Raw genomic sequence first — 230,686 nt, 5'->3', positions numbered from 1 at the left:
CGGATGCGTAAAAATGATGGCGGTTGCATCAGCCAGAGGCAAATGGATAAGCGCATAGAACTCTGCGAACAAGGAAATGAAGCCTACCAACCCCCGAGCGAGAAGAAACCACCGCCGATTGCCAAAGAAACCGACCCCGGATCGTCGAAGAAGAACCCAGCACAAAACAACACCGACCACACCGCGCAAAAACAACAATTGCATGGTGGGAACATGTTCACCGGCGAGCTTGATCAGCAGCGAACCGATGGAAAAGAGGATGGTGCCTACCAGCATGAAGCGCATGCCGGGGGTCAGATTGATAAACATGCGGCAGAGTATGCCTAACCCTGCTTAAGGACAAGCAATTAATATCGCAAAAAACATCTTTAAGGAGCTGGCATAATGCAATATAATATAACCATCTACAACCGTTGACGCCGACTAGCATACGGTCTGCCAACTTTACGAGGTCACCTCATTCAATGATACGAATACTGTCTTCTCCGCTTCTTGTCCTGATGATGCTGGTCGCTCCACATGTGGCAATGGCTGAAGGAAGGACTGTGACTCTCGGCTATTTCGCCAGAGGGTGGGCACCGTATGAGATTTTGACAGACGCGGCACCGAGTGGGATTGCTGTTGATCTTTTCGAGGAGGTCCTGCCGGACTCCATCACAAGAAATGTCGATCTTTATTCCAAACCTCGAGAACTGCTTCTGAGCAATGAAGCACCCATTTACACACGACTGGAAGCAATAGAGTGGGTGCCGAAACCAGATCGCTTTTTATGGAGTGATCCAATCCTTCGTGAAGACAGTATCATTATATCCTCTGCACGAACGCCGCTCATTTATTCCGGGCTTGAGAGCCTGGAAGGTAAGACCATCGGCTGCATCAGCAATTATTCATATCCGGTCATAGAACCTTTGTTCCTTCAGGGGAAAGCGATTCGCTATGATGTCAACAAGGATATTCTGCTATTGCGTATGGTCAAACAAGGACGTGTGGACGGTGTCGCCATCAACAAGCGAACCGCTTTGTGGCTTATGAAGACAACCCCTTCAATGTCGCGAGAGGACTTCCACTTCGCGGAAAAGCCGCTATCATCAGTGTGGCTCAGGTTCGTCTTTAATCACGTCACAGGTTGGGAAAATTGCCTTTCGGTGGTGAACAGGAAGATACAGGCAATCCGAGAAAACGGCACCCTCGATCAGATATTGTCAAAATACCAATAAAAAAAGCCGCCTTTCAGGCGGCTTTTCTATTTCATCTACAGCACGCGGCCGTCAGCCATGTGCACGATTCGATCGGCCTTGGCAGCATACTCCTCGTCATGAGTAACCATGACCACGGACAATCCTTCATTTTTCAACTCGGACAGCAACTCCATCACGGAATCTCCGGTCGCCTTGTCCAGATTACCTGTCGGCTCATCGGCGAAGAGTACAGTCGATTCCTTGACCAATGCACGAGCGATGGCAACACGCTGCTGTTCGCCGCCGGAAAGGTGACCAGGGATTTTACTCCCCTTGCCGGCCAGACCGACCCGTTCCAGACAGGCATCCGCGCGTTTCTTGATTTCATTGCTTACCGGAGCCAGCCCTTTCATATACGGGAGCAGGACATTCTCCCTGGCAGATAGATACGGCAGCAGATAGTGAAACTGGAAGACCACCGAGAAGTCCTTTTGACGCAACTGGTTCAACCTGTCAGCGGCGAATGTGGTCACATCTTCCCCGCCGTACAGGATCTCTCCAGAATCAGGAGTCAGAAGCGTGGACAGAATATTGAGAAACGTTGTTTTCCCGGAGCCGGATCGCCCGACGATTGAGACAAACTCACCCGGCTGAACTGTCAAATCAACACTGTCCAGAGCTCGAGTCTCTACCCCTTCCGACTGGAATGTTTTGATGATGTTTCTTGCTTCAAGCATGGTGTCTCCTACAGTGATATCAACGCTTCAGACGGTTCGATGGATGATGCTTTCCAGGCCGGGAAGAACGATGAGACCACGGAAACCCCTACAATAAACAGACAGGTCAATGCCATGTCACCCACACTGAAGCTCAGTGTCGCCCCCTTGGCTATGTCCAGCGCAGCCAGCACTTCAAGGCTCAGGGCAAAACCGGCCAGATATCCTAAAGCTCCGGCCAACAGACCGATCAGCACGGCCTCGAAACAGAAGATGCCGAATATTCCGGCCCGAGAAAATCCAAGGGATCGCATGAGGCCAATCTCCTTGATCCGCTCATTGACCGAAGAGAGCATTGTCACGCCAACCATGCAGCAGGCGATCAAGAGAATAACCAGAGAAACCGTCAGGATGAGTTGCTTGACGAAATTGACGGAATACATGCGCTGTTTGACAATGGACTGTAACGCCTGGATTTCGGTGCCGGGAAGCGCTTCCTGGAGTTCGGCGACGATCTCCTCGATCGGACACCCGGCGCACAAGGCGGCCACTTCAACAAAACTTACCGTATCCGCCGAACCGAAATGCTGCTGGGCAAACTCCATTCTGGCAAAAACAACCGAATCATCGTCGCTGCCGGTGGGCATGATAACCCCGGCAACCGTGACCGAAGCGCCATCCAGTTGAATCTTGTCTCCGGCAGACACACCGAGCGTATCGGCCACCTTTGCACCGACAAGGATTTCATCCGCAGCATCCGGGAACTGTCCATTGACAGCCCAGTAGCCCTTGAGGATTTTCTCCTGTTCCCAGCGAACACCAACAACACCCACTGCAGCGTCATTGGCCTTGGTCATGGCTACCAGCTTGGGCGCAACAACGGCTATGCGCTCCTTCATCTTGATGGATTGGATGTTTGCAACGACCTCGGACTCACGAAGATCAGAGACACTCAGCGCCATATCTCCCATCGTGAATCCGCCATAACTCACCGACAAGGTGTTTCGCTTGGGCGTTACGAGGATATTAGCGCCATAGGCTGTCAGCTTCTTCTCAAGTGACTCGCCAACAACGCTCGACACGTAGTTGAGCGAGACAATGGACGTGACTCCGAGAGTGAAGACCAATAACAGCAGGACGGTCTTCACCCATTTCTTACGGGTATTCCGCAGGGGGATGGTCAGTATGTTCATTTAGAAATACCCACGCCCTGCCATGATGTCCTCTGCCTTGAAAATGACAACGTCGTTATCGTAGGTTCTTGTCAACGGAGAGGGATTGCAGCCACCCTTCACCTCGTTGATGCGGGAGGAATGAAAACGCATACCGCAATTGTTGCAGACCATGAACTCGCCGTCCTGATCATATCCCTTCTTTTCCCGGAAGCAGACATCACACGCATCAAAGGCAGCCCGGATAACACCATCGCTGGATTTGAGGACGAAAAACTTTACCTCACTGCCGTCCTGCTCAAACGAATAGTAGTGTGCCTTTCCATCGTTGACATCTGCTGTGGGCAAGGTGACAACGCCATTACTGGCCTTGACTGACGTATACTTGCCAAATCCCCACAAGGCATGTGCGTTGTCCGCAAAGAAAATCGCCAATGCCAACACCATGAAAATTGTTGCTAACCTGTTCTGCACCTTTTCTCCTATTTTTATGTGTGCTAATTCATACTAATCCAGTCTGGAATTAGTGCACAATACTCCCTGAAAAGCACTAAGCAATGCACAAACCAAGCCAAATAGTATCGGCCTTAGATCATTGCATATCCGACTAATCGAGTCAGGTATAGAGCTTTATAAATGAAAGTTTCTGCACAAGCTTGTGCAAAAAATCGTCACAATTCTGTTACAAAGTCGGTACTCGCAAATTGGGGCTGTTCCCATAACCAGCTTTTTGTTATGCACTCTTTGTAAATAACAATTAGGCAGTAATCCGTAATGGATCATCTCAAGAATCTCATCATTAGTAATACGCAGCAACTCGCCGAAGACATCCGTTTCAAGGCAGAGGCGAACGGCAATGCTCAAGACACCGGTATCCCCGAGGCTGTCTGGGGAGAGTCCGTCAGACTGATAAGTGAAGCCATGGTTCAAACACTTGAACTCTATGGTTACGACTACGACGCCACTGCCGAGGAACCTTCCGAAGTGAGCTCCGTCAATCGTTTTGCCGAAATCTTTGCCCGAGCCCATTATGACAAAGGCGTTTCACTGGTCCGCTACCTGACAACACTCAGGCTCTACCGACGCGCATACCGCAGGCGCATCTGCGACTCCATTGCCGATGAGGATGAAAAACGCAAAGTTCGATCGTTCTTTCGCAGTTTCTTCGATGGCCTTGAGATAATGCACTCCATCCAATGGGCTCGCTTCGCTGAAGAAGACCGGGTGCAACGGATGCAGGAGAACAACCAGTTGCTGACCAAGGAGCGAAGCCGCTTCCTTTCCTTGTTCAACGGACTTCCTTCGCCCGTACTGTTACTGAGCAGTGATCTGCAAATCGAATTGATCAATCCTGCCACTCAGAAACTGATGGAAAACGAAAACATCCCTGAGTCGCTGACGTATGCGCAACCCGGCACCGGATTGGAGCAAGCTGCACCGGCCTCGGAGAAAGTGCCACTGCAGAAGGTAATCCCGTGGCTTGCCAATTCGATTCAGGCAAGCTGCTCACTCAATCCCGAACAGAATTGCCGTTTTGATTCCGAAGTCGTGATAAACGGGAAAGAACACCATTTCGACATTGCCATTTCCTATGTGGATGCTTCTCCCGGTGGTCACAATGGAATCACTGTTGTCGTGGATGACGTCACCGCCCGAATAGAAGCCAAACAGTTAATCAGCAAGGAACGCAATCGGGCTGAGAATTATCTAGACTTTGTCGGAACCATCGTCCTGGCCCTGGACCCCTCCGGCTCGGTGATGATGGCGAACCGAACCGCCTGCGCGACCATGGGCTACGAGAAGGCGGAATTGCTCGGGCAGGATTGGTTCGACACCTGTATCCCGGCCCACGAGCGAGATGCTGTTCGCGACTATTTCACCCTGATCTTGCAGGAAATGGTCGACGTTGACGAAGAGAGTTCCAATCAGGTGATAACCAAAGACGGAGAGCACCGGATCGTCACATGGCGAAACCGGCTGCTTCGCAACGACGACGGCATCCCCATCGGTGTCATATCTTCGGGCATGGACATCACCGAACACCGCAAAATGGAAGAGGCGCTGGAGGAGAAGGAACTCTGGTTGCGAAATACCTTTGTTGCCCTCGGCGAAGGTGTTCTCATCCTCACGCCGGACAGACACATACTCGACGCCAACCCGGCAGCCGAATCAATCTTTCAGATGTCCAACGATGAACTGACAGGGATCCACATCGATGAACTGCATGTTAGCCCTGAGATGTCGAAAGAGTACGGCGAAATAACCAGACTTGCCTTTGAGCGAGGCGAATCCGCTCACTTCGAGTTCACCCTGCGCCGTAAAAACGGAGAATCCTTCCCCGCAGAAAATTCCGTTTCCCTCATTAGCAGCGACGAAGGCACACCTCTCGGAGTGGTCAACACCATCCGCGACATCAGCAACCGAAAGAAAGCGGAACAGGTACTCAGACGAAGCGAGGAAAAATTCCGCCGTATATTCGAGACCATTGTCGAAGGGTTTATCGTCACCGGCATGGACGGCATTATCCAGATGGTGAACCCTGCAACCTGCAATCTGCTCGGCTTCAAAGAGCATGAACTGGTAGGTCATGACATAGCACAACTTTTTTCCGATGATGACGAGCGGCAGCGGCTGAAACAGGCCATGACCCAGCACGAGCGAGTACAAGGAATTCACCTTTCAACCCGACATAAAAGCGGCGACCCCATCGTGCTTGAGGCCAATGCCCACTTCGTTCGAGATGAAGGTGGCGAACCTGTTGCAATGGAAGGCACGTTCCGGGACATCACCGCACGACTGGAAGCTGAAAAAGTTCTGCGCGAGCGCGAAAAGCAGTATCGCGCGTTCTTTGAGAATAACCACGCCATCATGCTGTTGGTTGACCCCAAGACAGATGAGATAGTGGACGCCAACCCGGCCGCAAGTGAATTCTACGGATATCCCGTCAGTCAGATGCGCACAATGAACATGCGCCAACTTTCATCGCAGTCGGATGAAGATATTTACCAGGAGATGTTCCGCTCACGGCAGGAAAGCCGCGTGTATTTCATTTTCCAACACCGCCTGGCCAATCATGAAATACGGGATGTCGAGGTCTACTCGGGGCCAATCATGGTGCAGGGCACCCAACTGCTCTATTCGGTCATCCACGATGTCACCGAGCGCATCCGCCTCGAAAAAGAGATGAAACGCATGGCCACCACCGATGCACTGACAGGCGCCAACAATCGCCGCCGCTTCTTTGAACTGGGCAACCATGAACTCAAGCGCTCTGCTCGCTACAAACACCCCCTCGCCGTGGTAATGCTCGACATCGATTATTTCAAATCGATCAATGACAACTATGGGCACCAGGCCGGCGATGAAGTGTTGATTGCCTTTACGTCCACAGCCAAGGCTTCACTCCGCGATTCCGATATATTCGGTCGCCTTGGCGGAGAAGAATTTGCCGCGGTCCTCACCGAGACATCAGCCGATGCAGCTATCGAAGTCGCCGAGCGCCTCCTCAAAGACCTGGCCGCGGTACGAGTTCCGGTCAAAGGAGAGGAAATCTCCTTCACGGTTTCCATCGGTGTTTCTTTTGCCAAAGAAACGGACAGCTCCATTGAAATGGTGCTGAACCGGGCGGATGAAGCCCTTTACAAGGCCAAACGAGGCGGTCGAAACAGAGTTGTGACAAGCTGACATGCCCAACGACCACCACCATTCCAAGGGAGCAATCCCGACTGAATTGCTCCCTGATCAACCCTTGAAAATACTTATTACAAGCCGGGTTTTCCCTGAAAAAACCTTGACGTTTACCGGGGGGTTTGGAATATGGTTCATAAGTTTTACGTGAGGTTTTTCACAACTTACACAAACACGGCCGTCAAACGGAGCCACCCCTCAGCCACCAGGCATGCGGGAGTGCTGCGTTTTGTCAGCCTTTAAGAGTAGATAATGACATTTGAATCCGAGCTTGCCGAGCGCAAGGACGAGCTGTCTAAAAAATGGGCGAACCTGATTCTTCAGACGTACCCCAAAGAGACACAGAAAATCTGGTCTCGAGAAAAAGATCGTTTTCAGAACCCGGTGGGGGCGGCCATCGTAGAGGCCACCCGGGAACTGCTCGATCTGACTATCCAATGGGAAGATGCTGAGAAGATCGCCTGCGAACTGGACCGGATTATCCGGATTCGCTCCGTGCAGGACTTCAGTCCGTCCCAGGCCGTCAGCTTCGTCTTCCTCCTGAAGAAACTCATTCGCGACGAGTTCTTCAAGGCCATGGACTCGGCAGGCAGATTGCCTGAACTACTCAGGTTTGAGGCCAAAATTGACAATATGGCCATGATGTCCTTCGACATCTATTCAAAAGGTCGCGAAAAGATATACCGGTTGCGCGTGGACGAAGTGAAACGCGCCCAGAGCCAATTGCTCAGGCGGGCCGGTATGGTTGCGGACGTTACGGTCGAAGATTCTTCGACCGATTAGGAACGCGCCACGGGGTTGTGTTGGTTTAGGGAGAGTCGGTTCTTTTTGATCGGTGCCGGGGGCATTACACGGTATCTTTCTTTGACGCATCTGACAAAATTCTTCTGCGCGAACGCATCCATCCGCGGCACGTCCAAATGTGGCAGGCCTTCCGGCGTGAGACCCGGCAGGTCCAACCTTCAAGCGAGGTGACGGTAGATGAATGCTCTTTACTCACTTCTGTTCGTCTTTCTCCTGGTGTTGATCCCGTTGTTCGGGGTTGGCGCGGCACACATTAATTCATTTTTCGGTGCCAGCCTTCCGTACACGGCGTTCATCATCTTCATTGTCGGCTTTGCATACAAAGTCATTAACTGGGGGAAGAGCCCTGTGCCCTTCAGAATCCCCACAACCGGTGGTCAGTTCAAATCGTTTGATCCGACCATGTTCAAGCAGAACAAATACGACTGTCCCCAGACCGGCGCCCAGACTTTTGTGCGCATGGTTCTGGAAGTCTTTGCGTTCCGCTCCCTGTTCCGGAACACCGAAGTGTCCTTGCACGAGACCAAGGACGGCCCGGTCGTGGCTTACAAGTCCAGCAAATGGCTGTGGCTGTTCGCCATTACGTTCCACTATTCATTCTTCATTATCGCCCTGCGCCATCTCCGACTGTTCCTGGAGCCGGTTCCCTTCTTTGTGAACGGCCTGGAATTCATTGATGGTATCCTGCAGATCGGTGCACCGACCATGTACCTGGCCGATGCCGGCCTCGTCGCCGGTGTGCTCCTGTTGGCAGGCCGCAGGCTGATAAACCCCAGAGTCAACTACTTCTCGTATGTCTCCGACTACTTCCCGCTGTTCTTGATTCTGGCCATCGCTCTGTCGGGCATCTACATGCGCTATTACGCCGTTGTCGACGTTGTGGCCATCAAGGAACTGACCATGGGTCTGGTTGCCTTCAAGTACGTCACCCCGGAAAACATCGATGTTTCCTTCTACGTTCACATCTTCCTGGTGAGCTGTCTCATGGTGTACTTCCCGTTCAGCAAGCTGATGCACTTTCCCGGTGTCTTCTTGTCTCCGACCAGAAACATGCCGAACGACACCCGTGCCAAGCACCACGTGAACCCTTGGAACCCCGACATCAAGCCTCATGCTTATGCCGATTACGAAAAGGAATTCGGCGTTCCCATGGCCGAGGCAGGTCTGCCCCTCGACAATCCCGAGAATGGCAAGGCCCCGGAAGAAAAGGCTTAGAGGGTTCACCTCTTCACGGTGATACTTCGTTATTAGGAGAGAAGAAATATGTCCGACATGCCTAAAGCTGAAGAGCTCTTTAAGAGCATAGACTACAATCCACCGGCCACTGGCTGGATGGAGACCCCGGTGGACTTTTCACCGGGCAACTGGTGTTACCCCGCCAAGCCCGAGAAGATCGAATACATGGAATCGAAGCTTCCCGGCCTGTGGGGCGAGGCCCGCGAATGGAGCCCGCAAAACGAAGACTGGAAGCTGCCGTCCAACTGGCGCGAAATCGTTGTTAACGGTTTCCGCGAGCGTCTGGACAAGTTCCGCTCACTCAAGCTGTTCATGGACATCTGTGTCCGTTGCGGCGCCTGTGCCGACAAGTGTCACTACTTCATCGGTTCCGGTGACCCCAAGAACATGCCTGTACTGCGCGCAGAACTCATGCGTTCCGTCTACCGCGGCGAATTCACCCTGGCAGGCAAGATCCTGTCCAAGCTGACTGGCTCCCGCGTCATGGAAGAAGATGTCCTGAAAGAATGGTTCATCTACTTCTACCAGTGCACCGAGTGTCGTCGCTGCTCCCTGTTCTGCCCCTACGGCATCGATACAGCGGAAGTGACCATGATGGCTCGCGAACTGATGCATCTGGTTGGCCTGAACACCAACTGGATCATGGAGCCTGTCTCCAACTGTAACATCACCGGTAACCACCTCGGCATTCAGCCCCACGCCTTCAAGGATATCGTGGACTTCATGGTTGATGACATCGAGGAAATCACCGGACGCAAGGTCAAGGCACCGCTGAACGAAAAGGGTCATGACATCCTGTTCATCACCCCTTCCGGTGACGCCTTTGCCGATCCCGGCATCTACACCTTCATGGGTTACATGCTCCTGTTCGATTACCTCGACCTGGACTACACCATGTCCACCTACGCATCTGAAGGCGGTAACTTCGGTTCGTTCACCAACAACGAAACCATGAAGAAACTGAACGCCAAGATGTACGCCGAAGCCAACCGCCTCGGTTGTAAGTGGATTCTGGGCGGCGAGTGCGGCCACATGTGGCGCGTCGTCCACCAGTACATGGACACCATGAACGGCGACCTCCAGGGCGACCAGATGGAAACTCCGGTCAACCCGATCACCGGCACCGTGTTCGACACTGCTGCGGCCACCAAGATGGTCCACATCACCGAGTTCACTGCCGACCTCATCAAGCACGGCAAGCTACCGCTCGACCCGAGCCGCAACGACCACCTGCGCGTCACGTTCCACGACTCCTGCAACCCGGCCCGAGGCATGGGACTGCTGGATGAACCGCGCTACGTGATCAAGTCCGTCTGCAACAACTTCTTCGAAATGCCGCCCGCTACCATCCGTGAGCAGACCTTCTGCTGCGCCGGTGGTTCCGGTCTGAACACCGAAGAAATCCTGGAAATCCGTCTTCGCGGCGGCCTGCCTCGCGGCAACGCCCTGAAGTACGTCCAGGACAAGCATGACGTGAATACCCTGGCCTGTATCTGTGCCATCGACCGCGCCACGCTGATCCCGCTGGCCGACTACTGGGCACCCGGCATCACCATCACCGGTACCCACGAGCTGGTCGCCAACGCGCTGGTTCTCGAAGAGGGCGAAGAACGGACCATGGATATGCGCATGGAATCGCTGCCCGGATTCGAGGACGAAGACGACGACTGGACTCCCCCGAACATGGAGGCTTAAATGAAAATGCACTACGGTTTCCCGATCATAGCCGGACTGCTCATCTTCCTCGGCCTGCTCTGCGCCCCGTTTGCGCTGGGCACCACTGCCAAGGATTACAAGCAGCCCGAGCTGAAATATCCTGAAGGTGAAAAAGAATGCATCGAGTCCAAGGAGTTCATGCGCGAAAGGCACATGGTACTTCTGGATCAGTGGCGCGACTGGGCCTTGCGTGACGGCAAGCGCATCTACACGAACCACAAAGGCAAAGAGTTCACCATCTCCCTGCAGAATACCTGCATGAAGTGCCACCAGTCCAAGGCGGACTTCTGTGACAAGTGTCATACCAACGCTGGTGTCTCTCCCTACTGCTGGGATTGCCACATTCAGCCGGAGGGTTTGAAATAATGAAGAACAATAGAAGATCCTTCATCAAACTTGCCGCGGTTGCAGCCGCCGGTATCGCCGTTGCTCCCAAGGCTGCGGTTGCCGCAGGCGGACACGCTGCTCCGATCAAGAAAAATCCCGAGGCTCTCGAAGCCAAGCGGTGGGGCATGGTCATTGATACGACCAAGCTTCATACCAAGGAAGAAATCGCTGCCTTGGGTGAAATATGCCATACCGTACATAACGTGCCCGAATTGGAAGGCCCGCAGGAACTCATGTGGCTCTGGTCCGATTCCTACGCACACTCCTTCCCCGAGCAGGAGAACCCGCATCTGGCTGAAGAGATTCACCACCGCGACTACCCGCTGCTCTGCAACCACTGTGATAATCCTCCGTGTGTTCGTGTTTGCCCCACAAAGGCAACCTACAAACGCGCTGACGGTATCGTTGCGATGGACTACCACCGCTGCATTGGTTGCCGTTACTGCATGGCCGGTTGCCCCTACGGCTCCCGTTCATTCAACTGGGGCGAACCCCGGAAGCACCTGGATCTCTCCAAGATCAATCCGGATTTCCCCACCCGCATGCGCGGTGTCGTTGAGAAGTGCAACTTCTGTGTAGAGCGACTGGCTGAAGGTAAACTTCCTGCTTGTGCAGAGGCATCCCACGGCGCCATCATTTTCGGCGATCTCTCCGATCCCGATTCCAATGTGCGTCAGGTCCTGCGCGAGCGTTACACCATTCGCCGTAAACCCGCTGCAGGCACCGAGCCCAGCGTGTACTACATCATTTAGGAGGAATCAGAATGCTTGAATTAGCTCTCAAAGGTTCCAAGAGATACTACGGTTGGATCGCATTCCTCCTGGTCCTGATCGGTGTCGGGTCCCTGGCGTGGCTCGATCAGCTGATGAACGGTCTGGAAATCACCGGGATGAGCCGTGACGTCTCCTGGGGCTTCTATATCTCTCAGTTCACCTATCTGGTCGGTTTGGCTGCATCTGGTGTCATGATCGTGCTGCCCAACTACTTCCATGGTTACAAACCGAACAAACACATGGTCATCTTCGGCGAATTCATGGCAATTGCCGCCTGCGTCATGTGTCTTATGTTCATCGTGGTCGACATCGGTCAGCCTACCCGTATGCTCAATGTCATCTTCCACGCTACCCCCAACTCCATCCTGTTCTGGGATATGATCGTTCTTAACGGTTACCTGTTCCTGAACCTGCTGGTCGGTTGGACATGCCAGCAGGCTGATCGCCAGAACCTGCCGCATCCGAAGTGGCTCAAGCCCTTCATTTACACGTCCATCATCTGGGCTTTCTCGATTCACACCGTGACCGCGTTCCTGTACCAGGGTCTGCCCGGCCGTCACTACTGGCTCACCGCCGTTCTGGCTGCTCGCTTCCTGGCTTCCGCGTTCTGCTCCGGTCCTGCCATCCTCCTGCTGGTCATGATGGTTACCGAGCGTTTCACGACCTTCAAGATGCCCAAGAAGGCTCTGACTACCCTGGTCAAGATCATCGCTTACGCAATGTGCGTGAACATGTTCTTCTTCAGCCTGGAAGTCTTCACCGCCTTCTACTCCAATATGCCCGGCCACATGCATCCGCTGGTATACCTCTTTGCTGGTTACCATGGACACACCGAGCTGGTTACCCTGATGTGGACCTTCATCGGCCTGGCTGCAGTATCTATTGTACTGCTGACCACCCCGAAGCTCCGCAACAACCTGAAGCTGCTGCCTTACACTCTCGTCATCCTGGTTATCGCTACCTGGATCGACAAGGGCCTTGGCCTGCTGATTGGTGGATTCAACCCCACCCCGTTCCACACCATCACTCCGTACTGGCCTACCGGTAAGGAACTGCTGGTCTCCATGATGGTTTACGCCCTCGGCGCACTGATCGTGACGGTTCTTTTCAAGATCGCCACCGACGTGAAGCAGGAGATGGGACACTCTCAGGAACTGCCTTGTGGCTGCTCCACTGAAGACAACTGCGACTGCACCATGGACTGCGGCTGCCCCAAGGGCGACTGCACCTGTGAGGAAGCAGAGAAGGCTACTGCGGAAGCCTAAATCCGCAAGCTCAGGCCTAGCCACGTAACGTCACCTCGCTAGGCGCTAGCTGACCCGCCCCCCTTGTCCTTTTGGACAAGGGGGGCTTTTCTTTTGCTCAATGCAAGGTGCTTACTCAACACCCATTTCACTTTTCCTTGGAGTCCAATAGCCAATTCATTGATTCATTTTTCGGGTTGCACTACTTCATGGGCCACCCGTCCAAAGCGGCCATCATCTCGACTTATAACAGCGTTCCGTTGCCATAAAGCTCTGCCACTGCTACATAGGGTGTAATCATCTTTTAATGGAGCGTGTTGTCATGAAAACAGGACAACTCGTCTATGAAACATGACAGAATGTCTCTTATACATGACACTCTAACAGAGTATATTTTTTATGAGAGCCTGAAACAATCAACAGTCTACTGTAATAGTTGATCATAGTTCCGAATCGCATCCTGCCTGAGAAGGCATGGTTATTGATAGAGCAACGTATTCGCTTCAACAGGGGGCAACCTAAGAAGCACATGCGCTAACTACCAACAAGGATGGCTGAGGTATGAAGGAACCAGTACCACGAGGCAAACTTCCCATTGCGTTCATCACTGCGGTGGTCATTACGCTGGCAGGAGTCACTGCGTTTGCTTTTCAGGCTACATCGACCAACGAATTCTGCACTGCTTGCCATGAAATGAAACGCCACCAGACGGAACTGAGGTTTTCGCCCCACGCCGTCGACAAAGACAAGAATCCCATTCGGTGCGTTCAGTGCCACCTTCCCAATTCATTTGGCCCTAAATACGTGGCCTACAAGACGTATCTCGGCGTCAAGGACATGCTGGTCCATACCTTTGGCGATCCCAACGATTTCTATCGTGCAGAGCTACAGGTCAGTGCACGCATGTTCATTGACGACGAGAGCTGCCGGGCCTGTCACGAAGACCTTATGAAGGATACAAAAGACAAGCCTATCTCGCTGGAAGGAAAGCTCGCACATGAGGCCTACCTGGGTACAAACGGCTGCACGAACCGAGGCTGCGCTGACTGTCATCAGAACACGGCCCACCTTCCGTCATTTGACCGGCGCTATGCGGTCAACGCCGAATTTGCAGCAAAACTCCCAATAGAAAAGGAAGGGATGTGATGGATAACAAGCAATGCTTATACAAAAATAAAGCCGTCATGCTCATCGTCGGTTTTCTTATTCTGTTTGGTGCGGTCGTCCTTTTTTACACCCAGTCGGCCATGTCTGGAGTCCGCTGTGAAGCGGCCCGTCATCTCGATAGCCCGGAACAGGCTGGCGACTGTTATACATGCCACCAAAAAACCACTCCCAAGATCGCTCAAGATTGGTACGAATCCAAACACGGCGTCATGTTGGTAAAATGTTTTGTCTGTCACGGGCAGCCGGACGGCAAAGGATCCATCGAATACTCGGCCAATCCCGATCCCAATTACATCTGCCGACGCTGTCATGACCCAGCCATCACCATGATGGAAACGAAATTCGGCATGCGTGCAGAATGCAACGACTGCCATAAATATCACTCAAATTCGGTTCATCACGAGGCATACGTCCGGACTGAATCGAAAAAGACCATGGATCAATAAGGAGTCTGTCATGACGATATCAAGAAGACATTTCATCAAACAGGCTGCTGCAGCTTCCGTTTTCATGGCCCTTGGCGTCCCTGTATGCAAAGCGAACGCAGCGGACAACACGATCGATTCGTGGGTCAAGGGTGTCTGCCGATACTGCGGCACAGGCTGTGGTGTCATGGTCGGTGTCTCCAACGGCAAAGTTGTCACGGTCAAAGGCGACCCGAACAACCACAATCAAGGCATCCTCTGTCTGAAGGGAGCGTTGCTGGCCCCGGTCATTTACGCCAAGGAACGCGTCACCAAACCACTGATCAGGAAAAACGGGACGCTGGTGGAAGCATCGTGGGATGAAGCCCTGGACCTGGCGGCATCCAAATTCAAGGAAGCCCTCGACTCAACAGGCCCGGACTCCGTGGCTTACTATGGATCAGGACAGGCGCTCACCGAAGAGACCTATCTTGCATCCAAGATATTCAAGGCAGGACTGAAATCCAATAACGTCGAAGGCAATCCCCGCCTCTGCATGGCTTCGGCCGTGGGTGGGTATGTTTCGACCTTCGGCAAGGATGAACCGATGGGGTCGTATCAGGACCTTGATGCTGCCACCTGTTTCTTCATCATCGGGTCGAATACCTCCGAGTGCCACCCGGTATTGTTCCGCCGAATTGCGGCCCGCAAACAAAACGACAAGAACGTCAAGATCATCGTCTGTGATCCGCGACGCACCAACACCTCCCGCATCGCTGATCTGCACATGAACATGAAGCCAGGCAGTGATCTTGCGATACTCAACTCCATGGCCTACGTCATTGTCCATGAAGAACTGGACGATTACCGCTTCCACAACAAGTACGTGAACTTCATGACCAATGATAAACAGAAGGTCGATTTTGAAGCGTACAAGGCGTTCCTGCAGGACTACAAACCGGAAGACGTGGAACCGCTCTGCGGCGTTCCGGCTGCGCAGATTCGCGAAGCGGCATTGACCTTTGCCCAGTCCACGGCAACCACCTCCCTGTGGTGCATGGGCATCAACCAGCGCATCCGCGGTGTCTGGGCCAACAACCTCATCCACAACCTGCACCTGATCACCGGCAAGATTGGCAAACCGGGATCAACGCCCCTGTCTCTGACCGGCCAACCCAACGCCTGTGGCGGCGTACGCGATACCGGTGGCCTCTCGCATCTTCTCCCGGCCGGGCGAGTCATTGCCAAGAAGGAACACCGCAATCAGTTGGAAATGCAGTGGGGATTGCCGCAGGATTCACTGAACCCGAAACCCGGGCTGCACACAATGGCGCTGTTCAACGCGATGAATGAAGGCAAGGTCAAAACCCTGCTCACCCTGTGTACCAATCCGGCCCAGTCGCTTCCCAACATCAAGAAGTACGAGGAAGGTCTCAAGAAAGCATTCCTCGTATCCATAGAAGCGTTTTCGGATGCCATCAGCATGCAATACGCCGACGTGGTCTTCCCGCCCGCCTTCTGGGTGGAACGCCGCGGCGTATACGGTTGCACCGAGCGTCGGTACGCCCTTGTCGAAAAGGCCATTGATCCGCCGGGTGAGTGTCGCCCGTCCGTCAACATTCTGGTGGAGCTGGCAAAACGAATCGGCGTGGACCCGAATCTCATACCCTACGAGAACTCTGACGACGTATGGGAAGAGTGGCGAAAGGTCTCTGCCATGACCCCATACAACTTTGCCGGAATCACACGCGAACGACTCATCAAGGAATCGGGCATACTGTGGCCGTGTCCTACGGAAGACCACCCCGGCACCACCATTCGCTATGTGCGTGGTGAAGATCCCAATATCCCCGAGGACTATCCCGACAAGTATCACTTCTACGGCAAGCCCGATGGCAGGGCCATCGTCTGGATGCGTCCGCAAAAGGCCGCCGCAGAACCCGCTGGCGGCGAGTTCCCGTTCACACTGACCACCGGCCGCGTCATTGATCACTGGCACACAGCGACCATGACTGGAAAAGTCCCGGAGATCGCCCGTTCATTCCCCCATGCCTATGTGGAGGTGAACACCAAGGACGCCAGCCGGATGGGTATCAACCACGGTGACAAGGTCAAGGTCATCACCCGGCGCGGGGACATGCTCTTTGATGCCCGTGTGGGCGATGTCTGCGAACCGGGGTTGGTATTCGTGCCATGGTTTGACCCCGAACTTGTGGTCAACGAACTGACGATCGACGCCATCGATCCCGGCTCCAAGCAGCCGGAATTCAAAATCTGCGCTTGCAGAGTGGAGAAAGCATAATGGCTATCACCGGAATCATGCTCCATGTCATGAGCAGCCACCTCGAATCCGTGAAGGAACGTATTGAGGCCGAAGAAGACCTGACGCTCTACGGCGACCATGACGGCCAATACCTCGTGGTCGTCGGTGAAATACCATCCAGCCGTCTGGAAGACCGGATGAAGGAACTGGAATCCTTTCCCGGCGCCCTTGCGGCTTATACGACCTTTGTCAATGTGGAAGATGAGCAGTTGGACAGGGATGAGGCCCACCTCCAGCCCACAGCCTGACCGTCACCCTCTCTCAACCCCGGGCTTCGGACTCGTCCCCGAAGCCCGGGCCTGGAGTATCACGCCCATGGAGAAGCCCTACTTTCGACCACCCGGCGGGGGCAATGAAGAAACCTTCCTGAAAAAATGCATTCATTGCGGCCAGTGTGCCCAGGTCTGCCCTTACGGCTCCATATCCCTGTTTCCCGGCGGTGATCCCATTCAAAACGGAACGCCGAGGATTGTTCCTTCTGACGTACCCTGCTATCTCTGCATGCGCTGCCCTCCGGTATGCCCCTCCGGAGCACTCGATGATGTCCCCATCGAAAAGGCGGATATGGGTTTTGCCATCCTTCACAAGGATGAATGCTACACCTATCAGGGTACGATCATCTGTCGAACCTGCTTTGAAAAATGCCCGCTACGCAATTCGGCACTCATCCTCGTAAAAGGACAGCTTCCCGTCATAACAGAGGCCTGCGTCGGGTGCGGGGTGTGCGAATACGTCTGTCCTAAAAAAGCCATCAGCACGGTGCCAGCGCGACAACTGCTGCATTCGGAGAAGTAGCATGAGCAAACTCAAGATGCTTCGACGTGCCACACAGATTTCCATTGCCGCCCTGTTCATTTTCATCCCATGGCTCAATGCCAACGGATTCAATCAGATTCGCGGTAACTTTCTGTCATGTACAGTCTTCGGCATCCCGTTGGCCGACCCTCTGACTGCCGTGCAGGTTGCCATAACTTCCGGGTCGCCCGGCATGAACCTTATCATTGGCTCACTGATAGCACTCGTCATTGCCGCCTTTCTTGGCGCGGTATTCTGCTCGTGGATATGCCCATATGGACTGATTTCCGAGCTGAACCAAAGCCTCAACCGCCGTGTGCGCAACACGCGCTACAAACGGCGCATCAGCGGATTTGCCGTCAAAACCATCGTCATATCCATGGTTCTGATAGCCATTGTCGTCCTTGGCCTGCCGCCAATCCTCAACCACCTCTCCTTGCCAGGCTGGTATACTCGTGCCGCACAAACATGGTTTCTGGTCGGTTCCTTTCCTGTTGGCGTCATCCTGCTACTGGGTGCCATGACCGTTGATCTGGTCTCGGGCATGCGCCTGTGGTGCCGATACTGCTGCCCCCAATCCTACCTGCTCATGCTCGTCCAGCGATTCAGCCCTAAACGGCTCCGAATCATGTACGACCCCCAAAAATGCACCTGCGCCCCCGGTAAAAGCCCGTGTCGCAATGCCTGTCCGCTCCTGCTCAACCCGAAAGCAAAGCAGTCCTACCTTGAACTGGAATGCAGCAACTGCCGTGAATGCGTTGACGAATGTGCCAAGCATGGTCGTGCCATCACCCAAATTATTGCACCCAAGGCGTGACCGTGGCATAGTCCTTTTCCTTGACTGCGCGTTGCGTTCAGAATACCCCACCGGGGTATAACACCACTACTGACGAGGTTACGATGAATATCGGTGAATACACGTTTGAAGAATTTAAGCAAAAAGCGAAAGAATTTCACGGCTATCCGGCCCCCGGCCTGCTGATCGGCGGTTATATGGTTGAAGCGGCCAAGTCCCGCCTCCCGGAAGGAACATTGTTCGAGGCCATGGTCGAATCGGGGAAGTGCCTGCCTGACGCGGTCCAGTTGCTGACCCTCTGCTCCACCGGTAACAACTGGATGAAAGTCAAACTGCTGGGTCGTTACGCCGTATCTCTCTATGACAAATATACAGGTGAGGGGTTCCGTGTGGCCATCGACCAGCAAAAACTGGCCCGCTATCCTGAAATATACAACTGGTTCATGAAGAAAACGCCCAAAGCGGAACAGGATACCGACAAGCTCTTTGCCGAAATCGAAGAAGCCGGTGACACCATCTGCTCCATTCGCCCCATCACCATCGACAAAAAATATCTCGGACACGGTCACATGACCACCATTGATGAGTGTCCTGTATGCAAGGAAGCCTATCCGGGCAGCGATGGTTCCATCTGTCGCGGCTGTCAGGGCGAAGCACCCTTTGCATCCATGGAAGGCGCCGAATGCGCGGATGACGCGCCGCCACTGCACTCCATCCCTGTAGAAGAGGCTGTCGGCAAAAAGGCGGCTCACGACATGACCGGCATCGTTCCCGGTGAATCCAAGGGACCGGTGACCAAAGCCGGTGAGACACTGGATATCGGTGACGTCTGTCGCCTGCAGCGTATTGGTAAATACAATGTTTACGTGGAAGATGACCTGCCGGGTGACGACTGGGTCCATGAGAACGAGGCCGTCAAAGCCTTTGCCAAACGCATGGCCGGTGATGGAATCCGCTATGACGCAGACCCGGACGAAGGAAAGATCAACTTCTTTGCCGACAAGCCCGGCATGCTTTCCATTGACCGCGAAGCACTGAACCGCTTCAACCTCTCTCCCGATGTCATGCTCGCCACCCGCCATCACGGATCGCTCATGCCCGAAGGCAAAGGCGTGGCAGGAACACGGGCCATTCCGCTCTACATCTCGCGCGATCGCTTCAGCCGCGCCATCACCGCGCTGGGCGAAGGACCGGTTCTGGAGATTCTCCCCCTGCGCAAGGCAAAAGTCGGCATTCTGGTGACCGGCACTGAAGTCTTTCAGGGATTGATCGAAGACAAGTTCATCCCCATCATCACGTCCAAAGTTATTGCTCTGGGCAGTGAAGTGCTCCGCTCGGAAATCGTACCGGACGACAGGGAGGCCATCACCAGTGCGGCAACAAGCATGCTGGATGCCGGGTGCGACTTGATCATCACCACTGCCGGCATGTCCGTGGACCCGGATGACGTGACACGTGCCGCTCTGGTCGATGCAGGCCTTCAGGACGATCATTACGGCGTGCCCATGCTCCCCGGCACCATGACCCTCGTGGGCAAGATCAGAACAGCCCAGATCATCGGTGTGCCCGCATGCGCCCTGTTCTACAAAACCACGGCGTTCGATATCGTGCTGCCCCGCATGTTGGCCGGACAGACACTCACCCGAAAGGATTTGGCAAGCCTTGGAGAAGGCGGTTTCTGCATGACCTGCAAGACCTGCTCGTTCCCCAAATGCCCATTCGGCAAATAGAACATCACCACTACTCAAAAATCAAAGCCCCGGTTCAGCGAATCGGGGCTTTCTTTATGAATGAAAAAGGGCCGTACACCAGTTTGGTGCACGGCCCATTGTTATTTTGTCAGTCAGAACTACTCGTTCATTTCGTCAATGAGGCGACGCAGTTCATTGGAGAGGTGGACCAACTCGGTGATTGCCTGGGCAGACTGGCTCATGCCATCCGCCGTTTCGCTGGCGATCAGATTGATATCGTCAACAGCCTGGTTGATTTCCTCACTGGCTGCCGACTGCTGCTCGGCTGCGGTGGCAATGGACTGGACCTGCCCGGATGCCTCATCCGAATAGGTAACAATCAGCCCCAGTGATTCTCCCGACTTGTTGGCGAGGCTGGTAGCCGTTTCAACTGCGGTAGCTGCCGTATCCACACTCTGAATATTGGCGGACGCACCCTTCTGGATCGTCTTGATGGCGTTGCCCACTTCCTTGGTGGCATCCATGGTCTTTTCGGCCAGCTTGCGGACCTCATCGGCGACGACGGCAAATCCGCGTCCGGCCTCACCCGCACGGGCGGCCTCAATGGCGGCATTGAGCGCGAGGAGGTTTGTCTGATCGGCAATGTCTTCAATCACATTCATGATCTGGCCGATGTCAGTTGTCTGCGATCCCAACTGATCCATGGACTGCTTCAACGTGACAGTGAGTTCATGCACCTTGCTGATGGAAGCGATAACGTCTTCGACAATAGCCGCACCTTCCTGCGCCTGATCCTTGGCCTTCTGAGCCGACGAAGCAGAGCTTGCGGAGTTTCTGGCGACTTCGAGTACCGTGGCGTTCATTTCTTCCATGGCCGTGGCCGTTTGCGCGGTACGTTCCCGCTGAACATCAGCACCACGCATGACCTGTTCGGACTGGGCAGAAAGCTGGTCCGCTGCACTGGTCACCTGCTCGGCAATAACCAGAGCATCTCTGGCGACACGCTGCACCTTCTCCAGCAGATCATTGGCTATCCGTTCCTGCTCCTTGGCTTCGCCCGTGGCAGCTTCAGCCCGAATCTTCGATTCCTCGGCCTCCTCCTGCTTCTGTGCCGCTTCAAGCATCTTTGTCCGCAGGTTGGCGACCATTGTCTCGATGGATTCCTTCATGACAGCCAACTCGGCAGAGAACTTGCCTTCCGGCTCCACATCAAGATTACCACCGGCCACTGAACCGGCAAAGTCACGAATACGCATAAGTGGGGAGACTATGACCATATTGACCAGGAACCAAGCACCCACTCCGATGACGGCCAGAATACCCAGCGTGCTGAGCGCCGTGTAGATTTTAGCGTCCATGATCTTTGCATCAGCCCTGTCGAGGGATGCGATGATTTCGAATGCGCCGTGAATGCTGCCGACCTTCCACCCTTCCTTGATGCCACCGGACGGGTCCTTGGATCCTTTGGGATTACCGTGGCAGTAGAGGCACTCTTCAGTCAGGCGAATGGGCTTGAAATATCGAATCTTGTCGTCTTCCACGACAACCAGTTCCTCAAGGTTCTTGGCTTTCAATTCTTCCAGAATTTTCAGTTCCTGAGGCGTTGGTGTGTTGTCCGGATTTCTCGGTGAGACCTTGGGAACACGAAAATCATAATCCATCTTTTCCGCATTGCGTTTAGCCATATTGATGGCTGTAATGATGGGAACGGCTTCAAGGAGCGCTTCCTGCGACTCAATCTCGTCAAAGGGCCTGATAACTCCCATGCTCAACTTCTTGGACATCTCGTCACGAGCCGCTTCTGCCATAAGAATGACCGCACGGCTCTGATTCAGAATATCTTCATGGCTGGAACGCTCGATCTGCATGACTTGCTGCACAGCCAAGACCACTGCGACAACAATTGGGCCAGCAATGGCCAGGAACAGGACTTTCCATTTCAAACTCATATTATCCAGCATAGTTAATCCTCATGCAAACGAGTGATAGAAGAGGGCATACGATTGGACGCATATTCAACTTCCAAAAATTTATCAAAAAGTAGATCGAGTGTGAACAATTCTACCAATAATATTGAAAAAATATGGGGCTGTACCAGATAACTAGCCCATATGTCTTCTAACCCACTGTTTCAGTTGTTTAAACTGGCTTCGCGGATTGCTGTTATTAAAACGCCACTCGCATTCCTTTAAAAACAGAGAAAAATGCTTGGTTGGAATGCCGTTGAATTTCCTCATATGGCGTTTGGCCTGGTTCCAAAAATTCTCGATTCCATTGATGTGGTTGTGGCTATCTGCAAACAGCTTCGAGTGGTTGATTCGGAAGTGTTTGAACGCTGACACATCAAGGACATTGTAGCCATACCAGCAGTCCGAGTAAACCACACTGTCTGGCTGGATTCTTTCCTGAATAATGGGAAGCAAGGTTTTACCTTTCGCATCAGGAATCACCTGTGTATAGACCTTCCCGCCCCTTTTAAGGATTCCAAAAACAGGAACCTTACCAGCCGCCCCACGTCCTCTTTTGCCCTTTCGCTTGCCACCGAAGTAGCTCTCATCGACCTCAAATTCGCCAAAATCCATCCCTTCACAGGACTCTTCTACCGCTATGATTTCCCGGAGCCGGTGAAAGTAATAGGCGGCTGTTTTGACGTTCACACCAACCAGATCGGCAGCGCAACGAGCTGTCGTGCCAGCCACAAAATGTTCGATTAAACGAAGCTGCTTGTCCTTGCTCAAACGACTTTTTCGCATTGCCATACCGATAACCCAAAGGAGTTATCTGGTACAGCCCCAAAAATATAATGGTCCGGTAACACCGGCATCCATTCCAGAGACTAAATCGCCCACGTATCCAGATCGATCAGTCCAAGCCGTGCCGAGTAACGAATCAGCTCCACAGTGCTCTGCAAACCCAATTTCTTCATCAGGTTGGTTCGATGATTCTCTACTGTTTTCGGGCTGATGAACAGTTTGGCGGCCACCTCTTTGGTGGTTAAGCCCTCGGCCAGCATTCGCATGACTTCCTGCTCGCGGGCCGTGAGGGAAGAGTACGGTTCGCCGCTGTCTTCACTTTTGCTGTCCTTGGCCTGTAACAAACGAAAGATCACTTCCTGTGAGAGTGCGCTGTCGAGGAAGAGTTCACCCCGAGCTACGGTATCAAGGCCGCGAATGAGGTTGGAGGCTGCCGATTCCTTGATCAGATATCCGGTGGCACCGGCCCTGAACGACTCCACGATATAATCGGCCTCCGAGTGCATGGATATGATGATGAAACGTGTATCTGGCAACACGTCCTTGAGATCTCGAACGATTTGGATGCCGTTCTTGCCCGGCATGGAAATATCCACCAGCATGATATCCGGCTCATGCTTTTTCGCTAGAGCCATTCCCTCTTTCCCATTTCCTGCTTCAGCCACCACAGTGAAGCGGGAATCCCGGGAAATCATGGTTTTCAACCCCTCACGAAATAGAGGGTGATCGTCTACTATCATCAACTTCATCTAACGACTCCTGGCGTCCTTTATTGGTACTCTAAACGTAATCCGTGTTCCTATCCCGTTTTTCGAGCGGATATCCATGGTCGCACCGATGATTCGCGCCCGCTCTTCCATGCTTTTCAAGCCCATGCGTTTTTCGTCAACGACCTCGGTTCGTCGCTGCTCCACATCAAACCCACTCCCGTTATCCGCCACCCGAACCAGAAGATCAGGATGGCTGCCTATAAGTCGCACTGAACAGTTCGAGGCCGAAGCATGTTTGCAGACATTGTTCAACGCTTCCTGAATCATGCGGTATATATGAATTTCCGTATCAAGACTCAACTTTATGTTCTCAATACCTACAGCCGAAAAAACCACGTCCATGGGTGTACGTCCAGCGGTTTCATTGCACAATTGCTTCAATGTCCTGCTCAGACCGAGCTGGTCCAGCACTGGCGGACGCAGGCCATAGGCAATATGCCGCACCGAAGCCACGGCTCCGCGGACAACTTTTGCCACGGATCGAACCCGCTCCCGTATCACCGGCTCAACTGCTCCTCCGCCATCGAACAATGTTTCCATGTTCAATACGATTGAAGACAGATCCTGAGCGACATTATCGTGCAGATCGCGGGAAATACGCTGCCGTTCATCTTCCTGAGCGCGAATGAGTTGTTGGGTCAGCGTAAGAATCTGCTCCTCTGCCTTACGTCGTTCTTCGATCTCGGTAGTGAGCAGAAGGTTGGCTTTCGAGAGTTCCGCAGTACGACGGGTGACCCGCTCCTCCATCTGGGCATGCGCCATGCGCAACTCTTTTTCCAGCATCTTGTGCGGCGTAATATCCGTCACGATTTCCATGCGGGCCGGCCTGCCTCCCCACATAATAGGCTTGATGTTGAGTGTAACCCACTTGATTTCGCCCTGTTTCGTCTTTAACCGCAATGTCGTGAATTCTTCTTCGGAATCATTGGCGTAGCTTCGCCTAAAGAACAGATTCCCCTGCGGCACATCCTCTTCAAACACAAGGGATTGAAGTTTTCTGTCCTGCAACTCGTCCCCGGAATAGCCCAACATTTCCTCCAGCGCCTCATTCACGAACAGAGATTTATCGTCCTGAATGATCATGACGCCTTCCTGGGCATTCTCAACCACGACGCGATAGCGCTCTTCGGATTCCACCAACGCCTGCTCGGCCCGCTTGCGCGGCGTGACGTCAATGAGCGAAACAATGACTCTGGACAGGGAATCCTTGTATTCGGGGGGAACTAGAAAATGCACCACAACCCATATTTCTTCGCCTGTCAGCGTCCGGTGGGTAATTTCACCGCAGTACTCGCACCCACCCGAAGCCAGCAGAATCATTTCCTCGGTGAAGGCAGCCATGGAGCTTTCTGTCAGGACCTTGTCCAGATTACCTATCAGATCCTCTTTGTCACTGGCCCGCAGCAGATCAAGGGTCGCCTTATTGACGGCGACCACCTCCACAAGTGACGCGCAATGGGCGAGACTTTCGGGGTGCGCATAAAAATATTCCCTGAAATTAACGACACCCTGCTCCTTAAGCTCATCAAAGTACTGTTTGAGCTTCGTCAAATCCTCTTCCCAAAGGGATATGGGAGATTCTTCAAAGAGCGAGCGGAAACGGTTTTCACTCTGCAACAGTGCGTTTTCAGCACTCTTTCGTTCAGTAATATCGCGGCTGACACCGAGATATCCCGACGGGGTTCCATTGGGATCGAATGTGCGACGAACAACACTTTCCGCCCAGACAGTTGTCCCGTCTTTGCGCAAGTGCTCGAAAACCTGTCGCTCGTTGGCGGTGTAATTTCCGCGGACCTCGACCGCCTTGCGCTGTGTCTTGGCTTGCTCAAGCAGCAATCGTGATTCCGGGGTGAACAAATCCCGATAATCGAGCTGCATCAGCTCTTCCACGGGATACCCCCACAGCTGTTCGGCCGAGGGCGTCACGTAGGTGAACCGGGACATGTTGTCCTGGGTCCAGACAACGTCGGTCACGTTTTCAACCAGTAAGCGATATTTTTGCTCACTGGCCCGCAATGCGTTTTCCGAATCCTTGCGATCTGAGATATCTCTCGAAACACCCTGATAGCCAACAGGCCGATTGGTGTGATCATAGAGCCGTCGAACAGACGTATCGGACCAGACCCAGTAGCCATGTTTATGGATGTGGGGCATCTCAAGATGATTGACGTACTCGTAGTCGCCACGAGCCTCGGCAAGGGCCCGCAACTCATACGCTTCCTTGAGCATGCCCAGTCCCACATCCGTGAACAGCTCCCGATAGTCCAGCCGGACCATCTCATCGGGCGTATATCCCCACAGTTTTTTGGCGGAAGGTGTGGCGTAAATGAAATTCATGTCGTTATCCATGAGCCAGACCACATCGGTCATACGTTCGGCAAGAAAACGGAATTTCTCTTCGCTGGCCTTCAGTGCTTCCTCGGCTTCCTTGGCCTTGGTCACATCAGTGATGATGCCTTCAACGGCTATGGCAGCACCCTTGTCATCGTTCACCACGGTCACTCGCTGGTTCACCCAACGAATACCAAGGGTTTTGTGACGGATGGGCATGGTATATTCGTAGCGGCAGTTACCGCCCTGAATCTCTCGCCACCAAAGAGCCAGCGTTTCCTTCCACTCCGCAGGTGCCAACTGATCAAAGAGGCGGGGGGTCTGGTAAAACTCCTGGGGCGTGTATCCGGTAATGGATTTCACGGCCGAGCTTATGTAGTCGTATCGCCCGTCCTGCAGCCGAAGACGAAACAAACAGTCACTGGTGTTTTCGCTCAGAAATTTCAGATGCCGTTCTGTCTGCGTCAACGCATTACGCAGCTTGAGCGAATGGCTTGCGTCGCGCATGACTGAAACAGCGAGTTTGAAACGCCCTTCCTTGTCCAGAACCGGATCAAATCGGCCCAAAACCATGCACTGCCGACCGCTGGCAGTGCGGATGGAGTATTCGCCTTCCCAGCTCTGCCCAGCGCGCAATGCAGGCAAGACCTCCTCGTCATACAAGCGGATGGTCTCCTTGGTCAGAACCTTATCTTTCTGGCTGTTTCGCGCTTCATGTTCTGAATAGCCGTAGTAATCCAAAAAGGCCTGATTCATGTAAATGGGACGCAACTCCGTATCCCGAAGCGACATGGCAACACCAGAGGCCCCAAGAATCAGCTTGAAGAGATGCGGATTCGATTCCAACTGTTGGGAGATGTCCCAGCTATATTCGACAGGTAAATCACTCATTGTTTTGACTAGCGACAAATGTTCCACAAGAAATTCAACAGGCTGCCCAGCATATCCTAATAGACAAACAAATGAAAGGAGGACGCATAATTAGCCCATCACTATCTCATTATTTATCGAGACCGCCCTTCAATCCACGAAGCCACCACCCGAATATGGTCTTCAGCAACGTTCTCAACCCAGGCGGCGTTGGAACCCAGGACCTCGGCAGCTTTCCCCTTTTTGCGCATGGGAGCCATGACTATGGTGAATTCCTTCCCCGCAGAGTCCCGAAGCGCTTCGAGGGTATCCACAAAATCATTCCACCTTCCCACTTCCGAACCGGAGAAAAACCACATTACCGGCATGGAAAGTTCGTTTAAGACAGCCTTGGTCGGCATCTCGTCCACATTCACATTTTCATTGAGCATGCACACCAGAAACGCCGGCTGCAATGCACCTCCAGCCCGAACCGCTCGGATAGCCAAGGGCACTCCCTGCCCGTGGCCCCACAGTCCGACTCGGGATGTGTCCACCCGGGCAAGAGAAGGAAAATGCGCCACAGCCGCTCGAATATCCTCAACTATCTCGGCATCGGTATCCTTCCGTTCCACATCGCCAGTGCACTGTCGTGGCTGAAACGAGAGCGCACACAGGTTATTGGAGGACAATGCCCGGGTCACTCCCTGCACCAACCCAGGCTGAACACATCGGTTGCCCTGAACGAGAACCACGCCGGGCTGCCCATCCCCATATGGCGGCATGGAAACATATGCGGTCCGGATACCATGATTGGTCGGCAGTTGTACCTCCTGCTCCCTGATGTGCACCTTGCGCGGGTAATGTGCCATCCGGTCATCGTCCGATGTTAGAATAAATCGCTCGATACGATCATTCTTGGCCAGGAAGGTCACGGTTCCGATTATCGGTTCATCGGCATAGACGGAAGGACCTATGGTATAAACATACTTACCGAATTCCTTGAGCCGACGAAGGGTCTTGTGCTTGGAGTCATAGATAAGGAAACGACCATACTCGGTGTCCCTGGCATCGATGATGGTGATGGTTCGATCATCCTGTGTTTTGAATTGACCGGAGAACTCTGTGGATGAATAGGAGTAATAGTCGGCCATGAGCGCCCGCCCGAACCGCGCTTCATGTCCGCGATGGACGATTGTATCGCCCTTTCGGACGTCAATGCGATTGACCGCATCCTCCACACTGGAGGCATCTGCGACAGGCTGGGACACCTGAGGTTGCAGCTTTTCATCCTCTGCGACTTTCACAGAGCTTATGGGTTCAAAATCCGGCGCCGCCTGTGGCTGCTCCGGCTCTACAGGTATCGATTGTGAGGGTGGAGCCAGGGGCGGAGGAGGCGCATCATCAAGCACGATGGTCTCATTTTCCGGCAGGGCCTGAGCGACTTGCGGGGAGTCCGATGCCTGTTTCTGCTCCTGAACAGGAGAAGGGGGTGGAGGTAGTGGCGTTTTTACGACCACAATGTCTTCCTGCGGAAGCACCCGGGTCAACTCCACTTCCATGAGTTTCTCGAGCGGCAAGTCGGGATAATGCACACCATATGACAGCACCACGGCGAAGACCGTATGCAGCAGTATGGAGATTATCCAACTGAGAGACCGTGCCATCATGGAACACCCTTTATTGAGCGGCTTCCCAAGACATAACCACAACACCTTTGGACTGAAGCTACCCTACTATCACCTATACTCTCCCTTTACAGGGAACGCAAGTGCGCAACTACGCTAACCGTTTGACTTTGCAGACGATAAAAGGAGGTTATTGCATCATTTCTCACCCGCCAAAAACCAGCCAACTGCTCCTTATAATATAGTTATCCTTGCGTAATTACGTGATTTGGCTAATATGAGACCTCTGCGCATCCCCTTTTCGCGTCCGTGCCTTGCGCTCCGCACCCAATTTGATGTTCTGACCGCACCCCAGCTTGGGCTCATTCCCGGCCTTTTCCTGCCATTTCTGGCCGAAATGCCGGATTTTGGACGCACCTCTCCCTTCAGGCTCGCGCCAGTCGAACAGCTTTTTTCAAATTGAACGCCATGGCGAGGATGTGGAACTCTCCCTCCACCTTCTCACGACCCACGTATCGGGACCGAAAGAATGCGTAGCCACGTTTGAGTGTGCCGAAGGCCCGCTCGACTATTTGCCGAATGCTGCTGATGTCACGGTTGCGGGTCTTTTCGAAGTCTGTCAGCCTGCCGCCACGAGGCGTCTTGTCCATGGTTCCGTCCTCCAAATCGCGATCAAACAGAATGTCCCGGTTCTTCCCGCTGCAATAGCCCTTGTCCGCATAAACCCGTGCGCCGGGATCAAGGCCGACGCCATTCACGAGCCGCTCGAATTCGCCCGTGTCCGAATGGTTCGCGGGAGTGATGTGACCACAGAGCAGAAACCCGTCTCGACTGTCCGTCGCGGCATGGAGCTTGTAGCCGTAATAGGCCCGATTTCTCTTGCGGAGCCAGGCCGCCTCCTCGTCATCCGAATAGCTGACCCGGCAGTCCACCGGCCCATCCTGTTCTTCGGCGTCCTCGGAACGGTCCTCAGGCATCACGTCGATAACCTTGCGCGGCCGCCGCTGCGACTCGACTACCGAGGCGTCCACCACGGCTCCCTCACGGACAAGAAGCCCTTGTCCTTCAAGCTGGCGGTTAAGCATGTCGAGCAAGGAGTCCAGCACCTTCAGGCGGATCAAACCGTTACGGAAACGGCATATGGTGGTCTCGTCCGGCACGTCGTCCTCGATGGAAAAACCGGTAAATCTGACAAAGGAGAGCCGGTCGAGCAGCGCCTGCTCCACGCCCGGATCACTCAGGTTGTACCAACGCTGCAAGAGCAGAATCTTGAACATCGCCAGAGGCGGATAGGCGGGATTGCCCACGGCGTTGGCCTTGCGCCTGATCTTCTTGCACAGAAAGGCGTTGATGGGCTGCCAGTCGATGAGTTCGTTGATCTCATCCAGAAATGTGGTCTTGGTTCTGCGGTGCCCCAGGAAGTAATCACCCAACCGAGGTCCTTTCTGCCGAATAGCCATGCCTTCCTCCTTTGGATGGAGAAATAATAGCATAATAAATCAAATAGTTAAAGAGTAAAAGTGTGGGATTTGCCGTGCAGAGGTCTCAATATATTTCATTCATACCTTTGTGACTCAGCAGTGGAGCAGAATAATGGGTACGGAATTACGCATGGTGATCCTGGCCGGGAAAAAGCCGGAAGAACGACTGTTTTCGGAGCTTTCCGGAGACATGACGGTGACCGTCTATCGATATGCCCAGCTATCGCGTGGCGTTCGCAAGCTGGAAGAAATGGAACCCGACATTGTTCTGCTTATACCGGACAGCGACGACACCTCATGGCCTCGCGCCATCAACCGCATCTGCCAGGAGCACGACACCTGTCCGGTCTTCATCGGTTCAGATGATCAGGAACAACAGAAAGCACTGGAATCCGGAGCTTTTGAAGTATTCAGCCGTGAAGAGATAACCCAAGGAGACATGCAACGACTGATACGTAATGTCGTGCGGCAGCGTGACCTTGAAGGGCACCTGAAACAGCAGCAGAAGCTTTTTGAATGGGTGGAGAAAACCGCCCGAATCGGAACATGGCAAATGGATTTCGGCCATATGCCGCGGTGGTCCAAAGGCGTCCGCCGAATCCTCAACGACGACGGCAGACTGACGGATTTCGCCAGCGCTCGACAATTCGTTCTTCCTGAAGACCGCGAGATCTATGATCAGGCCAACAAGGCGACCCTAGAGCAAGGATGGCCTCTTGATTTCGAGTACCGGATTCAGGACCCGGAAGGCAATCTGAAGTACCTTCACCTGCACAGACGAGTGACCCATGACCCGGACGGCACCATGACCGGAGCATACGGTATGGTCCGCGACGTGACGCCAGAACGAGAATTCGAAAATTATCTCTTTCGACGGGATGCCATCCTGCAGGTTGTCGGGGCGTTCGCAGAAAAATTTCTCAGGGAAGGCGAATGGCACAAGGGGACGGACGAAGCACTCAAAGCCCTTGGCAAGGCCACGGAAGTTTCCAGAGTGTTTATTTTCCAACTTGAATCGGAAACAGACAGCCCGGCCATGGTATCCATGACCCACGAATGGACAGCGGAGAACGTGACACCCATTATCGGTCAACCCGAGATGCACCGACAGACGTTTTCCCCCACTTTTGATCGCTGGCATGGCGTTTTGAGCAGACGCAAGGTGGTTGCCGGTAAAATCCGCAGCTTTCAATCAACCGAGCGGGAATTCTTTGAACGGACCGAAGCGAAGTCCATCCTGCTGATGCCTGTTTTCGTTGCCGACAAGTGGTGGGGATTCATCGGCCTTTCCGAGCACGAGGAAGAGCGGGACTGGCTGCCGGTCGAGATCGAATCCATGACCATGGTCGCCGACATGTTTGGCGCCGCCATCTTGCGAAACAGAATGGAAAGCCAGTTGAAGGAAGCCAACCGGTCTGCCGAGATAGCCAAGACCATGGCAATGGAAGCAAGTCAGTCGAAAAGTACCTTCCTCGCCAACATGAGCCATGAAATCCGCACTCCCATCAGCGGCATTCTTGGCATGGCCGAGATGACCATCACCACCGGACTGAACGAGGAGCAGCGGGAGCACATCGACATGATCCGTGATGCGGCCCGTTCACTACTGGCCATCATCAACGACGTGCTGGATATTTCCAAGATCGAAGCCCACAAGCTCGAATTGAAACCTGAAGATTTCGAGATACGTCCTCTGGTGGAACGCACCGTTCGTCAATTCGCACCCATGACTGAGAAAAAACCTGTCTCCCTGAACCATATGGTTTCCGGGGCCGTCCCGAACATGGTCCATGGAGACCCGGATCGGCTGGGACAGATTCTTCGCAATCTCATCAGCAACGCCATGAAATTTACCGAACGGGGATTTGTTGATGTCACCGTGGAGGTGATGGAAAAGAGGGAAGACGCAATTTGCCTGCTGTTCAAAGTGCAGGATAGCGGCGAAGGTATCCCCGAAGACATGCTCGGCACGGTGTTCGAGAGCTTCACCTAGGTCGATAGTTCAGTGAGGAAAAAACATCAGGGAACCGGGCTCGGCCTGACCATATCCAAGGAATTCGTCGAAATGATGGGCGGAACCATCCACGTAGAGAGTGAATACGGCTCAGGCAGCACGTTTTCCTTTACCGTCTGTCTCGGCGTATCACAAAACAAAGCGACTCCTCATGTCACATCAACATCTTCCATCCCCACCGGTATGCACCTGAACATCCTTCTGGCCGAGGACAACCTGCTCAACCAGAAATTCCTTGTTCATTTCCTGACCATGTTCGGCCACAACGTGATCGTGGCCGAGAATGGCGTGGCCGTGCTCGAAACCCTCAAAAGGCAGGGGCACGACATAGACCTCATACTCATGGATATCCAGATGCCGGAAATGGGCGGCATTGAAGCAACCGGCATCATTCGGAAGCATACGGGTAAAGAGTTTAAGAGCGACATTCCTATCATAGCGCTGACCGCCTATGCCATGAAAGGCGACAAGGATCGCATGTTTGCCGCCGGGATGGATGACTATGTCAGCAAGCCCGTGGACATGAAGGAACTCTCCGCAGCCATTGCCCGGGCCGTTGCAGGCAAAACAACCAAACAGGGTTCCGGTCCGGCCATGCCATCCGGAGCGACTCCCAAACGCGATGCAGCCCCTGTTGTCACCCTGGACCTGGAAAGCCTCACCAACCGTTTCGACGGCAATCAATCCCTGCTCAAGGAAATCCTGACCCTGTTTCTGGTGGAAGCCGACAACCATATGGAGAACCTGGATGCCAGCCTTGAATCCGCCAACCTTGAAGACCTGGGGGCAGTGCTCCACTCCATCACCAACATTGCCAGTCATGTGCTGGCAATGGACATTGTGGAGACATCCCGCCAACTGGAGAAGCGGTGCTACCATGAAACCTTTGAACAGGTGGAGCCTGAAATTCGCAAACTCCGTCCTCGTATTCAGGCACTGGCAAAGGTCGTTGGCGAGACACTGGACACACTGTAATTACTGTTCCCGTTGCATTTTACCTGTCGAGGGATTACAAGAGTTCAACGGGTTCCGGTTCAGGGGTCAGGCAACGATAAAGGCGGGGAATGATGCTGGTTCGAGATTGGATGACAGTCAATGTGTTATCGCTTGGGGTCAATTCGTCGATCATGGATGCGGCGGAAATTCTGCACGAGAAAAACATTCGACAATTCCCGGTCCTCGACAGCAGAGGACGGTTGGCAGGCATCATATCCGACCGTGACATTCGGGACGCCATGCCATCGAAATTCATCCCCGGCGATGCTGTTACACATACCGGAGGCGGGCTTTACACCCTCACTGCCGGCGATATCATGACGCTGGACCCTTACACCGTCAGTCCGGACACGGCCATCGACGAGGTCGCCGACCTGCTGGTTCGCCACAAGATAGGCGGACTGCCGGTCATTGAGGACGGCAAACTCGTAGGCATCATCACCCAGATTGACGTCCTGCGCTTTCTCTGCTCCGTTTCCGGCTCCACTCAGCCGGGTGCTCAGTTGGCATTCCGCCTCAACCCGGAAACATTCCCGCTCTCCGAACTGCTCTGCGACATCAAGGAAATGGGTCTGTCCATTTCCAGCGTTTTCGTGGCAAGCGACGGCGACCATCGGAACACCTATGTTCGACTGACAGGCATCGGTGAAAAATCCATGGAAACAATCGTGGATCAGCTCCAGCTCAAGTACACGATCCTGTTCTACGTCAACGAAGGCATAACAGTCGACGTTCGCTAGCTTTATCTATCAGGCGGATAGACTATCTCAATAAAAAAGGAAGAGAAAAAACCGTATTGGTTTTCGCTCTTCCTCACACAATTCGATTTTCAGCCGTTTATTCAGCCAATGCCTTTTTGACTGTTTCGACCAGCTTGCGCGTGTCAATCGGCTTGGTGAACGTATCCACCACATCAAAGACCTTGGCCAATTCCACGATTGCTTCAGGGTTAAACGCCTCTCCACCGGAAATGGCGATGAATTTATGGGGCTTTTCCGATTTGATAAGCTCGCCCATCACCTGCAGTCCGCCCTTTTTCGGCAGAAAGATATCAATAATCGAGAGGTCCACTTCCTTGTCCTGAAACAGGCGAATGGCTTCTTCGCCATCAGCCGCCTCAACCACATCGAACCCCTCGGCTTCGAGCACTGATTTAATCAGCTCCCGAATCATCGGTGCGTCATCTACGACCATTATAGTTTTCATCTTTCGCTCCTTGGAAAGTTGCTCAACTTCATTTACTGCGTGTCAGTACGAATAAACGTTAACGCGCTTTCAACCTCTGATTCAAGTGTTTTCAACTCTTTCGAAGCAGACACACCATCCCGCTGGCGACAAAAGAACTCCATCTGTTCGGCAACCGCTCCGCATCGAGAAGCGCCTACGGTTCTCGAGGAGCCTTTAATGGAGTGCGCCATGCGCTGTGCGTCCTCCCAGTGCATATCATTGATATTATTTCGTAAATCTTCAAGCTCTCCGGGAACATCGCGAATAAAAATCTCGTCCATTCGGGTCAGCAGGTCCTTACGACCACCCAGCATATCGAGAGCAGTCTGACGATCAAAGGTTTCCGAAGCAACCTCTTTTTTTGCCGCAACAGCACGCTTCTTCTGTTTAACCTCACGGCCCAGAACTACCCGTGCCAGTGTCGAATAAAACTCATCGATCTTGATAGGCTTTGCAATGTAATCCGTCATGCCTGCTTCCAGGAAGCGCTCCCTGTCTCCCATCAGTGCGTGTGCCGTCAGCGCCACAATGGGGATATCGGGGCTGAGCACGCCAGAGTTGGGTGTTCGGATGGCGCGAGTCGCAGACACGCCATCCATGACCGGCATCTGCACGTCCATGAGGACCACGTCAAAATGTTCCGTTTTCAAGGCCTCCAGTGCCAATGCACCATTTTCAACCTTGACGCATTGGTGTCCCTGCTCTTCGAGCAGCGTTGACGCCAACTGCCGGTTGAGTTCATTGTCATCGGCCAGCAGGACCTTGAGCTTGGGCATGGTAATGGATTGATCAACCCGCCGCGCCCGTTCCTCGGCCTGCAGCTTGCTTGCGTCGCCCACGGCCAAGGTGGCAGTAAAGGAAAAGGTACTTCCCTCTCCTTCCACGCTGCTCAAATGCAATCTGCCATCCATCAGCTCGACCAACAGGGTGCAAATGGCCAGCCCCAACCCGGTTCCACCATGCTTGCGGGTGATGGAGTCATCAGCCTGCAGGAAAGATTTGAACACATCTTCCTGCTTGTCTTCAGGAATGCCAATCCCCGTATCCGTGACGGAAAATTCCAGAACGACACGATCGCCCGGATTAGCCATTTCCTCGCTGCTCAGCAGCGCAACAGAAACGTCCACTCCGCCCTTTTCCGTGAATTTGACGGCGTTTGACAGCAGATTGATCAAAACCTGCTTGAGGCGAGAGGGATCTCCCTGCAACACCTCGGGAACGTTTGGCTCCACTTTGTAGGACAGGTCCAACCCCTTTTCCATGACCGTCATGCTGTGAATATCGAGGGCGGCCTCCAGGACGCTCCGCAAATCGAAATCAATAGTCTCAAGTGTCAGCTTGCGTGCTTCGATTTTGGAAAAATCAAGGATGTCGTTAATGACGGACAACAAGGTATGCCCTGCTTCCTTGACGCGTTTCAGGTAGTGATTTTTCTTGTCTGCTTCTTCCGTAAGCAGGGAGAGTTCAGCCATGCCGAGCACGGCATTGAGTGGTGTTCGTATCTCGTGGCTCATATTCGCCAGAAACGCGGACTTGGCTCGTGTGGCGGAGTCCGCCTTCTTCATGGCCGAAACCAACCGCATGGATTTCTGGGTCAGTTCCGTATTGGCCTTCTCCAGTTCCTTGGTGCGCTGGCGAACCCGGTCTTCCAATTTGTCGTGAGCCCGTTTGAGTTCATCCTCTGCACGCTTACGCGCCGTGATGTCGATACCAAGGACCATGATCATCCGCTCACCCGCGGAATCCGTCATCGGACTGCATTGGAGGTGAAAGGTACGCCCCTTGTTGTCGGTCCAGTCCCACTCAACCGCACGATCTGTCTCCATTGCCTCCATGGGAGGACAGCCGTCACATGCATCCTCACAACAATGGAGGGCCTCGGCACAGATTTTCCCTTTGGGGCTACCTAAATACTTGCGAAAATATCGATTGGCGTACCGAATACTCTTGTCCGGGTACAGGTGGTAAACAATACCCGGCAGGGATTCCATAAAGAAAATCTGTCGCTGCTGCTCGCGACGCAGTCCTTCATCGGTCCGGCGCAGTTCGGTCTTATCGAGGGTGGAGATGGTCAGGCGCCCGACTTCACCCCAGGGATTGGAGACAGGCACAATTGAATGGAACAGCGACTTGCCCAGCACTTCCTCTTCAAAATTGACCTTTTTGACGGAATCTATAGCCTCCTGAACCTTTTCTCGCCGAATTTCAGCCGTTTCAGGAGGGAGCAAATCATAGATGTTGCACTGCTCAAGATCCCGACCTTTCTCCAGGTCAAACTGTTTGGCGGCCATATCATTGGCGGCCAGCACATAACCGCTGACATCCATGACGTAAGCGGACTCCACTGCCGAATCAAGCAGGGCGCGAGAGGTTTCATCCAGGGAAACATACGATGTTGGTTTGGCGGGTATTTTCTTCATTCCCTATCGATCGTCATAGGTTACACAGGCGCGAAATTAAATGAGTCCTGTAAATACTGGTTTTCATAATGATATGAAAAGATATGGAATCGTCGCCAGTTGGTCAAATGATACATCGAAAACAGGTATGCTTCGCTATTATTATTTATGATTGTCACCAAATCATGATGGTTTTCAAGCGGCACGGACGGTGCTATCAACCACCCATGGATCATCAGGGAACCATCATCCGCCCACCCAGTGAGGCCAATTCCATTCTGCTGCAGGTGACTCTCGGCTGTTCGCACAACAAGTGCGATTTCTGCGGAGCCTACATGAACAAGCGGTTTGCCATCAAGGACAGCGAAACCATTCGCAAGGACCTCGCCTTTGCCGCAACACACTGCAAAAATCAGCGACGGCTCTTTCTCATGGATGGCGATGCGTTGATCATCCCCCATAACCGCCTCCTTTCGATCCTTGCGGACATCCGAACCATGCTTCCCTGGATCAATAGAATCGGCACCTATGCCAGCGCCAAAAGTTTGAGGCTCAAAAGCGACGAGGAATTGCAGGAACTCAAGGAAACCGGAATTGATATCGTCTACATGGGGTTGGAATCCGGTGATGATGTGATCCTCAAGGCGATGCACAAGAACGGCAACGCCCAGTCCATTGTTGAACAAGGACAACGGGCACGACGTGCCGGTTTCAAACTCAATGTCACCGTGATCAACGGATTGGGGGGCGTGGAGCGATCCATGGAGCACGCGCAGGCCACAGCCAGGGCATTATCAGCCATGGACCCCGAACAGATCGGCGCCCTTTCCCTCATGCTCATTCCCGGCACACCGCTCCATGAGCGTGCAGAACGCGGGGATTTCGAGTTGCCCGATGCATACGGAATACTGCGCGAGATTCGAGAGTTGCTGGCGGGGCTGGAATTGTCACGCGGCCTGTTTCTGGCCAATCACGCATCCAACTATCTGCCCATGAAGGTCCGCCTTCCCTCGGGCAAAGCCAAGGCATTGGCAGAGATAGATGCAGCACTGGATGGCGAGCGGGCCTTGAAGCCGGAAGGACATCGCCGCTTGTAGGCTCGGTAGTTTTACCGCAGGTACCCGACGTCCTGCCAGTTCATTCCCAACAGTTCGCACCCCATTCTATCAATAGCCAAGGCATCGCTTCCGGCAAGAATTTTCCCTATGGGCGGACAGCACTCGGCACCGCCCAAATGGTACTGGGACAACCCGACAGTTGCATCCATGATCGTGAAATCCGGCATGATGTACTGGCACAAATCCTTGATGGACCGATGCATCCGTCCATGAAATGCCGATTTTTTCCAACCGCCACGCTGGTAGTGGCTGGGCGGTGGAAAGCCCATCATGTTTTTGAGGGCACCGGTCATTTCGGCGAGTGAGTGCGCCTTCAGTACCGGCAGAGAGACTATGCAATGAGTGAACGCGACTTCGGGCAGCCACATTTCGGGGAAGATCGAGCATGTCGGATTCTCTTGATGGACCAGAGGCGCATGGTTGAGATCGAGCAGTTTAACACCATATTTTTCCGAAAGACAGTCATAGCCGAGCCGGACAAATATTTCTTCGGTCTCCAGCTCCATGGCTCCACACCCTTCGGCGATCACCATGGCTACTGACGTGTGCTCGCGGATCGCTTCGATGACCGCAGCCACAAAATCCGGGTGCGTTGTCACCGGAAATGGTGACGCATTAACCAGATTGGGCTTGAGAAGGATAGGCCGATCTCCGGCCACAGCTTCAGGGCCTGATGCCGAAAGAAACGCCTCGCGAACCGATTCACCATACTGCTGACAGGAGACAGCCACGCACGACATCACTACACCGGCAAGCCCATCTCACGTCGACGCGCTTTCATTTTTTCCAACAACTCACTCGGGACATGCAATTTTCCCCGTCCTTTCCCAAGGGCTATATGCGGCTTGTTCGTGCCATGGAAATCCGAGCCTCCGCTGATGAGGAGATCATGCTTTTCCGCAAGCTCTTTGTAGCGTTTTACTTCAACATCGGAATGTTCAGAGTAATACACTTCCATCCCATCAAGGCCCATTGCCTTGAGTTTACCCAGCAACTCGTCCACATCCTGTGGCTTCATGTTCAAGGCGAACGGATGAGCAAGAATTGATGTGGCTCCAATTTCATTGAGGATATCAAGGGCCTGCTTCGGCTTGAGTTTACGCTTGGGAACATAGGCGCGACCATAATCGCCAATCCAGACACGGAAGGCTTCCTTGACGTCAGAAACCACACCGAGCGAAACAAGCTCCTGAGCAAAATGGGGCCTGCCAATCGTGCCTTCGGCTCGCGCCGCCACCGCTTCATAGGTGATACTGATGCCCTGCTGGCGCAGCTTCTCCACGATCTCGTGGTTTCGGTTTTTTCGCCCTTCGATAACCCATTCAAAAGCATCATTGAGTGCCTTTGCATCCTGTGGAACCCAGAGGGCCACCATGTGCAGCCATCCGATACCATCTTCGAGTTCAAGGCTCAGCTCGCAACCGGGAATGACTTCAACGCCGAACATCCGGCCCGCAGCCTGCGCTTCATCCAGACCAGAAAGCGTGTCGTGGTCCGTAACCGCAATGGCTTCCAGCCCGACCTCGCTGGCAAGTTTTACCAGTTCAGTGGGCGAACAAGTGCCATCGGATGCCGTTGTATGTGTATGTAAATCTATGCTCATGTCGTTTTCCCGATTGGTTGCATGTCATTTTTTTGATAAGATTATGCTACATGGTACATTGAAGGACTTGTGTACCAACACACACAGGCAAGGTAAAGGGACCGTGAATGTTGTGAACTGTTCCATTCTCATAGTTGATGACAGCGAGGATTTTCTGAACCTGCTGCTCACGTACCTTGATGACACCGGGTGTACAGTTGCTGTGGCCCGAGATGGCGAAGACGCTGTGGATCTTTGTGAACGCAAGCGATTCGACCTGATCATCATGGACATCATCATGCCTTTGATGGACGGCGTGGACGCCATACGAGCCATACGTCGGATGGAAGCGCAGACACGGCGATCTCCCACCCCCATACTCGCCATTTCCGGCGAAGGTTCCCTCCAGACCGGAGTGGACTCCATGGACGCGGGGGCGACACGGATGCTGGTCAAGCCGATCACCGGCCAGGACCTTCAGTCCACGGTGATGGAAATGATGGGAAAAACGACTCGCTGAACCAGTTGCCACCGGCGGCGACTGCGTGTACTTTGCGGCCAGTTCAAGGAGGAACCATGACGTTGAACAAAGAACTCATTGCCATACTCGCCTGCCCCAAATGCAAAGGCACCCTGACCCTGAAACCAGCGCAGGACGGATTGGCCTGCAATGCCTGCAAGGTTGTCTACCCGATCAAGGAAGACATCCCCATCATGCTGGTGGATCAAGCCATCCCCATGGATAAATGGACCGGCTCAAAATAATTTTGAGATCATACCCGGACTTTTCAGCTCCGCATCCGAAAAACGGGTGCGGAGCATTTTTTTCCACACCCCCCTCTTGACGATCGCAAAACCGTACCTAACTTGTCACTTACCAAGCAACAAGGAGGTCCGACCCATGGTTATCGATTTCAATACGCTGTATAATTTCCCATCCCGGTTTGACCGGATGTTTGAGGAGTTTTTCAAATCGCCATCTGGAGATTATCGACGGCTGGCATACCCTCCGCTCAATTTGAGCAATGACGAGGAAGCCATTTATGTTCGCGCCGAAGTGCCCGGAGTCGAGCTTGAAGACATGGAACTCACCCTCACGGACAAGACACTGGTTCTCAAGGGAGAGCGTGCCGCGCCCCAGGGAAAATACTACCGACAGGAACGCGGAAGCGGAGTTTTCCACAGGGTTGTCAACATAGGCGTCCCAGTGGACCGTGACAAGGTAACTGCTGTCATGACCGATGGTGTGCTGACCGTTACTCTGCCCAAGGCAGAAGAAGTCAAGCCCCGCTCCATCAGCATCAACGTCGCTTAGGAGGAATCCCATGAGTGAGATCGTCAAGAAAGAGAATGCGGTCGCCAAGGAAAAAGCGAACCTTCCCCGCTACCGTCCGGCAACGGATATCCTGGAACGGGAAGACGGATTCTACATTTATATAGACCTGCCCGGCGTGAAGCGCGAGAATATGGTCATTGATCTGCAGGATGATGAACTGACCATCTCCGGCAAGACCAGCCTGTCACTGGGCGAAGGTGAACACTTTGTCGAAATGCAGTTTGGCGATTGCGAATATGTCCGTTCCATTTCCATAACGGACATCATCAACCGCGAAGGGATCAAGGCCAACCTCGACAACGGTGTACTTGAACTGCACCTGCCCAAGGTTGAAAAGACACAACCCAAGCGCATCTCGATCACGCAGAACTAGCTGATACGCCACCCCCCTTAACTCCATATACCCCGGTTTCGACCGGGGTATTTTTTTTCGCCCCCTGCAATTTCTTCGATCTGACAGAGGCTCTATATATTGTGCTGAAGCGAAGCATCTAGCTCGCGAGCAGTTATAATCTTATGTATTGATTGCGATAAAAACGCCTCTCCCCTTCACCGTGTTTCCGACACCCTTTTGCCAGCCAACCACACCAAAGCCGGCCCTTTCACCGGATTACTGAACAATTTCAGATGCATCCTTTTTGGTGCTCTGCCTTTATCCTGTTCAACATTAGTTGGTGTCAAACCATCGTAAAGAAATCAAATTATGCCAATTTTGACACAAAACTACCATCTATAATTCAATCGGTTACAAAAAACATATAACTTATGGGCTGTGTGAAAACTCATAGAAGACCATAGCCATTGCTGAACTTTATCAAAGAATCCATAAGAGAATCATAGAACCAATAGGAGAAGGAACGCAAATGCGCACAAACAACAACCTTAAATCGGCTGCACAAACGCCATCCACCATCCCGTTTGCCGGGCTGGGGATGTCCATGAAGGCAGTCCGGACCGCAGCACAAGCCATGACGGCGCTGTTCAACAGCATCGTCCATGAGCCTGTTTGCAAGCCTGTGCCGGATACTGTCACGCAGCCAAGCGGTTATTCTCTGCTCGTGACGCTGGGTCGCGAGATTCGCGGACGCTGATCCGCACAAACTACTGGAGGTCGAATGCATACCAATCGAAGAAACTTCCTCAAGCTCTCCGCCACCGCCGCAGTTGCTACGGCATTTGGCGGGCTCGGGCTGGGGTGCACCGCTGCATCGCAAGGCCAAATGCAGGATCGCATTGCCGCCCTGTCGCCGAAATGGAGCAAACAGACCACGACTGTCTGTTGTTACTGTGCAGTGGGTTGCGGGCTCGTAGTCAACACTTCCCTGAAAACCATGAAGGCCATCAACGTTGAAGGTGACCCTGATCACCCCGTCAACGAAGGCGCTCTCTGCGCCAAGGGTTCTTCCATCTGGCAACTCAACGACAATGATCGTCGGCCGGATTCCGTCCTTTACCGTGCTCCCTACTCAAAAGAATTCAAGAAAGTCTCCCTGGCATGGGCCCTCGAAAAGATCGCCCACAATGTCAAGAAGACCCGCGATGAAGGTTTTACCTACAAGAATGCGAAGGGTCAGGTCGTCAACCGTGTCGACAACATCGCATCATTAGGTTCTGCCGCTCTCGACAACGAGGAGTGCTGGGCTTACCAGACAATGCTCCGCAGCCTCGGCCTGGTGTATATTGAGCATCAGGCGCGTATTTGACACAGCGCAACTGTTGCGGCTCTGGCAGAGTCGTTCGGACGCGGCGCGATGACCAATCACTGGATCGATCTCCAGAACTCTGATTGCATTCTTATAATGGGCAGTAACGCTGCCGAAAACCATCCCATCTCCTTCAAATGGGTGACCCGGGCGCAGGAAAAGGGCGCAACCCTGATCCACGTCGATCCTCGTTACACCAGGACCTCGGCCAAAGCCGACGTTTGGGCAGGCATCCGTTCCGGTGCCGATATCGCCGTCCTCGGTGGCATGATCAAGTACATTCTGGACAACGACCTTGCTTTCAAGGAATACGTGGTCCATTACACCAACGCTTCCTTTATCGTTGGCGACGATTACAAATTCGACGACGGTATCTTCGTCGGTTACGACCCCAAAACAAAGACATACGACAAGTCCAAGTGGGCCTTTGCCATGGATGCCGACGGCAATCCCAAGAAAGACCCCACCCTCCAGGATCCGCAGTGTGTTTATCAGCTGCTCAAAAAGCACTATGAACGCTACAACCTGGACGACGTTTCATCCATGTCCGGTATGAGCAAGGATGAGTTGGTTCACCTGTACGAAACCTTCACGGCCACCGGACGTCCGGACAAGGCCGGTACCATCATGTACGCCATGGGTTGGACCCAGCACACCGTTGGCGTACAGAACATCCGCAGCATGGCCATGATCCAGCTGCTCCTCGGCAACATCGGTATAGCCGGTGGTGGCGTCAACGCCCTTCGCGGTGAATCCAACGTTCAGGGTTCCACCGACCACTGTCTGCTGTACCACATCATCCCCGGTTACCTGCAGACGCCAAAAGCGGCTCAGCCAACCCTGGACGATTACAACAAGGCATACACCCCGGTATCCAATGATCCCAAGTCAGCAAACTGGTGGCAGAACTATCCCAAGTACTCCGCCTCATTGCTCAAGGCCATGTGGATGGACGATGATCCTGCGGATGCCTACCAGTATCTGCCTCGACTCGATTCCGGTGCTGCCAGCGAATACTCCTGGCTGACCCTGTTCGACAAAATGGCGAAGGGCCAGTTCAAGGGCCTCTTCTCCTGGGGTATGAACCCGGCCTGTTCCGGCGCCAACTCCAACAAGACTCGTAAAGCATTGACCAAGCTCGACTGGCTGGTGAATGTCAACATCTTCCCCAATGAAACCGGTTGGTTCTGGGAAGGTCCTGACATGAACCCGGAAGACATCAAGACAGAAGTCTTCTTCCTGCCCTGCGCGGTCTCCATCGAGAAGGAAGGTTCCGTCACCAACTCCGGTCGCTGGATGCAGTGGCGCTACAAAGGTCCGGACTCTCCCAACGGCCAAAAGCCCGACGGCGACCTCATGTATGAACTGATGCATGAGATCCAGGCCCTGTACAAGAAGGAAGGCGGCGCCTATCCCGAACCGATCACCCGACTGTCCTGGGACAGCATTGCCACCAACGGCGTGTTCGATCCGCACAAGGTAGCCAAGCTGATCAACGGTCACTTCACCCGTGATGTTGAGATCAAGGGCAAGAAGTTCAAGAAGGGCCAGCAGGTCCCGAGCTTCGCGTTCCTCCAGGACGACGGTTCCACCTGTTCCGGTAACTGGCTGTACTGCCACTCCTACACGGACAAGGGCAACATGGCCGCTCGTCGCGACCTGTCCCAGACCGTGGAACAGGCAAAGATCGGTCTCTACCCGAACTTCTCCTGGTGTTGGCCCGTCAACCGCCGGATTCTCTACAACAGAGCTTCCGTCGATCTGCAGGGCAACCCCTGGAACCCGGAAAAGCCCGTTATTCAATGGACCGGCCCCGAAACCAAGTGGGTGGGCGACGTTCCTGATGGCGGCTGGGCTCCCGGCACCAAGTACGCCTTCATCATGCGCAAGCATGGTCACGGTCAGCTGTATGGCCCCGGTCGAGCCGACGGCCCGCTGCCCGAATACTACGAGCCGCTGGAATGTCCGGTTAAATCGCATCCCTTCTCCAGCACCCTGCACAACCCCACTGCCATCTCCTACGATGCAGAAGAGAAGGCCGTTTGTGATCCCAAGTACCCGCTGGTCGGTACTACCTACCGCGTCACCGAGCACTGGCAGACCGGTGTCATGACACGTAACCAGAGCTGGCTCCTTGAAACCGAGCCCCAGGTCTTCGTGGAAATGAGCCCGCAACTGGCGGAACTTCGCGGCATTGAAAATGGTGAAAAGGTCATGGTCGACTCCATCCGCGGTTCCATCTGGGCCGTGGCAATCGTCACCAAGCGCCTGAAGCCGTTCCAAATCCAAGGCACCGAAGTTCATCAGGTTGGCCTTCCATGGCACTTCGGCTGGACATGGCCCAAGGATGGCGGCGATTCTGCCAACATTCTGACCCCGTCCGTCGGTGATCCGAACACCGGCATCCCTGAAACCAAGGCCTTCATGGTCAACGTCCGCAAGGCGTAAAGGAGGAATGACACATGAGTAAGACATTCTTCGTCGATCTGACCAAGTGTACGGCCTGCCGTGGTTGCCAGATTGCCTGTAAACAATGGAAAAAACTGCCTGCCGAAGAGACCGTCAACCGGGGTTCCCACCAGAATCCCCCGGATCTGTCCGGCAAGACCATCCGTCTGGTTCGCATGAACGAGGTGGAAACGGATAACGGCCTGCAATGGCTGTTCTTCCCCGAACAGTGCCGCCACTGTGTCGAGCCTCCGTGCCTCGACGCCATGGAAGTACCTGGATCCATCATTCACGATCCGGAAACCGGCGCAGTCGTGTACACCGAAGTAACGGCCCAGGAGCCGGACCCGGATGGAGTCCGGTTCACCTGCCCCTACGACATTCCTCGCTATGACGAGGAGACCGGTCGCGTCGTGAAATGCGACATGTGCAATGATCGCGTTAAGGCCGGAATGAGGCCTGCCTGCGTCACCTCCTGCCCCACCGGCACCATGAACTTCGGCGATCGCGATGAAATGATCGCATTGGCTGAAGAACGTCTGGGCAAAGCCCAGGAGAAGTGGCCCGATGCAGAACTCGTCGACATGGACGAAGTCCGCGTCATCTATCTGGTACAGACTGACCCCTCAAGCTACTACGAAATGCTCTCCGCTGACGCCTCAGGCATCCAGCGCGGGCCGTTGTCCAGGAAGCAGTTCCTGGCCAAGCTCGCCAGCCCGATAAAGCGCATGCGCGGCTAGTACAAACGCAACACACCCGGTGCGGGGCAATCGCTCCGCACCGGGCACTTCAGCTCCGATCTTCTCATTCGATAGAACACCTCCGTACGCTTACCGCCCGGACCTGGCGGCCTATGTGCTATGGAGTCTCTACCTTGGCCCCGGTAATTGCTATTACGCCGGGGCCTTTTTGTGTGCAAAAAGTGATGGTATTTTGATTGGATAAAAAGGATGTTCTTACCCGAGCACGGCACGAACCAGTTCCGGCAGCCGCACGCCCGCTTTGCCTTGCAGGTAATAATCGCTCAACGTGTAGCTGTAATCGGAATCATGCAAATTGATCTCAATAACTGTCCCGCCCCGATTCTTCACAATGTACGGGATTCTGCCAGCAGGCATGACCTGCCCGCCGGTGCCGACCACAAGACAGACGTCCGCCTGTTTTGCGAGGTCGGTGGCGGCCCTGTGTACGTCCGTGGGGATACCTTCACCGAAAAAGATGAAATCAGGTTTGAGCAACCCGCCGCAGGCTGGGCATGGCGGAGGGAGTCGCTCCAATGATATCGCGTTTGCATCGAAGAAAATGCGGCAGGACATGCACTGCATGCGCCGGATGGACCCGTGATATTCATGGACGGTTGCACTTCCCGCGGCCTGATGCAGGGAATCGATGTTCTGTGTCACCACGCCAGCCAGTTTGCCTGCTGCTTCCAGTTCCGCCAGTGCATAGTGTGCGGCATTGGGTTCGGCGTCATCCAGCAGATCATAGAACACCTTTTTGAGCAGCGGCCAAACCTCTTTGGGATGGCGCTTGAAATATGCTTTCTCGAACTTGCCGGGATCATATTTCGACCACACCCCTCCCGGGCCGCGAAAAGGCGGAATTCCTGATTCAACGGATATCCCGGCTCCGGTGAAGCTCATGGTACATCGGGATTGACGGATGGCCTGTGCAGCATTTTCCAAAGCGTGATTTGACATACTGTGTCGTACCAGAAAATCGGCTGGAAGCAAAAAGAGGCGTTGTGTTTAGAGAGAAGGAGCGAAAGCTAGTCGTCAAATGCCAACCGGCGAATGATGACATTGGATACGAGCATGCCATTCTTGGTCAGGCGTAGATATCCGTGGCTGATACGGATGAGATTCTCCCGGTGCAGGGCAGAGATGAGCTGATTCTGGCGCTTGACGAGGTCGTACCCGGCCCGTTCCTTGAAATCCTTGAGGTTCAGTCCCTTGGACGTGCGCAGAGCAAGCATGACGGTTTCCTTGAGCAGGTCGTCATCGGTGAGGTTCTCATAGTCATCCCCCACAAATCCGCCGCGCACGTATGCGTCGTATTCATCCATATAGCGCGGGTTGTGAAAACGCCGACGCCCTATGGTCGAAACCGCCGACGGGCCGAGTCCGAGGTAGTCGGAGCCGTTCCAGTATCCGGCATTATGTCTGGACATGAACCCCATACGGGCAAAATTGGAGACTTCATAATGCATGTACCCCTCGGCTTCGAGGAATTCTGCACCGTAAATGAACATTCGCCCCTGCTCCCGTTCGGTAGGAAGCGGGAAGTCGCCACCGGGACCACACATCTTGTGCATCACCGTGTTCTCTTCAAGGGTCAAATTGTAGGATGAGATATGCTCGGGGCGCATGCTGGTCACAGCAGTAAGGTGGTCTATCCACGTCTTGAGGCGCTGCCCCGGCAATCCCCATATCAGGTCAAGTCCGATATTGCCGAATCCGGCTTGACGGGCGGCATCGTAGGAGGCGTGGGTCATAGCCGCAGAGTGCGGCCTGCCCATAAGTTGTAAATCCGTATCGCTCAGACTCTGCATGCCCAGCGACAGCCGATTGAAGCCCATGGAAATCAAGGCCCGAAAATAGCTGACATCCTGCGCCGAGTCGGGGTTGGCCTCCAGGGTGACTTCCATGCCCGAGGTCAGGGTGAACGCCTTGTCCAACCCTTTCATGATCATGTCCATCTGCTGAAGCGGGACAAGGCTTGGCGTACCGCCGCCAAAATAGATCGTTGCCAGGCGCGGCTTTTTGAGCCGCTTTCCCCACAGTGCTATCTCCTGCAGTAACAGCTTGTGGTACCAGGCAAAAGTTATCTGATCGAACTGTTGGGAGTGAAAATTACAGTAGTGACAGCGAGACTGGCAAAAAGGCACATGGATATACAGCAGCAAGCCTTTTTCGTCACCTTGCGCCCCGCGCGGCGTCGAAGATTCAAATCCCGGAAACGCTGCCTTGACCGGAACGCCTTCGCCGTAGATCTTTCCCATGACTAGTCCCGTACGTGCCGTTCACGATGAATGAGCAGCGCTCCCCAGGTCAGATAGATGCCTACCAGCGTCTTGATGATCAGCATGGCAAGACTCTCGTCCATACCGTGACGCAGGGTCATGAATCCTTCGTAAATAAATTCGGTTCCGGTCACGATCAGCAGCAGGATGGTGCACCAGGTGGCCAGCAGATAGCGCTTGTGAGTGAACCACGCCAGCAAGGGGAAAATCACCACGGACAGTAGTTTGATCCAGGTATTCTCTCCTGTCGGGCCAAAATCACTGAGCAAAGTCGAGACAACCGTGGTAAATACAAACACCGATAGCACGGTTTCCCGACGCATCAGCGCTGCCAGCATGCTATTACGCTCAACCTTCATATTACTTCCTCAACTCGCGTTGATACCGCTCGTTTTCGCTATACAGACAGCCGCAGTACTGCTGCCGATATATATCCCACTCTTTGGATGTTTCGATCCCTTCCTGCCACCCTTCCCTGAAGTCGTGGTACAGAAACTTCGTTTTGGCCGATTCCAGGTCGCGCCCCAACGAAGCGATGTCCTCGTGCTTTTGATATTTTGAATACAACAACGTGGTGGTAAAGAAATCAAAATTCCCTTTCCTGGCTATCTGTGCCGTACGCTCCAGCCGACTGGCATAACAGTGAAAACACCGATTGGTTTCCCGATGAGCCACTGCACGGAACCACTCCTGTGGCTTGTACTCGTCATCCTTGAGGATAATCTTGATGCCGAGCTTTTCCGCCACGGCCAGACAGCCGTCCCGCCGTTTGACGTACTCGGTCAGGGGATGGATATTCGGATTATAAAACAATCCGGTCACTTCATAACCATCATCAAGCAGCGTCTTGAGTGTGGTGATGGAGCATGGACCGCAACATATATGTAATAACAATCGTTTGTTCATGGTCTGTCCTTCCGGTTGTCCAGAAGAGTAAGTGTGAGCATCTTGCCCTGATTTGTAAAGTATAAGTCGGAAACAGCCTGCGTCCATGGACCGAAGATATATCTTGTTCGTTTGCAACTCTATCAGGCAGAAAACGGTTTAAATCAGATATATTTATCGATTTTCCCCATGGATTAATAAATTTCAGATAAATATGCTTCTTTTTGAAGCAACTGTATTTCCTACCTATTCATGACACATTATGCCGAATAAGGCATATTTTGGCGTTATAAATTGTGCAACATTTCAAGACATTGTACGGTTTTTGTGTCAAACCTTGAGCAGGTGTCAAGCCTTTGGCAAGATAGGAACAACCCCCATAGGGTTTTTACACGTCAGGATAATACAAAGGGGAACCCGACCATGGAATTCAATATTGAACAGGCCGAGCGTCAACTTGATTTAAAACTATCGCAACTTCGATCAAAATCATACATTTCAGAAGAACTCATCGATCTGCTCGACAAGGTGGCTCACCTTCAGTTGGAAGCACGCGTCGATTCCGAGGTGACCATTCCGCAAGATCAGGACATGGCATCACCTGAAGAGATCATACAGGGTGTATCTCTGGTGGCTCGGGAAGAGTTTCCATTTGATGCCAAACAGGCTGAAACCCTTTTGGGTAAGCTCATTGAGTTGCTCAAGGAATCCGGCGGCCCCATGGGCGAAGCTGGCGAAGCCGTTCAGCAGGCACTGGATAGTGGCGATCTGACCGCCCAGGACCTGTTCCGTAAATTCCTGGATGATGACACTACCTTTTTCGGATCATGGGCCGAACGCACGCCGGACGCTCCCAAGGCGGTCGCGTTTCTCGCCCTCGCGTCTCTGAGCCCGTCCATTGAGACCGCCGCCCAGATTCTGGCGGGCAAGCTTCCCGAGACCGGCGTTCACGCTGTTGGGACGTGTCCCATCTGCGGCAGCCTGCCGCTGATCTCCTCGCTCAAGGAGAAAGAAGGCTTCCGTCATGCCACTTGCTCGTTCTGTCGCCATGAATACCGCATCAAGCGCATTGCCTGCCCTGTTTGCGGCGAAGAGGAACAGAAGAAACTGACCTTCTTCACCGTGGACGAAGAGCCCGGTTTCCGTGTCGATGTCTGTGAATCCTGCAAAACCTACATCAAGACCATCGACTTCAGGGACTTGGATCGCATTGCGGTTCCGGTTCTGGACGATCTCGATTCGCTGGCACTGGATTATGTTGCCGCAGGTCAGGGGTACAGACGAGCAACATTGTCTGCCTGGGGTTTTTAAAACGGGAGGGCGTATGACCGCCACCACAGCAATGGGCATGAAGATGCACGTAGTTCCTCCAATGATCATACCGGAGATTCCCGAAGGATTTGCCGCTCTCACCAAAGATGACGGCAAAGCCAGGGAATACCTGTTGTCACAGACATGGCCGACAGGCGATCCCTTCTGCCCGCGCTGCGGACACCGTAAAGTGTACTCGCTGTCCGGCGATCGGCTCCGCTGCGCCAGTTGCAAATATACGTTTCAGCCCTTCTCCGGCCGCTGGATCAACAATGGCGCCCTCTCTCCTTCCGAGTGGCTGCGCCTGATCACGCTGTTCGTCGAGGAGTGTTCCGTCCACCAGATGAAGCAGGAGCTGAACCTTTCCTACAACACCGTGTACAAAGCGCTGACGGCCATTCGTTTCGCCATCCTCGCCCATGCCATCGATGCGCGCCAGCTCATCAGCGCGGCCACCGGACTGGACTCCTACCTCAAGGGCAATCGACTCACCGGCGGCCCGCGTGAAATGCGCATGGACACCATCCCCGTGTACGGCATCCTGCGTCGTGACGACCTGGTGTTCATCGATCTGGTGCCAGGATTCCAGGCGGAGACACTCTTTCATTTCCACATGAACTTCCACCTGAAGCTGATCCGCACCGGCAATCTTGTGTACACCGACAGGTACAAGGATTACGACGCGCTCATCTTCTGCGGCAATGATTCCCTGCCCTACGAGGTTATCAGGCGCTATGACGAACCACCGCACATCGATGCGGTCAATGACGAATTCTGGGATTTCGCGCAGACGAGAATCAAACGATTCCGCGGCATATCCTGTCAGCGATTCCCGCTCTATCTCAAGGAGTTGGAGTTCCGGTTTAACAACCGGGAAAAATCCATAGCCGAGATCATCACCGCGTACTTGTGCGCGTTGGTACCTGTTCAGGAATCGGCATAAAAGACGTTGCGGTCCCTCCCACAAAAAAACGGGGCGCTTCCAAATGAAGCGCCCCGTTTTTTTGTGATCATAATCCAACCAGATCAGGCGAACACCGGTGAGATGATCTCCACCTGACCACCAGGGAGTATGGAATCGCCCCCGGAAAGGACCGCGACCCCCTTGGCTCGACCTATTGCCAGCATGGGCGGCACTTCCTTGCCGACATAAGGTACGGCAATCAATGATCCCTCCTTGAAATACAAACCGCAGGTCACAAGCCACTCCCCCCCGGGACGGGCAGAGATACCTTTTTCCAGTCGAGCCGTGACTGGCTGCTCTTCAGGGAATCCGCGCAAGTGGCGCAGAAACGGCAGGATAACAGCGTGGTAGCAGGCAAAAACTGCAGCGGGCGGCCCCGGCAGACAAAAGAGCATGGTCTTTCCCCGATGCGCGGCAAACATGTTGCGCCCGGGCCGGATATCCAATCGGTCAAACACTGTCTTGAATCCGGCCTCCAAGGCGCATGATCGAGCAAAATCCCGCTCGCTACGACCGGTTCCGCCGGTGGTGATGACCACTTCGGGCAGATCAGGATCAGAGAGAACATTGGTTAGACGCGCCTTGTTGTCCGGCAACACACCGGATTGAACAACTTCACAACCCGAACGGCCGAGCAGACCGGTGGTCAGTACGATATTATCCGCCGGGAATCGACCGCCATCGCAATCCTCCTCGCCGCAGCAACAAGGATCGGACAACTCACTGCCCAAAGCGATTATTCGCACATGCGGGGTGGTGTGAACCTGTATGGAATTGATGCGGGTACGCATCATGACGGCAGCAGCCTGGGGCGTTATTTCTTCCCCAGCATGGGCAATGACGTCCCCCTTTGCAATCTCACCCCCGGCCTTGCGGATAAACCAGCCCAAGCGAACCGGGGCGCTCACCCGGATGGAGTCGTCTGTAACCTCTACATCCTCTTCAGCCAGGACAGCATCAGCGCCGGGAGGGACCATGCCGCCTGTCAGAACACGGGCGCATTCGCCCTGCTTAACGGGCTGCACATCCACGGCCTCGGCGCGTATTGTCTGGGTCACTTTAAGAGAAATCGGGTTCAGGGGTTTTGCATCCTGAAGGTCCTGCGAACGGACACCAAACCCGTCACGAACAGAGCAAGCCTGCTCCGGCACATCACAATGGGCAACAACATCCTGCGCCGCCACGCGACCTACAGCCTCATGTGGAGAAACAAGCACCGCTTCCTGGGGCCGGGCTGATTGGAGGAGGCGTCGGTGGGCTCGACGGCGGGAAACGGTGCTTTCTGTCATGATAATTCCTTATTTGCAGGAGAATTCTGGCGTATTGCGGACTCCTTATTGAACTACCTGAATCAGCGATGCTTTTGAAGGGGCTAAAAACCGATAATCCGCCCCTTGTCATTATACACCCAGAAGCTGTCTTTCTTTACATTGCCCACCAGCGTGATGCCGGTCTTGCGGGCAAGTTCCACCGAAAAGCTGGTGGCAACCGCTGTCGACACGAGTATCGGCACCCCGATCCGAACCACTTTCAGCAGTATTTCGGAGGCGATGCGTCCTGTGGAGACAATCATCTTGTCTTCAACGGATACATTGTCGAGAAAGCACTGGCCGCAAATCATGTCGATGGCGTTGTGCCTGCCGATATCCTCCCGGAACAGCAGCATCTCGTCAGGGGTGCACAAGGAAGAATTATGGCAACCGCGGGTGGCATTGTAGAGAGTCGAGCGCAAATGCAGTTCATTGGCTAATGTCAATATCTGCTCAGGAGTGACACGTATGTCACCGCCAAGGCGTCGCTTCGATATGGTGGTCACGTTGCGGCCAAAGTTGGTACCTTTACCACAACCTGAGGTGATGGACCGTTCCATGATTCGACCCTCCCACGGATCGTGACAGGTCTCCACTTCAGCCACCAGCCGGTCGCCCTCGTCGCGCACGGTCAGGTCGGTGACCTGATCCGGGCTGGACAAAAATGCATCGGATTTCAAGAAGCCAATAGCTAAATATTCTGGATATTTGGCCGTACACAGCAGCGTAACAACCTCTTTACCATTCAGAATAATGGTCAGGGGCACTTCCCGAATGGACTGTATGCCGGTCTTGAAAAATCCGTTTTTATATTCGTGAACTTCGTAGTCAAAAGACTCCATGAAACCTCCCCCCGCAAACCGCGTCGCGAGCATGGCGTTTTTCGTTCTCCTGATCTATACTTGAGATAAATAACCTGATGCAACGAACACTCATTTACTCCAGTTTTCACACTGAAGAGGTCCATCATGATCCCACCAATCATCTGCATCGTCGGCAAGAAGAAATCCGGCAAGACCACATTCATTGAAAAGCTGCTCCCTGAACTCAGGGAGCTGGGTATCTCGGTCGGGACCATAAAGCATGATGCCCACGCATTCGAGATGGACAGGGAAGGCAAGGACTCCTGGCGTCACCGTCAGGCCGGAGCCCAGACCGTGACTGTCTCATCGCCCACGCAACTGGCCGTGATAAAGACCGTTGACAAGGAGTTGACCCTGCCCCAGATTGCCGAACAGTTCTTCAAGGACCGACAATTGATCATAACCGAAGGGTATTTCCGATCGGATCAGCCGAAAATCGAAGTACACCGGTCAGACGCCCACGAGCGTCCCTTGTGTGAAAGAGGCAATGAAGACGAAAAGCAACTCATCGCCATGGTCAGTGATGTTGGGGTGAACACAGGCAAGCCGACCTTTGGCCTTGATGAAGCCAAACAGGTTGCGGCGCACATCGCCCGACAGCATCTGGGCTGGGTGCAAAACGGTATGTGGGGCGCGTAGCAGCGCTCCTTCTGCTATTGCATGAAGTACATGTAGATGCCGTAGGCCACACCGACCACGGCAACGCTTGTGGCACGCAGCAACTGGTTGTGCACGATCAGCCGCAGGGCCATGCGGGGCTTGAAGATACCGGCATAATACGGAAACTGATGACGAAACGCCCTGACGGGTGAAGAGATCAGGTTGCCTATCATAAGCGCCATCACCACCTGCATCTCGGTCAGGCTTGATTCCGCAATGAGTGCGCTGGCCACAGCCAGACCGGCCGTGAACTCTGCTGCCATGTGGAAAGCGACGATACTGAGCGCTTCGGGCGGAAGGAATGAGAACAACCCGACCTGACCAGCCATCAAATCCTGCAACCAGCTAAAGAGGCCGAATTCCTTCAGGAAGAAGAACAACGTGTAAATTGGCGTTGTTATGTATAAAATTTTCGGCAGACGCTTTCTGAAGCGCTTCATGGTCTTCTTCAGCGCCGACGACTTGTCCACCTTCTCTTCCATTTCATCCAACCGACACGGGATGCACCCTTCTTCAAGGGGCGGTAGCAGGAAGCGACCACTCAGCGTGATCGTCAGTGTCCGCAGCAGGGCGGCTGTAGCGGTCAATCCGACGTACACCGCCGCTGTTCCACCGATGAAAGGAGCCGCGATAAAAAAGATCGTGGGCAGATGCAGGAAATATGTGGGCAGCGCGTTGAACAGGTTGGAGAGAATAAGCTCCCGATCAGAGATATCCCCCCGCTCGTGGGCCTCGGCCAGCATGGTATTGGCCGTGATCCCGGAAAAGAAGGCCATGGCAAAGGCGGCTGCCGAGATATCCTTGAGCCGCGCACGTCGAGCCAGGGGCTCCGCCAGCTTCGCGGCATATCGCGTCCACTGCAAAGACTCGATCAGATTACCGATGAACAGACCAATACTGATAAAAAACGTCAGGCGTATGAGCGGCCAGAAAAGCCCGTTCCAAAGAACGGGCCAGGACAAATCGAATTCCATTTACTTCTTCTTTTTGATCTTTATTTTACGGACCTGCTCAGCCATTTCGTCGGACAGGTAAAAAGTATTCTTATCACCGGGGAAGCGGGTACTGCGAACGTCTTTGCCGTACATTTCAAGAGCCTGAACAGCTTCCTTTCCATGCTGAACATACGTACGCACGAATTTGGGCGTGAACCGATCAAACAGTCCCAGCACATCATGATACACCAGAATCTGGCCATCGGTGACATTTCCTGCCCCGATGCCGATGGTCGGGATATCCACGGCCTTGGTGATCAACTCGGCTACTTCAACAGGGATGGCTTCCAGCACCACGCAGAACGCTCCGGCCGCTTCCACGGCGCGAGCATCTTCCACAAGCGCCTTGGCTGCCTCAAGGGTCTTGCCCTGCGCCTTGAACCCGCCAAAACGGGCAACATGCTGCGGGGTCAATCCGATATGCGCCATGACAGGAATACCGGCGGCTACGAGTGCTTCGATCTGCGGAACAACGTTCTCGCCGCCCTCCAGCTTGACCGCCTTGGCGCGTCCTTCGCTGAGAAAGCGTCCGCCATTCTCAAGGGCCATCTCCACGGTGGAGTACGACATGAACGGCATGTCAGCCACCAGCAGTGCCCGCTTGACGCCACGGCTTGTGGCTCGAACATGGTGGATCATCTCGTCCATGGTCACGGACAACGTGTCTTCATGCCCGAGAACGACCATGCCCAGAGAGTCCCCAACCAGAACGAGATCCATGCCTGCGGCGTCTGCAATCATGCCTGACGAATAGTCATAGGCTGTCATGCAACAAATCTTCTCGCCGTCTTTACGGCTTTGGATGTCAGGGGCCGTCACGGGTGCCTCATTGCCTTGCGGGGGAGTGGTATTTGTGGTGCTCATGGCCGGACAGTATGAATGGTACGTCTTCTCGTCAAGTGGATTGCCGGAAAAAGGCCGTATGGAGCGACATTTGGTTAAAAGGTGTCCCGTCCTCTCGGCATAGTGCACAATCTATTCGGCAATCACCCTGTTTCGGCCTTCTGACTTGGCTGAATACAACCGGGTATCCGCTCGCCTGATCATGGCATCCAGACCATCCTGCCTTGAACTGACCCCGATGGATATGGTCACCCGAAGTTCCGCCCCCTTATAGAGCGCTGGTGTCCGCTCGATGCGCTCACGGAGCGGCTCGAACAACTCACTGGCGTTCGCCCCGCTTTCATGCCGGACAAGTACGCAAAACTCTTCGCCCCCAAAGCGGCTGATTATGGAGTTTTCGCCAAAATGCTCTTTGAACAGGTGCGAAAGAAGTTTCAAAACAGCATCACCACCATCATGACCAAAGCTGTCGTTGACGCTCTTGAAAAAGTCCACATCCATCATCGCAAGAGAACAGGCTACGCCTTCGCTTTGACAGGACTCGATAAACCCGGGAGCGTTTTCAAAGAAATACCGTCGATTACGCAATCCGGTCAGAGGATCTCGATACGACAATTCTCGTATGGTTTCGATGTGTTGCAGCATCTCTATGGATTTATTCACCCGGCAGATAAACTCCTCCACCAAAAACGGCTTGCTGACATAGTCGTCAGCGCCGGACTTGAGGAGCTGAGCGGAGAGCAGAGGGTCGCCGCTCGCCGACATACCGATGATACCCAGTTCATCCCGTGAATGATTCTGACGCACGGCACGAATCAACTCGAAGCCGTCCATGACGGGCATGTCATAGTCCGTGACCACAAGCTTGATATCGGGATTGGCCTCCAGCAGTTCAAGAGCCTTCTGCCCGTTCTCGGCCTCAAAAACCTGAAACAGCTGGGACTGGAGCATTCTTCTCACTGCTTCCCGCGTGGTGGATGAGTCTTCGACCACTGCGACTTTGATGTGCCGATTGCTGATGGCCCGACTGATGGAGTCCAGCATGACCTCCATGGAGTTGCCGGAATCCTTGAGTATATAATCAAGCAGGTTCCAGGAAAGAAAGCGATTGCGCATGGTATCATCAATACCACTGGTAAAAACAATGGCAGGGAGCCCCATTTTACAAGCGTATTCTATTGCTTCTCCGTTTGGCGCATCCGGTAGATTGGCATCGAGCAGGGCAAGGAGGTACTCATCCTTACGGGTATCGATAATGGAGCACGCTTCACTGTAGGTGGACACCCAATCCACAGCCAGCCCAAGCCCATCCTGTATTTGTTGTGTCAGCAACGAGGCAAAGAATCGGCTGTCCTCCACCACGAGGATTTTTGCTGATTCGCTCATATCTGTCCCCTCTACTCCGTTCATGGTTGGTTGAAGAGAGGTCTCAATACAGGAATAGGAATCACATGTCTTTATCTAATGATGACTGAACGAGACTGAAGCAGGCGTACAAGGCGCAAAAAGAGACCCTACCCTAATCATGCTATATTTGGCCGAGGAGAATCCGGCGATCACTCAATAGGTACCAATGCCCTAATGGTTTCAGGCAAGCGCTTGGCTTTCATGAAGTTGGCAATTCGCATGAGTGCCGTTTCCGTCACCTCTGTACCCTCCGCCATGATATGGACCTTGTCCGTGCTCCAGAGCGCCTCTTCCAAAATCATGCGTGGGCGCAGTTCCGACAGCAGCAATTCCCTTCGGACGTATCCTTCCTCTCCGGCAGTGCCCCTTTCGAGCACGTCAATAACCTTGGAATCATACACCCCTTCCCGTTTGCGCAACTCATCAATGGCATCCTGTTTTTCCATACCGTTCTGGATCAGTGAGTCATAATCGAGACAGGCTTTCAGGACGCGCGCTTCCACTGAAAGAGTCGGATCGTCAGCCAGACTCACATTCTGGTTCAGGATAATTTCCGAGACTTTATCCATCCGTGGAATCTGGGAGAGCATTCCGGCGGTAATCGAGGGGTGCATGGCGTAAATCTGCTGTTCTTCCGCCGACAATTCCTTGCCTTCGTACACCTTGTTCATGACGGTATCAGTGAGGGTGACACAACCCAATTGGCACAGCATGGCTGCCAGGTCGAGGAACAGTTGATGCTTGAGATTGAGGTGTTTACCAACGTAATCGGACAACCTCCTGACTCGCTCGCTGCGACCAAAGGCTTCAGGATTGACCAGGCTGAGAATATCCGTCAGCACCTTGATGCACCCCCGGAGTGTGCCACGCAACAACTCACGCTCTGCCACCACAAGAGAATACTGCTTGGTCGCGATTTCCAGAGTGCGGATCATCACTTCCATCGGACTCGGCTTGGTTAGAAACCGAAAGACAGCCCCGTCGTTGACAGCCGAGATTGCGGAGTTGAGATCAGCATGTCCTGTCAGCATGATCCTGACCGAATCGGGCGACAGTTCCTGTACCTTGGAAAGAAAGGTGATGCCGTCCATATCCGGCATTTTCAGATCGGAAACCACCACGGCATAGGGGCCGGACGTTTTGATTTTTTCCACCCCTTCCAGCGGCCCAAGGGCTGTCTCGACCTTGAAGCGTTTGCGAAGGGAAGCCCGAAAGGTATCCAGTATATTCTGCTCATCATCAACGAAGAGGACTTTACGGCGTTTAGTCATTTGCACTCCACTTTTCAATACATGCGGCACGCCAGTCGTCGACACGCCGGTTCAATCCCTGTTCAGCCAACCAGAACGTGTTCAGCGATGAATGCGCATACCCATCCGAAGTAAACTCGCGTGTCTCATGCTGAAGGGTGTTTGCGACATGAACCACCAGCGGCACGGTCAACCCCTTGCCTCCGTGCTGTGGACGATGATGCAGAAAGACTCCTTTGACTATGTCTTCCTTGAATCCCCATAATCCGAGGAGGTACGCACCAACCATGGCATGATCGACATTCAGCTTTTTCAGTTCACACTTTCGGATGGGGCCGTCCTCTTCTCTGACGCATTCAAGGACAGGCTCATACACATCCTTCATTTTGGTAAGGAGAGCCAGTTTACCTACATCGTGCAAAATTCCAGCAAGAAAGCATGAATCGATAAATTTCTTGTCGGCTTTTTCATGCGTGGCGATGGCTTTGGCGCAATATCCCGTTTCCAGGGTATGCCGCCAGAGCTTCTCCACGGAGTAGTTCTCAAGACCTGTCAGATCTATCTTGTCAATAAGGTGCTCTCTCAGCACCAGGCCCCTGACTGTTTCCGAACCAAGCAGCGTCACTGCCCGCGATGGTGTGGTCACATTTTCAAAGAACCCGAAGAAGGATGAATTGGCCACCTTCATCAAGGTGGTGGACATGCCCGTATCCAACTCAACCAACTGACTTATTCTCTTGAGATTCGGATCAGGTGAATCCAATTCGGCAGACAGATCCGCCAACCGATCAGGCAGGACAGGCAGTGAATCCAACTTGGCCACAGTCTTCCTCACATTTTCGTTCACGAAGACATCATTGAGGGCTGTCACCTTGCGGATGGTTTCGATAATTTTTTCCGAGTTGCACGGTTTGGTCAAAAACTGGTGGGCAACGCGGGTTGATTTGAACAGTGACGGATTGTCGGAATATCCGGACAGGACGATACGTATGGTCCCCGGATACAGTCTGGTCACGCGCGACAGGAACTCGGCACCATCCATTCCCGGCATTCGCATGTCTGCAATCACCACGTCCACAGACTGCTTTTGCAACAGCTCCAGACCCTCGGGACCGCTTGGCGCAAAGAAGCACTTCACCTCCTTACGGACAGAATGCATCATCGTTCTGAACCCATCCAGGGCACTCTGCTCGTCATCAACAAACAATACGGTATGTTTCTTTTTCATAGCACGCTCATTACTTATTGGCAGGAAGACGTATTTTGAACGTCGTCCCTTTTCCTTCTTCTGTTTCAATATCGATGGAGCCCCCATGCCGTTCAACCACTATGTCGTGAACGATGGCCAGCCCCTGACCAGTTCCCCTGCCCACCTCCTTGGTGGTGAAGAACGGATCAAATATTTTTTCTCTAATTGCTTCCGGGATACCTGTACCGGTGTCACTGATACTGATGAGCACCATATCCCCTTCCTCCCGTGTGGAGAGGGTGATCGTCCCTTTGTCACCGGAATTCTTCACCACATCTCCAACCGCATGGGCCGCATTGACCAGAACATTGAGAAATACCTGATTGATGTCTCCCGGCATGCACTTCACCGTGGGCACAAATTCAAAATCCTTCTCGATTTCAGCCACGTATTTCCATTCGTTCTTTGAGACTAAAATGGTATTCTCAAGGGAATCGTTGACATCAAGCGAGGACATTCCCTCGGTTCCGGGATGCGCGAAATTTTTCATGGCCCGGACGATCACCGCCACTCTGTCGGTCCCCTCAAGAGCTCTGGTGCAGGCCTTGGGGATTTCTTCCACAATGAATTCCAGGTCGGCATCGTCCCACGACTCTTCAATTTCCTCGATAAGGTCAGGGTACTTCCCGTCTTCCCTGCAACGAGCAATGAGTTTTCCTTCGGCCTCCAGAATGGAGATGATGTCTTCTGCAGCTTCCTGAACAAAACGGATGCTGTCTCCGACATACTGGATAGGTGTATTGATTTCGTGTGCGATACCCGATGCCAGCTCGCCGATGGATTCAAGCTTCTGGGCCACATTGAGCCGACGTTCGAGGTTTTTGCGGTCCGTGATGTCCAGCACGATAACGCCGACATGCTCCTCGCCGCGAATCTCCACCGGCACCAGATAGCGGGCTATGGGGAACGAGTGACCATCGACATGTCGAGCCACACCTTCCATGTACGTTTCGCTACTAACGGTTTCAGGACAGGCCAGGCCAATCATTGTCTGAGAATAGTTGCCGAAAGCTTCCGTGCACTCACGTTGAGACAGTTGCCACGGTGAAAGGCCAAACAGTTTGTGTATGACCGCATTTGAACGAATAATCTGCTGGGTTTTCGGGTTGATGATATAAAACCCGGCCCCGATACCTTCCAGCAAAGCAGAAACCAGCTGGCCGGTTTCCCGCGCTTCGATTTCCGCCTCGCGCCGTTCCCGAATCTCAATGGAGAGTTGCACCGTCCGCATCTTCAGATCAGCGGTTTGGGCTTCCACTTCCTTTTCAAGCTCATCGCGCAGAGTTTCCAGTCGCTCATGGGGGACCAGCAACATCTGCTTGCCCATCCGATGGACTACGAACAGGACCATGCCCGTACACCCGATAAAAGACAGGGTCAGCACTGTGATCAGGTATTTCAATCGATTATAGACGACAGCCTGACTCACTTCCTGCTGGAGGGTGATTTCGGGGTAAACAGTGGTTGTTTCCATAGAGACAACCGGTTCTTCAGCAGTCCCGTATGAGACTACGGCGCTATCGGCGAACTTCAACGTCAGGCGCAGATTTTCTCCATTCGTTCCCATAATATCTTGCAGGTGAATGGGAATATACGCAGAGAGGACTCCCTCTGGCTGATCATGATAGAAGACCGGAACACTGATCTTCCAGTACCAGCCCTCCACAGCCCCTTCTCGGGCTTCAATGATGGTCACGGTGTGATCCTGATCGCCCTGCATCAAACGCTGAAAATCAGCGGAAGGGGTGTCATTTCGGAAAAGCCAATTGGAATAAACAATGCTTCCCTGAAAATCCTGCAGCGCAAACCGGACACTCTTATTCATCATGGCCAGCGACTCCAACTGATCAACCGTATTCGCCAGTTGATCGTCCGGATTCAGAACCCCTGCCACCAGGGCTGGTGCCTTTGCATATTCTGCCAGGAAGGATACGCGATTTTCCAGATACGATTCCACGACATGCCGATGGCTCTCCAGCTCCTTGCGCACTCCTTCCTTCTGCATGGCGGACATTTCGCTACCGATAACAAAAATAATAACGGCACCGCCTACAACAACCTGAACCACAAAGAAGGCCAACAGGAAACGACTGAACAGCCGGGAAAACGACGATTGTGATTCCTTCTGCGTTTTCTCCAGAACTTCCATGCCATTATCGGGAGAGGATGATTGCGTCATGCTCGTTAAACCTTCCAAAGGTATAATCGTTCAAGTTCAGGGCTTCATGTCCGTCAGTAGATTCTGCATCAAACGGAGCAAAAGGTTTGCGATAAACTTTTATGAGACCCTCCACCGGCTCACCAAGGTTTTCCAGGGCAGCACGGACCGCGGCACGATCCTGGGCCACATCGCCTGTCAATCCACTCTGCCTGACAGCTGCCTGCAAAATTCTGGTTATGTCGTAGGCATGGGTGAACCCATTGGGCGGCGTGATATCGCTGGGACGCTTTATGTCAGGGAACAGCGTCTGCGCTTGCTCAAAAACCTGCCTGCCCAAACTGCCCTGTTCCATGTCCAGAAACGAAAAACGTGTCTGGACGAACTCCAAATCCAGTTTTTTTCGCGCATGATGAGGCAGGGCTCCGGATACGTCGACACCCGTCACTCTCCAGTGACTGATCACAGGGAGGCGCTCGTCTTCCGGCTGATTGAGCATTGCCTGCAAAACAGCCAACTCTTCCTGGGCAGTTGCATCCATGAGGATGGCGTCTGCTCCTGACCTGTATATTTCGCGCAGCAAAATATTTGCCGATGGGACCGACACCCCCCAGGCGAGATAGGAGGTGCTGACCGGAACCAACCCTCGATCCTTGAGGCTGTCGTTCATTCGGTGGAAATTGGACTTGCCCCAATCGCTCTCCTCCAGCAGCAAGGCGAGGCGGGAAAATCCTCTCTCATCCACAGCACGGCCTACCAGAGCCTCGCCAACCATTTGGTCATCGATGGAGAGGCGAAATATCCAATTATTTTGCTCCTTGGGACGTGTAATTGGAGCAGCTGTCGCCCACGGAACAAGCATCAAAATTTTGTTATCATTGATGTAATTCCGATGCGCGAGTAAAGGAGCCGAGTGTTGACCACCGATAATAGCCAACCCGTTGGGGTCAGTTTGAAATTGCTTCAGATTCGCCAGACTGCGGGAAGAGTTGCCGTGATTATCCAGTACCACCAGTTGCACCGGACGATCCCCGAAACGGCCTCCGTCCTGGGCCAAGGCTGTTCGTACGCCCTGTTCAATGGCCACACCGGATGCCCGTGCTCCGGTCAGGTCCACATCAAGATATAGGCGAAGGGGCGCTTTCGGGGAAACGGCTTGAGAGTTGGTTGATGTGACGAAGATGGCACCAAAACTCAAAGCGAGCAGCATGCTCAACCACCATATCGCCACCCCTGCAGGATATATGAAGGCAATGACGAACCTTCCACTCCACTTGTTAGAGTAGCTTCCCTCTTCCAACCGTTTCCAACCCATGCCCGCCTCCGAAGCCATTACAGATTCAGCATTATCAGGGTCTCCCGTCCAAAATCATGGCCCCAAGAGACACTTCAGAGCAATATACGCAAGCCTGATCACGACTTACATTCATATCGTAAGACAACTATTATTTCATCGCATAGCATATTTTATGGTAGCAACGCATGATAATTAGACAGGAAAAAACAGAGAGAGAAAGAGGCCCCATTTGTAGTGGGATAAGACGCGTATGAAAGGAGGCCGTGTTGGCCAAAAATCAGTACAACGAAGAGCAGTGAGAGGTGGTGTTCTTATTGGAAAGTGGCATTGACCACAAAAAAAAGCTGGAGGCGTTTAACGGCCCCCAGCTTTTATTCTGCAATTATGTTTCGACTAAAGAGGCGATACGTTTTGCAATACCCACACCACGCGCCCAACCGTGCGATCTTCCATCTCGGCAGCCGGGATGGTCAGGTCTGAGTGTTTGTCGTTCTCGGCTTTGAGAACAAATGAATCGCCCTGCATGAAAACCCGGCGAATGGTTAATCCCTGATGCGGGAAGTGCACTGCGCACAAATCTCCGTCCGGATGTTCCTTCTGGGCGCAATCGATCCCCACGAATGCACCTCTGGCGATTACCGGTTCCATGCTTGCCGAATCAACTTTGACCACCTGCAATTTCGGGCGGCAAAACGATTCGGGCACGGAGAGTTCTTCGATCGGATTAGGTTCCCAGGTGGGATTTTCCTTCCTGCTCCCGGCCATAGTGGAGACAGGCAACACGCGTCCGCGTGAGTTCATCCGACCATACGGAGCCGGCGATTCCCGCAACAACGTGTCTGCAGGGATCTTTGCTTTGGATTCATTCAGATATACCGGCTCAACGCCATCTGAAAGCCAATCCGGGTCCAGTCCGTGGCTGCGATAGAGCTTCAAAAACCATTCAGCAGGAATGGAGCAACGTCGTTTGGCATCGGAAATAGACGATTGTCTAACGTCCAGAACTTCTGCAAGCTGCACTTGTGTGCGAGCACCTGTTGCCTTTTTGATACGCTCAAGGGCCTCCTCGAACCATTTTAGTTGTGCCTCATCACACTGTCTTTTCTTTTTGGGCATAATGGTTCCCCTTTTGATACAATTGGCAGTATCGCAATACTAAGTAACTTATTCTTGATGATAACCAATTGCAGTTATTTTTTCTAACAAAAAAAAACTTCGTATTCCCAACGTCAAAGACACTGGGATTTTTTCCCAGGAAAATTGGGAGTTTTTCCCGATTCTGTCAAGATGTTTGTTCTTTATATACAACAAATCACATGAGCGGATGCAGGGCCATACAGCCTTGCATCCGCTCAACTACCTGTACTCACGAACAATGTTTACTTCATGTACTTGAGGAAGGGAGATTTCGGCGTCATAATCAGACGGGAGTTGTCTTTGAGACTTTTCCTGTATGCTTCCAGGCTGCGGGTGAATGCGTAGAATTCCGGCGAACGACCCAATGCATCAGCATAGATTTTCGTTGCCATGGCATCACCTTCACCTCGGATGATCTCAGATTCTTTTTCCGCATCAGCCAAAATGATGGACCGTTCCTTGTCCGCCTCTGCAATGATTCTTGCAGAAACCTCACGACCTTCGGAGCGGTACTGTTTTGCCTGACGTTCACGTTCAGCCTTCATGCGACCGAAAATTGCTCGGGCGTTTTCCGCCGGCAGATCGGTTCGTTTGATGCGAACGTCGATAACATCGATTCCATACGGTTCCAGCAGTTCACGGGAGCGAGCGGTCACGGTGTCCATGATTTCCTGACGCTTGTGCGACACGACTTCAATGAGCGTGTACCGGCCCAGTGCCACGCGCAGCTGGGAGCGGATGATGTCATCCAGGCGGGCCTGCCCGCCCTGAATGGTCCGTACTTTGGTGTAGAAGGTGAGCGGCTCGACTATACGCCATTTGGTATAGGAGTCGACCTTCATGTATTTCTTGTCAGTGGTTGTGATCTCTTCGGGTTTGGCGTCGAAGTCCAGAATACGGGCATCAAAGAAAACCACATTCTGTACGAGGGGCAGCTTGAAGTGCAGCCCCGGCCCCAAAGCCTTGTCCCCTACCGGCTTACCGAGTTGAATGACGATAGCCTTCTCCGTCTGATCGACGGTGAACGCTGACTGAGTCAATGCAAACGCGCCCAGCACGATGAGGACCATGAATATTACTGTTCTTTTCTTCATGATACTCCAGCCCTAGTTCTTTTCCCTGTTCACGCCGGACTTGGGAGTCTGGCCCAAAGGCAGGTAGGGAACAGTTTGTTTGAGAGCGTCGTCAGCCATAATCAACTTTTCAACCTCGGGGTTGGAAAGGATGCTTTCCATGGTTTCCAGATACAGTCGCTCACGAGTGATGTCCTTGGCCTTGTTGTACTCGGAGAGCACGGCGAGGAAACGTGAGGCATCACCTTCGGCCTTGCGGACCTTGGTCTGCTTGTAGGCCTGGGCCGCATTGACTATGCGAGAAGCCTCACCACGCGCCTTGGGCAGGATGTCTCGCTGATACGCTTCCGCTTCGTTGATGAAACGGCTCTTGTCTTCGCGAGCGGAGGCAACGTCCTTAAACGCGTCAACCACCTGTTCCGGCGGATGTACGTTCTGCATCTGCACAGCCACGATATTGATACCGGTTTCGTACATATCGAGGATATGCTGCATCAAGTCGCGGGTCTCAATCTGAATTTCCATCTTACCTGTGGTCAAAGCATCATCGATCTTGCCGTTACCGATGACTTCACGCATGGCGGCCTCACCGGCATGCACGATGGTCTTGGCAGGATCAAAAACATTGAACAGGTAATTCTTGGCATCCTTGATCATGTACTGGACGATGAACTGCACGGAAACGATGTTCTCGTCACCAGTGAGCATCAAAGCCTCTTCGGGAACTTCCCGGCTCACGCCCTGCTGAAACTGCTGAACACGAGCTCTGCCTGAAGAACGAAATCCGAACTCGACTCGCCGGATCTGCGTGACCTTCGGTGTCAGGACACTCTCAATCGGATAGGGTATGTGGTAGTTCGGTCCCGCAGTAGTTATGCGATTGAATTGACCAAATTGCTTTACCACGCCAACCTCATCCGGCTCTACAATATAGAATCCGGAAGCTATCCAAAGGATGACGATTAAAGGTACTATGAGTTTCCAACCAGGCAGCTTGAAATGTTTGAACTTGTCAAACTGCTGCTGGAAATCATCAAAATTCGGTGGCTTGCCGCCACCGTGACGCCCCTGTTGTTGCTTTTGTAACTTTTCCCAGTCCCAGTTCATAATGACTCAGAAATAGGCTCTCTGAAGTGTCAGGTCAAGATTACTTCGTCGAAATATACATTCTTATACCCCTGTAGGCGGAAGATTACTTGAATTGTCCCCCGGAGAAGGGCAAACTCGCATCCATGAAACCAATAAATAAAAGCATATTTCGCGCCTACGATATCCGAGGCATCGTCGATACGGATTTTGATGTTGAATGGGTTGCCACCCTTGCCAGAGCATGTGGAACCTACTTTCTGCGCAATGGCTGGAACCGGGCACTGCTCGGCCATGACTGCCGTGACACCTCTCCCGGGTATCAGGCAGCCATGGCAAAGGCGTTGGCCGAGACAGGACTGGATGTGGTCTGTCTGGATCGTGTTTCCTCGCCTGTTTTCTATTATGCAGCCAAACATCTGGGCTACAAGGCCGGGATAATGATCACTGCCAGCCACAATCCCAGCGAGTACAACGGATTCAAGGTCTGGGGCGGCGAGTCCACCGTGTACGGCGACGCGATTCAAACCATTTACGACATCATGTGCAAAGGCGATTTCCCCACAGGGAACGGGTTCATCTCGCGCCACGACATCATCCCCAGCTACAAGGAAGACCTGCTCTCCCGCTGCACGCTCCAACGCCCCGTCAAGGTCGTTGTGGACGGAGGCAATGGCGCGTCCGGCGATCTCACGGCCGACATTCTTGAAGCTGCCGGGGCCGATGTCGTTCGGTTGTACTGCGAACCGGACGGCTCATTCCCGAACCATCACCCGGACCCGGTAGTCGAAGCCAACGCCCGTGACCTCATGGCCAAGGTCACGGAGACCGGTGCCGAGGCAGGCATCGGGCTTGACGGCGACGGCGACCGCATAGGTGCAGTTGACGAGACAGGACGACTGATGTTCGGCGACCAACTCCTCGCCATTTATGCGCGGGACCTTCTGGAAACCCTGCCCGGTGCGCGTGTCATCGCTGACGTCAAATGTTCGCACCTGCTTTTCAAAGATGTAGAGGCCCACGGCGGCACTTCCGAAATGTGCACCACCGGCCACTCCATCATGAAGGGACGGATGCTTGAGACAGGCGCTGCCATCGGCGGCGAAATGTCCGGGCATATGTTCTTTTTCCACGGGTATCACGGGTTTGACGATGCCACGTTTGCCGCGCTCAAGCTCGCTGAAATCATCAGCAAACAGAGCAAGCCGCTTTCCACGTACCTTGACGACTGGCCAACCACGTTCAACACCCCGGAAATCCGTATGGACTGTCCTGAGGATATCAAGTTCGAGGTGGTCGAGCGGGCTCAGGCCTACTTCAAGGAACGCTTCGACGTCATCGATATGGATGGCGCACGTGTCGAGTTCGGTGACGGATGGGGCCTTGTTCGCGCATCCAACACCCAGGGCGCACTGGTTTTTCGATTCGAGGCGGAATCCGAGGAGCGACTGAAAGAAATCCGTGAGACCATCGAGGACCCGATCATGCAATGGATACAGGAGCTTGAAGAGCAGTGATGCCGTTCCTTCGTCTGTCACGCGGATTGTTTCGCCGCTTCCGAGCCATGGTTCTGCGGCGTGAGGTTCAGATTGTTGGCCAATGCAGGATGTGCGGTTCCTGCTGCAACGGTATTCTATTGCGTGACGGCGGATGGATAAAGAACACGAAGGGATTCAGAAAGCTTTGCAAAAGCGAACCCGGACATGAGCGTTTTACCGTGACCGGCAAGGACGATTACGGTCACCTTGTTTTCGCCTGCACATTGCAGGGAAGTGACGGCCTTTGCACATGCTATGAAGATCGCCTTCCTTTATGTAGAAATTATCCGACCAAATCATTATATTACCAAGGAGGCTGGATTGGGCCGGATTGTGGATTCCGGTTCAAGTCGGTTTCATTCAGGGACATCCTGCTGCGCCGTAAACCCGTACGCACACCCGAATTCTCTGAAGTACTGAAACAGGAAATCAAACAGGTTCACAAGTAGCGACCATATGAAAAAACTCCTCTTCATTCTTCTTGCCCTCTGCATTACAGGCGGCGGCATCTGGTACTTTACCAACTCTGGCAAAGCGGACAAAATCAAGGTTCTTGAAACCGCCACCATTACCCGTGGCGATGTTGCTAAGATTCTCGAAGCCACCGGCATCGTCAAAGCACAGGTCGGCGCACAGGTCAAAATCGGTGCTCAGGCCACCGGTGTGCTGGAATCCGTCCCGGTCAAGGTCGGCGACCCGGTTCGCAAGGGCGATCTCATCGCACAAATCGACGCACGGGAATTGCAATCGCGCATAGCTGAAGCAAGAGCCAATCTGCGTCAGGAAGAAGCTCGCCTTGAGTACATGGAAAAGAGTCTGCCCAGAAAACGCACTCTGGTTCAAAAGAACCTCGAACCGCAGGACTCTCTGGACGAAGCGAATCAGAATGCCGAAACAGCACGACACGCTGTTGCTTCCTCTCGAGCACGACTCAGGACTCTCGAAGTCCAGCTTTCCTACACAAAAATTTACTCCCCTATAGATGGAGTGGTCTCACAGGTTGCGGCTCAGGAGGGGGAAACAATTGTATCAGGCCTTTCCGTTTCCAACCTGATCACCGTACTCGACCCCACCCGACTTGAGATGTGGATTTACGTGGACGAGACCGATATCGGACGAGTCCGCGAAGGACTCCCGGTCCGCTATACGGTCGACGCCTATCGTAATAGGGTATTTGAAGGCACGGTTGCCCGCATCTACCCCGAGCCCGAAATTCGCGACAACATCGTTTACTACAGAACGTTGGTGGAAGTGACGCGCGATCAATCCGAATATCTCCGCCCGGAAATGACCACCCAGTGTAAAATCGTCGTTGAAACCAAGCAGGATGTGCTGGCTGTTCCAAACAACGCCCTCAAGTGGGTGAAAAATCGCCAGGTCGTTTTCGTTGTCAGCGACAATCCCGACGCCGAGCCAACGGAAGTCCTTCCTGAACTCGGCCTTGTCGGTCTCACTTCCAGCGAGGTGATCTCGGGCCTGAAGGAAGGCGACAAGGTCGCCACACAGTTGGTGCTTCCCGGTTCCAAGATAGCCAAGGACGATGAATAACATGTCCACAGCCATCTCACTGAACGGCATCACCAAGACCTTTGCCCAAATGGCAGAAGGGAAAAATGGCGGTGAACAGCCCGGCATCAAGGTTCTCAAGGGAATCACCACCGACATCAATCATGGTGAGTTCGTTGCCTTGCAGGGTACGTCCGGCTCAGGCAAGTCCACCCTGCTGCATATCATCGGCCTGCTCGATCGGCCGACCGAAGGGCAATACCGACTCAACGGCAATGACACGTCCACGCTGGACGATGACAGCCAATCCGACCTGCGCAATAAAACCCTCGGATTCATATTCCAGTCATTTTACCTCATCCCCTATGCCACGGCATTGGAGAACGTCACCCTGCCGGGTCTGTACTCGGGCAAACCCCGTGCAGAACTGACAGCACGCGCAGAGTCACTGCTGGAACAGGTCGGGCTGGCGGACCGCATGGATTTTCGGCCTTCCCGTCTTTCGGGAGGTCAACAGCAGCGTGTTGCCATGGCCCGGGCCATGCTCAATGAACCGGACATCATCCTTGCCGATGAGCCTACGGGGCAGTTGGACTCTTCAACCTCAAGCGAAATCATGAAGCTGTTCCATACCGTCCACCAGAGCGGCAAAACCATCGTGCTGGTGACCCATGATGAAAACGTGGCGCTAGAGGCGGAACGGATCATCAAACTGCATGACGGAAAGATAGCTGAAGACACTCGGCTGTAATCGACTGGCGTCCGAATCGGCTATGAACAGCGCGTACAAAGCATCTGACAGGTGCACAAAACACGTATCTAATGAATAGGTAATCACCATGAGACCACGGTTGATATCACGAGTGACCGGAATGGGACTTGAAGCCGTATGGGCTTTCAAGCTCCGTTCGCTGTTCGTGGTGCTCGGGGTTGCTCTCGGGATTGCCAGCCTGACGCTGATCGTGACCGCTGTGGATGGCGCGAACCGCAAGGCCATGGAAATCGTCGACATGTTCGGGCCGAATTCCGCCCTGATATTCGGCGGCAATTTCAAGAAACGCGCCGTAGGCATGCGCACCTTGACGCTCACCAGGGAAGATGAGGCGCGCATGCGCGATTCGCTGCCTGGCGTGTATCAAGTGCTCCCCATGCGAGCTAAACGCGGCCAGACCGTCAAGTACGGCAACCGCAACTATCCTGATGTACTGATACTCGGCACCACCCAGGATTATTCGGATTCGTGGGACTGGCCGCTGGTTGAAGGCCGTGATCTCACTGCCGAGGACGAAGAACGTGGAACCAAGGTCGCCCTGCTCGGCGACAAGCCTGCCCGGGAGCTATTCGGCGATGAGTCGCCCATCGGCAAGGTCATATATATTTCCAACATCCCGTTTCAAGTGGTCGGCAGACTGATGTACCGCGGATTCACCACCGGCGGCGGTGGGGATATCGACAACCGAATCATCATCCCACTCTCCACACTGTTGCAGCGCTATAATCTCGATCGCAAATACCACCGCGCCCTTCGGGTGAAATTCCATGAAGCCGACTACATGGAAGCGCATACTGAAAACCTGCGTTCCTTTCTACGCCACCAACACAAGCTTGGCGAAACCGAGGACGATGACTTTACCATCCTGACGGCTGATGAAGTGCTGCGCTTCCTGTCCATGTTCAAGGGCGGATTGACGATCTTTCTCGGTGTTACCGCAACGATCGCCATGCTGGTGGGCGGATTCGTACTCGCCAACCTCTTTTCCATATCCGTCAGCGAACGCGCCGAAGAAATCGGTCTCAAAAAAGCACTGGGAGCGCGCAGTTCGTCGATCATGCTCCAATTCCTTGTGGAAGCATGTGCCCTGACCCTCATGGGAGGTATTCTTGGCCTCTTTCTCGGCCTCGGGCTGGGCCAATTCCTCTCACGCCTCGACATCCTGACCATCCAGTTCTCCTGGAAAGCATTCCTCATGGCCCTTGCCGGTTCCCAGGTAGTCGGCCTCATATTCGGCTTGAAGCCTGCCAAGCAGGCCGCCGACCTCGATCCCATCCAAGCGCTTCGCGGCGACGGATAGTCCCCTTTTCTTTTTTTCGGCAAAAGGCTGCCGAACCCATCAAAATACTACAAACCACATTTTTGTAGTATTATATTTTTTTGGGCGGCGACATTATCACCTTCTTGACAAAAATGAAATATAATAAAATACTATTCTTTCATTTAAAGGCGGAATAAAACAAAAACAGTTAAAAAAGACGTTGGCACAGCTCAAGAGGAGTGCGTATGGGGCTTAAAAATAAGATGATCTGTCTGTTTTTAGCAGCGGGTCTCATTCCTACAATTATTATTGCGGGACTTTCCGCATATCAGTCCACCAATGCTTTGACCCGCAGTGCCTATGGACAGCTCCAATCACTACGTACGGTCAAAAAAAGCGCCATCGAACGTTATTTCAACACGATTGAAAGCCAGCTCATCACTTTTTCGGAAAGCTCAATGGTGGCGGAAACCATGCGCAGAATGGCGCACTCCTTCCCCACTTTCAGAGCACAAAATGAAATACACGACGCCGAACTGAATACCATTACCAGCGAGCTAAAAAGGTATTACACCGAACAGTTTTCTAGGGAGTTCAGCAAACGAAATGACGGCAAATCCGTCAACAGTGACGCTCTCTTTGCCCAGCTTTCCCCGGATGCCATCGCGCTGCAACATCAATACATATGGAAGAATGAACACCCACTTGGCTCAAAGCACCTGCTCAACGTCGCGGACGACTACTCCGACTACAGCCTGCTTCATGAGCGTTTCCATCCAATCATCAAACACTATCTCGAAGAATTCGGATTTTACGACATTTTTCTCGTAGAGCCTGAAAACGGATATGTCGTCTATTCTGTGTATAAGGAACTGGACTTCGCCACGTCGCTCAAGAACGGACCATTCGCTAATTCCGGGCTTGCCAGAGCCTTTGAACTGGCGAACAACACTGACGACAAGCACGCCGTATTCATGGTGGACTACAAGCCGTATGTCCCATCGTATGAAGCACCGGCCGGATTCATCGCCTCTCCCATATACAAGGGAGACAAGAAGATGGGCATCGCCATTTTCCAGATGCCAATCGATCGCCTGAATACCATCATGCGAGAGCGCGCTGGCCTGGGTGAAACCGGAGAAACATACCTTGTAGGTTCGGACAAGCTGATGCGTTCCGACTCCTACCTTGACCCGGAAAACCGAAGCGTCAACGCATCATTCCACAACCCCACCAACGGCAGCGTTGACACGGAAGCGGCACGCCTCGCCTTATCGGGAGAAAGCGGTGAGAAGATTACCAAAGACTATAATGGTCAGCCCGTCCTCTCCGCCTACGCACCCATTGACGTTCTCGGGCACAGATGGGCCTTGCTCGCAGAAATAGACGAGGCAGAGGTCAACGCGCCCATCAACACCCTGCTGATGAGCATTGGCGTGGTCTCCGTGATCCTAATCATAGGAGTGGTGTCCATTGCCGTGATCGTTTCCGTGCGTCTGCTCAGACAACTGGGCAACGAGCCAGAGATTATTAATGAGATCGCGCGCAAGGTTGCCACAGGTGACCTGAATCAACGCTTTGAAGAAGGTAAAAAGGGAACCACGGGCGTATACGCTTCCATGAAGGAAATGACGGAACAGTTACAATCCGTTGTCAGCGAGGTCCGAGAGAGCTCGGAGAATGTTGCCTCGGGCAGCGAGCAGCTTGCGTCCACTTCACAGGCGCTTGCGCAAGGTGCAACAGAACAGTCCGCCTCCGTGGATCAGGTCAGTTCCTCGGTTGAGGAAATCGCTTCCTCCATTCGAATGAATGCAGAGAACGCAAAAAAGACGGAAGAGATGGCGCTGCTCAGTGCAGCCGATACCGAAAAGGGCGGCAAGGCCGTGCAGAAGACGGTTATTGCCATGCAGAATATTGCCGAACGAATCTCCATCATCGAGGAGATCGCAAGACAGACCAACCTGCTCGCATTGAATGCGGCCATTGAAGCGGCACGAGCCGGTGAGCATGGCAAGGGGTTTGCCGTTGTCGCCTCTGAAGTTCGTAAACTGGCGGAAAAATCCGGCACGGCAGCCGGAGAGATCAGCCAGCTCTCTACGGAAAGTCTCGCCATTGCTGAAGAAGCCGGTGATCTGCTCGCCAGAATTCTGCCCAACATCAATCAAACGGCTGAGCTGGTACAGGAGATATCAACAGCCTGTGCCGAACAGGACTCGGGTGCAGAGCAGATATCCAAGGCCATGTTGCAGCTTGATTCCGTGGTACAGCAAAACGCATCGGCATCCGAAGAGGTGGCCTCCACCGCTGAGGAGCTTTCAGGACAGTCAGAGCAGTTGATGCAAGCCATGACCTACTTCAGCCTCTCGGATTCGGCTATCAAATCAGCCCAGAAACGGCGAGCAAGCGTAATCAAGTCGCCACCCAAAGCCATTGGGAACTCCCGGGACGACGCGGATGATGAGTTCGAACGATTCTAGCCCAAATCATAAGGCCGACCCAAGTGGGTCGGTCTTTTTTTATCCCATCAGTATTGATCGGGCTTGCCGGATCTGCCTCCACACGGTAGACGGGGTATGCCGCACCACAACGCGTAAACGGGAAGCAGGACATGAGAATAATCATCCCCAAAGTGCATGGCGCGTCGCCCAAAGAAAAGATCATCCGCACCGTAGCGCTGATCCTCGTCTTTGCCGCCGTCATATGGGCGTTCACCAAAAACAATGAACGCGTCGTCAACATGCTCAATCAACAGGCCGCGGTCTACGATGAGACCAAGACCCTTGATACGGAGCAAAAGAAATTTATCATCTCATTTACCCGAACGCTCAAGGACGAGTTCGGGCTTGATTCGAAGATTCAGATATACGGGGGCGACTTCGTGGTCCCTGATCTGGACTCGAAGACCCTGTACATAGGGCTGGCCCCTTCCATAAACGAGGTGGAAATCCGATTCCCGACGCTCATGCGGCAGGCGCTGGGCGATGAGTTCATCCAGATGCTGAAAACGGAACATTTTCTGCCGTCATTCAAGTACAATGACTGGCCACAGGAAATACAGGTGGTGCTTTTGACCATCTTTGACAGACTCACCCAATTAAATGAAGGAACAACTCCCAGTGAGTAAAGTGATTATATATACCGATGGGTCATGCCTCGGTAACCCCGGTCCCGGTGGCTACGGCGCCATTCTCATCTATGGCGAATACAAGGGCGAAAACGCCGATAACTACAAGGAGCTCGCCCAGGGCTACCGCAACACCACCAACAACAGGATGGAGCTTCGCGCGGTTATCGTGGCCCTGGAGGCCCTGAAACGCCCATGCGAAGTCGAACTATGGACCGACTCCAAATATGTGCAGCAGGCCATTACCAAGAGCTGGTTGAAAAACTGGCTGAAAAACGGATGGAAAACCGCTGCTAAAAAGCCCGTCAAGAATCAGGACCTGTGGCGCCAACTCATCCCGCTTATCGAAAAGCATGATGTGACCTTCAAGTGGGTCAAAGGACACTCCGGCCAACTGCTTAACGAACGGGTCGACGACCTTGCCAGAAATGCTGCCAGTGGCCCAGACCTGCTGGATGACACCGAAGAATAACCAGCTTCCCACTATCAACTTCAAAGCGCCAGACTCTTAAGCCTGGCGCTTTTTTCTGCTCTTTTTGTGGTGCACCTTGTGCAAATGTGCATGTCGAATTGTGCAACCTTGTGCAAATTGCACAAGTTGAACATGCAACAATTCTTGTCTATAAACAATAAAATGCAATAATATCAAATGTATAACATTTTGGCACACGCTGTGCTTATAGAGAACCATGCACGATGCAGTCACCATTACTCTCATCCTTTTGATCGTCGCGTTGTTGCGGCGATCCCTCCTCACCCCCCCGGACGTCACCCGTGACGTTCGGGGAGTGTATGAGAACGATGGCACAACGGCCTTGGTTCCGATTCCCGTCAAAGCGCAAAGCCCCCATCGCGCAGGGCGGAACGATCGAAACCGTGAGGGCCTTTAGCATATACATCCATACCTCCCTTAAGAAGTAAAATGCAGTTCTGAAAAACCTCAACCCTCCTCAAAACCAAAGTTGAACACGAAAACCCCCAGAAAGGCCGCGCAAGCGGCCTTTCACCGTTTGGATGGTCGTTCAACAACACAGACTCCCTGCTGAAGTCGAGCCGGATCACGCCTGGATAAATCTCAAGCACAAAAAAAAAGGAGAGCCACTCAAGGGACTCTCCTTTCCAGACGCCTCATGCGTCGAAATACATGTCGACAAACTACTTGGATTTGTCTTCTGTCTTCGTTTCACGAATGACCGCTTCTCCCACAGCAAGGGAGCGGCAGTGACGTTGACGCATCAACTCAACCAGACGCACGTCTTTATCGGAGTAAAGAACGAACTCTGTTTCATTGTTTTGGATGACCAGTTCAAACATGTCTCACCTCGTTGCTAGATAGTAGAATCGTCCGATCCGGTTTTGGCGATGGTTGCATCGGCAGAAGGAGCAATCGGCTCGGTTTTGCTGCTGAAGTCAGCAGAGACAACCTTGGACCGGGCCTCTTCCCCTTCCTTTGTCATGACAATGCCACCCTCGATGATGGCGCCTTCCTGTACAACAAGTGAAGGCGTGCTCAACGAACCATTCAGGACAGACGTTTTTTCCAAAACGGCATGCTCTTTGACCACCACTTCCCCTTCGATCCGACCATTGGATGTCAATTTGCCCACACGGACAGAGCCGGTGATGGACGCCTTGCGGCCAAGAATCAGATCGCCGTCAGTAGTGATCTCGCCTTCGAAGCAACCGTCAATACGAACGGTTCCCACAAAGTCGAGCTTTCCTTTATATTCTGTTCCTACACCAAGAAAGGCGTTCAGTTCCGAACTGTTACCTTCGTTGGCTTTACTTCCGAAAAGACCCATAAGTTACACCTCGTAGTTCGCGGTGGAGAAAACCTCCGTCCACGGAACCAGCCATATCGTCCAGAGCAGACAGTTCCTATACCCCTGCCTTGGATGAATTGCCACTTTTTTTTGTCATGGGACTATGGAGGGATCAGGCATGGGCAAACGATCAAAACGCCACTGATCCGTCATGAAAGTCAGCCTTTCTAATTGTATGAAAGTGCTGCCTTGTTGTACTTTTCTCTGAAAATGACTAGGGTGAGAACCATCTATAAATTTTTGACTTCCGCGTTTCACACTCCACCCAGAGGATAACGAACACGATGGCCGACTCAAGCACGCAAAACATCAAATCGTATTTCAAGGGCCAGACCATATACAAGGAAGGCCAAAAGGGTACCGTCGCCTACATGATCAAAAAGGGGACGGTCAACATCTACCGCACCGTTGACGGGCGCAAAACCGTCATCGACCGACTGGGCAAAGGCGAGATATTCGGCGAGATGGGACCACTCAGCGGCCAGGAGCGCTCCAGTTCGGCGGAAGCCGCTGAATACTGCGACCTGCTCCTGCTCACCGAGCACGTCATACAAACCATGCTCGGTCGTTGCCCGAAAACCATTCAGCACATCACGCAGATTCTCATCAAACGTATCCGCAAGAGCGCCAACGCCACCTTAAAAGCCCACAAGAATTCATTCCTTTCCATCTGCCGCATTCTTGAAATGGCGTACAAGTGCCATACGTCAATGCGTCCGGCAGAGGCCAAGAAAATCCCCGGCCACAACCATGGATTGGCGGCCAGCGAATTTTCCAAACAGGTCAAGAACATCCTGTTGGTCTCGCAGTTGGAGATCGACAATGCCCTCGACCAACTTGCCGCCCTCAAGATCATCGAGATAACCAAACACGGATCAGGCAAGGCGTTTAGCGAGCGGTACATTGCCATCAAGGACATGGACTCTTTCTTTCAAGTGGCGGTCAACCTGCACAAGGAGTTATCCAAAACCAGTGCTCTGGAACCGGAGCTGGAATACATCGACATCCATGCACTTGCCGAGGAGGTCGAGGCAGACCCGACCATTCTCTACAAGAAAATCGGCAACATGGAGATACCGGAAACCCTGTTCTTCTTTCACCGAAACTCCGTTCTCAACTGGGCGCAGGGGCAGGAGGAGAACTTCTTCAAGCGCGTAAAGCGTAAAAAGAAGGCCATCAAGGATCTGGAAGATGTCAACGATATCGTCTTCGTAGACAACGGCACATGCAAGGAGGTCTTTGCCAAGCTGGGATACTACAAGCTCGGCGTGCTCCTCTCCATGGCTGACGACGATGCACGGCAAAAGATACTGGGCAACCTCGCCAAAAAGATCGCCTCTATCGTCGAAGGGGAAGCCGAGGCTCGCGGCCCTGTCGATCCGGTGGAAGCCGAGGATGTGTCCGATGAACTCATTGAAATGATCAAAGCGGCCAAAGGAGTGAACGCCTGATGAATATCGCCACCATTTTCGGCATCATCGTCGGTATTTTCGTCCTCTGTGCCGCCACTTACGCGGCTACGGATTCCGTGGCCGTCTTTCTCAACGGGCCGGGACTGGCCATAGTGCTCGGCGGAACCATTGCGGCCACATTTATCTGCTACCCATTACGGGAAGTCGCCCGCGTCATGGGCTTGTTCGTCACGGCCTTCACGGCTGAGGAGCTTCCCATCGGCAACTACATCAAGGACATCGTCACCATCTCCAAGAACGCCGCTCGAGGTGAGGCAGAGCTTGAGCGCGCCATCAAGGCCACGGATAACGAATTCCTGAGGGACGGATTGCAGATGCTGGTGGACGGATATTCCAAGGAAGAGCTGGAAGAAATTCTGAACAACCGCATCCAGCAGTACCATGATCAGGAGACCAATGCGGCCGGTATATACCGGACCATGGCGTCCCTGTCTCCGGCCTTTGGCATTATCGGCACACTCATCGGCCTGATCGCCATGATGCAGACCATGGGTGATGACGTGGCCCGCATCGGTCCGGCCATGGCTACTGCCCTGACCACCACCCTGTACGGCGCGCTCTTTGCCAACATGATCTACACGCCCATCGCCACCAAAGTGGAACGGCGCGTTGAAGAGCGGACCATCCTCATGTGCGTGATCAGGGACGGCATCCTGTTCATCAAGGACAAGACCCCGGCACCGATCATCTTTGACAAGCTCAAGGGATATCTGCCGCCGCGCAGTTGGTCGTCCATCAGCCGGACGCGCCCGTCCAAGAAGCGCGCAGGATAAGAGCACAAGGGGCCGACATGCAGTATTCAAAGAGCTTCCAGCCCAAAAAGAAACAACACCGCCATGAAACCGGCTGGTCGTTGACACTGGCCGACATGATGACGCTGCTGCTGTGCTTTTTCGTCATCATCGTTTCCATCTCCAAAGTGGATACCAACCGCTATGAAACCATGTCTGATGTGCTGGCCGAAGCAATGCAGGGCAAGGCGGCACCCAGCAAACGGGAAGCCACGGAAGCACGACATGCTGTGGACAAGAAATCCAAAAACCTGTTCGAGCTGCAACTGGAGCTTGCCAAGCTGATTGGAACCGAGACCAAAGCGGTCAATCTCAAGCTGCGACCAGACGCAGTGGCCATCAATTTGAAGGGCGGCGTGTTTTTTCAATTGGGTAGCGCCAATCTGACCAGCGATGCCCTGCGCATACTTGAACGGCTGGCAGCCCCGCTCACCGAGGCCCACTACAAGCTGACCATTGAAGGGCATTCGGACAACCTGCCTATTCAATCCGAGCATTTCCCGTCGAACTGGGAATTATCATCAGCCCGGGCCTCATCTGTTGCCCGCTACTTCATTGCGCAGGGATTCCCCAAGGACGATATCCGGGTCATGGGACTCGCCGATACGCAACCGCTGGCTCCCAATGTCGATGCAAGCGGCACCCCGATCCCGGACAACCAGTCGCTCAACCGTCGGGTGGTCATTCTGGTCAGTCCGGCTGACAGGTAGCCCAGCTTGTGCCACGCCAGTTGTCGCATTCCCTGCTTGACGACTCAGAAGCGCTTCCATAAATTCACATTATGAAACGAAGTGAAATCAACGCCCTCATCCGTGACGCCAAGGACTTTTTCGACTCCTTCCAATTCAAGTTGCCGCCGTGGGCCTTCTGGGGCCCGGACGACTGGCAAGGCAAGGGGGATCTGGAAGTGGTCCGCAACCAACTCGGGTGGGACCTCACCGACTATGGCGCTGGCGATTTCGAGAAGCGCGGCCTGATCCTTTTCACAATCCGCAACGGCAATCTGGCCGCTGGTCATCCCAAGAAGTATGCGGAAAAGATAATGATCGTGCGTGAAAATCAGATATGCCCCATGCATTTCCACTGGGCCAAGACCGAGGACATCATCAATCGCGGCGGCGGTGATCTGGTCATCGAGCTGTACGGGTCAACTCCGGAGGAAGACCTGGGAGATGAGCCCATCACCGTTCTGGTCGACGGCATCCCCCGGACAGTGAAACCGGGTGGCAAGGTGGTCCTCTCCCCCGGTGAATCCATATTCCTTGAACAGGGCATGTATCATCGTTTTTATGGCGCTTCGGGCAAGGGCAAAGTGCTGGTGGGTGAGGTTTCCTCGGTCAACGACGACAACACGGATAACCGCTTTCATCAGCCGCAACCGCGTTTCCCCGACATTGAAGAGGACGAGAAACCGCTGCATCTGCTCTGTACGGATTACCCAAACTATATCTAACTCAAACCCCGGCACCTGCCGGGGTTCTGCATGCATAGGGCCTGCCTTCCTGAAACAACGAGAAAGCGATGTGCAGAAAAGGCCGACCATGCTATCAGGATATATACCTGATTTCTTCTCATGATTGAAGAAACCGCCACAGCCTGCTAACCCAAACGAAACGTATCCAAACAGGACAAGCGAATGTTCAATTCAGACAAACCATATACTCTCGATAGCGTGGTCCGCATGGTCCTTTCAGCCGGTTTCATCGTCAGCATGATCTGGCTGCTCGGCTACCTTTCCAGTGCTCTCATCCCCTTTGTGACCGCCCTGCTGCTGGCCTATCTGCTCAATCCATTGACCGACTTCATCGAACGCAAGGTCAACAGCAGAGGGGTAGCGGTTTTTGCGACCATGCTCTTGACCCTGATCACGGTTGCCGCCGTCATCATGACTGTCATCCCCACCATGCTGGCCGAATTTTCCCATATGGGCACGGTGCTCAAGGAACTGGCGAACAACAAGGACTACGCCCAGCGGGTGCTCGAATACATTCCGCCCGACCTGTGGGACGACCTGCAGGCCATTATACAGGACAAAGACTTGCAGCGCGTCTTCACTTCCGATGGCGCCCTTGAGATGATTCAAGGCACGTTCGACAAACTGGTTCCCGGCATCAAGGGGATTGTCCGTGGAGCGACCAGCTTTGCAACCAGCATTATCGGCATCGCCATCGTCCTGCTGTACATGGTCTTTCTGCTGGCCGATTTCGGTCGTATCAAGAACAGTTGGCAGGAATATCTTCCCGAAGACTACCGCAAGGGAATCGTGGAATTTCTGGATGAGTTCGAATTGACCATGAGCCGCTATTTCCGCAGCCAGATACTGATCGCTTTTATCGTGGGTGTGCTGCTGTCCATCGGCTTCATCATCATAGGACTGCCCATGGCATTGGTCCTCGGCATGTTCGCAGGTATGCTCAATATCGCACCGTACTTGACGATCATCGGCCTGATTCCAGCCATTCCGCTGGGCGCTCTCAGTGCCATAGAGGCCGGCAACTCCCCTTGGGTGGGCATGGCACTGGTGCTGCTTGTGTTCGGTGTGGTTCAGGCCATACAGGACGGCTTTCTTGTTCCGAAAATTCAGGGAAAGAGCCTCGGCCTTTCTCCGTGGCTCATCCTGCTGGCACTTTCGGTGTGGGGGAAGCTGCTCGGATTCCTCGGCCTGCTCATCGCCCTGCCCATGACCTGCCTGTTCCTGTCCTACTACAGGCGTCTGCTGGCACAACGAAAGCAGGCCAACAGTTGATGCTCGCCACCGATTAGGCCCGACGCAGGGCCGCTGTAAGCAGCCCGGCTCCGATGAGGGCGGTTCCACCAGTCCGATTGACCATTTTCATGGCATAAGGGCTGGAGACCGCGGCCCGCGCGCGAACAGCCAGCAGCGCATACAGGGCGGCATTGATCACGGCCAGCGTCACAAAGGTCACGCCGAGTATGCAGACCTGTGGCAACACCGGCATTGAATGATCAATGAATTGCGGCAGGAAAGCGCAGAAAAAAGCGATTGATTTGGGGTTTGTGGCAGTCACGACAAACGCCCTGAGCACATGGGACCGACGGGATTCAGCGCGCATATTCGCCATGGATGCCCCCACTTCCTGCCTGGTACGCCACATCTTGATACCGAGATACATCAGGTAGATTGCCCCGATCCACTTCAGGATCGTGAACATGGCAGCCGATGTTGCCAGCAGTGCTCCAAGGCCGACCATGGACGCGATCAGCGCCACCATATCGCCCAACCCGACACCAAGCGCCAACGGCAGTGCCGCACGTTTTCCCTGTGCCAGAGAGCAACTCACCACCAGCATGATGGTCGGCCCGGGAATGATCAAAATAACAATGGAGGCGACCAGAAAGGCACAATAGGTTTCAATGGGCATAACAATCTCCGCTCCCCTTCACGGGGATCAGTAACAGACATTTACACTACTTTGAAATGGGTTCTAATCCGGCTCGACCCGTTGCTCGAACGGCAGGGTGAAAGAAAACTCGTTGCCGTATTGCGTGTGGCGATAACCGACCGTTCCCTTGTGCAGCTCAACGACCTGCCGAACGAAATACAACCCACGCCCGGTACCGCTCTCACTGGCGACATTGCCTGCGCGGTACCCCGGCTTGAACACATCCAAAGGGTCTTCCAGATTCAAGGAGTTGCCCGTAGAGGTCACCCACATCCGAATCCCCGGCGCTCCCTCGCCAAAGAAATCCTTGATGACCTCCCAGCCATACGACACGAACTTGCCCGTCCGGCCATCCGGCAGCGTGGATTTCTTGGTGTACTTGATGGCATTGGAAAAGAAGTTGGCATAGACCTGCGCGATGAGGCCGGGGTCCATGACGAGCCGTATCATCTGGTCTGGCGCACCGCCCATGGCAAAATTCAGCTCGATCCCCCGCTCATCCAGCCGTTGGCGATACCGTTCCAGTTGCGGCTCCAGCACCTGAACACGCAGGTTTACCTCTCGCTTCACCAATACGTAACGGCCTTCCTCAAAATGCCTGCGCCGAAGAAGTGTCTCAAGGAACATGGAGGTCGTTTCATAGTGTCGGTAGATCTCCTTGTACTGGCGCTCGATGGAGGCTGTTGTCCGGGCAAGGCTGTTGCCCTGCTCAACACAATCCGGCGTGGAGCAAACCACCATCATGCTCAGGACTTTCTCGGTAATGACGTGCAGTTGTTCAATCTGCCGCTTCAGTCGATTGAAATAGAGCTTGAAGTACATATTGGGAACAATGACGTTATGCCCGATATCCTGCACCATGGATTTGATGAATTGCAGATGCTCGCGATTGCGGGAGCGAATGATACGATGATGCAGTTGAAAACCCACACGATTGACGAACTTCTCAAGAAAAAGCAGAGCGTTGTCATCGATTTCATTACAAGGAAAAAATTCAAAGGAACCGATAATATTGTGCGGAGGATTGAAAGGAAGCAGATCAGCGAATTCGGGATTGCAGTTGATGGGGATATACAGGCGGTCTTCATGGCGGACGACCCGATTGGTGAACCGATTATTCCATGTGTAGGTACGATCAACATCGCACGAACTGGTGGAACAACCGGCCAGAGCGAAAGTTTCTTCATCTTCCAGCAGATAAATATTGCACTCCAGCCCGAACAGCGAACGGGGGATCATCATGCAGACAGCATAAAACATGTCACGCCCACGGAATTCCTGCGCCAGTTCGAAAAATATATTGAGCGCACGCACTTCCCGCATTGAGAAATCATACCCCTGATAGTCATCAAGTTTTTCCTCAATGCGCTTAATCACATAGGCATTGCGCTCTTCTTCCGTGGTATACCCGTCGCTCGTCAAGCCATTGTGCGCGTCGTCCCGGTCATCCGGCATCGCCAGACCTCCTCCATTCTTCGCTACTCATATTTTTTTCAGTATCTGCACCATACCTACTCATGACTGCTTTAACAAGCTGATCTGTTATTACATTGAGCAGTTATGACATTGGCCTGATGATTCAAGTTTGTTAGGATGCTTGGCATGAGACCAATCAATACGCAACGAACGTACTTCCTCAATCAAAAAGAGCAAAGACCCGGGCCGGTTATCTACTGGATGAGCCGGGAACAACGAGTACAGGACAACTGGTCCCTGCTCCATGCGCGGGAGCTGGCCGGGAACGCACCGCTCGTAGTGGGATTCTGCCTTGTACCGACATTTCTCGGTGCAACACTACGCCAATACGATTTCATGCTCCGTGGCTTGGAGGAAGTCGAACAATCCCTCAAGAAGCTGGGAATCGGCTTTCATCTTCGACTGGGCGACCCTGCAAAAGAGATGGTTTCCCTCGTTCGAGAGCTGAACGCCGGATGCGTAGTCACTGATTTCGACCCATTGCGTATCAAGCAGCAATGGCAGCAGGCCGTAGCCAAAGCCATCCCGGTATCGATGATCGAGGTCGACGGGCATAACGTGGTTCCGGCCCGCGTGGTTTCCGACAAACAGGAATATGCCGCCCGTACCATTCGGCCGAAGATTCATCGCAACTCTGAAATTTTTCTGGAACCATTCCCCAAGTTGACGCCTCCGGCTCAAACCATGGAAGCCACCCCCATAGATTGGGAAAAGGTACGCCAATCCATCAAAGTGGACACTTCCGTCGCCCCGGTCTCTATCACTCCCGGTGAAAAGGCAGCCCACAAGGCGCTGAAAGCTTTCATTCGCAACGACCTTCAGGACTACGCAGAGCGTCGAAACGATCCCACAGCCGAAGCCACTTCCGGCCTCTCTCCCTATTATCACTTCGGACAACTCGCTCCCCAGCGAGCCGCCCTTGAGGTGGCTGCCACCGGAAAAGGGGAAGGTCAGGCCGCCTACCTTGAGGAACTAATCATCCGACGGGAACTCTCCGACAACTTCTGCCTGTATAATCCTCATTACGATTCGCTGAAAGGAGCACCGGACTGGGCGCTCAAGACGCTGGATGAACACCGTGAAGATCCTCGTCCCTACACCTACAGCTATAAACAGTTTGAGCAAGCCGCTACCCATTCGCGCCTCTGGAACGCCGCCCAGACGCAATTGCTGCGGTCCGGCACCATGCACGGATACATGCGGATGTTCTGGGCCAAAAAGATTCTTGAATGGTCCGCAACTCCCGAGGAAGCATATGATACGGCCATCACCCTCAATGATAGCTATCAGCTCGATGGGCGCGACCCCAATGGGTATGTGGGTGTGCTGTGGTCGTTGGCGGGCGTCCATGACAGGCCGTGGCAGACCCGTCCCATTTACGGGTCGGTCCGGTACATGAATGAAAATGGCTGCCGCAGAAAATTCAAGGTGGATGTCTACTGCGACCGATGGCTCCAGGGGAATTTGCTCGCCTGACCCCCATTCACGCCGTTTACGACCGTCAGATTTTATGAGAGAGTCCGCTTGCAATTCGCAAGGGAGAGTTCTTCATGGAAAAGATTATTCTGGTGCATGTCACCGGCGGCGACCGTTGTGGACTGACTGCCGAGCTGACTAATGTTCTGGCCGAGTTCGACGTGGATATCCTCGACATCGGTCAGGTGGTCATTCACAACTTTCTGACCCTCGGCATTCTCATCCGACTGCAATCCGACTCCCGCCCTGTGCTCAAGGAGTTGCTCTTCAAGGCGCACGAGCTGGGTGTCTCCATCAAGCTGCATCCCCTTGATGAAAACAACTACTGCTCGTGGGTGGACGCTGCCGACAGACCACGCCACATCATCACCCTGCTTGCACGTTCCCTGTCATCCGAGCAGATCGCTGCCATCACCAAGGTCGTCAGCGAATCGGGACTGAACATCGACACCATCCACCGACTGTCCGGCCGGGTCCCTCTGGATTGCAACGGCTATGAGTGCTCGCGGGCCTGCGTGGAATTCTCAGTCCGAGGCACCCCGACAGACATCACGGACATTCGACTCAAATTTCTCGATATCTCTGCTGAACTTGGCGCTGATATCGCATTTCAGGAAGACAATGTGTTCCGGCGCAACCGCCGCCTTGTCTGCTTTGACATGGACTCGACCCTCATTCAGGCCGAGGTCATCGACGAACTGGCCAAGGAAGCCGGAGTGGGCGACGAAGTGGCTGCCATCACCGAGGCCGCCATGCGCGGCGAGCTGGACTTCAAGCAGTCCCTGCGCAAACGGCTGGCACTCCTTGAAGGACTGGATGAATCCGTTCTCTCCAAGGTCGCGGATCGCCTGCCGCTCACCGAAGGAGCAGAGAAACTCATTTCCACGCTCAAGAACCTCGGCTACACCATCGCCATTCTCTCCGGCGGATTCACTTACTTCGGCAATATCCTGCGGGAAAAACTCGGCATTGATTACGTCTACGCCAACGAGCTTGAAATCATCGACGGCAAACTGACCGGCAAGCCACTGGGTGAAATCGTGGACGCAGAGATAAAGGCCGAGCTGTTGCAGAAGATTGCGGCAGAAGAGTCCATCTCCCTGCAGCAGGTCATTGCTGTTGGCGATGGCGCCAACGACCTTCCCATGCTCAACCTGGCCGGTCTTGGTATCGCCTATCACGCCAAGCCCAAGGTCAAGGAAGGTGCGCGCCAGGCCATTTCGACACTGGGTCTCGACTCCATTCTCTATCTGATCGGATTGAGTGACAGAGACCTCGAACAATCCGAATAAGCACTTCATTGAGCCCCTGGAACTTCCGGGGGCTTTTTTCTGTCCTCTTCCAGCATCCTTCATTTCCCGATTCATTCTGTATTCATCAAGTATGTGAAAGCACCGACTCCACCTACTTGCCACGCTCTGCTGCTCGTGGCACAAGGAACGCTGCATGAACAAACCGACAATTACTCAAATATTCACCCGATTTCTCAAGCTGGGTCTCACCGCTTTCGGCGGCCCGGCCATGGTGCCGTACATCCGACGGATGGCGGTGGAGGATGAACGATGGATAAGTGAAGAATCATTCCGGCTTGGCATGTCGACTATTCAGGTTATACCCGGCGCCACGGCCATGCAGATCGCGGCGTATGTCGGTTTGCGCAGTCGGGGCGGTTTTGGGGCGCTGGCCGCGTATGTCGGATTCGGACTCCCGGCCTTCCTGCTCATGCTGGGGCTGACCTTCCTGTATGCCACATCACAGGATATTCCAGCCATTGCCGCGGCATTCAGTGGACTGCAACTGATGGTGGTCGCCCTTGTACTCAGCGCTGCCATTGATTTTTCCCGCCAATATCTGGACTCCATGCCCTCCAAACTGCTGGCATGCACGACCGGCATCTGGCTGGGGCTCAAAGGCAACCCCATCCTCGCCCTTGTCGCTGCCTGCATCATTTCCATTTTTCTATTTCGCAATGAGCAAGGGCGACATGTGCCAAACGAGCACAGTAAAAGTCAGCACCCATTTCGAGCGGCTGTAATAATCTCATCGACCTTTATGGCGTTTCTGGGGTTGCTCTGGTTCTTTTTCCCTGAACTGGGAGACCTGGCCCTGCTCATGGTAAAAATCGACTGCTTCGCCTTTGGCGGCGGCTATGTTTCCGTACCAATCATGCTGCATGAAGTCGTCGAGGTCCGAGGTTGGCTGTCGCCACAGCAGTTCATGGACGGCATTGCTCTCGGGCAGGTAACACCCGGGCCTATCGTCATGACCGGTGCCTTTGTGGGCTATCTGATGCAGGGAGTTGTTGGTGCCGTGGTGGCAACCATTTCGGTCTTCACCCCTTCACTGATTTTTGTCTGCGCGGCCACCCCGTTTGCAGACAAATTGTCTGCTTCCCCCATTGCACAACGAGCGCTCAAAGGGAGCCTCATCACGCTAGTGGGCCTGATGGCCGCAGTCGCCGCCCGCTTCGGGGTCGCAATGGACTGGGGTATCATACAGGCGCTCATAGCGCTTACTGCTTTCATAGCACTCCGACTGCGTATCGATATCATCAAGGTCGTACTGGCCGGCTCCCTGATCTCCGCATTCATTTTGTAGTCTCTGAGCAATAATTGCATCTGCGTGCGCACCGACTTTGCGCACGCCCTATCCTCATGGTTTTCATTGTCAATATTTACAGCATGTTGCGGTTGAAGAAATTTCGGCACGCACGTTGCTACTTCTATTGCAACAAGTGCAGACAGGAGGACACCATGAGAACCATCGCAGCATTACTTATAATGATCACCGTATTGGCCGGGTGCCAGACCACCAAGGCCCAGAACAGCGCCATGTTCGGCTCTCTTGCCGGAGCCACCCTCGGCGCCCTGACTTTCAACAACAAGGTTTCCGGCGCGGCCATCGGAGCAGGTTCCGGCCTGCTGGTCGGCTACATCATCGGTAACGAGATGGAAAAGTATGACCAACAACAGGTAGGCCGTACACTGGAATATACCCCTTCCGGCCAGACCACGACCTGGGTCAACCCCGATACCAGAACTCGATATGAGGCCACTCCGGCTCCGGTGAGACAGTACGACAGTGGCCGCATCGAGCGTGACGTGACCCTGCGAGCCAGAATGGCCGACGGCAACATGGAAACCATATACGCCAAGGCATACCGTCAGCCGGACGGCACCTGGCAACTGGTCCAATAACCACCACATAGACTATTCCAACCCGCTAAGGGTTCTCTTGACAGAGGCCGATGTGACATGGCGCACCATCCCAATAGCGCCATGCGCATCGGCCACCAGCTTTTCTTTCAAAACCTACTTTTACATTGGCGGTTTCCGCCGACAAAACCCATCCTCCCGATCAAATTTACCTTTTCTGTAAATTTCCCCGACTTCTCAAAAAATGTTTGACTTGTTTTTTATCTTTTTGATAAAAATTCTTTGTCTCGATTTTCACTTCTGAAGAATCGAACACAAAGAGAGGCCATAATGAAAAGTAGCCTTGACCAGAATGACAAGCGCATGGTCGCCGCACTCACTCGCGACGGCCAGTTGTCTCCCGCCAAAATAGCTGACGAAATCGGCGTGACAGCCCCCACGGTTCGCTCGCGCATGAAAAACCTGATCACCGCAGGCGCCCTCAAGGTCGCCGGACTGCTCAATCCCATGAAAGCCAAGGGGTTGACCGTCGCGCTGGTCGGCATTTCACTCAACAGCCACGAACAACTTGATGAAAAACTCGATCAGATCGGCTCCCTGCCACGCGTCAATTGGTGCGCGGTGGTTACGGGTCGTTACGATATAATTGTTGAAATCGTTTGTTCCGACGATATTGGTGATCTGTACGACTTTCTGGATCAGGATCTGTCCCAGGTGGGCGGCATCAATTCCAGTGAATCATTCGTGGTCATGAAGTCACGGCGCAAATGGCTGTGCCTGCCCGACGCCGTAGTCGAACAGTTCATCGACTGATCACAACCCGTAACGCAATAAACTTTCATGAGAGGAGAGAGAGTATGATTATTGGTATCCCGAAAGAGATCAAAACCCTGGAGAATCGCGTTTCCATGACTCCCGGCGCTGTCGGTTCACTTATCCGTCAGGGCAATGAAGTCCTGGTAGAGAGCGGTGCCGGTCTCGGTAGCGGTCTCACCGACGAAGAGTATCAGGCCGCCGGCGCAAAAATGGTTTCTGCCGCTGAAGCCTGGGGCGCCGAGATGGTCATCAAGGTCAAAGAACCCCTGCCTTCCGAATTCCAGTACCTGCGCAAGGATCTCATCCTTTTCACCTACCTCCACCTTGCCGCAGCCGAAGACCTGACTAACGCCCTGCTCGAATCCGGGACCATTGGCATCGCCTACGAAACCGTTGAATCTCCGGATCGCACCCTGCCCTTGCTGACTCCCATGTCCGAAGTGGCCGGACGCATGGCAACACAGGTCGGTGCGCACTACCTTGAAAAGACCCAGGGCGGTCGCGGCATCCTGCTCGGCGGTGTTCCCGGCGTTTCTCCCGCGGAAGTGCTGGTCCTCGGCGGCGGTGTCGTCGGCACCAACGCCGCACGCATTGCCATGGGCATGGGCGCTCGCGTCACCATCCTCGACCTTTCTCATGGTCGCCTGCAATACCTTGACGATGTCTTCAACGGACGCATCACCACCATGATGTCCACCGAAGCCAATATTCGCGAAATGGTTCAGCGAGCCGACCTTGTCATCGGCGGCGTTCTTCTGCCCGGAGCCAAGGCCCCGAAGCTGATCACCCGCGACATGCTGGGGATCATGAAAGAAGGTTCCGTCATCGTCGACGTAGCTGTGGATCAGGGCGGTTGCGTTGAGACCATTAAGCCCACCACGCACGATAACCCGACCTACATCGTGGACGGCGTGGTTCACTACGGCGTGGCCAACATGCCCGGTGCTGTACCCCGCACTTCCACCTTTGCACTCGTCAACCAGACCACTCCGTACGCCATGCGCCTTGCTGCCAAAGGCGTTGCCGCTCTCAAGGATGATCCGGGACTGGCCCTGGGTCTGAACACCTACAAGGGCAAGCTGACCTGCCCCGCAGTAGGTGAAGCCTTCGGCATTGATTCCCTGAAGCCTGAAGACGTTCTCTAGACTCCACTTGCTAAAAAAGCCCCTCGCAATTCGTTGCGAGGGGCTTTTTCATATCTGATCGAAGCGACACTATCGCTCCATGAGTCAGCAAAATAAAATCCGTATTATTGACTGGTTATTCCCTTGAGATAGTTACTGATGGCCGACTTGAAACGTTCCTCAAACAATCCGTTGAGTGAGCAGGCATTGGCATTCTCAAATGCCTGAAGATGTTTGGGCGAAAGGTTGGTCATGGCTTGAAGTCCATTGCCAAGGGCCACCTGAAAATAAAGGAATTCTTCGGCCTGCACCGGATTCATGAAGGGCAACACCTTGCTCAGGTAAGAACACATGCTTGTCAGCTCATCCTTGTATGACAGCCGGAACCACGTCAGGCTGTCCACAGACACATTCTTCTCAAGAACGACGTATAACAGCGTCAACAACCGAAACAAGCGCATGCGGTTCGTCACAAGTTGTGTCCACTTTGAGGCAAACTCCTCCACTGTGTATGGGCCGTCATCGAAGCTCTCACGGACAGCCGTGATCCAATCAATGATGTCCTGCATCAGCAGATGGAGAAACAACTCTTCCTTGGAGCCAAAATGCTTGTACAGGTCGAGTCCATTCAAGTTCTTCTCCACCATTTCCATGGTGATGGCCTCGTAATCGTGTTTTGCATATAGCCGGGATAGAGTCTGAAGTATCTGCGCCACTTCACCCGAATTCTGTGATTTCATATGTCTGGATTCATTCATATTTTGTCGATTTCCAAGTGATTGGATGATTTGTAAAACAGTACCACCACTTACTTCATGAAGAATCGTTCATGTCATGTCAAGTGAGGTATTTTAAAAAAGCACGACTTGAAATCAGGCAACCATCGGAAAACATAAAAAAAAGCCGGGCATCCATGATACCCGGCTTTTATTTGATATTGTGTATCGTCTAGCCGGCAGTACCAACGGGATACTCGGCTCCCTTCCAGGCGAAAATGCCACCGGGAAGTCGTTTGACGTTGGTATAACCGAGTTTTTTCGCCCACACAGCACCGTTGTCGGAACGGCCGCATTTCACGAAACCGCAATATACTACAATAAGGCGATCCTTGTCAGGACCGAGCAACTCAACATACTGCTCTGCAGTCTTGTTGTCGGTTTCAGCAGCATTCCACTCGTTCATCGGCTTGATGGGGAAAAGAAATTGTACCGCGCCCGGGATGTGATTCTTGTTGTAGCTGGCCTCAAGAGGCATGGTGTCGATGATCAGCATATCCTTGTTCTGATCCATCAGTCCCTTCAGCTCGGATACAGTGATCAGATCGTACCCGCCACGCACGGTTTCCTTGGCGAGCTTGACGGCTTCGGCTTCTTTCGTCACTTCACGCACGAATTTGTCTTCTCCTCCAAGGCAGCCCGTCAACAGTACGGCGCAGGCCAGGATAGTCAAACACACTTTCTTCATGGGTCACTCCTCTTTTCTGGATTGGATAAAACGGGTGAGCGAAAGGGGCGTATAGCCAGCCACCTGCCGCTGCCAGTACATCAGCAGACACGCGCCCAGCATGAACGCGTCACGGATAAAGGTTCCCCACAGCCCGCCAGGTTCCCCAGAACCGGGATCACCAGGGCCGAAGCAACCGCAATCCACGTCCAATCCCATGTAGATCCCATAGGCAAGCACGCCCATGAACCCCAACAACTGCACAACAATCGTCCCCAATGAGCCGCGAACATCGAAAACCAATCCCAATCCGGCTACTATTTCCAGAGCGGGAAGGGTTCTTGCGATAACATTCGCTATGCGCCACGAAACCAGTCCATATCCATCAATGGCCATGGCAAAGGTATCGACATCCATGATCTTTGTGGCACCAGCCACAATGAAAATACTGCCGATAATCAAACGCAGCGCAATATACACAGGTTTGGAAAACAACAAATGCATCATACTCTCCATACCGTCCGGGGACGAGATTCGGGACGGACCCGAGATTCTTACCATAGTAGTAATCTATTCCACAAATTGATAAAAGCTATTGAAAGACGCTTTTTTAGCGAAAAAACAACTCTATTGCGGACAGATAACAAAGTCTAGAAATTGTCAAGATCTCCAGAGCAATAGCGTGTACCCCTCTGTTTTTACGGCGCAACTCAACAGGATATAGCCTATTATATCTTGTTTTACTTAGTTGGTTGTTGTACTACAGAGACCTCTGCACGGCAAATCCCACACTTTTACTCTTTAACTATTTGATTTATTATGCTATTATTTCTCCATCCAAAGGAGGAAGGCATGGCTATTCGGCAGAAAGGACCTCGGTTGGGTGATTACTTCCTGGGGCACCGCAGAACCAAGACCACATTTCTGGATGAGATCAACGAACTCATCGACTGGCAGCCCATCAACGCCTTTCTGTGCAAGAAGATCAGGCGCAAGGCCAACGCCGTGGGCAATCCCGCCTATCCGCCTCTGGCGATGTTCAAGATTCTGCTCTTGCAGCGTTGGTACAACCTGAGTGATCCGGGCGTGGAGCAGGCGCTGCTCGACCGGCTCTCCTTTGTCAGATTTACCGGTTTTTCCATCGAGGACGACGTGCCGGACGAGACCACCATATGCCGTTTCCGTAACGGTTTGATCCGCCTGAAGGTGCTGGACTCCTTGCTCGACATGCTTAACCGCCAGCTTGAAGGACAAGGGCTTCTTGTCCGTGAGGGAGCCGTGGTGGACGCCTCGGTAGTCGAGTCGCAGCGGCGGCCGCGCAAGGTTATCGACGTGATGCCTGAGGACCGTTCCGAGGACGCCGAAGAACAGGATGGGCCGGTGGACTGCCGGGTCAGCTATTCGGATGACGAGGAGGCGGCCTGGCTCCGCAAGAGAAATCGGGCCTATTACGGCTACAAGCTCCATGCCGCGACGGACAGTCGAGACGGGTTTCTGCTCTGTGGTCACATCACTCCCGCGAACCATTCGGACACGGGCGAATTCGAGCGGCTCGTGAATGGCGTCGGCCTTGATCCCGGCGCACGGGTTTATGCGGACAAGGGCTATTGCAGCGGGAAGAACCGGGACATTCTGTTTGATCGCGATTTGGAGGACGGAACCATGGACAAGACGCCTCGTGGCGGCAGGCTGACAGACTTCGAAAAGACCCGCAACCGTGACATCAGCAGCATTCGGCAAATAGTCGAGCGGGCCTTCGGCACACTCAAACGTGGCTACGCATTCTTTCGGTCCCGATACGTGGGTCGTGAGAAGGTGGAGGGAGAGTTCCACATCCTCGCCATGGCGTTCAATTTGAAAAAAGCTGTTCGACTGGCGCGAGCCTGAAGGGAGAGGTGCGTCCAAAATCCGGCATTTCGGCCAGAAATGGCAGGAAAAGGCCGGGAATGAGCCCAAGCTGGGGTGCGGTCAGAACATCAAATTGGGTGCGGAGCGCAAGGCACGGACGCGAAAAGGGGATGCGCAGAGGTCTCTACAATGAAGAACAACAAAGTCGCACAACATGTATCCAAGGAGAGGAAACTATGTCCGGCAAAAAAGTGCTTTCCGTCGCTGAAATAGCCAGAGAGTTGGAACTTCCCGAGTCGACCGTCCATTATTGGAAGAACCGATTCGCCCAACATCTGCCAAGCATCGGACGCGGACGCCAGAAACGCTTCAAACCCGAGGCCCTGGAGATTTTTGCCAACATATCCCGCCTGCTCAAGGAAGGACACACTGCTCGCGACGTCATGGAACAGCTATCACAGTCCTACCCTCTCCAGGCTGATGCAATGCCTGATAACGCCGCGGTTCCAAGCACCACCTACACTTCACACTCCATGGAACCTGCCATGCAGATGGCCGCTGCCATCGGAATGGAAATAGCGAAATCCGTCGGAGAAGGCATCCGTAACGTACTGAGTCCTGAAGCCGTCAACGGACAGGACCTCGGCGAGGTAAAGGAAGGGCTGGAGGAAGCCGCCTTGCGCATCACGTCTGCCATGGAAGAGACCCATGAGTTGCGACGTGAAAATGATGTGCTCAAGGAAAAGCTCAGAATCATGGAAGCTGAAATGATCCGTCTTCGCAAGGATCGACGCGAAATGGAAAAGTACCTCCTTGACAAAATCAAGTCTGTAACTACCTAACCAGAACTTGGAAGCCGCGTAAGCGGATAATATTTCCCTTAATCACACTCTTATATTGAGATCCGCCGATCAAGCATTGCAGGGCTTGGTCGGCGGGCGTGTGAACACCATAGTTCTGGAGGAACCACAATGGGTAAAAAGACCACTCACAAATTCAAGGCTGAAGTCAGTCAACTGCTCGATATCCTTGTTCACTCTCTGTACACGAACAAGGAAATATTCCTGCGGGAGTTGGTATCCAATGCTTCCGACGCACTGGAAAAAGTCCGATTCAAATCCACCAGCGAAGGCAGTGAAGACACCGTCACTCCGGAAATCCGCATTTCCGCCAACGAAGAAGCCGGTACCGTGACCATCACCGACACGGGTGTTGGCATGACCCGCGAAGAGCTGATGCGCAACATCGGTACCATCGCTCATTCGGGTACTGCCGAACTGACCCGCATGGCCAAAGAAGGCAAGGAGTCCCTTGATTCGCTCATCGGCCGTTTTGGTGTCGGCTTCTACTCCGTCTACATGGTCGCTGACGAGGTAACTGTCACCACCCGTTCCATCGAGGAAGACGCCAAGCCCGTCAAATGGATTTCCGACGGCAAGAACGACTACAAGCTCCAGGAGCTTGAAGAAGACGTTGCACGCGGCACGACCATCGAAGTCAAACTCACCGAAGAGATGAAGAGCCGCTTCGCCAACGAGGCTGCCCTCAAGAACATCATCAAGAAGCACTCCAATTTCATCAACTTCCCCATTTACGTGGGCGAAGAGAAAGTCAACACGGTCACGGCGCTGTGGCGTGAGCCGAAGTTCCAGATCAAGGATGAGCAGTATGCGGAATTCTACAAATTCCTGACCTACGATTCCGAAGATCCCTTCGACACCCTGCACACCTCCGTTGACGCCCCGGTGCAGTTCAACGCGCTGATGTTCATCCCGAAGACCGATGAAGATCCTTTCGGCATGGGCCGTGAAAATCGCGGACTCGACCTGTACGTCCGTCGCGTGCTCATCGAGAAGCAGAACAAGGACCTGCTCCCCGAATATCTCGGATTCGTCAAAGGTGTGGTCGACACCGAAGACCTGCCGCTCAATATCTCCCGCGAGACCCTGCAGGACAATGTACTGATCCGCAAGATCAGCTCCACCCTGGTCAAGCAGGTGCTCGGTCATCTAGAGAAAATGGCCAAGGACAATGCCGAGCGCTACGACGAATTCTGGCATTCGCACGGAACGATTTTCAAAGCCGGTTACATGGATTTCCTGAACAAGGACAAGTTCAGCTCGCTGGTCCGTTTCAACTCCTCTGCCAAGGATGACGCAAAGGGTCTGACCTCCTTTACCGATTACATCTCTCGTGCCAAGGAAGGACAGAAGGAAATCTACTACGCGTACGGTCCCAGCCGCGAAGCGCTTGGGCTGTCCCCGTACCTTGAGGTATTCCGTCGCAAGGGCATCGAAGTGCTCTACCTCTACGAGCCTATCGACGAGTTCGTCATGGACGCTGTCCGCGATGTGGATGGCTTCACCCTTGTTTCGGCGGAACATGCTGACATGGCCAAGCTGGACCAGTTCGAGTCACTGGAGAAGGAAGAAAAGCCTGAAGCGCTCTCCGACGATCAGCAGACCACCCTCGACAAGCTCATGGCCCGCATTAAAGAGACACTCGGCGATGCTGTCACCGAAGTGAAAAGCTCCAAGCGCCTGTCCAACTCGCCGGTCTGCCTTGCCAACCCGGATGGCAATGTCACCTCATCCATGGACAAGATCATGCGTGTGGTCTCCAAGGACACCTCCATTCCGCAGAAGGTCCTTGAGATCAATCCGGATCACGCACTGGTTCGCAACATGATCACCATTTTTGAGAAGGACGAGAACGATCCGTTCATCGATCAGGCTGCCAACCAGTTGTACGAATCCGCACTCCTGCTCGAAGGCTACCTCACCGATCCCCATGCCCTGGTGGGTCGGGTTCAGGATCTGCTGACCAAATCCAGCGGATGGTATGTAAAAAGCGGCGAGTAGCCGGGAGTTATCTTAAATAAAAAAGGCGCGTCCTCATGAGAGGACGCGCCTTTTTGCTTTCGTTACTCAAGCAAAAGATCAACAATTCAACAACCATTCTCTTGCCGCATCAACATCCCGAAAAACCTTGTAGACAAAGGAGCGGTTGGTCATGGCTGTTTCCAGCATGCAAAAGAGTGCGTTGTCTCCATCCGATACCACGGCAATCCGTAGTCCCAATTGGTGCAAGCCCATTTCTGCAAGATGGTCGGCAACAGTGACAACATCAAATGCATCGACCTGCAATTCCACGCCGAGACGATCAATAAGCAACCGCTTGTGGCCGCGTTCGCAGGTCTCTCTGAGGAGTTTCTCCGCATTGAAATTCCACTCTTCATGGCTGACGGAGTCCCCACGTCCTTTGGCCAGAAGATAGGATTCTTTTTCTTCCAACTGGTAATCAAACATCTGTTACACCACACCGGTTACTTATTATAGCCAGTCTATGTCTTGGCTTATTTCACCTTTTTTTTCAAGCCTATGGGCACAAAAATCGTGATGAAGATCGATTTTTCTACCGCTCATCCCTACTTTTAATAAACAAGCGCTCCAGCCAATTGACCGGAGCGCTTGTAGTCGTTCTCTGCAAGGTATCCTGAAAACCGATGATTATTGTCCTTTGGCCTCGCGACGGCGGGCATGCAGGATCGGTTCGGTGTAGCCACTGGGCTGTTCGCACCCCTTGAATACGAGATCGCAGGCAGCCTGGAATGCGACGCTGTTATCGAAGTCCGCAGCCATTGGTTTGTACAGGGGGTCACCTTGGTTCTGGCGATCAACAACTGCGGCCATCTTTTTGAGCGTATCCAGCACCTGTTGTTCCGAGCACACGCCATGGTGAATCCAGTTGGCGAGGTACTGGCTGGAGATACGCAGTGTGGCTCTGTCTTCCATGAGCCCGACGTCGGTGATGTCCGGCACTTTGGAGCAACCGATACCCTGGTCTACCCAGCGGACAACATAGCCGAGGATGCCCTGGGCATTGTTTTCCAGTTCCGCCTGAACATCCTCGGGTGCCAGCTCTTCAGTCAGCAGAGGGATAGTCAGCAGGTCATCAAGTGAGGCTCGGCCTCCGGCTTTCAGCAAATCCTTCTGAACGGCAAAGACATCCACATAGTGGTAATGCATGGCGTGCAGCGTGGCAGCCGTGGGAGAAGGCACCCAGGCGCAGTTGGCGCCCGCTTTGGGGTGAACGTCCTTGGTTTCCACCATCTCGGCCATCATGTCCGGCTTGGGCCACATGCCCTTGCCGATTTGTCCAACACCCGTAAATCCGGCAGCCAGTCCGGTATCCACATTCCAATCTTCATAGGCCACGATCCACGGCTGCGCCTTCATATCATTCTTGCGCACCATGGGACCGGCCTCCATGGAGGTATGAATCTCGTCGCCCGTGCGATCAAGGAAGCCGGTGTTAATGAAAATAACGCGATCGGACGCCGCCCGGATGCACTCCTTGAGGTTGACCGTTGTCCGGCGTTCCTCGTCCATGATCCCGACTTTGAGCGACTTGGATGCCAGGCCGAGCTTGTCTTCGACCATGGCAAAGAGTTCGCAGGTGAAGGCGACCTCATCCGGGCCATGCATCTTGGGTTTTACGATGTAGGTCGAGCCGGTGGCGGAGTTGCCGTAACGACAGGTTCCCTTGGCTTCATGCAGGGAGATGAAACCGGTCATCATGGCATCGAGCATGCCTTCGGGTACCTCTTCGCCATCCATCAGGACAGCGTCGGTTGTCATGAGATGCCCGACATTGCGGATCAGCAGCATGGAACGACCGGACAGAGACAGTTCCGAATCGCCCAGCGTCTTGTATGTACGGTTCTCTTCCAACTTGCGGACAAAAGTCTTACCGCCCTTGGACATCTCGGTGGTCAGGTCGCCCTTGATCAGGCCGAGCCAATTGCCATAGGCCAGCGCCTTGTCCTCACCATCCACGGCAGCGATGGAGTCTTCGCAGTCGCAGATTGTCGTGACTGCCGATTCCAGCAGCACATCCTTGACGCCCGCCGGATGATCCTTGCCCACCGGATGGGTGGGATCGATCAACAATTCGATGTGCAGGCCATTGTTTTTGAAAAGCACGGAAGACGGGGTGTTGCCGCCTGTATACCCGGCAAACTGGGTTGAATCCGCAAGACCGACCACAGTGCCATCGGTGAGCAGTACGCCCAGTCCACCGCCGGTAACCTTGTACCCCGCGGCCTTGGCATGGCTGCCTTCCTTGAGCGGAACCACGGCATCCAGAAATTTTGAAGAATAAGCCATGACACGCTGACCACGGACGGGATTGTATTCTCCGCCCTTTTCTGCGCCACTCTCCTCGGAGATGACATCGGTACCGTACAGCGCATCATACAGGCTGCCCCAACGAGCATTGGCTGCGTTGAGGGCGTAACGGGCATTGGTGACCGGCACGACCAGTTGCGGACCGGCAACCGTTGCGATTTCCGGGTCAACATTGTCGGTGGTTATGGTGAAGTCTTCCCCTTCGGGGACAAGGTATCCAATGGATTCGAGAAATTGTTTATATGCGGCAGGGTCATGGTCTTTTCCCCGATTCTCAACATGGTAGGCATCAATTTTCGCCTGCATGTCATCGCGAATATCAAGTAACTCCCTGTTTTTGGGGGCCAGTTCCGAAAGCACTTCCTCAAAAGCCTTCCAAAAGGCATCCGGGGTCACCCCTGTACCCGGGGCAACGCTGTTTTCAACCAGCTCGTGCAAGGGTTTGGCAATACTCAATCTGCCAACACTGACTCTATCTGACATCGGCGTCTCCTCGTGATTCGGTCTTTCCCTCAGGCTGCCACTCCCGGGGCGGCACAGGATATCTGTACCGGATTCATGTCATGCGCTGCGGAACACAGACAGGCCAAAATTGGCCCAACCAATTTCGTTGTAACGAGGATTGACGATTGACGCAAGAGGGAATCAACCAAAGCTCGACTGATCGTTAAATCGATATCTCACTTCATCGATTTATTGTGAAACAACAAGCTCTTGGCCGGGCTGTATCACCGAACGATATTTCAAATCGTTCATTTTCAGCAGCTTCCAGAGGGGCAGATTGTTGCGAGAAGCGATGCTGGTCAGCGTATCGCCGCGGCAGACGACATAGGTCTTTGTGCGGTTCTTTGCTCGGTACTCGTCCACCAGTTGCTGATAGTTCCTGGCAAACCGCTTGGCACTATCTTCGGGCAGGAAGATCACGGTGTCACCGGGAGGCACCACTCCGCGCAGCAGTTGGGGGTTCAAATCACAAATCTGCTTATAGTAGGACCCTGCGGCCTTGGCCACGACACTGACCGGGGTGGGGAGCGTGTGCTTGAGCCGAACCCTGTCGAACCGGCGCGGCTGGTAGTAATCCTCGGGCATCATCTTGAAACCGTACCGCGACGGATCGGCCAGAATCAGCTTGGCGGCTACAGCGCGCAACACGTAGCGCTCAGTCTCCGTAGGCAAATCCAGCTTGTAATATTCATCCACTTCCTGCTGCTCAACGCGGCGTTCCAGTCCCTTTTCTCCCATGTTGTAGGCAGCGCAGGCCATGGACCATGATCCGAACATGTCGTGCAAATCAGTGAAGTAAGCGACTGCGGCTTTGGTTGCGAGATGGAAATTTCGTCGTTCATCCGTGTATCTGTCTACAGTGAGACCATAGTTTCGCCCAGTTGATGGAATGAACTGCCAGATACCGCGAGCACCTCGGCTGGAACCGGCCAGCGGCTTGAGGGCGGACTCGATGACCGCAATATATTTGAGATCGTCAGGCATCCCCGCGCCTCGAAGGACGGTTTCGATATGGGGAAAGTAGCGCCCGGTGCGTTTGAGCCAGAGAATAACCTGGGCACGGTCCCAGAGCATCAGGAGGAGTTCTTTCTCCAAACGTTCACGGATGTCGGGGTTGTCGATGGGGACCCGCTCACCGCAAAAGTAGATCGGTCCCTTGAGCCGAATGGCCGACTCAAGGGAGGGAAACTGGGACGACTCCATGGGGTGTGACGTTTCATGCGATGCCGCCAGACCAAGCCCTGCCCATGCAAGAAGGAAGAATCCCGCCAAAAACGGGATTCCCCATAACCTTTTCATTCTCATTGGTACCAATGCCCGACACCGAATAATCGGCATGGGGTATCTGTTAGAGTTTGGATTTCAATACGATATCCGTGATGGGACCTCGCGATCGATCCCCTTTCAAAACCATGTGAGCATAATTCTTATAGCCTTTCAGCTTTCTTACTGTCCAGTTCAGCCCGTTATTTGATTCATTAAGATACGGATGATCCACCTGACGCGTATCCCCGAGGCAGATACATTTGACGCCTTCGCCCATGCGGGTCAGGAGGGCACGGGTCTCGCCACGGGAGAGATTCTGCATTTCATCCACAATGACCACGGCGTTTTCAATGTTCATACCACGAATAAATGCCACCGGCTGCACTTCGATCCTTTTCCTGTTGAACTTGAGTGTTTCACTCTGCGGGTCGGCCCATAGGCGATTACAGGGGCGAATATCATGGAGCTTGATAAGCAGATCCTGAACGTACTTGATGTACGGCAGCATCTTCTCCTCAATGTCACCTGGCAGGTAGCCCATTTTTGATCCGATCTCGACTACCGGCTTGACCAGATATATCTTGCGGTAGGGATTGTCCTTGCGCTCAAGCATCAAATACAGAGCGGCCGCCAGAGACAGGAATGTCTTTCCATACCCGGCCTCGGACTGAATCGAGATGAGATCAATGCCCTCCTGAAGCATCAGCTCCAGTGCCAGATTCTGATAGACTGATCGGGGTTTTACGCCCCATATCTCATGCGTGTAATTGATGGGCTTCGGCCCTTCCGGGCCATGAAAAACCGGGGTTCCGGCCTCCCACATGAAGCAGTTGTTTTCCGGCGGATCTCCCTCATCCACAAATCCCGTATACCGTTGCGACTCCGAGCGGAACGGGTCTGAATCACGGTACTCCTCACTGGGAATGCCATAGCATGACGCCTTGATCTGAAGGATTCGATCATTGGTTATGAGCGTCCCTTCTTCGGGTGCCATGTGCAGTATTTCCTTGAGGATACGGTCATCCATCACGTCATCGGTGAGCGTGAGGGCGAAATCCGGTGGGAAGATGGTGAGTTGATCGTCGTCGAGGATGGCGCGCACGGCCTGGGACACGATATGCCCTATGCGCGGGTCTTTTTTGAGCCCGTCCAGTTCGGTCAGGACGGTATACGGAATGTAAATCTTGTTTTCCGCCCCGTTTCTCAGAGCGGTGATGCATTTGGGATTTTCAATAAGGACGTTGGTATCGAGGACGAAATGCTTCTGGGCCATATCCCCCGTCCGGTGTTGAACGTTGATTCACAGGGCTTCGACACGGTATCCCGGCTGCCGGGAATCAGCGAATCAATTTCATCTGCGCCTCCCACTTCGGTTTTCCAGAGCTATACTGAACATGAATTCTTTTCGAGAAAAAGTCTAGATAGAAGATGTCCCAAATCAGACCACGCTTCATGTCGACCATGTGACGAATTATTGCTGAAAGGCATGCCACCCACCTCTTCAAACAACTTTTGCCAAAATCTAATTGCCTTTCATTGGCAGGGTGAAGATGATGCTTGTGGGGAGATTCAATGACAACACACCACACAATATATGTACTGACCGACACACCCGACCTGTACGGCAACACCTTGATTCACAAGGATATAGTACCGGTATACGTCAAAACCATCGGCGGACTTCTCAAGCGACTCAAAGACATTTCCATGGCCGGACTCGTGCTGGAAATCGACAAGGTCATGAAAGCCAAGCGCAGGGAACGAGACAGGCTTTTCAATTACATCGGCTATTTCCCTGTTCTTCGCACCCGTGCCAATACCCGACTCGACTTCATCACCTATATGGATTCCCGGCAGGCGTTCTTCATCAACTTGGAAAAAGCGTCAGGAGACAAGGCACGAAATCATGAGCGCCATGCAGTTCAGCTAGATTGTCGTCTATCGACTGAAGACGATCCGAGCATGGCAAAAACCATAGATGGCACCATCAGGGACATATCCCCCGGCGGCTGTTTTGTGGAGACCAAGTGGGACATGTCGCAGGAGTTATTCGTCCATCTCCAGATTCCTGAACTCTCGTGCTCACGACCTATTTTTTCGAGCATTCGATGGGGACGAACCGAACGCCCGGGTCACTATGGGATGGGACTGATGTTCATTGATCCAACCAATGAGCAGGTGCATGACATCATGTCCATGAAAGGATAGTCTTATCCCTTTGCCAGATGACGTGACAGCAACCCGGCCCTGTCCCTTGTTGCAAGGGCTTTCCTGAACAGAGACTCCTGTCCCTGCTCCCGGGCCATGGATTGGGCAAGCTCCAACTCCTCAAGCCCTGATTCCAGACGATAGGAGCGCAGGTTGGCAAGGGCTATTTCAAGAGCCAGCCGCCAATCAGTCCGCTCGAACAGCGTAAGGATGGAAAGAAACCCTACACGGGCCTGCTCAAGACCCATGATAGGGCGTAACATCGTATCCAGCAGACGAAGAGTAGGAAGGTGTTCCGGTTCTTCACTAAGGATTGTCATCAGACAATCTGTGGCGCTCATGGGCAGGTGGTGCTCCACATTGAATGAGAATCCGGCCCGCACCACTCGATCCGCCCGTTTCAGCTCCTTTGCCCACAGGGTCAGGAGGGAAAATTTGTCTGTAGGAGGTGCCAGCCGTCGCTCCGGGCCACTACGCAAATGCCTGTACCAGAACGACTTGGCCCAATCCCATTCATCCAGCCGCAATGCAGCCATGGAACCGGCCAGATTGACGTCCAACACATCACAACAGATATTATTGGTAAGAATGACCTTGAGATTGTCACTCATGGCCTTGTTCAACTTGGCGCCACTTTGTACGCGCAACAATGCGGCGACAATATCACCGTCCTGATCCAAATCAGCCAGTCTGGCGAGGATCGTTTTGACGGGTTGAACGAGCAGTCCAGCTTCCCACATGGCGACAGCCGTGAGTGTTTCCCATTTGCTGACTTCAACTCCGGTAACACGGCATCTGGTTGCTTCCGAAGCGATCGACACCAACCGTGCAAGCCGATGCTCCGGTAGGTGTTCCGACAGTACCCGCTCACGGGCAGCCATGCCCATGGCCTGCACCAGACGCGGATTATCCAGATACCAGGAAAGCTTGTGATCCAATTCAACCACATCCGCATAGGTATCAAACTCCCGTCCCGGCTCAAACAGCGCCTCCTGCTCTTCGCCAAGGTCCTGACTCATGACCAGACAACCGCAGGAAGCCGCTTCAAAAAGACGGAAGTTCACTTCGCCGAAAATGGATTCGTTGGGAATGATTCGTGAATCTCCATACAATTCCATCATCTTGGTATACGTAAGATTGTCTTCAATGGACAAGGTATGCCCTTGCGCCTTTTCACGGAGGAATTTCACCATCCACTGTCGCGCCGGTCGCTGGGGAGTGATGCGACCGACAAACGCCATGTCCAGCTGTCGCTCAGCCATGGGTTTCCATGGTTCGGCCCTGCCGAAGATAGGCAGCCAGCGAACATCCGTGGCGCCTTGCCGCTTGATACGCGGTATCCAGTGCCGCTGGGTCGAGCAGGTCACATCAAACAGTCGTGCATAGGCGCTATGCCAATAGGCATTCAGGTGAGGATCCATGGCCCAGAACATCGTTGGGCAATCCACTGTGTCGAGCCCGGTGACGATGGTCCGATCAGCCAACGTTTCGGTCTGCATGACGAGCTCCGGCTCGAACCCGTGCTCATCGAGAGCGGCGGCCAGATCGAAAAAGGGCTGCTTGCCTGTTCGCAACAGCAACAATTCGTATCCGGCCTCTTCGGCAGCAGCGACCAACTGAGGCTTGGGATCGATGAAACAGAGTTTGCGTATGACGGTCATGGCAAGCCTATACCCCGAATCGCCGCCCTTTGTCATCGCTATCGTTTGGCCAGCCCTGATTCTCGGCATACCAGGAGGCAAACCGCATGCAAACACCAACACGCTGTAATTGTATGTCTTTATTTAAATATTGTTTTTTCGGAAATACACCCTAAGTATTCCCGGCTTTCTGTCCGATAAGAGAATCAACTGCAGCGGATGCACCAGGCCACGGCAAGGGCATCCGCAGGTTGCGGAAGAAGAGACGCACAGGATGTGTGTCGAGGCTGCCGTAACGGGAAGGGAGAATAGGGAAGGATTGGGAGATCCTTCCCCTGACTTCAATAGCCCAGGGAGGGGTTAATGAAGGGTTATGATGAAAGTGGCATCCGTGATGCCACCAATATTGAGACCGAGCGCGTTTTCAACGAGTTCGATGCGACTCAATCGGACAGGACCGGCAGGTCCGAGGCCGAAGAGAGAGCACGGAAGATCGCCCGGCTCAAGCAGGAGGTCAAATCAGGAGAGTATCAGGCCGATGTTCACGACATCGCCAGACTGCTCACCTCGGCCATGGACCCCATGCTGTAAGCCGCAACATTTCTCCGAACGAAAAGCCGGGCTGGATGTATTTCCAGCTCGGCTTTTCATTGAAAACGCTCTGCTCCTGACGAACTACCGCTCACCAAGGACCACGCGGTTCTTTCCCTTGCTTTTGGCAGCGGTCAATGCAGACTGGATCCGCTGCAGAAAGGTTTCGAGCGTATCCTCCTGAGTGGCTTGCACCACCCCCAGAGACAACGTCATGCGGATCTTTCCGCCAAAGAGCTTGTGTCCGATCATCTGGCGCAGTTTTTCTGCGAGCATGACCGCCTTCTCTGCATCGGTGTGCGGAGCAAGGATGATGAACTTCCCGCCACGCCAGCGAAATATATAGTCCGAGTTACGGAGCTTGCCCTTGATGTACTGGGCCATATTCGCCAGAAGACGGTCGCCGGTTCCGTATCCATACTCCTCGTTGATCCCCTTGAATCCATCCACATCAAACATGATTCCAGTCAACGGACTATTGTAGCGACGGACGTTCTGCATCTCACGATTGGCGACACTCTCAAACTTGTGTCGGTTGAACACCTTGGTCAGACTGTCCAGGACCGAATGCTGTTCCAGTTCATCATTCAGCGAACGGATGGTTTCAGCTTCATTGCCCAGAAGTGACAGAAAACGGGTAAAAACGAGCAGCCCCTGCGCCACCAGCAGGATGAAACCCGCGATCATGATCAGGTAGACATACTTCATGACCGTGGCAGGCTCGTCCGGCGGTGTCACGACCAACGTATAAATGATGCCGAAGTTGGCGCAGAAAAGCAGACCGAGAACAACAAGACTGAACACATAATACAGCGTGTACCGCTTCTTGAGTGAATGAACCGACTGAATATCGTGCTTCACGATCCGCTCCCTTCCGCCTGCTCCCAGGCTCCCTCATAGGTGTAAAACAGACCGCCGGAATCGGCCTCGTCGTCATAATTGATTTCGACAGAAAAGTTCGGCCACATCCAGCCGTAGCGTAGGCCGACCCCACGGCCTCGCCCGTACATGGAGATGAGGCGTTCCTTGATCAGGAAATGGTTGGCCCGCCCGGAAAAGGCGACCCCGACCCGATACAGCCTGCCCTCGCGAAAGTAATAGGCAACAGAGCGAATCGTTGCATCGCCGAAGGTCATCCGTTCATCTGTTCGGAAATAGGTGTTTTTGAAGCCGGACTCCTGTACCGGCAACATGCCGGGCAAATCGGCAAGGGATGTTCCCCAGGCCATTCCCCTGAAGCTGCTCGGAGGCGGCACCGACACATAGTCTCCGGCGGTCGCAACGCCCGAGATCGAAAGCAACACCATCAATACTATAATACCATACACTTTTTTCATGTTCTGTCGTTCATCCTTTTCTCTGATTGCCGCTCCTTTTGCAGCATGGCGTATTGTACGGACTTGGCCTCGAAAATCAAGATTCGCCTTGGCCGATTGTCAGCGCCCCACGCCGTGTGCTATTACCACTGCATGATGAAGAACAATGTCATAATACTGCTCATTGCAGGATTGCTTTTCGCAACAGGGTGTTCTTTTGATTCTACTTCGGACGGAGACAAGGAACGGCTTGCGGCCCTTGAGAATGAGGTTCTCGCACTCAAGCAATCGCTGAAGGAAAGCGAAACTGTCATGAAAGAGGAGTTGGCCTCTATCAAGCTCAGCCTGGAAACCATTCGTGAAATTGTCGAAATGGAATCAGAGCGCGCCAAGGCTTTTGATGCGAACAGGGACAGTGCGGATACGCCAGAAAGTACACCCACTCCTGAAAGCTCCGAAGAGAGCCTGAACGACAAGGCAAAGACATTTGTCGATAAAAACCTTGATCGTCTTATGGATCTCACGCAAAAGCTGTTGGACAAAATGGAAAAAGAATTGGACAAACGCCTCAACGACGATCCCCCGGCACCCCAGGGTGATCAGATATAACGGAGTATGCCATGCGCCACATGAAAACCATTGCTCTCTTCGCGGTACTGACCGCGCTCTCCATAGTCGCCGGATGTGCTTCCGGCAGCGGTGTCAAACTGACCTACAAACTCGGCCCGTCATCCGGCCCATGCCCCGGTAAAGCCGTCATCCATCAGTTTGAGGACAAACGGGGCATAACCCGCCTTGGAACGGATAAATCAGGGGAAGCCCTGCAATCTCTTTCCGATGAAGCCGACTGGGTATCCTGGGCATTTTTCGACGAGCTCAAAGCCTCGGGCTGTGACGTGAGCTACCGCACTTCCACTCTTCCCTCCGGCAATGAAACCGTTGTCAGTGGCGAGCTTCTCGAATTGGCACTCAACCAGACGGGCACCACGACCTATGAAGGCAAGGTGACGGTCAAGGTCATCCTGACCAAAGAGGGCAAGATTGTTCATTCGGAGAAGTTTTCCAGCCAGGTGGAAGATGTCGTTGTCCCCGGATATGGTGACCGCAGCGACATTCTGGAAGAAACGCTTCGCGGCATAACCGAAGCCGCCATTCCCACTATTTGCAGCAAGTTATAAGCTGACAGACAATGCTGCCGCCCGGGAATCCGGTGTGGCCGACCATCGCCTGATCAGCGATTACATCATAGAACGCAACCCAAGAGGCAAGCCGTGTTTGCAGACAAGGAAAAATGCAAACGGTGCGGGGCATGTTTTGCCGAATGCCCGTATCAGTTGATAGTAGAGGACAAGGAAGGGTTCCCCAAGCTCAGGCTGGCAGCCAAGAAGACCTGCATAGCCTGTGGGCACTGTGTGGCCGTTTGCCCTGTGGAGGCTGTGACCCTGCCGGAACTGCCTGTGGCACAGCGCCTGGCACCGGAGGACTGTGGCGATCTGACACGCGACCTGCGGATCAGCCGTGAGGAAGCGTATCAGTTTCTCAAGAGCCGCCGCTCCATTCGATCCTTCAAGGATAAGACCATTCCTGAAGAAGAGATCGAGGAGTTGGTGCGCCTGTCCACCTTTGCCCCCAGCGCAAAAAACGGCCAGCCCGCCCGATGGATCGTGACCCGCACCCCGCAGGTAACGCAGGAACTGGTGGAACATACCGTTCACTACATGGCCATCAACAACGTCTTCCCCGGCGTCATCAAGAACTGGAAAAAAGGCATCGACAAAATCCTGCATGGCGCCCCGCATGTGGCCATAGCCCATGCTTCGGAAGATGGATTCCATCCTGCCGAAGACTGCTCACTGGCCGCTGCCTATCTGGAGCTGGCTGCCCATGCCCGCGGCATCGGTGCGTGCTGGGCCGGCTTTCTGATGGAAGCCGCTGAAGGCTGTCACGCCCTGCGCGAACGCCTCAACATCCCAGAGGGACATGGTGTCCATGCCGCGTTGATGCTGGGATATCCCAAATTTCGCTACCAGCGAATACCAACAAGACGCGACGCTCATATCGAGTGGCTGGATTAAGAACACAAAAAAAGGCGCGCCCCGTTCGGGCGCGCCTTTTTTCTTATTCATCGTGTCTGATCAAATCTCAAGCAGTGCGACCTTGACGTTCTTCTTGCCAAACTGCCGCGCCTGATTCTCATCCCACATGAATATATCGATGCGGCGAGTGAATCGCTTGTTCATCAGGTCGTTGATTTCGAATATGCCGAGGCCTTCGATGCGCACCTTGCGCCCGAATACCCAACCCTGATCAAAGAGATCACGGGAAACGGCGATGGTACCGAGGCGCACCTTGCGCATGGACGCCGCGATCAACGGGTCCGAATCGGTCTGATCCGTAGTGGGGTTATATGCAGTGACGGTGACCGTCTTGACCGGTGGAGATGACACAGCCTTTTGCAGCAGGCGGGTTTCCTCCACCATGAGCTTTCGAGCCTCGGCCGTCTGTTCGGCAAGCTCAAGCTTATGTTCGAGACCTTCAATCTCTTGCTGCTTCACCACAACGACCACGGCCATGACAGCCAAAGCAGCACAGAGTACCGGCGTGAGCGTGTAGTTTAACAATATCCTCATATGAGTTTCGACTCCTGTTATTTTTGTAGCGTCCCACGTAATGAGACTGAGGCACCTTGTCAATGGTAATCTTTATGAATGCAAAATCAATGCACAACACATTTAATCACTGTATTTATTGAATAAATTAAAAAATCAACATTCTCATTTTCTATCAAAGTGGACTATTTCTGACTGATATTTCGACACTTTTTGCACACTATTTCAACTTTTTTTACATTCCGCATTACTGCCAAAACAATATAGCTCGAAACATACTGCAAAAACATCATACAGCACTTCGATAAACGCTGTGATAATTCGATTTATTCATGAATAAGCTACAACAGATGTCCCAAACGAAAAGGAAAAGCGAAATCAGCCCCAAAAGGGATGCGTATCATTTTTACGGAGAACAGGAGGGAGCAATTGGCGTGGATTGCACAGGCTGTCTCACTTCCTGAAGGTGTCGGTACTTTTTACATTAGGTAATGGGGTGGACCCCACAGTAAATGGGATAAGTGTTCTTTACGGGGAAACCAGAAGCTCTTCGGCGCTGACAGAGTCTCCTTCGGGCAACCATGGAAAAACAATGCGAGAAACCCTTTTCAGATGGTGTCTGAAAAGGGAGAAAGAAGCGGAGACTTGCGATTAGGATGTAGCGGGAATGGTGAAGATGAAGGTGGACCCTACGCCGATTTCAGACTCGACCCAGATCCTGCCACCGTAGTGTTCCACGATTTCGCGACAGATGGTGAGCCCCAGACCAGTACCCTTGGGTTTTTCTTCCATGGTGTCATTTCGAGTCTGATGGAACTTCTCGAATATCTGTGCCTGATCTTCCGTAGCAATACCTGATCCCGTATCCGTGACTTCCACACGTACCTGCCCGAACCGGGGGAAGGCCCGAACCACAACACTGCCCTCGTCCGTGAACTTGGAAGCATTGTTCAGCAGGTTGATAAGCACCTGTTGCATTCGATCCGGATCAGCAACTATCAACGGCAGATCATGGTCCACGTCTGTAATCAGATCAATATGAGAGTTGCCGGAGAACATGCCCTTGACCGCCTGAACAGCCATTTCAATGGTATCGGCCATGTTGATAGGCTCATCGCGCCAACCCATCCGACCGGATTCGATCTTGTTGAGATCAAGTACATCATTGATAAGGCGCGTCAGTCGCTCCCCTTCGTGGCTGATGATCGTCAGGTTCTCGCGGATACGATTACCCCTGCGGACAAGAAGATCGTCGTTCTTGGCCAGGGGCATGAAGTTCTTTTTGAAATCCTTGTGCAGCAGCTTTGAAAAACCAAGGATCGAGGTAAGCGGTGTGCGCAATTCATGGGACACGGACGAAAGGAATGCCGACTTCATTTCATCCAGTTCACGCAAGCGCTGGTTGGCGTCTTCCAATTCACGGGCCTTGTTGACGAGGTCCTCTGTCCGTTCACGGACCAACTGCTCAAGGTGCCGGTTCAAGTCGGCAAGATCATGCTCGGCCTTTTTGCGGTCCGTGATGTCTTCAAGAATGCCCTCAATGAAAATAAGTTCCTTATTCTCGTTGTAGATAGCCCGGGCATTGAGCGCACCCCAGATCGTCTTGCCGTCACGACGGTAATACTCGGCCTCGAACCGCTTCACTTCCCCTTGCTCGCGCACATGCTCGTAAAAGTCCTGCATGGATTCGGGATTGACCATGACCCGCGAACCAAGAGATCGGACATTAGCCAGAAATTCATCGAGGGAATCATAACCGAAGATGCGTGCCATGGCCGGATTCGCACGGCGCAAGACGCCATCAGGCGTGGCCTGGAATATGCCTTCGATGGCGTTCTCGAAAATACCGCGATATTTTTCCTCAGCTTCCTGCAGGGTTTTGTTCATGGCCTGAAGCTTTTTCTCACGCGCTTCAATTTCAGCAGACATGCGCCTGAATCGCTTGGCTATCTCCAACAACTCGGCATGGTATACTTCACCGAATTCATAGGAGAAGTCACCCTTGGCGACGCGGGCGATCCCCTGCTGGAGAACCTGGAGCGGTTTATTCAGAAAAACACGAAGTAAAAGGCCGGTGATGGCCAGGATAACAGAGATAGCCACGACAATGATCATCGACGAAACAAACATCTGTTCGTTGAGTCGCTTCTTGTCCTTGGCGAGAGTGAAATCGATTTCCGCCCTACCGATGGTACGGCCTTCAAAAACAATGGATCGCACCTTGCTGAAATCAGCCTGATTCCCCGAGAACTTCTCATGGGCGAACACGACTTCATTGCGGGAGCCGTAGATGCGAATGCCCTGCACCACATCATTGTGGGTATAAACGGAACCGATCAGCCGGGCGTTGTCGTAATCCAGGTTCCAGATGGGAACGGCCAGAATCTCCGCAACACTGGTGATGGTGTCTTCACCCTTTTCCTCTGCGTTCGCCCACATCTCTTCTGTCTGCTGCCAGTAGATGTAGCCCCCCATGGCAGTAGCAATCAACAACACGATGACTACCAGACTGAGGGTCAGGTCACGCGAGATGGAACGGTTGGTAAAAAACGGCCGTTTATATTTCGGTTTGTCTTGGGGCATCTGTTTCCCACCGGGAAAAAATCCCGGTAACTGTGGCAATTCCAATCAATTATGAAGAATCTACACAAACACCTCTCACATGTCACCCTTGTTATAGACCATATTTTCGTAATATTTCCAAAAAAACACCCTTTTCCATGGCACGGATCAGCGACTTTTGGAGCAACCCCCTTTTTTCAGCGATAACAGAATCCATGGAAATATAGACGGTTACTTCTTCACGACCAAGTTCCAACGGCGTTCCGAGGGCTTTGCTGACCGCCCCCATTTGCCCGGCGGCCCACTGGATGCCCACTTGTGATCCTATTACATAATCAACCTTGCCCAACACCAGTAATCGGAGAGAATCCTCATACTGTTCAGTTCGATACAGTACGACATTACTTAGTGTTGGCGCAGGCTCAAACGAAGAGGCTCGAACAAGCGCCACCCGTTTCCCTCGCACGTCCCGTACTGAGCGTAGAGGCGTTCTCTTCAAGCCGACAACGACTTGCGCCGTCGTGAAAACCGGGCCCAGTCGCTCCCAGCACGGAGCCACTTCCAGAGACTCGACTGCAAGCAGCATATGCCCTTCCCCACAAGGAGGAATACCGGCGATAGCATTTCCCAATTGTTTTTTTGGACGATAGTTGAAACCGGCCTCTCTGGACACAGCCCGCATCATTTCGTGCGCCAAGCCATCCACGGCACCATCGCTTGCCATCTCATAGGGAGCCAGTGCAGCGGAATACCCCTCAAGTACCTCTCCACAATTTCCATTAGATGGAAACAGGGCAACACCCGAAAAGGCCGCAAGCAATAGAATATACCAGTGAATACATGCTTTACCCATCATCTAATAAACATATCCCCGAGCACAGCCAAAGGCAAGTTTTCCAGCCTCACGGCATTGCACAAACTTGCCATGCACACGGGCCTGCACTACAAGGCCCCATGACCTCCAGACCCCATGCCATGATACTGTTGATCCTGCTGACGGTTGGCGCGGCACTGATGCCGACACAAGTCCAGGCCCATCCCCATGTCTACGTTGACACTTCCCTGACCTTTGAGCTGAGCGAAAAGGGTCTTGACTCCATTCATCAACGCTGGCTGTTCGATGAGATATTCAGCAACGCTGTCATGAGTGACCTGGGAGTGAATGCCGAAACCCTGCCCACGACCATCGGACAGGAAAAAATCCGCGACGGGGCATTCAACTATCTGGGCAACTACGGATACTTCACTTTCATCGAGAACAACGGCAAACGGATTCCCGTCAAGGAAACCCGTGGGTTCACTGCTTCCCTGGAAGAAGGTCGCCTCGTGTACAATTTCACCGTCCCGCTCAACCTCCCGATTGACGAGATATCCAACCTGCGCGTGGCTGTGTTCGACAAGGAATACTACTCCGACATCCTGCTTATGAAGGATGACATCGCCTTTGAAATCGATGGCATGGTTCAAGTCAGCCACGTCATTCGTCCAGCCAAGGACCAGACATACTGGCAGTTCATCGTCCCTGAAGCGATCCACCTCTCCATTGCCGGAGAAGGCGGTGCCCCGACCGACTTTCCCGAAGAGGAACTTATGGAGGTGGAATCCCCCGGTCCGATCGAGCAACTCATGACCATGGTGCGTAACATCCAGAAAGAATTAACCCTCAAGCTCAATGGGTTTGGCATGGACATCCGTACCGATCCCTTTGGAAAGGCTCTGTGGATGTTCCTTGGGCTGTCGTTTCTGTACGGCATCGTTCACGCGGTTGGTCCGGGACACGGCAAGACCGTGGTCTGCTCCTACTTTCTGGCAAACCCCGGTTCGTTCTTCTCGGGCGCTGTCATGGGCAATGTCATAACCTTCGTCCACATGGGTTCCGCCGCAGTGGCCGTTTCCATCGCCTATCTTGTCTTTTCCACCGGCATGGGCGGTTTTGCGGAAGCAAGCCGTGCGCTGCAACCCGCCAGTTATGCGCTGCTGGCCCTGATGGGCATCTTCCTGACCATCAAGGCTGTGTACGACCTTTCAAAAGGCGGCATGCTCGCCGAAGCAACGTGCGAAGGACATATTATGCCCGGCAAGGGGGATAACATGCGCCGCGTACTGACAGTCTCGATGGTGACCGGTCTTGTCCCCTGTCCCGGCGCTGCTGTGATCCTGGCCTTTTCCATCGGACAGAACGTTCTGTGGGCCGGAGTTGCTGCCATTCTTGCCATGGCAATCGGCATGGGCATCACCACGACTCTTTTTGCATGGGCGGCCGTGGCGCTGCGTACTGCCACCCTGCGCCTTTCCAATGCCAACAAGACGATCTTCAATTGGGTGTATGCGATCCTGTCCATCTGTGGTGCAGCCGGTATCGCCCTGTTCGGCGCCGCCCTGTTCATGAGCAGCAACGTCTGGCACTAGATCAGTCACCATATAGATGGGACCAATACGCGTCATTATACTTTCATTACGGTCACAGGAATGATAGGGATTCACGAAATGGAGTATTTTTATGAAAGAACAAATATTTGATTCCCAACGTTTCCTGCAAAGTCTGGCGGATGACATGGAACTGGCCCGGGAATTACTGGCGGCATTTCTTGAGGATAGTCCTGAACGAAACAAATCTCTTGCCGAGGCGTTGCAGGCCGGTGACATTGACGCGGCATCCCGGCTTGCCCACTCCCTCAAGGGGATGTGCGGCGTGATCCGTGCCGAAAGACTGGTCAACCTCGCCTTGAACATGGAACAGGCGGCAAAGAACAACGACCTGGAAAAGACAAAGAAGTTGTTTGAAGATTTCGATGCAAACCTCACCAAAGCCCACGAGGAAATTCATACCTTTGTCGAGGACTAGAGTCAGCCTGAAGCACAGTATATATCAACAAAAAAGGGTTGCCCGAGATTCGGGCAACCCTTTTACTTTCTGAGATGAGTCAGACTACTGAGCCTGTTCGCCTTCCGTTTCCGGTGCAGCTTCAGGGGCGGCTTCAGGCTGCTTGGGCAGCTCGAAATCCACGGTCATGGCATCCATGGCAGCAACGATATCAGCGGTGATATCAACAGTCTCTCCAGAAGAAAGCACAGAACCCTTGCTGAGGATGACGGTCAGGCCGTTGTCCTTGCGGTAGGTCTCAAGCGCTTCACGGAACTTGGCATCCACGAGTGCCACAACGCGCTGCTGCTCGCCCTGCATGGACTGCTGCAACTCGCCCATGGCCTTCTTGTAGGCGGCAACGTTCTCTTCGGTCTGATCTTCCTGCATGGCGTTGTAAGCGGCTTCGGCCTTGGCCTGCATGGGCTCGCCAAGCTGCTTCAGATATTCCATGGCCTGGCTGGCCACTTTGTTATTCTGGAATGCGGCAGCTTCATCGACGACGCCGATGGTGACGCCCGGTTCCTGTTGCTGATTACAGCCGGTGAGCAGCATGAGGCCTAACAGGGTAGTACCAAGCAGGGTAATAATCCGTTTCATATGTCTTTTCTCCATGTTTTTCTTGTTAGCGTCACTTTCCTATGGATTGGACACAGTACGCACCGACTCCACACAACGCAAGTGAATTGATAGGCAGGTTGTGCCTATCCTTTCTGAATGTTTACCTCCGGTATGATTACGTTTTCTCAGTGGCACACCGCTTGCTTTATCCACACCGAGAAGGAATAGGGAATTTATTGCCGGGATTGGTCTCCCGATGATTCCCACACCGCATCCGGATGGGACCGGATTGGAGGAAGTATGAGTTTTTCAACAATGTATGTGGGCGCGACAGGCGTCGTGGCTCACGGTGACAGAATGCAGGTCATTGGCAATAATCTCGCCAATGTCAGCACTGTCGGATACAAGCGGGCAGACGCCCAGTTCACCGATCTGCTCAGCCAGCAAATGGCCACCGGCAGCGCAGGATACGAATCCGGCGCATACAGCGCGAGCCAGATAGGCAAGGGCGTGGCTGTTGGCGACATTCGCAGCATTTTCAGAGAAGGCGGGCTGGAAAGCTCCAACACGTCAACGGATATGGCTATCACCGGCAACGGCTTCTTCGGAGTGCGCAAGGTCGGTGACACCGTAACCGGTACCGGCGCAACCCACTACACCAGGGCAGGAAATTTCCGCTTCAACAATGAAGCATACCTTGTGGACCCGAGCGGCTATCGGTTGCAGGGATACGCCATTGACAGGGAAACAGGTACTGTCTCCAGTTCTGCCACGGATGTTCAACTTCCCTATCAGGACGTAATGGCAAACGGTCAAACCACACGACTGGTCCGATCTGAGCCTCGTGCATCAACCAGCATCGACATGATAACCAACCTAGATGCTCTGGCTGGCGATCTTTACACCAATGCCGATAATCCGTTTTTCGCCATGCTGGATGCATACGATGGCAGCGACCCAACAGCCTCCACTCCTTTTGGATCAAATCTTCCTGCATACTCGTCCAGTCTCAATATTTATGATGAAGACGGAAACCAGCATGATCTGACCGTGTATTTTGACCCGGTTTCCAGCAGCTCCATTTCCAACGCCAACCCAGGATATACGTACTGGGAATACCTGATTGCTGTTCCTGGATCCTCTGATGGTTCCGGGGCCTACGGCACTTCCGGCGCAGGATTGGCCGGAGTCGGGGTACTGACATTCAATGGCGAAGGTGAGGTTGTCAACCAGTCCGCCTACTCCCTCAATGGGACTGACGGAAAGAATCTCAGCAACTGGGGACCTGCTTCCTTCAATGAAGAAGGTATCCCCCAATTCACCGTCACTCTGGGAGAAGATGGCTCAGCCACAGGTGGAACACAGACCCTGAGTTTTGACGTGGGCCTGAACTCCGACACGTCCAGTTGGCAATCGGGAGCCTCCAGTATTGCGGGCATCGGAACCGACACCAACAGCCTCATATCACTGGCCAGTATGAACCGGGACATCAGCTCGACCACAAGTTTTGACGATGGATCGGCAACCCTGTTCCAGAATCAGGACGGATTCGCCTGGGGATATCTGCAAAACACCAGCATCAGCCGGGAAGGATTTTTGCGGGGACATTTTTCCAATGGACAGACCGAGGACTTCTACCAGATCGCCATGTACCGCTTCAACAGCGAGTGGGGACTGCGTCGTGACGGCGGGAACAACTTTGTCTCCACCGAAGCGTCCGGTAATCCCATCGAAGGCGTGGCCGAAGAAGGCGGACGCGGCACCATCCAGGGTTCCACCCTTGAGATGAGTAACGTGGATATGGCCGAAGAGTTTGCCAAGATGATCGTCACCCAGCGAGGCTATCAGGCAAACACCAAGGTCATCACGACATCCGACTCCATCCTCAACACGACCATCACCATCAAGCGATAAACATACTCCTTTACGGATTCAGCGGCTCGGCCATCAGGTCGAGCCGCTTTTATTTGATCCTACTCCCTCGAGTTGGCCCCTTTTCCGAGGCTCTTTCGGAACATCACCCATCGCCATCCGGCAAGACCTCCACCCGGCTTGTCATTTCACGATTGACGCTTATCGATATTCAGCCGGCAGTCATGCAGCCGCTTCTCGGTATCTTCATAGTATGAGACTGAAATACACGGTTTCTTGTCTTCGACCGACAAACCGGATAGAGGTTTCGTGTAATCCCATTGAGCGAAGAAAGGAGTGGCAACTGTGACACCATCCCCCCGTACCGACGAGGAAATACTGACCACCGTCAAAGAGGTGGAAAACGAGGCTCCCGGAGGAGCCGAAGCGCTGTATATGGCGGCCATGCTGGCAGAAACGCCGTTGCCCTACGACTTTGCCCTGTCCATCGAGGGCACCCCGCACAACCCGTCGCTCATCAATCCTGCGGCTGCATTTTTTGCTGCCACAGCGACCATCGATCCTCTGGTGAATCGAGGTCTTATCAAGACGGATGTGGACGAGCAGCTCTATCAGCTCCACGACGATGTCCGTAACGCCATACGACAATCCCTTTCACCTGAAGATGCCGTTGAGTGGGCCAGTCGCGCCATTTATGCCCTGAATCTCATTCTTCCCGATGCCGAGCCGCAGAACTGGTCGACCGTGGAATGGCTCATGCCCCACATCCAGGCATGCCGTGATCTGGTGGATCAACTGGATGTGAATACGGCGGCTGCCAACCGCGTGCTGCATCAGGCCGGATTTTCGCTCTACCACCAGCAACAATACGGCAAGGCGGCTGAACTGCTCGACAAAGCCCTGTCCGTCGATGTGGCACTCAAAGGCAGACAGCACCCGGACATCTGTGCCGACCTTGAAGGACTCGGAACGGTCTTATGGGCCGGGAACCAGATGGAGCGCGCCGAAGCCGCTTTCAAGGGCTGCCTCGACCTGCAACACGAAATCTTCACAGAAGACAACCCGGTGACCGCTCCCATTTTGAACAGTCTGGCTGTCATCCGGCAACACCTCGGAAAATATGATGAAGCCGAAGCAACATTCAAGGAGTGCCTCCGGGTATTGACGCAGGCCCACGGTGAAGGCCATCCGACCATCGCTTCCTGTCTCTCCAACATGGCTCTGCTGTATGAAGCCACCGAGCGCGTGGATGAAGCGCTACGACTGGCCGAACGCGCCCTGGAGATCAACCGCTCCGTGCATGGTGATGCGCACCCCGATGTAGCCGACAATATCAACACCGTGGCCCTTCTGCAAGAACGAGGTGGAAACTTGGATGCTGCGGAAGTCGCCTTCCGTGAGAGTCTGGATATCCGGCAACGGCTTTTCGGGGAAGAGCACACGGAAACCGCACAGTCCTATTGCAATCTGGCCCTGCTGCTCTCCAGCACCGAAAAAACCGACGAAGCGGCTGCCCTCTATGAGAAGGGACTGACCGTATATGAAACCCTGCTCGGCCCAAGCCACCCGCTCATGGAGTCGGCTCTGGACAACTACATGGTGCTGCTCGGAACCGTGGGAGCGCTCCCTGCCTCAGACAATCTGCGCCGCCTGACCGAAGAACGGTTGCGTGCCATGGTGGAGCGGAACGGATAAGCCATGAAAACACCCATCGCCCTCGGACTGGGAGAGATACTCTGGGACGTGCTTCCCGGCGGCCGAAAGCTCGGTGGTGCTCCGGCTAACTTCGCTTACCACGTCAACGCCCTGGGTGGCACCGGCATTCCGGTGTCCCGCATCGGTAAAGACGATCTCGGACGGGAAGCGTTGGATATTTTGCAGGCAAAAGGTATTGCCACTTCCTTGATCGATGTCGATATCGAACATCCCACCGGCACGGTCAACGCCGATATCGACGAACAGGGTGTTGCCACCTATACTTTTCCCGACGATGTTGCCTGGGACTTTCTCGAACCAACCGATCATGGCATGAATATGGCGGCCAAAGCCGATATCATCTGCTTCGGCACACTGGCCCAGCGTTCAAGCCGTTCCCGCAACACCATTGCAGCATATTTACGGCATGCTCCAAACGCTCTGAAAATTTACGACATCAATCTCAGGCAATCTTTTTACGACAAGGAACGCATTCTCTCCTCCCTCCAGATGGCCGATGTTCTCAAAATCAATGATGAAGAGCTTGCCGTAGTGGCGAGTCTGCTTTCATTGCCTGATGATGAAAAAACCGCCCTGCGCTCTCTTTTGAGCCAATTTGATCTGGAACTGGCAGTGCTGACCAGAGGTGAGAACGGTAGCCTGCTGCTGACAGAAAATGCATCATCCGATCTGCCGGGAGTCGCTACCACTGTGGTCGACACCGTCGGTGCCGGGGACTCATTCACTGCCGCACTGGCCCTCGGCTGGCACAAGGGGCTGGAACTGGACGCCATCAACCGATACGCTGCCACGGTCGCTGCCCATGTCTGCCGTCATGCCGGAGGTATGCCCGAGATGCGTGCAGACATGCATATCGACAGAAAAAGCGAATAGATACACGATAATAACGCCTGCACCCTTGTCATGAAGCTCTGCGATGCTTACACTGGTTTCATGACAAGAACATTCGACCCTGAAATGCTCTACGTGGAATGCTCCCAGTGCGGACTCCCTGTCATTTGGAAGGATGGCATGACCACAAAACTCCTCAAGATGGCGGAAATAGATCCTGCCTCCCTTGATGAGCGGTGTGTCATCATGTCGGAGGGGTGCCCATCCTGCCGACCCGGTGAGACCGCATTCACGACACAGGTCATCAGGCTCAATCGTGAAAAGGACGGAGCCAAGCCAATGCCTGCAACAGCCAACTAAACCCGACGTTTTATCATACGTGAACGCCCGCTTTCCGATCTATCGGAGGGCGGGCGTTTCCCGTTGGGACACCGCCTGACACCAAAAGGCTGTCAACACCTATTCACGCCCTTTTCACGCCCTGTCTCACCCCTTTTTCACCCGTTTTCATCCTGGTGAAAAAACCGGGGATACGCTCTGTCGCAAATCCTGAGGAGGAGCGACATGAGTATATCGACACCGATTCTGACCAATTTCACCGCAGGGGAGATGAGTCCCCGTCTGGAAGGGAGAGTGGATCTCTCCAAATATTACAACGGCTGCCGACGACTGGAAAATTTTCTGGTCCATCCTCACGGTGGCGTCACACGTCGGACCGGATTCCGATTCGTGACCAATGCCCTGTCCGACCAAAAGGAATCCCTGCTTGTTCCCTTCGAGTTCAACGGACAGCAAACCTATGTGCTTGAATTCGGAGAGGATGAATCGGGACAGGGCGTCATGCGCGTCTTTGCCGATCATGGCATCGTCCGTTCCGGGGAAGAGGAATACCGACTCCAGACACCCTACAAAGTGGGAGACCTGACCCGGTTGCGCTACACCCAGTCAGCGGATGTTCTCATCATCACCCACCCGGATCATCCCGTGCGCAAGCTGACGCGGCTGCACCACGACAACTGGTCTCTTGAAGACATGGTTTTTCTCGGAGCACCTGAAGTCTGGAAAGAGAACAATTATCCCTCATCTGTCGGTTTTTTTGAACAACGGCTGGTACTTGCAGCCACCCCCAACGAACCCGGCACGATCTGGTTTTCCCGAACCGGAGAAATGACCGATTTTCGTTTGAACACACGAGAAGCACCGTTGGAAGGCTGGAGAGACAAGGAGATCATTGCAGGAAGCGGGACTGTCCGCTCAGGAAAGACCGGTGACAGTTTTAAACTGCTCGACGGTGAAGGGTTCGAAAAACAGGACGGCATCAAGGGCCAGCACCCGGACGGCACGACGCGATATTATCGCTACAAAGGCGATGCAAATCATGTCGCCAATGGGTCAAATCTGACGATTGTTTTTCAAAGCCCCGTAACCACTGGCATCGAATCCATCTGGGATGCCCAAGGTAATCTTCAGGAAGCGTACTGGGAGTGTTACGCTGTGGGTGATCGAACCGAAGCCCAGGCAGGAGACACACCACTGGATGATGACGCCATTGAGGTCACACTGTCCGGCAGGCAGGCCAATGCCATCGAATTTATCATTCCACGTAGTCGACTCTGGGTGGGAACCGCTGGAGGCGAGTGGACTGTGGGCGGCGCCGGTGGCGATGCTCTCTCGCCCGAGAACGTCAAGGCCAACCATGAAGGAGCCTGCGGCGCAGCACGATTTCGCCCTGAATCCATCGGGTACGCCACCCTCTACATCCAGCGTTCCGGCCAGAAAATCCGTGAAATGGCCTACCGGCTCGAATCGGACGCCTACGTATCAAACGACCTGACGCTTTTTTCCGAACACATCTCCAAAAGCGGTTTTAAACAACTCGCCTTTGCCCAGGAGCCAGACTCCATTCTCTATTGTGTTCGCGGTGACGGCACGCTGGCTGCCATGACCTACGCCCCATCGCAGGAAGTCACTGCATGGTCGATTCTCACCACTCAAGGCGCGGTGGAAACCATCACCTCCATTTACGACGATACGACAAAGCGGGATCAGATATGGGCCGTTGTCCGCCGCGAGATTGATGGGCAGGAGCGCCGGTACATCGAGTTTCTGGAAGCTCCCTTCAATGGGAATATCGAAGACGCATTTTTTGTAGACAGCGGGCTGACATATTCCGGCCCTCAGACTTCAACCGTTGCCGGACTTGAACATCTGGCTGGTGAGAATGTCGCCATACTGGCGGATGGGGCGACCCGCCCCAACGCCACTGTTTCCCCCCAGGGAACCATCACGCTCGACCGTCCGGCATCCACCATTCAAGTAGGGCTGCCCTATGCATCACTGGCCCAGCCCATGCGCCTTGAAGGGGGAAGCCACCGAGGGACGGCACAGACCAAACGTCAACGCATCACCAAGGTGGCCGTTCGTTTTCATCAGACTCTCGGCGGCAAGATCGGCCCTGATGAACACCGGATGGAATCCATCAATTTCCGCTCGGCATCCATGCCCATGGGCCGTTCCGTAGGCACATTTTCCGGCGACAAATCCGTGGTCTTCCCCAAGGGATGGACCCGGGAAAACATACTGACCGTAGCACAGGATCAGCCCCTTCCGATGACGATCCTGCTCATCGTCCCCACAACCATCATCAACGAATAACCTACCAGGAGAAAACAAATGGGAATGAACGAAAACGATGCTGCCGCCTTCAAGGAGCAGATGGGAGTATTCCAGGATTTTCTGGGCAAAGCCACAGAGAAGGACAAGGGACAGCCATCCAATCCCTATGAGGAACAGGCCGCTCTTATGGAAACAGAGGCCAAGGGTAAAGCCCTTGATCAACGCCGACAGACTCGTGAGGACGGCCAATCCGTCCGAGAGGGCCGAGAACGTGACCGCGCAAAACTCAATGCTCGCTGGGGGCAATCCGGCGTTGCCATGTCCGGCTCACGCCAATTGGTTCAGGATGCGAGGAAAACCGCTGATCGAGAGGCCGAGGAAGATACGCTCTTCAAAGGCACGCAGCAGGAGCGGGAAATCCTGAACCGGGGCAGACAAAATGCCAATATGCATCGCATCAGTAATGGAGGCAGCGCCAATCGAAGCACCTTGTCCCTTGGATCTCAATTGTACAAAAGTGGGAGATAACCATGACCATCGCATCAACCCAATCCAAAATTCAATATATTGGAAATGGCTCCACTTCGACTTTTGCCATTCCGTTCATGTTTCTGGATACCGATGATATCGAAGTAACCCGCGTATTCAACGGCGTTGAAACCCGGCTGACCATCAGCACCGACTACACCCTGTCCGGCGCTGGCGAACAAATGGGAGGCACCTGCACCTTTTCGACCCCACCCGGGACAGACGAACACATCGTCATCCGGCGCAACCCGTCACTGGTTCAGGAAGTCGACTATCTGGAAAACGACGCGTTCCCGGCCTCCACTCACGAAAACGCCTTAGACAAGCTGACCATGATCTGTCAGACGCTGTCGGAACGACTGGATCGTACGGTCTCTTTTCGGGTTTCATCTGCCGTGACAGGTGTGGAGTTTCCTGAACCGGCCCCCGGCGAAGTGCTCACCTGGAACGACACGGGCGACAACTTCGTCAACAAAACACCTGTCAGTGAGCGGGATATCATGCTGCCACTGGCCGTGGCTCAGGGCGGGACTGGTGCCAAGAACACTGCCAATGCCCAGATCAATCTCGGATTCGGAATACCTGCCCGAGCACTCGCCTCTGCCTTCGACACCCCATCGGGCTTGGCTGCCCTTGACGCGGAGCCGGCAGACACGGCCATACTCAAGAAGGATCTTCCCGACTTGCTCCAGGCAGTCTTCGGCGATGAAGCGCAACTGCACGTAGGCACCGACCTCTCCTCCCTGAATGTGGAACGAAATCACATACTCTGGACATTGACCGCAGACAGCCTGTTCAGCGACGTATCGCTTCCCTTTGAGGGAACATACGTATTCCACATCTATCCGAACGGTCACAATCTGACCATGGCCGGAGGGACCACATACAAGCGCTCCACCACCCTGCCTCAGCCCAACCCGGATGCTGAAGAATTGCGGATTACGCTTGAGTATTTCAATGGTCGCAAAACATTGATTTCACTCATCAACGTGCGAGATTAACATGATCACACTCAAAGAAGTCAACACGAACCCTGAGCCGGTCTGGGCAGAACCGGTACAGTCGTCCGCCATGTTTGACGGCGCATCGCGTCTTGAGATGCAACCGCCAGAACACGGCAACACCCAGACCTTCACCATCTCGTTCTGGTTCAAGTGCGCAGCACCCCGTAACATGATTTTAGCAACTTCGACCTATTTGTCGAACAACTACTTCATCATTGGGTTCAGTGCCGCGAGAAGACTATGGGTGGGGGACAGAGAGGCAAGTACCTGGAGATGGATTGTAGAAACTGATGGAATCTTCACCGATGAAGCCGCATGGTATCATGTGGTGGTGGCAGTAGATACAACTGCGGCATTGGCAACGGATAGGATTCGACTGTTCGTCAATGGTCGATTTGCTTCAATCCACAAGTTATCCTCAAACCAGACGTATCCATCATACAATCACCTTTGCCGCTGGAACAACAAAGCGTGCATACACAATCTGGGTGCCAGCAACAGAAACATCGACAGCTCAACCTCCTACCCATTCCAGGGATACATGGCCAATTTCCACAGCATTGACGGCGCAAGTCTGGATGCAAGTCACTTCGGAAGCTGGTCAACGAGAGTTCCAGGTTTGTGGACTGCTTCCACCCCATCAATTGATCCAGGGCTTAACGGGGCGTACCTTCGCTTTGATAATGCTGCGGATTTAGGTGAAAACGACTTAGCCAACGGAATTCTGTGGGCCAATGTTGGGCAGACAAAACAAGCGATGGACACGCCCAGCAACAACCAGACAGTGCTCAACTCACTGGCCCCAGGTGAACAGAACATCACCTATGATGATGCCAGCCGGGCCATAACAACCACAGGACCAGCCACAGCCATATCGTCCCAATTTGTCGATCAAGGCAAATGGTACGCTGAGTTCAAGGCCTCCGGGGATACCGCCATTTTCGGTATTCACGATGTAGCCTCGAACTACAGCCGAGCTCTCGGCTCCCAGACCACTGGGTACGGTTATGCAGGTTCAGGCGAATTCCACAATAGTGGGACATCATCAGCTTACGGACAGCCCTATACTACAGGCGATATCATTGGTGTGCTGCTGAACATGGATGATGGCACCCTCTCGTTCACCAAAAACGGTGTGCATCAGGGAGTGGCCGAATCTGGATTGACCGGCATGTATGGTTTCGCTGCCGGAGATACTCTTGGAAGTGGCACCAGCCATGCCAACTTCGGAGCAACCGGCTTCGCCCATGAACCGCCCGATGGGTTTATCAGCCTATGTACCAACAACCTTACCCCGCCGCTGCTTGCCAATGCTCGGGCTGCCGCGCAAATCGTAATGCGAGAGGGTGGGACAAGTTCCGTTTCATTGCCTGAGATGAAGGTCGGACCTGATCTCGTATTGAGCAAGTCCAGAGACCTGAGTCTCAACTGGCAACTCGTGGACAGAATCCGAGGAGAGGGCAACGTCCTTTCCATCAACACCAGCGATGCCCAATTTCACGACAGTGAAACCATCGTACCGACAACTGACGGATACCGAATCGGAACATCTGCCAATGTCAATACGTCGGGACAGCGATACTTGGACATTTGTCTTCGTGCTGGAAAGGAAGAGGGCTTGTCCATACTTCGCTATACCGGGGACGGTCTTGCCGGAAAAACCATACAGCATGGGTTGGGGCAACCGCCGGTCTGCATCCTGATCAAAGGGATGGATACGATAAGCGATTGGTACGTATACCACCAGGACCTGGGTGAAACCTGTTTCCTGAAACTGAACAGCAATGCCCCTGTCGAAACGGGTGACGGTGCATGGAACAATACCGCACCCGACGCCATGCACATAACCCTTGGCAACAGTGTCGAAGTCAATGAACCGGGCAAGGAATTCATCGCCTATGCTTTTGCTCAATCCGAGATATTCCGCCCATTCAGCTATATAGGAAATGGGTCTGCAGACGGACCCTTGATTCCTCTGGGCGGCACACCTCTTGCCATTCCTCTTCTCAAGGGAAACGGGACCTTGCACTGGGTATCGCAGGACACCTGCCGTACCCCGTTCAATCCCGGGAACAAGGCCTTATGGCCCAATTTGCCCAATGTGGAATATTACAACTCCGCGTGCCAGATCAACTTCCTTTCAAACGGAATAAAAATAGCCACGGCCTCTGCAAACCACAACACTCTTGGAGTGCAGTACGTGGGGCTGGCCATTCTCTCTTCAATACAACACAGCAACGCCTACTAGCAGGAGCACGTCATGTTTCGATATAACAATGGTCAATTCAGGATAACCCCGCCGACAACCGTGGAATTCGATGGATACCACCGTACGTTTGCCGAGTTGAATCGTCAGGAATGGGACGCCATCGGCTACAATGAAGCCATCCCCATCGAGCGTGCCCCCTTCACGACCTATGAAACGCGTTGGGTCAAGGGAGAAGACCTTATATACAGGGAAGAAATCATCGCATCTCAGGTAGATGAGGTGGCCATGGAGGAATACCACTCCATGGGAGCTCGTAACCAGCGCGACCGCCTGCTGACCGAGACGGACTGGACGCAGTTGGCGGATTCCCCGCTGGATGCCAATGCCACTGTTATCTGGCAGAGTTATCGTCAGGCACTCCGGGATATTCCGCAACAACCGGGATTCCCTCTGACCATCGAGTGGCCGGAGAAACCCGCAGTTGAATAGAAAAAGGGCGCTTCCTGTAATAGGGAGCGCCCTTTGCATTCGATTATGTGGTCAAACGGCGAATTGCCTCGGAATAATCCGGGTACTTGCGAGTCAATTCTTCCCGTGAGCCATGAGAATAATCAACGTACTCGAACCCCGGGGCCACAGTGCATCCCATGAGGGCAAACTCGCCCCCCTCCTTGAGTCGCATCCCCTGCCATGTTCCACCGGGGACCAGCAGTTGGGGCTTCTGCCCTTCCAGAATATCCGAACCAAACGTAATAATCTCGCCGCTTCCATCAGGATGCAACTGAACCATCTCGCATGGATCGCCCATGTAGAAATGAAATATTTCATCCGTTTTAAGGATGTGCATGTGCGAAAAGGTGTCCGGTGTCAGCAGGTAATAGATGGCTGTTCCATAACAGCGGTCACCGTCATAACGGTCCGGCAGCGCCCCTTTCGGTATCATCTCCAGGCTACGGTGTGTTTCCGCAAAGTAGCCGCCCTCTTCCGGGTGAGGCTGAAGGCCGAGTGCGTCGATAATCTGTTGTGCCGTGTACTTCATGCTGCATTATCCATTGTAGTGGGGCGGCGGGACATCCAGTCCGCCGGAATCATCAAGGGCATTTTCCAGCACCTTGAGCTTGCCAGCCAGACGTTTGGTCAATTTTTCCAAGTCCTGTATCTGACGCTGCTGGTCAAACAGAGCATCATTGAGCTTTTCGATGGTCCGATCCTGAAGTGTGACCAGGTTTTCCAATCGTTCAATGCGGTCTTCCATACCTGTTACTCCTTACAATTAAGCGAAAATGCCACGTGTCGGGCGGCCTCGGTCATGGTCTGTTGGTGAGGTAGACACCCGTGCACACCATGACGCCACCCGTTATCAGAGAAAGATGAATGGGCTCACCGAGGATGATAAATCCCATGATGACAGCAAAAATAGGGACTGTATTGATAAAAATCCCGGCTCGACTGGCTCCGATGACCGAGATGGCCTGATAGTACCAGAAATAGGCCAGGGCTGTAGCGATTGCACCAAGATAGAAAACGCACACCCAGTCAATGGTGCGGGCGGCCATAATCTGCTCACCCAGCCCTTCACTGATGGCGGGAGGCAACAGCATGATGGCACCGATGATCGACGACCACGTGACCGCAGTCAGTGGCGAGACATTTTTCATGACCTGTCTTCCCCCCAGCGAATAGGCGGTCCAACTGGCAACGCAACCAAGGATCATAAAATCACCGCGACTGACACCGCCGGAGAGCAGGGCCACGGGATTGCCGTCGGCAATAACCACGGACACGCCAATAAGGGAGGTCAACGCGCCGATGATCCGCACAGGGCCGAAACGCTCCTTGTAAAGGATAGCCGAGAGCACGGAAATGCAAACCGGGATGCAGGCCACGATAAGTGCGGCGCGCCCGGCGGCGATGGTTTGCAGACCGTTGAAAAAGAAATAGCTGTACGCGAAGACACCGGTGGCGCCGAGGAAGGCGACCGGCAGAATCTGATTACGTGCCAGCCGGGGCATGCCGCCATTGGCACGCCAGCTCATGATGATCAGGAAAAAGGAAGCAACGGCAAACCGGAGAAACGCTGCGGCCATGGGGTGCAGCGATTGGGCGAGTACACGTCCGGCGACCCAGGTGCCGCCCCAGAGAGCCATGCTGATGATGAGCAGGGTGTAAACATAGGTAAGGGATTTCTGCATGATTCGACTCCGGGCAACACCCTATGCCCCTTGCCCTTCAATGTGAAGAGGAAATCAGCCCTCCGAGATTTCAGGGCCTCGACACGTATCAGAACGTCATGCCCACAGCGCGGACAGGACACCCTTCACCATCGCGGATTCGCAACGGCAGGCAACTGAAAATGAAGCTCTCTGTCGGCAATTCTTTCAGGTTGCACAGATTCTCCACAATGACCAACCCCAGATTCAACAACGATTGGTGAGCACGCAACTCCTTGGAAGCCACCGGATCAGGCGAAGGGGTATCCAGACCGATTCCCTTGAGCCCCAGTCCACCAAGAAAGCGACAGGCAGTCTCACTGAGAAAAGGAAAATCATCGAAGTAGCGATCGGTCTTCCAGTGACGGTCCCAGTCTGTTCGGATAAGGGCAAAATCGAGTTCTTCAACCTGTGCCAGTGAAGCAAGGTGTTGTTGGTCGATGTACGGCGTATCGATACCGGTACAGTCAACGACTGCGCCCCATCCCGTAAAATTGTCGGGACCGAGCCAGTCGAGGCCGGGGGCATCGGCAAACAGGTGCGCCGCCACATCGACATGGGTTCCGACATGGGTCCCGGATGTGACGTGCGTGTGGGCAAATCCATCCTTGTTCACGAAGTGCGTGCGACGGATATTGACGGGATCATCCCCCGGAAAAACCGGCATGCCCGTGTGCATGGCATGGGTCAAATCGACAACGTGCATAACCAGCTCCTTGCTTATTTTTCCATATCACTAACTGGCTGGAATAAAACAACAGTGATTAAATCACGTGTTGTACAGATTCATATTGGGACGTGATGCCAGTTGCATCCCGGGACGCAGGTGGTGCCGGGCAACATAGCGTATGTCATCCATGTTCTTGGCGGCCAGGAATTTGGACTGAAGACTGTGTCCGAACGTAAAGTTTGCCGCAAAATACACGGTAAACAATTTGTATCGTTTCAAGGCCCGGATGGGATCATAATAGTGATCCAGCAAATCAGCCAGGCGGATGGCATAATCACGAAAGCAATCCTGCCCCGGCTCATACCCCGCTGTCCACTGGGCGAACAACCATGGTCGAGCCATAGCCATCCGTCCGACAGACACACCATCGCAGCCGGTCGTATCAAGCATCCGTCGGCAATCCTCGGCCACGACCACATCGCCATTGCCAAAGACCGGGATGGAGACAGCTTCCTTGATTGAGCGGATATGATCCATGACTGGTGGTCGGGTCCGTTTGTCCGGGGCCACACGCGGATGAAAAACCAGACAGTCGACCCCGGCGGACTCGAAGCGTCTGGCCAGCTCTGCGGCCGGTTCCACTTCCGGAGACCAGCCGGTACGAAACTTCAGGAACAAGGGTATATCCACTTCCTTGCGAACAGCTTCCACGACACGCAACGCCATCTCAGGCTCCCGCAGCAGAGCTGCGCCCGCATTGCGTTTGACGATACCGGGGACCGAGCACCCCATGTTGATATCGATACCGAAGAATCCCTCGTCCTCAATCCTTCTGGCCGCCGGAATCATCTCTTCGGGCGTTGCTCCGACGATTTGGCAAACCAGATGGTCCAGTTCTTCCTCCCGCCAGCGAAAAACCGGGGAAACACGATTATTCTCGGTAGGCACAGCTTTGGCCGAGCACATTTCGGAAAACAGCAGGCCACACCCCCCGTACTCCTCCAGCACTTCACGATACGCAATATGACCGAGGCCGGCCATGGGCGCGAGCCACAAACGATTGCGCACGGGCTTGCCCGCAATGGACAACGGACGATTCAAGAGGTCGGCCAACGCCGGATCAAATGGGGAGTGCATGAAGGTCACTTCACCCGTCCGCCAACTCCTGTCAACTGTCTTTTACATGCTTTTTTTGCCGCATCCGGTGCCATTTTCGCCCGTTTTCATATCCGGGGAAAAACCGGCGTTATGGTGTTGCATATCCAAGGAAGTACGAGGAGCATCAACATGCCCATACCCATAATCGGCGCTGTGGCCGGACTGCTGACCACCGTAGTGGACGGCATTACCAGCCACGTCAAACAAAAGCAGGAATTGAAAAAAACCGTCATGGAAAACCGCATGCGACTGGCCCGATCCGATCGTGAATACAACCATGAATGGGAGATGAAACAACTGGAGAACGCGGGCTGGAAGGATGACGTCCTGTTCTTCGCCTGGATCGGGTTCTTCATCTGGTCGGGCTTTGCCCCGGAGCAGGCAGGACAGGTCATGCAGGCATGGGAAGCCCTGCCCGAGTGGTTTCTGCAGGTGACCTTCTGGATCGTGGGGGCCGTCCTCGGCGTCAAGAAAATCGGCGACTACCTGCCCGCAGTCGTCAAGGGAATCAAGGACGCCGGGGGGAAACGATGACCGCCATGGAACGAGAGGACTTACAGGACCTGCTGGTCCGCATCGACGAACGGGTCAAGACCATCCAGGACGACATCCGCGAGATAAACATGGCACGGCGCTGCATCAGCCACCATGTGAAGATCAAGACCCTGGAACGCATGGTCTGGGGCTGTCTGGCCGGAGTCACCGGTGTCGGTGCACGAATCGTGTATGAAGCGCTGCGTTAAGGGGTGTCGGGTGGCAGCTCGGACTCAATGCCGGCCCCCTGAGATGAGGACGCCTTGTCTCGGTCATAGCTGGCCGCGAACTCGTCCATCATGTCGCGATACGCTTCGGCACTGTCGAAATCGCCCTGAGCGCGAGCCAGCAGATACGCTTTATAGGCAGCGTCCTCAGCCTCGCCGAACCGGCCGTCTTCACCATAGGCTTTGGCCTGAAGCGCGTGGAGCAGCGGATCATTCTGATCAAGTACAATGGCTCGCCCATAGTCACGGATCGCACGACCGAACTCCCCAAGGCGCATGTAGACAGCAGCACGGGCGACAATGGTTTCGTAGGACTGGGAATTCAACGACATGGCCTGGGTCAAATCGTCTTCAGCCTGCTCGTCATCTCCGAGCGCCACATAAGCCAGTGCACGATTGTAATAGGCGTTTCTGTGGGCCGGATTGCGAGCAAGGGTCTCGGTGAAGTCGTGGATGGCGTCCTGTGGACGCTGGAGCTTCAGGTAGGACGCTCCGCGCATGGCGTACGCTTCGGTGATGGAGTCATCAAGCTCCAGCACCCGGCTGAACGCCTTGGCCGCTTCTATGAACTCACCCTTGCGGTAGGCAATGGAGCCAAAGGCATACACGGCGCGCACGTTGTCCGGCTCATTATCGAGCACGACACGAACATCAGCCTCTGCCCCCTGTCGGTCTCCATGGTTCATCCGAAGCAGCGCACGCTGGTACCGGGCCTCGGCAAGGTCCGGGTCCAGTTCGATGGCCTCATTGAGATACTCCATGGCAGCATCTTCATCGAGAAACCCGCCATCATGATGCAATTGCATGGCTCTGCTTAGCGCAGCCGAAGCACTGGCCTCACGTTCCTGAGTTTCAATCTGCTCAGGGGTCAGGGAGACCCGGGCCGCACCACTGCCAAGAGACCCGACGCAGCCGGACAGCATCAGGGGCAAAACAACAAAAATCGGGATGAGATACCGCATTGGAAGGGGATACGCCCCCCTGTTTCATCCGTCAACATAAGGAATGGAAAACCGTGAATAACGAACTGTATACACCGCGCAAACATCAGGCGGAAATCGAGTCGAACCTGGCTCGCTTTTCCGTGCTGGTCTGTCATCGGCGATTTGGTAAAACCGCCCTCTCCATCAACCGACTTATCCGGGCGGCGCAGGAAACAAAGCGCCCTGACTGGCGCGGGGCCTATATCGCCCCCCTCTACAAGCAGGCCAAAACCGTGGTCTGGGATGAACTCAAACGGTATTGCGGCCTTGGTCGTGACGACTGCACCGTCAAGTTTCACGAAACCGAGCTGCGCGCTGACTTTGAAAACGGTGCCCGCATTCGGTTGTTCGGTGCGGAAAATCCCGACTCCCTCCGCGGCATCTATCTGGACGGCGTCATCTTCGATGAAGTGGCACAAATGCCCTACAGGGTATGGTCGGAGGTCATCCGCCCCGCCCTCTCCGACCGCAAGGGTTGGGGACTGTTCATAGGCACCCCACAGGGCAAAAACGCGCTCTACAGGCTGTGGGAGAACGCAAAGCGTGATCCGGACTGGTTTGCGGCCATGTATCGTGCTTCAGAGACCAACATCATCGCTGCTGACGAGTTGGAAGCAGCAGGCCGGGAGATGGCACCCGAGGAATATGAGCAGGAATTTGAGTGCTCATTCACTGCAGCTATCCGCGGCGCCTATTTCGGCAACCTCATGGGTGTGGCCGACAAGGAAAACCGCGTCACATCCGTCCCGCACGACCCGACCCTTCCCGTGCATACGTCATGGGACCTCGGCATGTCCGATTCCACCTCCATCTGGTTCGTGCAGTCCCGGCCTGGCGGCAACTACGCCGTCATCGACTATTACGAAGCTTCGGGCGAAGGACTGGATCACTATGCACGTATTCTTGATGCCAAGGGGTACAAATACGGATCGCACATCGCCCCCCACGACATTCGGGTCCGGGAACTGGGGACAGGCAAGTCCCGACTGGAAATAGCGCGAGGGCTGGGCATCCGCTTCGATATCGCGCCCAACATCCCGATTCAGGACGGCATCAACGCCATCCGCAGCATCCTCCCGGCCTGCTGGTTTGATTCGGTCAAGTGCGCTCCCGGCATCGAGTCATTGCGGCACTACCGGCGGGCCTTCAATGAACGTATGAACGATTTCACCGCCCGCCCCGTTCACGACTGGACGAGCCACGCTGTCGACGCCTTCCGATACTTTGCCGTAGGTTTCAGACAGCCCGGAAACGCGGCTCGTCCCTTACGCACCATCAACGATTACGACCCGTTCGGGAGGCAGCATGAGCGTGCGTGAGGTTCAGTCAAAACCGACTCCCATGGCACACTTTCCAGACGGATACCGCTGGCTGGAGCTGCATGATCAGGACGACATCTATGCCTTTTGCGCTTTCAGGCCACGTGAGGAGGCCATGGAATTACATTTATCCATGATGCGATGGAGTCATCAGACACTAGCAAAAGTTCGCAAGGACATTGAATGGCTGAAAACGGAAACCCGTCGCCAGGGACTCTCTGCCATCATGGGAGTCAGAGTGAATACCGAGGGGGAGTTCGATCCGAAACTCTTCCGTTTTTCTGAGCTTTTCGGTTTCTCAGAGCATTGTGTGGTGCAGACCACGACACTCCGTCTGGACGATGGCTGATCGCCCGAAAAGCCCGCTATAACGTCATTGCGCTATCGTACAGCCAATGGTACTTTATGGTCAGGTAAGGAGTATTGTATGCCCGAAAGCAACACATCCATAGGGATCGTCACCATTGCCCATGGCTCGGCCACGGCGCAAGGAGATGATGGCGTTCGTCAACTGACGACCGACAGCCCTGTCTATGCTGACGATATCATCACTACCGGAGCAAACGGCTCTGCGGTGGAAATCCGTTTCAATGACGGAGCCATACTCTCGCAGGGCCCGAACTCCCATATCGCTATCGATGAGTACATCTATGATCCGGCAGATTCCAACGGTGAAATGGTTATCAAACTGTTTGAAGGAACGATCCGATCGGTCACCGGTGAAATCGTTGATGCCAACCCGGAAGGATTCAGCATAGAAACGCCGCTGGCGACCATTGGTATTCGCGGGACAACCACCGGCCACATTGTCGGACCTGACGGACTTGAACAACACGTTGTTATCGACTTTGTGGACAAGCCGGTCGTGATCACGCCTACCGACGGCGGCCCCTTGCGCCTTATCGCCCAAGACGGACTGGGTGTCACTGCCGCACAAGGCAGCATTGGCGAGGTAGCACCTGCGCCTGCCGGACTCCTTGCATCATTTGAACAACTGTCGTCAGAATCATTGCAGGAATCTCCTCCGTCGGAAGACGATCAGGATGGGGAAGACGAATTTCAGGATAATGACAAGCCTGCCGACGATGGGCAACCGGATGCCACAGGAGAAGCTCCTGATACGCCGACACAGCCAATGTCGCTGACAACTCCCGGTGTCATGGGCCAAGCGGAAACGCCCTCAACACCTCCAGCCTTTCCTCAGATGACTCAAGCTGTGGATCAGGTTGCACCAGCAGCCACTTCCCTGGCTCAGACGACCACGGTTGTCGACGCCACCAGTGAGCAGGATGATATCGACACCCCGGTCGTTTCTCCTGAATCAACACCGGGAGTGCAGCGAACCATCGACCTGAGCGACGTGGGCGCGGATTTGACTATTTCGCTCGCCAGCGACTCAACTGGCTTCTACGAAGAGACAGGCGATCCATCCACCCGCACCGGACTGGATAGCAATATTGTCAACGCCATCGGTTCTGAGACCAATGCCAACAACATGACCGGCGATGAACGCGGTAATACACTGACCGGCGGCGAGCAGTTGGATACCATCAACGGCAACGCCGGCGACGACACCATCTCCGGCAACGGCGGTGGCGACAATCTTGACGGCGGCGATGACACGGACACCCTCTCCTATGCTGGCCTCAATGCAAGTGTTGATGTCGACTTAAGCACACAAAGCGCTGATTACACTATCAATTCTATCGACTATCAGGACACTGTTTCCAATTTCGAGAATGTCATAGGCTCTGCTCACGATGACACCCTGTGGGGAGACAATGGTGACAACACCCTGTTCGGCCAGGCTGGGAACGACACTCTTTGGGGCGGAAACAGTGGAGTAGACCGACTGTATGGTGGTGACGGAGACGACCTTTTCAAGTTCCACAACAACCTGCAAGGCACAGTGGACGGCGGCGACGACACTGACTCACTATTAGTCTGGAGCAGCGGCTCCTACGACCTGCAAGGGATCACCGAAATCACGGATGTGGAACAGATTCTTTTCCAAACCGCCGCCGCTTCAGCAGAAGTGACCATGGAGTATGCCGATTTCGAAGAATTTGGAGACAACGACGGGTTGCATGTGGACTCCATGCAGAATTCCACCAATGAAACCGTTGTATTCACGGTAAACTCCGCTTCAGGTGAAGACGCATCCATGGATCTTTCCGACACGACCTTCGGGACCTTCTGGACCAATGGATCAGGCACGGTAAAGCTCTCGGGCGGTGACGGCAACGACACCATAACCGGCACGTCCAGAAGTGACACGATCTTCGGCAATGCCGGCAACGACACCATCATTGGCGGTGAAGATGGAGATGTCATCACCGGAGGCGCAGGTGCCGACATTTTCCGCTACGAGGACACCGACGAAGGCGGCGACACCATCAACGATTTCAATTCAGCCCAGGGTGACACTTTCGCTTTTAATGCTGATGACTTCGAGGCGGTGACCGAAACCGGCCAACTGGACGCATCGCATTTCAAGGAAGTCTCTACTGGGTATGAGGACGATGGCAGCACCGGTCTGGATAGCGAGGACCAACACTACGTCTACTTCAATGATGGATCAGCGTTCCACCTCTATTATGACGAAGATGGCAACGGCGGCGAAAGCGGCACACTCATTGCCACCTTCGACAGTGACGTCGGGTTGGACCATACCGATATCACCATTGTGTAGAATCACAAGAGCAACAAAAAAAGGGAAGCCTCATGCAGGCTTCCCTTTTTCATTATCAAAAGTACAATCCAATCAGGCATTGCCGACGACAAGCATGCCTCCGGCCCGCTCCGGCGCCTGGAAGGTCATGTTGACCGTGCTGGACTGGTCCACATTGTATGACGGCTGATCGATGTTCAGGTACTGGACTTCACGAGCATCAACGATATTGGCTTGCGTGTTGTCCTGTTCCACCCGTTCGTAATTGTTGTTGATCACCGTATTGATCGAATTATCTGCCTCGACCACTCGGGTCTCGGGGTAGGCGATGGTCAGGTTTTCGTTCTCCACAATGTTGGTGTCGCTGTCATCCACATATCGGGTGACACTGTTGTCCTGATCCACAAAGTTGAACGAGGCAGACTGATCGATGATGCGCGATTGATCGAAATTGTTTTCGGATTCGATGTTGTAGGCAAAGTCGAGATCATTGTTCTCTACAAACCGCGTTTCATTATTGCTGACGTAATTCTCGACCGAGTTGTCCTGAGTGGTATTGTTGAAATGCGTCACCTGCTCCACATTACGGGAGTTGTCGGTTTCGTTGATGCGCGTTTCCGAGTTTTTTTCCGTAAACTGGCGATTCTCCACAAACGAGACATCATTGTCGTTGGTGTAGTTCGTTTCGGAGCGATCCACATTCTGATGACTGAAGGATGTCTCCACATTGCGCGTCACAGAGTTATCGTCCTGACTGATATTGGTGTCATTGTAGGCAACCGATGTTTCGTAGTCCGAGTCGATGGTCGTCTGATGGTTGGACGTCTGCTCATTCACCGTGTTGTCTTCGGTGTTGTAAATGGCGTTGCGCACTTCCTGTGTGGATGTGGAATGATCCTCCGAACGGTTGGTCGAGTTGTCATACGCCACGTCGGTTCGCTGCTCGTTGACGTACTGGACCGAACTGTTTCGCTCCTGGCTGTTGTCCACCGGATGCGTCTCGTTTGTGGTCTGGTTGGCATCCACGTTGGTAACTTCCACTGTCTGGTTCTCGTTGACGATGGAATGGTTCTGCTCATCCTTGCGGGTAATGGAGTTGTCCTGCTCCATACGCACTTCGCGTTCGGAGTTAATCGTATTGTCCTGATTGGTGACCTGATTGGTCACATTGGACTGCTCAACCGCCCTATCAGTGCTGAGATCCTGATTCGTATTGCGCGAATTGTTGGTCACGCTTTCTTCGACGTAGTGCTCGCGGCGATGCACGGTCGCATCCATGGAGAGATCAAGGGATCGGTCCACAGACTCATTATTGGTGGCCGTGTGGGACTTTTCTATATCCTGGGTCTGGTCAATGTTGATTTCGTAATTGGAGGCCAGATTCATGGGAGTGTGGCGGCCATCATCACCGGCAAAATCCACTTGCGGCATATGCGGTTCTTCGTAGCCATCCATGGTCGGTACCCACGGCGCCATGGGCACCTGCTTGGGAGTAAATCCCATGGACTGGGTCGAATGATGGAATACATCATTGGGCCAGTGCTGCGTATGGCCAAAGTACATGCCGTGGGGTGTTGTCTGTCGGAATGCCTGGATATGACCACCCGGTGTGATGGGCACGATACCGGTCAGCGTGGGCATGAAGAAACCAAGCTTGGGTGTCATCGGGACATGACCGGCAGGCGATATGGGCTGCACACCAAGATTAGGAGAAATGGGAACCGATGATGCGGCATTATCGGACTTTGTCGGTTGACGTTCGAATGGACCGTTGCCACTGCCCGATCCGCCCCCACCACCGCCGGTGGCCGGAGCTATGGCCTGCTTGCCCGATTCCGTCGAAATGGGGACCTGGCCGCCGTCAATGAAGGCACCGCCACCGGAATTATTCATATTGATGGGATTGGAACTGCCGGACGCACCAGTACTGCCGGAACCGGAAGCCTGTCCGGCTCCGCCTGCTCCGCTGGTGTTGCTGGTAGCTGTGGAACCACCACCTCCGCCGCCTATATGACCTGCTGAAGATCCGCCACCCATACCGCCACCTATGGAGCCAGCGGAAAAGCCGCCTCCACCACCGCCGCCACCGACAAAGCTTCCGCCTGCCGAGCCGACATTGGTAAAGGAACCACCTCCCGCATAGGGTATTGCGGGTGGTGCTGCGTATGGTATCCGGGCCTGTGACGTATCAATGGGGACACGGGCCGGAGTGGTATCGATAGGAACGTGGCCAGGCTCACCCCCGGCGGAACTGCCAGCCTGGGCGGCCTGAAATGATCCTGCGGGACCTGCTGTCACCTGCCCTGCCGGACCTGCGACAATAAAGTCGGTAACGCTGGAAGACACGGTAAAACTCCCTGCCAAAGCCGACCTTCCCTGGTCCGCATGCATGCCCTGCGGGGCAATTTGGCATATACATAATATACGCCCTCAAAATCTCACGTCAACCGTTCTTCACCCCGATTATAATGCCGCACGGGGTTATCCAACGCCCCCCTGTCAACACCTTATTCAATCCTTTTTTCGCCCGGACAAACCCGTGGAGACCCTTTTTCGTCAGATGGAAAAACCTGGGGATATGCTCCTGCAAAACCCATCAAACAGGAGGATTACACCATGGGAGGACCAGTTGAAATTGTCTCGTCCGTTCTCGGTTTTGCCAGCGGCATGATGCGAGGCAATCAGTCCGGCGGCGGCGACAGCAGCCTGCGAAAGGAACGCGAGGCACAGGAAAAGGAACAGCAGCGAAAGGAAGCCGAGGAACGTCGGCACAATCGCGAACAGCTACAGGAGGCACGTGATCTGAAACGGCGACGTGAATCCGAAAAAGAAAAAGGACAAAGCCTGCTGTCCAATGGCGGTGCCGGTATAACAAGCGCCCCGACAGTGGACAGGCCCGTCCTCAAACAGAAGCTGGGGGAATGATCATGGAAAAGAAAGAGCTCGCCCAATCGTTGCTGCAACGATTCCAGGGGCTCGAGTCCGTGCGCCAGCCATGGGTACCCACATGGCAGGAACTCACGGAGTACATGCTCCCCAGAAAGAACAGCTTCAACCCCGGTCGGCGAGGCCAAACCAATGACGAGCGGATATTCGATTCCACGCCCATGCATGCGCTGGAGCTGCTCGCTTCGGCCCTCGGCGGTCTGCTCACCAATCCGGCCATTCCCTGGTTCGACATCCGGGTAAAGGACAAGGAACAGGAAGAGGATCAGGAGGTACGCGATTTCCTTAGCCAGGCAGGGAAAAAGCTCACCGCGATATTCAATGCCGAGGACACGGGATTCCAGACAAATGTCCACGAACTCTACCTCGACATCGCCCTGCTGGGCACGGCGGTCATGTATGTGGAAGCGGATCCGCAAAGTATTGTCCGCTTTTCCACACGCCCGCTGGGAGAAGTGTACGTGGCTGAATCCGCTCGCGGCATGGTCGACACAGTGTACCGGCGCTACGAACTCCCGGCTCGACTTGTCTGGCGTGAATGGAAAGGAGCCTGCTCCGACGATGTCCGGTCACTGGCCGAAAAGAAACCGGATACCATGGTGGAAATTCTCCATGCCGTGTTTCCGCGTACGGACCGGGACCCGTTCGGTATCGGTGCCGCCAACTTCCCCTATGCTTCGGTGTACATGGAAACAGGCACCCAACATGTCCTTGAAGAATCCGGGTATCTGGAGATGCCCTATCTGGTCCCGCGTTGGGCCAAGGCGACCGGAGAAACATATGGTCGAGGCCCGGGTGCAACGGCCCTGTCCGACACCCGAGTACTCAATGCCATGTCCCGCACGGCGCTCATGGCTGCCGAAAAGATGTCTGATCCGCCGCTCATGGTGCCGGATGACGGCTTTCTCGGTCCGGTGCGTTCGGGTCCGGGCGGCCTGTCCTACTACAGGGCCGGTTCGAGTGACCGCATCGAAGCCCTGCCGGTCCGGGTGGACCTGAACGCCACGGAAAACATGATCCAGCAACGGCGCGAGTCCATTCGACGCATCTTCCTTGGCGACCAGTTGGCCCCCGAAGGTCCGGCAGTCACCGCCACGGAAGCGGTCATGCGCCAAAGCGACAAGATGCGCGTGCTCGGTCCCGTGCTTGGTCGATTGCAGACCGAGTTCCTTGGCCCGCTCATCAAGCGTGTCTTCAACATCATGCTGCGCGCCGGAGCGCTTCCGCCCATTCCGGGCAGTCTCACCCTCGACGACATCGAGGTCCGCTACACATCGCCGGTTGCACGCGCCCAGCAGCAATTTGAAGCACAGAGCCTGCCGCAAGTCCTGCAGCATCTGGCCCCGATCATGGGCAGCAGTGACCCCTTCGGCATCATGGACAACTTCGATACCGACCGCATAACCCGTCGACTGGCCGACCTTTACGGAACGCCCGGCGAATTCATGCGCTCCCGACAGGAAATGGATGCCTCGCGAGAGCAGAAATCCAAAGCCCAAAGCAAAATGCAGATGTCCCAGACAGTCAATGAGATGACAGGCGCACTCAAGACATTGTCCGAATCCTATACGGATAGGCCCAATGTCCTGACCGAACTCTGGTCGCTGGCCATGGCAGGCAAAGCCCTGCCTTCCACCTTGCAAAACATGGGGCAGCCACCAGCTCAGGACAATATCGAAAAACCGCAAAGCCAACAGGAGCCGCACAATGCTGAATAACGGTCTCGAACTTCACCGTGCCTACAAGCGTCTTTTCGACAGCCCTGACGGACAAGCCGTCATGAACGACCTCGAACAACGGGGATGTTTCCACCATTCCACGTTTTCCGCGGAACACGGACGCACCCAGTTCAACGAAGGCCGCCGATCCCTCATCCTGCACATGAAGCACATGTGCGACGAACACAACTTCATCAACAAGGAGAACAACCAATGAACAACCCCATGAACCCCCGACCGACAAATGGAAACTGGCAGGCGACCCTGCCCGCGGAATGGACCATCCCCTATGTGGATGACAGTGGAAGAGAGCAGCAGATTCCTCTGCGCGACCATCCTTCCCTGCAGCACTACAAGACGAAAGACGAAGCAGTGAAGGCCCTGGTCCATGCCCAGCGCATGCTTGGTAAAACACCCGAAGGGTATGTCCGTGTCCCTTCCAAAGATGACAACCCCGAGGATCGGGACGCCTTCTTCGCTTCTCTTGGAAGACCGAACAGGCCCGACGAGTATGCCCTTCCGGAGATCGACCTTCCAGATGGATACGAAGTACAGGAAGCGCTCCTTGAGCAGTTCCAGGTTACGGCATTCCAGCTGGGTCTGACCGCGGAACAGGTCGCAGGCCTCTACCAGTGGTTCCTGCCTGTGGTGCTTGAAACCCATGACGGAATGGAGAAAGAAAAGCGTCAGCTTCGAGATAATGAGCTGGCCTCCCTGCGCAGCGTCCATCGCGGCGACACACCCCGTCGGCTCGATGAAGCCCTGCGAACCGCCGAGGCAATCGGTGGCAACGAGCTGCTGCGCGCCTTGGATGAAACCGGAGCAGGTGATCGCGCACCCGTAATCGCCGCTTTTGCCAAGAAGGCCCCGCTGGTGCTCGAAAGCGGCATGCGAGGATCCGGAGATGGCTGGGGAGAGGAACTTTCCCGCGAAAAGCTACGGGAGATGATGCAGGACCCGCGTTACCATGATCCCATCAAGCGGGACCCGAAATACGTGGAAAAAGTACGCAAGGGCTTTGAGACCTTGTATCCGGGAGACTATGTGCCGGGCAGTCGTTTATAGGCTCGCCCATAATCAAAGCCGGGGGAAAATCTCCCCCGGCACATCTTTTTGGCTGTAGCCAACGATCTTCATGGTTAACGGAAATATGGTTGCCAATATTGTCATACCAAGGTATCGGACCTCTCCAGCTCCGGTAGGGATTACTTCTAACAAAAGGAACTGCACATATGTCCGCTAACCAAAGCCGCGACGGATTCGCGACGAAACTCGGTGTTCTCACAGCTACGCTCGGTTCAGCTGTAGGACTGGGGAACATCTGGAAATTTCCGTACATGGCAGGAGAAAACGGGGGCGCCGCCTTTCTCTGCATCTACATCGCCGCAACCATTGTAGTTGGTCTGCCGGTCATGATTTCGGAAATCATGATGGGTCGCCACGCCAAATCAAATGCCATTTCCACATGGCGAAAAGTTGCACCAGACAACAAACTCTGGACCCTTGTCGGCGTCAGCGGCGTGGTCGCCGCCTTTGCCATCATGGCCTTTTACACCGACGTCGTAGGCTGGGTATTCAGCTTTATCGTCATGGCTGTCAGCGGTGGATTGAACTCCACTGACCCGAAAATCGGTGAAGCAGCCTTCAGTGCCACAGTATCCTCCCCCATGAGCGCATTGCTCTGGCAGTGGGGTGTCCTGGCACTGGTCAGCACCATCATCATCGGCGGTGTAACCAAAGGCATTGAAAAGACCACGAAAACCCTCATGCCCATTCTGCTCGGCATGCTGATTCTGGTCTGCATCCGCTCCCTGACCCTGCCCAAGGCCGGTGAAGGACTCGCATTCCTTTTCAACCCCGACTTTTCCAAGGTCACCGGAGAAGTCGTGCTCATGGCAATGGGGCTGGCTTTCTTCAAGCTCTCCATCGGCATGGGTACCATGATGACCTACGGCAGCTACTTCCGAAACGATGCCGACGTACCGTTCACCGCTACCCGCGTCATGCTGGCCGACCTCACGGTCTCCATCCTGGCCGGTGTCGCCATCTTCCCGGCTGTCTTCAACTATGGTTTCGAGCCTGCCGCCGGTCCCGGTCTGCTGTTCATGACGGTCCCGGCCGTGTTCAGCTCCATGCCGCTGGGCCAGTTCTTCATGGTCATTTTCTTTGTCCTGACAGGATTGGCGACCATGGGGGCCATGCTCTCCCTGTTCGAAGTTCCCGTGGCCTTCTTCATCGAAGCCCTGAAATGGAACCGTCGCAAGGCCACCATTCTCACCGCCATCGGTCTTGCCATCTGCGGTGCTCCGGCCACGCTCTCGTTCTCGACAATGAGTGACGTGACCCTCTTCGGCCTGAACTTCTTCGACTTCTACGACTATCTGTCTTCCAACCTGCTGTTGCCCATCGGCGGCTTCTTCATTGCCATCTTCGCGGGATGGAAGTGGGGAAGCGACAAGGTCGAGCGTGCTCTCTCCAACAGAGGTACACTGAACAACCAAGCCATCATCTCCCTGTATTCGGTCATCGTGAAGTGGATCACACCGCTTCTGGTACTGGCCGTCCTGCTCAAGGGACTCGGCTTCATCTAGACCACACACCAACGGGGCGTCTGTCACATGACAGACGCCCCGTTTTCTTTTTGAAACAACTAAGCTTTCAGCGCAAACGAACTGATCGTATACCGCTTCAACGACTGCGGATTTCTTCCAGTGTCTTCCTGAAAGTCGCAACATACGGACCACCGCAGGCAACGGCCTTCTCCGCCGCTGCCACGGCTTCATCGCGTCGTCCGACTTCGGCCAGCACATGGGCAAGATTGTTGAAGGCTATCCCCTCATTCGGGCGGATGGTGGTCGCATGCTGAAAAGCCGTAATGGCGAGTTCCCGGCGACCCAATGCATAGGCACTGTTCCCCACACCCATCCATGCATCATGGGACTTGGGCCACCTACCAACAGCCGCTTCATACCCGGACAAGGCTGCATCCCATTGTTTTGCGCGCTCCAGCCCCACCACGGATCGAAGCCAGCGAGATTCATCTGCCAGTTCCGGCAGTTCGGAGGGCGGTAACACCAACATGCCCCAGTAGTCACTGCGACCCCACATAGAATCCATCTGCCGGGCGGAGTACCGTTTATGCGGTGTCAGGCCCGAATGCAGAATGTAATCGCCTTCGACCTTGTCATAGCCGATCACTACGGCGTAGTGCCAGACTGGATAAAAGGACAACCCGAGGTTAAGCAGGACCACCACGGGGTACCCCGCTTCGAGGGTCCGCGCCAATTGGTCCTGGTCATCAAGAACATACGCCACCCGCCCATGTCGTCGTGCCGATGTGACCATTGCGGGTTGCAGGCTGCCTTTTTTGGAGGCTGTGTATACTGAATCGACCAGGCTCTCGGGCGTGACTTCGACCCCACTCCAGTTGAGCGCCATGGCCAGCGTTGCCGGACCACACTGAAACTGCTCCTGGGCATGAAACGGGACATCCTCGACGAGAATTGACGAGCGCCCATCTTCCGGCAGGGCCACGACAGGGTTCGGATGCAGCGCACAACCACCTGCAGCAAACAGCAGAAGGACAAGAAAAAGGGCAGCCATACGGCCGCCCCCAATCCTTTTTCTCACGTTCATACCTACTTATTCACAAAGGGGAAGACATCCGTCGCCCCCGCTATGTCGGTAATAAGCAGTATGACAAAGATCAGCACGGCAGCACCGACAATAGTTCCGAGTGCACCGGCACCGGCAGGCATTTCTTCAATTTGCTGTGCAAGCTGCGCCACTTCGGCATCAGACAGGGCGTCTACCCGAGCCTGCGCTTCATCAACGTCAATTCCGTGGCTTTCAAGAGCCTGACGCAGATCGCTTCTCTCGAAAAAGTCCTGCACGACAGCGCGGTTTTCTTCATTCATGGACGCAGAGATGGAGGTCTCGGTGGAGATCATTGCCGCCTTTGCCATAGGCACGGACACATTGAGCATGACCAGTGACATGATGACAGCCATGCAGACAAACCGATTGAATCTATTAAACATTGTACTGAATCTCCTCGTTAAAATGATGCATATGTATCCAGAAATTGTTCGTAACTATAACATGACAGCAGGAGAAAATGCAAAGCGGGAATAAGAACCTCTCACCTCACCAACCACCAAGTCCGGGCAACGACCGCTTGACACGGGCTGCCAATGCCCTACAAGGTACACGCAATGCAAAACCTTATTGAGCTAAATAAAAACGATCTCGAAGCCTTTGTGGTGGAAGATCTCAAGTTGCCCCGATTCCGGTCGGAGCAGCTCTGGCAGTGGCTGTGGCAAAAACGCGTCAGAACCATTGACGACATGACCAATCTCTCCAAGCCGCTGCGCGAACAGCTCAAGGGCATGGCTGAAATCGTCTGGCCTGAAATAGCCAAAGTTCAGCAATCCAAAGACGGCACCATCAAATTTCTTCTCCGACTGGCTGACGGCAAGCTGGTGGAAACAGTCCTCATCCCCATGCAGGATCGCTACTCGCAATGTCTGTCCACTCAGGTCGGATGCGCCATGGGCTGCACTTTCTGCAACACGGGACTGCTCGGTTTCGAGCGCAACCTGACCTACGGCGAGATCATGGGACAGATTCTGGTAGGACGCCAGTATCTGGAAGATCAGGGAATGAATCCCCTGAAGAATCTCGTATTCATGGGCATGGGCGAACCACTGCTCAACCTCGACACGCTTCTTCGGGTCCTCGACGACCTGCCATGTGAACGGGGGTTGTCTCTTTCCTGGCGTCGGTCCATGGTTTCCACTGTCGGCTTTCCCGACAAACTCCGCATTCTGGGTGAACGGGAAGTGGCACTGCCAGCCATCTCGCTTCATGCGCCCACGCAGGAACTCCGCGCCAAGATCATGCCTAAGGCGGCCAAGGTCCACCTGAACGACCTCATGGCCGCACTCAAGGCCTATCCCATGCGCCCACGAGAACGGATAACCTTCGAGTACCTGCTGCTCAAGGATGTCAACGACTCGCTGGAACACGCTGACCAGTTGGCCCGCCTCATTGACCGCAAAAAAGGAAAGATCAACCTGATCGCCTACAATCCCATCGAAGGCATGCCCTACGGTGCGCCGGATCGAGACAAGGTCGAAGCCTTTGAAAAACGGTTATGGGATCATGGTCTTACAGCGTTCATCCGCCGCTCCATGGGATCGGATATCAAGGCAGCCTGCGGTCAATTGAAAGCTGAAGACGTTCAGTAGCGCTTACTGCAACTGCTTGAGGACCGCTTCAAGGCCGAAGTTGTATTGCGTAAGTTCGGGATTCTGGTGTTTGGAAAAGGCTCGAAAGTCGATGGCTGCCCAACTTTGTTCCCGCAATTTTGCGTAGATATCAACATTATCGACAGTCAAAACAGAAAAGGATGAGCGCCCCATCTTGTCCGGCTTAATGCCGTGCATCATGTCATACAACATGACCAGCGCCCAACCGCCATCCATGAAGTGGCCGCCGACCGATGCGGTGAATTCCTTTTTTCGGAGACTGTCGAGAGCTGAATCAGCCCAGTCCACGCCACCGACAAGGACATCACTCCCGGGATTCCGTCCAGTCTCGCGAAGCGCTTCGCAGACACCATGCGCCATCACGTCACTGGCACTCCAGACAACGCTGGTGGACGGGTACCGCTCCAACAGCCGACGTGTGAGTTTTTTGGCCTTGTCTCGTTTCCAATCAGCATGCACGGCCTGATTCAGACGTACGCCCGGGTATTCGACCAACGCTTCCTTCAATCCACGCAACCTGAGGACTGAGGCCGCGGATTCTTCATGTCCGGTAATGGCGAGAACCTCGACAGTTCCATCGCTGCTGTGCTCAACCGCCTCATCAAGCAGTGTCTTTGCCAACAGATAGCCAGCGTTGATATCATCCGGAATGTACTCGAAAAGCCACTGCTTATAGCGTTCACCCGGGGTGCCGACGACTATCTGTTCCACATCGATGAATCCCTGATTGACAAAAAGCGTTTTTACTCCGGCAGCTTCGGCGACCTTGAGGAGTTCCTTGCCGGAACCACGCGCATTCGTGCCGATTATGTATTCGGGGAGAGGCTGTGTGCTGAACAGCCGGTGGATGTTCTCGTCGTACAGGACATGATTCCGATTGGCGTAATAGACTGTCAGCTCGAACCCGAGATCATCGGCTGCCGCCTGCATGAAATCGGTCATGGGTTGGAAAAACGCATCACCCGGGCCACCCGGGTTGAGGAACGCCACCCTAGTGCGTTCTGCACCAATGGATTGCGTGGGGAACAACAGGCATAGCACTGTCACCCATACCATTCCCCATATTTGTTGTACCGCCTTCATACGAACAACTCCTATCACAAGGGTGCCTGGCCGACTACAACAAGCTTCTATCCATCCCAGCAAGAACTGGTCATCACTTCCTTTACCGTGTATAAGTCGAATGATGGATAACCAAGCTGTACTTTTCGCCTTCGGACTGACGTTGTTTGCCGGACTCTGCACCGGTATTGGCTCTGCCATCGCCTTTTTCGCTCAGCGAACCAATACCAAATTCCTGTCGCTGGCTCTGGGGTTTTCCGCTGGCGTCATGGTCTATGTCTCCTTTTGGGAGATCGTGCGCAAAGCCAACGACGCACTCACTCTGGAACTCGGCGATGTCACGGCGCAATGGGTTACGGTCCTGTCATTTTTTGGCGGCATGGCGCTTATTGCGATCATCGATAAATTTGTTCCCAGTTATGAAAACCCGCACGAGATGCACTCCATTGAAGAGATGGATGTAGGTAAAGCCAATCTGCCTAAAGACGAAACCCACGATTTCGACAAACTGAAACGCATGGGCATCTTCGCGGCCATTGCCATTGCCATCCATAACTTTCCTGAAGGACTGGCAACATTCACGGCAGCCATGTCTGACCCTTCACTCGGTATAGCAATTGCCGTTGCCGTCGCCATCCACAACATTCCCGAAGGCATCGCCGTTTCCATCCCCCTCTACTACGCGACCGGTTCCAAGAAGAAAGCGTTCCTGTACTCGTTTCTTTCAGGAATATCCGAACCTATCGGTGCGTTGGTCGGGTTCCTGCTGCTCATGCCCTTTTTCACCCCGGTCGTTTTCGGCGTACTCTTCGCCGGTGTCGGCGGCATCATGGTCTTCATCTCGTTTGACCAATTGCTCCCGGCAGCCGAAGAATACGGCGAACACCACCATTCCATCTATGGCCTGATTTCCGGCATGGTCGTCATGGCCCTTTCGCTGCTGCTTTTCCTGTAGATCAAAACGCGGTATCACACTCCATGCACATCGGACGTTATGCTATACGCGGACTGCTCGGACGCGGCGGTATGGGAGCGGTTTACAAGGCAGCCATGCCCGTTACCGGGCGTATTGTCGCCCTCAAGGTGCTCAAGCCCGCCGAGATAATGGAAGACATCGTGGGCAGCGAGAAGCTCACGAAGATGTTCCTCACCGAGGCCGCCACCATGGCCTCCATCACCCACCCCAACATCGCGTCCATACTTGACGTGCATGACGGACACGACGATCAGCCAGCGCATTTCACCATGGAATATTTCTGCGGCAATCTCGGTGTCGTCATGGGTGAAACCTATGAAGTGGAGCAGCCTTCCAGACGCCTCGGAGTGGAGGCTTCACTGCATATCGCCCGCCAGATGCTGCACGGGCTGGATCGCCTCCATTATGAGGGAATCATCCACCGCGACGTCAAGCCCTTCAACGTCATGCTCGCCGAAGAGGAAGGCGGTGTGGGACAGGTAAAACTGATCGACTTCGGTCTGTCCCGACTGCGCGGGGAGTCGACTCCCGACCCCAAAGGTATGGTCATCGGCTCGCCCTACTACACGGCCCCCGAGCAGGAGGCAAACCCTGAAGATGCTGATGCCCGATCCGACATCTACTCAGTGGGAATCACCCTGTACCGGATGATCACCGGTTCGCTGCCCCCAGAGGATGAAAGCGCGAGACGACCAGTATCGGAAACCCACCCGGACTTGGATACCCACTGGGATGCGATGTTTCACAAGGCCATAGCCCTTGATCCCAATGGTCGATTTGACGATGCACTAGACATGATCGCGGCCCTCGACGAGTTGGAAATGCTGTGGCTTGAACGCAAAGACACTGTCTGCTCCGGGGAAGACCTTCTTCGTGAAACAGCACGCCATGATGCATCGTGGCGACCACGTTCCACACCTGTCAAAGCTCCGCTCAAGGCAGCCAGGACAACGTTTGATCTCGACACATTGTGGCGACCCAGGAAATATGGTGTCGGGCAGTTTTCTCCATCAGGAGAAGGCATCGTCACGGACCAGACAACCGGCCTGGTATGGGAAGAACATGGTTCTCGGTATCCACTGACCTGGGAAGGTGCGCAAGCCCATGTCAGACGACTCAACAAAAATGAGTATGGAGGTCGCACCGACTGGCGGCTCCCGACCATCGAGGAGCTGACCACCCTTTTCACGGGCCGTACCGAACCCGGCGATTTCTGTCTGGAACCGGCCTTTGATCCACACAAGGCCCGCCTGTGGTCATGCGATACAAAGGCGTTTACCGCCGCGTGGTATGCGGATGCGGAATTGGGATTCGTAGGTTGGCAGGATAGAACGTGCCGATTCTTCTCTCGTGCTGTCAGCGGCTAGTGCTGACAGGGAAGGCATTATCACTCAAATTTTCCATACAATTTCATGTAATCCTGCACCATCCTATCCACATGGAAACGGCGGCTTCCGGCTGTGAAAGCCATTTTGCCCATATCCATTGAAAGTGTTGGGGTGGAAAGCATTTCTACGGCCGACTCAATGAAGGTTGCCTCGTCGCCAGGCTCCACCAGCACGCCGGTTTCCCCCTCTGCTATCTGCTCCGGCACACCGCCCACTGCATAGGAGACAACCGCCAGCGCCTGCGCCTGCGCCTCCAGAATAACGAGGGAATGATTGTCAGCCTTGGTGGGATAGAGCAGGACATCCGCAGCCGCCATCAGCAGTGCCAATCGTTCACGCTCCACATAGGGCCAGATGACCAGATCACCCTCGCGCCCGGCCGTATCTCCCCCGACCGCAAAGCAAAGAGCTTCGGGAACACGTTGTTTCACAGCCTGCCAGATGCGCCGCCATGATGAACCGGATTTGTAGGCAGCGTCTGTTCCGCCATGGGCCACAAACAGGCAGACACGCGCAGAAGGATGAATGCCAAGACTTCTCCGGGCCTCCACTCGCTTGGGCGGAAACTCAGGCCAGACTATGCCGTTGGGAATCACCGAGACCGAGCGGAACAGATGTGATTTTGCCAAACGCGCGAGCCAGCGTGACGGGGCCACCAGAATGGGATCGAGCCGCTCCACCAGCCGCAGTTTTTCCTTACGCAACGCTTCGGAGTCCGGGAATTTACGAGGACATGGTTCGGCACATCCCTCATCCACATTGGGACAATCCAGCGGATAGGGGCATCCGCCGGTAAACAATTCACAGTCGTGCAGGGTGATCACTGTCCGGTACCAGCTCGGGATGCTGTCCAGCAATGCAGGCCAGTTGCCCGTGCAATGCACATGGGCAATCCCTCCCTTGGGAAGATAGCGCCCGAAATCCTCTGGGAGAATGGCGGCTGTATCCGGCCCTTCTCCCAGTTCAAAGCTGAGAGAGGACTCCACTTCAAGCTTGTTCATTCCCTCCATGAGCAGGCGAGCGACTCGCGTGGCACCGCCTGTCGTTTCCAGCCCCGTGTGGTGATACACAGGAAGGTGCTTGCTCACACTCATGCTTCGACTGTCTCCATATCCAGAACCATTTCCACAAGGTCCTCATCGTGTGGATCGGGTGAAACCACAAAGCCGAACTTTTTGGAAAGTCCCTGCATGGCCTTGTTTTCAATCATGGTCTGACCAGTGAGTTTCCGGGTGCCTCGATCCTTGGTGTAGCGGATTCCCTTCTGGAACAGATAGGACCCGAGTCCTTCGCCTTTCTGGTCCGAACGAACGACAATGGCGAACTCCGCTTCGGAATTGTCCGGGCTGGTATTGGTCCGCATGACACCCAACGTTTCGGGGTTTCCCGCATCATCCAGGGCCGTGGCAATGAAGGCCATTTCACGATCGTAATCGATCTGGGTGAAACGGGCGATATCCTTGTGATCGAAATCCCGTTGCACAACGCCGAAAAAGCGCAGCCGCAAATCCTCGTCCGACAGACTTTCAAGGAAAGCGCGGTGGGTGTCTTCATCCTCCGGCCTGATGGGACGCAGCGTGACCTTGCGACCGGTCTTGAGTTCGACACACTCTTCCAGCTCTCGCGGGTACGGGCGAATCGCCAGACGCGACTCCCCTTCTCCTTCGAACGGAGCAATGCCGATCTTGGCATCAAGGGCAAGCACGCCCTCGGAGTCGGCGTACAACGGATTGATATCGATGGAGTTGATCTGCGGTACATCCTGGAATAGCTGGGAAATCTGAATCAGCGTAAGGCAGATATCATCGATATCCGCCGGTTGGTGCGAAGGCGTACCTTGTAGCAGTGAGGCAATACGTGTGCGCCCGACCAACTCACGGGCCAGGCTCATGGAAAGAGGCGGCAGGGTCAGGGCGGAATCCTGAATCATCTCCCGCGCCATACCTCCATGACCGAAAGAGAGCACCGGGCCAAATACAGGGTCCACCGTCGCGGAAATAAACAACTCATGGGCACCGGGGCGACGCCCCATTTTCTGCACGGTGAAGCCTTCGATATAGGCATCCGGTCGCTCCCTCGTGCATCGAGCCAGAATGGAAGCCGCGCCTTCCCACACCCGCTCTGGCGTTTCCAGATCAAGCAGCACACCACCCACATCAAAAGGCTGCGGAATCTGGGGGCTGCGCAGTTTAAGGGCCACAGGATAGCCAAGCTCATCCGCGGCAATGACCGCATCCTTGGCCGAGATGGCGATGCGGGTCTCGACCACCGGCACACCGTAGGCGGCCAGCATGTCCTTGGCTTCCGGCTCGGTCAGGTACTCACGCTCCTGCGTCAGGGCCTGATCCACAATATCGCGTGCGGATTTCGTGTCCGGGAAAAAGTCCGTAGGCAACGAGTCCGGCGTTTCAATGAGCATTTCCTGATTTCGCAGGTATTCGGCCATATACAGAAACGCACGTACAGCGTGGGTAGGTGTGTCGTATGTCGGAATGCCTGCCTTACGAAAAACATCACGGGCCACATCTGCCCTGCCCGATCCAAGCCATGCGGTGAGCACCATGCGCTTGACCCGTTTGAGTGAATCCCGAAGCGCTTCGGCCACTTCCACATCCGGCTGGGCTGTCCACGGTACGTGCATCACCAGAATGCCATTGGAATTCTTGTCCTTGAGCAGCAGCTTGAGCACTTCGGAGTATGCCTTGCCGTCGGCATTGAACGGGATATCCACCGGATTGCCGCGAGACCAGTTCTCTTCACCAAGGGCCGCGTCGATGGCTTCGATGGTCTTATCGGAAAGCTGGGCCAACTCGCCACCACCGGCCAAAAGACGATCGGCGGCCAGTATGCCCGCGCTCGTTCCGTTGGTCAGGATCGCCAGTTTCTTGCCGTATACATGTTTGGGCGTTCCCAAAGTCTGTGCCGCATCGAACAGCCCGTCGATATTTTCCACGCGCAACATACCGGCACGGCGGAATGCGACATCGTAAACAGCATCCACCAGACGATGATCACCGGTTTCGCGCAGCTTGAGGTCGCCAAGCACGGTATCGAGCGCCTGCCCGGGCCGGATAACCAGCACCGGTTTGTTGCGGGAAGCCGCACGGGCAGCGGACATGAACTCACGGGCATCCTTGATGGATTCCACGTAGAGCATGATGGAGCGGGTCAGCGGGTCTGAGGCGAGATAATCGAGAATATCGGCAAAGGTGACATCAATGCGACTGCCAAGGGCGATCATGTGAGAAAAGCCCACGCCTTTGGCCTTGGCCCAATCAAGAACTGTTGCAAACAGCGAATCGGACTGGGAGATGAACGCGACCTTACCCGGCTCAACATTCGAATGAGCAAGCGAAGCATTCAGATTCAGCGATGGAACCATGAACCCGAGGGACTTGGGACCGATAATCCGAAGACTAGGAGGATCGGCGATGCCAAGAATTGTGTCCTTGATATCCTGACGTTCTTCAGGAGTCATATAGGCGAACCCGGCCCCCATGAGCACGACGCCTCGGGTTCCGCGCGCCTTGAGGGAATGGATGATCTCGGGCACCTCGTCCAATGGAGAGCAGACAATGGCCAGATCCGGTGTCTTGGGCAGATGCCGCACGGAAGGATGGGTCAATACGCCCGCAATGGCTTCCGCGGTGTCGGATACCGGCATGACCGGCCCCATGAATCCCCCCGCCATGATATTGCGCATGACGATATTGCCTGCGTTGCGGGAATCATTGGTGGCGCCGACAACAGCGACGGAACCGGGATTGAACAGGTACTTGAGATTGGTAACGCTCATACTCGCCTCGTGAAGTAGGTACGGATAATTGGGATAACGGTACCTTTTTTTACTGCCGCCGCGCAACAGCCTTGTACCCTAAAGTTTTTTGACAGGCCGACGATGAGACTCTCGGATGTCCTATATCATCATTTAAGGAGGCAACGCATGGTACTTGAATCCACACTGGGCACACTATCCCAACTTGCGGACGGCCTAAACGCCCGCCCCGCCCCATCCGTGGAGCGAACCGGCGAAGAAATGGCCAAAGAAGCCAAGGTTCCGGAACAAGGAGATATTGTTGTCTCCATTTCCGAGGAGGCGCGAGCTCTCGCTGCAACCGATAACCCCGGTGAGACATCCGCTTCCAAGGAAGAAGAGCAACAGGATTTGCTAACCGAACAGCTGAAGCGTCAAATCGAAAAGCTTGAGGAAGAAATCAAGGCGATCGAAGAAGGCGATCTGCCGGAAAAGGAAAAGATGCAACAGCTTCAGGACAAGCAAACCCAATTGATGGAACTGAAGGATCAGTTGCTCAAGGCCGAACTGGAAAAGCTCAAGGCTGAAGGCTTCTCTGAGGGAGGCGGAACTCGAGCGCAAGGGTTTGGCAACTCGGTCGATTCCTTTTAATCCGAACACAACACCAGTACACAACGCGGCAGTTTAGAACTGCCGCGTTTTTATTTGAAGTAGATTGCTTTTGTATTGTCTATTAGTTATCTAATAGGAATAGTGGACTTTACCCAAGTTTTGTCAATAGTTACTATTCAGGAGACTCTTATGCTCAGATCGCTTTCCATAGGGAAACGAATCACAACAATTCTGGCGCTCATGCTTCTGTTTATCGGCGGGACGTGCCTTGCTTTTCTCCAAAGTTTTGAAACCGTCAAGGATGTCAGCACAACGGAAATAGATAAGCTCATGTACCAAGGGCAGGAAGCCAAGCTGAAAGTAGCTACCGATGGATTGGCCGTGTCACTTTCCCATGTGCTCAAGGACCTGGACAACGCAGATGCCCAGCACGATCTTCTGAACCGAGCACTGAGTGAGCACCGGTACGAAAATGACGACTCCGGCTACTTTTTCGTCCTGGACGGCACTGTCATGATCGCACATATCAGCAGTTCCCTGATTGGCAAGGACCTGGGAGACATCAAGGATAAGAACGGTGTTCGACTCATATACGAATTGAATCAGGTCGCTCAGAACGGCGGCGGCTATGTCGAATATATCTGGCCCAAACCGGAAGCCGGGGATCAACCCAAGTTGAGTTATGCGACGCGCATTCCCGGAACTAACTATGCACTGGGAACAGGGGTATATATCGACAATATCCAACGCGAAAAGGACCGCATCGGCGACACCATCAAGGCCATCGTCATGAACCGGACAGTCACGGTCCTGACGTCCCTGGCCATCTTGCTTTCCGGTGTACTGATCCTCAGCTATCTCATCGTCCGTTCCATCCTGTTGCCTATCAAGGAAGCCACTGCCGCAGCTGAAACCATTGCCGAGGGCGAGTACGACGTTCGTCTTGAAGTGAAAGGTAACGATGAAGCGTCCAAGCTCCAGTCTTCCCTCAACTCCATGGCAGCTACCCTGCGCGACAATATCAAAAAGATCACGACAAAGAGCGCCGAAGCCGAGGACAAAGCCCTTGCCGCAGAACGCGCCATGGCCGAGGCAGCCGAAGCCCGCGCTCAAGCGGAAGTGGCCCGCAAGGAAGGCATCATGCAGGCCGCCAATCGCATTCAGGGAGTGGTTGATCGTGTTTCCACTGCCTCCCAGCAGATCGCAACACAGGCGTCTATCATCGATAACGGCATGAATGTTCAGCGCTCCCGCGTGCAGGAAACAGCCACGGCCATGGAACAGATGAACGCGACCGTGCTGGAGGTGGCTCGCAATGCATCCGAAGCATCCAGCCACAGTGACCAGGCGCAAAGTCTGGCCGAAAAAGGTGCTGCAACCGTCAGCGATTCGGTTACGGCCATGAACACCACATACACAGCCGCCGAAGACCTCAAGAGCGGCATGAACCGCCTTGGTCAGCAGGCTGATGATATCGGCCAGGTCATGGAAGTGATCACTGACATCGCGGACCAGACCAACCTTCTTGCCCTGAACGCAGCTATCGAGGCTGCCCGAGCAGGCGAGGCAGGACGCGGGTTCGCCGTTGTTGCCGATGAAGTACGCAAATTGGCGGAAAAGACCATGCAGGCCACCAAGGAAGTTGGCGACTCAATCACTTCCATTCAGGGTGTGGCCCAGCAGAATATCTCCGGCATGGAACGCGCTCTGGCCGACCTCGGCAAAGCGGTCGAGATGTCCAGTGAATCAGGGGAAGTCCTTGCGGATATCGTTAATGGATCCAAGGAAACAGCCATGAAGATTCAAGGCATTGCCACGGCTGCCGAGGAACAATCCGCCACATCCGAAGAGATCAACCGGGCCATCGACGAAATCAACACCATCTCGGCAGAGACCGCCGAAGGAGCAAGGGAAGCATCCCAATCGGTCAACGACATGACAACGCAAATGGAAGATCTGCAACATGTCATCGATGAGCTGATGAACGACGCCCGATCATAGCTCCCAATCAGATCCCAAAAGAGGCACCCCGACTGATTCGAGGTGCCTCTTTCATTTGGAACGAAAAGTTCAGCCCAATGAGGCGCGGTTCCACAACCGGGATACGTATCAGGAAAATAGTCTGATCAACCGCTCGAAGGCTCGATCCGATGAAAAGAGAGCATCCACCCGCTGACGTCCGGCCTCACCCATTCGGTGGCGCAAGTCGGCATCAACGACCAGTGTTTCCATGCGGTCCACGAATCCTTCCAGATCGTCCACATCCACCAGATAGCCGGTTTCACCGTCCTTGATCAGTTCCGGGTTGGAGCTGACGTTGAAGCCAACCACCGGTTTTCCGGCAGCCATAGATTCTGCCAACACATACCCGAACCCTTCCCAGTGGGCGGTATGGGCCATGAAATCCATGGCGTTGTAAAGCGCAGGCATGGCCTTCACGAACCCGAGAAAAACGACCTCGTCCTGCAACCCCAATGTCTGCACCTGCTGCTTCAGCGCATCTTCCAGTTCCCCGACACCGGCAAGGAGCAGTTTGACATTATGTCCCCGGCTTTTGAGGCGTGCAACGGCCTCCAGTAACAGATCCTGCCGTTTCTGCTCGGTCAGGCGACCGGCATTGCCGATGATGATCTCATCACCTTGCCGTTGGTAAGCCGGTGCGATGGCTGCGGTCTCTTCTGGTCGCACATCCACGCCGTTGTAGTTCACGCTCACACGCTCGGCAGGGATGAGGTCGGGGTTCTCCTTGAGGGCCAGTCGCCTGGTCTCCTCGGAATTGCACATGAAATGGGTGATGACCGATCCGAACAGGAACCGGTTGAGGGCAGTGTTACGAACCGGAAGCGCGATACCCCGGCGGTAGATAATGGTCGGCACTCCGGCCATTCGTGCAGCCATACCCCCCACTTTCATGTCGCTTGGAAGGGACATGACAAGGGCATCGGGACGGGTGCGGGTAAAGTAGCTGCGAATGGAGAGCAGGGTCAGGGGATTGAGAAAGCTGAGATTGGAAACGTTTTGCCGATGTACTCGCAGGTCTGTTTCATTTTCCAGACGATCACCCAATGCAGACTTCACATTGGTGACAACCCGGACGTCATACCCTTTGCGCAACGCGGTCAGGGCATTATCGTAGACCCACCGCTCACCGCCTCCCCAGGCTTTGTTGGTATTGAAAAAACAGATGGATTTCATGCCGAAGCGCTCCTCGTAATCTCTGGTCTGTAATGCGCGAGGACCGGCTCGGCCACGCAGTTCGACGGGCTATCAGAGCCGCCGCTCATGTCGGTACGGGATAAGTTGAACGATGAAAAGGTTCCTACACATCAAAGGCTACTCTCGTATCGGCACGACGATGGATAGGTACCATGCCTCTTGAACCGGGACAAGCAAGAGGAACCGCCTCCCCCCTTCTCGAACCACTCCTGCCCTACCAGACGAAGCCGCGGTCACAACGAGCCGCAAGTGTTAACAATTCTAGAATTGTGTCGATTTTCCTTACAAACACCAAGTGTGCAAAAACACACTAAACACCTGAAATCACAGTTCTGGACCAAGTATTGCTTATTGGCGCCCGTTGTCCACGACCCTTTAACCACCATATTTCAATCATAAGGTTGTAATGATGCTTACTCTTTTCCGACTGCTTTCCATGGCCGCTCTCGTCATCCTCATTTCCGGAACGTCCTCTTTCGCACTCGTCATGGAGCCGGAAGAATATGACCGCTCTGCAACCGGCATCAGTGAAGGCACTGCGCCCGGGTATGAACGCGCATGGCACAACACCGACAATTGGCAGCGCCTGGGCGATGTCTGGCTGACCAACGACGGTGTAGACTGGTCCCTCGATGGCGGCAAAACCTTTGGACACGAAGCCATTCATATTGGCCGAAGCGTCACCTTCCGATTCGACTTCCAGCGTACCAACGACGGCCTGCACAACTATGATCAGTTGAAAAGCTGGATCGACTGGAACGGCGACAAGGACTGGGACGACGCAGGCGAGCAGCTCATCGCGTACCGCTGGGACAAGGAAGAGGATCATGTGTACGGCAACTTCAACCCCGTCTATACCCTTCAAAACTACTTTTTTGCTGAAATGCTCGTCCCCGAAGACGCTCACATCGGCGAGACATGGCTCCGTGCACGTGTTCACTGCAACCACGTCAGCTTTGAAGACACCACCGCCTACGGTTTCCTGAATCAGGGAGAAGTGGAAGATTACAGCGTGATCATTGCCACTCCCGAACCATCCACCTTCATCCTTCTTGGGCTTGGCATCATCGGTCTGGCTGGGTTTGCCCGCTCCCGCAGGAGAGGATAACCCGAAAAGCAAGGGTATCTGGTTTGAACAGTCATGGGTGCGTCGACAGTCGGCGCACCCTTTTTTCATGCCCGGTAATCACTGACCGTTACCGTGTCATCCTTGCCATTTACCGGACCGGGCAGTCAGGTCACGAGATGTTTTACCGTTCACCTGTCGATTTGGAACCGTTCACCTAAAAAGGGTCCGAGGTTGCCCACATCTTCATATAAGTGATAACAGACCAAAGTGAGCCTTTCGGGGGCATGGCGGTTCGGAAACGCGGGTGCGATTCGTTTTTCCAGCGGATTCCTCACGATAGAGATGATCTAAGAAGTCAGGAGACAACATGAGCGAAGAGAAAAAAATCGAAAGTTTACAGAAAGACGGCCAGATATTCCAACCCGATGCCTCCATGCAGGGGCAGGCCTGGATCAAATCCATGGAAGATTACGAAGCCGAAAACAAACGAGCCCTGGATGATCCCGAAGGATACTGGGGTGAGCGGGCCACCGACCTTCTTTCCTGGTTCTCTGATTTCGACAAGGTGCTCGAAGCCGACTACGACAAGCCGGAGTTCAAATGGTACCAGGGCGGTACCACCAATGTTTCCTACAACTGCCTCGACCGTCACCTCACCGATGGTCGCCGCAACAAGGCCGCACTCATCTGGCAGGGCGAACCCGAGGAAGACACCCGGGTCTACACCTATCAGATGCTGCATACCGAGGTCTGCCGTTTTGCCAACGTCCTGAAGAAGAAAGGCGTCAAGCGCGGCGATCGCGTATCCATTTACATGCCCATGATTCCGGAACTGGCCATTGCCATGCTCGCCTGTACCCGACTGGGCGCACCCCACTCCATCGTTTTCGCCGGATTCTCGTCCATCGCCCTGCAATCGCGCATCGAAGATGCCGATGCAAAAGTGCTGATCACCGCCGATGCGGTCCTGCGCGCCGGAAAGACCATCCCACTCAAGCCCAATGCCGATGAAGCCCTGAAGGACTGCCCTTCTGTCGAGCAGTGCATTGTCGTCAAACGAGGCGGCAATGACATCAACATGGTCGAAGGCCGCGACTCCTGGTGGCATGACGAGATTAACGCCGAAGACATCACATCGGATTGTCCGTACGAAGAAATGGACGCCGAAGATCCGCTGTTCATCCTCTATACCTCCGGCTCCACCGGCAAGCCCAAAGGTGTTCTGCATACAACAGGCGGCTACCTGACATACACCGCGCACACCACGCAGTACGTATTCGATGTCAAAGATGACGATGTGTACTGGTGTACCGCCGATGTCGGCTGGATCACCGGCCACTCATATATTGTATATGGGCCGCTGACCCTGGGCGCCACTTCCGTCATGTTCGAGGGTGTTCCGAGCTATCCCAAGCCGGATCGCTTCTGGCAGATCGTGGACAAGTTCAAGGTCAATATTTTCTACACCGCCCCCACCGTCATCCGCGCACTCATGCGTGAAGGTGAGGAGTGGACCAAACGCTACGACCTCAGCTCACTGCGTGTACTCGGATCAGTCGGTGAACCGATCAACCCGGAAGCGTGGCTCTGGTATCACAACAACATCGGTGGCGGTAAGCTGCCTGTTGTCGACACATGGTGGCAGACCGAAACAGGCGGTATCATGATTTCCGCACTGCCCTATGCCACACCGCTCAAGCCCGGCTCCGCCACCCGTGCCCTGCCTGGCATCTCTGCCAAGATCGTGCGCCGCGACGGAACAGAGGCCGATCCCAACGAAGGCGGCCACCTCATCGTGGACAAGCCGTGGCCCGGTATGCTGCGCAATGTCTGGGGCAACCCGGAACGCTACAAATCCACCTACTTTGCCGGATTCCCCGGTGCATATGAGGCCGGTGACGGCGCTCGTGTGGATAGCGACGGGTACTTCTGGATCATGGGTCGCCTGGACGACGTAATCAATGTCTCAGGCCACCGAATGGGAACCGCCGAGATCGAATCCGCCCTTGTCGCGCACAAGGACGTAGCCGAGGCTGCGGTCGTCGGCATGCCCCACGATGTCAAAGGTGAAACCATCTATGCCTACGTCACGCTCAAATCCGGCATCGAACCGGACGACGACATGATCAAGGAACTCAAGGTATGGGTGCGCAAGGAAATCGGCCCCATTGCTACACCTGAATTTATCCAATTCGCTGACGGCCTGCCCAAAACCCGATCCGGCAAGATCATGCGACGCGTATTGCGCAAGATCGTCGAGGGCTCCGATGAGTTCGGAGACACCTCCACCCTCGCCGATCCGGGCGTGGTCACCGATCTGGTGGAAGGCAACAAGGAATTGGTAGGATAATTAGTCGAAGCCCGACATAGAGAGAGTAGATCCCCTCCCCACTTCGGTGCGGAGGGGATCGCCTTTTATAATTTGGCAGTTCTTCTATGATCAGTAGTACGACCATGTAAGAAACTAATAGCCACAAGATTTGAAACAGTATACCTATAGGGGGTATATTTATCCATATCAGGAGGTAAACATGAAAAAACAACTTAGTATCATGTCGTTACTCATCGTAGCCCTTTTCGCTTTCAGTGGCGTTGCCGCTGCCGCAGAGCCCATTGATGCGGTCAAAGCCAACATCAAGCTGAGTACTACGGCCATCAAACAATCCGTACCAACCATCACGGTTCAGGAATTCATGAAAAAGATCGAATCAGATCAGGAGTTTTTCGAAGTCGTTGATGTGCGTGGGAAGGATGAATACGATGCCGGTCATCTTGCCAACGCCGTATGGGCACCCCGCGGCAAGGCTGAGTGGGTGATTCCTACCAAGATAACTGATCCCGATGTTCCCATTTACATCTACTGCAAGTCCGGCACCCGAGGCGCTTTGGTTACCAAGATGCTGCTGGACGCCGGGTATACCAACGTGACCAACGTTGATGGTGGCTTCAAGGCATGGGCCTCTGCCGGGTATCCCTTCTACAACCTGCATGGCCGTATGGTCATGTCCAAGGACGGATTCGGCAAGCAACCTCAATAATATTATCCACGGGAAAGGCTGCATATGCGGCCTTTCCCTCTTTTCAACGCCTATTCTTCTTTCGCCATTGAGATGGTGTCAGTTCCAGCCCGCCCTGTTGCCAAAAGCCCTGCTCCGCATCACGCGCATCAGCTTGAGCCTGGAACAGTCGGGCCTGATGCCGCGTATTCGGCTTATAGGCAAACGCCAGTGCCAACCCCTCGCGAACAATGGCTTCATTGAGCATTTTTCCACCCACATAGACATACGCCAGAGATCGTCTGTAGCGATCACGACGGTCCTTGTCGTATTCTAGCTTAAGCTCTTTTCCGAGGCAGAAGTGCAGAACAAACGATTTGGCTGCCAACCCATACTCCTGCCCCCATTCCGGCGCATCGATACCGATCAGACGGACTTCCACCACCTTTCCTTCAATGACTACCTCCAACGAGTCGCCATCAATCACGGAATGCAGCCTGCCGGTTTCAGCGGCCTTTACCGGCACTACCAGACAAATCAGCACCAACAGCAGGCATGGAATTAACGGGTTGCGTGATATCATCCGTCCGTCTTATAGACTTTTGATTCACAGTTCCAGTCACACAAGCGAGATCACATGCAACTTACCGTACTAATCGACAACAATTCACTGGTCGGCAGCTACTTTGTCGCTGAACCCGGGCTTTCCCTGCTTATAGAAGATGGAGATTCACGCATTCTTTTTGATGCCGGATACTCCGATGGATTCCTGATCAATGCCCGCCGTATGAACACCGATCTGCTAAAACTGAACTGGATTGTCCTGTCTCACGGCCACTTTGACCACACATGGGGACTCGATGCCCTCATCAGGCACCGTTTTGAATCCATATCGCAAAAGATGGATGTTTCGCGGCCCACTTTGCTCGCCCATCCGCTGGTTTTTGACAGCAAGACTGTCTCCAACGAACCGGAAATCGGCATGATACTTTCACGGGATAAACTTGCACGGCACATGGATATTTTGGATAGTACTGAACCGCTCTGGCTGACTGACAAACTCGTGGCACTCGGCCAGATTGAACGCATTTTTGATTTTGAGCAGTCTGACCCCATAGGACACCGACTCACGGGCGGCGGTTCCTGCGACGACACACTGCCCGACGATACCGCCCTCGCTTATGTAGAGGATGAGGGGTTGGTGATCATTGCCGGATGCGCCCACTCCGGTATCTGCAACACCGTGGATCATGCTCGACGCGTAACCGGGGAGGAAAAGGTCCACTCGATAATAGGCGGGCTCCATTTGCTGGATGCGAGCACAGAGCGGTTAGACGCCACTGCTGCATACCTTGCCGGTCTGAATCTGGAATCACTGTACTGCTGCCACTGCACGGATCTGGCTGCCAAAATCCATCTCGCAAGCCAGTGTCCGGTTCGTGAAGTCGGCTCCGGTACGCGCCTTACATTCTAAGACCTCGACCTGCCCGGAGCTTTTACGAGACAGCTCAAATCGTCAGCCTTCGGTCACTTGACGCAAAAAAGGGGCGACCCCGATGGCCGCCCCTCGTATCCGTATCCAAAGGAAGTTGTTTGATTGGTTTGTGGTTGATTAACTGCCGTTGGTCACAGTGACCGACCCGGCATTGTTCGAGGCGACCAACAGGTCGACGGCATCAGCCTTGGTGGGACCGGAACAGGCGATGATGATATCACCGGTATCCAGATTGTAATCCTCCACCGCTTCGTTGAAGTAATCGACACCAGTGATGGTGAGAATGTCGTCGTCAGATCGGTAAATAAACAACTGCTGACCCGGAACGCCACCCATCAAACGCATGTCTTCACTGATATATCCTGCCATATTTTCTCCTTTTTCCTATCGAAGAGGCGCACCCCTTCCGCTAATGAATGGGGTTAGACGATGACTGCGTCGTCGTCGCACTTGATTTCGATGATGCCTTCAGGATCGATGAGGCAGGAGCCTGCGCTAAGCATGTGATCCACCAGATGGGCCGCCTTTTCCGGCACCCAGTCAACAAAGGCCTTGATTTCCTGTCCTTCGGCAAGGCCCATGGCATTGCGATGGTAGATGAAGCAGGAACGGGAACCAGCATCAAGGGGAAGGCCGGTGTGGAACATCCAGGTGATGCCCAGCCAGGTGCGGGACTCGGTTCCGGCCAGCCAGGGATACTGTTCGCCGGAGAAGTCACTGGATTTGAACTCTTCGATATTCAGCAGTTCGTTCCACTGGTGCGGACCGACCACTGCAAAGCGATGGCCGTCATCGGCCACGTCGTTGGCATTGAGTGTGCCAAACGCCTGAAGAATCTTGTCTTTGGTCAGGCCGGAGGCTGCCTCGGCCACGACATTGGCGGCACCGCTCATCTTGGCGATGACCAACTCGTCGATCTTGCGGCCCAGCGCCCATGCACCGGCATCGGCTGCGACTTTCTTCTCGTCCTGCTTGTCCTTGAGCTCATCGAGTTTGTCGACGTACTCGGCTGCATACCAGTCAGACAAGGTACAGGAGACAGTTGAGTGGTTGAGGTTCATCAGGGGCACGTTGCCATGACGGGTTTTCTTACCCGCAGCCCCCTTGCCTACCTTCTGGAAGACGCACTTGGAGCCTTCGACGCCGGTCTGCAGGCGAACGGTGTTTCGCAGTTTGGAACCGCGCTGCTGGTACGACTGATGCACCATTTCGGTGTATTCAGTGACAAATGAATTGGCAATGGAAGTGGACATTTCGTCACTCTCCTTTTCAGGGTTAGGTGTTGCATTCATATCCGGGTATCCGAGTGACGATGCGTGGCGGGTATCTGCGGACTGAATGGAAACCGTTTCCAGACAGCGGGCAGGCCGCACGTAACTTTCGGGCCGGTTGCAAAACACTAACCCCGGTTTTTCGCCCGGGATGAAATAGGGCGAAACAGGGAGTGAATCGGGCGAGAAAAGGATGAAATAAGGTGTTGACGGGGGATTGAGAGATAAGGGAACTGACTATTCACACGATGTGTAATTGAATGATTTCGGGCATAAAAAAAGAGAGGCTATTATTCCTCTCTATCCTCATCAGCCTCTTCCGGTGATGCTTCCTCAACACCGAACTCTTTTCTGGCTAACTTCTTTTTTAATTTTTCTTCTTTTTTCTTCTTCTTGGCCAATTCTTTCTGTCGCTTCGCGAACTTGAAATTCGGCTTCGCCATATACGCTCCTTACGTGTTTATGCGGACACAAGGGATTGAAAAACCGCCCCTCTCGAAACAGGGGCGGTCTCAAAATCTGCCAAGGCAGACGGCAAAACTACCAGCGGGGACGTTCCACGCGGGGCTTTGCTTCGTTGACCTTGATGTTACGGCCACCGAAGTCTTTACCGTCGAGAGCTTCAACAGCTTCCAGAGCTGCATTGTCGTCGCTCATTTCGACAAAGCCGAAACCGCGGGGACGACCGGTCTCACGATCTTCGATAAGTTTAACAGAAGTGACTTCACCAAATGCTTCAAAAGCGGTGCGTACTTCATCTTCAGTGCTGCTCCAAGCCAGATTGCCGACGTATAAGTTCTTAGACATGTTTTTCTCCTAGTATTGGGTTCGTTTTGCCGCATCCACTGTCATCAGTGGAACCAACAGCATTCATTAACTATATTCGGGCCACATCCTATGCACCCGTGTGCAATGATGGGCTTGATCCGCTTAATTATCAGGCTGCTGCGCGCTGTCCCTGTCCGGGGCGACGCCTGCTGCGCTGATTGGGTTTCCTCGAATTGGAGGAAGATCGAGGTTTGCGAGTACCGGTAGGCTTTGCATCCTGCCGATGGTCACATCCTTCGGTTTGTTTAACGGTAACATCGATGATGCGCGAGATGGCTCGCACCTGACTGGCGTCATCATGGGTTACCAGGCTGATAGCACTGCCGGAGCGTCCGGCTCTGCCGGTTCTGCCGATACGGTGCGTATAGGTTTCAAGGGTATCGGGCATGTCATAGTTCACGACATGGGTGATGCGATCACAATCAATACCGCGAGCTGCGATATCTGTCGCTACCATGATCGGGAACTGGCCTCCCCTGAACCCTTTCAGCGCTTTATCACGCTGATTCTGGCTCATATTGCCTTGAAGGAAGGTGGACTTGTAGCCACGGCTCTCCAGCAGGCGGGAAAGACTCCGGGCCTTGCGCTTGGTTCGGGTGAAAATCAGGACATTCTGATGTTCCCCCCGAGCAAGGAAGTTCTCCAAAAGAGGACCTTTGCCCTTGGTATGCGTCTTGTAAAACGTATGCTCCACACTCGTGACCGGCGAGACCGTGTTGATCCGAACAGTTTTCGGATTGACCAGAATCCGCTTGGTCAGCTCAAGAATGGGCTTGGGCATGGTTGCCGAGAACAGGAGGTTCTGCCTCTTGGCCGGCAACTGGGACAGAATACGTTTGATGTCAGGCATGAAGCCCATATCAAGCATTCTGTCAGCTTCATCGAGAACCAGTGTGTCTATTCCCTTGAGATGGACAGAGCCATTGCTCAGGAGACCGACCAAACGGCCGGGACAAGCCACGATGATGTTGGAATTTTTGAAAGCTCTAATTTGTGGTCCCATACCAACACCGCCGATAACGATGGAGCTACGAATACCTGTCTGTCCGGCAAGGGACTTGAGGTTGTCGTTGATCTGCTGGGCCAGCTCTCGTGTGGGAGCCAGGATCAGAACACGCGGCGTACGCTGCTTGTTGCTGTCAGAGACAAGACGCTGCAGTATAGGCAAGCCAAACGCGGCGGTTTTTCCTGTGCCGGTCTGAGCCAATCCCATAACGTCGTGGCCTTTGAGAATCAGCGGAATCGTTTGGTTCTGAATTGGAGTGGGAGTGGAATATCCGCATGCGTCAATACCTGCGACGATGCGCTTATCAAAAGAAAATGTCGAAAAGGTCATGAAGGCCTTGGGTGAGAAGGAAAATATCGACGGCGCGCGACAGCGGTCGACCCCGGGCTTTACCGGGAAATAATCTAAATGGCTCTGGTACGGGGGAGTAAATCTTTTCGACGAACGTGGAACGTTAGTTGCCCAATTGGGGCGAAGAAGTAATCGTGCGTCCAGTCACGCTGAGTTGACAGACAGTCACCCTTTTGAAGGACGAAGTAAAGCTTTTTTTTAAAATATTTTAATAAAATACGAATATTCCTTTCAGACACCTTGTTTAGTTGATGTTTTTACTTGCAACAAAACCAAGCGAAGAGCTGCCTTGGGCCTTTGTGGAGCTTTTACACATGTAATATACGCGCAGGCAAAGCCAACAGTTCAAGAAAAACTGACGACAAAAAGCGATTAAACGTCCTCAAACAGGTCACGGATCTGATCCATGTCAGAGGTCAATCCAAGAGCGCACATAAGTCGGATTCGAGCCTTTGGACCACCCAACCTTCCGCACAGGATAACTCCCTTGTCCTGCAGATCAGCCCCGCCGCCGGGGTATCCATAAATGGGCCACACCCCACCCTCGATACAACGGGTGGCAAGGACAACCGGGATACCATTTTCGACACAGTCTTCAATGGCCGGAACAATACCGGGCGGCACATTACCGGCACCGAAACCTTCTATGACAAGTCCTTTGTTCCCGACGTGTTTGGCATAATCGATAAGCGATCGATCCATCCCGGTGTATGACGTAATGAGAGCAACATTTTTCTCGATGGATTCTGGCCTGAGTTTGCGGCGCTGCTTGTGGTGCAAAGGGCATCCGGCCAGGATGACATTCTCTCCCGCAACATATCCGACAATCCCCGCTTCGCGTGATTCAAAGGCATCCACATTAAGCGAGTTGACTTTGACCGCATCACGCGCCGTGAACAGTCGATCGGTCATGAGCACACATGTGCCTGTTCCGGGAGGAATGGGTAACAGACAAGCCCGGACCGCATTGATGAGATTTCGGATTCCATCATACCCCGACTCGGAATAGTACCGCATGGATCCGGTCAGAATAACGGGCTTGTCAGAATCAATGACGAGATCACACATGTATGCTGTCTCAGCGAGCACATCGGTACCGTGCAGGATCACAACTCCATCGACGTTCTCGTTCTTCAGTTCGGCCTCTACCTCACGCGCCAGTCGGAACATGTCTTCGGGCCGCATGTGCGGGCTGGGCTGATCCGACCATGTTACCGGACGCAGACTCACATTGTATTCCTGAGGGGCAAGCTGATCGAGCAACCGCTGAAAATTACCACCTGGAGTAACGCCGTGGACGCCTTCGCTGGGAGACATCCCAATGGTTCCGCCAGTGAAAAAAATCACTATTTCTGACTGCTTATTTGAATCGCTCATCATGTCGTACTTTGTTGTAGTTATTTGCGGTAGGTCTTCGGCAATCCTGTCAGGGTCAAGCCTGTAGCATCCTATCCAAGATATCACGAAACCGTGCTTCGGCCACCGCTCCGGTGATAGCCGGTTGGTCTTCAATGAAGAAGGCCGGAATGGCTCTCACGCCCATCGAACGCGCCTTGGCACTTCCTTCAGCGAGCCTCTCCAAATAGATACCGCTTTCCAAAGAGGTGACCATCACCTTTGCATCAAGACCGCATGAAGAAGCGATATCCATGAGGGTATCAACGCTCCCGATATCACGCCCATGGTTGAAATACGCCTTGAACACGGCGTGATGAAAGTCGTCATACTTTCCATGGTCTCGGGCGAATTCCGCAGCAGCCAACGCCTTACGAGTATTGCGCAGCATTTCCATATCGCGAAATTGAATTCCGTATTTAGCCCCATGCTGCCGACACGCCTCCAAAACTCCATCCACATCGACCTGAGAAAAAAGATCGGTCATCAATCGTCCTTCTTCCGGTGTATCAGGGTGAATCTCATGTGGCACCCAAACATCCCGGATGGGGTAGTCCCGTTTCAGTGCATCGACAATTCCCGTGCCGACATAACAAAACGGTCAACAGAAATCGGAAAAGATGGTGAGAGTGATATCCATTCGACATACCTCCATAAAGTGAGGGAGGAAACATAACAGGAGAGGAGCCTGCTGAGAAGCGCCAATATGGGGAGCGCCCTAGTCGCCCACAAAGCGTATCCGGGGCGTTCCACCAAAATCACGCAACTCGACAATGGCTTCCCAGCGCTCGTAGCACGTCTTGGAAAGCTCTTCGGGCGGAAGCAACTCCGTCTTGCTGACGGAAATCTCGGCAACCACATGGTACGACTTGACGAACACGAGCATCCAGTGATCCTCGTCCGTTGTACGCAACTCGTACGGCAGCCGGGCACGGTTAACCAGATCATGCTCCTGGCCGTGGATAACGACACAGACTTCATCCCAATCGTAATACTCGAGAAAGGCATCAAGAGAAAACGGCTCCCCCATCTTGTATTGCCCTTCGCTCAAGGCGTCGTGAAAGCGGTCCTCCACATATGTATGCGTGTAGTCAAAACTCACGGCAGTAACAATCGCTCCGGCAAGAACAACGAATACAATAACTGCGCTTTTAAATCGTGACACAACGACCACCCCTTCTAATAATGATACAGATCATTCCAAACCATAACGTTGCCACGTTTCCCTCACACACTCAACCCCTGAGCCGTTCCGGACGGGGAATCACACATTTCTGAAACTTCTCAGTTTTACATTTTTATCAAAAGTTTCCATTTTTTTGCAGAATTGTTAATACGATTTAATTCTTTTTTGTACAAAATCGCCTTATTTAGCCATTTTTTGTTGGCCCCAGTTTTGCAATACGAGCTGTCGGAGGTATCAAACAATGAATTTCGTAGACAATGCTTTCATTCTTATCTGCGCAGCCCTTGTTATGTTCATGACACCGGGGTTGGCGCTGTTTTACGGCGGGCTCGTCCGCTCGAAAAACGTTCTTTCCACCATTATGCACTCGTTCATCATGCTCGGACTGGTGTCCGTGCTGTGGGCCATATGCGGCTACTCGCTCTCGTTCGGTTCCGATATCGGCGGACTCATCGGCGGGTTTGACTTCGCATTCCTCAATGGCGTGGGCATGGACAACACCAACTCCCCGGCCGACAACCTGCCGCACCTGACCTTCATGATTTTCCAGTGCATGTTCGCGGTCATCACCCCCGCCCTCATCTCCGGTGCCTTTGCCGAACGGATGAAATTCGGTGGATTCATGGTCTTTTCCGCACTCTGGCTGCTCCTGGTTTACGCTCCCATGTGTCACTGGGTGTGGGGCGGCGGCTGGATGGGTGAAATGGGCGCCCTTGATTTCGCCGGTGGAGCTGTCGTTCACATGAGTTCCGGCGCTGCTGCCCTGTGTTGCGCGCTCCTCATTGGTAAACGCAAAGGCCACGGCACCACGGCATTCATCCCGCACAATCTTCCCATGACCATTCTTGGTGCGGGCATCCTGTGGTTCGGCTGGTTCGGTTTCAATGCCGGCTCCGCCCTCGCCGCAGACGGCGCTGCTGCCAATGCCTTTGTCACGACACACATGGCAACCGCCGCAGCCGCCCTTTCCTGGATCGTCGCCGAATGGATGCATGGCGGCAAAGCAACAACCCTTGGCGCAGCATCCGGTGCGGTTGCCGGACTGGTCGCCATCACCCCGGCTGCCGGTTTCGTCACCCCCATGTGGGCCATCGTGCTCGGCCTCGGCGCCGGTATAATCTGCTACGCAGGTATCATGCTCAAGAACAAGTTCGGCTATGACGATGCCCTTGATGTCGTTGGCATCCATGGCGTGGGCGGTACCTACGGTGCGTTGGCAACCGGCGTATTCGCCACCATCGGAGCCGAAGGTCTTATCGCCGGTAACGCCAACCAGCTCTGGATTCAGTTTGTTTCCGTCGTCGCGACCTGGGCCTTCTGCTTTATCATGACGTTTGTTATCTTCAAGGTAGTCGACGCCACTGTCGGACTCAAGGCTGACAACAATGAGCAGGATAAGGGCATGGACATCAGCGAACACAGCGAAACCGGATACCAGTGGTAATCCACCCGACGAACACCCTCTCTTTCAAGGAGATATGAGACTATGAAAAAAATAGAAATAATTACCCGGACGTTCAAACTCGACGAGGTGAAAACCGCGTTGGCAGGCATCGGCGTCAAGGGAATGACCGTTAACGAAGTCAAAGGATTCGGCAGACAGGGCGGACACAAGGAAGTGTATCGTGGCGCCGAATACCAGGTCGACTTCGTCCCAAAAATCAAGATCGACGTGGTTGTTGAAGACGATTTCGCCGCTGAAGTTGTTGAGGCTGCCAGACAAGCGGCACAGACCGGACAGGTAGGTGACGGAAAGATATTCGTTTCTCCGGTTGATGAAGTCGTACGTATCCGAACAGGTGAAACAGGCGAAGAAGCCATTTAGGACCTTCCCTCACCCCGTCGAGACAACGGCATTCGACGGGAAATAGTTCCCTGCTCCGGTTAGAGAGTCCCGGAGCAGGGTTCCCCTGGCCGCACACGCGGCAACCGACCTCCCTTGTGGTCGGCGGACAGGGGGTTCCCCATCCCTCTGTCCGCCACTAGATGACACAAACCAATATCAAACCTGCCGAATCTATGCCCAACGAACAGTACCTACCCCCATCTGCAAAACGGCTGAAAGAAGCGCGGCACTCGTTGTGGGAACGAGCACGGCAGGTGGCGACAGCTGGATTTCCTTGGGAATACTCACATGTTGTGGACCGCTACTTTGAAGAACGTATCCTTGAAACGGGCGCACCGAACTTCACCTTCGCTCTTGTCGCAGTGGGGGGATACGGCCGCGGCAAACTCTGCCCGGGATCAGACATCGACATTCTGCTCCTCTTCAAGCGGCGTATTCCTGCTGCCGCCGAACAATTCGTCAAAGATCTGCTGTTCCCTCTCTGGGACCTGAACCTTGATCTCGGCCATTCGGTTCGGACAATAGGTGATTGTCTTTCCCTCGCCAAAAAAGACTTTCAGGTTCTGGCATCCCTGCTGGACGCACGCCCCTTGGCAGGAGATGCCGAAGTAATTGAAACATTTCGCGAAGCCTTTGATCGCAAGGTGCTCCAGAAGAAAGGCCGTGTTTTTGCGGCCAGCCTGCGCGAGCACAACCTCATGCGCGCCCGAAAGTACGGGGATTCCACAGGACTGCTTGAACCGGAATTGAAGAATGGGCTTGGTGGGCTTCGGGATGGGCAACAGGTCTTCTGGCTTACACGGGTTATGGATTCCATGGGGCTTCCGCCCGTTTTTCTCCCGGAAGAGTTGTCACGGCTTCGGGAGGACCAGGCTTTTGTGAACAGGGCACGGACTGCTCTGCATCTTTCAGCCAAGCGAAAGACCGATCGTCTGTATTTCGATCTGCAACCACCCACGGCCCGAATGATGGGATTCGCCCCCCAACAGGCAACCCCCGATGCCACTGGCCGCAGCGTTGAATTCTTCCTCTCACGACTGCACCAGTCCATGACGCATATAAAAAGCATGCGGGAAACCCTGTTTCAGGAAGGATTTCCCCAACCGTTGAATACTCCCCCGGCCATCACTGCAACCAATGCCAAAGCCACGGCCAGCGGTATTTCATTCAAGGATCACGAACGCGTCACGGCCACTGATGTTCTGGATGCTTTTTACGATTCGGCAGTTACCGGTCTCCCCCTGACTTGGCAGGCTCGGCGTCTGATACGCGACAACCCCGGCCGATTCGCACGACAACTGATAGATAGAAGAGAAACCCTCGACCGCCTTGTGAACATTTTTCTCTGCCCGCAGGCCGGTGTTGCCTGCGCCGGGTTATTGGAAACCCGACTTCTGCCTGCCATATTTCCCGAGTTTAGCGATGTCGAGCACCTCATTCAATTCAATGACTACCATGTGCACCCTGTCGGAAGGCACACCATGGAAACCATTCGCACGCTATCGGAATTCATCAATTCCGGGGAGAGATGGTCTGCACAGATGGTTTCCGGTCTGAGGCGACTCGACATCCCCATCCTCGGGGCCTTTTTCCATGATCTCGGCAAAGGAGAAAGCGACCACTCGCGCACAGGTGCGACCATTGCCCTTGAAACCTTGCAGCGATACGGCCTGAGCAAAGCCGATGCCCGTGAAGTCGCCTTTCTGGTGGAGCACCATCTGCTGCTGCCCGAATACGCGACGCGACGCGATCTGACCGATGAACGAGTCCCAACCGAAGTGGCCGAACTTGTCGTCTCACGGGAACGACTCGACATGCTTTATCTGCTTTCGGTTGCCGATTCCATGGCGACCGGACCACGGGCTTGGAACAACTGGACTCGCTCCCTCTTTACCGAATTGTACAACAAGGTGCGTCGTCTTCTGGAGTATGGTCCCCTTTCCAAACCAGAAGCAGCCCGTCAATTGACAACGGCGAGAGAGAAGGTGCTGGCACTCAGCAAGGACTTGAATCCGGATTTCGTCAAAGGTGCGCTGGACGCCATGCCGCCTCGGATATTTCTTGCCATGGACCATACGTCCATCGCCACGCATCTGCCACTGGTACAGCGCCTTTGGGAGGCAGTCGCCCAAGACCGAATACGCAAGCCATCACGCATTGCGGGCAAAGGCGTCAATCTGATTGAGGCACGCCCGGCCAAGGTAAAGGGGACCTACCAACTTACCATTGCCGCTTTGGACCAGCCTGGCCTGTTCGTCACTATCGCCGGAGCACTGACCCTGCATGGCCTGAATATTCTTGCCGCCGATCTGTTCACATGGAAAGACGGCACGGCAGTGGATGTATTTACGGTGGGAGAACCACCCGAAAACCTCTTTGCCGATGAGGTATGGGCACGGGTCAGCCGGTCCATCAACTACGCACTGGTGGGTAAGCTTGATATTGCTTCCCGATTGGAAGACCGCAGAAAATCCCCTCTGACTAAGGGGCGCAAAGGTCCAAAGATGGCTCCCATCGTCAAGGTAGACAATGATTCCAGCGACTTCTACTCCATCATCGAAATCGCTGCCACGGACAAAATCGGCTTTCTCTTTGACATGGCGCGAGTGCTGACAAAGCACGGTGTCTCCATTCACCTGGCCAAAATCACCACCATCCGTGGTCGGGCCGCTGACATCTTTCATGTACGAGACACCCATGGCGGCAAGATCGTCGAAGAAAAGCGAATTGAGCAAATCACCAACGACCTGCTTCAAGCCCTATAAAAAGTGAAAAGGCCCTCGGAATGACCGAAGGCCCATGATTAGCGTCGCCCTGTTTTTGCGCCCAGCCACCCGGTGGGAGCCAGGGAATCCGGCACTCCTTCCCGAGAGTCTACACCGCGGGCTTCAACCAATTTATCCTGATAGACCTGCCAGTAGGATTGAGCCAATGAAGTTGACCCGGAAAGCGGATACGCCAGTGTCGCCGCAAGCCGTGCCGACAAAGCTTCGTCGAGCAGTGCGTCATACTTTTTCGGGTCAGTCTCACGACGCACATAACTGATGAATATGGGTGCCTCCTCGTTACAAAAAACAACTCCACCCTGAATCTCCCAGTCCGTGATCGGGGAACCGTCCTGACCGACCACACGGACCACGCGGAGAAAGTCAGTCGGCAAAGTGTAGCGGAACTCCCATTTCCACAGCGGGGCGGCAGATGCGGCCGCCAGCTCCGCCTGACTCATGGCACAATTCCATGGATGGGCGCGTAGCACGGCATCGCGTACCGCAGCCCAACGATGGTTACAGAGGCTTGCGGCCTTGGTCCCGTCGCCAAGGGACATGATCACATCTTCGCCAAGATCAAGCAGTGCGTTGTTACAGATTTCAATAATACTCGTAGCCATGGCTTCTCCTTTATTCTCCCTTCCTCGATACGGATGGAACACACGGTATCATGGAGTTCCTGCCAAAACGCTCATCGGGCATGAGCGGGTGCAAGAGAGGGAAAAAGGCATGGAATAAGGTGTTGACAAAGCTACGCACCACACGTGTCGGATGGACACTCATATGAACAGTTTATAAATTCGCATCTCGCAAACAATGAGACTTCTATTTCTGTGCACTTATCTATATATTGCCCTCGGCGGCAATTGTTTTACACAGTTTGAGACCTCTGCGCATCCCCTTTTCGCGTCCGTGCCTTGCGCTCCGCACCCAATTTGATGTTCTGACCGCACCCCAGCTTGGGCTCATTCCCGGCCTTTTCCTGCCATTTCTGGCCGAAATGCCGGATTTTGGACGCACCTCTCCCTTCAGGCTCGCGCCAGTCGAACAGCTTTTTTCAAATTGAACGCCATGGCGAGGATGTGGAACTCTCCCTCCACCTTCTCACGACCCACGTATCGGGACCGAAAGAATGCGTAGCCACGTTTGAGTGTGCCGAAGGCCCGCTCGACTATTTGCCGAATGCTGCTGATGTCACGGTTGCGGGTCTTTTCGAAGTCTGTCAGCCTGCCGCCACGAGGCGTCTTGTCCATGGTTCCGTCCTCCAAATCGCGATCAAACAGAATGTCCCGGTTCTTCCCGCTGCAATAGCCCTTGTCCGCATAAACCCGTGCGCCGGGATCAAGGCCGACGCCATTCACGAGCCGCTCGAATTCGCCCGTGTCCGAATGGTTCGCGGGAGTGATGTGACCACAGAGCAGAAACCCGTCTCGACTGTCCGTCGCGGCATGGAGCTTGTAGCCGTAATAGGCCCGATTTCTCTTGCGGAGCCAGGCCGCCTCCTCGTCATCCGAATAGCTGACCCGGCAGTCCACCGGCCCATCCTGTTCTTCGGCGTCCTCGGAACGGTCCTCAGGCATCACGTCGATAACCTTGCGCGGCCGCCGCTGCGACTCGACTACCGAGGCGTCCACCACGGCTCCCTCACGGACAAGAAGCCCTTGTCCTTCAAGCTGGCGGTTAAGCATGTCGAGCAAGGAGTCCAGCACCTTCAGGCGGATCAAACCGTTACGGAAACGGCATATGGTGGTCTCGTCCGGCACGTCGTCCTCGATGGAAAAACCGGTAAATCTGACAAAGGAGAGCCGGTCGAGCAGCGCCTGCTCCACGCCCGGATCACTCAGGTTGTACCAACGCTGCAAGAGCAGAATCTTGAACATCGCCAGAGGCGGATAGGCGGGATTGCCCACGGCGTTGGCCTTGCGCCTGATCTTCTTGCACAGAAAGGCGTTGATGGGCTGCCAGTCGATGAGTTCGTTGATCTCATCCAGAAATGTGGTCTTGGTTCTGCGGTGCCCCAGGAAGTAATCACCCAACCGAGGTCCTTTCTGCCGAATAGCCATGCCTTCCTCCTTTGGATGGAGAAATAATAGCATAATAAATCAAATAGTTAAAGAGTAAAAGTGTGGGATTTGCCGTGCAGAGGTCTCAGTTTATCTATTCATAATTATATACTTTAATTTTACTTAGCATGATTAATGTCTCTTTGCTCGACCTTGTCGTCGGCGTGTCCGGGGCTCTGGATTACGTTAGCCAGACGGTTACAGGTCATCACAGGCGCGTGGCGGTTTCCTGCATTCCCATGGCGCGGGAAATAGGTATCGACAGTTGCAGTTACACCGATCTGTTGATCGCTGCACTCCTTCATGACATAGGTGCATTCTCCCTGGACCTCGATCTCAACGCACTCGATTTTGATGCTGACCTCACAGAACACTCTGTTGCCGGGTACCGACTCCTGAAAGGACACCCGGCCCTGCTTCGAGCTGCGCAGATCATCCGCAACCACCACACTCCCTGGCATGAGCTGCAAACCCGTCATGAGGAAGCGGATTCGGAGATGTTGCTTCTGTCCAATATCGTCAACCTCATGGACCGTGTTGATATCCTCTCCAAGGTAGGCGCCAGAGCATTCACCCGAGACAAAATCAGGGACATCATCGGCAATTACTCCCCTCTTTTCTATAACGAACAGGCCATCGAAGCCTTTATGGATGTTTCGGCCTCCCCTGCCTTCTGGGAAAGCGTTCGGGACGAGACCATCCAGATGCGTGAAATGGCCGACGGGCTCTTCAATGACCGTCACATCCCCGAAGAACAGTTGATCGATTTTTCGCGTCTATTCTCCTATGTCATTGATTTCCGGAGCCGCCACACGGCCACCCACTCTCAGGGAGTAGCCGAAACCGCGACCCAACTGGCGAAGCTGGCCGGAATGGATGAAGCTGAAACACTGCGAATGCGACTTGCCGGGAACCTGCATGATATAGGGAAAATTGCGCTTCCCCTCTCTCTACTCGACAAGCCGGGCAAACTGAAGCCCATTGAATTCAACCATGTTCAACATCACGTCCAGGTGGGAGAACAGATCCTCAAGTCCATCTCAGGCCTGGGGGAAATATCGGACTGGGCATGTCAGCACCACGAACGACTCAATGGCAAAGGGTATCCCTATGGACTGAAGGAAGAGGCGCTAAGCCTCGGAAGCCGCATCATGGCTGTGGCCGATGTATACACAGCCATTACCGAAGATCGGCCATACAGAGAGGGAATGACACCGGAGGAAGCACGTTCAGTCATGACCTCGTTGTCCAAGTCCAGATCATTGGACAGTGATATCGTCGGCCTGCTTTTGGACAATTTTGACGAACTGAATGCGGTACGCACCATTGCACAGGCCAAAGCTCTTCGTGATTTCAAAATGTTCAGGAACGCATCCCAGGACATTCTTACTTGAATTATCAATAGATAGCCGTCTTATAATACACTGAGTCTATAGTCGTCAGACGAACAAATCTTGACACATCCCTTTATTTCTGAGCAAATTCCCTACTTTTTAGTAGGGTACTGTTTACCATTGCCGGCTGCGTTATAGTCCCACGTATAATTATAATAGCTCAATATTCTGTAATAGCTCATTAATCGAACAGTATCTTCGTGGGGAGGGTATTTACTAAGGCGGCATAATGCGTTTCAAGGGGAGAGGATCATGGGTTGGAAAGACTGCAAACTGTGTTTTAAGTTCGGCATCGGATTTGGAACCGTTCTATTGCTGCTGACATTGCTCGGGGGATGGGCAATCTATGGCATAGACGGCATTGTGGCTGATGCTGAAGAGGTAATTGACGGCAACAAATTGCGAGGCAATTTCACGCAAAAAGTTGTTGATCACCTCAAATGGGCTGAAAAAATCAACGAGCTACTGGCCGACAGTTCGGTTCATACGCTCAACGTTCAGACAGATCCCCACAAATGCGCGTTCGGTAAGTGGTACTATAGTGACAAGCGTTCGCATGCCGAAATGCTGGTTCCCTCGATCAAACCTTTGATGAATGAAATCGAGAAGCACCACAACACGCTCCACCAGTCAGCCGTTACCATCAGCAAAAAATATGCTCCTGCTGATGTTGAACTGGCCGGATTTCTTCGAGATAAAAAACTCGACCACCTGAACTGGATGGGACAGATCAAAGATGCCCTCATCGACCCTCAGGCGACGGTGACCGGTGTCCAGACCGATCCCCACAAATGCGGACTCGGCAAGAGGCTCTATTCCGATGATACCCGCAAGAGAATGCAGGACGACCCGGAGCTTGCCGCGGCCATCAAGGCTATATACGAGCCGCACGAGAAGCTGCACAACTCAGCCAAAGAGATCAACCAACTCCTTGGCAATTTCAATCGCAGCGAAGCAGGTGATTATTTCCGTGACACGACGGACACCCTGGCCCATGAAACACTTGCTGCCATTGACGGAGTCATTCAGCTCAATGATGACCGACAGAGGGGATACGATGAGGCCAAGGCGGTTTACACCACCGTCACCATGCCCGCCCTGAGCTCGGTTCAGGATCTCCTGAACAATGCGACTGAGCTCATTTCCCAAAACATCATGACCGATGAGCAGATGCTTGCCGAAGCGGACAAAACGCTTACCGGTGTTATCGTCTTCAGCCTCGTAGCCATCATTCTGGGTATTTTCCTGGCATGGCTCATCGCCCGAGGTATCATCAGACCGCTGCATCGAGGCATTGAGTTTGCCAACGTGGTGTCCGGTGGTGATCTTCGCGCCAGCATCGACCTGAAGCAAAACGATGAAGTGGGACAACTGGCCGGATCGCTTACCTCCATGGCAGACCAGCTGAACAAGGTTGTCACCAACGTCAATGAGGCAACGGAGAGTGTCTCGGCAGGCAGTGAAGAATTGTCGGCATCCGCCGAAACCCTTTCCCAGTCTGTTACCGAGCAGGCCGCAGCTATCGAGCAAGTGTCTGCCTCCATGGAAGAAATGAGCGCCGGAGTCCGCAGCAATGCCGACAACGCAAAACAGACGGAAAGCATCGCCACTCAGGCCGCCCGTGGGGCCAAGGACAGCGGTGAAGCCGTTACCGAAGCAATGGACGCACTGCGCTCCATTGCCGAGCGCATCACCATCATTCAGGAAATCGCCAGACAGACCAACCTGCTTGCACTCAACGCCGCCATTGAGGCCGCGCGAGCCGGTGAACACGGCAAGGGATTTGCCGTTGTTGCCGCTGAAGTACGCAAGCTGGCTGAACGAAGTGGACAGGCAGCGGAAGAGATCGGCGACCTTTCCGATGCATCCATCGGCGTGGCTGACCGCGCAGGAAACATGCTTCAGGAGCTGGTCCCGCAAATCGGTAAGACTGCGGAACTGATCCAGGAGATTGCCACCAGTTGCATGGAGCAGGACAAGAGCGTGTCTGAAATCAGCACCGCCATCGGCCAGTTGGACCAACAGATTCAGTCCAACGCATCCTCATCAGAAGAAATGGCGTCCACTTCCGAGGAACTGTCCGCGCAGGCACAGATGCTTGCCCAGACCATGTCGTTCTTCAAGACGGACCACACGGGTACCCCTGTCAAACGGTCCAAAGTGGTGGCCAGAAGCAAGCCGAAAGGTGCGCTTCCGCAAGGCCGGCCGGCTCCCGCCCCCCAGCAGCATGCACCTTCGGGCGCATCGGGGCTGGACCTCGACATGGACGACGATGAGTTCGAAAAGTTCTAGATAGCCAACAAAATATGATAAGGGCCGCATCAATTGATGCGGCCTTTTTTATTTCAATGTCCCGTCCTGAAATAGGTTGACACCCAGAGGACCTATTTATGGAAGACAAATCCAAACAGCGAGTTAGACGCACCCAACGCGATTACACGATGGCCTTTAAATTGTCGGTTGTGGCACAGGTGGAAAAGGGCGAGATGACGTACAAGCAGGCTCAGGCTCTTTATGGTATTCAAGGGCGAAGCACTGTGCTGAAGTGGCTCAGGAAGCACGGCACCCTTGATTGGAGCAAGTCCATGGTACATTCCCGAAAAGACCCAAAAGCCAGAGAAACACCGGTCCAGAAGATCAAACGGCTGGAGAAAGAGCTTGAGGAAGAAAAGATCAAGACCGCGCTTCTCAATAAAATGATTGAGATTTCCGACCGCGAGTTTGGGACTTCTATAAGAAAAAAGCTTACCCCCGAGCTGCACGAAGTCTTCAGAGAGAAAGACAAATAAGCTTGTCTGCTTGTTGCAGGCAGCTCGGGGTCAGTCGGCAGTCCGTGTATCAGGCTGAAAAGCGCCATGATGCACGGGAAGCCATGTATCAGGAGGCAAAGGCCATGGTCCTGAACGTGCGGACCAGGATGCCCCGCCTTGGGACTCGAAAGCTGTACCACCTGTTGAAGGACGCATTTTCCGCAAAGGGAATCAGGCTCGGACGTGATGGGTTGTTTTCCCTGCTGCGGCGAGAGCATATGCTCATCAAGCGACGGAAAAACTATACAAAGACAACCAACTCGAAGCATTGGCTAAAAAAGCATCCCAACTTGTTGAAAGATGTTCAACCGAGATGTCCTGAGCAGGTGTTCGTAAGCGACATTACCTACGTGAATACACGTGAGCAAACATGCTATCTGTCGCTGGTGACAGATGCATTCAGCCGGAAGATAATGGGATACAACGTGAGCCGGGATCTCAGTGCGGAAAGCACAACCAAAGCGCTGGACGCGGCAGTTGAAAACAAGCGAAGGAGGGTGAATACAATTCACCATTCAGATCGAGGACTCCAATACGCTTCTTCGGTCTACCAGAGAAAACTCCAGGAATCCGGCATGGTTCCTTCCATGACAGATGGCTATGACTGCTATCAAAATGCCTTGGCGGAACGGATGAATGGAATTCTGAAGCAAGAGTTCATGGTCACCAAATGCAACGACTTTGCAGAGCTCAATACCCTGGTGAGGGAATCCGTTGAGATATACAATTCACAACGGCCACATCTCAGCCTAGGAATGAGAACGCCAAACGATGTACACGAATCAGGCTGTGGGGCTAGCCCCACAGCCTGATTGAAACCTTCAAAAACCGTCAACCTATTTCAGGACGGCTCAGCTCTCTTTCTTTTTCTTCCACCTCTTTACTCTTCCCCTTGCCACGCGCTACCGTGTATTCATAAGACAACCACGGAGAGACCATGTTCCGATTCCTGATTCTCGCTACATTCATTCTGGCCCTTCCGAATGCCACCATTGCCGCCAGTTTCGATGTTGCCCTGCGCGAAGCGGCCCCTACAAACAAATACCTGTTCTATCTCCACGATGAAAATGTCGAGACACAGGGCAAGAACGCTTCCAGCACCCGATACGGTGTCTACGCCTATGATCGAATCATCAGCCACTTTGAAGATCGAGGGTTGACCGTCATCGAGGAACTGCGGCCCAAAGTGGACGCAACACAATACGCTGCCAAGATTTCCATGCGCATCCGCCAACTCAAGGCGGCCGGCGTTCCTTCTTCAAATATTACGGTGGCCGGTTTTTCCAAAGGCGGCTTCATCGCTCTCCTGGTGGCCTCATCGCTCAATGATCCCGGTGTCGGCTATGTGGTGATGGCAGGATGCGGTTCCAATGCCAAAGGATTTGCCTTTGACCAATTTCTCAAGCGGAAAAGAGGAAGCAGACTGACCGGTCGCATACTCTCCTTGTACGCCAGCAGTGACATTGAGGCTGGTTCTTGTCGTCCGGCCATCGAACAGGCCTCGGGCAAGGGACTGCAATTTCGGGAGCAGCGCATCAAGACCGGCAAAGGGCATGGGCTTTTCTACCAGCCTCGCCCGGATTGGATTGAACCCACGGCCATCTTCGCAAAAGGCGGCAGGTAATGCTCAAGCTGGATGTTCCTTTCGTTCCTGACGAGGAGTATGTCGACTTCCTCGCCCGCAATGTAGAGAGGCTCACGTCCGTCCACTTCAGCCTCTATGATCCGGCTCTGTGTGATGCGCGACAGCGCATGGAGACCCACAAACCGCAGTCTATTATCGCCGGATTGAACAAGTTGGGCAGCACGCAGCGATTTGTTCTGCTCAACAGTCGACTCCATGATCCCCAGCGCTACTTTGATGCAAAGCACCTCACTCAGGCCGCAGACCGACTGACCATGCTGGCTGATGAAGCCGGCATCCAGGGTCTCATTTTCGGTGACCCCTATTACCTTCAAGCACTGGGAGACCATGCACCGCAACTGGCTGCCCGTCTTGAGGCTATTCCGACCGTCAATGCACAGCTCGATTCGCCCGGGCGCGTGTATGCCATGCTTGAAATGATTCGAGATACACCTTTTTGTCCGCCGTCAAAGCTGGTGCTAGACCGCAACCTGAACCGGGATTTCGAAAGACTTGAACCCACGGTGGATGCCCTTCGGCGCAGCCTTCCGGACATCAAGATCCACCTGATAGCCAACGAAGGGTGCCTACACCACTGCCCGTACAAGCCCACACACAATGCGCATATCGCCATGGTCAATCAGAAGCTGTGTGACGACCGAACCTTTGACATCAACCGGGAGTACGGATGTATCCGCCGATTTCTCCAGCACCCCGAGTCGTTTCTCGTATCCCCGTTCATCCGGCCCGAGGACATGGATCACTACGCCCCATACGTTGATGGCATCAAACTCTGCGGCCGAAACAAGGGGACGAAATTTCTCATGACTGCCTTCTCCGCATACGCCAACGGACAATATGACGGAAACCTGCTGGATATCATGGACGCCATGGGCGATCTGTCCGGGCATGTTCACATTCATAATGAACGCATCCCCGCCGACTTTGTTCACCGCGTTGGCCGGTGCCAGTCCAACTGTTCTCAGTGCCAGTACTGCAATGACATAGCGGAATCGGCAGTGGAGTTATTGGGTGTGCAAATACCGGAGATGTAGCAATCGTTGGCTTTTACCCCTGATTGCATTAGTATCGACAGAGACAAACAAGGAGCAGTAAAAATGAAACGTTCACTCGGAGCAAAGACCCTGGCCCAACCGGCTCCGGTTTGGGCTGTCAGTTCATATGATGAAGACGGCAAGGCCAATTCCATGATTGCAGCATGGGGCGGCATAGCCAGTTCCCAGCCGCCGTGCCTCACTGTTTCAGTGCGGTCCAATCGACACACCTTCACCGGTGTCTTGAAACACAAGGCGTTCACCGTCTCCATCTGTCATAAGGATATGGCTGCTGAAGCGGATTACCTCGGCATGGTCTCCGGCAGAAAGGAAGACAAATTCGAGCGCGCCGGTTTGACAGCTGTCAAAAGCGATGTCGTTAATGCTCCCTATATCGATGAGTTCCCTCTGGTGGTGGAGTGCCGACTCATCCATTCATATGAGGTGGGCGTCCATACCATGTTCGTTGGTGAAATCATGGATGTGAAGTGCGATGAGGACAAACTCATCGATGAAAAGCATCCGGATGTTGAAAAGATCATGCCGCTCATATTTACTCCGGGGACACGTGAATACTTCACCGTGGGCGACCGGGTCGGCAAAGCTTTCAGCATGGGCAAAAAGTTCATGAAGGACTCTTAAGTCTCCTGAGCCGTCCTGAAATAGGTTGACGGTTTTTGAAGGTTTCAATCAGGCTGTGGGGCTAGCCCCACAGCCTGATTCGTGTACATCGTTTGGCGTTCTCATTCCTAGGCTGAGATGTGGCCGTTGTGAATTGTATATCTCAACGGATTCCCTCACCAGGGTATTGAGCTCTGCAAAGTCGTTGCATTTGGTGACCATGAACTCTTGCTTCAGAATTCCATTCATCCGTTCCGCCAAGGCATTTTGATAGCAGTCATAGCCATCTGTCATGGAAGGAACCATGCCGGATTCCTGGAGTTTTCTCTGGTAGACCGAAGAAGCGTATTGGAGTCCTCGATCTGAATGGTGAATTGTATTCACCCTCCTTCGCTTGTTTTCAACTGCCGCGTCCAGCGCTTTGGTTGTGCTTTCCGCACTGAGATCCCGGCTCACGTTGTATCCCATTATCTTCCGGCTGAATGCATCTGTCACCAGCGACAGATAGCATGTTTGCTCACGTGTATTCACGTAGGTAATGTCGCTTACGAACACCTGCTCAGGACATCTCGGTTGAACATCTTTCAACAAGTTGGGATGCTTTTTTAGCCAATGCTTCGAGTTGGTTGTCTTTGTATAGTTTTTCCGTCGCTTGATGAGCATATGCTCTCGCCGCAGCAGGGAAAACAACCCATCACGTCCGAGCCTGATTCCCTTTGCGGAAAATGCGTCCTTCAACAGGTGGTACAGCTTTCGAGTCCCAAGGCGGGGCATCCTGGTCCGCACGTTCAGGACCATGGCCTTTGCCTCCTGATACATGGCTTCCCGTGCATCATGGCGCTTTTCAGCCTGATACACGGACTGCCGACTGACCCCGAGCTGCCTGCAACAAGCAGACAAGCTTATTTGTCTTTCTCTCTGAAGACTTCGTGCAGCTCGGGGGTAAGCTTTTTTCTTATAGAAGTCCCAAACTCGCGGTCGGAAATCTCAATCATTTTATTGAGAAGCGCGGTCTTGATCTTTTCTTCCTCAAGCTCTTTCTCCAGCCGTTTGATCTTCTGGACCGGTGTTTCTCTGGCTTTTGGGTCTTTTCGGGAATGTACCATGGACTTGCTCCAATCAAGGGTGCCGTGCTTCCTGAGCCACTTCAGCACAGTGCTTCGCCCTTGAATACCATAAAGAGCCTGAGCCTGCTTGTACGTCATCTCGCCCTTTTCCACCTGTGCCACAACCGACAATTTAAAGGCCATCGTGTAATCGCGTTGGGTGCGTCTAACTCGCTGTTTGGATTTGTCTTCCATAAATAGGTCCTCTGGGTGTCAACCTATTTCAGGACGGGACATCCAAAAAAACAAGGCCGGACATACTCCATGTCCGGCCTTTTCTTTATGCTTACAGCTATCGCCATTCAACTGTCGGTCTTTTTCACTCCATATTCCCCATACAGGAAGTGACCTATATTTCGATCACGCTGTTCCCGTATCCATTGCCGAAGATCATCCGGCAACGCCCGCCACGTGCCCTTGGCGCCACGTTTCCAGGCAGGCAAGCCGTGATCCTTCACCAGTTCATGGATATTCTTTGGATTCTCCCCCACTGCATCGCAGATATCCCGCGCCCCTTTTAAGCAGAAGTAGTTGTCCACGAGACCGCTCCCCCTTCCCGAATCACCAGCGGGAATTCATTGTTACCCTCACACTGAGTAATAAAATCCGAAAAGGTCCGACCAGAGTCGAGAACAGCTCGCGAGGTTCCCAATCGACCGAAGTGTCGTCCCAGCAAAACACAGCCGCTCGTATCGCCCACAACGTTCCCCGCATGAAACAGGATATGGCTCCGCCCGGGCACATCCGTAATTTCATATGTCTCCCCGAACCGAGGTGAGGAGACGCGTTTACAGTGATATTCACCAGCCGGAATACAGGAAATATTCTGGACGTTTCCACGCTGAGGAGGCTCCAAGGTCACGCAGTAAGCCTGCCCATTGAGTTTGAGAACGCCAAACGTGCCCTCCTCCCCTTGTTCAACACGTATAACTTCCACCAAATTCTTCACTGATCCCTCCTGTTAGTAATAACTTCCCTCAATTCGGATACGCATTAATAGACGATTGACTATTTGCTAGTCAACCAATTTTGACATTCGACTTTAGACATTTGTCGATTATCATGTATAACCTAGTGGAAACTCGTACCATTCAAGGGAGCAAACATGGGGTTTACAGATGATGTGCGCGATGCGCTAAACAGTCGTATCGGTCGAGGTAAACGCTATCCGAACAATAAACGGATGGCGGATGATCTCGGGGTCGACCCATCGCAACTCAACCGGTTTCTCAAAAAGGAACGAGGGCTGAACGCCGACTCACTCGGACATATTCTGGATCATATTGGAGCGCATATCTCTTTTGAGGATGAACCTGTGGATGCGACCCGTGAAGTCTGCTTTCATTCCGCCCCCGGTGAGCAGCACCAAAAGCCCATGCCACAATTGCAGCCAGAGGATTACCTGGCTGTTCCGCTGATAAATCCTGAACTGGGCGTAAGTGCAGGCCTAATCCCCGAGGACCGTATCAACGGCTGGATTCTGGTCTGGCGGCATCAGGAGTCGCTTCGTTTCCGTACCAATCTCATTGCAATGGAAATACCCGAAGGCCATCACGCCATGGAACCCGCCCTTCATCCAGGTGATATAGTTCTGGTGGATCGTAGCGATCGCTCACCTGATCCCGGCGGACGAATAATGTTAATCCGTCATCCGGGAGAGTCCGGCATTACGGAGATCAAACGAGTGCATTCACAGCAAGTTCAGGGTGATACCGAGCTTATCTATTACTCGGACAACAGTCGGACCTACCCGCCAGCCACCTACACCGTTCAACGTGATTATGAAGGCGACATCAGTCGCGCCATCGGCGGAACCGTGGTATGGGCATGGAATGACATGAGTAGGAAGTGATCGCCTACAGGGACGAAGAAGGAGACAAGCCATGAGATTCCTGCCTCGACATATGACCGCACTGATACTGGCTACACTCCTTCTTGCCATGCCAACCCAAGCTTTTGCGAAAGCCACTAACGATCAGTCGCTGAAGAACCTGCTCCACAAACTGGTCGCCAAGGACAATGACACGCGCATGGAGGCGGCACGTGAACTCATCCACCAGCCCGACAGGTTGTACTCCGACCTGCAAGCCATCTATGAATCTGGCGATACCATGACCCGCCGGGGAGCGATTATGGCAATGGCCCTGCTCCCACATCCGGCCCTTGGCTCGACACTCTTCGTCAGGGCAATGGACGATTCCGATCCAACGGTGCGCGGCATGGCAGCACAGAGTCTCGCCATCATCGGCCCACAAGCCGCACCTTACATGGTCGAGGCACTTTCGGCCGACTCCCAGGATACGCAAAATGCCGCTGCATTCGGTTTAAGCCTGTTGGGACCGCGCGCGATTCCAGCGCTCATTGACGGGTTACAATCGGAACAGGCGACTGTACGCTCCAAGATCGCCTGGATACTCGGACGGATGGAAAAGGACGCCGCTCCAGCTGTTCCGGCGCTCATTCGCGCACTGGATGTGAGTGATGATCGTGCCATGCACATCATAGCTGAAGCGATCGACCAGATTGGTCCGGACCCGGCCACGGCGCTACACCACCTCAAGCTGCTGAACACCTCCGAGCCTGCCCCCTTTGCCCGTATTGGCGCACAAGCCGCGCCGACACTGGTCCGACTTCTGAGTCGCCCCGGCACACCGCTTGGGCAATTGGCTTTTCGTGCATTGGCAGACATAGGCGCACCAGCAGAGAACGCCCTTCGCCAGGGCATCCATGAGAACAACCTCGGGCAACAGGTTGCCTGTGCTCTTCTTCTTTTGGAGATTGACCCGGACGCGGCACTCACGTTACCCGAAGAGGTACGCGCCGCTCTTGCAAACAGTGGCCGCTAAACCAAACAACAAGGACATAACAATGCCTAAACTTATTTACGCTCTCATGTGTGCCGATCTCATAATCGACAAGGAATCCAGCTCCACTTCCTTCATCCGCACCATTGAACACGCAGTGGTACCGGAACTGCCATCCGTGCTTCCGCCGGTGTATTTCGCCAGCCTCTGGGACCTGGAAGGCAATGAGGAAGCGCCTTTCACTGTTTCCCTCAACCTGACTGACCCAAGCGGCCAAACCACGTTGCTGGGCATTCAGGAAGTAGCTCCTGCCACCACGGTGCTGCACAAGATGAACTTCCAACTGCCGGGCTTGAAAGTTGAAGCAGAAGGAAAGCACCTCGTCAGTGTGGCCATCAAGAATGGTGACAACTGGGAAACCATGGCTGAACTGCCTATTTTCGTCTTCAAGTCCGAAGGCACTGCCTAGTCCGGACACAGACAGGGACTAAAATCCCACCATATATTTGCGCAAAAAAGGCCTGGAAGAAAACTTCCAGGCCTTGATTGGTTTCAGTTCCTCACCATCTCCAGATTAGAACTTCAGCAAGTTCAATCCGATTGTCTCACTGAATTCGCGATCAACAGCACCGTCCACGATATCAATCCAGATTTCCGCAGTGGCACTGACAGTGGCCGCATTCAGGTGGCCGCCAAAGGCATTGTGGTCCAGATCAGCGAGGGTTGCGTGGAGATGAAGGTATACTTCCCCATTCATCTGAGAGACATTGCCGGTGAGGTTGGTGACTTCGAAATCTTTTTCCATGGTCGTGGAAAAATACTCCTTGGTCACCGGATTGAACAGGCCCACAGTGGCTTTGTTCACTGCACCGATTCCTGACACAACGCCAAGCTGAATATTTTCCTTGCTACAGACAGCCGTCATGGACTCAACGATCTCTTCACCGGGGTCAAGGCGCATCAGCAGTTTTGAATCAAAACGTGTATACTCCATATCAACCTCCTGAGTTGCTATTACATTATCGGGTCACACAACACTTTCATTATAAAAAATGTGGTGACCAAACCGTCACGGATACAAACATCAGATGTTCTGATGTTTAAATCAATCAATGCCTTTTGCGGTCAATTGTCAAGTGCAGCCCCCTTTGGGACAGTGTTCCCAAGACAAGTCATTCTTGAATGTATCACATTATTCACCTATGAAAACAGCCATGAAGCGAAATCCTATCAAGATCCAGCGAAATCGTTTGAGTGACCAGATAATTGAAAGCCTGATCACGATGATTACTGACGGCCAGTTACAGCCAGGAGACAAACTGCCTCCAGAACCGCAACTCATGGAACAGTTCGGTGTCGGCAGAAGCTCGATACGGGAAGCTGTCGGCGCACTGGAACTCATTGGGGTGCTCACCGTGCGTCCGGGGGACGGGACACGCGTCGCTGATTCCACCGAATCGATTCGACACAGGGCTGCCGGACTGGCCTTGATCACCATAGGCAAGGAAAAGGTGAGCGAACTGGTCGAAGCCCGCAGTGAGCTTGAGCAGACAATTGCCATGTATGCTGCAGAACGGGCGACCGCGAATGATATCGAAAATATCAAAACGCATCATCACCGATTAATTCAGGCCAAAGAACAGGGACAATCGCTCATAACAGCCGACCTGGAGTTCCATGCTTCCATCGCATCCTCCTGCCATAACACTATTTTGATGCGATTCTTTTCCGAACTCCACCAGCCCGTCCTTCGCTGGATGGAGCAAAAAGCCAAATATGATTGGGGATTCGACCGTGTTGTCGAGGACCATCAGCGCATAGTGGACTCGATTGAAGCCCATGACCCGATGGCCGCACGGCAGGCAATGCAGTCCCATATACAATTGGCTGGAGACAAACTAGTCGCCGCCTTATCTGAAACCGAACCCCAAAAGTAAGGCTGAAGGCGCGTGAGTTCTTCGTAGCTGTTGAGCGCCCCATTTACTCCATAATTCAATTAGTAAAAACGCTGTAATGAAAAGCCCCATGCACTTTTGTATGGGGCTTTTCTGTTGAATTATCTATATTGCACATAATAAAACTGCACTGCAACATCACTGCATGGCACTCTGCAACATAAAACGATGCAACGCTGAAAAAAAGTATAACTTTTAAAAATATGTAATTAAATTTTCAAAGTAAAATAGGGTATTAGGTACTAAAATTATGAGTTTTAACTGGACTTTCCACCACACTCCTCTTACTTATAAATCGTTTTCAACATAATTATAGACTAGCCTATTTACACTGCATCAACCAACACTAGAGACCTCTGCACGGCAAATCCCACACTTTTACTCTTTAACTATTTGATTTATTATGCTATTATTTCTCCATCCAAAGGAGGAAGGCATGGCTATTCGGCAGAAAGGACCTCGGTTGGGTGATTACTTCCTGGGGCACCGCAGAACCAAGACCACATTTCTGGATGAGATCAACGAACTCATCGACTGGCAGCCCATCAACGCCTTTCTGTGCAAGAAGATCAGGCGCAAGGCCAACGCCGTGGGCAATCCCGCCTATCCGCCTCTGGCGATGTTCAAGATTCTGCTCTTGCAGCGTTGGTACAACCTGAGTGATCCGGGCGTGGAGCAGGCGCTGCTCGACCGGCTCTCCTTTGTCAGATTTACCGGTTTTTCCATCGAGGACGACGTGCCGGACGAGACCACCATATGCCGTTTCCGTAACGGTTTGATCCGCCTGAAGGTGCTGGACTCCTTGCTCGACATGCTTAACCGCCAGCTTGAAGGACAAGGGCTTCTTGTCCGTGAGGGAGCCGTGGTGGACGCCTCGGTAGTCGAGTCGCAGCGGCGGCCGCGCAAGGTTATCGACGTGATGCCTGAGGACCGTTCCGAGGACGCCGAAGAACAGGATGGGCCGGTGGACTGCCGGGTCAGCTATTCGGATGACGAGGAGGCGGCCTGGCTCCGCAAGAGAAATCGGGCCTATTACGGCTACAAGCTCCATGCCGCGACGGACAGTCGAGACGGGTTTCTGCTCTGTGGTCACATCACTCCCGCGAACCATTCGGACACGGGCGAATTCGAGCGGCTCGTGAATGGCGTCGGCCTTGATCCCGGCGCACGGGTTTATGCGGACAAGGGCTATTGCAGCGGGAAGAACCGGGACATTCTGTTTGATCGCGATTTGGAGGACGGAACCATGGACAAGACGCCTCGTGGCGGCAGGCTGACAGACTTCGAAAAGACCCGCAACCGTGACATCAGCAGCATTCGGCAAATAGTCGAGCGGGCCTTCGGCACACTCAAACGTGGCTACGCATTCTTTCGGTCCCGATACGTGGGTCGTGAGAAGGTGGAGGGAGAGTTCCACATCCTCGCCATGGCGTTCAATTTGAAAAAAGCTGTTCGACTGGCGCGAGCCTGAAGGGAGAGGTGCGTCCAAAATCCGGCATTTCGGCCAGAAATGGCAGGAAAAGGCCGGGAATGAGCCCAAGCTGGGGTGCGGTCAGAACATCAAATTGGGTGCGGAGCGCAAGGCACGGACGCGAAAAGGGGATGCGCAGAGGTCTCACACTAACACAACACCACACGGGAGATAATATCATTGCAAAACTTCATCATTGTACAAACGCACAAAGGTAAGCTGCCTTCTGTCGAAACACTGCGGTCTGCCGGGTTTCGAATATCATCTGCGGTGGCGCCCATCAAAAAATGCCGCAAGAAGCAGTGGGGGACATTTGAAGGATTCAGTATGCGCCCATTTCTGCTCAACGACTCGCATCGAAGCAGGTAACAGAAAGAAAGGATAACGGACGATAACTACCTGAATACAAAGCAGGACATGGGCGAACTGAAATAATAACGGGCCAGGGGTACTCTCTGCTCCACCTCGTCTGGATACGAGGGGAAAGCCCTATTCCAACAATATCGGTACAGCTCGATTGATCAACTACAACTTTTTTTACGCCCCTCGCCAACACATACCAATGGACAGGCTGACTCCCCAAAGACCCCTCCTCGGCCAGGCAGGGTTTGTTCGCTCGAGAAAGAAAAAAAGCCCCGACAGACAAATCTGTCGGGGCTCTATTAATCAAAGTCGACTATAAAACGTCGTCGTAGCCAGCCAGGGCTTCATCAACCGGCATGTCCATGTGAACGATGCGGTTGAGGACTTCGACAAGACGGGTCGGATCATTATGCTGGAACACATTGCGGCCGACAGAAAGTCCGGCGGCCCCGGCATCAATGGCGATGCGAACCATATCGAGAAAATCGCGGGTCGAGTCCAGCTTGGCACCTCCGGCGATAACCACCGGGATTCCGGCACACTCAACCACTTTCGAGAAGGACTCAAAGTCACCAGTATAATTGACCTTGACGACATCAGCCCCCAATTCAGCGCCGACACGAGCGCAATGCTTTACCACCTCAGGGTCATACTCATCACTGACCTTCGGGCCTCGTGCATAGACCATTGCCAGCAGCGGCATGCCCCACTCCGAAGCGGAAGCGGCCACGCTGCCCAGATCGCTGAGCATCTGCCCTTCGGTCTCGTCACCGAGGTTCACATGGACACTGACGCCGTCAGCCCCGAGGCGAATGGCCTCTTCCACGGTAGTAACCAGACGTTTGACGTTGGGAAACGGCGACAGCGTAGTACCGGCAGACAGGTGGACAATACACCCGAAATCACGGCCCTGCATGCGGTGTCCCAACTGGACCTGACCTTTGTGGACCAACCCTGCGTTGGCACCACCGGCCACAAGATTGGTGACCGTATCACGCATCTTCTCCAGTCCGGCGATGGGACCGACTGTCACACCATGATCCATGGGGACGATGATGGTCTTTTGCGTGTTTCGGTTGAATATTCTTTCCAAACGAATGGCTTTGCCAGTGTGCATTCTCCACCTCTTTAATCGTGTAGTAGCTCTGGCCCAGGGAAGGGCGTTCAATGAATCGTTGCATAGTCACATAATACACTCGGGGCAAAGATGGAAGGGAATAGACCCGTCAAACGCGATAGAATCCGCGAATACAGCTTGATATTGTTGACTCTCTAATAATAATTATGGGATGCTACTCAGGTTATCAGATTTCGTCTTATCTGAGGAGCCCATGAGCGAAGAAAGAGCCTACGAATCCATTTTTATTGCCCGGCAGCCGGTTTTCGACGAACGGAACAAGACATGGGGTTACCTGCTTCTGTTTCGGGATAGCGATGATGCCGATCGTGCCATTTTCACCGACAACTCCGAAGCGACCATGAACCTCGTGGCCAATCTTCCGCTTTGTGGCGGTATTGCGGGGCAAAAAGCGCGGCAGATGATCCACTTCACACCCGATGATATTCGGCGTGGGACGCATAATGCCGTACCCTGGTCCAACACGGTGCTCATCCTCGAGGAGACCGCCAAGGTGGACCACAATTTGCTGGATATGCTCCGTAACATCCAGTCGGACGGGTATGAGATCGCCGTCAACAACTTCGAAGGGAAGCCCGGCTGTGAGCCCCTTGCGGAAATCGCCGACATCCTCATCGTAGATATCAGCGGCAAGGAAGAGGCCGATCTCCAGCTCATTACGGCCAAAGCACAGAAATTCGGCTCTCCACAGCTCATCGCCAAACGGGTGGAGAACGCCGAAGAGCTGAAAAAAGCGCAGGACACCGGATTTCATCTGTTCCACGGCTTTTTCTTCAAGCACCCGGCCACGGAATCCGGCCGCAAGATCCCGTCTTCCAAAGCGACCCGTCTCAAACTGTTTGAAATCATCGAGAAAGACGAACCGGATTTTGACGCGCTGACCTCAGCCATCGAGGCAGATGTCGCCATCAGCTACCGGCTTCTCAATTTCCTGAATTCGGCAAATTTCAGTTTCGCAACCACCATCACTTCCATTCGTCAGGCCGTTGTGCTGGCCGGTTGGAAGCCCATTCGCAACTGGTTGCGACTCATCATTCTCACGGACATCACGCCTTCTGAAAAAAGTCAGGAGCTGGCGTATATATCGGCTCACAGGGCCAAGCTGTTTGAAACCGCAGCCCTTGGTGGTGGATATGAGGAAGAGTCGGACAGGTTGTTCATGCTCGGTCTCTTCTCACTCCTCGACGCCATGCTCGATTCCGACATGAGTTCCATCGTCGAACACCTACCGGTAGACGACAAGGTCAAAGACGCTCTGTGCGGTAAACAGAACCAGTTTGCCATTTGGCTCGACCTGACCCGCGCTATCGAGCATTCCGACTGGGATGAGGTCGGCAAAAAAGCCAAAGAGCTGAACCTGTTGCCAGGAACCGTAGCTGTCAGCTACCAGCACGCTTTCACCTGGGCAGACGCATTCTTCTCCCCTGATCCCAAAGAACCTATCCAATAGGTAACAATTCATTCCGATATGAAGGCCCTGCTCGTTGAGCAGGGCCTTTTTTACAACCCGCCCCTCTTGCCCCGTCTGCCGATATCTCCTACCGTCAGAGATCATGACTGTTTCCCGAAGACACTTTCTCGCTGCCATGGCCGGGCTTGCCATACTGCCCGCATCAGCCCGTTCAGCGACACATTCTGACGCTCCCTTTGCGCTGGCCGGCACTGTTTTCACGGGAGAAGACAAACCACCTCTTCATGACCATGCCGTTGTCGTTCACGGTACCCGTATCGTCGACGTTGTCCCGATCCACTCCGCGAATATACCACGGACAATCACTGTCCCGAATGCCTTCATCATGCCAGGGGTCATCAACTGCCACGTCCACGGCCTGCACTCGCCAAAGGAGCGACGTGAGCGCTGGCTGCAGCATGGCGTCACAGCCATCGGCGATGTCGGCTCTCCACTGAAAGCCATCAGCGCCCTGACGCAAACACCCACAGGGCAAACCGCCACGGCAGCCTGCTCTGGACCAATACTCTGTCCGCCCGGAGGCTATCCCCTGCCAGTGCATGACAACAGGTACGGGCTGGTCGTGACTTCTCCTCAACATGGTCGGGAGCAGGTCCGGCGACTGGCCGACCTCGGGGCTACCATGATCAAGCTCGCTTTTGAGCCGGGTCCCAACAGGAAACCATGGCCCATGCTCGATGCCGCCACAGCCAAGGCCTTATGCAATCAGGCAAGAAGCTTGGGGCTGGTCATCCGTTGTCATGTGGAGGATATCGGAGGTTTGGGAAAGGCGCTCAATGCGGGAGTTGATACGATAGAACATGTACCGCACCGATGGTTGCGTAACGGCGTCCCCCATCCAATCCTCGACCGGCAGGGGCTACCGATCTCACCCTATCGAAAACTGTTGGACCGGATGGTCAAAAATGGAATCATACTGACACCAACACAGGATGTCCTTTCGCGCTCCATGTGGAGTGGGCCTGAATTATCGGCTCCGGTCCAGTACTTCAATCAGCTTAACGGTGATATCGCTGTTGGCAACGACTTCCCGTATCGACGCACTGAAGCAGGCATGCCCAGCAAGGAATGCACCCTCTTGCAGTCTGGAGGTTTATCCAACCACCGTATCCTGCAGGGAGCCACCCGCGTCGCGGCCCGAGCCTGTGGATTCAAGGACAGAGGAACCATACGCGCTGGCAACTCCGCCGACCTGCTGCTCTTCTCCGGCTCACCACTCAGCGACCTCGCTCAACTCACCTCCCCGGAACTGATCATCAAAGACGGGCAGCGGATCATTCCCGCATGAACACGATACGCATTGCCATCCAAAACGGTTTGCCATACTCTCGCCCCCCATGCATCAGCCCCACACCCGTCCACCATCCACTCCCAATGAGGTACTGAGTTCCGTATTCGGCTTTGACGCCTTCATCGGTCTACAGGAATCCATCATCAACAACACCCTTGCGGGCGGTGACTCGCTGGTACTCATGCCCACGGGCGGAGGCAAATCCCTCTGCTATCAAATCCCTGCCATGCTCCGTCAGGGTGTCGGCATATGCGTTTCCCCGCTCATTGCCTTGATGCAGGATCAGGTGCAGGGACTGACGCAGATGGGCGTTCGCGCTGCCTGTCTCAATTCTTCCCTTGACCCACAATCGGCCTGGGAAGTGGAACAACAACTGGAAACCGGGCAACTGGACCTGCTCTATGTCGCCCCGGAACGTCTGTTCCGTCCCGGCTTTCTGGATTTTCTGGCGCGGTGCAATCCATGTCTGTTCGCCATCGACGAAGCCCACTGTGTTTCCCAATGGGGGCACGATTTCCGGCCGGAATACATGCAGTTGTCCATCCTTCATGAGCGATTCCCTGATGTTCCGCGTCTGGCCCTCACAGCCACAGCCGACAAACCGACACAACGGGATATCGTCAACAATCTGCACCTTGGTCAAGCGCAGGTCTATGCCACCGGATTCAACCGACCCAATATTTCCTACACGGTCCTGCCCAAGAACAACGGGCGCAAGATGCTCCTGCAATTTATCCGGGACAACCATCCCGGCGATGCAGGGATCGTCTACCGACTCAGCCGCAAAAAGGTTGAAAAGACCGCTGAATTTCTGAACAAGCACGGAGTGACCGCCCTCCCCTATCATGCCGGATTGTCACAGGCCGAACGGTACCGCAATCAGGAGCGGTTCATGCGGGAGGAAGGGGTGGTCATGGTGGCGACCGTGGCATTCGGCATGGGTGTGGACAAGCCCAACGTCCGTTTCGTGTGCCATCTGGAGCCGCCCAAATCGCTGGAAGCATACCATCAGGAGACAGGTCGCGCCGGACGTGACGGTCTGCCAGCCTCGGCGTGGATGTGCTTTGGCATGCAGGACATTGCCGTGCTCCGATCCATGATTGAATCCGGTGAGGCAGCAGGGACGCGCAAACGGGTGGAGCATTCCAAACTCGGCTCCATGTTCGCTTTCCTGGAAGCTGCCAGTTGCCGTCGACAGGCATTGCTCGGCTATTTTGGCGAAACCATTGAGCCGTGCGGTAATTGCGACAACTGTATCACCCCGGTGGACACCTGGGATGGGACTGTGGAAGCGCAAAAGGCCCTGTCCAACATCTTTCGTACCGAACAGCGATTCGGCGTCAACTATCTGGCTCATGTTCTTGTGGGCAAGGAAACCGATCAGATTCGGCGCTTCAACCACACCGAGCTGTCCACCTTCGGGTGTGGCGAAGAGTTGAGCCTGGACCAGTGGAAATCCGTGTATCGGCAGCTACTGGCCGGTGGGTATTGCTCGGTGGACCCTGAACGATTCAACGCTCTGACGCTCAATGAACGCTCGTGGCCCATACTCAAAGGCGAGCGCCCCATCCGCTTCCGCACCGACCCCATCGTGCCCAAGCGCTCGAAAAAGTCCAAACCGGCGAGAGCTGCCGCTGCCGATATCCTGACCAACTGGGAAACAGAAGAACTGTTCGATTCCCTACGCGAACTCAGGCTCTCCATTGCAGAAGAGCAGTCTGTTCCTCCTTACGCTATCTTTCCGGACAAGACGCTGTTGGAACTGGTCAAATACCGTCCCACCTCGCTGGAGTCATTTGGCTGCATTTCCGGTGTCGGCGAGGTCAAGCTGGAGCGATTCGGCTCCACGTTCCTTGCCGGTCTGCATGCCCACGAAGAAAAGCACGGCAGACCCGCCAACCTGGCTGAAATTCCTTCGGACAGAGCGGACAAGAGAGATAAGCAGAAACAGAAGAAGCAGGAATTATCCGCCACAGCCCAGGAGTCGCTGACCCTGTTCAGAGAATTCGGTGATGTGGAGGAAGTAGCCAGCCGCCGCTGCCTCAAGCCCGCATCCATTTGGAATCATCTTTCCCAGGCAGTCAAATGCGGCAAGCTGAATTACCGGGAGCTGGTCAAGCTGCCAGATGTTGAAATCGACTTGATCAAATCCACATTGCGCGACTTCAAGAAACGGGGAATTCTCGCCCTGACACCCGTACATGATGCCTTTGAGGGCAAGTATCCATACGAAGTGCTGCGTGTCATCCGCTCCAGCGCCAACAGCTAACTTCACTTTTTCCCCATACATGCTGCTTGCGCCAGTCGTGCGCAAAGCGTATGGAGAATCGTATGAAAGCACATTCCACCAAGCCCCTGCCTCCAGCGAGAAGGGTCGCACTCGAAGCACTTTACCGTTGCCTGTTTTCCAAGCAGGACATTCAGGCCGCCCTTGACGTGGCCCTTTCCTCCGGCAAAATCGATCCCCGCGATGTCGGGCTTGCCACTGAACTCTGTTACGGATACCTCCGGCTCAAGGGCCGCATCGAGTATATCCTGACACGGTTTCTACAGGACCCCGGCAAGCTGCCGCCCAAAATGCGACTGGCTATGGGCGTTGCGGCTTACGAGATCATTTTTCTCGACAAGGTTCCGGCCTACGCCTCTGTTGACTGGGCCGTCGAATTTTCCAAGAGCAAACCCGGCTCCCGTCTTTCCGGTCTTTTCAACGCTGTGCTCCGCCGTATCGCGGACATGGGCGACGAAGCCTTTGACAAGGATTTCTATCGCAAGGACGCCTCCCTGCCGGAATTCCTGAGCCGTTGGTACGCCTGCCCTCAGTGGCTTGTGGACATGTGGTGGAGAGCCTACGGCGAAGAAAGGGCCCTTGCCTATCTTGAAGCGCAACTGTCGCCGCCCGCCGTGGGCATCAATCTGTATGGTCACCCGGAAGCGGAAGAAATATTTACGGAACTGGCTGGCGCACCCGAGATCATAGACATCGAGGGCATGTCCTTCGCACTGCCTGCCGGTACGTCCTTTGAGGATGAGCCGGAACCGCCGCTGGCACGCCAGTCGTTTGCTGCGAGAGAAGCCATAGAGGCGCTCAATCCCTCATTGTGGGAAAGCCCGGTATGGGATGCGTGCGCCGGACGAGGCGGCAAGACCCGGATTCTGTTGGAAAATGGCTTGAAGGTTTTTGCCTCTGACCCGCACAAGGGACGCCTGTCCGCACTGCGTCGGGAACTGCCCGGTGTGGAAACATTCGAAGCCAATGCAGCGACGGCCATTCCTCCGCACCAGCCATCAACCATCCTGCTCGATCTCCCCTGCTCCGGCCTCGGCGTACTTTCCCGCCGCCCGGACACCAAGTGGAAACGGACCACCAAGGACCTTGATGACCTGATGAAACTGCAAAGCGAGATACTGGATAATGCTGCTCATCGCGTCAAACGCGGAGGCAAAATTGCCATTATCACCTGCACGCTCAATCCGGATGAAAACGATCACTTGATTAAAGCGTTTCTGGGCCACCACGAAAGAGCCGAACTGAACAAGGAATGGACGACCCCACCGGATTCACCGCTGGGAGAATTCTTCTACAGCGCCCTGTTGACGATCAATTAAGAATCAAACAGCCCACAAGCTGACTCCATATTCAAAAGAAAAGAGGCCTCCTGAAACAGGGGGCCTCTTCCATTATACTCACTATAGCTACGATCTAGTCGTCGTAATCGTAGTCGATGTCGATGTGAATTTCCTTGTTGTACTCTTCTTCCATTTCGGCAAGGACCTGTCGCTTGTTGTTGAGGAGATAGATGGCAAGTTCCTCTTCACAGTCGTATTCCACAGATTCCATGCTCGGTTTGCGAATATCGCGGTGGATATCCTTAAGCGCCTGCAAAGCCTGCCACTCCATGTTGCGACGAATGCCGGTACCCTTGCAGCAGGGACAGGGTTCCGTGGAAATGGCGATGGCCGAAGAACCAAGGCGCTGGCGCACCAACTCCATGAGCCCAAAGGATGAAATACGGCTGACATCGGTTCGTGCGCGATCATTCTTCATTTCAGCGCGCATGACCTTCTCGACTTCGCGGCAGTCTTTCGGATTCTTCATCTCGATGAAGTCGATAACGACCTGTCCGCCGATATCGCGCAGGCGCAACTGGCGGGCGATCTCACGTGCAGCCTCCACGTTGGTCTTGAGTGCCATCTTCTGGAAGTTCCGCTCACCACCGATTTTACCGGAGTTGATATCAATGGCTGTCAGTGCTTCGGTAGCATCGAATACAAGACGACCGCCCGAGGGCATGGATGCCTCACGGGAGTAGATCTCCTGTACCTGCTTGACCAGATTGAACCGCTCAAGAAGGGAAAGATCATGGTCTTCGTGCAGCTTGGCCAGATTGTTCTTGCGCGGGAAGGCCAGCTTCACGAACTGCTTAACCTGATTGTATGTTTCCTTGTCGTCTACCCATACCTCGGTCACATCGGTGGTCAGGTAATCGCGGACAGCCCGGGCTGCCAGCCCAAGCTCTTCATAGACGACGGTCGGCGCTTTTTTCTGCTGCGCATTGGCGCGAATGTCCGTCCAGAGCCTGTTCAGATACTTGAAATCGCGTCCGAGAGCGGCCTTGGACTGTCCGACTGCGGCGGTACGGGCTATCAGCCCTACACCCTCGGAAGTATCAAAGGATTCCAACGCTTTTTTCAGTCGTGCGCGCTCTTTTTCATTTTCGATTTTGCGGGAGACACCCATCTGGGAGCGTCCGACAGTATACACGAAGCTGCGGCCCGGAAGAGAAAGATACGTGGTGAGGAAGGCGCCTTTCTTGCCTGTGGGTTCCTTGACCACCTGCACCAGGATTTCCTGGCCGGGCTTGAGCACCTTCTGCATGAGCGGGAAGCGCTGGCCCTTTTTGGTGGCCGGACTGCCCATGTAATATTCGGGATGGACCTCGTCAATCTGCAGGAACCCGTTTCGTTCGGCTCCGTAGTTGATGAACGCGGCCTGAAGCCCGTTATCGATGTTGTGGATATACCCTTTGTAGATGTTGCCCTTGGTTTTGGCCTGGTGCACCATCTCTACATAATACTCGTTGACGATGCCTTCTTCGGCGATGACAACTTCAACCTGTTCCCCCGGCAATACGGAGATGAACATCTTCTGCCGACGTTTCTTGTTGGCAACTGCGGTCATAATAACCTCTCAATAAAAAAATGTGTCGTATCATGGCGCGCTATTCCTCCATGACATGGCCCGTACCGTGGTAGAAGGTCTCACCCCGGTCTTCCCGGGAGATGACGTCGCCCTGTTCCTGCAGGGCTTCCACAGTTTCGCGAACCGCTTCCGAGTCCACGTTCAGGGCTCCGGCCAGTTGAGAAACAGTCTGAGGTCGACGAGACAGGGATGCTTCCACCAGAGCAGTCAATCGCTCGGGAGACATCTCCGCCAAAACCTCTGCCTTGGAAGCGCAAGTCTGATACTTGCCGACTTCAAGGCGTGCGCGCCAACGACTCAGGAGTGCCCCGTTCACGGGACTGGTTCCCCTGACCGTACCCGGGCGATTCGTGGTCACCACGTCCACCCGATCCGGTCCGAGCCGTTTGCAAAAAACCGTCAGCCTGTCGAGATTTTCCTCCGAGTCATTGACTCCATCGACAAGCAAAATTTCCAAAAATATCTTTCCGCTGAATTCCTTACGGAACTGCAATAATCCTTCGGCCACCTGCTCGGGAGTGATGCTACTGCAGGGGCGGTTTACCGAAGCGAATTCCGAGTCAACAAGTGAATCGAGACTGGGGAGCACGACATCTGCCTGTGCCAGTTCAGCCCGAACCTCGGGATCGGTCATAAGTGTGGAATTGGTGAGAACCGCTATGTCCGTTTCCGGAAACAACTGCCTGGCGCCTTCAATGACTTTTGCCATCTCCGAGTTGAGGCACGGCTCGCCCAGTCCGCCCAGGGTCACCATATCCGGTGCTCCCAGGTCTTCATTTTTCCACGCGGCCAATTCTTCCAGGATGTCCTCCGCCGGGACATAGGGTTTCCGCTCAAGTGTCAGGGTCCTGGTCGCCCCTACCTCGCAATACAGACAATCCATGGAACAGACACGGCCACCGAGCAGGTCGAGACCAAGAGAGCGCCCCAAACGGCTGCTCATTACCGGGCCGAAAATGTATTTATATGCCATATCGTGTCTTTCCAGTTGCCCGCATTGTCGCGGATCATGAAATCTTCTCAGGTTATTAAGGACATGAGCGCTCATGTCAAGGAGAGTGTGATTCAGGCAAAACCAAATCGACTTGTTGACCACCCTTTCTCGATGCGAAGAATAACGACTGTTCATGCTGGTTTTGCCTTCCGAGACACCCCGTTTTGCTTGACTTCACACGCCGCCCACCGTAGGCAATCCCATAATTTTGTATATCGAGACCTCTGCGCATCCCCTTTTCGCGTCCGTGCCTTGCGCTCCGCACCCAATTTGATGTTCTGACCGCACCCCAGCTTGGGCTCATTCCCGGCCTTTTCCTGCCATTTCTGGCCGAAATGCCGGATTTTGGACGCACCTCTCCCTTCAGGCTCGCGCCAGTCGAACAGCTTTTTTCAAATTGAACGCCATGGCGAGGATGTGGAACTCTCCCTCCACCTTCTCACGACCCACGTATCGGGACCGAAAGAATGCGTAGCCACGTTTGAGTGTGCCGAAGGCCCGCTCGACTATTTGCCGAATGCTGCTGATGTCACGGTTGCGGGTCTTTTCGAAGTCTGTCAGCCTGCCGCCACGAGGCGTCTTGTCCATGGTTCCGTCCTCCAAATCGCGATCAAACAGAATGTCCCGGTTCTTCCCGCTGCAATAGCCCTTGTCCGCATAAACCCGTGCGCCGGGATCAAGGCCGACGCCATTCACGAGCCGCTCGAATTCGCCCGTGTCCGAATGGTTCGCGGGAGTGATGTGACCACAGAGCAGAAACCCGTCTCGACTGTCCGTCGCGGCATGGAGCTTGTAGCCGTAATAGGCCCGATTTCTCTTGCGGAGCCAGGCCGCCTCCTCGTCATCCGAATAGCTGACCCGGCAGTCCACCGGCCCATCCTGTTCTTCGGCGTCCTCGGAACGGTCCTCAGGCATCACGTCGATAACCTTGCGCGGCCGCCGCTGCGACTCGACTACCGAGGCGTCCACCACGGCTCCCTCACGGACAAGAAGCCCTTGTCCTTCAAGCTGGCGGTTAAGCATGTCGAGCAAGGAGTCCAGCACCTTCAGGCGGATCAAACCGTTACGGAAACGGCATATGGTGGTCTCGTCCGGCACGTCGTCCTCGATGGAAAAACCGGTAAATCTGACAAAGGAGAGCCGGTCGAGCAGCGCCTGCTCCACGCCCGGATCACTCAGGTTGTACCAACGCTGCAAGAGCAGAATCTTGAACATCGCCAGAGGCGGATAGGCGGGATTGCCCACGGCGTTGGCCTTGCGCCTGATCTTCTTGCACAGAAAGGCGTTGATGGGCTGCCAGTCGATGAGTTCGTTGATCTCATCCAGAAATGTGGTCTTGGTTCTGCGGTGCCCCAGGAAGTAATCACCCAACCGAGGTCCTTTCTGCCGAATAGCCATGCCTTCCTCCTTTGGATGGAGAAATAATAGCATAATAAATCAAATAGTTAAAGAGTAAAAGTGTGGGATTTGCCGTGCAGAGGTCTCATATCACATATCAAGAACAGGCAGTTTAGTGTACGCTCTCCGCGTATACACCGAGAGTCCCGAAACCAGCCTGAGAGGAGACCGGAAATGATCGAACCCGGACAACTTATTCTGCTCATAAGCCAAAAAGGCAAACGATACCTCCGCAAGCTTGAGCAAGGCGGAGAAGTGCATACCCATGACGGCAAGCTGCTCATGGATGATGCGGCTGAAGCAGGCTTCGGCCAGCATGTGAAGACCCATCTTGGTCGCCCGTACCTGATCCTTAAGCCGACGCTGCATGACCTGATCAAGGGCGTAAAGCGCCAGACACAGATCATGTACCCCAAGGAAATCGGCTACCTGATGATGAAGCTGGGCATCGGCCCCGGCTCCACCGTCATCGAATCCGGCACCGGCTCCGGTGGTCTGACAACCGCACTGGCGTGGTTCGTCGGCGATACCGGCAAGGTCATCACCTACGAGCGCAGGGCAGACTTTTTCAAGCTGGCCGGCAAGAACCTCGAGCGCGTCGGGCTTTCCCATCGCGTGGAGCAGATCAACCAGAACATCGAAGATGGCTTCCTCCACTCAGGAGCAGACGCCCTGTTCCTCGATGTCCGCACCCCGTGGGAGTACCTCCATTCTATCCCCCAGGCCGTTATTCCGGGGGCAATGTGCGGATTCCTCCTGCCCACAGTCAATCAGGTCTCCGAGCTGCTGCGCGGCCTCGAAGACGGTCCTTTCGCTGAAATGGAAGTGCTCGAAATCCTCGTTCGCCGCTGGAAGCCCGTTGCAGACAGGCTCCGCCCGGACGATCGCATGGTTGCACACACCGGCTTCCTCGTGTTTGCCCGGTACATGGAGCCACCCCAGGAAACACCCAAGTCGCTGATCGAACCTTCAGCAGCACCGCTGCAGGAATCAAGTCAGGAACTGCCCGAAGAGACCGACGGCAGCGAAGACGAAGCATAATACCAAGCCCGCCACACCAGGCGGGCTTTTTCTTTGGCTACGGCAGCGTTCAAGTGCCGCATGCCGCGACCCGGAAGAGAATGAAAAAGCATTGGAGGGGGAAGGGATTATTAATGCTGCTGGCTGGTAAAAATCTTGGAGTAGGTCCCGTCCTCTTTCATGGCGCGCAGGTGGGAAGCGACCACAGGGACTATATCCGCATGTTTATTGTGCATATATAGATACATGGGTCTATCGGCCAGAGGAGTACAAAAGGTTTCGATAGTAGTGAATCCCTTTTCATGAATGATATGCTGCCCTGCCGCCCGCTCGTAGAGCGCCACATCAATACGCCCCTGTTCGAGCATTTCCATCAATTGAAGAGGCTGGCGCAACTTGGTCACATCTGCTTCCGGCGGGACATTCTTTTCAAATATCTTCCAGCCAATGATGTAGCCGACACGCATTCCCTTGAGATCATCCCAGGAGTCATACTTCGTTTTGGTTCGTGAAAACGCGACAAAATGGTAATCGAGGACTTTTTCCGGAACCATCACCAGATTGGGATACTTTTTTTCCAGACCCGCGATTCTGGGCAACTCCATGTCGCTTTTGCCCTCGTTGATAACGATGAGGGCACGCTCTGGAGGCAGTCGAACCAGATTAATCTGCTGATCCAACCGCTTGCCAAGTTCCTTGAGCAGTTGATCTATACACCCGGTTTCGTCGACAGTGGAAAATGGCGGCTTGATCGACGTGTTAACCTGCAAGGCCCCGGCATTTCCCGATACAGGAAGTACCAACACGACAAACAATACAACCACAACACTGCGAAACATTATCCCTTCCTCGTATCTCTTATGTGCCAGGGAGTTAGAATATACTGTACTCCATCGATTGGCTAGTCCGTAATAGCCATGAAAAAACAGCTCATATCCGAGACCTGACCCAACTCACGATATCCCTTGAATTCATGGCACCCGGTTGCCGGGCCACCTCTTTGCCCCCTTTAAACAGAGCCAGGGTAGGCACGGACTGGATTGCAAACCGTGAAGCGATCGCCAGCTCTGCCGAAGTGTCTATTTTGGCAAGCCGTACGAGCGGATAAAGCTGCCGAGCAGCCTCTTCAAATTGCGGCGTCATCATCAGGCAGGGACCACAGGAGGGTGAATAGAAGTCCACAAGAACGGGAATGCCGGTCTTTGCAATGTGACGATCAAATGTGCTTCCCACCAACTCCAAGGGATGATTTTCAAAAACGGGACGCTGGCATTTACCACATGTGGCCTGTGCTTCCCGGCCCTGCTGAATTCTGTTTATGGCGCGACAGGCAGGACAGACAATGAGAGCAGTATCAACGGTCATGCATTTCCTCCGATCTTCGATTTCCCACTACAAAAGACCATATCCATCCATGATGCAAGGGAATTCACCAGACTGTCCGGCTACTGTAGCTGCGCAGATTCCTCAGCCTTGTCGAACAGATCGACGATCTTGGTGATGCCGACCATATCAAATACGGTTTTGAAGTTGTTCGACAACCCTGTCAGCCGGATATGCAGCCCTGCATTGCACTCATCCTGAAAAAGCGCTGTCAGGCCGGTGATACCGGCTCCATTGATGGATGCATTCTCATCAAAGTCGAGAATGATCGTTTCCTTGGACAACTCTTTTGCTGAAGCAAAGGCCTCCACAATATGCGGAATAGTGTTGCCGGTGACACTGCCACGAACGCTGACAATGGCACTGTCAGCCTGTTCCTGCACAGTTACCTGTCCTTCTTCATTCCTTGCGATGGCGAGTCGTTCCGCGGCTCTTGAAAGAGCCTGTTCGAGCGCCTCTCTTTGCAGGGGTTTGTTTATGAAATCCGTTGCATCGAGATTCAATGCCTGTATGGCCAAATCCATATCACCATGTCCAGTGATGACAATTACTTCGGCATGGGGATCTATCTTCTTGATTTCCTTGAGCGCTTCAATGCCGTCCATGATGGGCATCTTGATGTCGGTAAGCACCAGCCCAGGTCGCTCATTCCTGAAAATTTCCACTCCCTCTTGTCCGTTTTCAGCAGTGAGAATCTCGTACCCGTAGGCAGAGAGCATCAATGTGAACATCCTCAGTGTGGGTTGCTCATCGTCTATGACCAGTATTTTTTCTTTATCCGTCATGCTGCGGAACCTCCTTGCGTCCTCGCTGCCGGAAACTGCATACGAAACACCGTTCCCTTTCCCGTATCACTCTCAATGCGGATTTCTCCGCCGTAATCCCTGACGATGCCGTATGTGATGGCCAGCCCCAATCCCATTCCATGGCCAGCCTCTTTCGTTGTATAAAACGGCTCAAAAACCTTGTGCTGATCCTCTTGCGCAATGCCGGCCCCGGAGTCTTGCACTTCCATGTAGACTGATTCGTTTTCTGCGGCACTCCGTATGACAATTCGTCGGTCGCATACTGCATCATGCGGCGAGGAGCAATCATTTATGGCGTCCCTGGCATTGGTGACCAGATTGAAAATAACCTGTTGCAGTCTGTTGGAGTGTGCCAAAACAACGGGCAGATCCGGAGCCAGGTCCAACTCGAATCGAATGTTGTCCAACTCGAATTGCCGACGAATCATGGACAGCACTGCCCTGATCGGTTGATTCAAATCGACGCGCTCCTCGATAAGGTCGGATTTACGCCCGAAAGAACGGAGCGTATCGATGATTTCAGCAGCACGGTCCACTTGCTTCGATATGTCGGAAACCACCTGGCTGAAGTGTTCCTTGGGGACCTCAACCCCTTGTCCTTCCATCATCGAAAGGAACTCACTGCCCATTTTAATCGCATTGAGGGGCTGGTTGATCTCATGGGCAACACCCGCTGACATTTCACCAAGGGACTTCATTTTTCCGGCCTGAATCAACTGTGCGTCCTTTTCGATCATTTCCGTAATGTCGGTTACGGCAATGATGATCGCGTGGTGTCCACGATAGGAGATAGGACAGGCATGCATATTGACGAAGAAGGGTTCGCTTCCCTTCTTGTAATGCAGTTGTTTGGGAAAGTAGACGCACCCCCCACCACCTTCGACAAAGTAGGACAGGCATTTTTCGTTATGTTCCTGCCCCAATTGGACAAAGGGCATCCCTATCAATTCCTGCTTGTCGTACCCGTACAGCTCCACGGTTCTGGGGTTGGCGTCCCGTATCTCCCCATTTTCACAGTCCACGACAAAAATTGGGTCCGGCCCTGAATCGAAGAGCGAACGATACTTCTCCTCTGATTCGCGCAACCGGTGGCGGTACAGCTTGATGGACCAAACCATATTGCGGAAGGAGTCGCCCAACTGGACCACCTCGTCACCCCGGTGCTTCCGGTAGAAAGCACATCTCGCGCACTTGCGGTGCACTTCACCCGGCAGATTGATCTTTCGCGACTCATCAAAATGCCAGCAAGGAAGATCGGTATTGGTGAAGGCCGGACAATTGGCAGTGTCCCAGTCCTCATCGGGTCCGAGTTTGAGTGGGATATCAAAATTGCCTCGGCTGATTTCATCCGACAGCCGGGTCAAATCACTGATGGGCTTGGTGATATAACGAGTCAGCCAGGACGAGAAGAATATGGTGATCAGTACCACCAGCGAAATGAAGCCTAAAAAGGCGACACGCAGCTTGCCGACCAGAGAGTCGATGTGTTCCTTGCTCAACCCCACATGGACCGTTCCGATACGGTACAACCCTTCATTGATAGCCACGGCGATGTCGTACACCCGCTCTCCGTCGACCACCATAAGCTGGATGGAATCCTGCTCCCCGGAGGGGATGGTGTTGTTCAGCAGAACCTTGGGCAGCTTCCGGGTCATTGTATGCGCCAGTAGGCGGCCTTCGATGTCTTCGACGAAGATGTATGAGACCAGGTATCTGCGCTGGTGCAGATTGGCCTCATCAAAAATCAGGGTCAGCAGCTTGGGGATGTCGTTATCAAGGATGAAGGAGCCGCCGCGCTCGGCTACGGACTGGGCAATGGCTCGCCCTCGCAGCTCCAACTCCTGAGTCAGTGAACTGACCAGAATGTAACGAGAGATCAAAGCGACTGCCACACTGATAAAGAGAACCGCTGCAAGCATGGACACCAGCAGCTTCTCACGCAATCCCGCATGGGCGAAGCGATAGGCTATCTTCTCTTTGAAGGTCATGGTGCGACCTTCCTGTGCAGCGTATTCCAATCAGTAAATGGAACAAAATGGCGATCCATCAGCCGCGTAAAATACACTTGATCCAGCCCCTGCCTGTCCTTGGGACCATAGGTGATGGAGAGCCCGGGACCCATTTCGAAATTTCGTATGGACTCGATGGCGCGGATCAACCCCTCCCGGGTCAAATCCCTGCCGGCTTTATTCAGCCCTTCAACGAGGATACGCGCATTAAGAAATCCTTCGAGACCGACAAAACTGGGCGGTTCGCCAGGGAAATAGCGCTCCAACAGTTGAACATACTGGACTGCGGCATCGTCTTCGCTTCCCACACTCATGGGCGGCGGGACCACCTGAGACATGAGCACCGTCGGATTACCCTCCGGGATTCGACGAGCAAGCTCTTCCGCACCGACAAAGGATACGTTGTAAAAAACTGGGTTGAATCCATCGTCGAGCGCCAACTCGATGAAACGAGCACATGCGCCGTAGGTGCCCACCATAACCACTGCCTCAGCACCGGATTCGACGATTTTCTTCAATCCTTCCGTCACATCCTGCGTGCCGCGAATGTAGGAGCCACGGGCTACAGGCTCAAGTCCGTATTGCTTGAGGGCCAGTTCCGTCCCGATGAGACCATCGAAACCATATGCGTCGTATTGATAGAAGACGGCGATCTTACGAATGCCAAGATCATTGATCATGTGTTGCACGGCCGCTTTGGTTTCCTGGTAATAGGAAGCCCGGATATTCACCACATATCTGTTGAAGGGCTCGCGGAGAGCATTGGCACCCGTAAACATGCCGATGAGGGGTATTCTGGCCTCCTCGACCAGAGGCAGCACCTTGACCGTGGTGGGGGTCCCCACATAGCTGAACAGGGCGAGTACATCGCCACTGATGATAAATTCCTGGGTATTGGCTAGACAACGGGGTGGATCATACGAATCATCCACGGCCTTGATGCGCAATGTGCGCCCGTTTATCCCACCATTATCGTTGATGTATTTAACATATGCCCTGGCACCTTGCAGCGTCTGGGTGCCCAGGTATCCGGCATGCCCTGTCAGGGCCAGGGATGATCCGACAACAATTTCTGATTCGGTAACGCCGGGTATACCCTTGTTGGAATCATCTGAATTATCAACGCCTCCACACGCCCATGCAAGCTGGGTCAGGAGAAGAACAAGCATGGCTCGCGCGAACTGTCTCACAGGCGTACTCCATCATTTCCGGTGATTCTCCGCCTTGGCGGAGTCCAGTGTTTGTCGTACTTTCTGTAAAGGGAAAATACAAGAACAGACCATTTGCTCAAGGTTCCAACCCTTACCAAAGTCTGCGTCAAACCTCGGATGCGCCCAAAAGACGCATCAAGACTAGCCAAAACGGACGGTTACAGGTATGGAATATGGTAAATACCATGAATTTTATCCGGCTACCTTGCGGGATTTCACCAGGAGGACCTAACAATGCTGATTAAGAATTGGATGACAAAGGATGTTTTGACGCTCTCCCAGGACCGCTCCATGATGAAGGCTTCCAAGCTGATGAAGGACAAGGCTGTCAGTTGCATGCCCATCGTTGATGACGATGACAGACTTGTCGGCATCCTTTCGGACCGAGACATCAAGGACGCTTCCCCATCCAAGGCGACCACCCTGGACATGCACGAGCTGTACTACCTTCTCTCGGACATCAAGATCAAGGACATCATGACCAAGAAGGTCGTCACGATCCGCCCGGATGAAACCGTTGAAAAGGCCGCCGTTCTCATGCTGGAAGGGCATTTTGGCTCCCTGCCCGTCGTGGATGATGACCGTAAGGTCGTAGGCATCATCACCGACACTGACGTGTTCAAGGTATTGGTAGAGATATCCGGCATTTATGAAGGCGGTACCCAGGTATGCCTTCAGGTTTCCAATGAGCCGGGATCCCTCTCCCCTGTGCTTGACTACCTCAAGGACAACGGTGCCCGGATCATGTCCATCATGACCCGCAGCACCCCTGACACGGAGGACATGAAGGATGTATATATCCGCCTGCGTGACATGGAGAAGCCCGAGTTCAAGCGCCTCAAGGCTGGCTTCGAAGAACGGTTCCCGGTCCAGTTCTGGGCAGTCGACCCCGTCCATCGAGTCGTAACCTAACAAGTATTCAGGAGACCGCCTGCTGGTCTTCGCGCATTTTCGCACAACAGGAGGCAGACATGGGACGTGAAACCATCTTGTTCAAAAGCGAAGAAAAGAAAAGCGCCACCGAGGTGGCGCAGGCATTACGCCTTGTGGCCGACAAAATAGAAGAAGGCTCCATCACCCTGAGTCAGGGCGGCGAGTCGCTTGTGCTGCATCTACCCTCCACCATGAGTTTTGAGATCAAAGCCGAGGAAGAGGAAGGGCGCACCAAGACAAAGCGTTCTCTCGAATTCGAGCTGGAATGGACCCTTGGCGAAGAAGAGGAAAACGGCGGAGCAACTATCTCGTAACTATCATTACCGATAGCTTGCCGTTAGGCTTATTTCCATGTAATATAAGCTGATAAGACCGACAGTCTTTACCTTCATCTTCCTGATTGAGCCTCCGTTAGCGGAGGCTCTTTCCGTTGATCACCTGCGCCTGGGCCGCGATGTAATTTTGGACAACCTGCCATCGTGCTGATACTGTACGTGCGGTTCACAACAACACATTACCCTACACCCAATACATTTCATGAATATCGCATTTGTCAATTCCACCCGCAAATGGGGCGGGGTCAAAACCTGGAGCATCGACATGTCGGAAAGCCTGATCCGCTACGGACATCAGGCGTTCATTGTCGGCCGTCCCGGGGCATTCGTAGAAAAGGCCGCCAAACTCGGCATCCCGGCCCAGGCCCATGCTTTCGGTTTTGATTTCAATCCGCTCTCCATAGCCTACTTCCTGCGCTATCTATCGAAGAATCGGATTGATGTTCTGATCTGCAACATTTCCAAGGACCTGAGAACCGCAGGCGTTGCCGCCAAGATTCTTGGAATCCCTATCGTGCAACACCTTGGCGCGCCTCAAGATGTGACCAATCGCTTCAAAACCAGAATAACACAACGAATCACTGGCGCTCACCTTGTAACCTGTAGTGAGTACGTACGCCAAAGGCTATTAGACAACGTTCCGTTATACAAAGAGTATGACTTTAAAGCCATTTTCCCCGGAGCCAAGCCGAATCCGGTCCCGCCAAGCACGTGCCACAATCCGAGAACCATCATTGCCACCAGCCAGCTCAACCCGGACAAGGGACACGCCCACTTGCTGCAGGCAATGGCTTCACTCAAAAAGCGTGGCTATGACTTCCGCTGCATCATTGTCGGCACGGGCAAGATTGAAGCGCAACTCCAGCAAATGGGCAGAGATCTCGGCATTGACGACCTCATTGAATGGACAGGCTTTGTGACGGACGTTCAAGCCCAGTTGCTTCGAGCGGACATTTTCGTTCTTCCGACCTTTTGCGAACCCCTTGGTATCTCCCTGGAAGAAGCCATGGCCAACGGACTGGTTCCGATTGCCCGCAGGGCAGGCGGCCCAAGGGAAATCTGGCCACCAGACCTGGATCACTTGCTTATCCTCCCTCACAGCCACGAACAGGGTTTTGAAACTGCCTTGGCTACACTCCTCGACACCCCGGAGGATAAACTGATTGCCATGAAACAGTACGTACACACCCACGCCAGCCAAACGTTTTCGCTGGACATCCAGGCGGAAAAGCTCCTCAACTGGCTGAAACGATTCGTTTAATATGCCTTCGCTCCAAATGATCGGAATATTCCCTTAAGGGATTTCCGTGTTGTGCCGAAAAGACAGGAGAACACGCACAATCAATGAGGAGTCAGTATGGGGAGCGTTGTCGCAATGGATGCCTTTCGGCAGTCCATGTCAAACAAGAGCCACGGGCCCAAGAAGCCACCGAGACCTGAGATTTCGGGCGGTGAAATATGGGGGCGGGATTACAACAGTCTCGAAGCAGTGGTCTTCGGGTTGCTCAAGGTCCGCGCCATGATCGCTCACCATATGGGTAGTTTCGACCACGTATTCGACGCACTGTGCATGGATACACTGGAAGCTGCCTACGCCATTGAGGAGTATGGACCGGCACAACTCAAGCAGAAGATCAAGCCCCTCAAGGAATGGATTCTTGACGAAATGACCGAAGACAACAAGCGCGATCTTTCCTGGACTCTCGTGATATTGGACCTTATCGAGAAGTCTCCAAACAAGTAACTTATCGATAACCAATCACATCTTAAAATATTGGTTTAAATGTTAAATCAAATTTCCATCTCCTCTCGCACATCACTTTTCACTGCCGCTGGCATTGCTTGTTCCAACTCATTGCCTCTCCACACAGAGAGGCTTTTCTCCTTCCTCATCGACGCCAGTCTTCGGCCGTGATTCCGCCATGCATCGCCGTTTACCGAGAGGATACAACCCTTCCCCGAAATAACCACCACAGTTGCATTCATCTGTCGTAAAAAGGGACAATGGAAGCAACCGGTCCGGCTCGCAAGAAGCCACAAATACTCCTGTCAGCAGGCTGCCTGTTTCACCTGCCCCTGTCAGTCATTGCCCGTATCGGCCATGACGCAGGTTTTCATGGCATGGAGTTGATCATGAACTCCCCAAAGCTTGCGCCTGGACCAGAGCTTGAAGCGGTCAACGCCATCCTCCCCATACGAAGCCTGCACGCTCCCTTTCGCCGGTGGTCTGACTGGGGCGGGCATCTGCCCTCCTGGCGTGCAACCACTGCGCTGGCCAATTTCCTTCCCGATGCCGACCACATAACCATGCATCCTCCGGGCTCAAAGCTGGCGAATCTGGTCAAAAACCGGTGGTTTGAGAAGGCGTACGACCTTCCTCTGCTCCTTGATGCCAAGGGACGCATTCAGTTTTCACTGGAGAACATGCCCTGGGCTGAAGGATCACCCTTTTCGCAGGACCCGCTGGAAAAGCTCATGGCCCAATGCCGGGATAAAAACGTGGGGTTGACCTTTGACGTATGCCACATGGGAGTCTCCGGCCGGGATGTCATGGAGGCTATCCGCAAGGTGGATCTCGACCTGTTGTACAATGTGCACTATTCGGATGCTGTGGGGTACACCGAGCACCTTGCCCCGGGGAAGGGAGCACTCCCGCTAAAGTCCTTCCTCCAGCACCTTGGCAAGATCGGCTACTCCCGCTACCTTACACTGGAACTTGAGCCGTCAGCATTTCCGGATGACCTGGACGCCACGGTTGAAGTGCTCATCACTATGCGAGAGGAAATGGAACAACAACTCAACCGAACAGAATAGAATCAACATGACCCCAGCCGATTACCTCAAAGCCGTCAAAAACTCGGAGCAAACAGTAAACCCCGTGCTCAACCTCCTTGGTGCAACCGTGATCGAGACAAACCCAGGAATGGCAACGCTCAAACTAACGACCAGCCCAGCTTTTGCGCAGGGAGCAGGCGTGGTCTCCGGAGGCATTCTCGCCACCCTTCTGGATGAAACAATGGCGCACGCAGTGCTCGGATGTCTTTCTGCGGATTGCGCCACCGCCACGGTCAACATGAACGTCAGCTACCACCGACAGACCAGGGTCGGTGACGAACTCTTCTGTACAGCGCGAACCACGAAGCAGGGCCAGCGGGTCATTTTTGTCGAAGCCGAGATACAGGCTGACGAGAAGTCCATTGCCACAGCAACAGCTTCGTTCATTGTGACGCACTGTCCGAGTGAGGCATAGGCCATACCACACAAAACCCCTGACTCCGGTTCAGGAAGCCAGGGGTGAACTTACATGAAGAACGACCGCCCAGAATAGGGAACTCAATCTATTGTAATTTTTCCAATTCCTGTACGATCTTACCCAGGTCCGGTCGTAAATTGATGTCATGGACATCAATGTACCGCAGAATACCGCTCTTATCGATGATGAAGATGGCACGCTCCGCCATGCCGTCACTTCGAAGAACGCCATAACTTTCCGCGACCTGCCCATGCGGCCAGAAATCCGAAAGCACCGGGAATTTCAACGTATTCATAGCCTTGGACCACGTATACAACGTCGGGATGTTGTCAACGGTGATACCAACGAGCACTGCATCCAGTTCCTGGAACATTTCGCGTGCGATGTTGTAGCCGGGCCACTGGTCCGAACAGACCGGGGTCCATGCTGCTGGGACAAATGAAATCACGACATTTTTCCTGCCACGATAATCCGAAAGCCTGACGGTCTTTCCTGTTATGGATGGCAATGAAAAATCAGGAGCGACTTCTCCTGTCTTCACTTTTAACTGACTGTCTCGAGGTTTGAGTTTGCCAACAGGATAGGCAACAGGTTTCTCCTGCTCCTCATGCCCTGCGGCAGGACCAAACGAGATGAAAACAATCAATAATGCAAACAACAATCGCTTCATGACAATCACTTCCGTTATTTGACCACTTCCTTAATGGCCTTCAACAGTGCGTCCTTGGTTTCCGCTGCACCCACTTTCTTGAACAGCACTTCCATCGTATCCATCTTCACGATGTAAAATGTAGGAGTCGGCACTTCACCCAACGCCTTGTGCACGGTGTAATCCTCATCGTGGAACAAAGGGAACTGCACTTCGTACTTCTTCTGGTAAAACGCCGTTTCATAAGGCGTATTGCCAAGGGCGATGCCTATCATCTTGATTTTTTTAGACAGGCCTTCCTTCTCAAGTGCATCATAGAGGGCATTGAGGTGGGGTGCATCACGCTGACAAATCGGGCAATACATGCTGTAGCCTTCAACAAAGAGATACTCTGCCTGGATGTCTTTGGGCTGGATGGTGTCCGAAGTCACACCCAAGTAGGACTTTTGAGTTTCAGACAGCTTCCCCGCAAGTGTTGCTTGAGGGAAGATTTCACCGGCCATTGCAGTGCTTGTCAGCAGGCAGGTCAATATAAGAAATAAAAACAGACGTTTCATGGCATACTCCTTTACGAGCCACAGTATTGAGTAGCGGCTCTATCATAATGAGGAATACCACAACAGGCTGTCGCTAGCCAGTTGCTCCTCTAAAAAAAGGGCTGAAAGACCATCCCCATCAGACTCTTCAGTATGGGGAAAAAGACGGCACCCTACAACCACATGCATCATTACGATGCTTTCACACTTATTGTTACAACGTGGGTAAATACGTCATTTGACGCGTGTCACCGAAGCCCCGTGCACCTTATCCGGACGCAGTTCGAAAATCCGATCCGCAGCTTCGGCAAAGAGATCGAGGGGGTGGTGGCTGATGACTAGCAATTGCAACGACAGCTTGTTCGCTATCTCGTTGATCAACTGCATGAATTTGGGAATTAGCGCCGGTTTGAGCCAGCAATCCTGCTCATCAAGCACCAGAAATGGGCGATGTTGATGCTCGGGCAACTGGGACAAAGCAATGAGCCGAAGTCCGACAGAGAGGATATTACATACGGAACCACCCTGCCCCGTCATGATATCTTCGATCTCATCCTCATTGCCGCGGTTCTGAATCCTGAACTCGATCTGTAGCCGGTTGTTTTTGATCTCCCGCTCAGTGACGACCACGCGGTCCTGTCCAAGGATTTCTCGAATGGCATGGGTCAGATTCAACTCGACTTCATCCAGTATCTTCCCGAACAACGCCTTTGAGAGTTCTTCCAGGCGGTCACGCGCACTGGGGGCTAAAACAAGGAAATCCCTCGCCGAATCCAAGTGACCCCGGACACGCTCATGCTCATTGTGCAGCCCTTCTGCCAATGCGGACAACCGATCAAGGCGCCGTTCGACCGCCCGAAGATCTGGGAGAGTCGGGGATTCCACTACTGATCTCCATCCACACGGTTTTCAACCGCAGCCAGATCCGCCTGAATTTTCCGAACGTGCTGGGAATACTCGGCCACGACCTGCTCGTTTTCCTGACGCTTTTTCTGCAACAATGCCTGCAACTCCGCCGGATCACTGGTTCCGTACTCGGCCTGTGCCTGCTCTTTGAGAGCATCCAGTCGGCTGGAGAGGTCAGCGACCTGCTGCTCGGTCCGGACTTTCTGGTCGCGCAACTGTTCATATTGGTTTCGAAGATTGGCAAGCTCCTGTTCCAACTGCACATCCTGATTATTACCAAAACCATTCTGAGTATTATTCATTATCTATGACCTCCTCGTAGAGTTCCCATATAAGTGCACCTTCGCGAGTCTCGCGCTGCACATTGTCTACCAAAAACTGTTTCAGACCCATGCCTTCCTGGGTACGTTGCCAGGCCAACCGCTCAAGCCCTTTCACATAATCCGACTCACTGACACTGCTTTCTTCCTGCACCGGGAACGCCTGATCGGGAAACACCACATCAAACGGCTCATGAGGAATGACCCACTTTTCCAATTCTTCTGCCCCCGGGGTCCAAATAGCCGCTGCAGGCTTTCGCACCTTGGACAGTTCCGTGAATGTCAGACGGGTAATATTGCCCGGGTTGGCCCAAGTGGTCTGGCCCTTGCGTATGGTCGGCTGTGGCCGATGAATATGTCCGTTAACGAGCCAGTCGATACCGGGCAGCTCCTTGATGGAGTAGGCACGGTCGATAAATTCGGGGAAGCGGATATTGTGATGCGCCACCCAGATCACGGTATCCGGCGTATCTTCTTCCTGTTCATACGATTTGGGTAATGGTGTTCCATCCGGGCTGCCGCAGACGAGCGTTTGTGTATCCCCGGTATCCAGAACGAACTGGGGACCATATTCTTTCATCAACCGAACAACGCCAGCCGCCTCCAAAACAGCCAGACTGACATCACTGGTGAAACGGGACTGGTACTTGTCGTGGTTGCCCACCAGAATCCAGATGTTGTTTTTACCCGGATGCTCACCAAAAATGCGGATCAACTCCACAAGCATCTTGTTGGAGTTGTCTCTGGGCCAGTGAAAGACATCTCCAAGGAAAACCACAGGCATATCCAACGCATGGGCATGCTCAAGGCACGCCTCCAGCTTGCTCATGATCTGATCAAGATAACCATCGAGCCGCTGTCCCGGCGGAGTGTCTGCCAGATGGGGGTCGCCGATGAAAAACAACCCTTTACCTTTTACGATATCAACACCCATGACCACACCCCCGATCAAGGAAATCTCCGGCGTTCATGTCACCACCGCATGTGGGACACTGGCCTATGGCCTCAACCCGTTCCGTAATGGTGGACTGCAACGACTCCAACTGCTTCTCCAAGTCCTGCAACGCTGCATCATACTTGTTTTTGTTCACCGCCAGGGTCTGCATCTCAGCAAGTAGCACCTCCAATTCACGGGGCGGTTGAACGACCGGAGGCTGTAGCAGCGTATCCATGACTTGCATCCGCCGATCCCCTCTGTTCCATCTGGTTCGGGATGCGATCATGTCGTCTATGAGACTGGATAGATGACGCGTATCGTGAAGCGCGGGAGGAGCGGAAAGGCCTGATATCGTTGACGCCTGTTCTCCCATTCGTACCAGTTGTCGTTCTACTCCAAGGAGTTGCTCACAAAACGACGCAAGACGTTTGGTATCATGAATATCCGAAGGTTGAGCCAGACCCTGTAAAACCTGATTGGCTGATGCAGTTCGCCTGTGATCGTCTGTCACCTGCTTCAATTGTGCGAGGAGTACATGAAGGCTTTTCACATCCTGCAATTCAGGCGCTGACTGCACCGCATTTAGGACCTCGACCCGTTGAGACTGGACATCGAGAGTGCGACGAACCGCTTCCTGTTCATTAACCGTTCGCTCAAGCGTTGGGATTTGCTGCTGGAGAGTATGCAAGGCCGCCTCTGTTTCCCGCGCCTGCTCCACGGCCATGGAGATATCCGGTAACAATTCAAACGCATCCAAAGCCGTTTCCACTTCATGTAGCCGATTGGAATGATCCCGCTCTTCACGCTTGGCATCCTGCGTCCTGCGCTTCAAGAGATTTTGCATGGCTAACAGGTGCGCTGATTCAGTGGATGCCGCAAAAAAAGCGGCTGCGTCAGAACCGGGGCTATTGAGCAGAAAAACCGGATCACGCTGATTGCCCACATGGACATCAATGGGATCCTTGTTTCCTTCCAGTTCAACCAGATTCAGTCGCAGGGCAGCAAGCACGTCTTCGGGAGGTTTGCGGCCGAACTTCCAGTACTCCTGCGGCTCATCGGCTCCGGGTTGCCAAATTTCATATCCGGGTGAGCGTTTATTACGAATCCAGACAACGCGAACGCCATCATCCATCTCCAATGTCACACGCGCTTCTTTGGCTCCATGCCGAATGAAATGCTTTGGCACCGGATTGGTGGCTATACAGCGAAGGGCTTCCACAATGGCGGATTTGCCGGTGTTGTTTGGTCCGGTGAGGGCGTTGACCCCGGGACCAAGCTCCAGCTCGGTGTACTCGTGCGCCATGAAATCCTGCAGGATGATCTTCGTTATCATTGGATTACCGTTATAACATAACTATTTATAATACAGTCAAAATATATAATTATCGACCACTTTACGATTGTGGCGAGGCGTGGCCCACCCTTGCAGGGTCAACTGCATATCCATGCTCCTGCAGAATATCCAGGGCCGTCCCCACTCCGAACACCACGTACTGAATACATTTTCGGATCAACCGCTTTTCCCTGAATCGCTCCTGCCCTTCAGGCGACGAAAAATCACACCCTATCAACGCCTGGCAATTAAGCGACCCACAGCGTTTTTCAAAGCGTTCGACGAACTCCTGAACCAAAACATAGGCAGGCTCGTAGTCTTCGCCGGGAGCCGACCGCCCTGCATACAACCCAAGCCCCATGATGACACCGGAAACCACGCCGCATTGACCGCACGTACGCGATGCACCACTGCAAAAGCCTGTGGCCAGAGGAATGTAAGGTGTTGCATCAATATCACCAGCATCCGCAAGGAGCTTCAGAGAGGTCTCGGCACAATACAGCTGCCCGCCACCGAAAATTTCCGCCACACGGTCCGTCAGTGTCATTTTTTCTGTCTGTGTATTATCCATCACGCGTTACACCTCAAATATTCACAATAATTCAGTGCGTCCTCGGTAAAGCGAGTCTCTCCGCCCCTTCGCTCGTGTAATACCAATGGTGGCTCAACCCGAAGTCCGGGCGACCCTGCCTTAATCGCTTCCATCAGTACGATCTTGGGTGGCGCATCCAATCGACCATACACCAACCGCATCCGCTTGGGCTCCAACTTGTTGTCATGGAGCGTCGTCATGATCTCCGAAAGTCGTTCTGGCAGATGAACAAAGGCAAATTTGCCGCGGGTTTTGAGGGCCACTGCCGCACACCGGACAAACGATTGAAGGCTCCCACGGTGTTCGAATCGGGCAGTCTTTCGTCCCTCGCCACGGCTTGCCCTCCCCCGATCCAACTCACGATAGGGCGGGTTGGAAACCACGAAATCCACCACCGCATCAGGGCGCCAGGTTGCCACATCTCCCTGCTGAATCGTCAAGCTATCGGTAAGCATTAAGTGCTCGACATTGCTCTTTGCAGAATCACATGACGTGGTGTCGATTTCGACACCGGTGATCGTCAATCCCGGCTGACGAAGAAGCATCCCTATACCAACGACGCCACACCCGCACCCGAGATCAATCCCGACTTTTCTACGCCCAGGAGAGGCAAAGCAGGACAGAAGCAATGAATCGAGAGAAAAACGATATCCCCCCTCCGGCTGGTTCATGCCCCGTGGAAAATACTCTCGTCGAGCCAGCACGGTTTCAGCATCGACCATCTCCAATTATCCCTCGCTCCGCTTTCTGCGCATACGCGCCCGTATCAAATCAACAACCATGGTCGCTTCCGGCATCCGCAACTTATGCGCGGCGAGCAGATAAAACGCTACCCACGCCGGGATGCAGGCAACCCACCACGGATGCCACGCCACGGAATACCACGCTCCCACACCAACACATCCGCTGACCGCGACCACTTTGACCGCGCTGCCCAAAGCAATAAGCTGACTTTTTCGCCTGCGCATCAGCAAGACATAGAGCAGGAGCCAGTTGAGCATGGAAGAGAGACTGACCGCCAACGCCAAACCGACATGCCCGATCGATTGCATCAGGAGCGCACCGGCCCCCACATTGACCACCAGACAAACCACGGCAATACGAACCGGCGTCTTGGTGTCTTCCAGCGCATAGAACCCAGCCACCAAAGGACGGGAAAGCGCTATGAAGGGCAACCCGATGGAGTAGGCGACCAGCGCGCTCCCCGTTGCCACGACAGCCTCGGGCGAAAACGCTCCTCGCTCGAACAGCAGGGCGACAATAGGGTCGGCCAGCGCAATCAACCCGGCCGCAGACGGTACGGCAATGAACATGGTCAGTCCGAGGGTTGACCGAAGCGCTCCGTCAAACGCGCCCATTTCCCCTTTGGCCGCCAGCTTGGAAAGACTGGGCAAGGCCGCAGTGGAAACAGCAATGCCGAACACCCCAAGCGGGAATTGCATTAATCTGTCAGCGTAAAATAGATAGGAAACCGATCCGACCGGAAGGAATGAGGCAAGCAACGTACTCAGCAGGATGTTCACCTGATAGACGGCGGCCCCGAAAACCGTGGGCAGCATGAGCAACCCCATGCGAATGACACCCTTGTTCTTCCACGACCAGACACCGCGCCATGAGAACCCGGTAGCCTTGAGGAACGGCTGCTGCAACATCCACTGGCCAAGACCACCGATCAGCACACCGTAGGCCATGGAGTAGGCGACATTGTAGCCGAAGTAATAGCCGAACAGCGCAGCCCCAATCAGGGCGACGTTCAAAATGATAGGCGCCAGCGCTGGGGCAAGAAAATGATCTCGAGCATTGAGAATCCCCATGCACAAGGCAACACTGCAAATAAGGATGGCATACGGGAAGCAGATGCGTACGATCTCGACAGTGGCATCGAACAGCTCGGGATTGTCGATGAACCCGGGCGCGATGACCATGGTCAGCGGGCGAGCCAACCACATCACCAACAAGGTGATCCCCCCAAGGATGACACCAAGCCAGACCATGGCCGAACGGGCCATCTCCTGAGCGGCCTCATCCCCCTCTTCCTCGCGGATTCGGGAGAAGACCGGTATGAACGCCATGGTTAAAGAGCCTTCGCCAAATAGCCGACGCAGCAGGTTGGGGATACGGAAAGCCACGAAAAATGCATCGGCGAACAACCCGGCCCCGAGGGTGAAGGCAACGATAACATCCCGCACAAACCCAAGCAGCCGGGAAAGCAGCGTTGCTCCCGCAACCACGGCCGCCCTCTTTGCTATGATCTTTCCATGTTTGTTCAATGTTTGGTCTTTTTTATAAATATAAAGTTATCGAAAACCTATCGATTCTATCAACTCAAATGGTAGTCTAGATTTTATCTAGAGAAATACAACAGCTCATATAGGTTGGCATTTTGGGCAGAATGTCGAAGTTCGCCCAGCCACCTTGGCAACATTCAGGCACGAGTCGCACCGGCGGCACAACTCACCTTTTCTGCCATACACAAAAAAACTGTTTTGAAATGCACCGGCATCACCATCTGCGTTGACATAATTCCGTATGGAACTGCCGTTTTCTGCAATAGCCTGTTGAAGCACCTTCTGCAATTGGCTGAACAACTCCACCAGCAAGTCATAATCCACATCGCAGGCACGGGTGGCCGGATGAATACCAGCCCGGAAGAGTGACTCATCCGCGTAAATATTGCCCACACCGCTAACAATCTGCTGATCGAGCAGTAACGCCTTGATCCGCCCTTTACGGTCTGCGACTCGTTTCGCAAGGATCTCCGGGCTGGTCTCCAACGGTTCAGGTCCAGCCTTTTTCAGAAAATCCCATTCCTTCAGTTGGCCAGGCCCGAAAAGACGCACATAGCCAAATCGACGCATGTCGGAAAACGACAGGAGCGACCCGTCATCCAGCGACATCATCAACCGATCGTGCTTCTCTGGAGAACGCATGGCGCCATGCACCACCCGACCGGTCATTTTCAGATGGAAGGCCAATGTATGCCCATCAGCCATCTCCATAAGGAGTATCTTGGCACGTCGATACACACGCTGAATGGTTTTGCCTGGCAAGGCGGGAAGAAGGGTATCCGCTGGATCGCTCAGGCGGGTCAAATCAGCATGGACGATCATATCCACCATCCGACCGGACAGTGTAGAGTGCAGTCCACGGGCAATTACTTCGACTTCAGGCAATTCAGGCATGTCATGTGGTACCCGAAAAGGCGGGGTCTGAAAAGGATTCAGTAACAACCGGCAGACGGTTCCGCATAGCTGGCAGAGTCGAATTGAGATAAAGGATTTCGGGCTGTTTACATATTGTAATCATATCGTAAACAATCAAAAACAGTAACCTAAACGGACACCTAGGTTATCCATCCCTTCATTGGGATCAGCGATATACGCATTGGACATGTGTTCGTATTGAAGAGAAATATTCCAGTTTGATGTCAGGCGATACCCTACGGCACCCCCTACACGGAAGAGCAGTGAAGAGCCGAACGATTTCCGGTCATTGTCATCCGTATCCAGTTTCCCGTTATGAGCAGAACCACCGAGGTTCAAGTCCACGAAAAAGTCAGGGGTCATATCGTATTCCCAGGTTAGCCCAGCATACACATGTGAGGTGTCACCCGCGGTATTCAACGTCGCCCCTACGTGCGGGCGCGGAGCAAAAAGGACGGACAGGACCTCTGGCGAAACGAACAGAATCTCACCATTCACATCCACTCCCTGTTCCCTTTTGAAGCTCCAGAAATCGATATCATGAGAGTACACACCGCCCCGTACCTCGGATATGAACGCTGGCTCACCAGCACTGGCCGATGTCACGACTAAACAGAGCAGCAGGACAACCAACAATTGAGTACGCAACATATAACCCCTCCATGCTTGGATTTCCCCCTGCATGTACACTGTTTGCGGTTTAATGGCGAATACTCTGGTGGCAAATGGTCAACACAGCCGAAAAAGCCCCTGCCCTTCCGACAAACAACGGGAAGGACAGGGGAGTGATGAGTAACGATTTGAAAACAAGTCAAACAGCCGTAATTAATCGTTGTTTGACGCTTTCAGCCAGCAGCAGGTTATTTCTTGCAAAACGTATCCAGCATAAGCTGTTCGCCTTCCGGTGCAACACTGATCCAGTAGACCAGATCACCGCTGAACCAGATCAGATGCCCCTGACCCATGCCTTCAAAGCGATAGACGGCGGTAGTTCCATGGTCCATCCGGCTGGGATTCTTGAATGGGGAGCGCGGATTCTCGTACATCATATGCACCATCTGCCCGGTCTGTCGGCGTGCTTCCTTTTCGGATGAGACCCGGGAAACCCACACTTCGGCTGGCCGAATCTTCTCGCCCGGGACCGCATATCTTGCCACAACGCTTTCTTCGGCTGGCAGCGATTTACCGTGCAGCTTATCCACTTCCTCCTGGGCAGCATCACCTGTCACCAACTGAATGCGATGCATGTCGCCAACTCGCTCAGGCATGAGGTCGCCAAGAGAAGCGGCCAGAGCGCTTCCTGCCGAAAGCGCGATGAACAGAAGCAGCAACAAACATTTCTTCATCATTTTTTTCCTTATCGTAACTTGTTAAATGCCCACTAAAAAAGACAAAGCAGCTTACCGGACACTTTCCGACTCTGCCTTCCCCTTTTTGCCTAGCTTACCAACATTGACGGAGAAAACCGCTTCGCCGCGACGCACGACAAAGACCAGATCCTCATCCGCTTTATAAACTTTGGTTCCTGCCATATGCAGACTGAAAAGATAGTCGAGCGGGATATCGGCAGCTTCGAGCAGCACATCCCCGGGGCGCAATCCGGCCTCGTCTGCGCGGGAGCCTCGTTCAACCTGTTCGACCAGCAAGCCACCTTGCCCTGTAGCCACAAGGGTGGCCCCCATTTTGGAGCGGTACTTATCCGGACAGTAGAAAAACACATCGCCTGAATCCTTATCAAACGATCCACCACGCCACGGCATGACAATCAAAGTCTCGGCATCGGGATCAAACTTCTTCAACCGACGGGCTATCCCCCAGCCATTTTCCACATGGGCGCTCCCTGCTATGATCACTACCGGCCAGTCGTATCGCTTGCGTAGCGCAACAGCCTCTTCGGCCATCTTGGAATCCCAGATGGACTGGACAAGGAAAAACCGTTCACGCTGATCCGGGTCGTCTGTATCCCGCGTACTGTGCTGGGCAAAGACCTCGTCCAAGAACGCTTTTTGCTCCTTGGCAGGAGGCACAATTTCAGCAGGTAACAACGCACGCTCTTCGTCGGTCAACGATTCGAGGCCGTTTTCAGTTATCTTCTTGGTCACGGACCTTGGCGCATTCAGGCCGGATATGGGCAGACTGTGTTCACGGACAATCTCGAACAACCCTTCAAAAAGTGAATAGGGGTACCCCCACCGCTCACTCCATTCAAGCTCTTCCTCCAGATCAGCCACTTCGATCATACCCGCGGCAAAGTCATCCAGCACGGGCTGCTTATCCACGGCAACCATCTCCAGGCCCACAGCAGGTGGCGTGTCACTCTGGGACAACCGCGAAACAATCTGTTGCTGTATGGAGTGATCACAAATATTTTTATGACCTTCACCCAACAATATGTAATCCTTGCCTTTAGCCATATCCAAAACCGCATCCAGAGAAAGCCGTTCCCCTTCGGGGGAAATGAAATCACCACTGGACGGCACAAACGTCACATCCAATGGAGGATGCTCAACACGTTTCATACAGGCCCCCAAAGCAAAGGTCAGACACAACAGCAGGCATATGGCCGTTTTTTTTCTGCTCAGCACTCGCTTGTTCCAATTCATCACTACTCCGCTTCGTTCAGGAAAACTCGTGATACCAAATTGCCATTGGCACATTCCGGCTATCGTATTGCGGCGGTGAGGGGTAGGATCGCAGACTCCCCGCCGACGACCATGCCGTCACAGCCAGTATCATGGCATCAGGAATGTCATCCCGGGCCACGTCTTTTCGATAGTAACTGTTCAACGCCTTTTCATACAAGGTGTGCACATCGGGATGGCGGCTTCGGATAACGGCAAGCCGCTCCTCAATGCCCTCCGGCGACTTCTTACCATGTATCAATTCCCGTCCCGCCGCCAAGGAAAAGCACAATTCAGGATGACTTTCCCGCACGACTTCACGACACGACGGATTTGCTTGCACCACACAATCGACATCCTTAATCTTCGGCACAATATTCCAGAATTGCTTGCTTATCTTCTTTCCGGTAAGTTGCCGATTTACCTCGCATGCCAACGGGTAATCCAGGGCATCAAGCACCCCACGCACCCCTGGCGTGAAGATTGAAGCACCTCTCCCTCCAAGCCGTTTACGGGCCAATGAATCGGCATTGCGCAAATACGGAGCGCAGTCCGGCAGGCCGATGGGGATATCCACCATGATGCATGCTGCCGCGTCGTGTGCAGCCCACAGGGAAGAGAATTTCGCATACAGCGAGCATGACACGCTATTTTCTTCAATGATAACAGCAAACCAGCCAGCCCGACAGCCGTCAACTCCAACATATTTCATCGTCATTCCATACCTGTGGTCGTACGTCTGCGCAATAATCTTCGCTTTTTTGCACTTTTTCCATGAAACATCTCTTTAAAATGGCAATATCACGCTGTTTTCTGGACTTTCTTTATATTTTGAGGATACAGCTTTTCAAGGATCGCATGGATGCAAAGGCGATCATAGGAGAACTGATGAGCGATGCATCGTTTGAAAACATATGTATTTTTCATATTCTGGATGGCCTTCGAGATGGCTTGTCTCATTTTTCGCAGCCCTGCCGTGTCGCACTTATCTACTCTGAAGGCCCCACTTCTCCCCCTCGCATCTGCGACCCTCAAGGATTGCTTGAAGGACACGAGCCAAAGCTTCGTGATTACTACCTCTACAGCAACAAATGGCGTCAATATCCGACGCCGAGTCGCGCCGTGCATGTAATGGAAGACGAGGGCGATCGGCTCGGCATGTCCGGCATCATCACCCTGGCCGCCAAATCAAAGCACATGCACTATCAGGCATGGTTCACCGATGAGCACCCTGACATGTGTTCCACCGGCCCCACCAAGCGCTGGCTGGAATACGCGGCAGGACTCCTTTCCCAAAATTTCGCCACAAGGGATGTGCAAAACCTCGACACAGCAGGTTTTGTCCTCCAGCACTGCTCAACGCACGCCGTGCGCGACTACATCGTCGATGAACGCAGCAGGCAGGGCTGGCTTGATACCAATATCCGCATCTACCCCTTCCTCGATTCCATTCTCGGCGTATCCAGCACGCAGGAGGAAGGCGAATGGCCCCGTGGGCGCGTTGTAGTAGTCGAACCGAGCCAGATGGAGCGGGTTCGCTTTGTCTGTCGTTTCCCGGAAATGGAACAACCCCGCCTTGAGGACCACAAGCATGTTCGCAAGCTGTTACAGGCCGTCGAGGAATCAGGCCGCGTGCTGGTTTCAGACGGACAGCGCATACTGGGAGTCGCCATCGGCCCCATGCCGGGATCATACATGGCGGCACAGTTCAGCGGCAGACATGGTTTTCTGTGGCTCAAGAACTCACTGATCTGCAGCTTTTACGAGGGGAGATTCCACTCCTCCAACCTTCGGGCCAATCTGGTCCAACTGGAAGAGCAACTCCTTGAAACCGACATGTCCATGGAAGACCAGCACACCCTGCTCCAGATTGTTTCGCTCATGGTGAACAGGGTTCGTGACCGAAAGCACGGCTGCACCCTTGTCATCGATACGGCTGTCGAGCCAATGACCATGGCTGGCCAGCACTTTGTAAAGGAACTGGACCTTCAGGAATCCAGCCAGCTCAAGCTCGCCTGTTCCCTTGCCAAGCTGGACGGCGCACTTCATGTGGGCCGCGATCTCAAGCTGCACGGTTTTGCCTGTCTTATGGATGGCCGCAGCGTGCCTGGCGAAAACCGCGCTCGCGGCGCCCGCTTCAACTCCGCGCTTCGTTTCACGGCAGAACATGAGGATATCGTGGTTGTGGTTGTCTCGGCCGACCGACCGGTCTCCATCATCAAAAATGGTGTCGAGATGACAGCGCTTTGTCACTACCAGCAAATCAAAGGGCTTGGACGTCCGCCCATGCTGGCGGAATGGATCATGTCCTGACCACACCCGTGACAAACTGGATAGCCGACCCGATATTCTGGATCATTGCCCTTCCTGCACTGGCAGCATCCGGCATATTGATTCAGATGGCACTGAGCCTGTTTTCCTGTTGCGGCACATTCAAATTTCGCGGCAAACCAATTCACCTCAAGTGGTGGATGATACCCGACCATGGGCGCAACCACAGCAGGACTGTGGGCACTGGCCGCTCTCTATGTCCTGCTTTCGTGACCCCTATCCCTTCAAACCGTTGAGACCTGTTCATCTGATTGTCGTTTCAATGTAACAAAAAGAAACGCAGTCCTTCCCGCAATGCGCCATATTCCGCTTATCAACAACGTATTAACGCAATGCGGGGAAACCATGATCTGGCTCACACACAAACGGTACACGCACGATTATATTTCAGGGCAGTTGAACACCATATGTTCAAGGATGCGACGGGACACGCGACGCATGGTCATCATAGCCTCAGTCGCTGTCGTACTGATGGCAGTATTGCAGGTCACCTATCTTTGGGAGTTCCTGTACGCCTGATCGCAAGGAATACCATTAGAACCACTGCGAGCAAGCCACCCGAAAGCCAGCCTGTCATCGGCTCCAGATTTTCACCCGTCGCAGGCTGTGGAATGGGATTAACGATCTGTGCCTTATCGAGATAGAGGGCTGCTGGAATCGCAAATCGTGCCGCAACAGTCTGATCGACAACCGGAACCGGAGGGACAGCCTCCACCAGCATGGTGGTCGCGTCTTCTCCTTCCATGATCCGCTGCATAACGAGTCCGGCCTGCCGCCCCTGGTCCTCGGCCACAGGTACGACTCCACCCAGCGCACCCGAGCCTATTGCCTGTTGGCGAACGGCGAAAACCGGTGCATCGGAGCGATCGGCCAGCATCCGGGACACTCCACTCTGAAGAGGAGCAGAAGATGTCGCAACGGGATCATACTGTAACAACAAAATAGCGCCCGACATCGGAACGCTCGCCGCTACATCGCGAAGCGTATCCATATCCAGGCCATTGTCATCGCCCGGCTCATACCCGGGGAATATCAATGAAGCTCGGTCCATATATGGCGCTATGGCAGCCTCAGCCTGCCTGCGAAGCCGCTGCGATTCATCGGACCCATCAATGATTCCGACAACAATCGATGTCTCCGGCCGAAGAGCGAAGATAAAATCCACTGTTTCCGCTACACCCAGGTCCATGGGTACACCGCTGCACGATGCACACGACATGAGTCGCTGGGGGTCAGGGGCAGGCATTGAACAATAGACCACCGGAACCAGTGGAGCCAAATCCTCGCGATATTTGCGTAAAAAGGCGTATGCGACCGGTCCGTCGGCGATGAGGCCGTCGAGTGACTGATCTCCGTACTTGTCAGAAATGCTTTGAAAAACCGTTTCAAAGTGTTCGACACCATCCTGAGCATTACCCACGGGCAAAGCGTCGACATTCATGCTGGAGGGCAGTGTATCAACGAGCCCCTCAGTAACTCCTGCAATCCAATCTGAGCTGGTGTCTGTAGAGTGAAGCAGCAGAACGGCCCCTGCTGACGCACTGGTGCCACACAGCAGAAAACAACACACTGCAACAATGCAATACATATTGCGTGAGAATAAGAACATGAGCGTTTTTAACTAGGATTCTTCGGACTGACAAACCCTGTTTCTTCCACTGTTTTTCGCCATGTACAAGGCGCTGTCCGCAGCACTGATCAGTTGCCCGACATCCCAGCCTTCCCGCCACTGCGCCACTCCAATGGATACGGTAAACTTGATCTGCTCATCCAGCTGTCCGTCATGGCGATTGCGGAAGTCATAGGATTCGACGCTGGAACGAAGGGCTTCCGCCTTGATGTAGGCCGACTCCAGATTCAAATTCCTGGTGACGACCACGAGTTCCTCTCCACCGTAGCGAGCGGTAAACCCCTGGTATAAAATGGCATGCGTAGTGAGAATTCGCGCAAGAGCACGCAACACGTCATCCCCTGTCTGGTGTCCGTATGTATCGTTTACACGCTTGAAATGATCCACATCAATCATCATGAGACACAAGGGCGGAGAATCGCCCTTGAGACCGGACACAGCTTCACTGAGGTACGCGTCAAAAGCCCGCCTATTGTGCAACTCCGTCAGCATCGGATCAAAATTGGCCGTTCTCTCCAACATCTGAGCACGGGCATTCAGCGTTCGGGCTTCCTCCTTGAATTCGGCGATCAGTTCGGTGAACAATTCACGAACCTTACCAACAATGACCGACTTGGAATCACCGGAAGAGATCACACCGACCGTATGCTCCTTGAAGGCGGCCAGCTTACGTCGCTGCCGCTGGTTGGAGCCATGCATGGTATCGATGATTTCACCCATCTCATTAAGCAGTTGTGCTGCTGACCGTTTTTCTCTGGTCAGAGCCTCTTCAAGCTCAAGGGCGCCGATTGTCTGCATGATGTACATGTCGAGCATGGCGACCACTTCCTCGAAGTGCTCTGTAGAAAAGTCCTTCTTTGCCAGCTCCTTGAACAATTCACGCTGGATTTCCACCTTCTTGTCATCGGAATAGACAGACAACTTGGAAAGCAAATTCCGGACAAACAACACGACAGCCAGCCAGTCGGAATCATCCTTGACACCAGACGTCCTCATCAGGGTGGTGAAACCATCCATGCCAAAACCATTCCCGCCCATACAACCTCATTTCTCTCTGGTGTTTTACGATAAAAATTCCACTTACTATTCGACATATATGGCAGGAGGAAGGAGATGGTAAAGGTATTTTTTACTTAAGGGGCTGTACCAGATAACTAGCCCATATGTCTTCTAACCCACTGTTTCAGTTGTTTAAACTGGCTTCGCGGATTGCTGTTATTAAAACGCCACTCGCATTCCTTTAAAAACAGAGAAAAATGCTTGGTTGGAATGCCGTTGAATTTCCTCATATGGCGTTTGGCCTGGTTCCAAAAATTCTCGATTCCATTGATGTGGTTGTGGCTATCTGCAAACAGCTTCGAGTGGTTGATTCGGAAGTGTTTGAACGCTGACACATCAAGGACATTGTAGCCATACCAGCAGTCCGAGTAAACCACACTGTCTGGCTGGATTCTTTCCTGAATAATGGGAAGCAAGGTTTTACCTTTCGCATCAGGAATCACCTGTGTATAGACCTTCCCGCCCCTTTTAAGGATTCCAAAAACAGGAACCTTACCAGCCGCCCCACGTCCTCTTTTGCCCTTTCGCTTGCCACCGAAGTAGCTCTCATCGACCTCAAATTCGCCAAAATCCATCCCTTCACAGGACTCTTCTACCGCTATGATTTCCCGGAGCCGGTGAAAGTAATAGGCGGCTGTTTTGACGTTCACACCAACCAGATCGGCAGCGCAACGAGCTGTCGTGCCAGCCACAAAATGTTCGATTAAACGAAGCTGCTTGTCCTTGCTCAAACGACTTTTTCGCATTGCCATACCGATAACCCAAAGGAGTTATCTGGTACAGCCCCTTACTTAATAACAAGACTAATACGCCAAACCATGAAGGAGAGGCGAACACGGATTGTCCAGAGAAAGGGGGGAGGATGGATCGCTAAATCATGTCAGCGCCACTGAGCACTGCAACAAATCGTTTGAAGACATTCATGTCCAGGGCATCACGCATGCTGTTTCGCATGAGCGACAGGGCTGCATACGGGTCCATGGCCTCTGCATAAGGGCGTTCACTCGTCAGCGCGTCGTACACGTCGGCAAGAGAGATGATACGAACCGGCAGTGGAATATTCTCACTCTTGAGCCCAGCCGGATAGCCGGTACCATCCAGCTTTTCATGATGAAAGAGGATGCAGTTGATCGTGTTCTGGGTCATGGGCAGGTGCGAGCACATTGATACACCGTGTACGGGGTGTTCCTTGATTATTTCGCGCTCCGACTGCGTCAGGCTTCCCCGTTTGTTGAGAATACTCCGGGGTATCTTTGCCTTGCCGACATCATGAAGCAGCGCCCCCAGACCGCACTCGAACAGCTCGTTCTCACCCACCTCGTAGGTATGACACATGGCCACGGAGCATATGAAGACATGCATACAATGAGTATATGTCTTGTAATCGTGTGAGATAAAGGGAGCCACGGAAGACAACGAGTTGTCCGAAGCAAGGAACTTGATGGAATTCTTCACGATATCGGAAACGCGTGCGAAGTGACGCGCCCGAAGGGTGCTCGGCAGCTTGTTATCGAACACATCCTGCATGACCAGCGTGGATGCTTCGTAGAAAATTTTGGATCGCAGTTCGATGGGCAGGTTTTCATCCTGAAGGATCCGCCCGAGGTGCTTTTCAATGTACTGCTCGTACTGCACCTTTTCGGAGCTCTGGATATAGACTTCACCGATATCGTTTTTATGAAGAACGCGACAATGACTGGGGGTAAATTTCTGCCCGGAGCTTGTATAGAGAATGAAGTCCCCCCCGCGCCAGAGGTAGACTGAAAAATCCCCCAAAGCTTCCGGAAACAGCATGACCGGCGAAACGGGGAAGTAGGATACCGGCCGAGCGGCACTGATCTTTGTATCCATCCCTTTGCAATATAATATCTGAATCAGGATTGCTAGGGTGTGTCGACAATCACTTCAGCCACAGCCACATTGCTCCTACGTACACGAAAGCAAGATAGGACGTCGCCAGCTTGTCGTATCGTGTTGCAATCCTTCGAAACTGTTTTAAATTTCCAAACATACACTCTATAGCACTTCGCTCCTTATAGAGATGTTTGTCATATGTTCGCCTTGTCTTTCTGTGAGAGCGAGGAGGGACAACCGGATTGGCATTCATGGCTTCAATTGCCATTACAATTTCATCTGAATCATAGCCCTTATCAGCAAGGACATGCTCGGCAGCCTGTCCTTCAATAAGCGGAATCGCCATACTGCAATCCGCTGTATTTCCAGGTGTTAATATGAATTTAGTTGGACATCCGAGAGCATCTGTGGCAGCATGGACTTTCGTTGAAAACCCTCCTCTAGATTTCCCCACCGACTGCTGGAGGTGCCCCCTTTCCGCCAGCCGAATGCTGATGAGCTCGCACTATTGTGCTGTCAATCATGAGCCATTCAGTATCAGCGTCTACCGCAAGCGTGTTGAAGATCATTTGCCATACACCTTTCTTGGCCCAGCGGATAAATCTCTTATGGACCGAAGACCACTTGCCATAGCTTTCTGGCAAATCTCGCCAAGGCGCCCCTGTCTTGCCAATCCACATGACTGCATCAATGAATAGCCTGTTATCTTTTGCAGTTACACCGCAGTCACTTTG

General features: G+C 53.8%; 214 protein-coding genes and 2 pseudogenes (2 of these 216 running past the window's edge). 112 read left to right on the top strand and 104 right to left on the bottom strand.

Translation table 11 applies throughout. The features are described 5' to 3' along the window. Positions 1-309: the start of a DMT family transporter gene (locus tag DPRO_RS11280; RefSeq protein WP_097012132.1), read on the bottom strand. Its footprint begins 579 nt before the window's first position; the window shows 309 of its 888 coding nt (coding positions 1-309); the start codon lies at positions 307-309; its stop codon lies beyond the left edge, outside the window. 155 nt (positions 310-464) lie between these two features. Between DPRO_RS11280 and DPRO_RS11275 the strand changes: the two genes are divergently transcribed. Beyond that, entirely contained in the window at positions 465-1,217 is a 753-nt protein-coding gene (locus DPRO_RS11275) for a substrate-binding periplasmic protein (protein ID WP_097012131.1), read from the top strand. Positions 1,218-1,252: 35 nt separating this feature from the next. On the opposite strand, the gene DPRO_RS11270 is transcribed toward DPRO_RS11275, so the two are convergent. From DPRO_RS11270 to DPRO_RS11260, 3 genes are read right to left on the bottom strand one after another with little or no spacing between them, the layout of a single operon-like run. Further along, complete coding sequence (locus tag DPRO_RS11270) at positions 1,253-1,915, bottom strand: ABC transporter ATP-binding protein (RefSeq protein ID WP_097012130.1); 663 nt, start codon at positions 1,913-1,915, stop codon at positions 1,253-1,255. A gap of 8 nt (positions 1,916-1,923) precedes the next feature. Then, on the bottom strand, positions 1,924-3,087 hold the full coding sequence (locus DPRO_RS11265) for an ABC transporter permease (protein ID WP_097012129.1): 1,164 nt from the start codon (positions 3,085-3,087) through the stop codon (positions 1,924-1,926). Continuing rightward, the gene (locus DPRO_RS11260; protein WP_232005562.1) at positions 3,088-3,540 is read right to left on the bottom strand and encodes a DUF2318 domain-containing protein; all 453 of its coding nucleotides are present in this window, start codon (positions 3,538-3,540) and stop codon (positions 3,088-3,090) included. Between the two features lie 300 nt (positions 3,541-3,840). Between DPRO_RS11260 and DPRO_RS11255 the strand changes: the two genes are divergently transcribed. From DPRO_RS11255 to DPRO_RS11190, 14 genes are all read left to right on the top strand, one after another. Continuing rightward, positions 3,841-6,750, top strand: coding sequence for a sensor domain-containing diguanylate cyclase (locus DPRO_RS11255; protein ID WP_097012127.1), 2,910 nt, complete (start codon positions 3,841-3,843; stop codon positions 6,748-6,750). A gap of 255 nt (positions 6,751-7,005) precedes the next feature. Continuing rightward, positions 7,006-7,536 (top strand): RsbRD N-terminal domain-containing protein, encoded by a 531-nt coding sequence (locus tag DPRO_RS11250; protein WP_097012126.1) that lies wholly within the window; start codon positions 7,006-7,008, stop codon positions 7,534-7,536. 198 nt (positions 7,537-7,734) lie between these two features. Beyond that, the gene (gene dsrM, locus DPRO_RS11245; RefSeq protein ID WP_097012125.1) at positions 7,735-8,772 is read left to right on the top strand and encodes a sulfate reduction electron transfer complex DsrMKJOP subunit DsrM; all 1,038 of its coding nucleotides are present in this window, start codon (positions 7,735-7,737) and stop codon (positions 8,770-8,772) included. 48 nt (positions 8,773-8,820) lie between these two features. Further along, a complete protein-coding gene (gene dsrK / locus DPRO_RS11240) occupies positions 8,821-10,488 on the top strand; it encodes a sulfate reduction electron transfer complex DsrMKJOP subunit DsrK (RefSeq protein ID WP_097012124.1) in 1,668 nt (555 codons plus the stop codon). Beyond that, on the top strand, positions 10,489-10,875 hold the full coding sequence (dsrJ, locus tag DPRO_RS11235; RefSeq protein ID WP_097012123.1) for a sulfate reduction electron transfer complex DsrMKJOP subunit DsrJ: 387 nt from the start codon (positions 10,489-10,491) through the stop codon (positions 10,873-10,875). Next, the gene (gene dsrO, locus DPRO_RS11230) at positions 10,875-11,648 is read left to right on the top strand and encodes a sulfate reduction electron transfer complex DsrMKJOP subunit DsrO (protein WP_097012122.1); all 774 of its coding nucleotides are present in this window, start codon (positions 10,875-10,877) and stop codon (positions 11,646-11,648) included. Before dsrJ ends, dsrO begins: the two co-directional genes overlap by 1 nt. A gap of 11 nt (positions 11,649-11,659) precedes the next feature. Then, positions 11,660-12,934 carry a sulfate reduction electron transfer complex DsrMKJOP subunit DsrP gene (gene dsrP, locus DPRO_RS11225; protein WP_097012121.1) on the top strand — a complete coding sequence of 425 codons (1,275 nt, stop codon included), beginning with the start codon at positions 11,660-11,662 and terminating at the stop codon, positions 12,932-12,934. A 540-nt stretch (positions 12,935-13,474) separates the two neighbouring features. Beyond that, complete coding sequence (locus DPRO_RS11220) at positions 13,475-14,059, top strand: cytochrome c3 family protein (protein WP_097012120.1); 585 nt, start codon at positions 13,475-13,477, stop codon at positions 14,057-14,059. Next, positions 14,059-14,526: a hypothetical protein gene (locus DPRO_RS11215; RefSeq protein WP_232005561.1), complete on the top strand. Its 468-nt coding sequence runs from the start codon at positions 14,059-14,061 to the stop codon at positions 14,524-14,526. The genes DPRO_RS11220 and DPRO_RS11215 overlap by 1 nt, the downstream gene beginning before the upstream one ends. 10 nt (positions 14,527-14,536) lie before the next feature. After that, positions 14,537-16,786 (top strand): molybdopterin oxidoreductase family protein, encoded by a 2,250-nt coding sequence (locus DPRO_RS11210; protein WP_097012119.1) that lies wholly within the window; start codon positions 14,537-14,539, stop codon positions 16,784-16,786. Next, positions 16,786-17,055, top strand: a complete 270-nt coding sequence (locus DPRO_RS11205; RefSeq protein ID WP_097012118.1) for a chaperone NapD — start codon at positions 16,786-16,788, stop codon at positions 17,053-17,055. Before DPRO_RS11210 ends, DPRO_RS11205 begins: the two co-directional genes overlap by 1 nt. Positions 17,056-17,122: 67 nt before the next feature. Further along, positions 17,123-17,602 carry a 4Fe-4S dicluster domain-containing protein gene (locus tag DPRO_RS11200; protein ID WP_097012117.1) on the top strand — a complete coding sequence of 160 codons (480 nt, stop codon included), beginning with the start codon at positions 17,123-17,125 and terminating at the stop codon, positions 17,600-17,602. 1 nt (position 17,603) lies between these two features. Next, on the top strand, positions 17,604-18,419 hold the full coding sequence (locus tag DPRO_RS11195) for a 4Fe-4S binding protein (RefSeq protein WP_097012116.1): 816 nt from the start codon (positions 17,604-17,606) through the stop codon (positions 18,417-18,419). Between the two features lie 83 nt (positions 18,420-18,502). Further along, positions 18,503-20,128 (top strand): FmdE family protein, encoded by a 1,626-nt coding sequence (locus DPRO_RS11190; protein WP_097012115.1) that lies wholly within the window; start codon positions 18,503-18,505, stop codon positions 20,126-20,128. Positions 20,129-20,247: 119 nt separating this feature from the next. Here the strand turns inward: DPRO_RS11190 and DPRO_RS11185 are convergent, their stop codons facing one another. The 6 genes from DPRO_RS11185 to DPRO_RS11160 all read right to left on the bottom strand — a co-directional run bounded on the left by DPRO_RS11185 (position 20,248) and on the right by DPRO_RS11160 (position 29,913). After that, positions 20,248-22,050 carry a methyl-accepting chemotaxis protein gene (locus DPRO_RS11185; protein WP_097012114.1) on the bottom strand — a complete coding sequence of 601 codons (1,803 nt, stop codon included), beginning with the start codon at positions 22,048-22,050 and terminating at the stop codon, positions 20,248-20,250. 141 nt (positions 22,051-22,191) lie between these two features. Continuing rightward, a complete protein-coding gene (locus DPRO_RS11180; RefSeq protein WP_097012874.1) occupies positions 22,192-22,842 on the bottom strand; it encodes an IS1595 family transposase in 651 nt (216 codons plus the stop codon). 83 nt (positions 22,843-22,925) lie between these two features. Then, on the bottom strand, positions 22,926-23,591 hold the full coding sequence (locus tag DPRO_RS11175; RefSeq protein ID WP_097012113.1) for a response regulator: 666 nt from the start codon (positions 23,589-23,591) through the stop codon (positions 22,926-22,928). Continuing rightward, positions 23,592-26,834: a PAS domain-containing sensor histidine kinase gene (locus DPRO_RS11170; protein WP_097012112.1), complete on the bottom strand. Its 3,243-nt coding sequence runs from the start codon at positions 26,832-26,834 to the stop codon at positions 23,592-23,594. Positions 26,835-26,947: 113 nt separating this feature from the next. Then, positions 26,948-28,462, bottom strand: a complete 1,515-nt coding sequence (locus tag DPRO_RS11165; protein WP_097012111.1) for a dienelactone hydrolase family protein — start codon at positions 28,460-28,462, stop codon at positions 26,948-26,950. Positions 28,463-28,845: 383 nt separating this feature from the next. Next, the gene (locus DPRO_RS11160) at positions 28,846-29,913 is read right to left on the bottom strand and encodes an IS5 family transposase (protein WP_097010253.1); all 1,068 of its coding nucleotides are present in this window, start codon (positions 29,911-29,913) and stop codon (positions 28,846-28,848) included. Between the two features lie 100 nt (positions 29,914-30,013). Here DPRO_RS11160 and DPRO_RS11155 point away from each other — a divergent pair. The 3 genes and pseudogenes from DPRO_RS11155 to DPRO_RS11145 form a co-directional block, all read left to right on the top strand. After that, positions 30,014-32,023: pseudogene (locus DPRO_RS11155) on the top strand (GAF domain-containing sensor histidine kinase); the annotation flags it as partial. A gap of 75 nt (positions 32,024-32,098) precedes the next feature. Continuing rightward, positions 32,099-32,890 carry a response regulator gene (locus DPRO_RS11150; protein ID WP_269459714.1) on the top strand — a complete coding sequence of 264 codons (792 nt, stop codon included), beginning with the start codon at positions 32,099-32,101 and terminating at the stop codon, positions 32,888-32,890. 89 nt (positions 32,891-32,979) lie between these two features. Next, positions 32,980-33,651, top strand: coding sequence for a CBS domain-containing protein (locus tag DPRO_RS11145; protein ID WP_232005560.1), 672 nt, complete (start codon positions 32,980-32,982; stop codon positions 33,649-33,651). Positions 33,652-33,748: 97 nt separating this feature from the next. On the opposite strand, the gene DPRO_RS11140 is transcribed toward DPRO_RS11145, so the two are convergent. Both DPRO_RS11140 and DPRO_RS11135 read right to left on the bottom strand, forming a co-directional pair. Next, entirely contained in the window at positions 33,749-34,117 is a 369-nt protein-coding gene (locus tag DPRO_RS11140) for a response regulator (protein ID WP_097012107.1), read from the bottom strand. Between the two features lie 32 nt (positions 34,118-34,149). Then, the gene (locus tag DPRO_RS11135; RefSeq protein WP_097012106.1) at positions 34,150-36,558 is read right to left on the bottom strand and encodes an ATP-binding protein; all 2,409 of its coding nucleotides are present in this window, start codon (positions 36,556-36,558) and stop codon (positions 34,150-34,152) included. A gap of 164 nt (positions 36,559-36,722) precedes the next feature. On the opposite strand from DPRO_RS11135, the gene DPRO_RS11130 reads away from it, so the two are divergent. Beyond that, positions 36,723-37,634: a radical SAM protein gene (locus DPRO_RS11130; RefSeq protein WP_232005559.1), complete on the top strand. Its 912-nt coding sequence runs from the start codon at positions 36,723-36,725 to the stop codon at positions 37,632-37,634. A gap of 11 nt (positions 37,635-37,645) precedes the next feature. Here the strand turns inward: DPRO_RS11130 and DPRO_RS11125 are convergent, their stop codons facing one another. Both DPRO_RS11125 and DPRO_RS11120 read right to left on the bottom strand, forming a co-directional pair. Beyond that, positions 37,646-38,395: a DUF362 domain-containing protein gene (locus tag DPRO_RS11125; RefSeq protein ID WP_097012104.1), complete on the bottom strand. Its 750-nt coding sequence runs from the start codon at positions 38,393-38,395 to the stop codon at positions 37,646-37,648. A gap of 2 nt (positions 38,396-38,397) precedes the next feature. Beyond that, on the bottom strand, positions 38,398-39,258 hold the full coding sequence (locus DPRO_RS11120; protein ID WP_097012103.1) for a PHP domain-containing protein: 861 nt from the start codon (positions 39,256-39,258) through the stop codon (positions 38,398-38,400). Between the two features lie 43 nt (positions 39,259-39,301). Between DPRO_RS11120 and DPRO_RS20030 the strand changes: the two genes are divergently transcribed. The 7 genes from DPRO_RS20030 to DPRO_RS11085 all read left to right on the top strand — a co-directional run bounded on the left by DPRO_RS20030 (position 39,302) and on the right by DPRO_RS11085 (position 45,464). Beyond that, positions 39,302-39,757: a response regulator gene (locus DPRO_RS20030; protein ID WP_162291176.1), complete on the top strand. Its 456-nt coding sequence runs from the start codon at positions 39,302-39,304 to the stop codon at positions 39,755-39,757. Between the two features lie 56 nt (positions 39,758-39,813). Next, positions 39,814-40,002 carry a Trm112 family protein gene (locus DPRO_RS11110; protein ID WP_097012102.1) on the top strand — a complete coding sequence of 63 codons (189 nt, stop codon included), beginning with the start codon at positions 39,814-39,816 and terminating at the stop codon, positions 40,000-40,002. Positions 40,003-40,138: 136 nt separating this feature from the next. Beyond that, positions 40,139-40,552, top strand: a complete 414-nt coding sequence (locus tag DPRO_RS11105) for an Hsp20/alpha crystallin family protein (protein WP_097012101.1) — start codon at positions 40,139-40,141, stop codon at positions 40,550-40,552. Positions 40,553-40,562: 10 nt separating this feature from the next. Next, positions 40,563-40,946, top strand: a complete 384-nt coding sequence (locus DPRO_RS11100) for an Hsp20/alpha crystallin family protein (RefSeq protein WP_097012100.1) — start codon at positions 40,563-40,565, stop codon at positions 40,944-40,946. Between the two features lie 490 nt (positions 40,947-41,436). Continuing rightward, positions 41,437-41,664, top strand: coding sequence for a hypothetical protein (locus tag DPRO_RS11095; RefSeq protein ID WP_097012099.1), 228 nt, complete (start codon positions 41,437-41,439; stop codon positions 41,662-41,664). 24 nt (positions 41,665-41,688) lie between these two features. Further along, entirely contained in the window at positions 41,689-44,724 is a 3,036-nt protein-coding gene (gene fdnG / locus DPRO_RS11090; protein ID WP_097012098.1) for a formate dehydrogenase-N subunit alpha, read from the top strand. Between the two features lie 14 nt (positions 44,725-44,738). Further along, complete coding sequence (locus DPRO_RS11085; protein ID WP_097012097.1) at positions 44,739-45,464, top strand: 4Fe-4S dicluster domain-containing protein; 726 nt, start codon at positions 44,739-44,741, stop codon at positions 45,462-45,464. A gap of 216 nt (positions 45,465-45,680) precedes the next feature. On the opposite strand, the gene DPRO_RS11080 is transcribed toward DPRO_RS11085, so the two are convergent. The 4 genes from DPRO_RS11080 to DPRO_RS11065 form a co-directional block, all read right to left on the bottom strand. Next, a complete protein-coding gene (locus DPRO_RS11080) occupies positions 45,681-46,424 on the bottom strand; it encodes an NAD-dependent deacylase (RefSeq protein ID WP_097012096.1) in 744 nt (247 codons plus the stop codon). Between the two features lie 68 nt (positions 46,425-46,492). Beyond that, complete coding sequence (gene hemW / locus DPRO_RS11075; RefSeq protein ID WP_097012095.1) at positions 46,493-47,725, bottom strand: radical SAM family heme chaperone HemW; 1,233 nt, start codon at positions 47,723-47,725, stop codon at positions 46,493-46,495. Positions 47,726-47,727: 2 nt separating this feature from the next. Beyond that, the gene (locus DPRO_RS11070; protein WP_097012094.1) at positions 47,728-48,105 is read right to left on the bottom strand and encodes a hypothetical protein; all 378 of its coding nucleotides are present in this window, start codon (positions 48,103-48,105) and stop codon (positions 47,728-47,730) included. A 1-nt stretch (position 48,106) separates the two neighbouring features. Continuing rightward, a complete protein-coding gene (locus DPRO_RS11065; RefSeq protein WP_097012093.1) occupies positions 48,107-48,652 on the bottom strand; it encodes an epoxyqueuosine reductase QueH in 546 nt (181 codons plus the stop codon). A 402-nt stretch (positions 48,653-49,054) separates the two neighbouring features. Here DPRO_RS11065 and DPRO_RS11060 point away from each other — a divergent pair, with 402 nt between their 5' ends. Continuing rightward, the gene (locus DPRO_RS11060) at positions 49,055-49,942 is read left to right on the top strand and encodes a formate dehydrogenase accessory protein FdhE (RefSeq protein ID WP_097012092.1); all 888 of its coding nucleotides are present in this window, start codon (positions 49,055-49,057) and stop codon (positions 49,940-49,942) included. A 61-nt stretch (positions 49,943-50,003) separates the two neighbouring features. Continuing rightward, a complete protein-coding gene (locus tag DPRO_RS11055) occupies positions 50,004-50,885 on the top strand; it encodes a transposase (protein ID WP_407681408.1) in 882 nt (293 codons plus the stop codon). Positions 50,886-50,968: 83 nt separating this feature from the next. Here DPRO_RS11055 and DPRO_RS11050 read toward each other — a convergent pair whose 3' ends face one another. Then, positions 50,969-52,195 (bottom strand): molybdopterin molybdotransferase MoeA, encoded by a 1,227-nt coding sequence (locus DPRO_RS11050; protein ID WP_097012090.1) that lies wholly within the window; start codon positions 52,193-52,195, stop codon positions 50,969-50,971. Between the two features lie 83 nt (positions 52,196-52,278). Then, entirely contained in the window at positions 52,279-53,058 is a 780-nt protein-coding gene (fdhD, locus tag DPRO_RS11045) for a formate dehydrogenase accessory sulfurtransferase FdhD (RefSeq protein ID WP_097013725.1), read from the bottom strand. Positions 53,059-53,184: 126 nt separating this feature from the next. Here fdhD and mobB point away from each other — a divergent pair, with 126 nt between their 5' ends. Next, a complete protein-coding gene (gene mobB / locus DPRO_RS11040) occupies positions 53,185-53,718 on the top strand; it encodes a molybdopterin-guanine dinucleotide biosynthesis protein B (RefSeq protein ID WP_097012089.1) in 534 nt (177 codons plus the stop codon). 14 nt (positions 53,719-53,732) lie between these two features. Here the strand turns inward: mobB and DPRO_RS11035 are convergent, their stop codons facing one another. From DPRO_RS11035 to hflK, 10 genes are all read right to left on the bottom strand, one after another. Further along, positions 53,733-54,713, bottom strand: coding sequence for a hypothetical protein (locus tag DPRO_RS11035; RefSeq protein WP_097012088.1), 981 nt, complete (start codon positions 54,711-54,713; stop codon positions 53,733-53,735). Then, positions 54,714-55,598 (bottom strand): 3-methyl-2-oxobutanoate hydroxymethyltransferase, encoded by an 885-nt coding sequence (panB, locus tag DPRO_RS11030; RefSeq protein ID WP_097012087.1) that lies wholly within the window; start codon positions 55,596-55,598, stop codon positions 54,714-54,716. It abuts the gene before it with no gap. Between the two features lie 111 nt (positions 55,599-55,709). Next, entirely contained in the window at positions 55,710-56,963 is a 1,254-nt protein-coding gene (locus DPRO_RS11025; RefSeq protein WP_162291175.1) for a diguanylate cyclase, read from the bottom strand. Positions 56,964-57,133: 170 nt separating this feature from the next. Then, positions 57,134-58,255, bottom strand: a complete 1,122-nt coding sequence (locus DPRO_RS11020; protein WP_097012085.1) for an HD domain-containing phosphohydrolase — start codon at positions 58,253-58,255, stop codon at positions 57,134-57,136. After that, positions 58,248-59,462, bottom strand: coding sequence for a response regulator (locus DPRO_RS11015; protein WP_097012084.1), 1,215 nt, complete (start codon positions 59,460-59,462; stop codon positions 58,248-58,250). The genes DPRO_RS11020 and DPRO_RS11015 overlap by 8 nt, the downstream gene beginning before the upstream one ends. A 10-nt stretch (positions 59,463-59,472) precedes the next feature. Then, positions 59,473-61,662 carry an ATP-binding protein gene (locus tag DPRO_RS11010; RefSeq protein ID WP_097012083.1) on the bottom strand — a complete coding sequence of 730 codons (2,190 nt, stop codon included), beginning with the start codon at positions 61,660-61,662 and terminating at the stop codon, positions 59,473-59,475. After that, complete coding sequence (locus tag DPRO_RS11005; protein WP_157917452.1) at positions 61,637-62,956, bottom strand: ABC transporter substrate-binding protein; 1,320 nt, start codon at positions 62,954-62,956, stop codon at positions 61,637-61,639. Before DPRO_RS11005 ends, DPRO_RS11010 begins: the two co-directional genes overlap by 26 nt. A 375-nt stretch (positions 62,957-63,331) precedes the next feature. Continuing rightward, positions 63,332-64,054 carry a LexA family transcriptional regulator gene (locus DPRO_RS11000; RefSeq protein WP_097012081.1) on the bottom strand — a complete coding sequence of 241 codons (723 nt, stop codon included), beginning with the start codon at positions 64,052-64,054 and terminating at the stop codon, positions 63,332-63,334. A gap of 263 nt (positions 64,055-64,317) precedes the next feature. Continuing rightward, entirely contained in the window at positions 64,318-65,169 is an 852-nt protein-coding gene (hflC, locus tag DPRO_RS10995) for a protease modulator HflC (RefSeq protein WP_097012080.1), read from the bottom strand. Positions 65,170-65,181: 12 nt separating this feature from the next. Further along, positions 65,182-66,255, bottom strand: coding sequence for an FtsH protease activity modulator HflK (gene hflK / locus DPRO_RS10990; protein WP_097012079.1), 1,074 nt, complete (start codon positions 66,253-66,255; stop codon positions 65,182-65,184). Between the two features lie 125 nt (positions 66,256-66,380). Between hflK and DPRO_RS10985 the strand changes: the two genes are divergently transcribed. The 8 genes from DPRO_RS10985 to rnhA all read left to right on the top strand — a co-directional run bounded on the left by DPRO_RS10985 (position 66,381) and on the right by rnhA (position 74,907). Further along, entirely contained in the window at positions 66,381-67,751 is a 1,371-nt protein-coding gene (locus tag DPRO_RS10985) for a phosphomannomutase/phosphoglucomutase (protein ID WP_097013724.1), read from the top strand. Beyond that, positions 67,751-68,221, top strand: a complete 471-nt coding sequence (locus DPRO_RS10980; protein ID WP_097012078.1) for a YkgJ family cysteine cluster protein — start codon at positions 67,751-67,753, stop codon at positions 68,219-68,221. The genes DPRO_RS10985 and DPRO_RS10980 overlap by 1 nt, the downstream gene beginning before the upstream one ends. Positions 68,222-68,228: 7 nt before the next feature. Continuing rightward, positions 68,229-69,320, top strand: coding sequence for an efflux RND transporter periplasmic adaptor subunit (locus tag DPRO_RS10975; RefSeq protein ID WP_097012077.1), 1,092 nt, complete (start codon positions 68,229-68,231; stop codon positions 69,318-69,320). A 1-nt stretch (position 69,321) separates the two neighbouring features. After that, positions 69,322-70,029: an ABC transporter ATP-binding protein gene (locus DPRO_RS10970; protein ID WP_097012076.1), complete on the top strand. Its 708-nt coding sequence runs from the start codon at positions 69,322-69,324 to the stop codon at positions 70,027-70,029. Between the two features lie 88 nt (positions 70,030-70,117). Then, on the top strand, positions 70,118-71,350 hold the full coding sequence (locus DPRO_RS10965; protein ID WP_097012075.1) for an ABC transporter permease: 1,233 nt from the start codon (positions 70,118-70,120) through the stop codon (positions 71,348-71,350). Positions 71,351-71,556: 206 nt separating this feature from the next. Then, complete coding sequence (locus DPRO_RS10960) at positions 71,557-73,788, top strand: methyl-accepting chemotaxis protein (RefSeq protein WP_097012074.1); 2,232 nt, start codon at positions 71,557-71,559, stop codon at positions 73,786-73,788. 131 nt (positions 73,789-73,919) lie between these two features. Then, positions 73,920-74,435, top strand: coding sequence for a hypothetical protein (locus DPRO_RS10955; protein ID WP_097012073.1), 516 nt, complete (start codon positions 73,920-73,922; stop codon positions 74,433-74,435). Next, entirely contained in the window at positions 74,410-74,907 is a 498-nt protein-coding gene (rnhA, locus tag DPRO_RS10950; RefSeq protein ID WP_097012072.1) for a ribonuclease HI, read from the top strand. Before DPRO_RS10955 ends, rnhA begins: the two co-directional genes overlap by 26 nt. A gap of 683 nt (positions 74,908-75,590) precedes the next feature. On the opposite strand, the gene DPRO_RS20330 is transcribed toward rnhA, so the two are convergent. Together DPRO_RS20330 and DPRO_RS10940 are read right to left on the bottom strand one after the other, a co-directional pair. Continuing rightward, the gene (locus DPRO_RS20330) at positions 75,591-75,749 is read right to left on the bottom strand and encodes a hypothetical protein (protein ID WP_173806784.1); all 159 of its coding nucleotides are present in this window, start codon (positions 75,747-75,749) and stop codon (positions 75,591-75,593) included. Between the two features lie 14 nt (positions 75,750-75,763). Continuing rightward, positions 75,764-76,237 carry a bactofilin family protein gene (locus DPRO_RS10940; protein WP_097012070.1) on the bottom strand — a complete coding sequence of 158 codons (474 nt, stop codon included), beginning with the start codon at positions 76,235-76,237 and terminating at the stop codon, positions 75,764-75,766. Positions 76,238-76,542: 305 nt separating this feature from the next. Here DPRO_RS10940 and DPRO_RS10935 point away from each other — a divergent pair, with 305 nt between their 5' ends. The 5 genes from DPRO_RS10935 (at position 76,543) to DPRO_RS10915 (ending at position 81,267) form a co-directional block, all read left to right on the top strand. Beyond that, the gene (locus DPRO_RS10935; RefSeq protein WP_097012069.1) at positions 76,543-77,709 is read left to right on the top strand and encodes a cyclic nucleotide-binding domain-containing protein; all 1,167 of its coding nucleotides are present in this window, start codon (positions 76,543-76,545) and stop codon (positions 77,707-77,709) included. Then, positions 77,709-78,503 (top strand): motility protein A, encoded by a 795-nt coding sequence (locus DPRO_RS10930; RefSeq protein ID WP_097012068.1) that lies wholly within the window; start codon positions 77,709-77,711, stop codon positions 78,501-78,503. The genes DPRO_RS10935 and DPRO_RS10930 overlap by 1 nt, the downstream gene beginning before the upstream one ends. A gap of 17 nt (positions 78,504-78,520) precedes the next feature. After that, positions 78,521-79,231, top strand: a complete 711-nt coding sequence (locus DPRO_RS10925; RefSeq protein ID WP_097012067.1) for an OmpA/MotB family protein — start codon at positions 78,521-78,523, stop codon at positions 79,229-79,231. Positions 79,232-79,302: 71 nt separating this feature from the next. Continuing rightward, on the top strand, positions 79,303-79,974 hold the full coding sequence (locus DPRO_RS10920) for a D-lyxose/D-mannose family sugar isomerase (RefSeq protein WP_097012066.1): 672 nt from the start codon (positions 79,303-79,305) through the stop codon (positions 79,972-79,974). Positions 79,975-80,157: 183 nt separating this feature from the next. Beyond that, the gene (locus DPRO_RS10915; RefSeq protein ID WP_097012065.1) at positions 80,158-81,267 is read left to right on the top strand and encodes an AI-2E family transporter; all 1,110 of its coding nucleotides are present in this window, start codon (positions 80,158-80,160) and stop codon (positions 81,265-81,267) included. Between the two features lie 13 nt (positions 81,268-81,280). Here the strand turns inward: DPRO_RS10915 and DPRO_RS10910 are convergent, their stop codons facing one another. Together DPRO_RS10910 and DPRO_RS10905 are read right to left on the bottom strand one after the other, a co-directional pair. Beyond that, positions 81,281-81,904 (bottom strand): LysE family translocator, encoded by a 624-nt coding sequence (locus DPRO_RS10910; RefSeq protein WP_097012064.1) that lies wholly within the window; start codon positions 81,902-81,904, stop codon positions 81,281-81,283. 63 nt (positions 81,905-81,967) lie between these two features. Continuing rightward, positions 81,968-83,380 (bottom strand): sensor histidine kinase, encoded by a 1,413-nt coding sequence (locus DPRO_RS10905; protein WP_097012063.1) that lies wholly within the window; start codon positions 83,378-83,380, stop codon positions 81,968-81,970. A gap of 147 nt (positions 83,381-83,527) precedes the next feature. On the opposite strand from DPRO_RS10905, the gene DPRO_RS10900 reads away from it, so the two are divergent. The 6 genes from DPRO_RS10900 (at position 83,528) to ald (ending at position 89,993) form a co-directional block, all read left to right on the top strand. Continuing rightward, positions 83,528-84,877, top strand: coding sequence for a deoxyribodipyrimidine photo-lyase (locus tag DPRO_RS10900; RefSeq protein WP_097012062.1), 1,350 nt, complete (start codon positions 83,528-83,530; stop codon positions 84,875-84,877). A gap of 74 nt (positions 84,878-84,951) precedes the next feature. Continuing rightward, a complete protein-coding gene (gene serB / locus DPRO_RS10895; protein WP_097012061.1) occupies positions 84,952-86,169 on the top strand; it encodes a phosphoserine phosphatase SerB in 1,218 nt (405 codons plus the stop codon). Positions 86,170-86,323: 154 nt separating this feature from the next. Next, positions 86,324-87,475, top strand: coding sequence for a chromate efflux transporter (gene chrA, locus DPRO_RS10890; RefSeq protein WP_097012060.1), 1,152 nt, complete (start codon positions 86,324-86,326; stop codon positions 87,473-87,475). Positions 87,476-87,630: 155 nt separating this feature from the next. Next, on the top strand, positions 87,631-88,074 hold the full coding sequence (locus DPRO_RS10885) for a glycine zipper domain-containing protein (protein ID WP_097012059.1): 444 nt from the start codon (positions 87,631-87,633) through the stop codon (positions 88,072-88,074). Positions 88,075-88,362: 288 nt separating this feature from the next. Next, positions 88,363-88,845 carry an Lrp/AsnC family transcriptional regulator gene (locus DPRO_RS10880; protein ID WP_097012058.1) on the top strand — a complete coding sequence of 161 codons (483 nt, stop codon included), beginning with the start codon at positions 88,363-88,365 and terminating at the stop codon, positions 88,843-88,845. A gap of 44 nt (positions 88,846-88,889) precedes the next feature. After that, positions 88,890-89,993: an alanine dehydrogenase gene (gene ald, locus DPRO_RS10875; protein ID WP_097012057.1), complete on the top strand. Its 1,104-nt coding sequence runs from the start codon at positions 88,890-88,892 to the stop codon at positions 89,991-89,993. 104 nt (positions 89,994-90,097) lie between these two features. Here ald and DPRO_RS10870 read toward each other — a convergent pair whose 3' ends face one another. The 3 genes from DPRO_RS10870 to DPRO_RS10860 all read right to left on the bottom strand — a co-directional run bounded on the left by DPRO_RS10870 (position 90,098) and on the right by DPRO_RS10860 (position 91,922). After that, positions 90,098-90,712: a hypothetical protein gene (locus DPRO_RS10870; RefSeq protein ID WP_157917451.1), complete on the bottom strand. Its 615-nt coding sequence runs from the start codon at positions 90,710-90,712 to the stop codon at positions 90,098-90,100. A 208-nt stretch (positions 90,713-90,920) separates the two neighbouring features. Continuing rightward, complete coding sequence (locus DPRO_RS10865; protein WP_097012055.1) at positions 90,921-91,436, bottom strand: rhodanese-like domain-containing protein; 516 nt, start codon at positions 91,434-91,436, stop codon at positions 90,921-90,923. Between the two features lie 3 nt (positions 91,437-91,439). After that, complete coding sequence (locus DPRO_RS10860; protein ID WP_097012054.1) at positions 91,440-91,922, bottom strand: MauE/DoxX family redox-associated membrane protein; 483 nt, start codon at positions 91,920-91,922, stop codon at positions 91,440-91,442. A gap of 312 nt (positions 91,923-92,234) precedes the next feature. Between DPRO_RS10860 and DPRO_RS10855 the strand changes: the two genes are divergently transcribed. From DPRO_RS10855 to htpG, 3 genes are all read left to right on the top strand, one after another. Beyond that, the gene (locus DPRO_RS10855; RefSeq protein WP_097010253.1) at positions 92,235-93,302 is read left to right on the top strand and encodes an IS5 family transposase; all 1,068 of its coding nucleotides are present in this window, start codon (positions 92,235-92,237) and stop codon (positions 93,300-93,302) included. A gap of 197 nt (positions 93,303-93,499) precedes the next feature. Then, positions 93,500-94,105 carry a MerR family transcriptional regulator gene (locus DPRO_RS10850; RefSeq protein WP_097012053.1) on the top strand — a complete coding sequence of 202 codons (606 nt, stop codon included), beginning with the start codon at positions 93,500-93,502 and terminating at the stop codon, positions 94,103-94,105. 129 nt (positions 94,106-94,234) lie between these two features. Continuing rightward, positions 94,235-96,124 (top strand): molecular chaperone HtpG, encoded by a 1,890-nt coding sequence (gene htpG / locus DPRO_RS10845; protein WP_097012052.1) that lies wholly within the window; start codon positions 94,235-94,237, stop codon positions 96,122-96,124. Positions 96,125-96,202: 78 nt separating this feature from the next. Here the strand turns inward: htpG and DPRO_RS10840 are convergent, their stop codons facing one another. From DPRO_RS10840 to DPRO_RS10825, 4 genes are all read right to left on the bottom strand, one after another. After that, positions 96,203-96,571, bottom strand: coding sequence for a hypothetical protein (locus DPRO_RS10840; RefSeq protein WP_097012051.1), 369 nt, complete (start codon positions 96,569-96,571; stop codon positions 96,203-96,205). 201 nt (positions 96,572-96,772) lie between these two features. Then, complete coding sequence (locus tag DPRO_RS10835; RefSeq protein WP_097012050.1) at positions 96,773-98,935, bottom strand: malate synthase G; 2,163 nt, start codon at positions 98,933-98,935, stop codon at positions 96,773-96,775. Positions 98,936-99,145: 210 nt separating this feature from the next. Beyond that, positions 99,146-100,255, bottom strand: coding sequence for a lytic transglycosylase domain-containing protein (locus DPRO_RS10830; RefSeq protein WP_232005558.1), 1,110 nt, complete (start codon positions 100,253-100,255; stop codon positions 99,146-99,148). Positions 100,256-100,304: 49 nt separating this feature from the next. Then, the gene (locus DPRO_RS10825; protein ID WP_097012048.1) at positions 100,305-101,495 is read right to left on the bottom strand and encodes a PhoH family protein; all 1,191 of its coding nucleotides are present in this window, start codon (positions 101,493-101,495) and stop codon (positions 100,305-100,307) included. A 299-nt stretch (positions 101,496-101,794) separates the two neighbouring features. Here DPRO_RS10825 and DPRO_RS10820 point away from each other — a divergent pair, with 299 nt between their 5' ends. Further along, positions 101,795-102,430, top strand: a complete 636-nt coding sequence (locus DPRO_RS10820) for a PilZ domain-containing protein (RefSeq protein WP_097012047.1) — start codon at positions 101,795-101,797, stop codon at positions 102,428-102,430. Between the two features lie 2 nt (positions 102,431-102,432). Here the strand turns inward: DPRO_RS10820 and DPRO_RS10815 are convergent, their stop codons facing one another. Beyond that, the gene (locus DPRO_RS10815) at positions 102,433-104,091 is read right to left on the bottom strand and encodes a glycosyltransferase family protein (RefSeq protein WP_232005557.1); all 1,659 of its coding nucleotides are present in this window, start codon (positions 104,089-104,091) and stop codon (positions 102,433-102,435) included. Between the two features lie 342 nt (positions 104,092-104,433). Here DPRO_RS10815 and DPRO_RS10810 point away from each other — a divergent pair, with 342 nt between their 5' ends. Then, positions 104,434-104,661 carry a flagellar biosynthesis anti-sigma factor FlgM gene (locus DPRO_RS10810; protein WP_097012045.1) on the top strand — a complete coding sequence of 76 codons (228 nt, stop codon included), beginning with the start codon at positions 104,434-104,436 and terminating at the stop codon, positions 104,659-104,661. An 84-nt stretch (positions 104,662-104,745) separates the two neighbouring features. Here the strand turns inward: DPRO_RS10810 and DPRO_RS10805 are convergent, their stop codons facing one another. Then, positions 104,746-105,522 carry a GGDEF domain-containing protein gene (locus DPRO_RS10805; protein ID WP_097012044.1) on the bottom strand — a complete coding sequence of 259 codons (777 nt, stop codon included), beginning with the start codon at positions 105,520-105,522 and terminating at the stop codon, positions 104,746-104,748. Next, positions 105,519-105,998 carry a hypothetical protein gene (locus tag DPRO_RS10800; protein WP_097012043.1) on the bottom strand — a complete coding sequence of 160 codons (480 nt, stop codon included), beginning with the start codon at positions 105,996-105,998 and terminating at the stop codon, positions 105,519-105,521. Before DPRO_RS10800 ends, DPRO_RS10805 begins: the two co-directional genes overlap by 4 nt. A 45-nt stretch (positions 105,999-106,043) precedes the next feature. Here DPRO_RS10800 and DPRO_RS10795 point away from each other — a divergent pair, with 45 nt between their 5' ends. The 3 genes from DPRO_RS10795 to DPRO_RS10785 all read left to right on the top strand — a co-directional run bounded on the left by DPRO_RS10795 (position 106,044) and on the right by DPRO_RS10785 (position 108,052). After that, positions 106,044-106,586, top strand: a complete 543-nt coding sequence (locus DPRO_RS10795) for a hypothetical protein (RefSeq protein WP_157917450.1) — start codon at positions 106,044-106,046, stop codon at positions 106,584-106,586. 11 nt (positions 106,587-106,597) lie between these two features. After that, positions 106,598-107,155, top strand: a complete 558-nt coding sequence (locus DPRO_RS10790) for a hypothetical protein (RefSeq protein ID WP_097012041.1) — start codon at positions 106,598-106,600, stop codon at positions 107,153-107,155. Between the two features lie 93 nt (positions 107,156-107,248). Then, positions 107,249-108,052 carry a nitroreductase family protein gene (locus tag DPRO_RS10785; protein ID WP_097012040.1) on the top strand — a complete coding sequence of 268 codons (804 nt, stop codon included), beginning with the start codon at positions 107,249-107,251 and terminating at the stop codon, positions 108,050-108,052. Positions 108,053-108,112: 60 nt separating this feature from the next. Here DPRO_RS10785 and DPRO_RS10780 read toward each other — a convergent pair whose 3' ends face one another. The 3 genes from DPRO_RS10780 to DPRO_RS10770 form a co-directional block, all read right to left on the bottom strand. After that, complete coding sequence (locus DPRO_RS10780) at positions 108,113-108,607, bottom strand: 3D domain-containing protein (protein ID WP_097012039.1); 495 nt, start codon at positions 108,605-108,607, stop codon at positions 108,113-108,115. Positions 108,608-109,237: 630 nt separating this feature from the next. Then, a complete protein-coding gene (locus DPRO_RS10775; RefSeq protein ID WP_097012038.1) occupies positions 109,238-111,169 on the bottom strand; it encodes a sensor histidine kinase in 1,932 nt (643 codons plus the stop codon). A gap of 91 nt (positions 111,170-111,260) precedes the next feature. Beyond that, on the bottom strand, positions 111,261-112,004 hold the full coding sequence (locus DPRO_RS10770) for a substrate-binding periplasmic protein (RefSeq protein ID WP_097012037.1): 744 nt from the start codon (positions 112,002-112,004) through the stop codon (positions 111,261-111,263). Positions 112,005-112,102: 98 nt separating this feature from the next. Here DPRO_RS10770 and DPRO_RS10765 point away from each other — a divergent pair, with 98 nt between their 5' ends. Further along, positions 112,103-113,557, top strand: a complete 1,455-nt coding sequence (locus DPRO_RS10765) for a HoxN/HupN/NixA family nickel/cobalt transporter (RefSeq protein WP_097012036.1) — start codon at positions 112,103-112,105, stop codon at positions 113,555-113,557. A gap of 91 nt (positions 113,558-113,648) precedes the next feature. Next, complete coding sequence (locus DPRO_RS10760; RefSeq protein WP_097012035.1) at positions 113,649-113,993, top strand: Hpt domain-containing protein; 345 nt, start codon at positions 113,649-113,651, stop codon at positions 113,991-113,993. Positions 113,994-114,077: 84 nt separating this feature from the next. Here the strand turns inward: DPRO_RS10760 and DPRO_RS10755 are convergent, their stop codons facing one another. Further along, positions 114,078-114,611 (bottom strand): OmpH family outer membrane protein, encoded by a 534-nt coding sequence (locus DPRO_RS10755; RefSeq protein ID WP_097012034.1) that lies wholly within the window; start codon positions 114,609-114,611, stop codon positions 114,078-114,080. Positions 114,612-114,872: 261 nt separating this feature from the next. Between DPRO_RS10755 and DPRO_RS10750 the strand changes: the two genes are divergently transcribed. The 9 genes from DPRO_RS10750 (at position 114,873) to DPRO_RS10710 (ending at position 125,837) form a co-directional block, all read left to right on the top strand. Continuing rightward, a complete protein-coding gene (locus DPRO_RS10750) occupies positions 114,873-116,486 on the top strand; it encodes a flagellar hook protein FlgE (protein ID WP_097012033.1) in 1,614 nt (537 codons plus the stop codon). 303 nt (positions 116,487-116,789) lie between these two features. Next, the gene (locus DPRO_RS10745; protein ID WP_232005556.1) at positions 116,790-118,139 is read left to right on the top strand and encodes a tetratricopeptide repeat protein; all 1,350 of its coding nucleotides are present in this window, start codon (positions 116,790-116,792) and stop codon (positions 118,137-118,139) included. 3 nt (positions 118,140-118,142) lie between these two features. Beyond that, positions 118,143-119,033 carry a carbohydrate kinase family protein gene (locus DPRO_RS10740; protein WP_097012032.1) on the top strand — a complete coding sequence of 297 codons (891 nt, stop codon included), beginning with the start codon at positions 118,143-118,145 and terminating at the stop codon, positions 119,031-119,033. Between the two features lie 60 nt (positions 119,034-119,093). Continuing rightward, the gene (locus tag DPRO_RS10735; protein WP_097013722.1) at positions 119,094-119,351 is read left to right on the top strand and encodes a hypothetical protein; all 258 of its coding nucleotides are present in this window, start codon (positions 119,094-119,096) and stop codon (positions 119,349-119,351) included. Between the two features lie 204 nt (positions 119,352-119,555). Continuing rightward, positions 119,556-121,646, top strand: a complete 2,091-nt coding sequence (locus tag DPRO_RS10730; RefSeq protein ID WP_097012031.1) for a hypothetical protein — start codon at positions 119,556-119,558, stop codon at positions 121,644-121,646. A gap of 18 nt (positions 121,647-121,664) precedes the next feature. Next, a complete protein-coding gene (locus DPRO_RS10725) occupies positions 121,665-122,135 on the top strand; it encodes a hypothetical protein (protein WP_097012030.1) in 471 nt (156 codons plus the stop codon). 2 nt (positions 122,136-122,137) lie between these two features. After that, complete coding sequence (locus DPRO_RS10720; RefSeq protein WP_097012029.1) at positions 122,138-123,136, top strand: hypothetical protein; 999 nt, start codon at positions 122,138-122,140, stop codon at positions 123,134-123,136. Position 123,137: 1 nt separating this feature from the next. After that, positions 123,138-125,387 (top strand): DUF7483 domain-containing protein, encoded by a 2,250-nt coding sequence (locus DPRO_RS10715; protein ID WP_097012028.1) that lies wholly within the window; start codon positions 123,138-123,140, stop codon positions 125,385-125,387. A 12-nt stretch (positions 125,388-125,399) separates the two neighbouring features. Continuing rightward, on the top strand, positions 125,400-125,837 hold the full coding sequence (locus tag DPRO_RS10710; protein ID WP_097012027.1) for a tail fiber assembly protein: 438 nt from the start codon (positions 125,400-125,402) through the stop codon (positions 125,835-125,837). Between the two features lie 43 nt (positions 125,838-125,880). On the opposite strand, the gene DPRO_RS10705 is transcribed toward DPRO_RS10710, so the two are convergent. The 5 genes from DPRO_RS10705 to DPRO_RS10685 all read right to left on the bottom strand — a co-directional run bounded on the left by DPRO_RS10705 (position 125,881) and on the right by DPRO_RS10685 (position 129,365). After that, positions 125,881-126,387, bottom strand: a complete 507-nt coding sequence (locus DPRO_RS10705) for a cupin domain-containing protein (protein WP_097012026.1) — start codon at positions 126,385-126,387, stop codon at positions 125,881-125,883. Between the two features lie 6 nt (positions 126,388-126,393). After that, the gene (locus tag DPRO_RS10700; RefSeq protein WP_097012025.1) at positions 126,394-126,603 is read right to left on the bottom strand and encodes a SlyX family protein; all 210 of its coding nucleotides are present in this window, start codon (positions 126,601-126,603) and stop codon (positions 126,394-126,396) included. A gap of 52 nt (positions 126,604-126,655) precedes the next feature. Next, positions 126,656-127,540, bottom strand: a complete 885-nt coding sequence (locus DPRO_RS10695) for a DMT family transporter (protein ID WP_097012024.1) — start codon at positions 127,538-127,540, stop codon at positions 126,656-126,658. Between the two features lie 88 nt (positions 127,541-127,628). Further along, positions 127,629-128,264 (bottom strand): cyclase family protein, encoded by a 636-nt coding sequence (locus DPRO_RS10690; protein ID WP_097012023.1) that lies wholly within the window; start codon positions 128,262-128,264, stop codon positions 127,629-127,631. 63 nt (positions 128,265-128,327) lie between these two features. Then, positions 128,328-129,365, bottom strand: coding sequence for a tRNA dihydrouridine synthase (locus DPRO_RS10685; protein WP_097012022.1), 1,038 nt, complete (start codon positions 129,363-129,365; stop codon positions 128,328-128,330). Positions 129,366-129,515: 150 nt separating this feature from the next. Between DPRO_RS10685 and DPRO_RS10680 the strand changes: the two genes are divergently transcribed. Further along, the gene (locus DPRO_RS10680) at positions 129,516-129,920 is read left to right on the top strand and encodes a hypothetical protein (protein ID WP_097013721.1); all 405 of its coding nucleotides are present in this window, start codon (positions 129,516-129,518) and stop codon (positions 129,918-129,920) included. Continuing rightward, entirely contained in the window at positions 129,917-130,129 is a 213-nt protein-coding gene (locus tag DPRO_RS10675) for a hypothetical protein (protein WP_097012021.1), read from the top strand. The genes DPRO_RS10680 and DPRO_RS10675 overlap by 4 nt, the downstream gene beginning before the upstream one ends. On the opposite strand, the gene DPRO_RS10670 is transcribed toward DPRO_RS10675, so the two are convergent. Then, positions 130,126-131,109: a tetratricopeptide repeat protein gene (locus tag DPRO_RS10670; protein WP_097012020.1), complete on the bottom strand. Its 984-nt coding sequence runs from the start codon at positions 131,107-131,109 to the stop codon at positions 130,126-130,128. The genes DPRO_RS10675 and DPRO_RS10670 overlap by 4 nt on opposite strands. 53 nt (positions 131,110-131,162) lie before the next feature. Between DPRO_RS10670 and DPRO_RS10665 the strand changes: the two genes are divergently transcribed. From DPRO_RS10665 to DPRO_RS10655, 3 genes are all read left to right on the top strand, one after another. After that, on the top strand, positions 131,163-132,449 hold the full coding sequence (locus DPRO_RS10665) for a terminase large subunit domain-containing protein (RefSeq protein ID WP_097013720.1): 1,287 nt from the start codon (positions 131,163-131,165) through the stop codon (positions 132,447-132,449). Then, positions 132,436-132,798: a hypothetical protein gene (locus DPRO_RS10660; protein WP_097012019.1), complete on the top strand. Its 363-nt coding sequence runs from the start codon at positions 132,436-132,438 to the stop codon at positions 132,796-132,798. The genes DPRO_RS10665 and DPRO_RS10660 overlap by 14 nt, the downstream gene beginning before the upstream one ends. 78 nt (positions 132,799-132,876) lie before the next feature. Then, on the top strand, positions 132,877-135,141 hold the full coding sequence (locus DPRO_RS10655; protein ID WP_097012018.1) for a FecR domain-containing protein: 2,265 nt from the start codon (positions 132,877-132,879) through the stop codon (positions 135,139-135,141). A 72-nt stretch (positions 135,142-135,213) separates the two neighbouring features. Here the strand turns inward: DPRO_RS10655 and DPRO_RS10650 are convergent, their stop codons facing one another. Continuing rightward, positions 135,214-137,466: a hypothetical protein gene (locus DPRO_RS10650; protein WP_097012017.1), complete on the bottom strand. Its 2,253-nt coding sequence runs from the start codon at positions 137,464-137,466 to the stop codon at positions 135,214-135,216. Between the two features lie 270 nt (positions 137,467-137,736). Here DPRO_RS10650 and DPRO_RS10645 point away from each other — a divergent pair, with 270 nt between their 5' ends. The 5 genes from DPRO_RS10645 (at position 137,737) to DPRO_RS10625 (ending at position 142,375) form a co-directional block, all read left to right on the top strand. Further along, positions 137,737-138,045, top strand: coding sequence for a hypothetical protein (locus tag DPRO_RS10645; RefSeq protein WP_097012016.1), 309 nt, complete (start codon positions 137,737-137,739; stop codon positions 138,043-138,045). Between the two features lie 2 nt (positions 138,046-138,047). Continuing rightward, positions 138,048-139,784, top strand: coding sequence for a portal protein (locus DPRO_RS10640; protein WP_097012015.1), 1,737 nt, complete (start codon positions 138,048-138,050; stop codon positions 139,782-139,784). Continuing rightward, positions 139,774-140,001, top strand: coding sequence for a Bbp19 family protein (locus tag DPRO_RS10635; RefSeq protein WP_097012014.1), 228 nt, complete (start codon positions 139,774-139,776; stop codon positions 139,999-140,001). The genes DPRO_RS10640 and DPRO_RS10635 overlap by 11 nt, the downstream gene beginning before the upstream one ends. Continuing rightward, a complete protein-coding gene (locus tag DPRO_RS10630) occupies positions 139,998-140,849 on the top strand; it encodes a hypothetical protein (protein ID WP_232005555.1) in 852 nt (283 codons plus the stop codon). Before DPRO_RS10635 ends, DPRO_RS10630 begins: the two co-directional genes overlap by 4 nt. A 167-nt stretch (positions 140,850-141,016) precedes the next feature. Further along, the gene (locus tag DPRO_RS10625) at positions 141,017-142,375 is read left to right on the top strand and encodes a sodium-dependent transporter (protein WP_097012013.1); all 1,359 of its coding nucleotides are present in this window, start codon (positions 141,017-141,019) and stop codon (positions 142,373-142,375) included. Between the two features lie 97 nt (positions 142,376-142,472). On the opposite strand, the gene DPRO_RS10620 is transcribed toward DPRO_RS10625, so the two are convergent. Together DPRO_RS10620 and DPRO_RS10615 are read right to left on the bottom strand one after the other, a co-directional pair. After that, a complete protein-coding gene (locus DPRO_RS10620) occupies positions 142,473-143,387 on the bottom strand; it encodes a PA2778 family cysteine peptidase (RefSeq protein ID WP_157917449.1) in 915 nt (304 codons plus the stop codon). A gap of 35 nt (positions 143,388-143,422) precedes the next feature. Beyond that, complete coding sequence (locus DPRO_RS10615; protein ID WP_097012011.1) at positions 143,423-143,824, bottom strand: PA2779 family protein; 402 nt, start codon at positions 143,822-143,824, stop codon at positions 143,423-143,425. A gap of 174 nt (positions 143,825-143,998) precedes the next feature. Here DPRO_RS10615 and rlmN point away from each other — a divergent pair, with 174 nt between their 5' ends. Then, entirely contained in the window at positions 143,999-145,033 is a 1,035-nt protein-coding gene (gene rlmN / locus DPRO_RS10610) for a 23S rRNA (adenine(2503)-C(2))-methyltransferase RlmN (protein ID WP_097013718.1), read from the top strand. 3 nt (positions 145,034-145,036) lie between these two features. On the opposite strand, the gene DPRO_RS10605 is transcribed toward rlmN, so the two are convergent. Beyond that, positions 145,037-146,137 (bottom strand): ABC transporter substrate-binding protein, encoded by a 1,101-nt coding sequence (locus tag DPRO_RS10605; protein WP_157917448.1) that lies wholly within the window; start codon positions 146,135-146,137, stop codon positions 145,037-145,039. Positions 146,138-146,237: 100 nt separating this feature from the next. Between DPRO_RS10605 and zupT the strand changes: the two genes are divergently transcribed. Both zupT and DPRO_RS10595 read left to right on the top strand, forming a co-directional pair. Beyond that, positions 146,238-147,071: a zinc transporter ZupT gene (gene zupT, locus DPRO_RS10600; protein ID WP_097012010.1), complete on the top strand. Its 834-nt coding sequence runs from the start codon at positions 146,238-146,240 to the stop codon at positions 147,069-147,071. 23 nt (positions 147,072-147,094) lie between these two features. Next, positions 147,095-148,459: a protein kinase domain-containing protein gene (locus DPRO_RS10595; RefSeq protein WP_097012009.1), complete on the top strand. Its 1,365-nt coding sequence runs from the start codon at positions 147,095-147,097 to the stop codon at positions 148,457-148,459. A gap of 20 nt (positions 148,460-148,479) precedes the next feature. On the opposite strand, the gene DPRO_RS10590 is transcribed toward DPRO_RS10595, so the two are convergent. Both DPRO_RS10590 and DPRO_RS10585 read right to left on the bottom strand, forming a co-directional pair. Continuing rightward, positions 148,480-149,574, bottom strand: coding sequence for a glycosyltransferase (locus DPRO_RS10590; RefSeq protein WP_097012008.1), 1,095 nt, complete (start codon positions 149,572-149,574; stop codon positions 148,480-148,482). Then, complete coding sequence (locus DPRO_RS10585; protein WP_097012007.1) at positions 149,571-152,276, bottom strand: bifunctional acetate--CoA ligase family protein/GNAT family N-acetyltransferase; 2,706 nt, start codon at positions 152,274-152,276, stop codon at positions 149,571-149,573. Before DPRO_RS10585 ends, DPRO_RS10590 begins: the two co-directional genes overlap by 4 nt. 147 nt (positions 152,277-152,423) lie before the next feature. Here DPRO_RS10585 and DPRO_RS10580 point away from each other — a divergent pair, with 147 nt between their 5' ends. Next, on the top strand, positions 152,424-152,885 hold the full coding sequence (locus DPRO_RS10580; protein ID WP_097012006.1) for a hypothetical protein: 462 nt from the start codon (positions 152,424-152,426) through the stop codon (positions 152,883-152,885). A gap of 150 nt (positions 152,886-153,035) precedes the next feature. Continuing rightward, positions 153,036-154,847 (top strand): methyl-accepting chemotaxis protein, encoded by a 1,812-nt coding sequence (locus DPRO_RS10575; protein WP_097012005.1) that lies wholly within the window; start codon positions 153,036-153,038, stop codon positions 154,845-154,847. 108 nt (positions 154,848-154,955) lie between these two features. Here DPRO_RS10575 and DPRO_RS10570 read toward each other — a convergent pair whose 3' ends face one another. Continuing rightward, on the bottom strand, positions 154,956-156,041 hold the full coding sequence (locus tag DPRO_RS10570) for a glycosyltransferase (protein ID WP_097012004.1): 1,086 nt from the start codon (positions 156,039-156,041) through the stop codon (positions 154,956-154,958). Between the two features lie 427 nt (positions 156,042-156,468). Here DPRO_RS10570 and DPRO_RS10565 point away from each other — a divergent pair, with 427 nt between their 5' ends. From DPRO_RS10565 to DPRO_RS10555, 3 genes are all read left to right on the top strand, one after another. After that, positions 156,469-157,170: a GEVED domain-containing protein gene (locus DPRO_RS10565; RefSeq protein WP_097012003.1), complete on the top strand. Its 702-nt coding sequence runs from the start codon at positions 156,469-156,471 to the stop codon at positions 157,168-157,170. 328 nt (positions 157,171-157,498) lie between these two features. Next, positions 157,499-159,481, top strand: a complete 1,983-nt coding sequence (acs, locus tag DPRO_RS10560) for an acetate--CoA ligase (protein WP_097012002.1) — start codon at positions 157,499-157,501, stop codon at positions 159,479-159,481. Between the two features lie 181 nt (positions 159,482-159,662). Then, a complete protein-coding gene (locus DPRO_RS10555) occupies positions 159,663-160,169 on the top strand; it encodes a rhodanese-like domain-containing protein (protein WP_097012001.1) in 507 nt (168 codons plus the stop codon). Positions 160,170-160,212: 43 nt separating this feature from the next. Here DPRO_RS10555 and DPRO_RS10550 read toward each other — a convergent pair whose 3' ends face one another. Further along, positions 160,213-160,710 carry a thermonuclease family protein gene (locus tag DPRO_RS10550; protein ID WP_097012000.1) on the bottom strand — a complete coding sequence of 166 codons (498 nt, stop codon included), beginning with the start codon at positions 160,708-160,710 and terminating at the stop codon, positions 160,213-160,215. A 54-nt stretch (positions 160,711-160,764) separates the two neighbouring features. On the opposite strand from DPRO_RS10550, the gene DPRO_RS10545 reads away from it, so the two are divergent. After that, the gene (locus DPRO_RS10545; RefSeq protein WP_097011999.1) at positions 160,765-161,601 is read left to right on the top strand and encodes an MBL fold metallo-hydrolase; all 837 of its coding nucleotides are present in this window, start codon (positions 160,765-160,767) and stop codon (positions 161,599-161,601) included. 138 nt (positions 161,602-161,739) lie between these two features. Here DPRO_RS10545 and DPRO_RS10540 read toward each other — a convergent pair whose 3' ends face one another. The 8 genes and pseudogenes from DPRO_RS10540 to DPRO_RS10510 all read right to left on the bottom strand — a co-directional run bounded on the left by DPRO_RS10540 (position 161,740) and on the right by DPRO_RS10510 (position 167,638). Beyond that, positions 161,740-161,991, bottom strand: coding sequence for a hypothetical protein (locus DPRO_RS10540; protein WP_097011998.1), 252 nt, complete (start codon positions 161,989-161,991; stop codon positions 161,740-161,742). Positions 161,992-162,044: 53 nt separating this feature from the next. After that, on the bottom strand, positions 162,045-162,875 hold the full coding sequence (locus tag DPRO_RS10535) for a phage capsid protein (protein WP_097011997.1): 831 nt from the start codon (positions 162,873-162,875) through the stop codon (positions 162,045-162,047). Between the two features lie 308 nt (positions 162,876-163,183). Further along, positions 163,184-163,336 carry a hypothetical protein gene (locus tag DPRO_RS20325; RefSeq protein WP_173806782.1) on the bottom strand — a complete coding sequence of 51 codons (153 nt, stop codon included), beginning with the start codon at positions 163,334-163,336 and terminating at the stop codon, positions 163,184-163,186. Between the two features lie 97 nt (positions 163,337-163,433). Further along, positions 163,434-163,700, bottom strand: a complete 267-nt coding sequence (locus tag DPRO_RS10530) for an RNA recognition motif domain-containing protein (RefSeq protein WP_097011996.1) — start codon at positions 163,698-163,700, stop codon at positions 163,434-163,436. A gap of 130 nt (positions 163,701-163,830) precedes the next feature. Further along, positions 163,831-165,057: a DEAD/DEAH box helicase gene (locus DPRO_RS10525; RefSeq protein ID WP_097011995.1), complete on the bottom strand. Its 1,227-nt coding sequence runs from the start codon at positions 165,055-165,057 to the stop codon at positions 163,831-163,833. Positions 165,058-165,450: 393 nt separating this feature from the next. Beyond that, complete coding sequence (locus DPRO_RS10520; RefSeq protein WP_232005554.1) at positions 165,451-166,425, bottom strand: asparaginase; 975 nt, start codon at positions 166,423-166,425, stop codon at positions 165,451-165,453. An 85-nt stretch (positions 166,426-166,510) separates the two neighbouring features. After that, positions 166,511-167,062: pseudogene (locus DPRO_RS10515) on the bottom strand (DsbA family oxidoreductase); the annotation flags it as partial. Between the two features lie 129 nt (positions 167,063-167,191). Then, positions 167,192-167,638, bottom strand: a complete 447-nt coding sequence (locus DPRO_RS10510; RefSeq protein ID WP_097011993.1) for a hypothetical protein — start codon at positions 167,636-167,638, stop codon at positions 167,192-167,194. Positions 167,639-167,900: 262 nt separating this feature from the next. Between DPRO_RS10510 and DPRO_RS10505 the strand changes: the two genes are divergently transcribed. From DPRO_RS10505 to glnD, 3 genes are all read left to right on the top strand, one after another. Next, positions 167,901-169,103 carry an ammonium transporter gene (locus DPRO_RS10505; protein ID WP_097011992.1) on the top strand — a complete coding sequence of 401 codons (1,203 nt, stop codon included), beginning with the start codon at positions 167,901-167,903 and terminating at the stop codon, positions 169,101-169,103. A 42-nt stretch (positions 169,104-169,145) separates the two neighbouring features. After that, a complete protein-coding gene (locus DPRO_RS10500) occupies positions 169,146-169,484 on the top strand; it encodes a P-II family nitrogen regulator (RefSeq protein WP_097011991.1) in 339 nt (112 codons plus the stop codon). Positions 169,485-169,645: 161 nt separating this feature from the next. After that, complete coding sequence (gene glnD, locus DPRO_RS10495; RefSeq protein WP_232005553.1) at positions 169,646-172,270, top strand: [protein-PII] uridylyltransferase; 2,625 nt, start codon at positions 169,646-169,648, stop codon at positions 172,268-172,270. A 38-nt stretch (positions 172,271-172,308) separates the two neighbouring features. Here the strand turns inward: glnD and DPRO_RS10490 are convergent, their stop codons facing one another. Together DPRO_RS10490 and DPRO_RS10485 are read right to left on the bottom strand one after the other, a co-directional pair. Then, on the bottom strand, positions 172,309-172,893 hold the full coding sequence (locus tag DPRO_RS10490) for a hypothetical protein (protein WP_097011990.1): 585 nt from the start codon (positions 172,891-172,893) through the stop codon (positions 172,309-172,311). 408 nt (positions 172,894-173,301) lie between these two features. Beyond that, positions 173,302-174,369: an IS5 family transposase gene (locus DPRO_RS10485; protein ID WP_097010253.1), complete on the bottom strand. Its 1,068-nt coding sequence runs from the start codon at positions 174,367-174,369 to the stop codon at positions 173,302-173,304. A gap of 95 nt (positions 174,370-174,464) precedes the next feature. Between DPRO_RS10485 and DPRO_RS10480 the strand changes: the two genes are divergently transcribed. From DPRO_RS10480 to DPRO_RS10455, 6 genes are all read left to right on the top strand, one after another. Beyond that, positions 174,465-175,730, top strand: coding sequence for an HD domain-containing phosphohydrolase (locus tag DPRO_RS10480; protein ID WP_097011989.1), 1,266 nt, complete (start codon positions 174,465-174,467; stop codon positions 175,728-175,730). Positions 175,731-175,982: 252 nt separating this feature from the next. Continuing rightward, positions 175,983-178,022 carry a methyl-accepting chemotaxis protein gene (locus DPRO_RS10475; RefSeq protein ID WP_097011988.1) on the top strand — a complete coding sequence of 680 codons (2,040 nt, stop codon included), beginning with the start codon at positions 175,983-175,985 and terminating at the stop codon, positions 178,020-178,022. A 98-nt stretch (positions 178,023-178,120) separates the two neighbouring features. Beyond that, positions 178,121-179,352, top strand: a protein-coding gene (locus tag DPRO_RS10470; RefSeq protein WP_097010824.1) for an IS3 family transposase whose coding sequence is annotated in 2 segments (ribosomal slippage) — positions 178,121-178,475 and positions 178,475-179,352 — 1,233 coding nt in all. Because the reading frame shifts where the segments join, the coding sequence is not laid out codon by codon here. Positions 179,353-179,477: 125 nt separating this feature from the next. Then, positions 179,478-180,164: a DUF2974 domain-containing protein gene (locus DPRO_RS10465; protein WP_097011987.1), complete on the top strand. Its 687-nt coding sequence runs from the start codon at positions 179,478-179,480 to the stop codon at positions 180,162-180,164. Then, on the top strand, positions 180,164-181,219 hold the full coding sequence (locus DPRO_RS10460; RefSeq protein ID WP_097011986.1) for a hypothetical protein: 1,056 nt from the start codon (positions 180,164-180,166) through the stop codon (positions 181,217-181,219). Before DPRO_RS10465 ends, DPRO_RS10460 begins: the two co-directional genes overlap by 1 nt. A gap of 63 nt (positions 181,220-181,282) precedes the next feature. Beyond that, positions 181,283-181,861, top strand: a complete 579-nt coding sequence (locus DPRO_RS10455; protein WP_097011985.1) for a flavin reductase family protein — start codon at positions 181,283-181,285, stop codon at positions 181,859-181,861. A 48-nt stretch (positions 181,862-181,909) separates the two neighbouring features. Here the strand turns inward: DPRO_RS10455 and DPRO_RS10450 are convergent. From DPRO_RS10450 to DPRO_RS20490, 3 genes are all read right to left on the bottom strand, one after another. Next, positions 181,910-183,141, bottom strand: a protein-coding gene (locus tag DPRO_RS10450) for an IS3 family transposase (protein ID WP_097010824.1) whose coding sequence is annotated in 2 segments (ribosomal slippage) — positions 181,910-182,787 and positions 182,787-183,141 — 1,233 coding nt in all. Because the reading frame shifts where the segments join, the coding sequence is not laid out codon by codon here. A gap of 107 nt (positions 183,142-183,248) precedes the next feature. After that, on the bottom strand, positions 183,249-183,485 hold the full coding sequence (locus DPRO_RS10445; RefSeq protein WP_097011984.1) for a helix-turn-helix domain-containing protein: 237 nt from the start codon (positions 183,483-183,485) through the stop codon (positions 183,249-183,251). Beyond that, positions 183,464-183,883 (bottom strand): DUF5675 family protein, encoded by a 420-nt coding sequence (locus DPRO_RS20490; protein WP_232005790.1) that lies wholly within the window; start codon positions 183,881-183,883, stop codon positions 183,464-183,466. Before DPRO_RS20490 ends, DPRO_RS10445 begins: the two co-directional genes overlap by 22 nt. Before the next feature lie 168 nt (positions 183,884-184,051). Here DPRO_RS20490 and DPRO_RS10435 point away from each other — a divergent pair, with 168 nt between their 5' ends. Genes DPRO_RS10435 through DPRO_RS10425 form a run of 3 tightly spaced genes read left to right on the top strand, consistent with a single transcriptional unit; the run spans position 184,052 to position 186,219 of the window. Further along, positions 184,052-184,798 carry a S24 family peptidase gene (locus tag DPRO_RS10435; RefSeq protein ID WP_097011982.1) on the top strand — a complete coding sequence of 249 codons (747 nt, stop codon included), beginning with the start codon at positions 184,052-184,054 and terminating at the stop codon, positions 184,796-184,798. A gap of 31 nt (positions 184,799-184,829) precedes the next feature. Next, positions 184,830-185,792 (top strand): HEAT repeat domain-containing protein, encoded by a 963-nt coding sequence (locus DPRO_RS10430; protein WP_097011981.1) that lies wholly within the window; start codon positions 184,830-184,832, stop codon positions 185,790-185,792. 22 nt (positions 185,793-185,814) lie between these two features. Next, positions 185,815-186,219: a DUF6941 family protein gene (locus DPRO_RS10425; protein WP_097011980.1), complete on the top strand. Its 405-nt coding sequence runs from the start codon at positions 185,815-185,817 to the stop codon at positions 186,217-186,219. A 105-nt stretch (positions 186,220-186,324) separates the two neighbouring features. Here the strand turns inward: DPRO_RS10425 and DPRO_RS10420 are convergent, their stop codons facing one another. Continuing rightward, positions 186,325-186,744: a PPC domain-containing DNA-binding protein gene (locus DPRO_RS10420; RefSeq protein ID WP_097011979.1), complete on the bottom strand. Its 420-nt coding sequence runs from the start codon at positions 186,742-186,744 to the stop codon at positions 186,325-186,327. 220 nt (positions 186,745-186,964) lie between these two features. Between DPRO_RS10420 and DPRO_RS10415 the strand changes: the two genes are divergently transcribed. Both DPRO_RS10415 and DPRO_RS10410 read left to right on the top strand, forming a co-directional pair. Next, positions 186,965-187,687, top strand: coding sequence for a FadR/GntR family transcriptional regulator (locus DPRO_RS10415; RefSeq protein ID WP_162291174.1), 723 nt, complete (start codon positions 186,965-186,967; stop codon positions 187,685-187,687). 421 nt (positions 187,688-188,108) lie between these two features. Next, positions 188,109-189,176, top strand: coding sequence for an IS5 family transposase (locus tag DPRO_RS10410; RefSeq protein WP_097010253.1), 1,068 nt, complete (start codon positions 188,109-188,111; stop codon positions 189,174-189,176). Positions 189,177-189,852: 676 nt separating this feature from the next. Here the strand turns inward: DPRO_RS10410 and DPRO_RS10405 are convergent. Continuing rightward, positions 189,853-190,656 (bottom strand): 2-amino-3,7-dideoxy-D-threo-hept-6-ulosonate synthase, encoded by an 804-nt coding sequence (locus tag DPRO_RS10405; RefSeq protein ID WP_097011977.1) that lies wholly within the window; start codon positions 190,654-190,656, stop codon positions 189,853-189,855. 214 nt (positions 190,657-190,870) lie between these two features. On the opposite strand from DPRO_RS10405, the gene DPRO_RS10400 reads away from it, so the two are divergent. The 4 genes from DPRO_RS10400 (at position 190,871) to DPRO_RS10385 (ending at position 197,045) form a co-directional block, all read left to right on the top strand. Continuing rightward, positions 190,871-192,127 (top strand): EAL and HDOD domain-containing protein, encoded by a 1,257-nt coding sequence (locus DPRO_RS10400; RefSeq protein WP_097011976.1) that lies wholly within the window; start codon positions 190,871-190,873, stop codon positions 192,125-192,127. Between the two features lie 103 nt (positions 192,128-192,230). Continuing rightward, a complete protein-coding gene (locus DPRO_RS10395) occupies positions 192,231-193,436 on the top strand; it encodes an amidohydrolase family protein (protein ID WP_097011975.1) in 1,206 nt (401 codons plus the stop codon). A 49-nt stretch (positions 193,437-193,485) separates the two neighbouring features. Next, positions 193,486-195,708, top strand: a complete 2,223-nt coding sequence (gene recQ / locus DPRO_RS10390) for a DNA helicase RecQ (protein ID WP_097011974.1) — start codon at positions 193,486-193,488, stop codon at positions 195,706-195,708. Positions 195,709-195,770: 62 nt separating this feature from the next. Further along, on the top strand, positions 195,771-197,045 hold the full coding sequence (locus tag DPRO_RS10385; protein WP_097011973.1) for a transcription antitermination factor NusB: 1,275 nt from the start codon (positions 195,771-195,773) through the stop codon (positions 197,043-197,045). Between the two features lie 94 nt (positions 197,046-197,139). On the opposite strand, the gene DPRO_RS10380 is transcribed toward DPRO_RS10385, so the two are convergent. The 3 genes from DPRO_RS10380 to DPRO_RS10370 all read right to left on the bottom strand — a co-directional run bounded on the left by DPRO_RS10380 (position 197,140) and on the right by DPRO_RS10370 (position 201,064). Next, complete coding sequence (locus tag DPRO_RS10380; protein ID WP_097011972.1) at positions 197,140-198,618, bottom strand: Rne/Rng family ribonuclease; 1,479 nt, start codon at positions 198,616-198,618, stop codon at positions 197,140-197,142. Between the two features lie 40 nt (positions 198,619-198,658). Further along, the gene (locus DPRO_RS10375) at positions 198,659-199,612 is read right to left on the bottom strand and encodes a radical SAM protein (RefSeq protein ID WP_097011971.1); all 954 of its coding nucleotides are present in this window, start codon (positions 199,610-199,612) and stop codon (positions 198,659-198,661) included. 384 nt (positions 199,613-199,996) lie between these two features. Beyond that, positions 199,997-201,064 carry an IS5 family transposase gene (locus tag DPRO_RS10370; RefSeq protein WP_097010253.1) on the bottom strand — a complete coding sequence of 356 codons (1,068 nt, stop codon included), beginning with the start codon at positions 201,062-201,064 and terminating at the stop codon, positions 199,997-199,999. 141 nt (positions 201,065-201,205) lie between these two features. Here DPRO_RS10370 and DPRO_RS10365 point away from each other — a divergent pair, with 141 nt between their 5' ends. Then, a complete protein-coding gene (locus DPRO_RS10365; protein WP_097011970.1) occupies positions 201,206-202,072 on the top strand; it encodes a tRNA (adenine-N1)-methyltransferase in 867 nt (288 codons plus the stop codon). A gap of 110 nt (positions 202,073-202,182) precedes the next feature. Here DPRO_RS10365 and DPRO_RS10360 read toward each other — a convergent pair whose 3' ends face one another. The 5 genes from DPRO_RS10360 to DPRO_RS10340 form a co-directional block, all read right to left on the bottom strand. Then, entirely contained in the window at positions 202,183-202,890 is a 708-nt protein-coding gene (locus tag DPRO_RS10360) for a substrate-binding periplasmic protein (protein ID WP_097011969.1), read from the bottom strand. Between the two features lie 91 nt (positions 202,891-202,981). Continuing rightward, complete coding sequence (locus DPRO_RS10355; RefSeq protein ID WP_097011968.1) at positions 202,982-203,416, bottom strand: thioredoxin family protein; 435 nt, start codon at positions 203,414-203,416, stop codon at positions 202,982-202,984. Positions 203,417-203,496: 80 nt separating this feature from the next. After that, positions 203,497-204,219 carry a response regulator gene (locus DPRO_RS10350; protein ID WP_097011967.1) on the bottom strand — a complete coding sequence of 241 codons (723 nt, stop codon included), beginning with the start codon at positions 204,217-204,219 and terminating at the stop codon, positions 203,497-203,499. Continuing rightward, positions 204,216-206,228 carry an ATP-binding protein gene (locus DPRO_RS10345; protein WP_097011966.1) on the bottom strand — a complete coding sequence of 671 codons (2,013 nt, stop codon included), beginning with the start codon at positions 206,226-206,228 and terminating at the stop codon, positions 204,216-204,218. The genes DPRO_RS10350 and DPRO_RS10345 overlap by 4 nt, the downstream gene beginning before the upstream one ends. Beyond that, positions 206,225-207,439 carry an ABC transporter substrate-binding protein gene (locus tag DPRO_RS10340; protein WP_232005552.1) on the bottom strand — a complete coding sequence of 405 codons (1,215 nt, stop codon included), beginning with the start codon at positions 207,437-207,439 and terminating at the stop codon, positions 206,225-206,227. Before DPRO_RS10340 ends, DPRO_RS10345 begins: the two co-directional genes overlap by 4 nt. Positions 207,440-207,694: 255 nt before the next feature. Here DPRO_RS10340 and DPRO_RS10335 point away from each other — a divergent pair, with 255 nt between their 5' ends. From DPRO_RS10335 to DPRO_RS10310, 6 genes are all read left to right on the top strand, one after another. Further along, on the top strand, positions 207,695-208,372 hold the full coding sequence (locus DPRO_RS10335; protein WP_097011964.1) for a CBS and ACT domain-containing protein: 678 nt from the start codon (positions 207,695-207,697) through the stop codon (positions 208,370-208,372). Between the two features lie 59 nt (positions 208,373-208,431). Next, the gene (locus tag DPRO_RS10330) at positions 208,432-208,707 is read left to right on the top strand and encodes an amphi-Trp domain-containing protein (RefSeq protein WP_097011963.1); all 276 of its coding nucleotides are present in this window, start codon (positions 208,432-208,434) and stop codon (positions 208,705-208,707) included. 223 nt (positions 208,708-208,930) lie between these two features. Next, complete coding sequence (locus tag DPRO_RS10325) at positions 208,931-209,989, top strand: glycosyltransferase (protein ID WP_097011962.1); 1,059 nt, start codon at positions 208,931-208,933, stop codon at positions 209,987-209,989. Positions 209,990-210,085: 96 nt separating this feature from the next. Continuing rightward, a complete protein-coding gene (locus DPRO_RS10320; protein WP_097011961.1) occupies positions 210,086-210,472 on the top strand; it encodes a hypothetical protein in 387 nt (128 codons plus the stop codon). A 260-nt stretch (positions 210,473-210,732) separates the two neighbouring features. Beyond that, positions 210,733-211,542 (top strand): sugar phosphate isomerase/epimerase family protein, encoded by an 810-nt coding sequence (locus tag DPRO_RS10315; protein WP_097011960.1) that lies wholly within the window; start codon positions 210,733-210,735, stop codon positions 211,540-211,542. A 7-nt stretch (positions 211,543-211,549) separates the two neighbouring features. Continuing rightward, positions 211,550-211,978 carry a PaaI family thioesterase gene (locus DPRO_RS10310; RefSeq protein WP_157917446.1) on the top strand — a complete coding sequence of 143 codons (429 nt, stop codon included), beginning with the start codon at positions 211,550-211,552 and terminating at the stop codon, positions 211,976-211,978. An 88-nt stretch (positions 211,979-212,066) separates the two neighbouring features. Here DPRO_RS10310 and DPRO_RS10305 read toward each other — a convergent pair whose 3' ends face one another. The 14 genes from DPRO_RS10305 to DPRO_RS10240 form a co-directional block, all read right to left on the bottom strand. Then, positions 212,067-212,651 (bottom strand): peroxiredoxin, encoded by a 585-nt coding sequence (locus DPRO_RS10305; RefSeq protein ID WP_097011958.1) that lies wholly within the window; start codon positions 212,649-212,651, stop codon positions 212,067-212,069. A gap of 14 nt (positions 212,652-212,665) precedes the next feature. Beyond that, complete coding sequence (locus DPRO_RS10300) at positions 212,666-213,187, bottom strand: TlpA disulfide reductase family protein (RefSeq protein ID WP_097011957.1); 522 nt, start codon at positions 213,185-213,187, stop codon at positions 212,666-212,668. 213 nt (positions 213,188-213,400) lie between these two features. After that, positions 213,401-214,051, bottom strand: a complete 651-nt coding sequence (locus DPRO_RS10295; RefSeq protein WP_097011956.1) for a P-loop NTPase family protein — start codon at positions 214,049-214,051, stop codon at positions 213,401-213,403. Then, the gene (locus tag DPRO_RS10290; protein WP_097011955.1) at positions 214,051-214,374 is read right to left on the bottom strand and encodes an FtsB family cell division protein; all 324 of its coding nucleotides are present in this window, start codon (positions 214,372-214,374) and stop codon (positions 214,051-214,053) included. Before DPRO_RS10290 ends, DPRO_RS10295 begins: the two co-directional genes overlap by 1 nt. After that, positions 214,367-215,326: a metallophosphoesterase family protein gene (locus DPRO_RS10285; RefSeq protein WP_097013714.1), complete on the bottom strand. Its 960-nt coding sequence runs from the start codon at positions 215,324-215,326 to the stop codon at positions 214,367-214,369. The genes DPRO_RS10290 and DPRO_RS10285 overlap by 8 nt, the downstream gene beginning before the upstream one ends. Next, the gene (locus DPRO_RS10280; RefSeq protein ID WP_097011954.1) at positions 215,316-216,662 is read right to left on the bottom strand and encodes an AAA family ATPase; all 1,347 of its coding nucleotides are present in this window, start codon (positions 216,660-216,662) and stop codon (positions 215,316-215,318) included. Before DPRO_RS10280 ends, DPRO_RS10285 begins: the two co-directional genes overlap by 11 nt. A gap of 61 nt (positions 216,663-216,723) precedes the next feature. Further along, on the bottom strand, positions 216,724-217,233 hold the full coding sequence (locus DPRO_RS10275; protein WP_097011953.1) for a C-GCAxxG-C-C family protein: 510 nt from the start codon (positions 217,231-217,233) through the stop codon (positions 216,724-216,726). Further along, positions 217,233-217,976: a tRNA1(Val) (adenine(37)-N6)-methyltransferase gene (locus tag DPRO_RS10270; RefSeq protein WP_097013713.1), complete on the bottom strand. Its 744-nt coding sequence runs from the start codon at positions 217,974-217,976 to the stop codon at positions 217,233-217,235. Before DPRO_RS10270 ends, DPRO_RS10275 begins: the two co-directional genes overlap by 1 nt. Before the next feature lie 6 nt (positions 217,977-217,982). Next, positions 217,983-219,524, bottom strand: coding sequence for a murein biosynthesis integral membrane protein MurJ (gene murJ, locus DPRO_RS10265; protein ID WP_097011952.1), 1,542 nt, complete (start codon positions 219,522-219,524; stop codon positions 217,983-217,985). A gap of 96 nt (positions 219,525-219,620) precedes the next feature. Further along, on the bottom strand, positions 219,621-220,436 hold the full coding sequence (gene mutM, locus DPRO_RS10260; protein ID WP_097011951.1) for a bifunctional DNA-formamidopyrimidine glycosylase/DNA-(apurinic or apyrimidinic site) lyase: 816 nt from the start codon (positions 220,434-220,436) through the stop codon (positions 219,621-219,623). 135 nt (positions 220,437-220,571) lie between these two features. Continuing rightward, positions 220,572-221,108, bottom strand: coding sequence for an acyloxyacyl hydrolase (locus tag DPRO_RS10255; protein ID WP_097011950.1), 537 nt, complete (start codon positions 221,106-221,108; stop codon positions 220,572-220,574). A gap of 209 nt (positions 221,109-221,317) precedes the next feature. Then, a complete protein-coding gene (locus DPRO_RS10250) occupies positions 221,318-221,806 on the bottom strand; it encodes a hypothetical protein (protein ID WP_232005550.1) in 489 nt (162 codons plus the stop codon). A 51-nt stretch (positions 221,807-221,857) separates the two neighbouring features. After that, positions 221,858-223,060 carry a ChaN family lipoprotein gene (locus DPRO_RS10245; RefSeq protein WP_097011948.1) on the bottom strand — a complete coding sequence of 401 codons (1,203 nt, stop codon included), beginning with the start codon at positions 223,058-223,060 and terminating at the stop codon, positions 221,858-221,860. 16 nt (positions 223,061-223,076) lie between these two features. Then, complete coding sequence (locus tag DPRO_RS10240; RefSeq protein WP_162291173.1) at positions 223,077-223,790, bottom strand: DUF429 domain-containing protein; 714 nt, start codon at positions 223,788-223,790, stop codon at positions 223,077-223,079. A gap of 176 nt (positions 223,791-223,966) precedes the next feature. Between DPRO_RS10240 and DPRO_RS10235 the strand changes: the two genes are divergently transcribed. After that, positions 223,967-225,391 carry a DNA integrity scanning protein DisA nucleotide-binding domain protein gene (locus DPRO_RS10235; RefSeq protein ID WP_097013712.1) on the top strand — a complete coding sequence of 475 codons (1,425 nt, stop codon included), beginning with the start codon at positions 223,967-223,969 and terminating at the stop codon, positions 225,389-225,391. A gap of 505 nt (positions 225,392-225,896) precedes the next feature. Here DPRO_RS10235 and DPRO_RS10230 read toward each other — a convergent pair. The 5 genes from DPRO_RS10230 to DPRO_RS10210 form a co-directional block, all read right to left on the bottom strand. Next, on the bottom strand, positions 225,897-226,850 hold the full coding sequence (locus DPRO_RS10230; RefSeq protein ID WP_097011946.1) for a hypothetical protein: 954 nt from the start codon (positions 226,848-226,850) through the stop codon (positions 225,897-225,899). Positions 226,851-227,030: 180 nt separating this feature from the next. Beyond that, positions 227,031-228,077 carry a GGDEF domain-containing protein gene (locus tag DPRO_RS10225; protein ID WP_232005549.1) on the bottom strand — a complete coding sequence of 349 codons (1,047 nt, stop codon included), beginning with the start codon at positions 228,075-228,077 and terminating at the stop codon, positions 227,031-227,033. A gap of 116 nt (positions 228,078-228,193) precedes the next feature. Then, positions 228,194-228,844 carry an IS1595 family transposase gene (locus DPRO_RS10220; RefSeq protein WP_097012874.1) on the bottom strand — a complete coding sequence of 217 codons (651 nt, stop codon included), beginning with the start codon at positions 228,842-228,844 and terminating at the stop codon, positions 228,194-228,196. 124 nt (positions 228,845-228,968) lie between these two features. Beyond that, positions 228,969-229,949: an HD-GYP domain-containing protein gene (locus DPRO_RS10215; protein ID WP_097011945.1), complete on the bottom strand. Its 981-nt coding sequence runs from the start codon at positions 229,947-229,949 to the stop codon at positions 228,969-228,971. 49 nt (positions 229,950-229,998) lie between these two features. Continuing rightward, positions 229,999-230,686, bottom strand: a protein-coding gene (locus DPRO_RS10210) for an IS5 family transposase (RefSeq protein ID WP_097010290.1) whose coding sequence is annotated in 2 segments (ribosomal slippage) — positions 229,999-230,416 and positions 230,415-230,686 — 756 coding nt in all; it runs 66 nt beyond the window's last position. Because the reading frame shifts where the segments join, the coding sequence is not laid out codon by codon here.

The organism is Pseudodesulfovibrio profundus, assembly GCF_900217235.1.
GTDB lineage: Bacteria > Desulfobacterota > Desulfovibrionia > Desulfovibrionales > Desulfovibrionaceae > Pseudodesulfovibrio > Pseudodesulfovibrio profundus.
Note: the sequence above shows the minus strand (reverse complement) of the source record. Positions and strands in the feature narration are given on the sequence as shown.

What these genes read in the sequence shown, in the direction of transcription:
- DPRO_RS10685 (WP_097012022.1), bottom strand. Translation starts at nt 129,365, where the DNA reads ATGCACTCCCCATTTGATCCGGCGTTGGCCGACCTCTTGAATCGTCCG.
- DPRO_RS10385 (WP_097011973.1), top strand. Translation starts at nt 195,771, where the DNA reads ATGAAAGCACATTCCACCAAGCCCCTGCCTCCAGCGAGAAGGGTCGCA.
- DPRO_RS10700 (WP_097012025.1), bottom strand. Translation starts at nt 126,603, where the DNA reads ATGGAAGACCGCATTGAACGATTGGAAAACCTGGTCACACTTCAGGAT.
- DPRO_RS11170 (WP_097012112.1), bottom strand. Translation starts at nt 26,834, where the DNA reads ATGAGTGATTTACCTGTCGAATATAGCTGGGACATCTCCCAACAGTTG.
- DPRO_RS10755 (WP_097012034.1), bottom strand. Translation starts at nt 114,611, where the DNA reads ATGAAACGGATTATTACCCTGCTTGGTACTACCCTGTTAGGCCTCATG.
- DPRO_RS10245 (WP_097011948.1), bottom strand. Translation starts at nt 223,060, where the DNA reads ATGAATTGGAACAAGCGAGTGCTGAGCAGAAAAAAAACGGCCATATGC.
- DPRO_RS11005 (WP_157917452.1), bottom strand. Translation starts at nt 62,956, where the DNA reads ATGGGTTGGAAACGGTTGGAAGAGGGAAGCTACTCTAACAAGTGGAGT.
- DPRO_RS10360 (WP_097011969.1), bottom strand. Translation starts at nt 202,890, where the DNA reads ATGTTTCGCAGTGTTGTGGTTGTATTGTTTGTCGTGTTGGTACTTCCT.
- DPRO_RS10710 (WP_097012027.1), top strand. Translation starts at nt 125,400, where the DNA reads ATGTTTCGATATAACAATGGTCAATTCAGGATAACCCCGCCGACAACC.
- DPRO_RS10770 (WP_097012037.1), bottom strand. Translation starts at nt 112,004, where the DNA reads ATGATGGGTAAAGCATGTATTCACTGGTATATTCTATTGCTTGCGGCC.
- DPRO_RS10480 (WP_097011989.1), top strand. Translation starts at nt 174,465, where the DNA reads ATGATTAATGTCTCTTTGCTCGACCTTGTCGTCGGCGTGTCCGGGGCT.
- DPRO_RS10300 (WP_097011957.1), bottom strand. Translation starts at nt 213,187, where the DNA reads ATGAAACGTCTGTTTTTATTTCTTATATTGACCTGCCTGCTGACAAGC.
- DPRO_RS10280 (WP_097011954.1), bottom strand. Translation starts at nt 216,662, where the DNA reads ATGATAACGAAGATCATCCTGCAGGATTTCATGGCGCACGAGTACACC.
- DPRO_RS10350 (WP_097011967.1), bottom strand. Translation starts at nt 204,219, where the DNA reads ATGACGGATAAAGAAAAAATACTGGTCATAGACGATGAGCAACCCACA.
- DPRO_RS11215 (WP_232005561.1), top strand. Translation starts at nt 14,059, where the DNA reads ATGGATAACAAGCAATGCTTATACAAAAATAAAGCCGTCATGCTCATC.
- DPRO_RS11265 (WP_097012129.1), bottom strand. Translation starts at nt 3,087, where the DNA reads ATGAACATACTGACCATCCCCCTGCGGAATACCCGTAAGAAATGGGTG.
- ald (WP_097012057.1), top strand. Translation starts at nt 88,890, where the DNA reads ATGATTATTGGTATCCCGAAAGAGATCAAAACCCTGGAGAATCGCGTT.
- DPRO_RS11140 (WP_097012107.1), bottom strand. Translation starts at nt 34,117, where the DNA reads ATGAAAACTATAATGGTCGTAGATGACGCACCGATGATTCGGGAGCTG.
- DPRO_RS11085 (WP_097012097.1), top strand. Translation starts at nt 44,739, where the DNA reads ATGAGTAAGACATTCTTCGTCGATCTGACCAAGTGTACGGCCTGCCGT.
- DPRO_RS10690 (WP_097012023.1), bottom strand. Translation starts at nt 128,264, where the DNA reads ATGCACGTTGTCGATTTGACCCATGCCATGCACACGGGCATGCCGGTT.
- DPRO_RS11015 (WP_097012084.1), bottom strand. Translation starts at nt 59,462, where the DNA reads ATGAAAAAGAAACATACCGTATTGTTTGTTGATGACGAGCAGAGTGCC.
- mobB (WP_097012089.1), top strand. Translation starts at nt 53,185, where the DNA reads ATGATCCCACCAATCATCTGCATCGTCGGCAAGAAGAAATCCGGCAAG.
- DPRO_RS10855 (WP_097010253.1), top strand. Translation starts at nt 92,235, where the DNA reads ATGCTATTATTTCTCCATCCAAAGGAGGAAGGCATGGCTATTCGGCAG.
- DPRO_RS11000 (WP_097012081.1), bottom strand. Translation starts at nt 64,054, where the DNA reads ATGCCCAAAAAGAAAAGACAGTGTGATGAGGCACAACTAAAATGGTTC.
- DPRO_RS10925 (WP_097012067.1), top strand. Translation starts at nt 78,521, where the DNA reads ATGCAGTATTCAAAGAGCTTCCAGCCCAAAAAGAAACAACACCGCCAT.
- mutM (WP_097011951.1), bottom strand. Translation starts at nt 220,436, where the DNA reads ATGCCTGAATTGCCTGAAGTCGAAGTAATTGCCCGTGGACTGCACTCT.
- DPRO_RS20030 (WP_162291176.1), top strand. Translation starts at nt 39,302, where the DNA reads ATGCTACATGGTACATTGAAGGACTTGTGTACCAACACACACAGGCAA.
- DPRO_RS10880 (WP_097012058.1), top strand. Translation starts at nt 88,363, where the DNA reads ATGAAAAGTAGCCTTGACCAGAATGACAAGCGCATGGTCGCCGCACTC.
- DPRO_RS11145 (WP_232005560.1), top strand. Translation starts at nt 32,980, where the DNA reads ATGATGCTGGTTCGAGATTGGATGACAGTCAATGTGTTATCGCTTGGG.
- DPRO_RS10590 (WP_097012008.1), bottom strand. Translation starts at nt 149,574, where the DNA reads ATGAGTGTGAGCAAGCACCTTCCTGTGTATCACCACACGGGGCTGGAA.
- DPRO_RS10625 (WP_097012013.1), top strand. Translation starts at nt 141,017, where the DNA reads ATGTCCGCTAACCAAAGCCGCGACGGATTCGCGACGAAACTCGGTGTT.
- DPRO_RS10980 (WP_097012078.1), top strand. Translation starts at nt 67,751, where the DNA reads ATGCCGTTCCTTCGTCTGTCACGCGGATTGTTTCGCCGCTTCCGAGCC.
- DPRO_RS11200 (WP_097012117.1), top strand. Translation starts at nt 17,123, where the DNA reads ATGGAGAAGCCCTACTTTCGACCACCCGGCGGGGGCAATGAAGAAACC.
- DPRO_RS10840 (WP_097012051.1), bottom strand. Translation starts at nt 96,571, where the DNA reads ATGTTTGATTACCAGTTGGAAGAAAAAGAATCCTATCTTCTGGCCAAA.
- DPRO_RS11025 (WP_162291175.1), bottom strand. Translation starts at nt 56,963, where the DNA reads ATGAGCGAATCAGCAAAAATCCTCGTGGTGGAGGACAGCCGATTCTTT.
- zupT (WP_097012010.1), top strand. Translation starts at nt 146,238, where the DNA reads ATGATGGATAACCAAGCTGTACTTTTCGCCTTCGGACTGACGTTGTTT.
- acs (WP_097012002.1), top strand. Translation starts at nt 157,499, where the DNA reads ATGAGCGAAGAGAAAAAAATCGAAAGTTTACAGAAAGACGGCCAGATA.
- DPRO_RS10735 (WP_097013722.1), top strand. Translation starts at nt 119,094, where the DNA reads ATGACAAGAACATTCGACCCTGAAATGCTCTACGTGGAATGCTCCCAG.
- DPRO_RS10215 (WP_097011945.1), bottom strand. Translation starts at nt 229,949, where the DNA reads ATGGATACAAAGATCAGTGCCGCTCGGCCGGTATCCTACTTCCCCGTT.
- fdhD (WP_097013725.1), bottom strand. Translation starts at nt 53,058, where the DNA reads ATGGAGTCTTTTGACTACGAAGTTCACGAATATAAAAACGGATTTTTC.
- DPRO_RS10825 (WP_097012048.1), bottom strand. Translation starts at nt 101,495, where the DNA reads ATGGCCCAGAAGCATTTCGTCCTCGATACCAACGTCCTTATTGAAAAT.
- DPRO_RS10930 (WP_097012068.1), top strand. Translation starts at nt 77,709, where the DNA reads ATGAATATCGCCACCATTTTCGGCATCATCGTCGGTATTTTCGTCCTC.
- hemW (WP_097012095.1), bottom strand. Translation starts at nt 47,725, where the DNA reads ATGGGAAAGATCTACGGCGAAGGCGTTCCGGTCAAGGCAGCGTTTCCG.
- DPRO_RS10660 (WP_097012019.1), top strand. Translation starts at nt 132,436, where the DNA reads ATGAGCGTGCGTGAGGTTCAGTCAAAACCGACTCCCATGGCACACTTT.
- DPRO_RS10425 (WP_097011980.1), top strand. Translation starts at nt 185,815, where the DNA reads ATGCCTAAACTTATTTACGCTCTCATGTGTGCCGATCTCATAATCGAC.
- DPRO_RS10605 (WP_157917448.1), bottom strand. Translation starts at nt 146,137, where the DNA reads ATGAAGGCGGTACAACAAATATGGGGAATGGTATGGGTGACAGTGCTA.
- DPRO_RS10915 (WP_097012065.1), top strand. Translation starts at nt 80,158, where the DNA reads ATGTTCAATTCAGACAAACCATATACTCTCGATAGCGTGGTCCGCATG.
- DPRO_RS11195 (WP_097012116.1), top strand. Translation starts at nt 17,604, where the DNA reads ATGAGCAAACTCAAGATGCTTCGACGTGCCACACAGATTTCCATTGCC.
- DPRO_RS10940 (WP_097012070.1), bottom strand. Translation starts at nt 76,237, where the DNA reads ATGGGTCTTTTCGGAAGTAAAGCCAACGAAGGTAACAGTTCGGAACTG.
- DPRO_RS10380 (WP_097011972.1), bottom strand. Translation starts at nt 198,618, where the DNA reads ATGACCGCAGTTGCCAACAAGAAACGTCGGCAGAAGATGTTCATCTCC.
- DPRO_RS10810 (WP_097012045.1), top strand. Translation starts at nt 104,434, where the DNA reads ATGAAGGGTTATGATGAAAGTGGCATCCGTGATGCCACCAATATTGAG.
- DPRO_RS10370 (WP_097010253.1), bottom strand. Translation starts at nt 201,064, where the DNA reads ATGCTATTATTTCTCCATCCAAAGGAGGAAGGCATGGCTATTCGGCAG.
- DPRO_RS20330 (WP_173806784.1), bottom strand. Translation starts at nt 75,749, where the DNA reads ATGTTTGAACTGGTCATCCAAAACAATGAAACAGAGTTCGTTCTTTAC.
- DPRO_RS11220 (WP_097012120.1), top strand. Translation starts at nt 13,475, where the DNA reads ATGAAGGAACCAGTACCACGAGGCAAACTTCCCATTGCGTTCATCACT.
- DPRO_RS11165 (WP_097012111.1), bottom strand. Translation starts at nt 28,462, where the DNA reads ATGATGGCACGGTCTCTCAGTTGGATAATCTCCATACTGCTGCATACG.
- DPRO_RS10720 (WP_097012029.1), top strand. Translation starts at nt 122,138, where the DNA reads ATGACCATCGCATCAACCCAATCCAAAATTCAATATATTGGAAATGGC.
- rlmN (WP_097013718.1), top strand. Translation starts at nt 143,999, where the DNA reads ATGCAAAACCTTATTGAGCTAAATAAAAACGATCTCGAAGCCTTTGTG.
- DPRO_RS10705 (WP_097012026.1), bottom strand. Translation starts at nt 126,387, where the DNA reads ATGAAGTACACGGCACAACAGATTATCGACGCACTCGGCCTTCAGCCT.
- DPRO_RS10530 (WP_097011996.1), bottom strand. Translation starts at nt 163,700, where the DNA reads ATGTCTAAGAACTTATACGTCGGCAATCTGGCTTGGAGCAGCACTGAA.
- DPRO_RS11080 (WP_097012096.1), bottom strand. Translation starts at nt 46,424, where the DNA reads ATGTCAAATCACGCTTTGGAAAATGCTGCACAGGCCATCCGTCAATCC.
- DPRO_RS10910 (WP_097012064.1), bottom strand. Translation starts at nt 81,904, where the DNA reads ATGCCCATTGAAACCTATTGTGCCTTTCTGGTCGCCTCCATTGTTATT.
- DPRO_RS10400 (WP_097011976.1), top strand. Translation starts at nt 190,871, where the DNA reads ATGAGCGAAGAAAGAGCCTACGAATCCATTTTTATTGCCCGGCAGCCG.
- DPRO_RS10580 (WP_097012006.1), top strand. Translation starts at nt 152,424, where the DNA reads ATGGTACTTGAATCCACACTGGGCACACTATCCCAACTTGCGGACGGC.
- hflC (WP_097012080.1), bottom strand. Translation starts at nt 65,169, where the DNA reads ATGAAGAAAAGAACAGTAATATTCATGGTCCTCATCGTGCTGGGCGCG.
- DPRO_RS10670 (WP_097012020.1), bottom strand. Translation starts at nt 131,109, where the DNA reads ATGCGGTATCTCATCCCGATTTTTGTTGTTTTGCCCCTGATGCTGTCC.
- DPRO_RS11070 (WP_097012094.1), bottom strand. Translation starts at nt 48,105, where the DNA reads ATGAAGGTTGAGCGTAATAGCATGCTGGCAGCGCTGATGCGTCGGGAA.
- DPRO_RS10500 (WP_097011991.1), top strand. Translation starts at nt 169,146, where the DNA reads ATGAAAAAAATAGAAATAATTACCCGGACGTTCAAACTCGACGAGGTG.
- DPRO_RS10235 (WP_097013712.1), top strand. Translation starts at nt 223,967, where the DNA reads ATGAGCGATGCATCGTTTGAAAACATATGTATTTTTCATATTCTGGAT.
- DPRO_RS10780 (WP_097012039.1), bottom strand. Translation starts at nt 108,607, where the DNA reads ATGAGGATATTGTTAAACTACACGCTCACGCCGGTACTCTGTGCTGCT.
- DPRO_RS11010 (WP_097012083.1), bottom strand. Translation starts at nt 61,662, where the DNA reads ATGACGCAATCATCCTCTCCCGATAATGGCATGGAAGTTCTGGAGAAA.
- chrA (WP_097012060.1), top strand. Translation starts at nt 86,324, where the DNA reads ATGAACAAACCGACAATTACTCAAATATTCACCCGATTTCTCAAGCTG.
- DPRO_RS10750 (WP_097012033.1), top strand. Translation starts at nt 114,873, where the DNA reads ATGAGTTTTTCAACAATGTATGTGGGCGCGACAGGCGTCGTGGCTCAC.
- DPRO_RS10290 (WP_097011955.1), bottom strand. Translation starts at nt 214,374, where the DNA reads ATGAATAATACTCAGAATGGTTTTGGTAATAATCAGGATGTGCAGTTG.
- DPRO_RS11135 (WP_097012106.1), bottom strand. Translation starts at nt 36,558, where the DNA reads ATGAAGAAAATACCCGCCAAACCAACATCGTATGTTTCCCTGGATGAA.
- DPRO_RS10485 (WP_097010253.1), bottom strand. Translation starts at nt 174,369, where the DNA reads ATGCTATTATTTCTCCATCCAAAGGAGGAAGGCATGGCTATTCGGCAG.
- DPRO_RS10935 (WP_097012069.1), top strand. Translation starts at nt 76,543, where the DNA reads ATGGCCGACTCAAGCACGCAAAACATCAAATCGTATTTCAAGGGCCAG.
- DPRO_RS10985 (WP_097013724.1), top strand. Translation starts at nt 66,381, where the DNA reads ATGAAACCAATAAATAAAAGCATATTTCGCGCCTACGATATCCGAGGC.
- recQ (WP_097011974.1), top strand. Translation starts at nt 193,486, where the DNA reads ATGCATCAGCCCCACACCCGTCCACCATCCACTCCCAATGAGGTACTG.
- DPRO_RS10955 (WP_097012073.1), top strand. Translation starts at nt 73,920, where the DNA reads ATGAGAATAATCATCCCCAAAGTGCATGGCGCGTCGCCCAAAGAAAAG.
- DPRO_RS10505 (WP_097011992.1), top strand. Translation starts at nt 167,901, where the DNA reads ATGAATTTCGTAGACAATGCTTTCATTCTTATCTGCGCAGCCCTTGTT.
- DPRO_RS10555 (WP_097012001.1), top strand. Translation starts at nt 159,663, where the DNA reads ATGAAAAAACAACTTAGTATCATGTCGTTACTCATCGTAGCCCTTTTC.
- DPRO_RS11125 (WP_097012104.1), bottom strand. Translation starts at nt 38,395, where the DNA reads ATGTCGTGCGTGGCTGTCTCCTGTCAGCAGTATGGTGAATCGGTTCGC.
- DPRO_RS10570 (WP_097012004.1), bottom strand. Translation starts at nt 156,041, where the DNA reads ATGAAATCCATCTGTTTTTTCAATACCAACAAAGCCTGGGGAGGCGGT.
- DPRO_RS10970 (WP_097012076.1), top strand. Translation starts at nt 69,322, where the DNA reads ATGTCCACAGCCATCTCACTGAACGGCATCACCAAGACCTTTGCCCAA.
- DPRO_RS11270 (WP_097012130.1), bottom strand. Translation starts at nt 1,915, where the DNA reads ATGCTTGAAGCAAGAAACATCATCAAAACATTCCAGTCGGAAGGGGTA.
- DPRO_RS10595 (WP_097012009.1), top strand. Translation starts at nt 147,095, where the DNA reads ATGCACATCGGACGTTATGCTATACGCGGACTGCTCGGACGCGGCGGT.
- DPRO_RS10465 (WP_097011987.1), top strand. Translation starts at nt 179,478, where the DNA reads ATGTTCCGATTCCTGATTCTCGCTACATTCATTCTGGCCCTTCCGAAT.
- DPRO_RS11120 (WP_097012103.1), bottom strand. Translation starts at nt 39,258, where the DNA reads ATGAGCATAGATTTACATACACATACAACGGCATCCGATGGCACTTGT.
- DPRO_RS10365 (WP_097011970.1), top strand. Translation starts at nt 201,206, where the DNA reads ATGATCGAACCCGGACAACTTATTCTGCTCATAAGCCAAAAAGGCAAA.
- DPRO_RS11095 (WP_097012099.1), top strand. Translation starts at nt 41,437, where the DNA reads ATGCGCACAAACAACAACCTTAAATCGGCTGCACAAACGCCATCCACC.
- DPRO_RS10640 (WP_097012015.1), top strand. Translation starts at nt 138,048, where the DNA reads ATGGAAAAGAAAGAGCTCGCCCAATCGTTGCTGCAACGATTCCAGGGG.
- dsrO (WP_097012122.1), top strand. Translation starts at nt 10,875, where the DNA reads ATGAAGAACAATAGAAGATCCTTCATCAAACTTGCCGCGGTTGCAGCC.
- DPRO_RS10410 (WP_097010253.1), top strand. Translation starts at nt 188,109, where the DNA reads ATGCTATTATTTCTCCATCCAAAGGAGGAAGGCATGGCTATTCGGCAG.
- DPRO_RS10430 (WP_097011981.1), top strand. Translation starts at nt 184,830, where the DNA reads ATGAGATTCCTGCCTCGACATATGACCGCACTGATACTGGCTACACTC.
- DPRO_RS11020 (WP_097012085.1), bottom strand. Translation starts at nt 58,255, where the DNA reads ATGACTAAACGCCGTAAAGTCCTCTTCGTTGATGATGAGCAGAATATA.
- DPRO_RS10255 (WP_097011950.1), bottom strand. Translation starts at nt 221,108, where the DNA reads ATGTTGCGTACTCAATTGTTGGTTGTCCTGCTGCTCTGTTTAGTCGTG.
- DPRO_RS11185 (WP_097012114.1), bottom strand. Translation starts at nt 22,050, where the DNA reads ATGCTGGATAATATGAGTTTGAAATGGAAAGTCCTGTTCCTGGCCATT.
- DPRO_RS10525 (WP_097011995.1), bottom strand. Translation starts at nt 165,057, where the DNA reads ATGACCTTTTCGACATTTTCTTTTGATAAGCGCATCGTCGCAGGTATT.
- DPRO_RS10535 (WP_097011997.1), bottom strand. Translation starts at nt 162,875, where the DNA reads ATGTCCACTTCCATTGCCAATTCATTTGTCACTGAATACACCGAAATG.
- DPRO_RS11160 (WP_097010253.1), bottom strand. Translation starts at nt 29,913, where the DNA reads ATGCTATTATTTCTCCATCCAAAGGAGGAAGGCATGGCTATTCGGCAG.
- DPRO_RS10830 (WP_232005558.1), bottom strand. Translation starts at nt 100,255, where the DNA reads ATGAAAAGGTTATGGGGAATCCCGTTTTTGGCGGGATTCTTCCTTCTT.
- DPRO_RS10475 (WP_097011988.1), top strand. Translation starts at nt 175,983, where the DNA reads ATGGGTTGGAAAGACTGCAAACTGTGTTTTAAGTTCGGCATCGGATTT.
- DPRO_RS10455 (WP_097011985.1), top strand. Translation starts at nt 181,283, where the DNA reads ATGAAACGTTCACTCGGAGCAAAGACCCTGGCCCAACCGGCTCCGGTT.
- DPRO_RS10325 (WP_097011962.1), top strand. Translation starts at nt 208,931, where the DNA reads ATGAATATCGCATTTGTCAATTCCACCCGCAAATGGGGCGGGGTCAAA.
- DPRO_RS10615 (WP_097012011.1), bottom strand. Translation starts at nt 143,824, where the DNA reads ATGTTTAATAGATTCAATCGGTTTGTCTGCATGGCTGTCATCATGTCA.
- DPRO_RS10435 (WP_097011982.1), top strand. Translation starts at nt 184,052, where the DNA reads ATGGGGTTTACAGATGATGTGCGCGATGCGCTAAACAGTCGTATCGGT.
- DPRO_RS11110 (WP_097012102.1), top strand. Translation starts at nt 39,814, where the DNA reads ATGACGTTGAACAAAGAACTCATTGCCATACTCGCCTGCCCCAAATGC.
- htpG (WP_097012052.1), top strand. Translation starts at nt 94,235, where the DNA reads ATGGGTAAAAAGACCACTCACAAATTCAAGGCTGAAGTCAGTCAACTG.
- DPRO_RS11180 (WP_097012874.1), bottom strand. Translation starts at nt 22,842, where the DNA reads ATGCGAAAAAGTCGTTTGAGCAAGGACAAGCAGCTTCGTTTAATCGAA.
- DPRO_RS10395 (WP_097011975.1), top strand. Translation starts at nt 192,231, where the DNA reads ATGACTGTTTCCCGAAGACACTTTCTCGCTGCCATGGCCGGGCTTGCC.
- DPRO_RS10250 (WP_232005550.1), bottom strand. Translation starts at nt 221,806, where the DNA reads ATGATGAAGAAATGTTTGTTGCTGCTTCTGTTCATCGCGCTTTCGGCA.
- DPRO_RS10775 (WP_097012038.1), bottom strand. Translation starts at nt 111,169, where the DNA reads ATGCCCCAAGACAAACCGAAATATAAACGGCCGTTTTTTACCAACCGT.
- DPRO_RS10305 (WP_097011958.1), bottom strand. Translation starts at nt 212,651, where the DNA reads ATGAAGCGATTGTTGTTTGCATTATTGATTGTTTTCATCTCGTTTGGT.
- DPRO_RS10330 (WP_097011963.1), top strand. Translation starts at nt 208,432, where the DNA reads ATGGGACGTGAAACCATCTTGTTCAAAAGCGAAGAAAAGAAAAGCGCC.
- dsrP (WP_097012121.1), top strand. Translation starts at nt 11,660, where the DNA reads ATGCTTGAATTAGCTCTCAAAGGTTCCAAGAGATACTACGGTTGGATC.
- DPRO_RS11050 (WP_097012090.1), bottom strand. Translation starts at nt 52,195, where the DNA reads ATGACAGAAAGCACCGTTTCCCGCCGTCGAGCCCACCGACGCCTCCTC.
- DPRO_RS10225 (WP_232005549.1), bottom strand. Translation starts at nt 228,077, where the DNA reads ATGGGCGGGAATGGTTTTGGCATGGATGGTTTCACCACCCTGATGAGG.
- DPRO_RS10695 (WP_097012024.1), bottom strand. Translation starts at nt 127,540, where the DNA reads ATGCAGAAATCCCTTACCTATGTTTACACCCTGCTCATCATCAGCATG.
- DPRO_RS11100 (WP_097012100.1), top strand. Translation starts at nt 40,563, where the DNA reads ATGAGTGAGATCGTCAAGAAAGAGAATGCGGTCGCCAAGGAAAAAGCG.
- DPRO_RS10420 (WP_097011979.1), bottom strand. Translation starts at nt 186,744, where the DNA reads ATGGAGTATACACGTTTTGATTCAAAACTGCTGATGCGCCTTGACCCC.
- DPRO_RS10905 (WP_097012063.1), bottom strand. Translation starts at nt 83,380, where the DNA reads ATGCCGGATGACCGGGACGACGCGCACAATGGCTTGACGAGCGACGGG.
- DPRO_RS11035 (WP_097012088.1), bottom strand. Translation starts at nt 54,713, where the DNA reads ATGGAATTCGATTTGTCCTGGCCCGTTCTTTGGAACGGGCTTTTCTGG.
- DPRO_RS11105 (WP_097012101.1), top strand. Translation starts at nt 40,139, where the DNA reads ATGGTTATCGATTTCAATACGCTGTATAATTTCCCATCCCGGTTTGAC.
- DPRO_RS10675 (WP_097012021.1), top strand. Translation starts at nt 129,917, where the DNA reads ATGACCGCCATGGAACGAGAGGACTTACAGGACCTGCTGGTCCGCATC.
- DPRO_RS11210 (WP_097012119.1), top strand. Translation starts at nt 14,537, where the DNA reads ATGACGATATCAAGAAGACATTTCATCAAACAGGCTGCTGCAGCTTCC.
- DPRO_RS11205 (WP_097012118.1), top strand. Translation starts at nt 16,786, where the DNA reads ATGGCTATCACCGGAATCATGCTCCATGTCATGAGCAGCCACCTCGAA.
- DPRO_RS11065 (WP_097012093.1), bottom strand. Translation starts at nt 48,652, where the DNA reads ATGAACAAACGATTGTTATTACATATATGTTGCGGTCCATGCTCCATC.
- DPRO_RS10345 (WP_097011966.1), bottom strand. Translation starts at nt 206,228, where the DNA reads ATGACCTTCAAAGAGAAGATAGCCTATCGCTTCGCCCATGCGGGATTG.
- rnhA (WP_097012072.1), top strand. Translation starts at nt 74,410, where the DNA reads ATGAAGGAACAACTCCCAGTGAGTAAAGTGATTATATATACCGATGGG.
- DPRO_RS10315 (WP_097011960.1), top strand. Translation starts at nt 210,733, where the DNA reads ATGGAAGCAACCGGTCCGGCTCGCAAGAAGCCACAAATACTCCTGTCA.
- DPRO_RS10850 (WP_097012053.1), top strand. Translation starts at nt 93,500, where the DNA reads ATGTCCGGCAAAAAAGTGCTTTCCGTCGCTGAAATAGCCAGAGAGTTG.
- DPRO_RS10975 (WP_097012077.1), top strand. Translation starts at nt 68,229, where the DNA reads ATGAAAAAACTCCTCTTCATTCTTCTTGCCCTCTGCATTACAGGCGGC.
- DPRO_RS10900 (WP_097012062.1), top strand. Translation starts at nt 83,528, where the DNA reads ATGAGACCAATCAATACGCAACGAACGTACTTCCTCAATCAAAAAGAG.
- DPRO_RS10575 (WP_097012005.1), top strand. Translation starts at nt 153,036, where the DNA reads ATGCTCAGATCGCTTTCCATAGGGAAACGAATCACAACAATTCTGGCG.
- DPRO_RS10230 (WP_097011946.1), bottom strand. Translation starts at nt 226,850, where the DNA reads ATGAATGTCGACGCTTTGCCCGTGGGTAATGCTCAGGATGGTGTCGAA.
- DPRO_RS10550 (WP_097012000.1), bottom strand. Translation starts at nt 160,710, where the DNA reads ATGATATCACGCAACCCGTTAATTCCATGCCTGCTGTTGGTGCTGATT.
- DPRO_RS10765 (WP_097012036.1), top strand. Translation starts at nt 112,103, where the DNA reads ATGACCTCCAGACCCCATGCCATGATACTGTTGATCCTGCTGACGGTT.
- DPRO_RS10565 (WP_097012003.1), top strand. Translation starts at nt 156,469, where the DNA reads ATGATGCTTACTCTTTTCCGACTGCTTTCCATGGCCGCTCTCGTCATC.
- DPRO_RS10415 (WP_162291174.1), top strand. Translation starts at nt 186,965, where the DNA reads ATGAAGCGAAATCCTATCAAGATCCAGCGAAATCGTTTGAGTGACCAG.
- DPRO_RS10865 (WP_097012055.1), bottom strand. Translation starts at nt 91,436, where the DNA reads ATGAAGAAAGTGTGTTTGACTATCCTGGCCTGCGCCGTACTGTTGACG.
- DPRO_RS10820 (WP_097012047.1), top strand. Translation starts at nt 101,795, where the DNA reads ATGACAACACACCACACAATATATGTACTGACCGACACACCCGACCTG.
- DPRO_RS10540 (WP_097011998.1), bottom strand. Translation starts at nt 161,991, where the DNA reads ATGGCAGGATATATCAGTGAAGACATGCGTTTGATGGGTGGCGTTCCG.
- DPRO_RS10355 (WP_097011968.1), bottom strand. Translation starts at nt 203,416, where the DNA reads ATGACCGTTGATACTGCTCTCATTGTCTGTCCTGCCTGTCGCGCCATA.
- DPRO_RS10335 (WP_097011964.1), top strand. Translation starts at nt 207,695, where the DNA reads ATGCTGATTAAGAATTGGATGACAAAGGATGTTTTGACGCTCTCCCAG.
- DPRO_RS11190 (WP_097012115.1), top strand. Translation starts at nt 18,503, where the DNA reads ATGAATATCGGTGAATACACGTTTGAAGAATTTAAGCAAAAAGCGAAA.
- DPRO_RS10790 (WP_097012041.1), top strand. Translation starts at nt 106,598, where the DNA reads ATGCGCCACATGAAAACCATTGCTCTCTTCGCGGTACTGACCGCGCTC.
- DPRO_RS11130 (WP_232005559.1), top strand. Translation starts at nt 36,723, where the DNA reads ATGATGGTTTTCAAGCGGCACGGACGGTGCTATCAACCACCCATGGAT.
- DPRO_RS10870 (WP_157917451.1), bottom strand. Translation starts at nt 90,712, where the DNA reads ATGAAATCACAGAATTCGGGTGAAGTGGCGCAGATACTTCAGACTCTA.
- DPRO_RS10715 (WP_097012028.1), top strand. Translation starts at nt 123,138, where the DNA reads ATGATCACACTCAAAGAAGTCAACACGAACCCTGAGCCGGTCTGGGCA.
- DPRO_RS10680 (WP_097013721.1), top strand. Translation starts at nt 129,516, where the DNA reads ATGCCCATACCCATAATCGGCGCTGTGGCCGGACTGCTGACCACCGTA.
- DPRO_RS10725 (WP_097012030.1), top strand. Translation starts at nt 121,665, where the DNA reads ATGGGAATGAACGAAAACGATGCTGCCGCCTTCAAGGAGCAGATGGGA.
- DPRO_RS11250 (WP_097012126.1), top strand. Translation starts at nt 7,006, where the DNA reads ATGACATTTGAATCCGAGCTTGCCGAGCGCAAGGACGAGCTGTCTAAA.
- panB (WP_097012087.1), bottom strand. Translation starts at nt 55,598, where the DNA reads ATGAGCACCACAAATACCACTCCCCCGCAAGGCAATGAGGCACCCGTG.
- DPRO_RS11150 (WP_269459714.1), top strand. Translation starts at nt 32,099, where the DNA reads ATGCACCTGAACATCCTTCTGGCCGAGGACAACCTGCTCAACCAGAAA.
- DPRO_RS10835 (WP_097012050.1), bottom strand. Translation starts at nt 98,935, where the DNA reads ATGTCAGATAGAGTCAGTGTTGGCAGATTGAGTATTGCCAAACCCTTG.
- DPRO_RS10490 (WP_097011990.1), bottom strand. Translation starts at nt 172,893, where the DNA reads ATGGCTACGAGTATTATTGAAATCTGTAACAACGCACTGCTTGATCTT.
- dsrK (WP_097012124.1), top strand. Translation starts at nt 8,821, where the DNA reads ATGTCCGACATGCCTAAAGCTGAAGAGCTCTTTAAGAGCATAGACTAC.
- DPRO_RS10275 (WP_097011953.1), bottom strand. Translation starts at nt 217,233, where the DNA reads ATGGATAATACACAGACAGAAAAAATGACACTGACGGACCGTGTGGCG.
- DPRO_RS10730 (WP_097012031.1), top strand. Translation starts at nt 119,556, where the DNA reads ATGAGTATATCGACACCGATTCTGACCAATTTCACCGCAGGGGAGATG.
- DPRO_RS10220 (WP_097012874.1), bottom strand. Translation starts at nt 228,844, where the DNA reads ATGCGAAAAAGTCGTTTGAGCAAGGACAAGCAGCTTCGTTTAATCGAA.
- DPRO_RS10655 (WP_097012018.1), top strand. Translation starts at nt 132,877, where the DNA reads ATGCCCGAAAGCAACACATCCATAGGGATCGTCACCATTGCCCATGGC.
- serB (WP_097012061.1), top strand. Translation starts at nt 84,952, where the DNA reads ATGGAAAAGATTATTCTGGTGCATGTCACCGGCGGCGACCGTTGTGGA.
- DPRO_RS10760 (WP_097012035.1), top strand. Translation starts at nt 113,649, where the DNA reads ATGAAAGAACAAATATTTGATTCCCAACGTTTCCTGCAAAGTCTGGCG.
- DPRO_RS11175 (WP_097012113.1), bottom strand. Translation starts at nt 23,591, where the DNA reads ATGAAGTTGATGATAGTAGACGATCACCCTCTATTTCGTGAGGGGTTG.
- glnD (WP_232005553.1), top strand. Translation starts at nt 169,646, where the DNA reads ATGACACAAACCAATATCAAACCTGCCGAATCTATGCCCAACGAACAG.
- DPRO_RS10375 (WP_097011971.1), bottom strand. Translation starts at nt 199,612, where the DNA reads ATGGCATATAAATACATTTTCGGCCCGGTAATGAGCAGCCGTTTGGGG.
- DPRO_RS10795 (WP_157917450.1), top strand. Translation starts at nt 106,044, where the DNA reads ATGGCGTATTGTACGGACTTGGCCTCGAAAATCAAGATTCGCCTTGGC.
- DPRO_RS10815 (WP_232005557.1), bottom strand. Translation starts at nt 104,091, where the DNA reads ATGACCGTCATACGCAAACTCTGTTTCATCGATCCCAAGCCTCAGTTG.
- DPRO_RS11275 (WP_097012131.1), top strand. Translation starts at nt 465, where the DNA reads ATGATACGAATACTGTCTTCTCCGCTTCTTGTCCTGATGATGCTGGTC.
- DPRO_RS20325 (WP_173806782.1), bottom strand. Translation starts at nt 163,336, where the DNA reads ATGGCGAAGCCGAATTTCAAGTTCGCGAAGCGACAGAAAGAATTGGCC.
- DPRO_RS10620 (WP_157917449.1), bottom strand. Translation starts at nt 143,387, where the DNA reads ATGGCTGCCCTTTTTCTTGTCCTTCTGCTGTTTGCTGCAGGTGGTTGT.
- DPRO_RS10740 (WP_097012032.1), top strand. Translation starts at nt 118,143, where the DNA reads ATGAAAACACCCATCGCCCTCGGACTGGGAGAGATACTCTGGGACGTG.
- hflK (WP_097012079.1), bottom strand. Translation starts at nt 66,255, where the DNA reads ATGAACTGGGACTGGGAAAAGTTACAAAAGCAACAACAGGGGCGTCAC.
- DPRO_RS10645 (WP_097012016.1), top strand. Translation starts at nt 137,737, where the DNA reads ATGGGAGGACCAGTTGAAATTGTCTCGTCCGTTCTCGGTTTTGCCAGC.
- DPRO_RS10460 (WP_097011986.1), top strand. Translation starts at nt 180,164, where the DNA reads ATGCTCAAGCTGGATGTTCCTTTCGTTCCTGACGAGGAGTATGTCGAC.
- DPRO_RS10285 (WP_097013714.1), bottom strand. Translation starts at nt 215,326, where the DNA reads ATGGGTGTTGATATCGTAAAAGGTAAAGGGTTGTTTTTCATCGGCGAC.
- DPRO_RS11060 (WP_097012092.1), top strand. Translation starts at nt 49,055, where the DNA reads ATGGAATTCAATATTGAACAGGCCGAGCGTCAACTTGATTTAAAACTA.
- DPRO_RS10800 (WP_097012043.1), bottom strand. Translation starts at nt 105,998, where the DNA reads ATGAAAAAAGTGTATGGTATTATAGTATTGATGGTGTTGCTTTCGATC.
- DPRO_RS10405 (WP_097011977.1), bottom strand. Translation starts at nt 190,656, where the DNA reads ATGCACACTGGCAAAGCCATTCGTTTGGAAAGAATATTCAACCGAAAC.
- DPRO_RS10270 (WP_097013713.1), bottom strand. Translation starts at nt 217,976, where the DNA reads ATGGTCGATGCTGAAACCGTGCTGGCTCGACGAGAGTATTTTCCACGG.
- DPRO_RS10310 (WP_157917446.1), top strand. Translation starts at nt 211,550, where the DNA reads ATGACCCCAGCCGATTACCTCAAAGCCGTCAAAAACTCGGAGCAAACA.
- DPRO_RS11255 (WP_097012127.1), top strand. Translation starts at nt 3,841, where the DNA reads ATGGATCATCTCAAGAATCTCATCATTAGTAATACGCAGCAACTCGCC.
- DPRO_RS10240 (WP_162291173.1), bottom strand. Translation starts at nt 223,790, where the DNA reads ATGAAATATGTTGGAGTTGACGGCTGTCGGGCTGGCTGGTTTGCTGTT.
- DPRO_RS10965 (WP_097012075.1), top strand. Translation starts at nt 70,118, where the DNA reads ATGAGACCACGGTTGATATCACGAGTGACCGGAATGGGACTTGAAGCC.
- DPRO_RS10860 (WP_097012054.1), bottom strand. Translation starts at nt 91,922, where the DNA reads ATGATGCATTTGTTGTTTTCCAAACCTGTGTATATTGCGCTGCGTTTG.
- DPRO_RS10545 (WP_097011999.1), top strand. Translation starts at nt 160,765, where the DNA reads ATGCAACTTACCGTACTAATCGACAACAATTCACTGGTCGGCAGCTAC.
- dsrM (WP_097012125.1), top strand. Translation starts at nt 7,735, where the DNA reads ATGAATGCTCTTTACTCACTTCTGTTCGTCTTTCTCCTGGTGTTGATC.
- DPRO_RS10635 (WP_097012014.1), top strand. Translation starts at nt 139,774, where the DNA reads ATGCTGAATAACGGTCTCGAACTTCACCGTGCCTACAAGCGTCTTTTC.
- DPRO_RS11055 (WP_407681408.1), top strand. Translation starts at nt 50,004, where the DNA reads ATGATCATACCGGAGATTCCCGAAGGATTTGCCGCTCTCACCAAAGAT.
- DPRO_RS10960 (WP_097012074.1), top strand. Translation starts at nt 71,557, where the DNA reads ATGGGGCTTAAAAATAAGATGATCTGTCTGTTTTTAGCAGCGGGTCTC.
- DPRO_RS10885 (WP_097012059.1), top strand. Translation starts at nt 87,631, where the DNA reads ATGAGAACCATCGCAGCATTACTTATAATGATCACCGTATTGGCCGGG.
- DPRO_RS10320 (WP_097011961.1), top strand. Translation starts at nt 210,086, where the DNA reads ATGGGGAGCGTTGTCGCAATGGATGCCTTTCGGCAGTCCATGTCAAAC.
- DPRO_RS10630 (WP_232005555.1), top strand. Translation starts at nt 139,998, where the DNA reads ATGAACAACCCCATGAACCCCCGACCGACAAATGGAAACTGGCAGGCG.
- dsrJ (WP_097012123.1), top strand. Translation starts at nt 10,489, where the DNA reads ATGAAAATGCACTACGGTTTCCCGATCATAGCCGGACTGCTCATCTTC.
- DPRO_RS10920 (WP_097012066.1), top strand. Translation starts at nt 79,303, where the DNA reads ATGAAACGAAGTGAAATCAACGCCCTCATCCGTGACGCCAAGGACTTT.
- DPRO_RS10585 (WP_097012007.1), bottom strand. Translation starts at nt 152,276, where the DNA reads ATGAGCGTTACCAATCTCAAGTACCTGTTCAATCCCGGTTCCGTCGCT.